A 230,686-nucleotide genomic window follows, 5' to 3' on the forward strand; every position below is an offset into this window, starting at 1 on the left:
TCACCGCGCACCGGCTGCTGGCCCGCGTCGGACTCGACGACAAGGCGACGGCGTATCCGAGGCAGCTCTCCGGCGGTCAGCAGCAGCGCGTCGCCATCGCCCGCGCCCTCGCCGTCGAACCGAAACTGCTGCTCTTCGACGAGCCGACCTCCGCGCTCGACCCCGAACTGGTCGGCGAGGTCCTCGACGTGATCAAGGACCTGGCGCAGCAGGGCACCACGATGATCGTCGTCACCCACGAGATCGGGTTCGCCCGTGAGGTCGCCGACACGGTCGTCTTCATGGACGAGGGGCGGATCGTCGAACAGGGCCCGCCCGCCGACGTACTCGACCGGCCGCGCCACGCACGCACGCGCGCCTTCCTCTCCAAGGTGCTGTGAGACTCCCGCACTCCCTGCCCGTCAAGGCATTGCGGCCCAGCACCCGGGGCCCGAAGCCGCTCCCGAACTCTTCCGAAAGAGCCCGCCATGTCACACCTCCGCCCTCTTCACCTGGCCGCCGAGATCGGCGGCCCGCCCCGCTACGACCCCGCTCACTACACCGGCCTCGCCCGTCTCGCCGAGCGCGGGGCCCTGGACTTCGTCACCCTCGGCGACTCGTTCGCCCGGCCGGGACCCGACGCGCTCGCCGTGCTCTCCCGGGTCGCGCCGGACACCCGCAGGATCGGGCTCGTGCCGACGGTCACCACCACGCACACCGAGCCCTTCCACGTGTCGTCCGCCGTGGCCACACTGGACTGGGTCAGCGGAGGCCGGGCCGGCTGGTGCGTGGACGTGTCGACGACGGCCGCCGAGGCCCGGCTGTTCGGCCGCCGCCCCGCCGCGCCCGCTGCCGAACTGTGGCGGGAGGCCGGCGAGGCCGCCGACGTGGGAGCGCGTCTCTGGGACAGCTGGGAGGACGACGCCGAGATCCGGGACGCCGCCACCGGACGTTTCCTCGACCGCGACAAGCTGCACCACACCGACTTCGAGGGAACCGCCTTCGGCGTCCGCGGACCCGCCGTCGTGCCCCGGCCCCCGCAGGGCCGCCCGGTCACGGTCATCGACGGTACGGCGGACGCGGCCAGGGAGACCGCCGCCCGCCACGCCGACGTGGTGCTCGTACGGGCCACCACACCCGAGCGGACCGCCGAGATCCGCGACGACGTGCACCGCCGCGCCGCCGCACACGGACGTGCCCCCGGGACACTGCGGGTGCTCGCCGCGCTCACCGTCGACCTCGGAGACGCCGAATCGGCCCCGGAACCGGGGCTGGAGAGCGGACCGCCGCTCGCCGGGCACGGCACGTACTACCGCGGCGGTCCGGTCGACCTCGCCGACCTGATCACCCAGTGGCACCGGACCGGAGCCGTCGACGGCTTCCACCTCACCCCGATCACCCCCGGGCGCGATCTCGAACGGATCGTCAACGGCACGGTGGCCCTGCTCCAGCACCGCAGCCTGTTCCGCACCTTCCACCCCGGCGGCACCCTCCGCGAGCACCTGGGCCTGGCCCGCCCGGCGAACCGGTACGCCCGCCAAGGAGCACGGGTATGACAGCCGCCCCGAAACAGCTGCATCTCGCCGCGCACTTCCCGGATGCGAACAACACCACCGTGTGGGACGACCCCCGCTCCGGCAGCCAGATCGAGTTCTCCTCCTTCGAACACCTCGCGCGGAAGGCCGAACGCGGGCTCTTCGACTTCTTCCTCCTCGCCGAAGGGCTGCGGCTGCGCGAGCACAACGGCCTGATCCACGAGCTGGACGTGGCCGGCCGTCCCGAGTCCCTCACCGTGCTGGCCGCGCTGGCCGCAGTCACCGACCGGCTCGGCCTCGCCGCCACCGTCAGCGCCACCTTCAACGAGCCCTGCGAACTGGCGCGCCGGCTCGCCACCCTCGACCACCTCAGCTCCGGCCGGGCCGCGTGGAACGTCACCACCTCCTCCGACGCCCTCACCGGTGAGAACTTCCGGCGCGGCGGCTACCTCGACCCGGCCGACCGGTACACCCGCGCCGCCGAGTTCGTCGCCACCGCCCGCGAGCTGTGGGACTCCTGGACACCCGACGGCACCCCGCGCCCCTTCGCCCACCACGGCCGGCACTTCTCCATCGAGGGCGAGTTCACCGTCCCGCGCTCCCCGCAGGGGCACCCCGTCGTCATCCAGACGGGGGACTCGCCCGAGGGCCGGGAGTTTGCCGCGTCCGCCGCCGACATCGTCTTCACCCGGCACGGCACCCCGGAGGCGGGCCGCGCGTTCTGCGCCGACGTCAAGGGACGGCTCGCGAAGTACGGCAGGGAGCCGGACGACCTGAAGATCATGCCCGGCGTCGCTGTGGTGCTCGGCGATAACGATGCCGAGGCGCGGGAACGGGCTGCCGGAATCCGCCTCCAGCAGGTCTCGCCGCAGAACGCGATCGTGGCCCTGGAGCGGGTCTGGGGCCGCGACCTCTCCTCGTACGATCCCGACGGGCCGCTGCCCGTGAGCGACCCGGAGCCCGCATCGGCGCCGAGCCGGGGCCGGGTCCGGCACGGCGACTCCCGTGCCGTCGCGGCGCGCTGGCGCGAACTGTCCCGCGAGAAGGGACTGTCCATCCGGCAGACCGTCATCGAGGCGACGGGTCGGCCGGCGTTCGTCGGCAGCCCGCGGGCCGTCGCGGCCGAGATGGCCGAATTCGTCGCCACGGGGGCCGCCGACGGCTTCGTCCTCGTTCCCCATCTCATCCCCGGCGGCCTCGACGACTTCGTCGACCAGGTTGTTCCGCTCCTCCAGGAACGGGGGGTGTTCCGCAGCGCGTACACCGGCTCCACGCTGCGGTCGCACCTCGGGATCGCCGAGCCGGTATGGAAAGGTTGACCGCATGAGCACGGACGCACAGCAGCAGGAAGCACGGGACTGGAACCACTGGCACCAGGAGCGCACCGCCACGGTCGCCGCACCGCACGGGCCACTCTCCCTCACCGGCACCCACTGGCTCTCCGACTACCCGGACGGTCGAATTCCGGCCGTCCCGGGCCACTGGCAGGAGGACGGCGACGAGGTGCTGCTCACCGCCGGCTCCGAAGACGGCCTGAGCGTCGACGGGAAGCCCTTCACCGGCCAGGTCCGGCTGGGCGCCGACCGTGGCCCGATCGGCGCCTCCCGGGTGGCGCACGGCGAGCGTCGCCTCGTCCTGCTGAGCCGCGAAGGCCTGTGGGCGGTACGGGACTTCGACCCGGACTCCGCGGCGCGGCGCGCCTTCCGCGCCATCGAGGCCACACCGTACGACCCGCGCTGGGCCGTGCCGGGCACCTTCCGTCCGTACGGCATCTCCCGCACCGTCCGGGTCGAGAACGCCGACGGAGTCGAGCGCGGACTGGGGCTCGGCGGCGAGATCGCCTTCGCGCTGGACGGTGTCGAGCACACGCTCCAGGTCGCCGTCGAGAGCGACGGCTCGCTCTGGGCCGTCTTCGCGGACGCCACCAGCGGTGACACCAGTTACCGCTTCCGGTTCCTGCGGCCCGCCGCCCCCGCCGACGACGGGTCGGTGACGGTCGACCTCAACCGTGCGCTGCTGCCGCCCTGCGCGTTCGCGGACCACTTCATCTGCCCCTTCCCGCCGCCCGGCAACACCCTCCCCGTCGCCGTCGAGGCGGGGGAGCGCCGGCGGACCGACGGCTGAATCACGGCCTCCGCCCACCCCCGTCCGGCCCCGGCAGACCGTCCTGCGCCGGGGCCGGACGCATACGCGCCGACACCCGGGATCCGGGAAGCTCAGGCCAAAAGGCGGTCTTGCGTAAGAAGTTGACGCCTTGAATACTCCCGAGCAGCGCTTGTCAGGGGCACGGCACATTCGAAATGCGTACAGACGTCCGTCCCCATGACTGCGCCTCACGGGTCCGACCACCCCACAGGCGGACCCCCGACTCCCCTCGGGAGGAAACAAGTGAGGATCAAGCGCACCACCCCCCTCAGCACTGCCGCGAGACGCAGCAGGGCCGTCGCCATTGCCGCAGGTCTCGTGGCGGTTGCCGCACTCGCCGTCCCCAGCGCACAGGCCAGCTCCAACGGAACGTACAGCGCGAACCAGCTCTCCGCCGCGAGCGACGCCGTCCTCGGCGCCGACGTGGCCGGCACGGCCTGGAACGTCGACCCGGTGACCAAGAAGCTCGTGGTCACGGTCGACAGCACGGTCTCCGCCTCGGAGATCCAGCAGATCAAGGACTCCGCGGGCGCCAACGCCGGTGCCCTGCGCATCGAGCGCACCTCCGGGAAGTTCAGCAAGCTGCTCTCCGGCGGTGACGCCATCTACGCGCCGGGCTGGCGCTGCTCCCTCGGATTCAACGTCCGCAGCGGCAGTACGTACTACTTCCTGACCGCCGGTCACTGCACCGACGGCAACCCTCCCTGGTACACCAACTCCTCGAACACCACCTACATAGGCCCGACGGTCGGCTCCAGCTTCCCGACCAACGACTACGGTCTGGTGCGCTACGACAACGCCGCCGTCTCCCACGAGGGCACCGTCGGCAGCGTCGACATCACCAGTGCGGCGAACGCCACGGTCGGGATGTCCGTCACCCGGCGCGGCTCCACCACCGGCATCCACAGCGGCACCGTCTCGGCGCTCAACGCCACGGTCAACTACGGCAGCGGCGACATCGTCTACGGCATGATCAAGACGAATGTGTGTGCGGAGCCCGGTGACTCCGGCGGTCCGCTCTACTCCGGCTCCAGGGCGATCGGACTCACCTCGGGCGGCAGCGGCAACTGCAGCTCCGGTGGTACGACGTTCTTCCAGCCGGTCACCGAGGCGCTCAGCGCGTACGGCGTCAGCGTCTACTGACGCACCGGGCGGCCGGATCTGTCCCCCGGAACCGGCCCGTCCCTCGAAAGCGCACCTCGAACACGCCGAGCCCCCGCCCGAATTACGGGCGGGGGCTCCCGCTGGGGCCGCGGCTTTTGAGAGGATGTGACACAGGACGGTCACGCAGGAGCAACGGGGGCGGACGCTGCGTCTCCCGGAGGGACGCCCTCCGGGAACCCCCGGCAGACATCCCAGGGGGTTCCAGGTCCGTGAAACGCATCGGAGTGACCGGTCACCGCAGCATTCCGCAGGAAGCCCATGACCATGTGCTGGCGTCGATGCGCGCGGCGTTCCACGGATTCGACGGCTCGGTGGAGGCGCTGTCCAGCCTGGCCGTCGGCGCGGACCAGCTCTTCGCGGACCTCGCCCTCGCCCACGGCGCCCAGCTGACGGTGGTCATCCCCAGCGGCGACTACGAGGCGTGCTTCGCCGACGGTGCCGAACTGGCCCGCTACCGGTCCCTCAAGGCCCGCGCCGCGCGGGAGGTCAGACTGGACTTCCCGCACTCCACCGACGAGGCGTACTACGCGGCCGGTGCCTACATCGCCGACCACTGCGACCGGTTGCTCGCCGTGTGGGACGGCCGCCCCGCCCGCGGCCTCGGCGGCACGGGGGACATCGTGACGTACGCCCGCGGGCTCGGTCGCCCGGTCACCGTGATCTGGCGCGACGGGGTGGAGCGCGCCTGATGGCCCGTCATGGGCGGTGGCGGGCCGCGCGTGCGGTCCACCGGGGTTCCTGGCGCCTGCGGTACCAATGTCGCTGTTCGTTCGGCCGGTCACGCCCGAGGCGTCCGGGTTCTGTGTGCCGGTATCGAAGGTGATTCGTGCACGGAGAAGCGCCAGCTCATCGATTTGATGAACTCCGCTGCGAAGTCATTGAGTTGCCCATGCATCTTCCCTTTCCGCCGGGAGGTGAGGTCGGTGGCGACCGGGATGCCGAAGCAGGCCGGCATGGCCGCGCTGTCCGCGCTGGAGTGGGTCCACGGCCTCCGTGCGCCGGGGTGGCGCGGCCGGTGACGTGCCTCCGACCAGCAGGATGAGCTGCCGGCGGGCGGAATTCACGGCCTCCCGCCGGCGGGCGATCGTCATGGCGCCCGTGTGGTGAGAGGGCAGATCGGCGTTCCTGAGGACCGTGCTCGGCAGGGGGCCGGGAATCGCTGTCGTGATGATTCCGGTCTGCGGTTATGTCGTCACCCCGGTGGCGGAATCTACCGTTCCGTTCGATCGAGTCGGGTCCTGTGACGCTCTCGTTCCAAGTGGACGTCCTCAGTTGCCAACCGAGGTCATGAGAGTAAAGAGGTCATGAGAGTAAAGTCGTGCCGCCGGACGTTGAAAGAGTGCAAGTTCCAAGGCGTTGTCCGTGCCAACCAGCCTCTTCAGCAAAGAAGTTGAAGGGCGATCACCCTCACCTGACCATCCGTCATCGGTGTGGCGTACTGGCGCGGTCGGGCTCCGATCTCCCGTCGGGCGCCGAGTAGAATCCCGGTAACGCAAAAGGAGCTCTGCCCCGACTCCGGTTCCTAGGCCAAGTGAGTCGAGGCGAGCTCCTCGCGCGGTGCCATGTCAAGCGGAAGCATGAAAGGACACCACATGAAGAATAGCTCGGAAGGTGACGAGCACAGCGCCGTTCGGGAGGGAGTGTCCCGGCGGACCCTCCGCGGCCTGCGGGTTTACCTGAAGCGTCGTGGACACCGCTCCTTCGATCTGGGGTACGAAGCCCTCCGCGGAGCGGCCTACCAGGCAGGAAGCGGCCTGGTGACAGTACTCGTCCTCTGGATGAGCACCCGCCGCTGACCCCTCGCGAAGAGATCAATGGGCGCGTCACCCTTCCGGTGGCGGGCCCGTCTCTGCTTCGAGAGGCAGCGTCACATCTGGTGCCGGGCGAGCCAGTCGGTGTGCTGGGGGGAGACGATGCGTTCGGTCTCGAACACCGCCCGGGGCCACTGCCGCTCGTTCAGTGTGGTCTCCATCGCTATCTGCATCGACTCCAGATCCTTCTCCACCAGGGAGTGGGCCGAGATCAGCGGGTGGTGACGGCGCATCTCGCACCAGGCGAGACAGGCGGCTGCCGCCGCTGAGAGCACCCCGGTCAGTGCGAAGGACTGTCCGGTCGAGAAGGCCCTGAACAGGGCGAGGACCAGGGCGAGGGCGGTCAGCCCGGCAATGGTGGTCGACCAGACCAGGGTGGCCCGCCGGGACACCTCCTGGCGCCTGCGATACCAGCTCCGCTGTTCGATCAGCCGGTCACGCACATAGGTCTCCTTGCGCACGGTGAAAGCCTTGTCCCGCAATGCGTGCATGGAATCGGTGATGAGCCCGCCGGAATCGGCCGTCTGGTCCCGGGGGTCGGACCAGCCCACCTTGCGAAGTTCCTGAAGCCCCTCTTCGAGCCGGTTGGCGAACACTGCTTCGGGATGCTGTGTGCCGGTATCGAAAGGTGAGCCATGCACGGAGTAGCGCCAGCACATCGATTTGATGAACTCTGCCGCCGAGCGATTGAGCTGCCAATGGGACTTGGCTTTGCGCCGGGAGGTGAGGTAGGTGGTGACCAGGACGCCGAGGTAGGCCAACGCTGCCGCACAGTCCGTGAGTTGGAGCGTGCCGGCGACCTCCGCGCGCCAGGGCAGGGCGGCCGGGACCGTGCCCGCGACGAGTAGGATGAGCTGCCAGCGGGTGGTATTCACCGCCTCCCGCTGGCGGGCGATCGCAATGGCATCCGTGTGGTGAAAGAGCTCCGGCAGATCAGCGTTCCTGAAGACCATGCTCTGCAGTGGTCCGGGAATCGCCGTCATGTTCACTCCCGTCTGCGGTTATTTCGTCACCCTGATGGCGGAATCTATCGTTCCGGTCGAGCGTGGCCGGTCCCGTGTGACGCTCTCGTTCCAAGTGGGCGTCCTCAGTTGCCAACCGAGGTCATGAGAGTAAAGTCGTGCCGCCGGACACTGCAATGGTGCAGGTACCAACGCTGGTTTCCTGTCCGGAACCATTCCATCGGAACGAATCCCCTCAAGGACGGCCGTGAAGACCACTGAATCCTCCCTCTCCTTCGCCGTTGCGAAGAAGAGCCGTGTGCCGCTCGCCGCGATCGACGCGCGTGGTGGCGAAGCAGCCAGGAAGCTCGGTCGGGTGCATGTTGCCTCCGCCGGTCGCCCCAGCCAGGCATCCACCTTCAACTCCTCTCTCTGACCCCGCATTACGGATCACTCCTCCGGGACGGCCGGTTTGCCGGATCACCCTTCCGTGCTGGCTAGACTGGTGGAATGACAGGACCCCTGGTCCCTTTCCGCGAAGTAGTCCTCAAGGTTCACAGCAGGTGTGATCTTGCCTGTGACCATTGCTATGTCTACGAACATGCCGATCAGAGCTGGCGAACCCGTCCGAAAACAATCTCTGATGAAGTCATCTTCCGGACTGCTCAGCGCCTGGCTGAGCATGCCAAGACACACGCACTGCCCTCCGTGTCAGTAATCCTGCACGGAGGGGAGCCACTGCTTGCTGGCCCCGCCCGGCTGCGGCGCATCTGCGAAGAGCTCACGTCGGCCTTCGATGGCGTCGCCGCGCTCGATCTCCGGATCCACACCAACGGCCTGCAGCTCAGCCCGCGCTATCTCGACCTCTTCAGCGAGTACGACGTCAAGGTGGGCATCTCCCTCGACGGCGACCGCGAGGCCAACGACCGGCACCGCCGCTTCGCCGACGGGCGCAGCAGTCACCCCTTGGTGCTCAAGGCCGTCGAGCTGCTCCGGCAGGAGCGCTATCGCCATCTCAACCTCGGCCTCCTGTGCACCATCGACATCGCGAACGACCCGGTCGCGGTCCTCGACGCACTCACGGAGCTCGAACCGCCGCTCATCGACTTCCTGCTTCCCCATGCCACCTGGGACGACCCGCCGCCGCGGCCCGACGGATCGCCCACCGCCTACGCCGACTGGCTCCTCGCGGTCTTCGACCGCTGGCAGGAGCGGGGGCGTCCGGTGCCCGTGCGGATCTTCTCCTCGGTCGCCTCCACGCTGAACGGCGGCCCCAGCCTCACCGAGTCACTGGGCCTCGCGCCGACCGACCTCGTCGTCGTCGAGACCGACGGCCGGCTGGAGCAGGTCGACTCGCTGAAGAGCGCCTACGAGGGCGCGGCGGACACCGGATTCGACGTCTTCGCGAACGCCTTCGACGAGGTCGCGGCACACCCCGGGGTGCGGGCCAGGCAGCTCGGTCTGGAGGGCGTCAGCGAGACGTGTCGCCGTTGCCCCGTCGTACGTTCGTGCGGGGGAGGCCTGTACACCCACCGCTACAGCTCCGCGGGCGATGGCGAGGGATTCGACAACCCGTCCGTGTACTGCCATGACCTCGCCGCCCTGGTGCGCGGCATCGAGGCCCGTACGCCCGCGGACACCGTGGCGCCCGCGGTCGCGGATCCGGTCGAACTGCTCGCGGCCCAGGAGGACCTCACCCGCACCCTGCTGGCCCGGCTGCACGCGGACCTGGACGGCAGGGGCGGTGAGCGGTGGGCGGCGGCGTGGGAGCTGGCGGCCGCGCTGGAGGGCTCGGAGGAAGGGGCCCGGGGGCTGGACGGCGTACTCGCCCATCCCTACACGCGCACCTGGCTGCTCGACGCCCTGGACGCCCTGCACGAGGACCGGCCGGAGGCGGCTTCACAGGCCGCGGACGGTCTGCAGACCCTTCTTGCCGCGGCCGCCGTGCGGGCCGGCCTCGATCTGCGGGCGCCGGCGCCCTACCGGGACGGCGGGCTCGTCCTGCCCACCCTGGGCCGGCTGACGGTCGCCGGACCGGGGGAGCGCGGCACCGTGCTGGTGCGCGCGGCCGGGGACGGGTTCCTGGTCGCGCCTGCCGCCGGAGCGGCGGAGCGGCGGATCCAGCGGTCCGCCGAGGCCGGGCCCGGCTGGCTGCCGGTGCGCGGGTTCGCCCTGCTGGGCGGCCCGTTCCCGGGGCACGGCTTCGTCATCGACGATCTCGACCCGTACCGGGACTGCTTCGGCGCACCCGTCGCCCCCACGCTCGACGCGGCTGCGGGCGACCGTCTGGGCGCCGAGCTCGCCGAGGCCTGGGCGCTGATCGGGCAGCGGGCTCCCGCCTACGGCGCGGCGGGAGCCGACGGCCCGCTCGCCTTCACCCCGCTCACCTTCACCCCGCTCACCGGCCTGGCGCCGGGCGAGCCCTCGGTGGGGCGGCACGGATACGGCGCGCTCGGCATCGGGGCGGACGAGAGCGCCGGCACGCTGGCGCTCGCGCTGCTGCGCGGAGTGCGTCGGGCGAGATTCCGGGCACTTGTGGACGTCACGGATCTTTACGCGGCGGACGGCTCCTGGGAACATCGAATGCCCTGGCGGGAAGAATTGGTTCCGTTTTCCCGGCTGCTGGCCGACGTCTATGAACGGCTGGCGCTCGCGGCATTCGATTCCCGGTACCGGGACGGTGTGCCGCAGGCGCTCGACACGCTCGAAGGCGCGGCCGAACTCACCGTCGGTGGAAAACGACTGCTGGCGCTGATGCGAAAAGAATTCTGAATACAGAATTCCGGTTCGGGGGAGGGTGGTCGCAGACTCGGGACAACCGGGAGGAACGGCCTCAGATCGCATGCGCGCAGAGGCGTGATCGACAAGGCCTGGGGACAGATGACCGAAAAATGGCGTTGATTGACCGAACGTCATGGGGGTGGAGCAAGGTCCGCTCCGGAATGATGAATTCGCTCGCATTCTCTTCACTCCTCGGGTGCGGGTGCTCACACAGGACGGGGGTCGTGTGCACGCGACGACGCAGCAGCGAGCGGCGGACCATCGGCCGTACTTCTTCTTGAGTTATGCCCACACACCGGGGTACGGCGGTGGCACGGACCCCGACATGTGGGTCGAGCGGCTCTTCCAGGATCTCTGTGGCCATGTGATGGCCATGACCGACCTGCCCGCGGGCGCCCCCGCCGGCTTCATCGACCGCGAGATACGTTCCGGCGAGGGCTGGTCGGAACGGCTCGGCGAGGTGCTCGCCACCTGCCGGGTGTTCGTACCGCTGTTCTCGCCGCGCTACTTCGCCAGTGAGATGTGCGGCAAGGAGTGGTACGCCTTCGCCCAGCGCGCCATCCACCACCGGGCCCGCTCCAACCAGCCCGCCGAGGCGATCGTCCCGGCGCTCTGGGTGCCGGTGCCACCCAGCCAGCTGCCCGGACCGGCCGAGCGATTACAGTTCAACCACCGTGATTTCGGAGACCGTTACGTCAGCGACGGACTGTACGGACTGATCAAGCTCAAGCTCTTCAACGAGGAGTACGAGCGTGCGGTGTACGAGCTCGCCAAACGCATCGTCAGCGTCGCCGACTCGGTACGGATCGGCACCGGCCGGCCCGTCGACTACCGGCTCGCCCCCAGCGCTTTCGGCTCGCCGAGCAGCGGGGCCGCCGGCGGCCCCCGCCCCATGCAGGTGACCATCGCCGCCGCCACCCGCCACGACCTGCCCGAGGGGCGCAACGCCGACTACTACGGCGACAACCCGCAGGACTGGAACCCCTACCACCCGGATGCCGCACGGCCCCTGGCGTATGTCGCCGAGGACCTGGTGCGCTCCCTCAACTACCAGGCCACCATCGCCTCCTTCGACGAGGAGGCCGGCCTCCCGGTCGGGAAGCAGCCCACCACCCCGGAGATCCTCCTCGTCGATCGCTGGGCGCTCCAGGACGAGGACCGGTGCAGGCGGCTCGCCGCCTTCGACGCGGAGCATCGCCCCTGGGTGACGATGGTGGTGCCGTGGAACCGCGACGACCACGAGAGCAGAGCCGCGGAGGCCGAACTGGCCGCCAAGCTCGAACAGATCATGCCGACCAAGATGCGCCAGGGCCGGGCCTACTGCCGCGCCGCGGCCAAGGGCGTACCGAGCATGGAGGCCTTCGGCCAGATCCTGCCGCAGGTGGTCGAGGTGGCCGCCCAGCAGTACCTGAGACACGCGGCTGTCTATCTGCCCGCCACCGGCGGCGGAGGACCCACCGAACGGACGCGCTTGATGGGACCGATGGCGCAGACCCAGTACATCCCCCATACACATGACGCTGCGACGGATGCGGAGGACACGGATGACGGCCAGTCGTGACGGGCGCATCGTCACCTTCTACTCGTACAAGGGCGGTACCGGGCGCACCATGGCCCTGGCGAACACCGCCTGGATTCTCGCCGCCAACGGCAAGCGGGTACTGGCTGTCGACTGGGACCTGGAGGCCCCCGGACTCCACCGGTTCTTCCACCCGTTCCTCGACCCCTCGACCCTCGGCGCCACCACCGGTGTGATCGATCTGATCACCGAGTACGCCTGGGCCGCGACCAGCCCGGTGCAGCGGGCCGACGACTGGCACCGGGAGTACGCGCGGATCCAGCCGCACGCGGTCTCGCTCACCCCCGAGGCGCTCGGCTGGGAGTTCCCGCACGGCGGAACGCTCGACTTCGTCTCCGCCGGACGGCAGAACCGCGAATACTCCGCGACCGTCTCCACCTTCGACTGGGACAACTTCTACGACCGGCTCGGCGGCGGCCACTTCTTCGACGCCCTGCGCGACGACATGAAGGCCAACTACGACTACGTCCTCATCGACAGCCGCACCGGCCTCAGCGACATCGCCGACATCTGCACCGTCCACCTGCCCGATGTGCTCGTCGACTGCTTCACCCTCAGCGACCAGTCCATCGACGGCGCCGCCTCGGTCGCCCGGCAGATCTCCGAGCGGTACACCGGCCGCCCCATCTCCATCTTCCCCGTCCCGATGCGCATCGACGAGGGCGAGAAGGAGAAGGCGGACGCCGGCCGGGCCCTGGCCCGGCTGAAGTTCGACCGGCTGCCGCGCGACCTGTCGGGGGACGAACTCACCGCCTACTGGGGCGCGGTGGAGATCCCGTACCGCCCCTACTACGCGTACGAGGAGACGCTGGCCACCTTCGGCGACGAGGCGGGGCTCACCAACTCCCTCCTCTCCGCCTTCGAACGGCTCACCTCCGTCATCACGGACCAGCAGATCACCTCGATGCCCCCGGTCGGGGAAGAGGTGCGGCTGCGCATCCGTGACGCGTTCACCCGGCGCAGGCCCGCGCTGCCCGCCGATCTCTTCCTCAGCTATGTGGCGGAGAACCGGATGTGGGCCGACTGGATCGAGTCCGTCCTCACCCGGGCGGGCTTCCGCGTCGTGCCCCGAGACGTGTCCGCCGAGCGGGGCCCCCAGGACGCGACCACCGTCACCACGGAGAACGCGGTCCGCACCGTGGTGCTGCTCTCCAGCGCGTACCTCAAGTCGCAGCGCGCGGTGAGCCTCTGGGACCGGGCCGTCGCCGAGGACCCGGGCGGCGGGCGGCGCCATCTGCTGCCGCTCAGGGTCGGTGACGTACGACTGTCCGCGCCCTACATCGACCGCAACCCCGTCGACCTGTTCCGGCTCGACGAGGTGCACGCCACCGCCGCCCTGTTACGCGCCCTGGACCGGCCCGTACAGCTCACCGACGCGGTCTCGCCCGGACCGCGCTTCCCCGGCACCGTCCCCCGGATCTGGAACGCACCGCCGCGCAACCCCGGCTTCACCGGCCGCTCCCTGGTCCTGGAGCGGATGCGCGACCAGCTCGGCGGCGGCATGGCCGTCGTGCTCCCGCAGCCGCAGACCCTGTACGGACTCGGCGGCGTCGGCAAGACGCAGGTCGCCCTGGAGTACGTGCACCGGTTCATGGCCGACTACGACCTGGTCTGGTGGATATCGTCCGAGCAGACCGACGACGTGGTCGCCGGTCTTGCCGAACTCGCCGTCCGGCTGGGTGCCCAGGGCGGCGACGACATGGCCGCCGCCTCCCAGGAGGCCGTCGACCTGCTGCGCCGCGGTGTGCCGTCGGACCGCTGGCTGCTGGTCTTCGACAACGCCGACGACCCCGAACGGCTTCGGCGCTACTTCCCGCAGGGCGGCTCCGGCCACATCCTGGTCACCTCCCGCAACCAGGCCTGGTCCCAGCACGGCGACGCGCTGCCCGTCGACGTCTTCCTGCGCGAGGAGTCCATCGAGCACCTCCAGCGCAGGGCACCGGGGCTGAGCGACGAGGACGCCGCCCAGGTGGCCACCGCGGTGGGTGATCTGCCGCTCGCCGTCGAACAGGCGGCGGCGTGGATCGCGGAGACCGCCACCCCGATCGACACCTACCTGGAACAGCTGGCCCAGCAGGCACCGGAGGTCCTGGCGCTCAATCAGCCGGCCGGATACCCCGAGCCGGTCGCCGCGACCTGGAACATCTCCATCCAGCGTCTCAAGGAGCGCTCGCCCGCCGCGGTGCGCCTCCTCCAGCTCTGCGCGTTCTTCGCCCCCGAGCCGATCTCGGGGAACCTGCTGTACAGCAAGGAGATGATCGAGGCGCTGAAGCCGTACGACGCCTCGCTCCAGGAGAAGCTGGTGCTGGGCCGCGTCATCCGGGAGATCGGCCGGTTCGCCCTCGCCAAGGTCGACCAGGTCTCCAACTCCATCCAGGTGCACCGGCTGGTCCAGGCCGTCATCCGGGCCCAGCTCACCGAGGAGGAGCAGCGGGACGCCCGGCACGCGGTCCACCGCATCCTGGCGGGTGCCCGGCCCGATGACGACGAGCCGATCGACAACCCGGCCAACTGGCCCCAGTTCGCCTCGATATGGCCGCACCTCGGCCCGTCCGACGCCCGCAACTGCAAGGAGCCCGAGGCCCGCAGGCTCCTGATCGACCGGGTGCGCTACCTGTGGAAGCGCGGTGACTTCAGGACGGCCACCACGCTCTGCGAGGAGCTGCGCGAGATCTGGCGCGAGACGCTGGGGGAGCGGGACATCCAGTACCTCTACCTCTGCTTCCATCTGTCCAACATCTACCGCTCGCGCGGCCGTTACGTGGAAGCCATGGAGCTCGACGAGATCACCCTGGCGACACAACGGGAGGTGCTCGGCCCGGAGCATCCGCACACGTACATGAGCACCAGCAGCCTGGCCACCGACCTCGGCACGCTCGGCGAGTACACCAGGGCGATCGAGCTGGCGACCGAGGCCACCGACGGGTTCAACCAGATCTTCCACGACTCGCACCCCAGGGCCCTGGCCGCGGCCAACAACCTGGCGTTCACCCTGCGGTCCATCGGCCAGTACGCCAAGGCCCGCGAGATCGACCAGGACGTCTTCGACCGGCGCCGCGAGGTGCTCGGCGAGGAGCACCCGTACAGCCTCTCCTCGGCCATGAACCTGGCCCGCGACCTGCGGGACGTCGGCCGGTACGAGGACTCGGTCGGCATCCTCAGCCGTACGTACGACAGCTACAAGGCCACCCTTGGCCGGTCCTTCCCCGGCACGCTCAGCGCGGCCAAGAGCCTCGCGGTCTCGCTGCGCCGGGCCGGCAGGCTGGAGGACGCCCGCCGGCTCACGGTGGCGACCAGGGCCCGGTACAAGGCCAAGTACACCTCAGCCAATCCGGAGTCGCTGGCCTGTGACCTCAATCTGGCGGCGGACCTGTTCGCGGGCGGTGAGACGGCCGACGCACGGGCCACCGCCCAGGAGGTCGTCGACCAGTATGTGAAGGTGCCGGGCGAGAAACACCCGTACACCCTGGCGGCCCTGAACAACCTGGGTGTCTACCTCTGGGGGACCGGTGCGGCCGAGGAGGCGGAACAGGTACTGACCCGGGTGGTCGCCTCGATGCGCGAGGTGTACGGGCGGGCGCACCCCAACACGCTGTTCAGCGTGATGAACCTGGCCAATGCCACGGCGGAGCGGGGCGATCTCGACCTGGTGCTGAAGACCGAGCGGGAGCTGTCCACGCAGTTCCGGGAGGTACTGGGCGCACACCACCCGGAGACGCTGGCCATGAAGTCGAACATGGCGGTCACGCTCGACGCGATGGGGCGCAAGGACGAGGCGCTCCAGGTCAGGATGGAGACAGTCGAGGAGCTGTCCCGGCAGCTCGGTGACGACCATCCGCTCACCCGGATCGCCCGGGACGAGCGCCGGTTCCAGCGCGAACTGGAACCGCAGGCGGTGTGAGTCACGGCACGGGGGGCGTCCGGCCGGTGGCCGGACGCCCCCCGTGCTCGTCGCTCAGCTCTCGGAGGTGTCCAGCAGCCAGTTGAGGATGCGGGGGAGTGCGTGCAGTGCGTCGAAGTGCGCCGCCGCCGGTTCCACCACAACGGTGGCGCCCGGGATGCGGCTCGCCAGCCAGCGGGTGTGCCCGACCGGTGAGAACACGTCCTTCTCGCCGTGCCACAGCAGCACCGGACCGGTGATGTCGGCCGGGTCGAAGCCCCATGGGTGACTGAACGCGAGCGCGTCGTCGATCCAGCCGTATGCCGAAGTTCGCAACCCCTCACGGTAGTTGCGCAACAGCATGGTGCGGACGCCGACGTCGTTGACCACCATCCGGTCGGAGTTGGTCAGCTCCTGGCGCAGATCGTCGATCAGCTGCACCGGATTCTTCCTGATCACCGCGGACCGTGAGATGAACGACTGTGCGAGCCCGTCCGGATCGCATCTCGCCGTGGTGTACGCCAATACGTTGGAGGGGGCCATCCCCTCGAACCAGTCGAGGCCCTCGGCGTCCCGGGGGGCCAGTCCGACCAGGGCGGCGGTACGGGTGACCCGCTCGGGCATCAGCGCGGCGCAGGCCAGGGCGTGTGACGCCCCACCGGACCGGCCCACCACGGCGAACCGGTCGAGTCCCATGTGATCCGCGATGGCCCGTACATCCTGCACCGCGTCGGCGACACTACGGCCGGGCAGCCGGTCGGAGTCGCCGTATCCCGGCCTGTCGTAGGTGATCAGCTGTGTCTTGCGCTGGTACAGCACCATGCCCCGCGGCGCCGGACCGAGCCTGCTGCCGGGCATCCCGTGCAGCAGGAAGACCGGTCTGCCGCGAGGATCCCCCAGGCGTTCCACCACCAGTTGCCGCCCGTCGGCCACGCGCACCCGACTGCGCACTCCGTGCCTCCTCGCGATTCCTGCGGGCACGACGTGCCCGGCTTTCCCCGCACCATCTGATGATGACCCATCAGAGCCGTTACGGGGATGGCGCGTGGGGAGAATCCGGGAGGCTTTGGGGTAGCGGGCCGGGGCAGGCTCCCCGGGGATGCGCCGGGAATCGGATCAGCAGGGGCGGATATCGGACAGGACCAGTCCTCACGCGCTGCCGACCGGACGGTTGCACCGGGTGTTCGCAGAAGGAATCGGCACGGCCTGAAGACCGGTTGGTGAACATGGCACGACCGAACCGGTGTTGTCGTGTGTGCGTCCTGAAGTCGGCCTTGTGTGCTATCTGGGCGGTCGGAATAGTGGGCGCCCCATCCTCCGCGTACGGGCGACCCCACATCATCCGTGCGCGGCCCCACGGGAGGTCGAAGTTGAAGCATCGACACATGTCCAGGAAGCGCGCAGTGCTGGCCGGTTCGGCCGCGGTCGCCCTGGTCGCAACAGGAGTGACGTTCCAGAGTGCGAACGCCAGTGACGATGTACCCCAGTTCACCGCCCGGACGCTCGACGCGGCAGCGGCCGGAAAGCTCGCCACCGGTCTGGGCGAGGACCTCGGCGCCGACGCGGCCGGCGCGTACTACGACGCCACCGCCAAGAACCTTGTGATGAACGTCGTCGACGAGGCCGCCGCCGAGCAGGTCCGGCAGGCGGGCGGCAAGGCGAGAGTCGTGCAGAACTCGCTCGCCGAGCTGAAGTCGGCCCGGCAGACCCTGACCGGCAAGGCCACGATCCCCGGCACCTCGTGGGCCGTCGACCCGGTCGGCAACAAGGTCGTCGTCACCGCCGACCGTACGGTCAAGGGCGATGCCTGGCGGCAGCTCAGCTCGGTGGTCGAGGGGCTGGGCGGCAAGGCCGAGCTCAAGAGGTCCGCCGGGGAGTTCAAGCCGTTCATCGCGGGCGGCGACGCGATCTGGGGCAACGGCGGGCGCTGCTCGCTCGGCTTCAACGTGGTCAAGGGCGGCGAACCGTACTTCCTGACCGCCGGGCACTGCACGGAGGCGATCTCCAGCTGGTCGGACTCCCAGGGCGGCGCGGAGATCGGTACGAACGCGGGCTCGTCGTTCCCCGACAACGACTACGGCCTGGTGAAGTACACCTCCGGCACCGCGCACCCCAGCGAGGTCGACCTCTACGACGGCTCCACCCAGCCGATCACCAAGGCGGGCGAGGCGACCGTCGGGATGACGGTGACGCGCAGCGGCTCCACCACCCAGGTGCACGACGGCGAGGTGACCGGGCTGGACGCGACGGTCAACTACGGCAACGGCGACATCGTCAACGGCCTCATCCAGACCACGGTCTGCGCCGAGCCCGGCGACAGTGGCGGCTCGCTCTTCGCCGGTGACACGGCGATCGGGCTGACCTCGGGCGGCAGCGGCGACTGCTCCTCGGGCGGCGAGACGTTCTTCCAGCCGGTGCCGGAGGCGCTGGCGGCGTTCGGGGCGGAGATCGGGTGACGCTTTCGGTGCGGTGACGCACGGCCCCCGGCGCAGCCGGGGGCCATGCGCCGTGTCGCGCTGAATCCGGTCCCGCGCTGTCTCCGTCAGGTCGTCAGTCCGCCTGCCGCCAGCCGGTCGCGCACATCGTCCACCAAGCCGCGGCCGATGCCGGTCGTCCGGTGCAACAGGGACTCGAACGCGGTGAGGCGACGGAAGGCGTCGGCGTAGACCGCCTGCTCCTCAAGGGGCAGCTGGAGCACGAGAAGGCGGCGGACGTCGACCCGGGACGAGCTGGAGGCGTGGGTGCCTGCCTGCCGGCCGTTCATGGGCGCGCGCAGGCATCCGGCGAGGAAATGGGGGTCCACCTTCTCCGGGGCGACGCGCAGGACGTACAACTGCGGTCCCAGTGCAACGGGTTCGCCTTGGTGTACCCAAGCCTTGAATGCGCGCACCACCCCGGCGACGATCACGTCGCCGTCGTTCACCACCGTGTGCGGGGCACCCGCGTCCACCCGTCCGGTAGGCACGCCGTCCGTGAGCAGATCCGCCACCGTGAGCAGGGGCAGGCGGGCCCCGGGCCCGGCATCCGTGGCGTCCGCCGGCTGCTGCCCCGTCCCCAGGGTGAGGGCGCCGGCCTTGACGAGGTCCCCTACTGTGGCGGTGGTCTGCGGATCGGAGCTTGTCAGGGCCAGCTTCGAAAGGCAGCTCACCAGCTCGCCCAGCTCGTCGAGGGACCCCGTCAGTTCGCCCCACGAAGCGGTCAGCTCGACCCTGGACGGTTCGGATCCGGACCCGGTGTACCGGCCCGGGGTGACGTCCACCTCGTCGTCGAGCAGGTCGAGCAGTGACACCCGCACGGCACCGTCCGGCAGCGCGTCCACCGTAGCGTCGAGCTGCGACACCGCCGAGCGGACGTACTCGGTGAGGGCCGCCCAGTCGGGCCCCTGCTCACGCATCACCGGTCTCGCCGAACGTGTCGCGTCGACGAGCAGGGCGTCCTGCGCGACGGGACCTGCGACAGGTCCGTCAGGAGCTGCCCGAAGGACCCACAGCTGGAGCGAAACGCTGTGCGGCTGTGCGCAGCCGGGCGGCAGGGCCACGACGGCCCGCAGCATTCCGGTACGCAACAGCGATCCCCGGATACGGCGCCCGGCCTTGCGGGAGGCGACAGCTGGAGGAAGCACGATCACAGCGGTGCCGCCGGGCCTGAGGTGGGCGAGCAGATGCTGGACCCAGGCCAGTTCCGGCTCGGTGCGAGGCGGCAGACCGTGGGTCCAGCGCTGATCCGTAGCCAGTTCCTCGTAGCCCCAGTCGCGCTCGTTGAACGGAGGGTTGCACAGGGCGATGTCCGCCCTCAGCCCGGGGAAAGGATCCGCACGCAGGGCGTCGACGGATTCGATCTCGGTACGGACCTCCCGGCCCTCGGTCGCGAAGTCCAGTCGCGCGGAGGCGAGCGCGGCCAGGGCGGGGTCACGCTCACACCCCAGCAGGGTCAGTCCGGGGCCGTCGTACTCCTCGGTGGCCGCCGCGACCAGATGCCCCGTGCCGCAGGCCGGATCGAAGACCGTGAGCCCGCCTTCCCCGTCGCCGAGCCGGCTGTCGAGCGCGATCCGGGCCATCAGCCGGGCCAGTTGGGGAGGCGTGGTGCTGAGCTGGCGCACATGGGTGTCCAGCCAGCGCTGCAACAGGAACTCGAACGTCTCGCGCTGCCCCTCGCTGCGTCCCAGACGGGCGGCGTCCACGACCAGGCTCCGGGCTTCGTCGGACAGCGCCGATGCGGTGGAACGGGCCCGGGGCGCACGCATCCGGCGCGCGGCCTCGGCGATCGTGAGGCCCGATTCATCACGACTGCCCAGCGCCTCGAACCGCGGCCACAGGAACTCGCGAGCCCCGGCGTCCGACAGCTTTCCCTTGCTGCGCAGCCACTGCTCGACCTCGGACAGGGAGAACTGCGGGCTGACGTCCGTGCCGCCGATGCGGGAGGGGAACGAATCGTGACGGCGGCGCCAGTTGCTCACCGCCGCACGGCCCACCCCGGCGATCCGGGCGATCTCGGCGAGGCTGACGGGTACGGGGGTGGTTGTGCTCATCGAAGGCTCTCCGGGTGAGGGGCGGGCTCTGGCCTGTCCGGCCTGTGGGTCGGCATTCCCAGCGGCAACCGCTGTTCTGGCAGGCTACTACGCACATTGACTTTGTTCACAGGCTCGGCTTGTGTCATCAGTGTGTGAATCATGTGGAGGGTGGGAGATATGCAGACGTTCGCGCCGGGAATGGTGCTGCACGATCGGTACCGACTGGAGTCCGTGCTCGGGCGGGGCGTGATGGGCCAGGTGTGGCAGGGGAGCGATCTGCGCCTGGACCGCCCCGTGGCGGTGAAGACCATCGCGTCCGAGCTGATGGCCGTGGAGCGCGGGCGTGACGAGGCCCTGGCGCGCTTCGGGCGGGAGGCCCGAGCGGCGGCCCGCCTCGACCACCCCAACGTCACCACCGTGTACGACGCCTCGGTCACCGAGGAGATCTGCTGCCTCGTGATGCAACTGGTCGACGGGACCACCCTGGACTACCTCTTCGACCAGCAGGAGGACGAACGCTTCGACGTGCCCACGGCGGCGGCTGTGGCCGCACAGCTGTGTTCCGGGCTGTCCGCCGTTCACGCTGCCGGACTGGTCCACCGGGACCTCAAGACCCAGAACGTCATGGTCCGGAGTGACGGGATCGTCAAGATCCTGGACTTCGGACTCGTCAAGCTGCTGGCGGACGTGGACCCGCGCCTGACCATGACCGGGGAGGGGATCGGCAACATCCTCTGCGCCTCTCCCGAGCTGCTGTCCGGCAGCGGTACCCTCGACGGCCGCAGCGACCTCTACGCGGTGGGCTGTCTCCTGCACCACATGCTCACCGGTGCACCCCCCTTCGCCACCGACCAGCCGGCGCGACTGGTCTCCTGCCACCTCGGCGAGCCCCCGCCGTCGGCTGCGACATCAGGCGTGGATGTTCCGGGCCCTCTGCAGGAGCTCATCACCGCGCTGCTTGCCAAGGATCCGGATGACCGCCCGGCTTCAGCCGCCGAGGTGTACGTGGCCCTCGCTTCCTACCTTCCGAGCCCCGACCCGGACCGGGCCTCCCGTCGCGGCCCTGCCGAGGATCCCCGCCGCCCCTTCCATGTTCCGCAGGGGCCGCGTCCCCTGTGATCGGTGAGAGGATGTTGCCGCCGATCGGGTGCGCCGCACTGCTCCGGTCGTAGGGGTGCGACAGGCGCTGTCGGCGCCGGAACTGGGGACGGGCGCGATGCGGCGAAGCCTTGGGCGGTACGAGCTCACTCACGAGCTGGGCCGGGGAGGCATGGGCGTCGTCTGGGCGGCGCTCGACCCCGTGGACGGCCGGGAGGTGGCCGTCAAGCTGCTCGTTCCCCGGGGGTACGGCTCCGAGCTCTCCACCCTGGAACGCCGGTTTCTGCGCGAGGCGAGGCTCACCGCCCGCCTGAGTCACCCCGGCATTCCGGAGGTGTACGACCACGGCAGCCAGGACGGTGAGCTGTACCTGGTGATGGAGCGCGTACCGGGCCGCGCCCTGGACGCGGTGATCGAGGAAGAGGGCGGCCTGGCTGTCGAGCGGGCCGCCGCCGTCGCCCGGACCGTCGCCGACGTGCTGGCCTATGCCCACGGCCAAGGCGTCGTCCATCGCGACCTCAAGCCCTCCAATCTGATGATCACGCCCGCCGGTGAGGTCAAGGTGCTGGACTTCGGCGTCGCGGCCGCCCTGGAACCCCGCCCGGGCGAGACGCGCTTCACCGCGGCCAATGCCACGCCCGGGACGGTGATCTACATGGCACCCGAGCAGGCGGTCGGCAAGACCGTCCCGGCGAGTGACCTCTACTCACTCGGCTGCGTCCTGTACGAACTGCTCGCCGGGAAACCGCCGTTCACGGAGGGCGGCCTCTTCATGCTGTACCACCAGCATGCGAATGATCCCGTGCCCCCGCTCGAAGGGCTTCGGCCCGGCGTTCCCCCGGGGCTGCGGAAGCTGGTGGAAGGGCTGCTGGAGAAGGAACCGGGGAACAGGCCCGGCTCGGCGGCAGAGGTGTGCGCGCTTCTCGCGGCCTGGGCTCCCGCACCGGCCGCGGCCGCACTCGTTCATCCGCGGCTGGCCGAGATCGAGGCCCTGCGCCGATCGGGTCACCCGGCTCCCGCGCTTGAGGAGTACCGGGACCTGCTCGCGGCCCCAGGCCTCGGTCCGGCCGATGTCCTCGCGGCCCGGGTCGGTACCGCCCTGTGTGACGGGGCGCTCGGCCGTACCCGGGAGGCGCTGGACGAGCTCATGTCCGTACTCGCGGAACAGCGCAGCCTGCTGGGGCCGGCCGATCCCGGAGTGCTGGACACGCGCTACGAGATCGCGGTGCTCCTGGTGCGCGCGGGGGAGCGGCGTCGTGCGGCGGAACTGCTGCGCCGACTGGCCGATGACGAGGAGCGCGCACCGGCTCAGGACGACCCGCGCCGAGGGCGTTCGCGCGCTCTCCTCAGGCGACTCGATCGCATGCCCCGCACTTGACTTTGTAATCTCTGTTCACAGTAATTGCGACATGTTAAGCTGCGACGTGCCGCTCGGATGGGAGACAGGGGTCCTTGTCCGCGGATGGCCACCGGAGATATCGAGGGGAAACAGCGCCGATGACGTCAACAGCCCAGCGCGGGAGCGAGCGGACCGGGGCGCAGGAGCTTCCCGAAGAGGGAAAGCTCGTCGAGGTACGCGGTCAGTCGTGGGTGGTCGCCCGCGTCGAGCCGTCCCCGCCCCAGGGCGACGACGACACCCGCAGGCCCGCCACCCTCGTTCACCTCCAGTCCGTGGCCGACGGCCGCTTCGGCGACACACTCTCCGTCATCTGGGAAGTGGAGCCCGGCCGCCGCGTCCTGCCCGCCGGCTCCCTCCCCGACGCCTCCACCGGTCAGTACGACCCGCCGTCCCGTCTCGCCGCGTTCCTCGACGCCGTTCGCTGGTCCGCCGTCGCCTCCGCCGACTCCAAGACGCTCCAGGCCCCTTTCCGCTCGGGGGTGGCCGTCGAGCCCTACCAGCTGGAACCCGTCTCCCGTGCGGTCGGCGCGCCTCGCGTCAACCTGCTGCTCGCCGACGACGTCGGTCTCGGAAAGACCGTCGAGGCCGGCCTCGTCGCCCAGGAGCTGCTGCTGCGCGGCCGCGCCCGCCGCATCATGGTCGTCTGTCCCGCCGGGCTCACCCTGAAGTGGCGCGACGAGATGGCGGAGAAGTTCGGCCTCGACTTCACCGTCGTCAACTCCGAGCACTGCGCCCGGCTCCGCCGCACCCACGGCACCGCGGCCAACCCCTTCCGCGTACACCCGCTGACCATCGTGTCCCTGCCCTGGCTGCGCGGCACCAAGGCCCAGCGCCTCCTCGACGAGGTCATCGGCGCCCCCGAGGAGAGCCGCGACGGCGACCACAAGCGGTTCTTCGACCTGCTGGTCCTCGACGAGGCCCACCACGTCGCCCCGTCCGCCCCCAAGCAGGTCTACGCGGTCGACTCCCAGCAGACGAAGCTGATCCGCCGCCTCGTCCCGCACTTCGAGCACCGCCTCTTCCTCTCCGCCACCCCGCACAACGGGTACCCCGAGTCCTACACCGCGCTCCTCGAACTCATCGACGACCAGCGCTTCGCCCGCGGCATGGACCCCGACAAGGACGCGCTGAAGGACACGGTCGTCCGTCGCCTCAAGGCAACGGTCACCAACGCCGACGGCACACCTCGCTTCCGTGCCCGCAGGACCGAACAACTCCCGGTCGACTACACGGACGCCGAGCGCGAGATCCACGGCCTGCTCAGCTCGTTCGCGGACCTGCGCCGCAAGAAGCTCGTCCCGACCGCCAAGGGCGGCCGCCGCGCAGCCGACCTGGTGACCCTGCTGCTGAAGAAGCGACTGTTCTCCTCCCCGGCCGCCTTCCTCCGCACGGTCCGCGTGTACCTCTCCCACCTGGAGGACACCGGCACCCGTACGCGCATCGCGGCGGCCGAAGTCCCGGACTGGCTCGACGACTTCGCGGACATGGTCGCCGACCTGGACGACCTCGGGCTCGTCGACGCGGAGGACGCCGCCCTCACCCGCTCCACCTCCCTGACCCCCGCCGAGGACAACCAGGAGCTCGACCTGCTCCAGCGGATGGAGCGCTGGGCGGTCACCCACGAGGCGGACGCCGACTCCAAGGCGGCCGTTCTCCTGCGTACCCTCAAGGCTGTCTGCCGCACCGCCGACGGCAAGCACTGGACGAACGAGCGCATCGTCGTCTTCACGGAGTACCGGGACACCCTGGACTGGCTCGTCACCCTGCTCCGTCAGGAGAAGCTCACCGACGACGGCCGCACCGCCGTCCTGCACGGCGGCCTCAGCACCGAGGACCGCGAGCACATCCGCCTCGGTTTCCAGGCCGACCCGGCCACCGACGAGGGCGCGGTCCGCATCCTGCTCGCCACCGACGCGGCCGGCGAGGGCATCGACCTCCAGAACCACTGTCACCGGCTGATCAACTACGACATCCCGTTCAACCCCAACAAGCTCGAACAGCGCATCGGCCGCATCGACCGCTGGGGCCAGCGCCACGACCCGGAGATCTCCCACTTCATCGGCTCCGGCTGGCAGCAGGCCCAGGCCGGATCGTACGAAGCGGACCTGGAGTTCCTGTCCCGCGTGGCAAAGAAGGTCGCCCGCATGGAACAGGACCTCGGCTCCGTCAACGCCGTCATCGCCGAGGCCGTCCAGCGCCGCATGACCGGCGACACCACGCCCGTCGACATCGACAACGCCAAGCCCCGCACCATCCAGGGCCGCCGCACCGGTGGTGAGGTCGCTCCCGAGCAGAACGTCACCGCCCAGTCCAAGCGTCTCGCCGACCAGTACGACGAGACCGTTTCCACACTCGGCCTCACCCCGGCCAACATCAAGCGCGTCGTCGACACCGCCCTCGCCCTCGACCACCAGCCGCCCCTGGCCCCCGACCGCACCCTCGCCGAGGACTTCGACCCGGGCGACCTGTACGAGGTCCCGCCTCTCTCCGGCACGTGGGAACGAGCGAGCCGCGGTCTCACCCACAAGCTCCGTGAGGACGAGCAGCGCCCCATCACCTTCGACGCGGCCGTCGCCGCCCGGGGTCGTGACGACGTCGTCCTCACCCACCTCAAGCACCCCCTCGTCGCCCTGTCGACCCGCCTGCTGACCGCGGCGGTCTGGAACGCGGACTCCGTCGGCCTGCATCGCGTGACCGCAGTCGTCAGCGACGACCCGGCGATCACGACCACCCTCGTCTCGGCCTACGCCCGGTACGTCCTCGTCGGCAACGACGGCACCCGGCTGCACGAGGAGGTCATCCACGCGGGCGGCTGGTTCGGCGACACGGGCCGCTTCCGCCGCTGGGAGTCCGTACGCACCCAGGCGGACGCCCTCGCGAAAGCCCTCACCGAAGGCACCGAGGCGGCCCCGCACCTCAGGCAGGAACTCACCACGGCCTGGGAGAAGCTCGCCACCCCGCTGAACACCTCCCTCGAAGCCCGCGCCCGCGAACGAGGCGACAGCCTGGTCAAGGCCCTCGCCGACCGCCGCAAGCAGGAAGAGGACCGCATCATGGCGACCCTCGGCCGCTTCGAAGCGACTCTGCAGGCCAAGCTCAAGGAGGAGGGCGACGGCACGGGCGAGCAGTACGCGCTCTTCAGCCGGCACGACATCACCGCCGCCGAACGCCGCCAGTACGACGACGACCGGGCCCGCTGGCAGCAACGCCTCGACGGCATCCCCGCCGAACGCGAACGCGAACTCGCCGCGATCACCGCCCGCTACCGCGACCCCCGCGCCCACCTCTTCCCCGTAGCCGTCGTCTTCGTGATCCCCGCAAAGGAAGCCCGCCGATGAGCCCCCGCCGCCCTGTCTCCCCTGGTCTCGCCGCAGCCAAGGCGCAGGCGCTCGACGGCCGCCGCCAGCACCAGGAATGGCTGGACCTCACCGAGGTCTCGGGCCCCTTCCTCACCATGCCGGTCCTGCGACAGGCCTGGCCCCAGCTCGACGCCCTGGAGAAGGACGAACGCGCCCGCCTGCGGGCCCGCCACGCGGACTGGCAGAACGACACCACGGCGGGCCGCGACGAGTGGGTCGCTTACGTCCTGCGTTCCCTCCTCGGCTGGGGCGACGCGCTCACACTCCGCCAGGGCGAGGACGAGGACATCGCCCTCGACCGCCTCACCCTCCACGTCCCCGAACACGGCGCGGTCCTCCGCCCCGACTTCGCCCTCGCCGAACCGGGCACCGACCTCGCCGCCGAACCCGACACGGCCTCGGCCGCGAAGCGCGTCCGCGTCCTCGGCACGACCGTCCCCTCGGGGACCGTCCCCACCTCGCGCGCCGCCGCCGGCGCCGACTGGGCGGCAGCCCCGGCGGACCGCCTGGCCCGCCTGCTGCGCCACCACGACATCCCGCTCGGCCTCGTCACCGACGGCCGTTGGTGGTGCCTGGTCTGGGCCCCCCTCGGCGGCGTCACGACGACGGCGGTCTTCGACACGATCGGCTGGAACGAAGCCGCCGAACGCAACGTCGTCCGCGCCTTCGTCTCCCTTCTGCGCCGCCGCCGCTTCTTCGAGTACGAGGACGCCGAGACGCTCGTCGGCCTGCTCAAGGCAAGCCTGGCCGCCGGCGAGGACGTCACCGAAGCGCTCGGTATCCAGGTCCGCCAGGCCGTGGAGCTCCTCGTCGACGCCATAGGGCGGGCGGACGTACGGGCGATGGACGCGGGAGCCCCCGGGCTGCACGCCTCCGGAGTGGCCGCCGGTGAGATCTACCGGGGCGCGGTCGCCGTCATGATGCGCATCGTCTTCCTCCTGTACGCGGAGGAACGTGGCCTGCTCCCCTCGGACAACGAGGTGTACGCGACGGCGTACTCGGCCCGCTTCCTGCGCTCCGAACTCAAGGCCCGCGCAGACGAGGAGGGCGAGAGCGCCCTCGAACACACCACCTCCGCCTGGCACCGCCTCATCGCCCTCTTCCACGCGGTGCACGGCGGAGTGGACCACCCCGAGCTGCACCTCCCCGCGTACGACGGCTCGATCTTCGCCCCCGACACGTATGCCTGGCTGGAGCTCACCACCCCGCTCCTCCCGATCGACGACCGCACGGTTCTGCACATGCTCCAGTCGGTGCAGGAGGTCCGCGTCGGCACCGGAAAGAACGCGGAGGTCCGCACGCTGAGCTTCCGCGCCCTGGACGTGGAGCAGATCGGTTACGTGTACGAGGGCCTGCTCTCGTACGGCGGCGAGCGCGCGGTCGAGGACATGGTGGGCCTCATCGGCCCGGAGGGCCTCGAACACGAGGTGCCGTTGCGGGAGTTGGAGTCGCTGGCGGCGAAGTCGGGCGGCTCGGTCGCGGACCTGGCCAAGGCCATCCACGAGAAGTGGAAGGACCCGAAGCCCCCGGCGAGCGCTTCGCGGCTGGAAAAGCTGCTGGCCCCGGCGAAGGACGAGGTGGAGGCCCGCCGGCAGCTGAACGCGGTGACGAAGGAGGTCTCGCTGAGCGAGCGCCTGCTGCCGTTCTTCGGCATCCTGAGGCGCGACCTCCGTGACCTGCCGATGGTCATCCCGAACGGTTCGCTGTACGTCACGGAGTCCTCGCTCCGGAAGAACACGGGCACGCACTACACGCCCAGGTTCCTGGCGGAGGACGTCGTCCGGCACGCACTGGAGCCGCTGGTGTACGAGCCGGGCCCGCTGCAGACGGCGGACGCGGGGGAGTGGCGGCTGAAGTCGCCCGAGCAGATCCTGAAGCTGAAGATCGCGGACATCGCGATGGGCTCGGCGGCGTTCCTGGTGGCGGCGTGCCGTTACCTGGGCGACCGACTGATCGAGGCCTGGGAGAACGAGGGCCGCACGGACGCGATGACGTACCGGGCCGGCCGAGCCGTCGACGCGGTGACGGCCGCGGACGCGGAGCAGGACCCGGTGGTGGTGGAGTCCCGCCGCGAGATCATCGAGCACTGCCTGTACGGGGTGGACATCAACCCGATGGCCGTGGAGATGGCGAAGCTGTCGCTGTGGCTGGTGTCGATGGACCCGACGCGGCCGTTCACGTTCCTGGACGACCGGCTCGTGGCGGGGGACTCGCTGCTGGGCGTGCACAGCATGGAGCAGCTGCAGTCGGTTCACATGAAGCCGAAGGCGCAGAGCGACGTGCTGGTCCACGAGGCCGCGTCGTTGATCGACGAGCTGACGAGGGAGCGCCTGGCGATCACGGCGATCAAGGGCGTGGACCTGCCCGCGCTCCAGCAGAAGCGGGAGCGGCTGGAGGACGTCAACCGCCACTCACGGCGCCTGCGGTTGGTGGGCGACCTGATCGCGGGGGCGGCGCTGGCGACTTGCGCGTCGGGGCGGGTGGAGTGGTACGCGCCGGACGGGGGCGAGCGGGTGAAGGACCTGTTCCCGCAGGCGGCGTGGCTCGTGGAGAAGCTCTTCGCGGAGGGCGTCGAGGACGACTCGGAGATCGTGCGGGAGACGCGGGCGACGGCTGAGGAGTGGCTGGGGGCGGAGCTGCCGGCGGGGGGTATGGAGCGGCGGCCGGTGCATTGGCCGTTGGTGTTTCCGGAGGTGTTTTCGGTGGGGGGTGGGTTCGATGCGGTGGTGGGGAACCCACCGTTCTTGGGAGGAAGCAAGATCACGGGTGCATCTGGTGACGCATTTCGTGAATACATTGTGGATTACGTTGCGGGCGGGAAGCGCGGCAATGGTGACCTGGTTGCCTACTTTGAGTTGCGAACGCACGCATTGCTCAATATTTCGGGGCAAAGTGGCCTGATTGCTACAAATACTTTGGCGCAAGGGGATACCCGAGAGGTTGGTCTTGATCAACTGGCTGCAGCGGGAATTGATATTCGCAGAGCTATCAAAAGTGCTCCGTGGCCTTCGAGTTCTGCCGTGTTGGAATATTGTGCCGTGTGGACCAGTGTATTGAAAGTTTCGGAACTTGGTAAGCGTGTATTGAACGGGGTTGATTTGAGTGGAGGTATCTCGACATCGCTGAGCCCTGCGACGCGTCAAACTTCGAGCTGCCAGCCGTTGGCAATTAATCGAGGGCAGGCGTTCAATGGGTCATATGTTCTCGGTTTGGGGTTTACCCTCCCTCCTCGGGAAGCGAAGGCTTGGATCACTGAAGGTCGCGAATATTCTGATGTGCTGTTTCCTTACCTTAATGGTGAGGATGTGAACAAAAGTCCAGCTCATGATGCGAGTCGATGGGTCATCGATTTCAAAGATTGGTCCGAGCTCCGGGCGCGTGGATACGCAAAGGCCTTCGAGCGAGTCGAGCGAGATGTGAAGCCGGAGAGGTTGCTTAATAATAACGAGAAGGTTAGAAAGGATTGGTGGCAGTACAAAAGGATCGCTCCGGATATGAGGCGTGCGATCGAGGGTGCCGATCGCACGATAGTGATCGCGCTTGTGAGTAAGGTTGTGATGCCGGTCCTGGTGCCAACCGGGCAGGTCTTCTCACACATGCTGGGAATTTTCGCCTCCAGTGAAACTGGATTGCTGGCATTTCTTAGTAGCGCCCCCCATTACTGGTGGGCCATCGATCGCGCCTCCACTATGAAGGGTGACCTCCGCTACACTCTCACCGACGTATTCGAGACCTTGGTTCGTCCTCCGCTTACCCCGAGCCTTCGCGGGGCTGGAACCCGCTTGGACGTCTACCGTCGCGACCTTATGCTCGCCCGCAACATTGGACTCACAGCCACCTACAACCTTGTCCACAACCCCGAGTGCCAGGACGAGGACATCGTCGAACTCCGCCGCATCCACGAGGAGATCGACCGCGCCACCGTCGAGGCGTACGGCTGGTTCGACCTCCTGGACGACTCCGGGCAGACCCCGCACGCCGACCCGACTCACGAGACGTTCCCGCTCGACCACGGCTTCCACGAGACGGACCAGGGCACCCGCTACACCATCGGCCTCCTCGCCCGGACCGAGATCATTGACCGGCTGCGCCAGCTGAACCACCAGGCGTACGCCGACGAGGTCCACCTCGGGCTGCACAAGAAGCCGGCCAAACACCCGGACATGCCAAAGCCCTCCGCCGACGCCATCCGGAAGCGCAAGGAGCAGCTCGCTGCGCGAGGCGGTTCGGACTTCGGTGAAGGTGGCGAGGGCGCCCTCTTCTGAGCGTGCCGCAAGACTACGGGCTCGTCCGCATCACCTACTTGATGCGGACGAGCCCGTTGTTCCGTTCAAGGTGCCTCGTCGACGCTATCCCCGCGCCAGCGTTACGAACGCCGCCCACTCGCCCCCGCCGACCCGCAGCACCGGCCCGCCGCCCGCGACCTTCGAGTCCCGGACGTACACCGCGCCGACGCCAGCGGCCACCTCTACGCAGTCGCCGCCGTCCGATCCGCTGTAGCTGCTCTTGAACCAGCGCAGCTCGTCAACGTTCTCGGTTACCTGCTCCACGCTCATGTCTCTCCCACCAGCCGTTCGATGAGCCGCGCAGACGCCTCGACGTTCAGGGCCTGCGATCGCAGCTTGCCATATCGCAACCCGAACGAGCTGACCTCCGTCGGATCGCCGACGACGCACCCGACGCCCTGCGACTCGAAGTAGCCGAGGTGCCGGAGCTCCTTCGTCTGGACCGTCACGAAGGGCCCGTTCTTCCCCGGGTGGAACCCCAGCCCAGCAGGCATGACCTGAACCTCGACGTTGCGCAACCTGCCTACCTCCAGCAGATGTTGCCACTGGCCCCGCATCACCTCGCCGCCGCCCACCGGATCGCGCAACGCCTCCTCCCCGACGATGAACGACAACTCCGCCAACGGATCCCGAGTCAGCAGCTTCTGCCTGCTCAGCCGCGCCTCCGTGTGCTGATCGATGATCTCCTCGCTGAACGGCGGGCAGTGGCCGCCGAACACCGCTCGCGCGTACGCCTCCGTCTGCAACAGGCCCGGCACCAGCAGCGGGTCGTACGAGAAGCGGCTCAGCACCTCCGCCTCGATGAGGGCGAAGTTGCGGAAGAACTTCGGCAGCTTCGCCCGGTCCACATCGGCCTGGAGCACCTCCAGCACCCCGCCCGCCCCCAGCACCCGGTCCGCCGCGACCGTGAACGCCTCCTTCGCCGGCCGTCGTCCCTGCTCGACCGACGCGACCTGCTCCAGGGAGTAGCCGATGGCCTCCGCCAAGGACTGCTGGCTCAACCCGGCCCGCTTCCTCAGGTGCTGGAGGAGCTTGCCGTAGGCCACCCACACGCCCGGCAGCTCGCTGTCCTCCCTCGCCTTCGTCACCCGGCCGTTCCGCGTGTCCCGCATGCGCCTTCACGTCCCTTCCCGCCACCCGTTCGTGCCCGCCCGCCGCCACCCGTAGCGTTCCTCAACTCCACTACAGCTGGGCAAGGTTCAACGGATGAGCCCTTTCCCCGGACACGGCCCCGGCCCGTACGGCACCCGTACAAGACCCGTACAACTCAGAGCGTCGCCCCCTCGCCCGGCCCGTACCGGCTCACTTCCGTACGGCCATCAGACCTGGTCAGCGACGCTCGCAGGGTTCCACGATGACGTCGTGAAGCAACAGAAGAGCATCCAGGAGACTCCGGCCTCGGCCCCCGAGTTGATCCTCCGCCTCAGCAGTACCCCACGCGGCGCCCGCCTGGCCCGCACCCTCGCCGTTCAGCAGCTCACCGAGTGGTGCGGATGCCCGTACGACTCCGATGCGGCCCGAACCGTCGCCCTGGTCACCGCCGAGCTGGCCGCCAATGCCGTCACCCATGGCCGGCTCCCCGGCCGTGACTTCCGGCTGACGCTCCTCCTCCTGCCCCACGCCCTCCGCATCGAGGTGACGGACACGCGCCCGGAGCGCCTGCCGCCCGCCTCGGTTGCGGCCCCCATGCCCGCCGACGCGGCTTCCGGGCGTGGCCTGTTGCTCGTCGAGTCCTACGCGGAACGTTGGGGCTACGTGGTCCGCGACCCGTACACCAAAACGGTCTGGGCGGAAGTAGGACGGGACCCCTTGTGAACTAAGTCAATGATTGTCATCCTGGAGAGGTAGCTGTGACCCAGGGGGCGCCTTGCTTGACCATCGGCTCGTTCAGACCGCCGTGATCGGCGACAAGGACTCGGATCATCCGGTCATCCTTCCCATGGACGCACACGAGCTGGACATATGGCGAAGGATGCACCCGTCCTACGACTACTGGTGTGGCCTTCAGCTCGGCGGTTGTGGCGGCCAGTTGACCGACCGCCGGTACACCAACAAGGTGTGCCACTTCGCTCACCATGCCACCGCCCCCATCTGCTATCGCACGGCGAACGGTGAATCCAGCGCCGACCACCTCTTCATCAAGCGAGGCGTGCGGCGCCTGATGGACAAACGACAGCTCCGCGGCAAGGTGCAGACGCGGGACCTGGGCAACGGTCCTGGTGACGCCGTAGACGTCTACCTCACGGAGAGCCGCCGACGGCTGCGGTTCCAGCTCGGCCCGGTCGACTACCGGGCCTGGCGTGGCGCTACGGACGAACTCGGGGCGGACGCCGATGACATCGACTGGATCTTCGCCGCCGAGGGGCAGATCACCCAGCAGATCATCGGGAGCCATGGGTACTGCCTCCGCGTGCGCTGCGAGACGGTGGGAGGCGAGCGGCGTGTGCACATCGGCGCCGAAGCCCGGGACCGTACCGTTGCCTGGACCCCGCTCGAAGACTGCGCGCTGACAGCGTCCGGCATCGTCACCCCGCACGTCGAGGAGATCCGGCTGTCCTTTCCGCGCCCGAAGCCTTCCGCATTTCCGGTGCAAGGAGGTCTGGTCTTCGCCCTCGCGCCGGAAGCAGTCGCACCCGCCGACTCGCCCTTCACTCTGGAAGGCCGACATCTGCTCGTGGCCGACGTGAAGCCGATGGACAGCCCCATCGTCCGTACCGTGATCTCGCTGCCGGGGGACACGGCGGCCCCACCCTCCGAACACGTCTACCGCGTGCCCGACGGTGCGCGCATCCTCGTGGCCGGGAACGGCCGGGAGTGGGCGGTCGAGGCCAACCGGTACATGCGGCTCAACGCCCACGATGCGCAGCGCACGGGGCTGTGGACGCCGGCCCCTGAGCGTTTCGAGTCGCCGGCAGTACGCCCCCCGGCTCCCGCGCGACCCGTTGGGCAGCCGAAGACACCCGCACCCGCGCCGGTACCGGCGCGTAGGGAAGTGTCGAAGACCGCCGCGACTGCCCCCGCGGCTCGCGAATCACTCACACGCCCCGAGATAGTGACGGCACTACGGGATGCCCTGGCGCAGTGCGCTCGGGAGCGTGCAACGGCAACGTGGGAGATGCTCGCCCAGGTGATCGGGCCCGCCCTTGTCACGTATTCCCTTGATGATCGATGTTCGCTGCTCATAGAAGTCGACCGACCACTGCGTGAACACGTACCGGTTCTGTCCGCGCTCATCCGTGAACGCGGCGCATCACTGTCCTATCTGCCAAGCGTTCTTGCGCGGCTCGGGGTGCCTCATGCCGAACAGACTGCCTCCCTTCAGATCAGAAGCTGGGCGGTCGTCGAGAGCGAGCGGGCCTTTGCCGCCTACGCGACTCCCTCACGAGCCATGTCGGCGCGCTACGTGCTGGTGCCGAAGGCACCGAAAGCACGGCAGCCTTCGGCCGGGCGTCGGATCGCGTCCAGGCCCAAGCCGAGCAGCGTGACGCGTGTGCGGACGCTCCTTTCTCAACTCGAACAACTGCGACCGAGGTTGCAGGGCGCCATGGCTCGCCGGTCGGCTTCCAAAGCGATCAGTGGTGGGCAAGCATGGCTCGCCCATCTGGACGGGGCAGATCAACCTGCGCAGCAGCAGAGGAAGCTTGCAGCTCAAACGCCCGAGAGCGTCATCGGCCGACTTGAGAGGGCCATCAGTGCAGCGCGCGACGACATCAAGGCCGCGGAGTGGCTGACGCAGCGCAAGGATTGATGCGGGGAGGGCCGGGCGTCGTAGAGGGGGCCCGCGGAGCTTGTCGACAGGCCTGCTTCGTGCACGCCGTCCGTCATCGACCCGCCTCCGAAACTCAGTCGCACCGGTCCGCGCGAATCTGTTAGACAGCCAGGATGTCTTCTCGGCGCCCCCTGCTTCCACGTTCGGCACCGGCCACCTCCGGGATTTCGGCCCGTTCGATCGCCCTGCTGCTGGACCGGCTCGAAGAGCGATCCGTCGAGTGTCACTCGATCATGGTCGTGCACCGCGGTCACGTCGTCGCCGAAGGCTGGTGGGCGCCGTACTCGGCCGAGCGCCCGCACCTCCTCTACTCGCTGACCAAGTCGTTCACGTCGATCGCCGTGGGGCTCGCGATCGCCGACGGCCTGCTCTCGCTGGACGACCGAGTGGTGGACGTGTTGCCCGACCACGTCCCGGCCGACGTCTCGGAACAAGGAAGCCGCGTCACCGTTCACCACCTGCTGACCATGACGGCAGGGCATCCCACGGACAGCCTCACCGAGGCGTGGGAGCTGGAGCCCGAGGACCTGGTGAAGGGATTCCTGCGCCTGCCGTTCTCCGCGGCGGAGGGAACGCGGCACACGTACGACAACTCGACCACGTTCATCCTGGCCAGGATGGTGGAACGGGTCACGGGCCGCGGCCTTCCCGAGTTCCTCGACGAGCGGCTCTTCAAGCCGATGGGTGTCGATCACGCCGAGTGGGACCGGGTGGCGAGCGGTGCCGCCTTCGGGTTCCACGGCCTGCACCTCACGACCGAGGCCGTCGCCGCATTCGGCGAACTGTTGTTGCGGGGAGGCCTCTGGGGCGGACGGCAGCTGGTGCCCCGCACATGGGTGGAGCTGGCGACCCGACGGCACATTGACTGCTTGCCGTTCGAGGACGGAACGGACGAGGCCGACTTCTCCTGCGGCTACGGCTACCAGTTCTGGATGTCCCGTCACGGGTACCACGGACATGGTGCCTTCGGGCAGCAGTGTGTGGTGGTCCCGTCGCACGACCTCGTCGTCGCCGTGACCGCCCAGGGGGAATCGCAGGAAGTGCTCGATGCCATGTGGGAGTGTCTGCTGCCCGGGGTGGGCGATGGGGGCAGAGTTCAGGGCGACGAGGTGCTTGCCGATCGACTGCGTCGTCTGTCGCTGCCGCCGGTGCCGGGCTCGGCCGACCCGGAGCGTTCGGTCGGCGCGCGGCTTGACGCATCGGCCGAGGAGTCGGCGCTGCCCGACGGAACGGCAGTGACCGTTGATCCTGACGGCGGTGGATGGCTCGTACGGTTCGAGGCGCTTTTCGATATCGAGGTGGGCCACGGCGAATGGCGGGAGAGCTCTCCGCTCGGCCGGCCTGTCGTCGCGGCCGGAGCCTGGCAGGGCCACATGTTCGTAGCCGACCTTTACGTCATCACCACCCCGCACCGCGTACGGCTGGTCATCGATGCCGATGCCGGGACTGCCACGGCCCTTTGGAGCAGTCTGCCGCTCACCGGCCCCAGCCTGGAGCTGCATGTGCGGGCGCCGCTGATGACACGACCTGATGTCGCGTAGAACGTGGACACGGGAATGCCGAGGAGATGCGGGAGGCCCGCGCCCGCGGTGTAGCGGCTCGGGCCTCCGTGCGAGGGGTGCGGGTCAGGCGGACCGGGGCAGTCTGGTGCCGCCCGCCTTCGCGGGTGCGACGCCGAAGATGTCCACCGCGTGGTAGTACGTCCAGGCCGTGGCATTGCAGGAGGTCAGCGTCGCACCGGAGTAGGCGGCGCAGACGCGCTTGAGGTCCGCGTAGAGGGCGGAGTCGAGGCGGGCCTTGTTGGCGGAGAACGTGCCGGCGGCCTTGTAGTTGCGGTAGCCGAAGTCGTGGCGGGCGCAGGCCGTTTGGAACGGGAAGCCGAACGGGTTGTCGGGGGAGGTGCTGCAGTAGTCCGTCGACCAGTCGAAGCCGTACGCGGACCATGCGCCCTTGTTGTTGCGGGCGGCGTTCCAGGAGTTGTAGCTGGAGGCGCTCGTCTGGGTCCAGGAGCTGAGGACCTGGGGCTTGTCCGCAGGGGCGGCGGTAGCGGATGCGGCGGGGAGCAGGGCGAGCGGTAGCGAGAGGGCGGCCGTGACGAGCAGAGTGGCGAAGCGACGATTCATGGAACAACCTCCGGAGAAGCCAGGGGAGTTGTAACAGCTGTATGCCTCGTGGGTCTGGGGAGGCAGCTTCAGGATGCCGTCATGTACATGCCGTGTTTGGGGGTTTCGTCAAATGGCCTTCACTGTTTTCGAACGTCTCGGCCTGAGCGGTAGGCGTGACAAATCGGCCCGGATGCGCAAACTGCCCTATGGGCACGTCGCCGCACCCCTGCTCGGCCTTGCCTACCTGCTGCATCTTCACCTGAAGTCCCATGACCGCCCTATAGAGTTGTACTTCAACGGACATCCGTCGAAAGATGCGCCGGCCGCTGAGTCGCTGTGCTGAGACGTCAGAGAGGTTGTCCGGACCGGGCGACCCGGCTATGCGCTGAACTGCCTGGGGGGACGCGCCATGACCGAAGCTCCGATAGACACCGACGTCATCGGCGACGAGGGCGCGCGGGAGGCTGTCGAGCACGAGCGCGACGAGCTACGGGAGTTCATCAAGGGGCTGAGCCCGCACGACATCAAGTCGGGCGGCTGGTTCACCAAGCTCAGTGCTCAGGCCCTGAACTCCTATACCTCCAAGGTCAACTGGCAGTACTTTCAGGAGCGGTACGCGGGTGTACCCGCGGATGCCATCGTCGATCAGCGGATCAAGATGGCGGCCCGGTACGCCGCGCTCGAAGGCGGGCTCTCCGCCGGGGCCTACACGGCGACCGTCGCCGCCACGCTCGGGACCCTCGGTGGTGCTTCGTCGGCGACGGTCCCGGCCGCCGTCGCGACCATGATGGTCGATGTCGCGTTCATCACCCGGCTCCAGCTCCGACTGGCCTACGACATCTCGGTCCTCTACCGGGTCCCGCTCGACCTGTCCGACCCCGAGGACATGTGGAAGCTCATTCGAGTCGCCTTCACGATCAGGGGCGGGGAAGTGGTCAGGGAGGGCGTGGTCAAGACGGTCCCGGTCATGATGCGGCCGTTGATCAAGCGCTTCTACTCCAAAGCGGTACTGAGCACTGCGAAGGGACTCCCCTTCGTCGGGAAGTTTCTGCTGCAGCGCAACGTCATCAAGATCGGCATCCCCGTGGTCGGCGTTCCCCTCGCGGTGGTGTTGAACCGCTACACGACACTGCTCGCGGGGCGGCACGCGCAGGCCGCCTTCAGGAACGAGGCGCGGGTGATCGAAATCGCCGAGGGACTGAGCAAGCGGAGCCGGCACCCGCAGTTGACGCTGTGGGTGGCATGGCTCGTCATCAAGACGGGCACCAAGATGGCCGATGACGAGACGCTGTTGATGCGGCACCTGGTGAGGCTGGTCCGGGATCAGCACCAGGTGATCGATGAACAACTCGCTCACCTTGTCGATGTCGATCCCGCCGACGTGTGGCGACGCCTGGACGCGGAGCCGGGGGATCTGAGCGACCTCGTCGACGTCGCCGAACGTGTGGCTGCTGTGGACGGTGCCGTCAACGCGCGTGAGAGAGCCGTCATCTCCGAGCTTGCGGAGCGCTGCCGCCGGGCCTGACATCGCCCACCCGTCTGGTCGAGGAGGGATTCCGGGAGACTCCGCAGCCCGACTATCCGCTGGAGGCCCTGCGAGAACTCTCCATGAATGCCCTGATGCACCGCAACTACGAGACCTCGTACGCCCCTGTACGGATCGCCTGGTTCGACGACCGAATCGAGCTGACCAATGCCGGCGGGCCCTACGGCCAGGTACGGGACGACAACTTCGCATGATGCCCGGAAGCCGATGTTCGACCTCAAGGCCGCAGACGGCGCTCTCGGCAGCACACGGAAGTACGTGCAGACCTGTTATCGGGAGTTCCGGGGGCTGGCCGAGGGCGTGCTGGCCCGTACGGAGGAGCTGGCGCAGCCGTGAGGTGGCGGCCCTGCGCGCGGGGAAGGCAACCGCCCCGCGCGCAAGGCCCGAGAGGCTCAGCCCCGCCGGGCCAGATCCAGCGCTGCCGTGAGGACGAACCAGTCCAGCACTTCGCAGATCTCCTCGCTGTGCTCGGTGAAGAGCCTCAACGGGAACGAGGGGCGCAGTTCCAGCTTGGCCTCGGGAAGGTCGATGCCGTCGATCCTGTTGAGCCGGTGCAGCAGCTCGCGACGCTGTTCCGTGTCGTCGAACGGGCTGCGGTCCTTGAGGTACTGGAAGACGACCTCGACGGTCCCGCTGACCGGGTAGAGGCCCAACGGCCACATCAACTGCGGTCGGGTGCTCGTACCGGTGTCGAGCATGGGGAAGCAGCTTGTCTCCTCATAGCGCCCGTAGTCGAGATGACCACCCTGGCGACGCCAGAAGTCGAGGGCCGCTGTCACCCCGGGCACGGCCTCCGGCCAGTGCTTCTGCAGCTGTTCGCGGAAGCGCTCGGCCGCCTCCGCGTTCTCGTGGTCCGGGAGCGGATCGTGGCTGGTCTGCGTGGCCACGTCCCTGCCCAGCAGGGTAGCCAGTTCCGCGGCCGTCAGGCGCTGGGATGTATGGGCGCGGCCGTAGCGGTCGAACCGCACGCCTTCGCTCGCCAGCACGTCCTGGGGAGGCAGCCGTTCGCTGCCCTCCGCCCAGCGGAATCCGGACGAGACCTTGCCCTCGGAGTTCAGCACGCGGTAGGCGCCGATCACTGCCGGGTTGGCCGCCAGGTAGGCGCCGACAGGGACCGGGCGGGTGCCGATGAGCTCGGCGACGTCCCCGTACGCCGTCCATGTGCCGCTGGGCATGGCGACCAGTGCCGCGCGCAGCTCCGTCCAGCTGGACAGTTCCCCGGTGACCGGACGAAGCCCTCCGACCGGGCCGGGCCAGAGCTTCACCGCGCGTTCCCAGAGGCCGTCGGCGCGAGTGATGATCTCCGCTTTGCCCCAGCGCTTCGACGAGGCGATCTCCTGGTTCATGCGCAGTGCGCTGGAGTCGAGAATCTGCTGCTTGCGCTCGAACGGATGATTGGAGAGCTTGGAGTTGTCGCCTGTCAGAGTCAGGTTGCCGAGAGTGTGGACCAGCAGGTCGTGCAGTTCCTGGGGCGACTGGCCGGTCTCCGTCTCGTCGGCGAGGAGATCGAACCACGCCTGGGCCGGCCGCTGTGGCAGGACGTGCTCGACGCTGAGAGAGGCCTTGGCGAAGTCGACGGGCTCGCTGGGGGAGTAGCTCTCCTCCAGGCGGCGCAGGATGTAGCTGCGCTGCGGAGGGCGTCCGCTCCAGTAGAACGGCTTGCTCCGGATCGCGTCCCGCAGTTCCTCGTCACTCGGCCACCGACGGCGCTTCCCTGACAGGAAGCGCCGAACGGCCTCGGCCGCCGGGCGGTCGGTCTCCAGGTCCTTCGGCGCCTCCATGAAGATGCGGTTGATGCCGGCGGTCGGCGTCTGGCAGATGAGCCGCCTGGCCAGGTAGGACTCGACGTACAGCAGAGCCTCGGCCGCGTCCTCGGGTTTCGTCGATCCCGCGTCCACCAGGTCCAGCAGATGGAGGGCCAAGGGGTAGTGCGTCTGACCACCCCAGGCGGCCAGACGTTCCAGCGCCGCACGGAGAGGCGCCGAAGGCTCGCGGACGGGTTCGACGATGCGGAGGAATCGCTGTGCCCGCTCGGACAGTTGGGCGATCTCGCGCTGAAGCGCATTCTCGTCGCCCGCCAGCGGTTGCAAACGCTTCTGTTGCTCGCGGTAGATCTCGCTCTGCTTGGTCTTGTTGTGACCGCGTACGACCAGGTCCAGCCAGACCAGCAGTTCCAGGTTCTTGGGGCCCAGCTTCTGCTGCATGGGAAGCCACAGTTCCTGGTACACCCGCTCGCCGCGCTGGGGCAGCAGCATGAAGACGTAGTTGCGCAACAGGTCGCTCTGGCTGAGGCCGACGCCGGTATTGTTGATCGATTCGAAGATCCGGTAGACGTTGTCACCAGGTTCGGCGGTGATCTCCACGATCGACAGCAGGCCCTTGAGGACGCTTTCCACGGCCTCCAGCCAGCTCTTCGCGTCCGTCGCTGCCTCCTGCCCCTCCGAGAGGGCGCCGAGGAAGAACCGGTACGCGCCGCCGATGTTGCCTCCGCCGCCTGATCGGGGTGCCGAGCCGACGCACTCGGTGAACTCCTGCCGGTCCGCCTGGGTAGGGAGCAGACGGTAGTGGTCCAGACCCTCCTGGTACTCGTTGACGAGGATCTGGCGGTGGACCCGCTCGGCCCCACGGGGGTCGCCGGAGTCCTTCAGCCGGTCGCGCAGTGCGGTGAAAGCGAGCATCAGAGTGGTGAGACGCTGCTGACCGTCCACGACCAGCCACTTCTGTACTCCGCCGGCCTGGATCTGCCCCGGCGCGAGAACGACGGACCCGAGGAAGTGCGGTGCGGCCGACTCGCCGGCCCGGTGCTGCTCGACGAGCTCTCCCACGTCCTCCCAGAGCCGCAGCAGTTGATCCCGGCCCCAGCTGTACGTCCTTTGGTAGAGCGGGACCTGGAACTGCTTCTCCCCCTGGATGAGATTGAGGAAGGTGATCTCCTGGGCGCGCATGCGCTTCCTTTCCCTGCTGCGGCCGGTGCGTTCGCCTGACCGGGGACGTGCCGGGGGCGTTCGAGTGTGCGCACTGGATGCTGACTGGTCGGCGGGGTTCGGCGTATGCCGACGCCGGCTCCGTCTGTCGCTTCCGGGAGCTTAGGTGACGTTTGAGTGCCCGGTCAGCCCATCTCCGGGATCGGCTCAATCGAGGTGTGAACTCAGTGCGTCCTGTGCATTCACGTGCTGGGAGATCCTGGGCATCGTCTCGTTGGGAGAGCGTCGCAGCAGCTTCATGCTGCGGCCCTCGACCCACGCGTTCCAGGACTTGAGGTAGTACAGCAGATGTTCACGGGAGTCGTCGCGGCGGCGATGGGCTTTTCCACTGGCCAGGCCGAGCATCGTGTTGCGCAGGGTGAGGCGGGGGTCGCCGGACTCCAGCAAGGCGCCCGTCACCACTCCGTCCTGCCAGGCGGACTGGTCGATGTCGGGACGCGTGCGGGTGGTGACGTACCAGCCGATCGTCGCCGCTGTAGTGGTGATGCGACAGGCACGGTTGAACGCGATGCCGTGCGGGAGCGCCTCGCGGACGCCGGGATGCTTCTCCAGCATGACCAGCAGCTGGTCATTGCTGGTGACCGACGAGCCGCCGCTCCATGCGGAGTCGGGTGCGTTCAGGTAGAGATGGAGGCCGCGCAGGGCTGCTGCCAGGTGGGTGGCGTTGGACTCCCCGGCGAGCGCGAGGGTGTCCCGCCCCGTGCGCTTGCGGCCTGTGTCCATCACCGTGAAGGCGGCGCGCGGCACCCCGTGTGTGACTGTCAGCGGGACCGGGCGCCCCGCCTTGACGATGGCCGCCAGGCGATGCTGACCGTCGATCAGGCCGCCGTCCTCGTCGAAGGCGATGCCTTGGTGGGTGAGCTGCCATTCACCCCTCTGGATCTGTGCCGCGAGCTGCTGAACCGTGCCCTTGCTCAGCGGTCGGTTACTGGTGTTGTGAGTGAGCCAGGCAGCGGCCGTTTCGGGGGATACGTCGACGATTTCCATACGCATGGGCGAGACCTCTCGTGGGTTGGTGAGTGGTTGCTGGCCTAGATTGCAGGAATGATGTGAACTGAGTCAACTGATGAACGCTCGCGTTCGGGAGTGTCGAATCCTCGCCGGGGCGGGATGTCCGACGAGTCCTGTTCCGTGGCTCACGTCTGCTGGTACGCTCGTCGCGTGTGCTGAGTTCACACTTAGTTTATGGGGCGCGCTGGGGGGCGCACGTAACCCCGTGCTCCGGTTGGCCGGGGCGTGATTTCGCAAGTCGGCCACCTGTAGGGGGCCCTCAGTAGCAGTGGAGTGGCGTGTGAGCCAGGGTGGGAACGTGCTGAGCGACGGCATTGAGCCGGTCGGTTCCGTGCATCACTATGCGGATGGGCTTCATGTCCGTATCGACGAGGTCGTCCCGTACGAGCCGGTGAGCGCCGCCGGCTGTGACGGGTACCGGCAGGGTGACGATCTGATCCGGTGCACGCTGTATCTGAGTAACGGGACAGGGGGGCCCGTCGACCTGAGCGGAATCGGACTGTCGGTGCGTGGCGGACCGTATGGAAAGACCGGCCGTCGGGTGACCGACTCCGCGAGTGGTTCGCTCGACGGCGCATTCGTCGGGACGCTGCGCACCGGGCGTCGCGTCTCCGCGACCTGGGCCTACAGCATCCCGGCCGGCACTGGCCAGGAGCTCGATCTGGAGGTCCGTTTCGGTGGCACGCACCCGCGCGCGAGTGTCACCTTCAGTACCGCGCCCCCCGCTGCACGGACCAGCGCACGTGTACCCGCCGCCCGGGCCGCAGCGACGCCCTTGCCCGATCAGGCCGTGCTCTTCGGTGACGAACAGCGGTCACTGTTCACGCAGACTCCGGAGGTGCCCGCGGCTTCGCGCGGGGCGGCGGACGAGAGTGACGCCGCACGTGTCCGGCAGATCTTCCGCTTCCTGGCGGAGGCCGAGGAGTCCAGGACGCGCGCCGTCCGCACCCTCGACGGGGCGGCAGGGGCCGTGTGGTTCGAGGAACTGCCGGACGATCCGGGGGTGTCCGTGATGCTCGACGGCACCCTGGCAACCGACGACCCTGCCTGGCTGACCGTCGCGAGGCCCGATCGCGAGGATGCACCGCAGCCGAACGCGTTGCTGGAACCATGGATCGACGGGACTCGGATCCGTGACTTCAAGCAGCCTCGTGCCCCGCATCTGAGACGGCGCATCGAGCCCGAATTCCCGGACTGGTCCATCGGTATCCCGCTGGAGAAGACGTACCACGAGCTCGATCAGCACCCGAAGCGGGAGAAGATCGAGAAGTTGCACGCGGCCTGGGAGCAGGAGTGGGCCGCGTGGGCGCAGCGGCGGAGGGAGATCGACCCCCTGGTCAGACTGTACGACCGGCTCCACAAGATGCATGAGGATGCCGCCAACCTCGGTGAGGCATACGAACTCGTCCTCGGATTCGGCCGGCTCACCTGGCAGACGCCTGAGGGCCAGCGGGTGGAACGGCATCTGGTCACTCACCGTGCGACCCTCCACCTCGACCCTTCCACCGGAACGCTCATCGCGGCCCCGGATCCGGGTGGAGTGGGGCTCGAGCTGGAAGAGGGAATGCTCGACGGGGCACAGCACGTGCCGGGTTCCGTCCGCGAGGAGATCGTGGAGGTGCTGGAGAGCGCCTCGGACGTCACCGATTCCGGGCAGCTCGACGCCCTGCACACCGTCCTGCGGAGCTGGGTCAACGCCGCGCACAGCGCAGGGAACTATCTCCCGGCGGTACAGCGCGTCACTCCGCGCAGTCTCGATGTGCCCCAGGTCGGGCTCACACCGGCGCTCGTCCTGCGTGAGCGCAACCGCCGGTCCACGCTGGACGCGCTCAAGACCATCGCCCGCCAGATCGACGCGGGTACCCCGCCCACCGCTCTGCTGAGCTACATCGCGGGCCGAGATGGTGCGCTCACCGCCGCCGACCTCGTGGCGGCGCAGGGGGAGAGGAGCCAGGACGACGGCAGCGAGATGTACTTTGCGCTTCCGGCCAACGAGGAGCAGCGGACCATTGCCGAAAGGCTGCGGACCAACCGACTCGTCGTTGTCCAAGGGCCGCCCGGCACGGGCAAGACGCACACCATCGCCAACTTGGTGACGGATCTGCTCGCGCAGGGCAAGCGTGTCCTGATCACCAGCCAGACGCCGCGCGCCCTTCGGGTGCTGCGGGACAAACTGCCGGAGTCCGTACGCGACCTGTGTGTCAGCCGGACGGAGGACGGCGCCGCCGCGCAGCGCGAGCTGGAGGCGTCCGTGGCCCGGATCCTCGGTGAGTACGCCGGTTACGACCCGACGGCTTCGCAGCGTGAGATCCGTGCGTTGCAGGCTCGGCTGGCGGCTGCCCGGACGGCACAGCAGACCATCCTGCGGGATCTGACGGCACTGCGTGAGCAGGAGACGCACCGCTTCGCGGCGGAGATCGGGGACTACAGCGGCAGCCTGCAGGAGATCGCCGAACGGCTGGCTGTCGAGGCGGAGACGTACGGCTGGATCGGCCCGGTGCCGCAGGAACAGCCGTCGCTGAGCGCTGAGCACGCCCTGCGGCTCCTGCGCGCCACCCGTGCCTACACCCCGCTCCACCAGTCGCTCGCCGCAGAGGTGCCGGGCCCCTCCGAACTGCCGGGACCGGCCGCCTTCGAGGACGCGGTCGGCGTCGTGCGTTCGGCGGAGGAGGCACACGAGGCTGTTCGTCAGGATGAGCTGAGCCGACGTTACGACTCCGCTGTGCGCCGCCTCGACATGCACGAACAGGAGAAGGTGTCGGCCGCCCTCGACGCCTTCGTGGGTGCACGCGCGCGGGCCGGAGCTCTGGCCGCTGCAGCGGGCGGCTGGGCCGGCGCCCTGTTGGGCGAAGCCGCCTCGGGCCAGGACTGGCAGGTCCGTAGCCGCCACACCGCGGTGACGGACCTTCTCGCCGCTGCCGAAGCCTCCCTCTCCGTCCTGGGCAGCGCCATGGTCAGCGGACTGGAGCAGTACGAACCTGCTGTGGCACTCCGCCATGCCACCACCCTGCACGACGGGTTGCGGGACGGGCAGAAGCTGCGCGGGACGCTCGGCATCCGTTCGAAGTTCGCCAAGGCGGTGGCCCCGTTCGTGGAGGCGGTGCGGGTGGACGGCCGGTCCCCGGAGGACACCGGCACAGCCGCTGTCGTACTTGCCCGGATCCAGCTGGAACTCCGGCTGTCCCAGGTCGAGTCCGAGTGGGGCACCTCCGGCGCACCGTGGCAGGGCCCCGGCCCCAGGCTGGCCCGGCTGCGGCAGGACGCCGAGGCGCTCGACGCCCTCCTCGCCGTCGCGACGGCCCGCACCGACCTCGTCACGGCAGCCGCCACCTCCTCGGAGCTGAACGCCGCCGCCTGGCAGGACCCGACGGTCGAGAACGCCGTACGGGCCCTGCTGCGCGCGGCGGCCACGCTGCGTGCGGCCGAGCAGTCACGACGGATCATTGCCGGAGCCGAGGAGCTGCTGGGCGAGTGGAGCGACCGGCCGGGCGCCTCCCCGTCGGTGAGGCGTGCACTGGACGCCGTGCGTGCCCGTGACCCGGAGGGATACCGGGAGTTCAGCCAGGAGATCGCGAAGGTCCGCGACGCGGCGCATCTTCGCGCCGATCAGCACGCTGCTCGCGCCGTGGTGCAGGAGGTCTTCCCCTCCCTTGCAGAGAGGGTGGCCGGGAGCGCCGAGGACGGAGGCTGGGACGAGCGGCTCAGCGCTCTTGCGGGCGCGTGGGCCTGGTCCGCCTGGCGGGACCGTATGGAGCGTCTCACCGATCCGGATGCCGAGCGCGTTCTGCGCCGACAGCTCACCGAGGCCGACGACGAGGCCCGCATCATGCTGGCGCGCCTTGCGGCGGCACGGGCTTGGCACCGCTGCCTCGGGCTGCTCACGGGCGACCAGTCCAGGGCGCTCAGTGCGTATCAGCAGGCCGCCCGTCGTATCAAGGGCAAGTACCAGCACCGCTACCGCCGCGACGCCCAGGCCGCGCTGCGCAAGGCGCAGACCGCGGTGCCTGCCTGGATCATGCCCCTGCACCAAGTGGCGGAGACCGTGCCCATGGACCGGCCCGGCATGTTCGACGTGGTGATCGTCGACGAGGCCAGTCAGTCGGGGCTCGAGGCCATGCTGCTGAGCTGGCTGGCTGACCGGATGGTCGTTGTCGGAGACAGCAAGCAGGTGAGCCCCTCCAACGTCGGGCTCAAGCAGGACCAGTACTTCCACCTCAGGGACCGGCTCCTCACCGGGCTCGATGAGGACGTACGGAGCCTCTTCGGCCCGGAGTCCAGCTTCTTCGACCTCACCGAGGCGCTTTCGGCGGGCCGGGGCACGCTCATGCTCAAGGAACACTTCCGGTGCATGCCGGAGATCATCTCCTTCTCGAACGAGCTCTGTTACAACGGCCGGCTTCAGCCTCTGCGCCAGTACGGTGCCGACCGGCTGCCTCCGGTGAGAACGGTGTACGTCGAGAGCGGCGAGGCCATCGGAACCAACACTCGTCTGGCCAACTCCGCGGAGGCCGAAGCGCTCGTCGCCGAGCTGGTGCGCTGCTGTGCCGATCCCGCGTATGAGGGCAGAAGCATGGGGATCATCAGCCTGCGGAGCAGCAAGGCGCATCTGGAAGAACTGGAAAACCTTCTGGCCGAGCGGCTGGACTACGAGGAGCGGGAGCAGCGCCGGATCAGGGTCGGCAACGCGGAGGACTTCCAGGGCGACGAACGCAGCGTCATGTTCGTCTCGTGCCTCAACTCTCCCACCACAGCAGCCGGTACCGTGCCCGGGGGCTTCACCGGCAAGTCCTTCGAGCAGCGCCTCAACGTGGCTGCCTCTCGCGCCCAGGACCAGGTTTGGGTGTTCCACAGCGCTCGCGTCGAGCAGTTCCATCCGAACGATCTGCGCCGCCAGTGGCTCGACCACCTCACGCGACCCGCGGAGGAGGAGACCGTGGCGGTGCGGGGCGAGGTTCAGCCCGACGTACGGCACGAGGCGTTCGACAGTCTCTTCCAGCAGCAGGTGTACCTGGAACTGACCATGCGCGACTACCGGGTCCGGCCCGGATACAGGGTCGGCCGGCATGCCATCGACCTGGTGGTCGAGGGCGGTACGCGAAGGCTGGCGGTGGCCTGTGACGGTGACACGTTCCCGGAGGGCGAGGACGCTTCGACCGCGGCAGCCCGGCAACGCGATCTGGAACGTGTCGACTGGACCTTCGTCCGCGTCCGGGGCAGTCGGTTCCATCTGGACCGCGAGCAGGCGCTGGCTCCACTGTGGACGGAGCTGGAGCGACTGGGCATCGAACCCGTCACGGAGACAGGGCGGGACGCGCAGGAGGAGGCCGAGGGCGTCGGAGCGATCTCGGACGAGTCCGGCGGGAGCGGGACGGAAGTCTTCGACCGGGAGGGGGAGCCTGACGCGAAGGGGGCGGCGCCGCTCGGCGGGAGCGGGGCGGGCGTGGTCGCGGCGCACCGGCCCGAAGGGGACGGCCGCGGTGCGTACAGCCGCATGGAGCGCCGGGACCGGGAGCGCGAGGAGGTCAGGGCCACAGTCGCCCGGCAGCATCCGGCCGAGTCCGTGTTCGCTGCAGGACCGGACGCGGCGCCGGACCGCCCCACCCCCGCAGCGGCGGCAGCAGAGCGGCGGGAAGCGCTTCGCGGCGCACCGGGAGCCTTTCCGGTGCGGTCGATCCCCGTGGGGGCGTTCCAGCGGTTGATGGGGGAGATGCAGCGGTTGCAGACCGCCGTCGACGCACCCGACGAGATCCCCGCCGGCATCGATCCGGCCAATCTGGTGTTCCTGCGCAAGACGCAGGCGGATCAGCGTGACCGCCGGGCCAAGCGGCTGGCTTTTCTGCGGGCCTTCATCGACGCGGTGGCCATCGGAGACAGCGACGAAGCACCGTCTGTCGTGGTGCCGGGTGTCGTGCTGGTCCTTGAGTTCGACGGCCGGGTCGACACGGACACGCTCTACACGGTTGCCGAGCTGCCGGGCGGAGACGCGGACGCGGTCTCGCCCTCCTCGCCCCTGGGCCATGCGCTGATGTGGCAGAGGACAGGGCGAGAGCTGTCGTACAACTCGAACCAGAACACGGCGCACTCGGTCGTGATCCGAGAGATCAGGGCCTGACCGGCTGCCTCCGGCGGCGGCCGCTGCTCACCCGGCAAGGGGGCAGCGGCCGGCCGCTCAGCCGGTCACCGGGTCGAGCATCGGGCTGCGCTGTCCGTTCCAGGAGACGGCCAGCGCGTCACGGGCCCGGGTGCACGCGACGAACAGCAGACAGTGCTCCGCCAGCAGGTCGGACTGGTGCTGGACCGGGTCCACCTCGACCGGAGTCACCTGCTGTGCGAACGGAAGCACCGCGGCTGTCACGCCGACAACGGCCACACAGCGGAACTCCAGCCCCTTCATGGCGTGCATCGTGGCCACCCGCACCCCCGAGGCTGTGGGGCCCGGATCGTCACGGACCGCCACCGCGGGGATGCCTTCCCTGCGCAGGCGTGAGATGACCGAGTCGACCACGGTGTTGAACCGGGCACATACCGCCACCTCCGAGGGCTTCACCCCGTCCTGGTTCGTCCAGGCCCTGATCTGTTCGACCAGCGCTCCGATCTCCGCTTCCTGACTGCCGTACCCGTGCGCGGACGGGGTGCGGCCGTGGAGCTGGGAGCGGTAGCCCCGCAGCGAGTCGCGGCGGCCCTCGGTGTCGTCGTCCTCGCCCAGCCGGCCCACCGGATGCCCGTCGAGCAGCGATGCGGACCAGCGCAGGATCTCTTCCGTGCTGCGGTAGTTGAGGCGCAGTCGGGACGTCCGTCCGCGCACATGGATGCCCAGCGAGCGCAGCGACACCCGGGAGTCGTAGATGCGCTGATGCGGATCGCCCACGAGGAACAGATCGTCCGATCGCGGTGCCACGCAGGCACGCAGCACCCGCCACTGGGCCGGGTGGAGGTCCTGGGCCTCGTCGACCACGACATGCCGGTAGCGCGGACCGCTGTCGGCGAGGCAGCTTGCCGCCTGATCGCACAACTGCGTGTAGGTCGCCGAGTGACGGGAGGACACATCTCCCGTGAACCGCTCCATCACACGCCACAGACGGGCACGCTGGACTCGTCCCACCTGGGTGCCGCGGCCTCTGCGTACACAGCGGAGATACTCCTCGGGCGTGCGAATGCCCTGGGCCAGCACGACGTTGCGGAGTTCCTGGGACAGGAACTGCTCGTTCCACGGGAGGTCCTCACGGGCCGTGGCACGGGTCCAGGCGCTCCGCTCCGCCGCCGCGGAGAGCGGCCGTGGTGCGGTGCCGCGTGCCTCCCGGACGACCCGCGCCGCCAGGGAGTCCACCGTCGTGACGTCGACCCTCTCGAGCAGGTGGGCGTCGGCCTTGCCGAGCAGGAGAGCCAGGCTGTCGCGCAGGGCGGCAGCCATGGCGTTGGTGAAGGTGGTGAGCAGAATCCGGTCGCCGTCGTGGCCGGTGCGCAGAAGGTGGCGTACGCGATGCAGCGCGACCACGGTCTTGCCGGTTCCGGGCCCACCGGTTACCTGAGCGGCCCCGTTGAACCCCGGGTGGTAGGCGAATCGCCGTTGGGCGGGGTGGAGGAAGATCCTCCACCGTGTCAGGTCCTCGGTGAGGATGCGCTCCAGTTCGCCCGGGCCGGTGACCTCGACGATGCGGTCGGGGCTGTTGAGGATGGCCTCGGTGAGGGTGACGGCCGGCCGGTCTCCGGCGGTACGGACCGTCTGGCCGCGGGAAGCGATCAGCTGTTCCCACACGTCCTCGGCCGAGTAGCCGGCCGCAAGGAACTCCAGTACCTCGTACTGGTCGGCCGGCATCATCGGCGGAGCCATCACGGAAAGGTCCTCCGCGGTGACGCAGACCCGGGCCAGTCGCAGCACCTGGTCGTCGATGCCGAGATCGCGCAGTGCGGTGTCGGATTGCTTCTCGAAGAGGCGGGCGGGGGCGGCAACGGCTTTTGTCTCGAAGTACGTCTCCATCTGCTCCAGGGCCTCGACGTTGCGTACTTCAAGGCCTCCGGTCGCACCGTTGACGGAGTAGGCACGCTTGCAGGCCCAGTTGATCGCCTCGTCGTGCGTGGCAACCCTCAGCAGAGTGAACAACTCGCTGCCGTCGTCGGGCGCGAGGAGGACGCCACGGTACGACTTGGTGATGCGGATCGTGCGGATCCGGCGGTCGTGCGCCCGTTCCAGCTTCTCCAGATGCATCCCTTTGCTCGCGTGGAGCTGGGGGACGGTCATGCCGCGGAACATCTGGATCGCGTCGTTCACCTCCTTCTGCACAGGACGTTGCAGCGAGATGAGGTCCGCAACGAAGTCGTCGGAGAGGGCGAGTCGGGGCATGGGCGTCCTCATGTCACTCGGTGGCCGGTGGTCGAGGAACAGACTAGAGAGTCTGTGCACGAGGATGTGCGGCACCACTGCATCGTCTTGTGTGAACTCAGTCAACGCTCTATATTGAACGGGTTGTTATACGCTCGAACCGATTTCGTGCCCACCGGCCCTGTCCGAAAGGACCCACCGCATGCCGGCCCAGATCGACCCGGCCGTCGTTCCGCATCCGCTCGAAGAAGTGCCGCAGACCTTTCTTGCCGGTGATTCGTATGGAGTGCGGGACGGGCTCGTCACCTACATCCGACGCGATCTGCTCGGACCGTGGGACGGTGAGACCGAGACGTTGCCCCAGTTCTCTTCCGGCCCCCGGGACCGTTACCTCGTCGGCATGCTCGGTCCGCGGCCCGACATTCCGACAGCGAAGGGCATCGCGCTGGCCGCCGCGCAGAGCGCCGACGACGAATCCGGAGACGAGAGCGAGGGGGACGACAGCGGGCTCGCGGACCGGATGACACCGCAGGCGGCGGGTCACATCTGGGCCTCGTCCATGGGCTTGTCCTTCACTGTCCCCGCTTCCGTCGGGACGCTCAGCGTCACCGCGCGCTGGGGGCGCTACACCCAGTCCGAGGAAGCGACGGACCGTGGCACCACCCGCAGGGTGTGGTCCCGTGAGCCGGTGGAGTATCCGGTCGATATCGACATCACCAGCGCCGGTGGCCGGGATGTCCCGCTGGAGGACACGGCCGTTGTTCTGGACGTGCAGGTACGGCACCACCGGGCCGGCCATGGCGGCGAGGATCTGCGCGTCGTCGAACTCGCATTGGTGAACGGGCAGGAGGACAGTCGAGAGGCGCGCGATGCCCGCTGGCTCTTCCAGGCTTCGCTCGAAGTCACCGCCTTCCCGGTCGACCAGGCAGCGGTGTTCTTTCCGGTCGACGACCCTCTCGACCCGGCGAATCTGGGCAGCGGACCCGAGGATCCCGAAGAGCGCCGTCTTCGCCTCCTCTACCGGAACAGCCTCAGCCATGCCAAAGGCCGCAACGTGGCTGTGCATGCCGAGGTCCGCGACGGCGAACGCAATGCGCACCGGCTCACCACCACCTGGCTGCCTGCCTACGACGTCCGGGCCACCACGGCTCCCACCGTCGGGGACCAGGAACTGCTCCGAGGGCTTGAGCTCGGCATGGACGAGCTTGCAGCGCTCGCGGTCCCCGGGCGGCGCAGCGCACTCAGCGCCGCCCTCGCTCCGCTTGCCGAGGGCTATGCCGCATGGCTCGAACAGCAGCGTGGAGCGGCCCGTTCGCTGCCGGACGACCTGCGGGAATCGGCACTCGTCGCCATCGAGCAGGCGCTGGAAATCTGCGACCGCATCACCCTGGGCATCGACACGCTCGCCGCCGACGACACCGCGCTCGCGGCGTTCCGGTTCGCCAACAGGGCCATGGCGCTTCAGCGTCGCAACACCGCAATCGCCGGAGCCAGGACGGGACGTGAGGACGACCCCGCTTCGTACCTGGAAGCACGTGACGAGGTGCACGGGAAGGGTAAGGACGGGGCCAGCTGGCGGCCCTTCCAGCTTGCCTTCGTACTGCTCAACCTCGCCTCACTGAGCAGGCCGGGTCATCCCCACCGAGGCACAGGGCGCGAGGCACTCGTGGACCTGCTCTTCTTCCCGACCGGTGGCGGCAAGACCGAGGCCTATCTCGGGCTGGCCGCGTACACCTTCGCCCTGCGACGGCTGCAGGGCACCCTCGGTACCGGAGCGGAGGCCCGCAGCGGGGAAGGTGGGGTCGGGGTTCTCATGCGCTACACCCTGCGGCTGCTGACCGCCCAGCAGTTCCAGCGCGCCGCCGCGCTTGTGACCGCATGCGAGGTGCTGCGCCGCGAGGAATTCGCGCGCGACTCTCGCTGGGGCGCCCAGCCGTTCCGTATCGGCTTGTGGGTGGGAACCTCCGTCTCGCCCAACTGGTTCGACGAGGCCAAGGAACAGATCGCCGGGGCCCGCGAGAGCGCCAGCGACAAGCACGCCAGAGTGCTGCAAGTGCTCACCTGCCCCTGGTGCGGCACCGGGTTGACTGCCCGCTCCCACATGGAGTACGACGAGGCCAGGCGACGCGTTCTGCTCTACTGCCCGCGAGGCGAAGGTACGGATCGGTGCCCGTTCTCTCGGCTGGAGTCCCGGGGTGAGGGCATTCCCGTGCTCACGGTCGACGAGGAGATCTACCGGCTCGCCCCGTCACTGCTGATCGCCACCGTCGACAAGTTCGCCCAGCTTCCCTGGAACGGGTATGCCGGGCTGCTGTTCGGCCGGGTCACGGAGGTGTGCCCTCGCCATGGTTACCGCCATGACGATCTGGACGCCAAGACCGGCTGCGGCAGCCGCCATCACGCCAAGGGCGACCTTCCTGCGGTCACCGCCCAGCCCGTCACGCGGCTCCGGCCGCCGGATCTGATCATCCAGGACGAGCTGCACCTGATCTCCGGCGCGCTCGGCACCACCGTCGGCCTGTTCGAGTCGGCCATCGATCAACTGTGCAGCTGGAGTTTCACCGATTCTCAGGGGCGGCACCAAGAGGCCGGCCCCAAGATTGTCGCGTCGACGGCGACCACCAAGCGGGCTGCGGACCAGGTGCTCGGGGTCTTCGGCCGCAAGGTCGCCGTCTTTCCGCCGCAGGTTCTCGATGTCGGTGACACCTTTTTCTCGCGGCAGGTAGAACTCAGCCGGGAGGATCCGGGCCGGCGATATCTCGGCGTGTGTGCACACGGAACCCGCCTCAAGGCTGCCGAGATCCGGGTCGCCGAGATTCTTCTGCTCGCCGGGCAGCAGCTCTTCGACGACTACGGCACGCCCGCCGATCCGTACATGACGCTGGTTGGCTACTTCAACGCCACCCGTGAACTCGCCGGTATGCGGCGTTACATGGACGACGACATCACGACCCGGGTGCGTTCCAACGGAATGCGCAAGGGGAACGACACACTCGCCAACCGCATCGGCAGCAAGACGGGGATGCTCAACATCCAGGAGCTCACCTCGCGTATCTCCTCAGCCGACATCGGCAACGCGCTCAAGCGGCTGGAGACCTCCTTCGACCCGGAACGCGACACCTCGCTCCGGCGTGATGCCTTCCGACGTGAATACGCCACTGCCCTCAAGGAGAAGCGCGAGCCTCGTGCGTCGATGACCCCCATGGTCCGGCAGGCGGTCGACGTCGCTCTCGCCACGTCGATGCTCCAGGTCGGCGTCGACGTCTCCCGGTTCGGCCTGATGCTGGTCGTGGGCCAGCCCAAGAACACCGCCGAGTACATCCAGGCCTCGTCCCGCGTCGGCCGTGACGCCAAGCGTCCCGGGCTTGTCGTCACCCTCTACAACTGGGCACGCCCGCGCGACCTGGCCCACTACGAGGACTTCGAGCACTACCACGCCACGTTCTACCGGCAGGTTGAAGCCCTGTCCGTCACACCGTTCACCCGTCGTGCTCTCGACCGGGGGGTGGCCGCCACCTATGTCGCCGCCCTGCGCCAGGCCGCGTACGACACCTCGCGGAACCTCGACGCCCACGACGTCGATCTCAGCGGCCCTCTCGCTGCCGAGGTGGAACGTCGCTTCCTGGACCGGGCGGAACGCGTGGGCGGGGAGCGGGCGCGTGCTTACCTGGGGGAACGGCTTGACCGGTTGAAGGACGAGTGGCGTCGTAAGCGCGATGAGAGCAGTGCGGCACTCGGCTATCGAAAAGAGAAGCAGAAGAACACGATCGTGAGCGGTCTGCTCCAGCGTGCCGACGGTTCTCGGTGGACCGAACTCACTGTCGGCATGTCCATGCGTGAGACGGAGAACGAGATCAACCTTCTGCTCCCGGGCGGCGGTGCCTTTCTTGAGGAGTCCACCGGCGCGGGCCCCGACTGGAACTTCGGGAAACCCGATCAGGACCCGGATCCCGAGGTGGCGGCAACTGTGGACAGCGATGAGTACGGACCCACCACCGCCACCTCGGGGAAGGGACAGCGATGAGTAGTAACGCGAACCGAAGGGTCGGCGCGGTCCGGCCAAGCCACCTCATGTTCACCGCCGGCATCGGTGCCCTCGTGGATCTGCCGAACTTTTCGGTTCTCATCAAGGGGCTCGATTCCTGGAGCTACAACGGCATCACGGAATACGACATCGACGAGCCGCGGCTGCGTGCAGCCGTGAACCGGTCGCTCCAACGCTACGGGCGCAAGCAGATCGAGCAGCTCCGTGCTGCCCCCTGGCTGGAGGGAAGCGACAGCGACCCGAAGGGCTGGGCCGCGCAAGGAGTGGGCGTACCGGTTGTTCCGTTCCCGCAGTGGCTGCGTTGCACCGCGTGCAACGTCCTGGCTGCTGTTGACTCCGGCGAGTTCGCGTTCATCAATACCAATCCGCGAACCCCGCACGAGGCGAAGTTCGTCCACGACTGCAAGCGCGGGAAGCCCCTCGCGGTTGCGGCCCGATTCACGCTGGTCTGCACGGGGGGCCACCTGGACGAGTTCCCGTACACGTCCTTCGTCCACCACGGGCAGGCGTGCGCCAGGACTCCCCGTCCCAAATTGCGGATGAAGGACCACGGCGGAAACCAGGCGGCCAACGTCACCATCGAATGCGTCGCCTGCGGCACGAAGCGCAACATCCGTGAGGCGATGGGCGAACGGGGCCGCCACAACCTTCCAACGTGCCGCGGCCGGCACCCGCATCTCGGCACGTATGAGCCCAACGGGTGCGGCCAGGACGCTGTACTGATGGTCGCCGGCGCATCCAACCAGTGGTTCCCGCTGACCCTCAGCGCGCTCGCCCTCCCCAAGGGGCAGGGTGGCGACATCGAGAAGCTGCTCGACGATCACTGGCCCGAGCTGCAGGGCATCGAGTCCCGGGAGAACCACGCGCTGCTTGCAGCCATTCCGGCGTTCCGCTATCTCCAGGAATTCGACGCAGATGCCCTGGTCGCGGCCATCGCCGCCCGCAAGGCGGGTGGTGGGTCAGCGACCGCGGCACCTGATGTCCAGGCTGACCTGCTCGGGCCCGAGTGGGACGCCCTCTCAGGCCTGATCCCGCAGGCGAGCGATGACTTCACCCTGCGCGAAGTCCGCGTTCCGCCGCCGCTGGATGAACTCTTCTCCGATGTCCGCCAGGTCGAGCGGCTGCGAGAAGCCCGTGCGCTCATCGGCTTCACCCGTCTCGACGCCCCCGACCCTGAGTCGCCGGAGATCGCGACTCAGGTCGAGCTCTCCCGTTCCGCACAGAACTGGGTGCCTGCCAGTGAGGTGCGAGGCGAAGGAATCTTCCTGCGCGTGCGAGAAGGCCTCATGGCCGAGTGGGCGACGCGCATGGAGAAGTCACCGCAGATGGTGGCGCATCAGGAGGCCTTCGGGAGGTTCCGGAGCAACCGTAAGTCGGACCGGAAGACGAGCGATTTCGATCCGCTGTACGGCTGGGCCGGGGCCCGCTATATCGCTCTGCACACGCTCTCGCATCTGCTGATCCGCACGATCGCCCTGGAGTGCGGCTACAACTCGGCCTCTCTCGCCGAGCGCATCTACGCCGGCGATGAGCAGAGTCCGCGAGCGGGCATCCTCATCTACACCGCTGTGCCGGACTCCGAAGGCACGCTCGGGGGGCTGGTTTCCTTGGCGGAGGGTCGTGACTTCGACCGGATCGTCCGTCGGGCCCTGGCCGACGCCTCGCACTGTTCGGCCGATCCGCTCTGCTCGGAACGGTTGCCGCATGCTCCGGCCGACTACCTTCATGGAGCCGCCTGTCATGTCTGCCTGTTCGTCTCCGAGACAACCTGCGAGCGCGGCAACCGATTCCTCGACCGCCGCTTTCTCGTCCCGCTCATCGGTGACAAGGACCAGGTGCTCACACCGGCCGGTCTGCTGCCATGAGCAGGCATGGCTTCGAGGCTGCGGCCGAGGCCGCGGCCGCAGCCCTGGGGCCTTCCCGTACGAAGGACCTAGCGGGGCTGCTGGCGCGGGGACACAGCAGAGAGCGGGCTCTCACCGAACTCACGACACCACGAATACGGGAAGTCGTCGCGCGGTTGTACCAGGCGTTGGAGAACGATGCGTTACCGCGCTCGGAAGCCGCGGCCTATCTTCGGGGCTACGCGGCTGCGCAACTGCGGGCACGGGACGCGGTCCAGGTCCGAACGGTGTGGAGCGGCCCCTCCACCCCCGGTGTACCGGTGAGGGCGACCGCGCAGGTACTGGTCGAAGTCATCGACGGCGCTCGGGAAGAGCTGTTGGCCATGACCTATGCGGCCCGTCCGTATCCGGCGCTGACCGAGGCGCTGAGCAAGGCCACGGGGCGGGGTGTGCAGACCCATGTGGTGGTGGAGACGCTGGCAGGCGCACGGGGGCTCCTCTCTGGCCATGAGCCGGCCGGCGCTTTCGCAGCCGTGCCCGGATTGTGCCTCTGGCACTGGGTACGCGACCCGGCCACCGGTTCCTTCGCCCGTCAGCACGCGAAACTTGCCGTCGCCGACCGGCAGGTTCTCTTCATGGGCAGTGCCAATCTCACGGAGTCCGCCGCCCGCCGCAATATTGAGGCGGGTGTCCTGGTGCGCGGCGGAGATGCTCCGCAGCGGGCAGCCGAACACATCGTGGAACTTCAGCGCAGGGGGGTTCTTCAGCGCCTGCACACCTGATCGTGGCGCAGCCCCCGTCAGGCCGGCGTCGAGCCCCCGCCCGCCGCTCCGGAGAGCGGGGCATCCGCCGCCTCCGGTTTCCTCCGCATCGCCATCAGCAGGGTGATGACCGTGCCCACCACCGCCCACGCGGACAGCACCAGCAGCGGTCCGGTCACCGCGTTCCCCTTGAAGTACGCGATCGAGCGTGCCACCCAGGTCCCGGCCCCCGGCGGCAGCGCGGGGCCGATCGCCCGCCAGAAGTCCGGGAGCATCGGGAGCGGGAAGGCGCCGCCCGCGCTCGGGTTGCCCGCGACCACCACGATCAGGACGGCCAGGCCGATGCCGACGATGCCGGTGAGCGCCTCCAGGGCGAGGGTGATCATGCCGACCGCGAAGACGGTCAGCGCGCCCAGGCCCGACAGCCCCCAGAAGGATCCGGGGAGGGCTCCGAGGATCGGGCCGATGATGATCGCGCCGCCGATTCCGCCCGCGATCGAGTAGAGCGCCATGACCCCGGTCCGGATCACCGCGCGCTGGCGGTTGGCGGGGCGGGAGCCCGCGCTGATCGCCAGGATCGAGGCGCAGAGGTAGCCGCCCACACACCAGCCCACGACCAGGTAGAAGGACGAGAGTCCGTCGAAGTCCTCGTCCGAGGCTGGGGCCACGTCCACGGAACGCACCGTGCGCTTCTGGGTGAGCTCGACCTTGGCGATGATCTTCGTCAGGGAGTCGGCCAGGACGGTGCCGCCGCCGGAGGCGACCAGCACGGTGTCGGTCGTGCCCCGGGGGTCGACGATCACGGCGCCGTCGATGTCGCGGTTCAGGATCTGCTTGCGGGCGGTGGCCGCGTCGGTGACCGTGCGGGGGTCCAGGGGGCCGCCGGGGAGGTTCTTCAGTTCGGTGACGAGCTGTGCGGACACCTGCTGGGGTGCGACGACGCCGAAGGGGACGTCCGTCGGCTTCGGCTTGTGGAGCGCTCCGACGTAGGACGCGATGAACAGCAGCTGCAATGCCAGCACACCGATGACGAGCAGTGCGGCCCGTGGAGTGACGGCGTTCTTCACCTCGTCGACGAAAGTCATGACCCCACGGTCCGGGGTGCCCGTTGTCCACGCAGTCGGGGCCGGGCCGAATGGCTGAGGGGCGGGGAGGGTGGCCCGGGCGCTGGGTATCGTACGAATGTTCGAAACTTGGTCTATGGTGGAGAGCGAGGGGGTGGTGAGTGCGGATTGGTTCAGGAGGTGCAGGTGCCCGGGTTCACGCATCTGCATACCGTTTCCGGGTTCTCCCTGCGGTACGGGGCATCGCACCCGGAGCGGCTGGCGGAGCGTGCCGCCGAGCGCGGGATGGACGCCCTCGCGCTGACCGACCGCGACACCCTGGCGGGAACGGTCCGGTTCGCCAAGGCCTGTGAGCGGGCGGGGGTGCGGCCGCTCTTCGGGGTGGAGCTCGCCGTGGCTCCCGCCGGGCGCGCGGAGGGTGACGGGCATACGCACCGGATGCGGACCCCGGCCCGCGGGGGTTCCTTTGTCGACGAATCCGCACCCCGGGTCACCTTCCTCGCCCGCGACGGCGCCCGGGGATGGGCCGAGCTGTGCCGCCTCGTCACCGCCGCGCACGGAGCCGTGCCCGACGGCGGCCGGCCCCTGCTCGACCGCTCCGCACTGCCCGCCGAAGGGCTCACCGTGCTGCTCGGTCCCGCCTCCGAGGTGGGCAGGGCGCTGGCCGCCGGCCGCCCCGACCGGGCCGCCGCACTGCTCGCCCCTTGGCGTGAGGTGTACGGCGACGGTCTGCGGCTGGAAGCCGTCCACCACGGCCGCGACGGCACCGGACCCGGTTCGCTGAGGCTCGCCGCCCGTACCGTCGGCTTCGCCGCCGAGCAGGGGATACGGGCCGTGCTGACCAACGCCGTCCGGTACGCCGACGCGGGGCAGGGCCCGGTCGCCGATGTGCTCGACTCCGCCCGCAGGCTCGTCCCCGTCGACCCGCGCCGCGCCCCGCTCGACAGCGGTGAGCGCTGGCTCAAGGACGCCCGCGCGATGGCGGGGACCGCCGAGCGCATCGCCTCCGCCGCCGGGCTCGGCCCCGGCGCCGGGGCGCGACTGCTCGCGGAGACGCGGCGCACCGCCGACGCCTGCGTGGTCGACCCCCGGGGCGACATCGGCCTCGGCTCCGTCCACTTCCCCGAACCGCACCTCGTCGGCGCGGACCGTCGCACCGCCCAGCGGGTGCTGGCCTCCCGTGCAGCCGCGGGCATGGTGCTGCGCGGCTACGACCGCAGGCGTGAGTACTGGGACCGGATGCACCATGAACTGGACATCATCGCCCACCACGGCTTCGCCTCGTACTTCCTGACGGTCGCCCAAGTCGTGGACGACGTAAGGGAGATGAAGGTCCGGGTGGCCGCCCGCGGTTCCGGGGCCGGCTCCCTGGTCAACCACCTCCTCGGCATCGCCCACGCCGACCCGGTCGAGCACGGGCTGCTGATGGAGCGCTTCCTGTCCAAGCGCCGCTTCGTGCTGCCCGACATCGACATCGACGTCGAGTCGGCCCGCCGCCTCGACGTCTACCGCGCGATCATCGGCCGCTTCGGCGCCGAACGGGTCGCCACCGTCGCCATGCCCGAGACCTACCGGGTGCGCCATGCCATCCGCGACGTCGGCGCCGCGCTCTCCATGAACCCGGCCGAGACCGACCGGCTCGCCAAGGCCTTCCCGCACATCCGGGCCCGCGACGCCCTCGCGGCCATGGAGGAGCTGCCCGAGCTGCGCGAAGTGGCGAGGACGAAGGAGAAGTACGGGCGGCTGTGGGAGCTGGTGGAGGCGCTGGACGCCCTGCCGCGCGGCATCGCCATGCACCCGTGCGGGGTCCTCCTCTCGGACGCCTCGCTGCTGCGCCGCACCCCCGTCATGCCCACCAGCGGCGAGGGCTTCCCCATGGCGCAGTTCGACAAGGAGGACGTGGAGGACCTCGGGCTGCTCAAGCTCGACGTGCTCGGTGTACGGATGCAGTCGGCGATGGCGCACGCGGTCGCGGAGGTGAAGCGGGCCTCGGGCGAGGAAGTGGACCTGGACGCCGTGGAGCCGGGTGACCCGGAGACGTACCGGCTGATCAGGACCGCCGAGACGCTGGGCTGTTTCCAGATCGAGTCGCCCGGTCAGCGCGATCTGGTCGGCAGACTTCAGCCGGCGGACTTCCATGACCTGGTGGTCGACATCTCGCTGTTCCGGCCCGGCCCGGTCGCCGCCGACATGGTGCGCCCGTTCATCGAGGCCCGGCACGGCCGGGCGCCGGTCCGCTATCCGCACCCCGATCTGGAGGGCCCGCTGCGCGACACGTACGGCGTGGTGGTCTTCCACGAGCAGATCATCGAGATGGTCGACATCATGACCGGCTGCGGCCGGGACGAGGCCGACCGGGTCAGGCGCGGACTCTCCGACCCCGAATCGCAGGGCCGGATCAGGGTCTGGTTCGCGCAGCACGCGGCAGTGCGCAAGTACAGCGCCGAAGTGATCGCCCGCGCCTGGGAGATCATCGAGGCGTTCGGCAGCTATGGATTCTGCAAGGCGCACGCGGTGGCCTTCGCCGTACCGACGTACCAGTCGGCCTGGCTGAAGGTGCATCACCCGGCGGCCTTCTACGCCGGACTGCTCACCCATGACCCGGGGATGTACCCGAAGCGGCTGCTGCTCGCGGACGCGCGGAGGCGCGGAGTGCCGGTGCTGCCGCTGGACGTGAACCGGTCGGCGGCCGCCCATCGGATCGAACTGGTGTCTGATGAAGAGAGGGGAAGGGCGGCCTGGGGGCTGCGGCTGGCGCTCTCCGACGTCCACGGGATCAGTGCGGCCGAGGTCGCCCGTATCGAGACCGGGCAGCCCTACACCTCACTGCTGGACTTCTGGCAGCGGGCCCGCCCGGGAAAGCCGGCCGCCGAACGGCTGGCCCAGGTCGGCGCGCTGGACGCGTTCGGCGCCAACCGCCGTGACCTGCTGCTGCACCTGTCCGAACTCCACCGCGCCCAGCGCGGCGCGGGCTCCGGCGGCCCGGGCGCGCAGCTCCCGCTCGGCGGCGGGCACCGCACCGGCTCCATCGGCCTGCCCGACCTCAACGAGGCGGAACGGCTCAGCGCCGAACTGGGCGTGCTGAGCATGGACGTGTCGCGCCACCTGATGAGCGATCACCACGCCTTCCTGAAGGAGCTCGGCGCGGTCTCGGCCAAGCGGCTGCGCGAGGCACGGCACGGGGACACCGTGCTGGTCGCGGGCGCCAAGGCGGCCACCCAGACCCCGCCGGTCCGCTCCGGCCGCCGGGTCGTCTTCACCACCCTGGACGACGGTACGGGCCTGGTCGACCTGGCCTTCTTCGACGACAGCCACGCCGCCTGTGCGTACACCGTCTTCCACTCCTGGTTGCTGCTGGTGCGCGGGGTGGTGCAGCGGCGCGGGCCGCGGAGCCTGAGCGTGGTCGGCGCCGCCGCCTGGAATCTGGCCGAGCTGGCCGAACTGCGGCGCACCGGCGGGCTCGACGCGGTCGCGGCCCGGCTGGCGGAGGTGCCTGTTCCGGAGGAGGGCGCCGCGTCTCACGAGTCCCCGGTGGACGACGGCCGCCGGATCCGGATGCCCACCGGCTACGAGATGAACCCCTGGTCCGACCTCCAGCCGCCCGGCGAGGGCGCACCCACCGGAAGGAAGCTGTGGCACCAGAGCCCGGGGAGCGCGGGATGAACGGGGCGAGTGGGATGAGCGAGCAGCCCGGAATCCTCTGCCTGCGGTTCCGCCGGGTCGGCGGCGGGCTCCCGGACGGCGCCGGTTACGCGGGGCTGCTCGCCCTGCTCGGTTCGTTCACCCCGGTCGTCGAGGCGGCGCCGCCCGACGGGGCGCTGGCCGATGTGCGGGGCGCGCTGCGCTACTTCGGGCGGGACGTGACGGGGCTGTCCTCGGTGATCCGGGTCCGCGCGCTGGCCCTGCACGGGGCGGACTGCGCGATCGGGGCCGCCGAGAACCCGATGCTGGCCCGGATGGCGGCCCGGCAGGCCGCGCCCGGGACGACCTTCGTGGTGCCCGCGGGAGGGGCCGCCGCCTTCCTCGCGGACCGGCCGGCCGCCACGCTGGACGGCGTCGGGGCGGCGACGGCCCGCACCCTGTGCGGATACGGGCTCGACTCCGTCGGCCGGATCGCGGCCGCCCCGCTCGGTACTCTCCAGCGGATCACCGGGGTGCGGACCGGGCGCGAGCTGTGGGAGCGGGCGCACGGCATCGACCGTACGGCGGTCGTACCGAACGCAGCGTCCCGCTCGCTCGCCGCCGAACGGACCTTCCCGCGTGACGAACTGGACCGGGAGCGGCAGCGCCGCGCGCTCATGTCGCTCACCGAGGAGCTGGGGGCGAGGATGCGCGGCGAGGGGCGGGTGTGCCGCTCGCTCGCGGTCTCCGTGCGCTATGCCGACCGGACCGGCTACGCGACGCTGACCCGCAGCCGTACGCTCCGCGAGCCCACCGCGCACTCCGCGGAACTCACCGCGCTCGCCTACCGGATCCATGACTCGTTCGCCCTGCAACGGGCCCGGGTACGGGGGATCGCGCTGCGCGCCGAGGGGCTCGGCGACGCCGGGCGGGCCGCGCACCAGCTGACCTTCGACCCGGTCGACGAACGGGCGCGGCGGATCGAGGCGGTCGCGGACCGGCTGCGCGAGAAATTCGGGCCGCAGGCAGTGATGCCGGGGCGACTCGCGGCCTGACCCGCCCGCCCGGGACTGTCCTGAAGCTACGGTTACTACCGCGTCAGTTTTTACCGACGCGTAACTTCCCACGCAACCTTACTCGTGCGTAAGTTGGCATGAGCACCTAGAACGTTGTCAGAACTTGTGGTCCGGGCCGCAGGGTGCACAGACATCGCAACTCCCTTGAGCCGCAAGGAGACCACACGATGCTGCCCTGGACCCGTGCGTCGCGTACCCCACGTGCGCGGACAACCCTCGCCGCACTGTTCCTCGCCGTCGCCGCAGTCGCCACCCCCACGGCCACTGCCGCTGCAGCCACCCCCACCGTCGCCACGTCCACCACCTCCCGTGGCTGGAACGACTACTCCTGCAAGCCCTCCGCAGCCCACCCCCGGCCCGTCGTGCTGGTCCACGGGACCTTCGGGAACTCCGTCGACAACTGGCTCGTTCTGGCCCCCTACCTGGTCAACCGGGGCTACTGCGTCTACTCGCTCGACTACGGCCAGCTCCCCGGAGTGCCGCTCTTCAACGGCCTCGGCCCCATCGACAAGTCGGCCGGACAGCTCTCCGTCTTCGTCGACAAGGTGCTCGCCTCCACCGGGGCCCCCAAGGCCGACCTCGTCGGCCACTCCCAGGGCGGCATGATGCCGAACTACTACCTGAAGTTCCTCGGCGGAGCGGCGAAGGTCAACGCCCTGGTCGGGATCGCGCCCGACAACCACGGGACCACCCTCCTCGGCCTGACCAAGCTGCTGCCGTACTTCCCCGGCGCCGAGGACCTGCTCAACGCCGGCACACCCGGACTCGCCGACCAGGTGGCCGGATCGCCCTTCGTCACCAAGCTCAACTCGGTGCCCGACACCGTGCCCGGCGTGCACTACACCGTCATCGCGACCAAGTACGACGAGGTCGTGACCCCGTACCGGACACAGTTCCTGGACGGGCCGGACGTACACAACGTCCTGCTCCAGGACCTGTGCCCGGTCGACCTGTCCGAGCACGTGGCGATCGGGACCATCGACCGGATCGCCTACCACGAGGTGGCGAACGCCCTCGACCCGGCGCACGCCACCCCGACCACCTGCGCCTCGGTCATCGGGTAGGGAACGGCGGGCAGTCCGGGGGCCGGCCTTCCCGGGGAGGCCGGCCCCGCTGTCAGTGGCAGCTGGCACGATCGGTTCATGACGACGATCGACTGGGATTCAGCCGCCGGTTCCTTCGACGAGGAGCCGGACCACGGCCTGCTCGATCCCGTGGTCCGGCACGCCTGGGCGCAGCGCCTGGAGAGCTGGCTGCCCCGGGAGCGTTCCGAGGTGCTCGACCTCGGGTGCGGCACCGGAAGCCTGTCGCTGCTCGTCGCCGGCCAGGGCCACCGGGTCACCGCCGTGGACCGCTCGCCCCGCATGGTGGAGCAGGCACGCGCCAAGCTTGCCGGTACGGGGACCGAGGTGCTGACCGGGGACGCCGCCGCGCCGCCCGTCGGCAAGCAGCGGTTCGACGTGATCCTGGCCCGGCACGTGGTGTGGCTGCTCCCGGATCCGGCGGAGGCCCTGCGCCACTGGTTCGGCCTGCTGCGTCCCGGCGGCAGACTGGTGCTGGTCGAAGGCGTGTGGAACGGGGTGGGTCTGTCCGCCGGGCAACTCACCGCGCTGCTCGCCCCCTTCACCGAGCGCGTCCACCACGAGCCGCTCTCCGGCGACCGCGACCTCTGGGGCAAGGAGGTCGACGACGAGCGCTACGCGCTGGTGGCGCGGGCCGAACCTCCGCGCCGGCACACCGAGGTCGTCGATGTGCATCTGATCCTCCGCCGCGGCTCGGACGTCCTGCTCGCCCGTCGGGCCGGTACGGGGTATGCGGACGGGCTGCTGCACGCCCCGTCCGGACATGTGGAGGACGGGGAGGACGTCCGGGAGGCGGTGATCCGCGAGGCGGCCGAGGAGATCGGGGTGACGCTCCGGCCGGAGGAGCTGCGGATGGCTCTGGTCATGCAGCACCGGGGGCCGGGCGGCAGCCCCAGGACGGGCTGGTTCTTCGAGGCGGCGTACGACCCGGACCGGCCGCCGTACAACCGCGAACCGGACAAGTGCTCCGAGCTGGGGTGGTTCCCGCTGGACGCCCTGCCGGACGACATGGTCGCGTACTGCCGCGCAGGCCTCGACGGCTACCGGGCGGGGGAGCACTTCCTGATCCACTGGCACGAGGACGGCGACACCGTCGCGTTCGAACCTCGGGGCGTGCGACGGGCCGTCCCGCTGCCGGCCGGCGGGGTCCGCACCGGGCGGCTGCACCACATCGAACTGTGGGTGCCCGATCTGGTGGCCGCCGCGTCCGGCTGGGGCTGGCTCCTCGGTGAGCTGGGCCATGTCCCGTACCAGCAATGGGCGCACGGGCGGAGCTGGCGCCGGGGTGACAGCTACGTGGTGATCGAGCAGTCGCCCGACCTGGCCCCCGGAGCGCACGAGCGACGGCGTCCCGGGCTCAACCACCTGGCGTTCCACGTCGAGGACCGGGCCACCCTCGACGCGCTGGTGGCCCGGGCCCCGGAGCACGGCTGGCGGCTGCTCTTCACGGACCGGCATCCGCACGCGGGCGGCGACGGGCACGTGGCCGCGTATCTGGAGGACGCGGCGGGGTACGAGGTGGAGCTGGTGGCGGGCTGAGGGGACCTCGGCCGGCCGGGGCGGGGTGGCTCAGCCCAGCAGGCCGGCCAGCCCCTCCTCCGTACGCGCGAGCCGTTCCAGCTCGTCCAGAGCAGCCGAGGCGGCCCGCGCCGCCTCCGGGTCGCGTCCGGCCAGACCGCTCTCCTCGAACTCGTCCTCGTCCAGCCGCAGTACGGCGGAGCGGTCCGCCGACACCCACAGATCGAGATCCAGGTCCTCGACGAGCAGCTCGCCGTTCCGCAGCACGGCCGGGCGGGTCACATCGCAGTACCAGCCCTTGAGTTCGCCCGCCCCCGTGCGGACCTCCTTCACCGCGTACCAGGCGTCGCGCCAGTAGTGCTCGGTGAAGACGTCACCCGGCTCGAACCGTACGAAGCCGAAGTCGCGGACGCCGGGGGCGGCCCAGGGCGCCCGCACCGTCACCCGGGTGCCGTCGTCGGCGACCAGGGCGGCGGGGTACCGGATCTTGGTCTTTCCCGCCTTGACCAGGACTACCGTCAGTCCGGCGTCAGCCGAGCCTGCGGACATGGCGTACCTCCGTGGCACAGAGTTCGTAGCCGAACCAGCGGTTGATCGCCAGCATCGGACCGTTGTCGGCGTCATTGCCGGTGTAGGCGTCGGTGTACCCGGCGTCGCGCGCCCGGTGCAGCGAGTCGTTCTTCGCGAGCTTCGCAAGACCGCGGCCGCGGTACGCCCGCCGGGTGCCGGTCATCCCCGACCAGTAGCGGCTCGCGCCGTCGGTCTGTGCCGCGCTGAACGCGGCCACCAGCCCGTCGGCCACGACGACCGAGGTGAGGCGGTGGTCGAGGCAGGGGTTGCGCCAGGTCTCGCCCAGCCACTCCTCGTAGTCCGAGAGCTGGGCCGGCGTGTCGCTGGGCTCGTCCGCGGTGGTCTCGGCGTCCGCCTCGAAGAGCGGGCGCGGGTCGTCGGCGAAGTCGGCGCCGGTACGCAGCTCGACACCGGCCGGGAGCTCCTGGCGGGGCGGCAGTGCGCCGCCCGCCAGGTCGAGATGGAAGAAGTGCGCCGGCCGGCTCGGCGCATAGCCGTGCTTCGCCGCGAACGCCCGGTCACCGGGGGTGTCCAGGACCCAGGTGTAGACCGAGGTCGCGCCGGCCAGGGCCAGATACTCCTCGGCCGTGCGCAGCAGCAGTGTGCCCGCTCCCCGGCCGGTCCGCTCCGGGTGGGTGTACGGATTGCAGAACGCCTGCCCCGGCTCGGGGCTCTCGTGCGCCAGACCCACCTGGGCCGTTCCGATGATCTCGCCGTCCTCCTCCGCGACCAGCATCCGGTAGCGCTTGTCGGGATGGGCGGAGGCCAGGTCGAAGGCCACCCCCTCCGGCGTCATGACCATGAACGGGAGTGCGGCGCGCCTCACCCGCACCCAGTCCTCGGCGTCGGCGGGCCGGAAATCGCGCACGATGACAGTCATGTGCCGGACCGTACCCGCAGGTCCGGCCCGTCCGCCCCCGAATTTCCGGCGGTGGGGCAGAATCGGCCCGTGACTCTGAAGATCGCCGTTGACCCGGATGCCGGCACCGCCCCGTACGAGCAGCTGCGCACGCAGATCTCCGAACTGGCCCGCTCCGGCGCGCTGCCGGTCGGCTACAGACTTCCGACCGTACGCGGCTTCGCCGAGGAACTGGGCCTCGCCGCCAACACCGTCGCCAAGGCGTACCGGGCGCTGGAGGCGGACGGGGTGATCGAGACCCGGGGGCGCAACGGGACGTTCGTCGCCGCTGCGGGCGACGCGGCCGAACGCAACGCGGCGTCCGCGGCGCGCGAGTACGCGGAACAGGCCCGGCGGCTGGGGATGTCCCGGGCGCGGGCACTGGAGCTGGCCCAGGACGCGGTACGGGCGGTGTACACGGACTGAGGCGGGGCGGGATCCAGCCGCCGGGCCCGCTCGTGCGCCGGTCTCAGAGGTACAGACCCGCGTCCGCCCCCGAGTCCTGCTTGGGGACCGATGCGGGGCCCGTGCCGCGGCGCAGTGCGTACAGCTCCGCCAGGGTCGTCCCCTCGCGGGCCGCGTCCCGGCCCAGGCCCTCCTCCGTGCCGAGCCAGGCCACCGACTCCTTGCGGGTCAGCGGGCCCACCTCGATCCGGGCCAGGCAGCGGCCGGGTCTGACGACCGCCGGGTGCAGCCGTTCCAGGTCCTCGTTGGTCGTCACGCCCACCAGCACGTTGCGGCCCTGGCCCAGCAGCCCGTCCGTGAGGTTCAGCAGCCGCGACAGCGCCTGGCCCGCCGTGTGCTTGGCCTCGCCGCGGATCAGCTCGTCGCAGTCCTCCAGGAGCAGCAGCCGCCAGCGGCCCTTCGCGCTGCCGTCGTCCTCGCCGATCGCGATGTCCATCAGATAGCCGACGTCGTTGAAGAGCCGCTCCGGGTCGAGCACGCAGTCGACCTGGCACCAGTCCCGCCACGACCGGGCCAGCGTGCGCAGGGCGGACGTCTTGCCGGTGCCGGGGGGTCCGTGCAGCAGGAGCAGCCGGCCCGCGATGTCGTCCGGGGTGACCTTCATCAGCCGGTCCATGGCATCGGCCACGGGTGCGGTGTAGTTGGGCCGGACCTCGTCCCAGGTGCCGGCCGCGATCTGACGGGTCGTACGGTACGGTCCGCGGCGCGGCGAGACGTACCAGAAACCCATGGCCACGTTTTCGGGCTGGGGTTCCGGTTCGTCCTGGGCGCCTTCCGTGGCCTCGTCGAGCACCTTGTGGGCCAGTTCGGCGCTGGTCGCGGTGACCGTGACGTCCGCGCCCCGGTTCCATCGCGAGATGAGCAGCGTCCAGCCCTCGCCCTCGGCGAGTGTGGCGCTGCGGTCGTCGTCACGGGCGGCGCGCAGTACCTTCGCGGCCGCGGGAAGGAGGGTGGCACCCGTTCTGACGCGGTCGAGGGATGAGCTGTGCGAGTACGGCTGCTCGCCCGTCGCGAAACGGCCGAGGAGCAGCGCGTCGACGACGTCGGACGGGGAGTCGCTGTCGTCGACGGTGAGCCGGATCGGCAGAGCGGACTCGGGGTTGGCAGACATGGCGCCCATGATCCGGCACCGGCGCACCCGGCGCACCCATGTTTCGTCAGCTGCCTCCGCCCGCCCGGGGCGGAGAGCCAGGAGTCCGTCACCGGGTGCGCCCGCGCCGTTCTGACACGTACTCAGAGCGCCGTCGGGAAAAGCTCACCCGATGGACTTGGCATGGACACTTCCGAAAGGGCCGTCGTTGCTGCTACCACGGACGTGGCAGAGATCCTGCCGGTCGGTCCAAGGGAGGTTCTATGAAAATGTCCAGACTTGTGGCGTTCTCGTCCTCGCTCCTGCTCGGCGCCGTCATCGCCCTGACCGGGGCGGCCACCGCGAATGCCGCACCGTCGGTTCAAGCCGTCGACTACGTCGCGCTGGGTGACTCCTACTCCTCGGGGGTCGGTTCCGGCAGCTACATCGGCTCCAGTGGTGACTGCAAGCGCAGCACCCTCGCCTACCCCTCGCTCTGGGCGGCCGCCCACGCGCCCGCCTCGTTCGCCTTCACCGCCTGCTCGGGTGCGCGCACCGGTGACGTGACGGCGAGCCAGCTCGGACCGCTCACCTCCTCGACCGACCTCGTCTCGATCTCCATCGGCGGCAACGACGCGGGATTCGCCGATGTCATGACGACCTGTGTCCTCCAGTCGGAGGCCACCTGTCTCAGCCGGATCGCCACCGCCCGCAGCTATGTGGACTCCACGCTGCCCGGCAAGCTCGACTCGGTGTACGACGCGATCGGCGCCAAGGCTCCGTCCGCCCATGTCGTCGTCCTCGGCTACCCGCGCTTCTACAAGATCGGCGGCAGCTGCGTCGTCGGCCTGAGCGACAAGGTGCGCACCGCCATCAACGGCGCCGCCGACTACCTCAACGCGGCCACCGCCAAGCGTGCCGCCGACCACGGCTTCACCTTCGGTGATGTCGCCGGGCAGTTCGCCGGGCACGAGATCTGCTCCGGAAGCGCCTGGCTGCACAGCCTCAACTGGCTCAACATCGGCGAGTCGTACCACCCCTTCGCCGCCGGGCAGTCCGGTGGTTATCTGCCCGTGCTCAACTCGCTCGACTGACCGGCGCGTACATCTGTTCGCCGCTTCCGGGCGGCGTCCCGTCGGGCCGCCCGCCGGTGTGGGCCCCGCAGGCCGGGGCTGCTTCCGGTGGGCGGGTCCCGACCGGCTTGATGTGTCCGGAGCCTGACGATCTGTCCAACTCACCCTGGAATCGAGCAGATTCGCAGACAGGTCGTCAACCTCCGTATGTGTGTGCTCAATCCTGCGCCCGGGATACACGCGTGTCGCCGATGAGCGATAGGGTTAACCTGCCCGGGCCGGGTGCCCTCGTACGGGTGGGGAGTGACATGGAACAGATAACGATGCGCAGCAGGGCGCGTGTGCCTGCTATCACCTGCGGAAGCAGCGCGACAAGTTCGCGCCTCGACCGCCATCTCGCAGTGCTGGGCGGCCCCGCCGTCCCGCAGCGCGAGTCCGCGGAGGCTACGTTGCTGATGCGCGAGCTCACCTCGCGCGATGCCGCGCACACCCGCCGGAGCAAGAGCGCGCGGGTCTCGCTCTTCGCCCCGCTGCGGCGACTGCGGCGCTCACTCTTCGGTAGCCGCCGCTGATCCGACGCCCCGGTCCCGGTACCGCGCTGCTGCCCGCTCTTCCGTCATCCCCGGAGCCGGCAGTGGCGCGTCGCCATGTCCGCGTGGGCCCCTTGGACCTCTCGTTCGGGTCATGTCGGGCTCGTGGCCGCATGTGTGTCTTTTTGGTGAAGTGGGTACCGAGGTAATTCGGCGCCGAAGTACTTCTACACTGTCGACATGCCCGAGAAGCGAGCCGCGCGCCTGAGCCCCGACGAGCGAAGGGCGCAATTGGTCGCGATTGGCGTGGACATGCTTTCCGATCGCTCGCTGGACGAGCTCTCCACCGACGATGTGGCGCGCCGCGCCGGTATCTCCCGGGGACTGCTCTTCCACTACTTCGACTCCAAGCGCGACTTCTACCGCTCCGTGGTGCAGCAGGAGTGCGACGACTTCGCCGACGCCACGGAGCCGGACCCCTCGCTGGAGCCCGTCCCCTGGCTGCGGGCGTTCATCGCCGGGTTCGCGGCGTACGTCACGGAGCACCGCAGGGTCTATCTCGCCCTGGTCCGCGGCGCCGCCGGCAGCCATCCCGCAGTGGAGGACATCGTCGAGTCCACCCGCAACATCCTGGCCCGGCGGGTGCGGGAGGGGCAGCGGCGCCTCGGGATGCCGGATTCGCCGCGGCTGCTCGTCGCCGCCCGGGCCTGGATGGCCTTCGCCGAGGAGGCCGTCACCAGCTGGCCGCTCGACGGGCCGGACGCCCTCGACGAACTCGGCGCCTTCCTGGAGTCGAGCTTCGTCTCCCTGCTGGGCGCACTGGACCGGCCGGTCGCGCTGCCCGGCTGAGCGGGCGCGCCCAGGTCGTCATTCGTCGCCGTGCGAGTAGCGGCGTACGGCGAGCGGGACGGCGACCGCGAGCAGCAGCGCCGACCAGAGCAGCGTCCCGGCCACCGGGTGGGCGACCGGCCAGGCCGCGTCGGCCGCAGGTGCGGCATTGCCGAAGAGGTCGCGGACGGCTGCGGCGACGGAGCTGATCGGGTTCCACTCCGCGAGCGTGCGCAGCCATCCCGGCAGGTTGTCGGTCGGGATGTACGCGCTGGAGAGCAGCGGCAGGATGAATGTGGACGCGCCCAGCTGTCCGGCGGCCTCCTCGTTGCGGATCAGGAGCCCCAGCCAGCAGCCCACCCACGAAGCGGCGAACCGGAACAGCAGGAGCAGTCCGAACGCGCCCAGTGCGGCGACCGGGCCGCCCTCGATCCGCCAGCCCACGGCGAGCCCGACCAGGATCAGCGGGACCAGGCCGACGGCCGTGGTCAGCAGATCGGCCGCGGTCTGCCCGAGCGGCACGGCGGTCCGGCTCATCGGCAGGGTGCGCAGCCGGTCCATCACGCCCCGGTGGCAGTCCTGCGCGGACTGGAACATCCCGGTCATGATGCCGTTCGCCGCGGTCGCCGCCAGGAGCCCCGGCACCAGGAACGCGCGGTACTCCTGGCCGGGGACGGCCAGGGCGCTGCCGAAGACGTAGCCGAAGAACAGCAGCATCGTGATCGGCATGGTCTGGGTCAGGATCAGGACGCCCGGGGCCGCCTTGATCCGTTGCAGATGGCGGCCGAGCACGGCCAGGGCGTCCGTGACCGGTGTGTTCGCGGGGCGGGGGGCGTCCGCCGTCCGCCGGTGGGTGAGGAGGGTGCCGGTGCTCATGCTGCCGTCTCCTTGATGGGGGTGCTGCGGCCGGTCAGGCGCAGGAAGACCTCGTCGAGGGTGGGCGGCCGCAGACTCGCGTCGATCACCGCCGCGCCCGCCGCGTCGAGCTCACGGACGATCCGGGGCAGGGTGAGCGTGGGGTCCGTGGCGACGGCACCCACCGTGCGGCGCTCGTGGTCGAGCACCGGCGCGGCGCCCGTCAGCCGGTCCAGGACCGCCGCGGCCGGCCCGAGCGCGGAGGCGTGGGCGACGACGACTTCGGCGTAGCTGCCGATCCGGGACTTCAGCTCTGCGGGGCTGCCGCTGTGGGCGACCCGGCCGCTGTCGACGAGCACGATGTCGTCGGCCAGGTGATCGGCCTCCTCCAGGTATTGCGTGGTGAGCAGGACGGTGGTGCCGAGGCCCGCCAGCTCCCGTACCGCCGCCCAGATCTGATTGCGGCTGTGCGGGTCGAGACCGGTGGTCGGCTCGTCCAGGAACAGCACCCGGGGCCGGGCCAGCAGGCCGGCGGCGAGATCCAGGCGGCGGCGCATCCCGCCCGAGTAGGTGCGGGCCGGGCGGTCGGCCGCGTCGGTCAGCTCGAAGCGTTCGAGGAGCTCGTCGGCCCGGGTGCGCGCGGCCGGACCCCGGTACTTGAGCAGCCGGGCGAAGAGCCGCAGGTTCTGCCGGCCGGAGAGTTCGTCGTCGACGGAGGCGCTCTGCCCCGTGACGCCGATCGCCGCCCGTACGGCCCCGGCCTCCCGCACCACGTCGTGGCCCGCGATCCGGGCGCTGCCGCCGTCGGGTGCCGTCAGCGTGGTGAGGACGCGGACGGCGGTGGTCTTGCCGGCGCCGTTGGGCCCCAGCATCCCGCAGACGGCGCCCTCGGCGACGGCCAGATCGAGGCCGCTCAGCGCATGGACGTCGCCATAGCGCTTTTCCAGACCTTCACTAAGTACAGCGTACGTAGTTGTCATGCCGTCACGGTACCGCACTACGTACGGCGTACGTAACTACGATGGTGAGCGAGGTGATGATCAATGGTGGGGCGACCCGCTGTACCCGAAGTGATCTGGGCGCGCCCCGAGCGTGCGGGCAGGGGCCCCAAGCCCGCGTTCAGCCGTGCGGACATCGCGGACGCCGCCGTGCGTATCGCGGACGCGGAGGGGCTCGACGCGGTGTCGATGCGGAAGGTGGCGGCCGAGCTCGGCTGCGGCACCATGTCGCTCTACAACTACGTGCCCCGCAAGGAGGACCTGTACGAGCTGATGCTCGACGCGGTCAGCGCCGGGTACGACTACCCCGAGCCCTCCGGCGACTGGCGCGCCGACCTGCTCGCCCTCGCCCACCAGGCGCGGGGGATGATGCGCCGGCACACGTGGGTGCCCCGGCTGATGTCACCCGTCTACGGATTCAGCCCGAACGCCCTGCGGTACCTGGAGTACGCGCTGAGCTGCCTGGACGGGGTCGACGCACGGTTCGGCGAGAAGATGGAACTCATCGCCATGGTCAACGGCGTGGTCACCACGTACACCGCCAATGAGATCGCCACGGCGGAGCGCAGCCGGTCGCTGCCCTGGTCCGAGGAGCAGGAGCAGGCCGCCCGTACCGGGTATCTGATCAGCCAGATCATGACCGGGAAGTACCCGCGGATGGCGGCGGGGTTCGCCGAGGACCTCGGGCCGATCGACCTGGACGCCGTGTTCGACCGGGCACTGGCCCGCGTGCTGGACTCCTTCGGCCGCTCCTAGGGCGGTCCGCCGGCGTCAGAGCAGCGCGAACTGTCCGTCCGGGCCCTCCTCCTGGTGGTCGAGTACGGAGGCGGGGCGCCGGGCGGTGGCCGGCACCGGCAGTACGCCCGCCGCCCGTAGCTCGGGTACGCCGATCTCGGGTCCCTCGGCCAGCTCGTCCTGCCGGGGCCGCAGTTCGGCGAGCAGGGCGAGCAGCGTGATCAGTTCCAGCAGCTCCGAGGTCCACTCCTGCGGCCAGGTGCGGGGGAGTACGGCCTCCAGACCGTCCGCCCCGGACACCGCCGTCCGGCGCCCGAACCACAGCTCCAGCATCCGTACGCCGCCCACCTGGAACTCCCACGCACCGGCGGGCACCGGCGAGATGCGGCCGGAGCCGAGGGCCAGCACCTGCTCCTCGGCGTCGTACGACAGTTCCGACGGGCCGGGCGGCACGGCGGCCCGCACATAGGGGCGGCGCCCGCCCGGCAGCCGGGGACGCTCGCCGCCCCGCGCCCCGCGCAGCTGGAGCCGCAGTAGCTCCTGCCCCAGCTCCACCCCCGCCGACCAGCGTGCGGTGTCCGCGGGCAGCGGCACCACGCAGCCGGCCGGGGTGCGGCGGGCCGCCGCAAGGATCCAGGCCAGGACCGACTCGGCGGTGACCGTGTCCCCGTGGCGGGCACGCAGCAGGGCGAGAAGCCCGGGAGTCAGATTGGGTTCACCGCCGCCGGGGCGCCGGTACAGCGGACGGATCCGGCCGGGCCGGCCCGCGGGGGAGTGGCCGTCGGGGAGCAGTGCGGTCACCGAGAGGGCGGGGCCCGTGTCCTGGGGGACCCGGCCGTGCTCGACCAGGAAGACCTGGTGGTCGTCGGCGACCCGCCACAGCTCGGGCCGGGCCGCGTCGATCAGGCGGTGGTCGGGGAGCAGCCACTGTTCGTCGAACGGTCCGTGCAGGATCCGTACCGGCTCGGGGCACGGCCCCGGCTCGCGGGCGAACCGGCCGGTCCCGGTGGACTGTCCGGGCAGGGCCGCCACCGGAGTCTGCGGGGTACGTGCACGGGTGGGCCCGAACAACCGCTCGCGCTCGGGTTCCGGGGCCCGTACCAGCCGCTCCCAGCGGGCCCTGAGAGATGCCGCGTCCGGGGCGGTCACCCAGGGGCGACCGGTCCTGAGCGGCCGTACGGACCAGGGCATGAGGTCGTCGAGGAGCGGGCTGTGCGGGCCCTCGCCGGAGCCGGCCGCCGCCGGAGCTGCCACCGTGTCGTCCTCCCCGTCGCCACGTCTGCCGCCTTCCCCGGCATCGTAACGGCGCGGCCAGGGGTCCGGGCAGGGGGCGCCTGCCGGGACCCGCGGCCGGCGGCCGTCAGTGGGCCTCCACCGTGACCGAGAAGGAGAACCGGTCGCCCCGGTAACGGATCTGCGCCACATCGACGACCTGGCCGCCGTCGTCGTACGTCACACCCGTGTAGTAGAGGATCGGGCTGAGCAGCGGGACCTGGAGGAGGTCGGCGGTGGCCGGGTCGGCGAGCCGCGCCTCGACCGTGTCGGTGATCCGGGAGATGTGGACACCGACACGGTCGCGCAGCACCTTGGTCATCGGCCAGCGGTCGAGATCGGCGGGATCGAGCCCGGCCGCGGTCTCCGGACGGAGCCAGTTCTGCGCCCAGTTGGTCGGCTCACCCGTCTCCTCGTCGCACCGCAGCCGCCGATAGCCGACGACCTCCGCGCAGCCGGGGAAGTACTCCGCGACATCGCCCGGCACGGCGGACGGGCCGTGGTCGAGCACCATGGTCCGCTCGCCCGACTGCTGGGCGACGATCGCGTCGATCGACCCGAGCAGCCGGACCGGCGAGACCCGGCGGGCGCGCGGTTCGATGAAGGTGCCGCGCCGCCGGTGCCGGCTGATCAGCCCCTCCGTCTCCAGCTCCTTGAGCGCCTGGCGCATGGTGAGGACGCTGACGCCGTAGTGCGCGGCGAGCTGTTCCTCGGTCGGCAGCCGCAGGGTGGCGTCCGCCGTGCGGCCCAGTATCGAGGCCCGCAGTGACTGCGAGACCTGATACCACAGCGGGAGTTTGCGGTTCAGGACCAGCGAGTCGGGCGCGAAGGCGGCCCCCGGGGGCGCGGGGGGCTTCGAAGGGGGCTGCGCCACCTGGGTCACCTGCATTCGTCGTCGCCGTTGCACGGGGCCCGGTTACGGATGGAAGTTGCGGCTCAGACCCTGCCACACGTCGTCGTAGCCGTGCTGAAGATGGCCGGCCGTCGCCGCCTGTCCGGTCGCGGTGACCGGCCAGCGGGTCTCGAACATGAAGGCCAGGCCGTCGTCGATCTTCTGCGGCTTCAGCTCCGCCGCGCTCGCCCGCTCGAAGGTCTCCCGGTCGGGGCCGTGCGCCGACATCATGTTGTGCAGAGAGCCGCCGCCGGGCACGAAACCCCCCTTGCCGGCCGTCTTCGCGTCGTACGCGCCCTCGATCAGGCCCATGTACTCGCTCATGACGTTGCGGTGGAAGTACGGCGGCCGGAAGGTGTCCTCGCCCACCAGCCAGCGCGGCGCGAACACCACGAAGTCGACGCCGGCGAGGCCTGGGGTGTCCGTCGGCGAGGTCAGCACCGTGAAGATCGACGGGTCCGGGTGGTCGTAGCTGATCGAGCCGATGACATTGAAGCGGTGCAGGTCATAGACGTACGGAGTGTGGTTGCCGTGCCAGGCGACCACATCGAGCGGCGAGTGGTCGTACGTCGCCGACCAGAGGTTCCCGCAGTACTTGTTGACCACCTCGACCGGGCGCTCCACGTCCTCGTACGCGGCGACCGGGGCGAGGAAGTCACGGGCGTTCGCCAGGCCGTTGGCGCCGATGGGGCCGAGGTCGGGGAGGACGAACGGCTGGCCGTAGTTCTCGCAGACATAGCCGCGGGCCGTGGCGTCGAGCAGCTCGACCCGGAAGCGGACACCGCGCGGGATCAGGGCGACATGGCCCGGTTCGGCACGCAGCAGGCCCAGTTCGGTGCGCAGCAGCAGACCGCCGTGCTCGGGGACGATCAGGAGCTCGCCGTCACTGTCGCTGAACACCCGGTCGGTCATGGCGGTATCGGCGGCGTAGAGGTGGACGGCCATACCGGTGCGCTGCGCGGCGTCGCCGTTGCCGCCCAGCGTCCACAGGCCGGACAGGAAGTCCGTGCCGGGCGCGGGCTGCGGGAGCGGGTCCCAGCGCAGCCGGTTGGGGTCGGGAACGGATTCGGTGAACGGGGCGGTGCGCAGGGTGCCGTTGTCGATGCGGACGAACGGCGGATGGGCCGCGGAGGGGCGGATCCGATAGAGCCAGGAGCGGCGGTTGTGGGCGCGCGGCTCGGTGAAGGCCGAGCCGCTCAGCTGCTCGGCGTAGAGCCCCAGCGGTGCGCGCTGCGGCGAGTTACGGCCGTGCGGCAGCGCCCCCGGCACCGCTTCCGAGCTGTGCTGATTACCGAATCCGGCGGAATGCGCGAGCCCTTCCGCCGTCTTCCGTGCTTGCTCGATGCCGCTCATCTGTGCTCCCGGTGCATGAGGAAGGGTTCGGAATCCTGGAATCCTATGGTCAACCGTAGGAATCGAATCGCGGCGAGTCAACGGCATTCGTGCGGCACAGGGGGGTTCCAAAAGTTGAACAATGCTCTACTCTCCGGCACATGTCGTGGACACGAAGACTTCTGGTGGTTCTGGCAGCGCTCGCTGCCGCCCTTCTCGCGGCCCCGGCCGCCCAGGCGCACGAGGAACGGCCGGTCACCCTGCCCGACGGAACCGGCAGCGTCCCCGTGTACCGCACGGGCGAGCCCGATCTCCTGGTCTGCAAGAGCGACCGGGCCGATTTCGAGCGCCGGATATCCGGCTTCCCGGACGCCCTGCGGACCAGGAACCTGACGCTCTTCGACCGCTGCCGGAAGTCCGGCTACCGCCATCTCCAGCAGGCCGTGGACGCCGTCACCGGGCCGGGGAAGAACATCGCGATCCTGCCCGGCCTCTACGAGGAGGAGCCCTCGCTGCCGGCGCCGAAGGGGGAGTGCAAGCGGCTGAAGGCGCCCAACTCCCAGCTCGGCTACCAGATCCTGAGCTACGAGCAGCAGGCGAAGTGCCCGCACAACCAGAACCTGGTGGCGATCCTCGGCAAGAAGGACCTCCAGATCGAGGGCACCGGCGCCGCGCGCACGGACGTCGTCATCGACGCCAAGTACCAGAAGCTCAACGCGGTGCGTGCGGACGGCTCCGACGGCGTCTACTTCAAGAACTTCACCGCCCAGCGCACCACGTTCAACTCGCTGTACATCCTGGCCCAGGACGGTTTCGTCATCGACGACGTCCTGACCCGGTGGAACGACGAGTACGGCTTCCTGACCTTCGCGAGCGATCACGGCCTGTACAAGAACTGCGAGTCGTACGGCAACGGCGACTCCGGCATCTACCCGGGCAGCGCGTCGAACATCAACGACGCGTACGGCTACAAGGTGCCGCGCTACTCGATCGAGATCACCGGCTGCCACAGCCACCACAACATGGTCGGCTACTCCGGCACCGCGGGTGACTCGGTCTACGTCCATGACAACGAGTTCGACCACAACATGGGTGGCGCCTCGATGGACAGCGCCTTCCCCGGCCACCCCGGCCTGCCGCAGAACCACGCCCGCTTCGAGCGCAACCTGATCCACGACAACAACGCCGACTACTACCCGTACGTCGCCGACGGCACGTGTGCCAAGCCGCCCGTCGAGCGCGGTTACGAGGACGGGGTGGTCTGCCCGCAGATCTCCATGCCGCCGGGCACCGGCATCATCACCGCGGGCGGCAACTGGAACCTCTACGAGAACAACTGGGTCTACGGGCAGAAGCGTGCCGCCTTCTTCCTGAGCGCCGTACCCGCCTTCATCCGCGGTGAGGACGCGCTCGGCAAGCAGACCGACACCTCGCACCACAACCGGTACGCGAACAACCACCTCGGCACGGACAAGCAGGGCAGGTCGCGCCCCAACGGCGCCGACGTGTGGTGGGACGGCCAGGGGGCGGGCAACTGCTGGCAGTCGGACGCGGGCGCTTCCACTCCGCGTTCCCTGCCCGCGTGCGGGTCCGAGCGGGGTGACGTCAACGGCGGTACCGACCGGCTGGTGGGCGAGCCCGTCAAGCTCGCCCAGCTGCTCGTCTGCGCCGACTACAACGTGCAGGCGCGCCGGCTTCCGGCCGGCTGCGACTGGTACGGGGCGCGCGGCATCGAGCGCATCGAGGTGCAGGCGGCCCTCGGCATCGCGGTGGTCCTGGTGCTGGTCGGCGGGGTGCTGTGGTGGCGCCGGCTGCGGTCCAGCCGGCTCGCCACGGCTGCCACGGTCCTCGGCCTCATCGGCCTCGGCCTGGACGTGGCCGGCTCGACCATGGGCCTCGCCTCCACCTATGTGCCCGCCCTCGCGCTGCTGCTGACCGGGCTCTGGTGGACGGGCATCGGGCTGGTGCTGCGGCGGGAGCGGCCGGGGCTGGGCTGGGTCACGTTGGTGCTGGGCGGTCTGACGCTGCTCGACGCGCTGGACAAGGGCGTGTTCATGATCCCGTGGATCCCGCTGAGCCCGGCCTGGGTGCGGGGACTGCTCGGCCTGGTCTGGGTGGTGTGGGCCGTCGTGGCCGCCGCCCGCCACGGCGAGCGCGCGAAGCCGGCACCGGAGCCGGCAGAGGGAGAGGAGCCGGCGGCCGGAGCGGAGCCGGCCTCGGACTCGGATGCGGAACGTGCGTCGGCGTCGGAGAGCGCAACCGCGCCGGCCTCGCCCACGTCACCGGCCACCGGCCCGGCCTCGCCCACGTCACCGGCCACCGGCCCGGAGGGAGAACCGTCGTGAACCAGCATCCGAACCGGGCGTGGGCGCCTGCCCGGGAACGCAGGCCCGCGCCGGTCCGGCGGCACAGGTCCGCCGCCCTGCTCGTGGCCGTCGCCCTCCTGCTCGGCACGGGTGCCTGCGGAGGGCGGGCCACCACCCACCACAAGCCGGGTACCAGCCATGAACAGGCCACCGGCAACAACGGCCGGCTCCTGACCGCGGACGACGGCTCCGGCCACCGGCTGCGCCAGGTCGACGCCAAGGGCGCGCCCGAAGTGGCGCTGTCCGTGCGGCCGGACTCGGAGGATGGCTGGAACGTCCACCTCTCGGTACGGAACTTCCGGTTCACCCCGGACAGCGTCGGCGGCGCCGCACTCCTCGGACGTGGCCACGCCCGGCTCTTCCTCGACGGCCACCCCCTGGCCCGGGTCTACGGCGCCTGGTTCCACCTCCCGGAGTCGCTCCTGCGCGGCGCCGGGGACGGCACCCGGCTCACGGCCCGTCTCTACGCCGACGACCACACCGCCTGGGCCGTCGGTTCCGCTCCGGTCCAGGCCACCGCGACGCTCGGCGGGGCCACCTCCGCGACCCGCCCCGCGCCCACTCCCGGTACCACCGTGGAGATCTCCGTCCGCGACGGCAAGGTCAGCCCCGCACCCGGGCGCACCGAGGTCAAGAAGGGCCGGACCGTGCGCCTTCAGGTCCGCAGCGACCGCGCCGACACCCTTCACGTCCACGGCTACGACAAGGAGGCACGGCTGCCCGCCGGCCGGACCGTCACCCTCACCTTCACCGCCGACCGCACCGGGCTCTTCGAGGTGGAGACCCATGAGTCCGACCTGCTCCTGACCCAACTCGTCGTACGGTGACGGGCGTCGACGATCCCCGTGCCGTGAGCGTCCTCGCCCACGGCATCGGCGCCCAGCACGACCTGCCCCTCTCGCCCTTCTACGCCTTCGCGGGAGCCTTCGCCGCGCTCTTCGTCTCCTTTCTCGCGCTCGGCCTGCTCTGGTCCGCCTCCCGGTTCCGCGGCGACCGGGCGGGCCGCCCGCTGCCGGCCACGGTCCAGCGCGTCGCCGACGCCCGCCCTACCCGCGTCGTCGCCCGCGCGCTCGGCCTGGCCGCCGCGCTCCTGGTCGTGCTGTACCTCCTCCTCGGCCCGGCCGACCCGGACCGCAACCCGGCCCCCGGCGCCGTCTACGTACTTCTCTGGGTCGGGCTCGTCCCGGCCTCGCTGTTGCTCGGGCCCGTCTGGCGGCTGCTCAATCCGCTGCGCACCCTTCATCTCCTCGGCTGCCGCGCGCTCGGACGCGACCCGGCCGCCGGCCGCCCCCTGCCGCCACGCCTGGGGATGTGGCCCGCCGCCGCCGGGCTGCTCGCCTTCACCTGGCTCGAACTCGTGGCCCCCGACCCTGCCTCATCCACCGCCCTGCTGCTCTTCCTCGCCCTCTACTCGGCCGTCCAACTCGCGGGCGCCGCTCTGCACGGGGCCCGATGGTTCGACCACGCCGATGCCTTCGAGGTCTACTCGGGCCTCCTCGCCCGGCTCTCCCCGCTCGGCCGCCGCCCCGCGGACCGCCGCCTCGTCCTGCGCTCCCCGTTCAACGGACTGGACGCCACGCCCCAGCTCCCCGGGCTCGTCGCCACCGTCTGCGTGATGCTCGGCTCCACCGCCTATGACGGCTTCTCCGACGCACCCTCCTGGATCACCACCGTCCAGACCTCCACCCTGGGCCGTACCACCACTGCCACGCTCGGCCTCCTGGGCGCCGTCGCCCTCGTCGCCACCCTCTACGCCCTCTGCGCCGGTGCCACCCGGCTCCTCTCCGGCCAACTGCCGCACCCCCTCACCGCCTTCGCGCACTCCCTGGTCCCGATCGCCCTCGGCTATCTCGTCGCCCACTACTTCACACTCTTCGTCACCGAAGGTCCACGTACCGTCATGGTGGCACTCGGCACCGACAATCCCGCACCGCCCGAACCGCCCCTGGGGCCGGGCGGCATCGCCACGCTCCAGGTCGTCGCGATCGTTCTCGGCCATGTCCTCGGCGTCGTCGCCGCCCACGACCGCTCCGTCCGGCTCTTCCCGCCCGGACGCGCCGTCGTCGGCCACCTTCCGCTCCTGGTCCTGATGGTCGCGTACACGATCGGCGGGCTGGCGCTGCTCATCGCCTGAGGCCCCCGTGTGCACCTTTACGCCCGGCGGAGGAGGCCCACGGCATCATGGAACCCGTGCCCCATGCGAACACGAACCTCCGCCGCGCCCCTGTGCAGCAGCGCAGCGCCGAGCGCCTCGCCCGGATACTCGACGCCTGTGCCGAACTCCTCGACGAGACCGGCTACGAGCAGCTCTCCACCCGGGCCGTGGCCGTGCGTGCCGGAGTGCCCATCGGATCCGTCTACCGGTTCTTCTCCAACAAGCGGGCGCTGGCCGACGCTCTCGCCCGCCGCAACCTGGACAGCTACGTGGAGGGGATCGCGGCCCGGCTGGTCGCCGTGCCGGTCGCCGACTGGCGCCGTGTCATCGACGCCGTGCTCGACGAGTACCTGGCGATGAAGAGCTCCGTACCGGGCTTCTCCCTCATCGACTTCGGGGCTCCCGCGCCCGACGACGACCCGGCGGACGACGCCAACCAGCGCGTCGCGGGGCGGCTCACCGAACTGCTCGCCGGTCATCTGGACCGCGAGCCGGACGAAGACCTCCTGCGCTCCATCCTGGTCTGCGTGGAGGCCGCCGACGCACTGCTCCAACTCGCCTTCCGCACCGACCCGTCCGGCGACCCGGCGATCGTCGCCGAGACCCGCGTGCTGGTCCAGGCCTACCTTGCGCGGGTGCTGGGCTGAGGGGAACCGGACTCCGGGACAAGCTCATCGCCTCCGCACCTCCCCAGCATGCGTACCGGTCGGTATGCTCGGCCGTGCTTGCTCATGTCCGCGCGCCACCGCTGCCGCCGCCCGGGAGGGCCCATGCCGCACGACCCCAGCAGCTCCCGTACCGCCCTGCGTATCTGCCCCCTCTGCGAAGCCACCTGCGGGCTCACGCTCACCATCGAGGGGGCCAGGGTCACCGGCGCCCGCGGTGACCGGGAGGACGTGTTCAGCAAGGGGTTCATCTGCCCCAAGGGCGCATCCATCGGCGGACTCGACGAGGACCCCGACCGGCTGCGCACCCCGCTCGTCCGCAAGGACGGCGTGCTGACCGAGGCGAGCTGGAGCGAGGCCTTCGACGCGATCGCCCGCGCCCTGCCGGCTCTCGCACAGGAGCACGGGCCGCAGGCCGTCGGTGTCGTCCTCGGCAACCCCAACGTGCACACCATGGCCGGCGCGCTCTACCCGCCCGCCCTGCTCGCCGCCGTGCGGACCCGGGCGCTGTTCACCGCGAGCACCCTGGACCAGATGCCCAAGCACGTCTCCAGCGGACTCCTCTTCGGCGACCCGAACACCATCCCGGTGCCGGATCTCGACCACACCGACCACCTGCTGATGCTGGGTGCCAACCCGCTCGAATCCAACGGCAGCCTGTGCACCGCCCCCGACTTCCCCGGCAAGCTCAAGGCGCTGCGACGCCGCGGCGGCAGCCTCACCGTCGTGGACCCCCGCCGCACCCGCACCGCCCGCCTCGCCGACCGGCACGTGGCCATCCGCCCCGGCACCGACGCCCTGCTTCTCGCCGCGATGGCGCACGTCCTGTTCGAGGAGAAGCTCACCGACCCCGGCGCGCTCGCGGACCATGTCGAGGGGATCGGTGAAGTCGCCGACGCCGTGCGGGACTTCACGCCCGAGGCCGTCGCCCCTGCCTGCGACGTGGACGCCGCCACCATCCGGACCCTCGCCCGGGAGCTCGCCGCCGCACCCACCGCCGCCGTGTACGGCCGCATCGGCAGCTGCACGGTCGAACACGGCACCCTCGCCAGCTGGCTCGTCGACGTCCTCAACATCCTCACCGGCAACCTCGACCGCCCCGGCGGCGCCCTCTTCCCGCTCTCCGCGACCGCCCGCGCCCCGCGCCCCGCCGCCCCCGGCAAGGGGTTCGCCCTCGGACGCTGGGCGAGCCGGGTCTCCGGCCACCCCGAGGCCAAGGGCGAACTGCCCATCTCCGCACTGGCCGAGGAGATCTGCACACCGGGTGAGGGGCGGATCCGCGCCCTGATCGTCCTGGCCGCCAACCCCGTGCTCTCCGCGCCCGACGGCGACCGGCTCGACGCCGCACTGGCCGACGGGCTCGACTTCATGGTGAGCGTCGACCCCTATCTCAACGAGACCTCCCGCCACGCGGATGTGGTGCTGCCCCCGCCGCCGCCCTCGCAGAGCGCCCACTTCGACTTCGCGTTCAACACCCTGGCCGTGCGCAACCAGGTCCGCTACACCCGTCCCGCCCTGCCTCTGGACGACGGCCGGATGGACGAGGCCGAGATCCTCGCCCGGCTCGTCCTCGCCGTCTCCGGGATGCACGGCGCGGAGCCGGACGCGGTGGACACCATGGTCATCGACCGGGCCCTGGGCAAAGCGGTCGCCGACCCCCTCTCGCCCGTGCACGGCCGCGATCCCGCCGACATCTCCGCCGCGCTCACCGGCCGCACCGCGGCGGAGCGACGCCTCGACCTGATGCTCCGCCTCGGCCCGTACGGCGAGGGCTTCGGTACCGACCCCGACGGCCTGAGCCTGGAGCGGCTGCTCGCCCATCCGCACGGCATCGACCTCGGAGCCCTCGCTCCTCGCGTTCCGGAAGTCCTCACCACCCGCAGTGGACGCATCGAACTGTTCCCCGCCCCGATCGCCGCCGATCTGCCCAGGCTGCGCCGTGCCCTCGACGGACGGGCCGACCCCGACGCGCTCGTCCTCATCGGCCGTCGTCACCTGCGCTCCAACAACAGCTGGCTGCACAACGTCGCCGCGCTCCGCGGCGGGTCCAACGTCTGCACCCTCCAGATACACCCCGAGGACGCGGTACGCATCGGACTGACCGACGGCGCATCCGCCACGGTCACCGCGGACGGCGGCGCGCTGACGGTCCCGGTTGAGGTCACCGACAGCGTGCGTACCGGCGTGGTGAGCCTCCCGCACGGCTGGGGGCACAACCGCCCCGGCACCAGGCTGTCCGTCGCGGCCGAGGGGCCCGGCGTCAACGTCAACCAGCTCCTCGACGGCAGCCGCCTCGACCCGCTCTCCGGCACCGCCGTGCTCAACGGAATCCCCGTCACCGTGACACCCTCGCGTTGACCTGGGGTTTTGCTCGTATTGCTCGCATGTCAACGTCTTGTTAACGCCATATGGCGCGCCCTAACGTCATCCGCACCGCCGGCTCCGGCGGGAGTTCAAGGGTGAACGATAGGTATCCATATGCTGACCATCCTCGGCTTTGCCATGATCGGGACCTTTCTGGTCCTGATCATGATGAAGAAGATGTCGCCGATCGCGGCGCTCGTCCTGATCCCCGCCCTCTTCTGCGTGGCCGTGGGGAAGGGAGCCCATCTCGGCGACTACGTCATCGAGGGCGTCGGCAATCTGGCGCCGACCGCCGCCATGCTGATGTTCGCGATCGTCTACTTCGGCGTGATGATCGACGTCGGACTCTTCGACCCGATCGTCCGGGGCATCCTGCGCTTCTGCAAGGCCGACCCGATGCGCATCGTCATCGGTACGGCGGTGCTCGCCGCGATCGTCTCGCTGGACGGCGACGGCTCCACCACCTTCATGATCACCGTCTCGGCGATGTATCCGCTCTACAAGCGCCTGAAGATGAGCCTGGTCGTGATGACCGGGGTCGCCGCCACGGCGAACGGCGTCATGAACACCCTGCCCTGGGGCGGTCCCACGGCCCGCGCCGCCACCGCGCTGAAGCTGGACGCGGGCGACATCTTCGTCCCCATGATCCCGGCGCTCGGCGTCGGGCTGCTTGCGGTGATCCTGCTGGCCGTGGTCCTCGGCAGGCGTGAGCGCAAGCGGCTCGGCACCCTCACCCTCGACGGGGAGCCGGCGGCCGAGTCGGTCACGGAGCCGGAGCAGGTCCTGGTGGCCGCGGGCGGCGGCAGTGACCGGCTGCGCAAGAGCACCGGCGGCGCGGGTGCAGGCGGTACGGGATCCGAGGATGCGGAGGAGACCGACGAGGGCTTCAAGGGCCTCGACCCCCACCGTGCCACCCTGCGACCCAAGCTCTACTGGTTCAACGCGGCCCTCACCATCGCCCTGCTCACCGCGATGATCATGGAACTGATGCCGATCCCGGTGCTCTTCCTCCTCGGCGCGGCCCTCGCCCTCACCGTCAACTTCCCCCACATGCCCGACCAGCGGGCCCGGATCGCGGCCCACGCCGACAACGTGCTCAACGTCTCCGGCATGGTCTTCGCCGCAGCGGTCTTCACCGGCGTGCTCACCGGAACCGGCATGGTCGACCACATGGCCGACTGGCTGGTCGGTGCGATCCCGGAGGGCATGGGGCCGCACATGGCCCTCGTCACGGGCGTGCTGAGCATCCCGCTCACGTACTTCATGTCCAACGACGGCTTCTACTTCGGCGTCGTGCCCGTGCTCGCCGAGGCCGGCGCCGCGCACGGTGTCTCCCCGCTGGAGATCGCCCGCGCCTCCCTGGTCGGCCAGCCCCTGCACATGTCGTCCCCGCTGGTGCCCGCCGTCTACGTCCTCGTCGGCATGGCCAAGGTCGAGTTCGGCGACCACACCCGCTTCACCGTCAAGTGGGCCGCGCTCACCTCCCTCGTGGTGCTCGGCGCCGGACTCCTGTTCGGGATCATCTGATCCATGACCGACATCGCCCGGCCCGGCCGGAGCTGGCTGCTGCGCCTCGTCATCGCCTTCGCCTTCGCGCAGGGAGCGGTGTCGATGGCGCGGCCCGCCGTCTCCTACCGGGCCCTGGCGCTGGGTGCGGACGAACGTGCCATCGGTGTGATCACCGGGGTGTACGCGCTCCTCCCGCTCTTCGCCGCAGTCCCCCTGGGGCGCCGCACGGACCACGGCCGATGCGCACCGCTGCTGCCGCTCGGCGTCGTCCTGATCGCCGGCGGCTGCGCCCTCAGCGGCCGGGCGGCCTCGCTGACCGCGATGGCGGCCTGGAGCGGGCTCATGGGGCTCGGCCACCTCTGCTTCGTGATCGGGGCCCAGTCGATCGTCGCCCGCCAGTCCGCCCCGGCCGATCAGGACCGCAACTTCGGCCACTTCACCATCGGCGCCTCCCTCGGCCAGCTCATCGGCCCGATCGCCGCCGGGTATCTGATCTCGGAGCGCGACGGCGCGATGGGCCGTACCAGCGCACTCGCCCTGATCGTCGCGGCGGGCACAGCCGCCGTCTCCTTCGGCTCGCTCTGGCGCATCGAGCACCGGACCGCCCCCGCACGCCGCGGCAAGGCCCCGGCCGCCAAGGTGCCTGTCGGCAGCATCCTGCGCGCCAGGGGCGTCCCCGGCGGGATCTTCATCAGCCTCGCCGTGCTCTCCGCGACCGACATCCTCACCGCGTATCTGCCGGTCGTCGGCGAACACCGCGGCATCGCCCCCGCCACCGTCGGCCTGCTGCTGAGCCTGCGCGCGGCCGCCACTATCGCCTGCCGCCTGGTGATGACCCCGATGCTCCGGGTGCTGGGCCGGGCAGCCCTGCTCGGCTCCACGTGTCTGCTGGCCGGAGTGCTCTGCGCCGGCATCGCGCTCCCTGCCCCCGTCTGGGCGTTGGCCCTGATGCTCACCGTCCTCGGCTTCTGCCTCGGCGTCGGCCAGCCCCTGTCGATGACCACCGTCGTCCGGGCCGCCCCGGCGGCCGCGCGTTCCACCGCGCTCGCCCTGCGGCTGACCGGCAACCGGCTCGGCCAGGTGGCGGCCCCCGCCGCCGCCGGGCTCGTCGCCGGAGTGGCGGGCACCGCGGCGCCGTTCGTCATGCTCGGCGCACTGCTGGTCGTGGCGGCGGGCCTCGGAGCACGCGGCAAGGGCGACCGTGCACCACGCCGGGACGGGGCTCCGCAACCGGATCCGGCCGTTTCCGAGGAAGGCCCGGCGCGGGCCGGCCTCAACCGGAATCCCGCCTGACACTTCCGTCTCCGCACGCTCCGTACGGTGCAACCTTTGCGCGAGTCTTTCCTCACCCTGCGCAGTGGGTTAATTTCAGGCCACTGCTGCCGCTCCCCACCGCTCCACCATCACCCTCCCGGGCGGAACCACATGACTCGCGCCATCACCCTGAACAACGTAAGCAAGGCCTACGGACGCTCCTCGCGTGCTGTCGACCGCCTCTCGCTCACCATCGACCCGGGCGAGTTCGTCGTCCTGCTGGGCCCTTCGGGGTGCGGCAAGTCGACCGTGCTCCGCATGATCGCCGGCCTGGAGGACATCACCGAGGGCGAGATCCTGCTCGACGGTGAACCGGCCAACGACCTGACTCCCCGCGAACGCGGCATGGCCATGGTCTTCCAGAACTTCGCGCTCTACCCGACCATGACCAACCGGGCCAACATCGGCTTCCCGCTGAAGCTGGAGAACCCCCGCCAGGACCACAACGAGCGCATCGAGAACACGGCCAGGATGCTCGGCATCGAGAGCGTCCTGGACCGTCTTCCCGGCCAGCTCTCCGGCGGTGAGCGCCAGCGGGTCGCGATGGGCCGGGCGATTTCGCGCCAGCCCTCGGCCTTCCTGATGGACGAGCCGCTCTCCAACCTCGACGCGAAGCTCCGCAACCACCTGCGCGCCGAGATATCCCAGCTCACCAAGGAACTCGGCGTCACCACGGTCTACGTGACGCACGACCAGGCCGAGGCGATGTCGCTGGGCCACCGGGTCGCCGTGATGCGCGGGGGAGTGCTCCAGCAGGTGAGCCCGCCGCGCGAGGTGTACTCGCTGCCGGAGAACGTGTTCGTCGCCGCGTTCATCGGCACCCCGCGGATCAACCTGCTGCAGGCCGTCGTACACGCGCCCCTGGAGGGGCGGATGTCGATCGACCTCGGCCGCCAGCGCCTCCCGCTGCCCGAACCCCTCAGCCCCGACCACCAGTTGCTGCGGATCCAGCAGGGCCGGCGCATCATCGTCGGACTGCGCTCCGAGGCGGTCCGGATCGCCCCGCCCAGCCAGGCCCGCCCCGGCGAGGTCGCGCTCAGCGGCATCGTCGAGCACGTCGAGTACCAGGGCCACGAGGCGCTGGTCCACCTCAACACCGGGTCGCAGCCCGCCGTGGTCCCGGACCTGGAATCGGCCCGCCCGGACCGCGGCACCCTGCGCAGGCGCCGCGGCGCCGGGGGCGGGGCCGGAGTCCTGGAACGGCTCAAGGAGCGCGCCACCGGCCACACCGGTGCATCCGTCGCGGTCCTCGACGAACCGGGATTCGAGCCGCTCCCGCCGGGCGTGCACAGCCCCGACCGCCCCGCGGTCACGGCCAGCGACCTCGTCGTACGCACCGGCCCCGACATGCGGCTGCGCACCGGGGGTCAGGTTCCGCTCCTGGTCGACCTGGCGCACCTGTATGTCTTCGACCACCAGGGCCGCCGGATCTGCCCACTGCCGAAGGACGTGCCGGGCCTGGAGGTATAGGGGGATGACACCGGGGCCCGTCCGCCGCTCGCCTCCCCCGATCGGTGGACGGGCCCCGGCACGTGACCGACGTCTCTGGCGCCAGAAAACTAACGGCGCTAGTTTAGGTCGCGGACGACCTCGTCCGTCACCGCGTCCGGGAGGAACAGCCATGAAGGCCCATGACGGCATGTACATCGGCGGCGCATGGCGGCCCGCCGCCGGAACGGACACCGTCGCGGTGGTGAACCCGGCGGATGAGCAGGTCATCGCGCACGTTCCGGCGGGCACGGCCGAGGACATCGACGCCGCGGTACGCGCCGCCCGCGCCGCTTTCCCCGGCTGGGCCGCGACCCCGCCCGCCGAGCGCGCCGCCCGGATCGGCGCTCTGCGCGATGTGCTGGCCGCCCGCAAGGACGAGATCGCCGAGACGGTCACGGCCGAACTGGGCTCGCCGCTGCCGATGTCGCAGATGGTGCACGCGGGCGTGCCGGTCCTGGTCGCCGGTTCGTACGCCGAACTGGCGGCGACGTACGCCTTCGAGGAGCGCCACGGCAACTCCACCGTGTTCCTGGAGCCCGTCGGCGTGGTAGGCGCGATCACCCCGTGGAACTACCCGCTGCACCAGATCGTCGCCAAGGTCGCCCCCGCCCTTGCCGCAGGCTGCACCGTCGTCCTCAAGCCGGCCGAGGACACCCCGCTCACCGCGCAGCTCTTCGCCGAGGCCACCGAGGAGGCCGGACTGCCCGCCGGCGTCTTCAACCTGGTCACCGGCCTCGGCCCGGTCGCCGGTCAGGCGCTCGCCGAGCACGAGGACGTCGACCTGGTCTCCTTCACCGGCTCCACCGCGGTCGGCAGGCAGATCGGCGCCACGGCGGGCGGCGCGATCAAGCGCGTCGCGCTGGAGCTCGGCGGCAAGTCCGCCAACGTCATCCTGCCCTCGGCCGATCTGGCCAAGGCGGTCAACGTCGGCATCGCCAACGTGATGTCCAACTCCGGCCAGACGTGCAGCGCCTGGACCCGGATGCTGGTGGACGCCGAACGGTACGAGGAGGCCGTCGCCCTCGCCGCCGCGGCCGTCGCCAAGTACGTACCCGGCGAGCGGGTCGGTCCGCTCGTCAACGCCAAGCAGCAGGCCCGGGTGCGCGGTTACATCGAGAAGGGCATCGAGGAGGGCGCCCGCGTCGTGGCCGGCGGCCCCGAGGCACCCCTCGCCACCGGGTACTACGTCAGCCCCACCGTGTTCGCCGACGTCACCCCGGAGATGACCATCGCCCAGGAGGAGATCTTCGGCCCGGTCGTCTCGATCCTGAAGTACGAGGACGAGGCGGACGCGCTGCGCATCGCCAACGGCACCGTGTACGGGCTCGCGGGCGCCGTCTGGGCCGCCGACGACGCGGAGGCCGTCGCCTTCGCCCGGCGGATGGACACCGGTCAGGTGGACATCAACGGCGGCCGTTTCAACCCGCTCGCCCCCTTCGGCGGTTACAAGCAGTCCGGCGTCGGCCGCGAACTCGGCGAGCACGGCCTCTCCGAGTACCTCCAGACCAAGTCCCTCCAGTTCTGAACGACCCCTTGAGTCCGCAGAGTCCGCAGAGTCCGCGCCCCCGATCAGCAAGGAGCCAGTCCGTGGTCCGCGCCGCCGTACTGTCCGCCGTCGGAGCTCCGCTGGAGATCACCGACATCACCCTGCCCGAGCCCGGCCCCGGCCAGGTGCGCATCCGCCTTGCCGCCGCCGGGGTCTGCCACTCCGACCTCTCGTTGTCCAACGGCACCATGCGGCTGCCCGTCCCCGCCGTCCTCGGCCACGAGGGCGCGGGCACCGTCGTCTCGGTCGGCGAGGGCGTCGGCCATCTCGCCCCGGGCGACGGCGTCGTCCTCAACTGGGCGCCGTCCTGCGGCAGCTGCCACCACTGCGGAATCGGCGAGGTCTGGCTCTGCGCCAACGCCCTGGCCGGCGCGGCGAACATCCACGCCCGTACCGCCGACGGCACCGAACTGCACCCCGGGCTCAACGTCGCCGCCTTCGCGCAGGAGACCGTGGTCGCCGCGAACTGCGTCCTGCCCGCCCCGGACGGCATCCCGCTCACCGACGCGGCCCTGCTCGGCTGCGCGGTGCTGACCGGGTACGGCGCGATCCACCACAGCGCCCAGGTCCGCGCGGGCGAGTCCGTCGTCGTGTTCGGCATCGGCGGAGTCGGTCTCGCGGTGCTCCAGGCCGCCCGGATCGCGGGCGCCTCGAAGATCATCGCGGTGGACGTCTCCCCGGAGAAGGAGGACCTCGCGCGCCGTGCGGGTGCCACGGACTACGTGATCGCCTCCGCCACCACGCCCCGCGAGATCCGGGGGCTCACCGGCGGCCAGGGCGCGGACGTGGCCGTCGAGTGCGTCGGCCGGGCCGCCACCATCCGTACCGCCTGGGAGTCCACCCGCCGGGGCGGGCGCACCACGGTCGTCGGGATCGGGGGCAAGGACCAGCAGGTGACGTTCAACGCCCTGGAGATCTTCCACTGGGGCAGGTCCCTGACCGGCTGCGTGTACGGCAACAGCGACCCGGCCCGCGATCTGCCGGTGCTGGCCGACCACATCCGCGCGGGCCGCTTCGACGTCTCGATGATGGTCACCGAACGGATCGCGCTCGACGGCATCCCGGCGGCCTTCGACAACATGATCGCCGGCAAGGGCGGCCGGGCCCTGGTGGTCTTCTAACTCCCCGCGGAAGCCTCCGAGCGTCCCGTGGTGAGCAGCCGGGCCTCCATCTCGCCCTGCTCGAAGAGCCGGGAGGCCGGTCCCACGATCAGCGGGTCCGGCTCCCCGGCCACCGTCGCGTCCTTGTCCGGGTAGTCGAACCGGTGCAGGACGTGCCGGATCGCCTCCAGCCGCGCCCGCTTCTTGTCGTTGCTCTTCACCACGGTCCACGGGGCATCCGCCGTGTCCGTGTGGAAGAGCATCAGCTCCTTGGCCTCGGTGTACGCGTCCCACTTGTCGAGCGAGGCGAGGTCGACCGGGCTCAGCTTCCACTGCCGCACCGGATCGGTCTGCCGGCTCATGAACCGGTTGCGCTGCTCGTCGCGCGAGACGGAGAACCAGAACTTCACCAGGTGGATGCCGTCGCGCGCCAGCATCCGTTCGAACCCCGGGGCCTGGTGCATGAATTCCAGGTACTCGGGGGTCGAGCAGAACCCCATCACCCGCTCCACACCGGCCCGGTTGTACCAGGACCGGTCGAACATCACGATCTCCCCGGCGGCAGGCAGATGCGCCACGTACCGCTGGAAGTACCACTGGGAGCGCTCGCGTTCGGTGGGCTTCTCCAGCGCCACCACCCTCGCACCACGCGGATTGAGGTGCTCGGTGAACCGCTTGATGGTGCCGCCCTTGCCCGCGGCGTCGCGCCCCTCGAAGAGTATGACGAGCCGCTCGTCGTGCTCCTTGACCCAGTGCTGGAGCTTCAGCAGCTCTATCTGCAGGGCGCGCTTGGACTTGTCGTACGCCTTGCGGCCGAGCTTGGACGTGTACGGATAGTCCTCGCGCCAGGCGTCACGCGCCCTGCCCTCGGGCGTCACCAGTACCGGGGCGTCGGCCCCCTTCGCCTTCTTACGGCCGGTCCGCTGCTTGGCGCTCCGCGTCATGAGGGGGTCCTTCCACCTGCGGGGCGGATTCTTCCGCGTCGCACCAGTCTGCGGACGCTTCCGGGAGACCGCCACCCCGGCCGGACGGAGCAGTCCGCCACCGACGGTGAGCGGCGCGGGCGCCGCTACCGCATGTTCTGTGCGGGAGGTGGTGCGTACTGGAGGGCGAGTCCGTCGATCAGTGCGCGCAGGCCCGTCTCGAAGGCCCCTTCGTCGACTTTCTGACGGCGCTCCGCCAGCAGGTGCGCCTGGCCCAGGTGCGGATAGTCGGCCGGGTCGTACGCCGTCTCGTCGTCCACGAAGCCCCGGGCGAACGAGCCGAGGGCCGATCCGGTGATGAAGTAGCGCATCAGGGCGCCGATGTAGGTGGCCTGGGCAGGCGGCCAGCCCGCGCGGACCATCGCGCCGAACACCGCGTCGGCGACCCGTAGGCCGGCCGGGCGGCGGCCGGGGCCCTGGGCGAGCACCGGGACGATGTGCGGATGCGCGCTGAGCGCCGCACGGTAGGAGACGGCCCAGTCGTGCAGCGCGGCACGCCAGTCCCGGGTGTCGGACTCGTCGAACATCGACAGATCGACCTGTGCGGAGACGGAGTCGGCGACCGCGTCCAGGATCTCGTCCTTGTTGCGGAAGTGGTTGTAGAGCGACGGCCCGCTCACCCCGAGCTCGGCCGCCAGTCGACGGGTCGAGACGGCGTCGAGCCCCTCGGCGTCCACGAGGGCGCTTGCCGTCTCGACGATGCGGTCTCTGCTGAGGAGGGGCTTGCGCGGGCGGGCCATGCAGCACATAGTAGGCCCTGCGCACTTAAAACTAGCAGTGCTAATTAAAGTCGATCGCCCCTCGTGTGCCGGTCGGCCCGAAGTGGAGAGCCGAAGGATGAACCTGGAACTCAGTGCGGAGCAGGAAGCCGTCCGGCAGCTCGCCAAGGACTTCGTCGCCCGTGACATCGCCCCGCACGTCGTCGAGTGGGACCGGGCCGAGAACGTCGACAAGTCGATCGTGAAGAAGCTGGGCTCCCTCGGCTTCCTCGGGCTGACCGTTCCCGAGGAGTACGGCGGCTCGGGCGGTGACCACCTCGCGTACTGCCTGGTCACCGAGGAGCTCGGCCGCGGTGACTCCTCGGTCCGCGGCATCGTCTCGGTCTCCCTCGGCCTGGTCGCCAAGACCGTCGCGGCCTGGGGTGACGAGGACCAGAAGCGGCAGTGGCTGCCCCGGCTCACCTCCGGCGACGCGGTCGGCTGCTTCGGCCTCACCGAACCGGGCACGGGGTCCGATGCCGGGAACCTGACGACGAGGGCCGTGCGGGACGGTGGTGACTACGTCATCAACGGCAGCAAGATGTTCATCACCAACGGCACCTGGGCCGATGTGGTGCTGCTCTTCGCCCGCACCAACGACACCCCCGGCCACAAGGGCATATCCGCCTTCCTGGTCCCCACCGACACCCCCGGCCTCACCCGGCGCACCATCCACGGCAAGCTCGGCCTGCGAGGCCAGGCGACCGCCGAACTGGTCCTGGAGGACGTCCGCGTCCCCGCCGCCGCGCTCATGGGCCCCGAGGGCAAGGGCTTCTCCATCGCCATGTCCGCGCTGGCCAAGGGGCGGATGTCGGTCGCCGCCGGCTGTGTCGGCATCGCACAGGCCGCCCTGGACGCGGCCGTGGGATACGCGGGCGAGCGCGAGCAGTTCGGCAAGTCGATCGCGAGCTACCAGCTCGTCCAGGAACTCATCAGCGACATCGCCGTGGACGTCGACGCCGCCCGCCTGCTGACCTGGCGGGTGGCCGACCTGATCGACCGCGGCGAGCCCTTCGCCACCGCCGCGTCCCAGGCGAAGCTCTTCGCCTCCGAGGCCGCCGTCCGCGCCGCGAACAACGCCGTCCAGGTCTTCGGCGGCTACGGCTACATCGATGAGTACCCGGTCGGCAAGCTGCTGCGCGACGCCCGCGTGATGACGCTCTACGAGGGCACCAGTCAGATCCAGAAGCTGATCATCGGCCGTGCCCTGACGGGGGTCTCCGCCTTCTGAGTCTCCGCGTGACCCGAACGGGCGTCTGAGTACCGGGCTGAGTACGCGTACGGATGTGGCGTGCGCCACTCCGCCCGATGCTGGGCCGTATGAGTGAGACGACATCGGTCAAGCAGCAGAGCACCGCCGCCTTCTACGGCCAGGCCGTCGCGTCCTTCGGGATCGCGATGGGAGCGGTGGCCATCGGCATCTACTTCCTGGACGCCGATGCCTGGGTGCGCGGCTTCCTCGCCATCTGCGTTCTCTACCTCGTCACCTCCGCCTTCACGCTGGCCAAGGTGATCCGGGACCGGCAGGAGGCCGGGCAGATCGTCAGCCGGGTCGACCAGGCCCGGCTGGAGAAGATCCTCGCCGAGCACGACCCCTTCCAGAAGCTCTGACGATCTCACGCACCGGACCCCTAAGCGCTTGCTCAGGATCGCGGTATGGTGTTCGTCCTGCTGACTGAGAGGGGCGACCGACGATGAGCACGGCGGAGGAGACCGACGGCGAGAACACGCCGTGGGCCGAAGTGACGCCCGAGGCCGCCCGGCGGCTTCTCGTCGCGGCCGTCGACGCCTTCGCCGAGCGCGGGTACCACGCGACCACCACCCGGGACATCGCGGGCCGCGCCGGGATGAGTCCTGCCGCGCTCTACATCCACTACAAGACGAAGGAAGAGCTGCTCCACCGGATCAGCAGGATCGGGCACGACCGGGCCCTGGCCCTCCTGGAGTCGGCGGCCGACGCCGAGGGCACGGCCACCGAGCGGCTCGCCGGCGCTGTGCGGGCCTTCGTCCGCTGGCACGCCGAGCGGCACACCACTGCGCGCGTGGTCCAGTACGAGCTCGACGCGCTCGGCGAGGAGCACCGCACCGAGATCGTCGAACTGCGCCGCAGGAGCGACGCGGCGGTGCGCAGGATCATCGGCGAGGGTGTGGCGGCGGGGGAGTTCGATGTCCCCGATGTGCCGGGCACCGCGCTCGCCGTGCTCTCGCTCTGCATCGACGTGGCGCGGTGGTTCAACGCGCAGGGCAGCCGCACGCCGGACGAGGTGGGCGAGCTGTACGCCGGGCTCGTGCTGCGGATGGTCGCGGCCAAGCGCTGACGCCGCCCGCGGGCCTGACCGTCGCACGGGCGTCGGCCCCGGACCCCGCGGGGTCCGGGGCCGACGCCCGTGTCCGGCTCGGAAGCAGAAGCTCCGGCTCGGAGAAGCGTCAGACGCGTCAGAAGGGTCAGAAGTAGAAGCGGGACACCGACTCGGCGACGCACGCCGGCTTCTCGCCGCCCTCGCGCTCGACCGTGACGACCGCCGTGACCTGCACGCCGCCGCCCGCCTCCTCGACGCTCTTCAGGACGGCCGTGGCCCGCAGCCGGGAGCCGACGGGCACGGTGGAGGGGAAGCGGACCTTGTTGGTCCCGTAGTTGATGCCCATCTTCGTGTTCTCGACCTGCATGACCTGCGGTACGAGCGCCGGCAGCAGCGAGAGCGTGAGATAGCCGTGCGCGATCGTCGTGCCGAACGGCCCGGCCGCGGCGCGCTCCGGGTCCACGTGGATCCACTGGTGGTCGCCGGTGGCCTCGGCGAAGAGGTCGATCCGCTTCTGGTCGACCTCGAGCCAGTCGCTGTGTCCCAGCTGCTCGCCCACTCCGTCACGCAGCTCCTGCGCGGACGTGAAGATCCTCGGCTCTGCCATGTCCCTGGTCCCTGCCTTCCCGCTCTCGACCGTCTGTCTAAGCGCTTGCTCAGCATGGTTGGCGGGTGCGTTCCTGTCAACGACGGACCGGCCGGGAGCGGGGCCACGTAGGGTTCGATGAGTGCCCCAGATCCCACAGACACTCCATGAACTCACGGTCGGCCAGCTCTCCGCGCGCAGTGGCGCCGCGGTCTCGGCCCTGCACTTCTACGAGGCCAAGGGCCTGATCAGCAGCACCCGCACCAGTGGCAACCAGCGTCGCTACACCAGGGACGCGCTGCGCCGGGTCGCCTTCGTCCGCGCGGCGCAGCGGGTCGGCATCCCGCTGGCCACCATCCGTGACGCACTGGCCGAGCTTCCGGAGGAGCGCACCCCGAACCGCGACGACTGGGCCCGGCTCTCCGTGGCCTGGCGCTCCGAGCTGGACGAGCGGATCCGGCAGCTGGCCAGGCTGCGCGACCACCTCACCGACTGCATCGGCTGCGGCTGCCTGTCGCTGGACACCTGTGTGCTCTCCAACCCGGACGATGTCTCCGGTGAGCGGTTCAGCGGTTCGCGTCTGATGCCGGAGAGCAGGGCCGCGCACCGGTCCGCGGGAGGGTGAGGCGCGTTCCGGTCGGTGCGGGTGCCCGTCCGGCGGCCGTGGGTGCCCGGGCGTGCCGCTCGGTTGCTCAGGCGACCGATGCCAGGTCGCCGAGCCGGGTGCGCCGGGCCTTCGCCAGTGCGTCCGGGGTGAGCACGGGCTGCGGGACCACGATCCCGCACCCGGTGCAGACCGGCCCGGACCAGGGTTCGCTGTCCAGGTCCTGCCGCCAGACGATGCGGGCCTGTGCGCACACCGGGCAGTCGGTGCCCGGCTCCGACTCCAGGGCCGAGATCAGCCGGGTCAGTACCTCCGCGAGGGGCGCCATCGGGTGGATCGCCGGGTTCTCGCAGCGTGCGACCCCGTTCCCGCCCCAGGTGCGCAGGTGCCAGTCGTCGAAGGCGGCCGGGCGCCGCAGTCCCTCGTGCTTCTCCCGTTTGCGGCGCTCGGCGAACCCCGCTTCGTAACCGAGCCAGACAGCCCGCGCCGTCTCCAGCTCCTCCAGCGCGCGCATCAGCCGCGCCGGGTCGGGTGCCCGGTCCTCGGGGCCCATCCCGTGCCGGGCGCACAGGTGGTCCCAGGTCGCCCGGTGGCCGTACGGCGCGAAGCGTTCCAGGCATTTGCGCAGCGAGTACCGCCGCAGTGCCAGATCACTCCGCGGGTCGCGGACCTGTCTCGCAAGACTCCGGAAACCGGCCATGGCGCTGCCACCTCCGTCGCTCGTACTCCGTCGCCCGTAGTTCGGCGTCAGTGAGTGGACGTACGACTGCCCGGATCGGCTCCATCCAAGGGTCGATCCGTCCACTTGGTGAGATGAGGATTCGTCATGTGACGGGATGTGGTGATTCGGAAAAGGTGACCGATGTTCACCTTACTCGCGGGTTGTACCGCCGGTAACGTCCGGCGCATCGGCCTCTCCGAGGAGCACGCATGCCCCCACGCACCCGCATGTCCGCACGTACCGGCAGGACAAGGGCCGCCACCATCGCGGCCGTTCTCGCCCTCGGCACGTCCCTGCTGGCCTCCGCGCCCCACGCCGGCGCCGCCGAGCCGGACCCAGCCCCCGTCGTCGACTACTGCCAGGGGCAGTGCGACGACATCCTGCCGCCCGGCGAGAACGGCAACGCCACCCTCGTCGAGATCCTCGGCAACAAGGCGTTCGGCACCCATCCCGCGCACAGCGACGACCAACTCGACCGTTACGACGGGCTGGTGGCCGGGCACACCGGACTCACCGACCAGAAACTGAACGACTTCTTCAACGATGCCTCCTTCGGCGTCGCGAAGGACCAGGTCGAGTCCGTCACCTCGCCGCGCGACGACGTCACCATCACCCGGGACAAGGTGTCCGGCGTCCCGCACATCAAGGGCACCACCCGCTACGGAACCGAGTTCGGCGCCGGCTTCGCGGCCGGTCAGGACCGGCTCTGGCTGATGGACCTCTTCCGCCACATCGGACGCGGGGAGCTGACCTCGTTCGCGGGCGGCGCACTCGCCAACCAGGGGCTGGAGCAGCAGTTCTGGCCGCAGGCCCCGTACACCGAGGCCGACCTTGCGGCCCAGGTCGAGTACATCAGGACCCATGAGGGCCCCCGCGGCGAACAGGCGATGGCCGACGCGCAGGCCTACGTCGACGGCATCAACTCCTACCGCGAGAAGTCGAAGAAGGGCCGCTACTTCCCCGGCGAGTACGTCCTCACCGGCAAGGTCGACGCGATCACCAACATCGGTGAGATCCAGCCCTTCCAGCTGACCGACCTGATCTCGATCGCTTCCGTGGTCGGCGGCCAGTTCGGCGGCGGTGGTGGCGGCGAGGTGCAGGCGGCGCTCTCGCTGCTGTCCGCCCAGCAGAAGTACGGCGTCGCCGAGGGGACCAAGGTCTGGGAGTCCTTCCGCCAGCGCAACGACCCCGAGGCCGTGCTGACCGTCCACGACGGCACGTCGTTCCCGTACGCCGACAAGCCCGCCAAGGCCGTCGGCACCGCGCTCCCGGACCCCGGCTCCGTCACCGCCGAACCGCTGATCCACGACCGCACCGGCTCCGCGGGCACGAACGAGAAGGCGCCCGTCAAGGCCCCGGCCACGCTCAGGAAGGCCCAGGGCATCTACGACGACGGGGTCATCCCGGAGGGCTCGCTCCCCGGCTCGGGCTCCGGCGCGCAGAAGCGCGGCATGTCCAACGCCCTGCTCGTCTCCGGCAGCAGCACGGCGAGCGGCAACCCGATCGCGGTCTTCGGCCCGCAGACCGGCTACTTCGCCCCGCAGCTGATGATGCTCCAGGAGCTCCAGGGCCCCGGCATCAGCGCCCGCGGTGTCTCCTTCGCCGGTGTCGGCATGTACATCCAGATGGGCCGCGGTCAGGACTACGCCTGGAGCGCCACATCGGCGGGCCAGGACATCACCGACACGTACACCGTCGACCTGTGCGAACCCGACGGCTCGGCCCCCACCAAGAACTCCACGCACTACCTCTACCGCGGCGACTGCACCGCCATGGAGAAGCTGGAGCGCTCCAACTCCTGGAAGCCGACCGTCGCCGACTCCACGGCGAAGGGCTCCTACCGGATGCAGGTGTGGCGCACCGGATACGGCATCGTCACCCACCGCGCCACGGTGGACGGCAGGCCCGTCGCCTACACGAGCCTGCGCACCACCTACCGGCACGAGGCCGACTCGATCATCGGCTTCCAGATGCTCAACGACCCGTCGTACGTCACCGACGCCGCCTCCTTCCAGCAGGCGGCGAGCAACATCGACTACGCCTTCAACTGGTTCTACGCCGACTCCCGCACCGCCGCCTTCTACAACAGCGGCATGAACCCGGTCCGCGCGGCCGGCGTCGACCCGGCGCTGCCCATCAGGGCGGAGAAGGCGTACGAGTGGCGGGGCTACGACCCGGCGGCCAACACCGCCTCCTACACCCCCTTCGCCGAGCACCCGCACTCCACGGGCCAGGACTACTACGTCTCCTGGAACAACAAGCAGGCCGAGGGGTACGCCTCCGCGGGCTTCGGGCTCAGCGCGGTGCACCGGGCCGACCTGCTCGACGACCGGGTGTCGAAGCTGGTGGAGGAGGGCGGCGTGACCCGCGCCTCCCTCACCCGGGCGATGGCGGACGCGGCACTCACCGACCTGCGCGGTGAGCAGCTGCTTCCCGAGCTGTTGAAGGTCATCCGCTCCCAGCCGGTCACCGACCCGGAGCTGAACACGGTCGTCCAGCAGCTCGACTCCTGGCGGGCGTCGGGCGCCCAGCGCAAGGAGAGCAGCCCGGGCTCGCACACGTACGGCAACGCCGACGCGGTACGGATCATGGACGCGTGGTGGCCGAAGCTGATCGAGGCGGAGTTCAAGCCGGGGCTCGGTGACGATCTGTACGGGGCGCTGACCGCGAACCTCGCCACCGACGAGTCCCCGGCGGCCAGCCACGGGCCGAGCGGCGCGCACAGCGGTTCGGCCTTCCAGTACGGCTGGTGGGGCTTCGCCGACAAGGATCTGCGCCAGGTGCTGGGGCAGCCGGTCAAGGGGCCGCTGGCCAGGTCGTACTGCGGCAACGGCGATCTGAGCAGCTGCCGCGCGGCGCTGCTGTCCACCCTGAAGCAGGCGGCGGCGGTGCCGGCGGCCGAGGTGTACCCGGCCGACGACAGCTGCAAGGCCGGTGAGCAGTGGTGCACCGACTCGATCATCCACCGGGCGCTGGGCGGGATCGCGCAGAAGGCGATCCACTGGCAGAACCGCCCGACGTACCAGCAGGTGGTGGAGTTCCCGGCGCACCGCTGAGGCCGAAACCGCCGGGCGGGCAAGTCCAGCCCGCCCGACGGCATTCCAACCCCGTCCGGCGGGCAAATCAAGCCCGTCCGGCGATTGAGGACGGAACCGCTCCGCCGGGCGGGCCCGCACACATGGTTCACCCATGCACACGGGCCCGCCCGCCAGGCTCACCGGTACTGCAGATACCGCTTCCGCACCGCCCGGAACGCGGCGAGATCGTCCGCCCACGCCCCCACGACCTCATCCGTGTCCGCGCCCGCGTCGATCATCGTGCGCACCCGGGTGTTGCCGGTGAGCTTGTCGATCCAGTTGTCCGGCCGCCAGGCGAACCCGCTCCAGGTCTGCTTCGCCGTCACCAGCAGCGCGATCCCGGTGCGCACCGGGTCGAAGACCTCGCGGTCCTGTACGTGCACCTGGACGCCGCCCACCGTCTTGCCCTGGAACTTGGAGAACGTCGGCGCGAAGTACGCCTCGCGGAACGCCACTCCGGGCAGCTCCAGCGCATTGGCCGCGGCCGCCCACGTATGGTCGATCCCCTCCGCGCCGAGCAGTTCGAACGGCCGTGTGGTGCCGCGCCCCTCGGAGAGGTTCGTGCCCTCGAAGAGGCAGGTGCCCGAGTAGACGAGCGCCGTGTCGGGCGTCGGCATGTTGGGGCTCGGCGGCACCCACGGCAGCCCGGACGCGTCGTAGAAGTCCGAGCGCGACCACCCCGACATCTTCACGATCTCCAGCTCCGCCGGGCGGTCCGCCAGGAACTCGCCGTTGAACAGCAGCGCCAGTTCGGTGACCGTCATGCCGTGCGCCTGGGCGATCTCCCGTCGGCCCACGAACGTGCCGAACGCGGGGTCGAGCACCGGACCGAGCGCCGCCCGTCCCGTCACCGGGTTCGGCCGGTCCAGCACCACGAACTTCTTCCCCGCGAGGGCCGCCGCCTCCATGCAGTCGTACAGCGTCCAGATGTACGTGTAGAAGCGGGCGCCCGCGTCCTGGATGTCGAAGACGATCGTGTCCACGCCGGACGCGGTGAAGACATCGGCGAGCGCCTGCCCGCTCTTGAGATACGTGTCGTAGACCGGCAGCCCGGTCGCCGGGTCGTCGTACCTGCCTTCCGATCCGCCCGCCTGCGCCGTGCCCCGGAAACCGTGCTCGGGGCCGAAGACGGCGGTCAGGTCCACCCGGTCGTCCGGGTGCATCACATCGACGATGTGGCGCACATCGGACGTGATCCCGGTGGGATTGCTGACCACACCGACCCGCTGCCCCTTCAGCAGTGCGTAGCCGTCCGCCGCGAGCCGGTCGAAGCCGGTGCGGAACCGGCCGTGTCCGGCGCCGTGCCCCTTGCCGGACGAGGGGAGGGATGCCGCGGGTCCGGCCGATGCGGCGGTCGCCGCGAGAGCTCCCACCGCACCGCCGGCGGCCAGCAATCCACGTCTGGACAGGCTCATTCAGCTACCTCCATGATCGCGACGTCTGTCATGGTCACGCACGCTAGCGCGCGTGAGGGCCGCAGGGAACGAGCCGGACGGGGCGGCTGTGCGTGAAGTGGCGGATGAGACGCCCCGACCCCTTCCCCGACGACATACCGACCGGTTAGTCTGCCGGTGCAGTCGGCTGAGAGAGGCGGGACCGATGAGTACGGTGCAGGGCGCGGGCGTAGTGGTCACGGGGGCCGGAGGCGGCATCGGAGCCGCACTGGCCCGCAGATTCGCCGCCGAGGGTGCGCGGGTCGTGGTCAACGACCTCGACGAGAGCCGGATCAAGACGCTCGCCGAGGAGATCGGGGGCATCGCGGTCGCCGGTGACGCCTCGCAGATCGTCGATGCCGCCCGGGACGCGCTGGACGGCACCGTGGACGTCTACTGCGCCAACGCCGGCCTCGCCTCGCCCGGCGACGTCTTCGCCGACGAGGAGGTCTGGGCCGCCGCCTGGGACGTCAACGTCATGGCCCACGTCCGCGCGGCCAAGGCGCTGGTGCCGGACTGGCTGGAGCGCGGCAGCGGCAGGTTCGTCTCCACGGCCTCCGCCGCCGGACTGCTGACGATGATCGGCGCGGCGCCGTACAGCGTCACCAAGCACGGCGTGGTCGCCTTCGCCGAGTGGCTCTCCCTCACCTACCGCCACCGCGGCATCAAGGTCCACGCGATCTGCCCGCAGGGCGTGCGTACGGACATGCTCACCGCCGCCGGATCGGCCGGCAAGCTCGTCCTCGCCCCCAGCGCGATCGAGCCCGAGGCCGTCGCCGAGGCCCTCTTCGACGCCATGGCCGAGGACCGCTTCCTCGTCCTGCCGCACCCCGAGGTCGCCGGGTACTACCGGGCCCGCACCAAGGACACCGACCACTGGCTCGGCAGTATGAACCACCTCCAGCAGAAGTGGGAGGAGACCGGCGCATGAGTGACTCCATCTACGCGGCGAAGCCCTGGCTCCCGCTGCTCAGCGAGGCCCAGCGGGCACCCGTCAGCCCCGCCGAGACCCTGGTGCACGCCTTCCGCGACTCCGTGGGCCGGGCGCCTGGCCATCCGGCGCTCGCCTACTTCGACGGACGTCTCACCTACCGCGAGACGGATGAGCTCTCCGACTCCGTGGCCGGGCACCTTGCCGCCCGGGGGCTGGAGCGCGGCGACCGGGTCGCGATCATGCTGCAGAACTCCCCGCAGTTCGTCCTCGCGCTCCTCGGTGCCTGGAAGGCCGGGGCGACGGTCGTCCCGCTCAACCCGATGTACAAGTCCGCCGAGGTCGGCCACGTACTGAAGGACGCCGAGGTCACCGCGCTGATCTGCTCCGACCGGGCCTGGGAGGCGTATCTGCGGGACACCGCGGCCGGTGCCCCGTCCGTCCGGATCGCCGTCACCGCCTGCGAGCTGGACTTCCAGACGAAGAACGACGACCGGGTGCTCAACTTCGGCCGGCTCCCCGCAGCGGACGACGCCGACGACCTGGTGGCCGTAGCCCGCAAGGGCCTCGCGGCCCCCGCCGGCCGGGACCTCACCGCCGCCGACGTGGCGCTGATCAGCTACACCTCCGGGACCAGCGGCACCCCCAAGGGCGCCCTGAACTCCCACGGCAACATCATGGTCAACGCCGAGCGCCAGCGCACCGGCCACCCCATCGCCGAGGGCGCCGCCTACTTCGCCCTGGCCCCGCTCTTCCACATCACCGGCATGGTCTGCCAGCTGGCCGCCTGCCTCACCAACGCGGGCACCCTGGTCCTGGCGTACCGCTTCCACCCCGGCGTCGTCCTCGACGCCTTCGCCGAGCACCGGCCCGCCTACACCGTCGGCCCGTCGACCGCCTTCATGGCGCTCGCCGCGACCCCCGGTGTCACGCCCGAACACTTCGCCTCCTTCCAGGTGATCTCCTCCGGCGGAGCACCGCTGCCGCCCGCGCTCGTCGAGAAGTTCCGGGCGGACTTCGGCCCGTACATCCGCAACGGCTACGGCCTCACCGAGTGCACCGCCCCCTGCGCCGCGGTGCCGCCCGAACGCGAGGCGCCCGTCGACCCGGTCTCCGGCACCCTCTCGGTCGGCGTGCCCGGCCCGGACACGGTCGTGCGGATCATCGATGAGAACGGGGCGGACGTGCCCTTCGGCGAGCAGGGCGAGATCGCGGTGCGCGGCCCGCAGGTCGTCTCCGGCTACTGGCGGCTGCCCGAGGCCACCGCCACCGCCTTTCCGGACGGCGAGCTGCGCACCGGGGACATCGGCTTCATGGACCGCGAGGGCTGGCTCTACGTCGTCGACCGCAAGAAGGACATGATCAACGCCTCCGGCTTCAAGGTCTGGCCGCGTGAGGTGGAAGACGTCCTGTACACCCACCCCGCCGTGCGCGAGGCCGCCGTCGTCGGCGTCCCCGACGCCTACCGGGGCGAAACGGTCCGCGCCTACGTCAGTCTGCGGCCCGGTACCTCGGTCGAACCCGGTGAATTGGGTGCGTACTGCAAGGAACGGCTTGCCGCGTACAAGTATCCGCGCGAAGTCGAGATCCTGACGGAACTTCCCAAGACCGCAAGTGGGAAGATCCTCAGGCGGGAGCTGCGTTCACCCCGTGAGAACGGCTGACCCACAGCACGAAAGGAAGGTGGCGGCTATGGCCAAGGCGACGGACGGGAGCGGTACCCCTGTTCCGCAGCGGCTGCTGGCCGCCGCCACGCGGCTCTTCGCCGAGCAGGGGTACGACCGCACCTCGGTCCAGGAGATCGTCGAGGCGGCCGGCGTCACCAAGGGCGCGCTCTACCACTACTTCGGCTCCAAGGAGGACCTCCTCCAGGAGGTCTACGCCCGGGTGCTGCGGCTCCAGCAGGAGCGTCTCGACGCCTTCGCGGACGCCGACGCGCCGGTCGAGCAGCGACTGCGCGAGGCCGCGGCGGACGTGGTCGTCACCACCATCGAGAACCTCGACGACGCCTCGATCTTCTTCCGCTCCATGCACCATCTGAGCCCCGAGAAGAACAAGCAGGTCCGGGTGGAGCGGCGCCGCTACCACGAGCGCTTCCGCGCACTCGTGGAGGAGGGCCAGCGCAGTGGGGTGTTCTCCACCGCCACCCCGGCGGACCTGATCGTCGACTACCACTTCGGCTCGGTCCACCACCTGTCGACCTGGTACCGGCCCGACGGTCCGCTCACCCAGCAGGAGGTCGCCGACCACCTCGCCGACCTGCTGCTGCGTGCCCTGCGGCCGTAGGCCCTCTCAGGGCCCGCTGCCGGCCAGCCGGCCCAGCAGCGCCTCCGCCGCCGGATTGCGCGGCCGGGGCGCCCGGCCCACCAGCACCACGGTCCGGCCCGGCTCCGGCTGCCGGATGCTCACACACGGCAGCCCGGCGTCCTCGCCGATGCGGCGCGGCACGATCGCCACGCCGATGCCCGCCCGTACGAGATCGACGAGCAGCCGGATCTGGGTGACATCGCAGGTGATCCGGCGCTCCAGGCCGCAGTGCGCGGCCAGCCGCCGTACCGCCGTCTCCAGGCCGGTGCCCGCCCGGAAGTCCACGAACGGCTCGTCGGCCAGGTCCTTGATCAGGGTGCGCCCGGCCGTCGCGAGCCGGTGGCCCGGCGCCGTGATCAGCACCAGGTCCTCCTGCCAGGACGCGAACGCCACGATGCCCTCCGGCAGTTCGGCGGCGTCCGGCGCGAGATAGGCGAGGTCCAGCTCGCCGGCGCGTACCCCCGCGACCAGCTCCGGAGTCGTCGCCTCGCGGAGCGAGATCTGCACCCCCGGCCACAGCCCGTGGAACGAGGCCAGTTCGGCGGCCAGGTCCACGCAGGTCAGCGTCTGGATCGTGCCGATCCGCACCCGCCCGGTGGCCAGCCCCGACACGGCGGCCACCGCGTCGCGTGCCGCGTCCGTCCCGGCCAGCACCGTACGGGCCGAGGGCAGCAGCGCCCGGCCCGCCTCGGTCAGGACCACCCGGCGGCCGGTCCGGTCGAACAGGTCGGCCCCCAGCTCCCGTTCGAGGTTGCGGACGGAGGTGCTCAGTGCGGACTGCACGATCAGTTCGGCGCGGGCGGCGGCGGTGAAACTGCCGTGCGTGATCACCGCCATGAAGTGGCGGAGCCGGCGAATCTCCATCCATCTACGGTAGCGATCACAGCCGGCGATTCCATCTGTTGGACCGAACGGGCTCGCGGGGTGAAGCTGGATACATGGCGCATATCCAGACTTCGACGCGTGTCCCCGCACTGTGGGCCGTGGCCTACGGGCCGCACCGGCCCGCGCCCGTCCGGATCCTCGCCCGCTGCCTGCTGCGGGTACGGGCCTTCGCCCGCGAACTGGCCCTCGCCGACCACGTGCCGTACGGCGGCTACTGACCGCGCGGCGGGCCCGTACCGGGTACGGGCCCGCGACACCGGTGCTCTACAGATACTTCTTGATCTCCCGCCGGGCCAGCGACCGCTGGTGCACCTCGTCCGGACCGTCGGCCAGCCGCAGCGTCCGCGCCGCCGCCCACAGTTCGGCCAGCGGGAAGTCCTGGCTGACCCCGCCCGCACCGTGCAGCTGCACCGCCTGGTCGAGGATGGAGACCACCGCGCGCGGGGTGGCGATCTTGATGGACTGGATCTCCGTGTGCGCACCGCGGTTGCCCACGGTGTCCATCAGCCAGGCCGTCTTCAGCACCAGCAGCCGCAGCTGCTCCACCGTGACCCGGGCGTCCGCGATCCAGTTCTGCACCACGCCCTGCTGGGCGAGCGGCTTGCCGAAGGCGTCCCGGGACACGGCCCGCCGGCACATCAGCTCGATGGCGCGCTCGGCCATCCCGATCAGCCGCATGCAGTGGTGGATGCGGCCCGGACCCAGCCGCGCCTGGGCGATGGCGAAGCCGCCGCCCTCCTCGCCGACCAGGTTCGTCGCGGGCACCCGCACGTTGTCGAAGACGACCTCGGCGTGACCGCCGTGGTAGTGGTCCTCGTAGCCGTACACCTTCATGGCACGCTTCACGGTCAGACCCGGGGTGTCGCGCGGGACGAGGATCTGCGACTGCTGGCGGCGGATGTCCTCGCCGTCCGGGTCGGTCTTGCCCATCACGATGAAGATCGCGCAGTCCGGGTTCATCGCCCCGGAGATATACCACTTGCGCCCGTTGATGACGTATTCATCGCCGTCCCGGGTGATGCGGGTCTCGATGTTCGTCGCGTCCGAAGAGGCGACCTCCGGCTCCGTCATCGCGAACGCGGACCGGATCTCCCCGGCCAGCAACGGCTCCAGCCACTGCTTCTTCTGCTCCTCGGTGCCGAACTGGGCCAGCACCTCCATGTTCCCGGTGTCCGGCGCCGCGCAGTTCAGCGCGGTCGGCGCCAACTGCGGGGAGCGGCCCAGGATCTCGGCCATCGGGGCGTACTGCAGGTTGGTCAGCCCGGCGCCGTACTCGGCGTCCGGCAGGAAGAGGTTCCACAGCCCCTGCCTGCGGGCCTCGGCCTTCAGGTCCTCCACGACCTGCGGGGTGTCCCACGGCGACGCGAGCTGCTCGCGCTGCTCGTCCGCGGTCTTCTCGGCCGGGTAGACGTGCTCGTCCATGAAGGTGAGCAGTTTGGCGCGCAGCTCTTCGGTGCGGGCGTCGAATGCGAAGTCCATGGGGTTGATCAGCCTTCCTGGAGGGTGGTGAGGCCGTGCTCGATGAAGACGGGGACGAGGTCGCCGATGCGGTCGAAGCCGCCGCCGACCGTCTGGCCCAGGGTGTAGCGGTAGTGGATGCCCTCCAGGATCACGGCGAGCTTGAACCAGGCGAACGCCGTGTACCAGGAGATGCCGGAGGTGTCCCGGCCGGAGCGGGCGGCGTAGCGCTCGATCAGTTCGGCGGGGGAGGGATGACCGGCCGCGCCGCTGGTGGTGGAGACCGGCGACTCGGGCAGGCCCAGGTCGGAGCTGTACATCACCAGCAGGCCGAGGTCGGTGAGCGGGTCGCCGAGCGTCGACATCTCCCAGTCGAGGACGGCCTTGATCTCGTCGTCGGACCCGATCAGCACGTTGTCCAGGCGGTAGTCGCCGTGGATGACGGTCGGGGCGGGGGAGTCGGGCAGCTGCCGGCCGAGCGCGGCGTGCAGCTCGTCGATGCCGGGAAGTTCGCGGTTGCGGGAGGCGTCCAGCTGCTTGCCCCAGCGGCGCAGCTGCCGGTCGAGGAAGCCCTCGGGGCGCCCGAAGTCGCCGAGGCCCACGGCCTGCGGGTCCACGGCGTGCAGCTCCACCAGGGTGTCGACCAGGCCCAGTACCGCCCTGCGGGTGCGCTCGGGGCCCAGCGGGGCGAGTTCCTCCACCGTGCGGTACGGGGTGCCCTCGACGTACTCCATGACGTAGAACGGCGAGCCGATGACCGTGTCGTCCTCGCAGAGCAGCAGGGTCTCGGGGACCGGGACGGCGGTCGGGTGCAGTGCGCTGATCACCCGGTGCTCGCGCTTCATGTCGTGCGCGGTGGCCAGGACATGGCCCAGCGGCGGCCGGCGGACGACCCAGCGGCCGGAGCCTTCCGTGTCCGTGACGACATAGGTCAGATTCGAGCGGCCGCCCTCGATGAGCCGGGCGTCGAGCGGTCCGTTCACCAGACCCGGCCGCTCGCGGTCGAGATGTCCGCGCAAGCGGTCGAGGTCGAGACCTGGCGGGTGGACTGGGCTCATCGTGCGCACCTCCGGGGTGAATGAACGTCGGTGTTCATGATGCCGACCAGTCGGTATGTCGTCCAGTGAACTTCCGGAACCGGATGTGCGGACTCCGGCCCGATCGAAGGGTGGACCTCTGGTGTTCAGTCGTATCTCTGAATAGAGTTCACGTATGGATACAGCCTTGTTGATCGACGAAGTCCGGCTCACCCCGATCCTCATTGCCGACCCCCCGCTCCTCAACACGCAGGGAGTCCACCAGCCGTACACCCCACGCCTGATCGTGGAGGTCGTCACCCGGGGCGGTGTGACCGGCATCGGGGAGACCTACGGCGACGGCAAGTACCTCGAACTGGCCGAACCCCTCGCAGCGGCCCTGGCCGGACGCCCGGTCAGCGATGTGAACGGCCTCTTCGCCCTCGCCGACGAGGTGTGCGGAGATTCACGCGCGGCCGACGAACGGGTCGACGCGGGCGGGCTGCGCGGCGTCCAGACCGCGGACAAGCTGCGGCTCTCGGTGGTCTCCGGCTTCGAGGTGGCCTGCCTGGACGCTCTGGGCAAGACGCTCGGCCTGCCGGTGCACGCGCTGCTCGGCGGCAAGGTCCGCGACAGCGTCGAGTACAGCGCGTACCTCTTCTACCGCTGGGCCGAGCACCCGGACGGCGGCGAACGCGACGACTGGGGCGCGGCCGTCGACCCGGCCGGAGTGGTCGCCCAGGCCCGGCGCTTCGCCCGTGAGTACGGGTTCTCCTCCTTCAAGCTGAAGGGCGGCGTCTTCCCGCCGGAGGAGGAGATCGCCGCGGTCCGCGCACTGGCCGAGGCGTTCCCCGGGCAGCCGCTGCGTCTGGACCCCAACGGCGCCTGGTCCGTCGAGACCTCGCTGTACGTCGCCGAGCAGCTGAAGGACGTACTCGAATACCTGGAGGACCCGGCGAGCGGCACGGAGCTGATGGCCGCCGTCGCGGCCGGCACCGACGTGCCGCTGGCCACGAACATGTGCGTCACCACGCTGGCCGAGGTCCCCGAGGCCTTCGCCCGCAACGCCGTCCAGGTCGTCCTCTCCGACCACCACTACTGGGGCGGGCTGCACCGCACCCGTGAACTGGCCGGCATCTGCCGCACCTTCGGTGCCGGACTCTCCATGCACTCCAACACCCACCTCGGGATCAGCCTCGCCGCGATGACACATGTCGCGGCCACCGTCCCCAACCTCGACTACGCCTGCGACAGCCACTACCCCTGGCAGACCGAGGACGTCATCACCACCCGTCATGCCTTCGAGGACGGCCGGCTGGCCGTCTCCGACGCCCCCGGCCTCGGCGTCGAGCTCGACCGGGAACGCCTGGCCGTGCTGCACCGCCGCTGGCTCGACGACGACGGCGCGATGCGCGAGCGCGACGACGCCGCAGCGATGCGCAAGGCCGAGCCGGGGTGGGCCACGCCCTCGATCCCGCGCTGGTGAGGCGGGGCCGGGGCCGGCCTGAGTTGCGGGGACCACGGCCCGCCCCGAGTGTCGGTACATGAAGGCGATCAGCTACAGCAGCTACGGCGGGGCCGACGTCCTGGAGTACGGGGAGCGCCCCGATCCCAAGGTCGGCCCCGACACCGTCCTGGTGAAGGTGCGGGCCGCGGCGGTCAATCCGGTCGACCGGGTGGCCCGGGAGGGGCACCTCGACGCCGTTCTGGATGCCGTCTTTCCCGTGATTCCCGGCTGGGACGTGTCGGGGGTGGTCGTCCAGCCCGGTGTCGCCGTGGACGAGTTCGCCGTCGGTGACGAGGTCATCGGATACGTGCGGGAGGACTTCCTCAGCCGCGGCACCTTCGCCGAGTACGTGGCCGCACCGGTGCGCACCCTCGCACGCAAGCCGCTCAGCCTGAGCTTCGAGGAGGCCGCGGGCCTGCCGCTGGCCGGCCTCACCGCCTACCAGGTGCTGTACCGCTCGCTGCACATCGGCAGCGGCGACACCGTCCTCGTCCACGCGGCGGCGGGCGGCGTCGGCTCGTTCGCCGTACAGATCGCCCGTCACACCGGCTGCCGGGTCATCGGGACCGCGAGCGAGCGCAACCACGACCATCTGCGACAGCTCGGCGCGGAGCCCGTGGCCTACGGGGAGGGGCTTGCCGACCGGCTGCGGGCGCTGGCCCCCGACGGGATCGACGCGGCGTTCGACACCGTGGGCGGGGAGGCCCTGCGGGTGTCCGCCGAGACGCTCGCGCCGGACGGGCGCCTCGCGTCCATCGTGGACGACGAGGTGTTCTCGTACGGCGGCAAGTACGCCTTCGTCCGGCCCGACGCCAAGGACCTGGCCCATCTGGCGGAGCTCGCCGAGCGGGGCATCATCTCGGTGCATGTGGACCGGGTCTTCCCCCTGGCCGAGGCCGCCGAGGCCCACCGGCTCAACGCGGAGGGCCGCACCCGGGGGAAGATCGTCGTCACGGTGGACTGGGACGCTCAGGAGGGCTGACACGGCCCGTGGGCCGGGACGTTCAGGAGGACTGACCCGGCCCGGTGCCGCGGCTCAGAACAGCATGGCCGCGGCGAACACGGCCAGTGCGACCGTGCACGCCGCGGCGGCCAGCGCCGCGCGCGGCGCGAGCGGCTGCGGGCGGGCGGTGCCCATGCCCTGCACCCGCCGGTTCGCCACCCGCAGGAACCCCAGCCAGGCGAGCGCGCTCAGCGACAGGGCGACCACCCCGGCCGCGCTGACACCGCCGTGCAGCGCCTGCTTGCCCGCCAGCAGCGCGACCACCGTGCAGGACAGCGTCGTACGCCGCCACGCGAGGCGCGTCCGCTCGGGCTGGAGCCCCGGGTCGCGCTCCTCGGCGGTCACCGGCCCTCCCAGCCGAACAGGACCACCACCACCATCGCCACGGCCACCACGGCGACCGCCAGACTCAGCAGGGTCGGGAAACGCGAGACCGGCAGGTCCTTCCCGCGCCGCATCGCCCGCTCGCACCGTACCCAGTGGTTGACGGCCCGCAGCGCGCACAGCACACCCGCCGCCAGCAGCGCGAGCGCCAGACCGGCACGGACGCCCCACGCCAGCTCCGGCAGGAACTGGTCGACCGCGAAACCGCCCCCGATCAGTGCGAGAGCCGTCCGGATCCAGGCGAGGAAGGTCCGCTCGTTGGCGAGCGAGAAGCGGTAGTCCGGGGTGTCGCCCTCGTCACGGATCCGCTGCGGCGCGAACCACAGCCGCAGACTCTGTACAAATTCGTTCACGTACGGACCCTATCTGCCGCTTTGGCGAGCATTCCCGGCCGGTTCAGGATGACTCCCGGAACGCCTGGAGACGCCGGTAGCTCTCCAGGCCGTCCGGCACCCACTCCCACTCCCGGTCGCCGAGCCGCTGCTCCAACTCCGCGTCCGTCAGGAAGGTGTGCCAGGCGACCTCCTCCACCTGCGGCTTCACCGGCAGCTCGCACCGTACCCGGTAGACGTACGACCACCAGGTGTGGCCGCCGCCCTCGTAGAGGAACTTGAACAGCGGCTCGGGGCGGGGGAGCCCGGACACCCCCAGCTCCTCCTCGGCCTCCCGCAGCGCCGCCTCGTCGTAGGACTCACCGGCGCCGACGACCCCGCCGACGAACATGTCGTAATGGGAGGGGAAGACCAGCTTGGTGGCGGTCCTGCGGTGCACGAAGATCCTGCCCTCGGCGTCCCGGGCCTCGATGAAGACGCAGCGGTGACGCAGGCCCTGCGCGGTCGCCTCGCCGCGTGGGGCCTGCCCCACGACCACGTCGTTCTCGTCGACGATGTCCAGGATCTCGTCCGAAGGTGTCATGCCCCTCATCCAACATCAGCCCGCTGACACACACACGGACGGAGTGCGCCCCGTGGGGCCGGGGCGCACTCAGTGCGGCTGGAGGCTCTGCGAGCGGCGTCCGCCCACCGGCCCCTCCGGCATCGCAGGATGCAGCCCCAGCAGCACGATCCCGCCCACGATCGCCGCGAGCCCGGCCGCCTGCCAGGCCAGTGCGCCCGTGTCGGTACGCACCTGGTCGCCCAGGAACCCGATCCCGCAGGCGATCCCGGCCAGCGGCTGGGCCGCGGTCAGCGCCGGCAGCGACATCCGCAGGGGGCCCGTCTCGAACGCGCTCTGTACGAGGATCAGCCCCGTCACCCCCAGCACCAGCACCGCGTACGGCTGCCAGCTCATCACCAGCGCCGCCCAGCCGTCGTCCGAGAGCCGTTGCCCGCTGACCCGGGTCAGCGCGTCCTGCAGTCCGTACAGCAGCCCGGCAGCCACCGCGAGCAGCGCCGGGGACACTCCCGACCGGGACCGCTTGGCGAACGCGGTCAGCAGCAGCGCCAGGCCCACCACCACACCGATCACCAGCCAGTGCCGCAGCGGACTCGACACCGCCTGCCCGCCCTTCGGCTCGCCCGCCACCAGGAACGCGGCGACCCCGCCGGCCAGCAGCCAGAGCCCCGCCCAGCCCTGCCGGCCCAGCCGCTGGCCGGTGCGGTGACGGGACAGGGCCATCGCGAAGAGCAGATTGGTGGCGAGGAGCGGCTCGACGACCGAGACCTCGCCCTTGCCCAGGGCCAGGGCGCCCAGCACCATGCCGCAGACCATCAGGCCGATGCCGGCCAGCCAGCTGCGCACCCGCATCAGGTCCAGCAGCAGCCGGGGCGACAGGTAGTCGCGCCTCGGGGCGTGACTGGCGGCGGCCTGTTGCAGCACGAAGCCGAACCCCAGGCAGCAGGCGGCGCTCACGGCGAGCACGAGGACCAGCACCGACACGCTTCTCCACCCCAAGTCAGGCCGGAAGAGGGTGATTTGTTTCGACGATAGCGCCTGGGGACCGCCGGTGCGGCCGGAGTGCGGCCGACCGGGCGGTTGACGCCGGGGCGGCCGGTGCCGAAGATCTGACGCACGAGTAACTTCGCGAGCGGCCGCACGGGTGACCTGCGGTCCCTCCGCCGGACAATCGCCCGGTCGCCCCGACAAGGATGGAACCCATGGCGTACGACGCTGATGTGATCGTGATCGGGGCGGGACTCGCGGGGCTGGTCGCCACCGCGGAGCTCGTGGACGCGGGCCGTTCGGTGATCCTGCTCGACCAGGAACCCGAGCAGTCGCTCGGCGGGCAGGCGCACTGGTCCTTCGGCGGTCTCTTCCTGGTCGACTCGCCCGAGCAGCGTCGTATGCGGATCAAGGACAGCCACGAGCTGGCCCTCCAGGACTGGTTCGGCACGGCCGGCTTCGACCGCGAGGAGGACCACTGGCCGCGGAAGTGGGCCGAGGCGTACGTCGACTTCGCCTCCGGTGAGAAGCGCTCCTGGCTGCACCAGCAGGGCATGCGGTTCTTCCCCGTCGTCGGCTGGGCCGAGCGCGGCGGCTACGACGCCAACGGCCACGGCAACTCCGTCCCCCGCTTCCACATCACCTGGGGCACCGGCCCCGGCGTCGTCGCCCCCTTCGAGCGCCGGGTGCGCGAGGGCGTCGCCAAGGGGCTCGTCAGCTTCCGCTTCCGCCACCGGGTGACCGGTCTCGGCCGCACCGACGGCACGACCGACACGGTCACGGGCGAGATCCTGGAGCCGAGCGCGGCGGCGCGCGGGACCGCGAGCAGCCGGGAGACGGCCGGCACCTTCGAGCTCAGGGCCCAGGCGGTGATCGTCACCTCCGGCGGCATCGGCGGCAACCACGACCTCGTCCGCAAGCAGTGGCCCGAGCGGCTCGGCACCCCGCCGGAGAAGATGCTCTCCGGTGTCCCCGCCCATGTCGACGGGCTGATGCTCGGCATCACCGAGGACGCGGGCGCCCACCACATCAACCGCGACCGGATGTGGCACTACACCGAGGGCATCGAGAACTGGAACCCGATCTGGGCCAAACACGGCATCCGGATCCTGCCCGGCCCGTCCTCGCTCTGGCTGGACGCCCGCGGAAAGCGGCTGCCCGTGCCGCTCTTCCCCGGCTTCGACACGCTCGGCACCCTCGAACACATCATGCGCAGCGGTCACGACTACACCTGGTTCGTCCTGGACCAGAAGATCATCGGCAAGGAGTTCGCGCTCTCCGGTTCCGAGCAGAACCCCGACCTGACCGGCAAGTCCATCCGCGACGTGATCGGCCGGGCCCGCGCGGACGTGCCGGGACCGGTGAAGGCGTTCATGGACAACGGCGTGGACTTCGTCGTCGAGAAGGACCTCGGCGCCCTGGTCCGCGGCATGAACGCGCTCACCGGCGAAGCGCTCATCGACGAGGACGACCTGCGCCGCGAGATCACCGCCCGCGACCGGGAGATCGCCAACCCCTTCACCAAGGACCTCCAGATCACCGCGATCAGGGGCGCCCGCACCTACCTCGGCGACAAGCTCATCCGTACGGCCACGCCGCACCGCATCCTCGACCCCAAGGCCGGGCCGCTGATCGCCGTCCGGCTCAACATCCTCACCCGCAAGTCGCTCGGCGGACTGGAGACGGACCTGTCCTCCCGGGTCCTCACCTCCGACGGCACCCCGCTGGCCGGGGTGTACGCGGCCGGTGAGGCGGCCGGGTTCGGCGGCGGCGGGGTGCACGGTTACCGCTCCCTGGAGGGCACCTTCCTCGGCGGCTGCATCTTCTCCGGCCGGGCGGCGGGCCGGGCGGCCGCGGAGGCGGTCGGCTAGGCCGTCGTCCGGTGCCTCCGCGCGTCCGTCCGGTGGGGTTCGGGACGGGGAACCGTGCACGGGCACCGAATACGGGCACGGTAAGCAGATGCCAGGAGTTGCCGAGCCCGTCATCAAACTCGTCCGGCGCACCACCGAACCCGTGGGGGCCCAGACCCTGCGCTCCACGGGAGCGGCGGTGATCGCCTACGCCGTGGCGACCGCGACGCTGTCCCAGCCCGCGCCCCTGACCGCCCCGCTCACCGCGCTGCTCGTCGTCCAGGTCACCCTCTACGCCACCCTCACCACGGGGATCCGGCGAGTGAACTCCGTGATCGTCGGAGTGCTCATCGCCAGCGGGTTCAGTTCCCTGGTGGGGCTGTCCTGGTGGAGCCTCGGGCTGACGATCTTCACCTCGCTGATCATCGGCCGGCTGGTCCGGGTGAACGAGTTCGTCCCCGAGGTCGCGATCAGCGCCATGCTGGTGCTCGGCGTCGCCCAGGTCGCCGACACTGCCTGGGAACGCATCTTCGAGACACTCATCGGTGCGGGCGTCGGGCTGCTGTTCAACCTGCTGTTCGCCCCACCCGTGTGGGTGCAGACGGCGGGAGCGTCGATCGACGGGCTGGCCCGCGAGATGGGGGAGCTGTTCCGCGACCTCGGCGGCGACCTGGGCGGCCGCGTCACCGTAGGGCAGGCGGCCGAACGGCTGCACCGCGCGCGCCGCATCGACCACGACATCGTGGCGGTGGACGCCTCGCTGCGGCAGGCCGAGGAGAGCCTGATGCTCAACCCGCGCGTACGGCAGGGGCTGCTCTACCGCGTGGTGCTGCGCACCGGCCTGGACACGCTGGAGATCTGCGCGGTCGTCCTGCGGGTGCTGGCCAGGACCCTGACCGACCTGGCGAAGGAGCGCGTCGACGAAGACCTCTTCCCCGCGGACGTGGCCTCCGGGCTCACCGAACTGTTCGGGCAGCTGGCGGGCGCCATCGAGAGCTTCTCGCTGCTGATCACCACTCCGGTCGCCGCCAGTGCCGAACACGCCGAGGACCGGCTGGCCGACGCGCTGACGACCAGCCGGGCGACCCGCGACCGGGTGGCGGACATGCTGCTGGCGGCGGTCCAGGAACACCCCAGGAAGTGGCAGTTGCACGGGGCGCTGCTCGCGGAGGTCGACCGCATCCTGGACGAGCTCGACATCGAGAAGCGCACCGAGCGCCTCGGCAAGGAGCTGGACCGCCGCTCGGGCGAGATGCACGAACGCCATCCCTGGCTGCTCACCGTCAGGCGCCGCCTCGGGCTCGTCCGGGGCGCGGACGAGGAGAGTTGAGGGCGCGGCGGGTCAGGCCGGTTCGATGAGTTCGACGACCCGGAACCGTTCCGCCACGACCAGTGTGTCGTCGTCGACCGTGAACTCCGGGTCGCCGAGCCCTTCGCGCATCTCGTCGCTGTGCCAGAACCTCTCGTGGCCCGCCCGCCACCCGGCCACCGAGGTGTCGCCCTCGCCCTCGTCGAGGACGTGCTGCAGATCGACGTCCCCGAGCCGCAGGATCCGTACCTCCGTGATCTCCAGCACCGCGATCTCCTGCCCGTCCGAGTCGATCAGGGCGGACCGCTCGCCCACGGGCGGCGGGTCCTCCTTCTCCACCTGGTACTCCACGAGCAGTCCGGTCGTCGACACCTTCCGGCCGTCGAGCACCGCTTCGACCAGCTGGTCGCGCAGCGGACCGGGGAAGACGAGGAGGAAGGGCTTGAGCGCCTCACGGTTCGGCATGGCGCAAGTCTGCCACCGGCCGCCCGCCGGAGGCGGGGAGAATCTGACGGGACGGTGACGGACCGCCGCCGCCCCTGGCGTCCGGCGGCCCGGAGTGCTCGAATCGAGAGGTGAACAGTTCCCCGCCCGACGCCGGACCGGACACGGAGGCCGACGGCCCCGATCCGGACGGTTCCGGCACCCCCGTGGGCCGCCGGCTGGTCCTGACGATGCTGGGCCTCGGCGCCGCCGGGCTCGTCGCCGCCCCCGTACTGCAACGGACGCTGGAATCCGGCCTGGGGGCGCTCTCCGACAAGGACCCCACCGGACTGACCGGGCTGCTGCCCAACGGCGGTGGCTTCCGCTACTACTCCGTCGCCACGTCCGTACCGAAGAAGAGCGCCGCCGACTACCGGCTGACCGTCGACGGCCTGGTCGACCGCCCGGCCACGTACACCCTGGACGCCCTGAAGCGGATGGAGCAGACCCGGATGGTCCGGGACGTCCAGTGCGTCACCGGCTGGCGGGTGCCCGAGACCCCCTTCGAAGGCGTACGGCTCTCCGTCCTGCTGGACGCGGCGGGGGTCCGGGCCGGGGCGAAGGCGATCCGCTTCACCTGCTTCGACGGCACCTACAGCGAGAGCCTCACCCTCGACCAGGCCCGGCGGGCCGATGTGCTGGTCGCGCTGCGGATGCAGGACCGGCCGGTGTCCCACTCCCACGGCGGCCCGGTCCGGCTCTACGTGGCCCCGATGTATTTCTACAAGTCGGCGAAATGGCTCTCCGGGATCACCGTCACGGACTCGGTTCGCCCCGGTTACTGGGAGAAGCTCGGATATGACGTCGACGCCTGGGTCGGCCGGTCCAACGGCCGCGACGATGCCCCCACGACCTGAGACGGACGGGCGGGTACGACGGTTCAGCCGGCCGGTGCGCTGGGTGCATCGCACCACCGCGGCGCTGATGCTCACCTGCGTGGCCACGGCGGCCTGTCTGTACGTGCCACAGCTCGCCGAACTCGTCGGGCGCCGCCTGCTCGTGGTCACCGTGCACGAGTGGTCCGGGCTGCTCATCCCCGTACCCCTGCTGGCGGGGCTGACCGCGCGGTCCCTGCGCGCCGATCTGGGCCGGCTCAACCGCTTCGGGCCGCACGACCGGCAGTGGCTGCGGGCGGTGCGCCGCCGCGACCACCGGCCCGCGTCCCGCCCGGCCGGGAAGTTCAACGCGGGACAGAAGCTGTACGCGGCGTGGATCGCGGGAGCGGTGCTCGTCATGGCGGGCACCGGGCTGCTGATGTGGTTCACCGGTCTCGCCCCGCTGATGTGGCGGACCGGTGCGACGTTCGTCCACGACTGGCTGGCGCTCGCGATCGGCATCGTGCTGGGCGGACATGTGGCGATGGCGCTCGCCGACCCGGAGGCACGCCGTGGCATGCGTACCGGGTCGGTCGAGCGCCGTTGGGCCCGTCGCGAGCACCCGCTGTGGCGGGAGCCGGGGGAGCGGTCCCTAGAGGATCAGTGACAGCAGCAGGATGAAGGCCAGCGAGACCACGGAGATGATGGTCTCCATCACCGACCAGGTCTTCACCGTCTGGCCGACGTCCATCCCGAAGTACTCCTTCACCAGCCAGAACCCGGCGTCGTTGACATGGCTGAAGAAGAGCGAGCCCGCGCCGACGGCGAGGACCAGCAGAGCGGCGTGCGAGGTCGACATGTCGGCGGCCAGCGGAGCCACCAGACCGGCGGCCGAGATGGTGGCCACGGTCGCCGAGCCGGTCGCGAGCCGGATGCCCACGGCGATCAGCCAGCCGAGCAGCAGCGCCGGGATCGACCAGTTCTCGGAGAACTCCAGGATCATCTGGCCCACACCGGCGTCGATCAGCGTCTGCTTGAAGCCGCCGCCCGCGCCCACGATGAGCAGCACACCGGCGATCGGGGCGAGGGACTTCTCCACGGTGGAGGAGAGCCGGCCCTTGGTGAATCCGGCCGCCCGGCCCAGCGTGAACATGCCCACGATGACCGCGGCGAGCAGAGCGATCAGCGGTGAGCCGACCACATCGGTGACCTGCTGGAGACCCTGCTCCGGGTCATCCACCACGATGTCGACGAGGGCCTTGAGCAGCATCAGGACGACGGGCAGCAGAATCGTCGCCAGGGTGGCGCCGAAGCTGGGCCGGCGGTCCAGATCCTCGGACGGGCGCTGCGGGATCATCGTCTCCGGCGCCTTGATGTCCACCCAGCGGGCGGCGTAGCGGGAGAAGACAGGACCGGCGATGATCACCGTCGGGATCGCGATCAGCACACCGAGGGCCAGCGTGACGCCGAGATTGGCGTCGAGGGCGTCGATCGCCACCAGCGGTCCGGGGTGCGGGGGGATGAGCCCGTGCATCACCGAGAGCCCGGCCAGGGCCGGGATGCCGATCCGCATCAGGGAGTAGTTGCCGCGCTTGGCGACGAGCAGCACCACCGGGATCATCAGCACGATCCCGACCTCGAAGAACAGCGGCAGACCGATGATCGAGGCGATCAGGACCATCGCCCACGGCATGGCCCGCTTGCTCGTCCTCGCGAGGATCGTGTCGACGATCTGGTCCGCGCCGCCGGAGTCGGCGAGCAGCTTGCCCAGGATGGCGCCGAGCGCGATGAGGACGCCGACACCCGCGACGGTCGAGCCGAGACCCGCCGTGAAGCTGGCTATCGTCTTCGCCGGCGCCGCGCCGGCGAACGAACCGAGCGCCAGGGAGCCGATGGTCAGCGCGAGGAACGCGTGCATCTTGAACTTGGTGATGAGAAGAACGATGACGGCGATGCCCGCCAGTACGGCGATGCCCAACTGCGCGTTGCCGGCCGAAGTGATCGGTTCGACGGCGTCCGCTGCCAGCATCTCGACGCTGAGACCGGTCACGGTGAAGATCCTTAACTGTCGAGCCGGCGCAACGCGGCGACGGCTCGCTGGGTGATTTCCTCGGGGGTGCCGGACACATCCACGGCGACGCCGGCCTCGTCGGCCTCAAGGGGCTGGAGGGTGGCGAACTGCGAGTCGAGGAGCGCGGTCGGCATGAAGTGGCCCTTGCGGCCCGCCATCCGCTCCTCGATGAGCGAACGGTCGCCGCTCAGATGAAGGAAGACGGCACCGGGGGCCTCGCTGCGCAGCCGGTCGCGGTAGGCACGCTTCAGCGCCGAACTGCTGACCACGCCACCGAGCCCCGCCCGGCCGTGCGCCCACTGCCCGATCGCGTCGAGCCAGGGCCACCGGTCGGCATCGTCCAGCGGGGTGCCGGCCGACATCTTGGCGATGTTCGCCGCGGGATGGAAGTCGTCGCCCTCGGCGTACGGAACGCCCAGTGCGGCGGCGAGCAGGGGACCGATCGTGGTCTTGCCGGTCCCTGCGACGCCCATCACCACGACGACGTGGGGGGTGCTCATTACGGTGCCTCGCTGTCTTCTTCGATGTCTTCCTCGACATCGGTCCGTCGCGCTACTGAAACCTATACGTACGACTTATTCAAGATGCTGTGACATAAACGTCGTACTTTTTGTTCCCGAAGGAGCCTGTCGGAGAGGCCCCCGTACTCTTGGTCCATGACCACACAGGGCCAGGGGCTGCATACACATGTGCTGGACACCCTGGGTCTGGAGATCGCCGCGGGTGAGCACCTGCCCGGCCAGGTCCTGCGTACGGACGAGCTGGCCCAGCGCTTCGACGTCTCCCGCACGGTCGTACGGGAAGTGATCCGGGTCCTGGAGTCCATGCACCTGGTCGAGTCCCGGCGCCGGGTCGGGGTGACCGTACGGCCGACCGAGGCGTGGAACGTCTACGATCCGCAGGTCATCCGGTGGCGGCTGGCCGGCGCGGACCGCCCGCGCCAGCTCCGCTCACTGACCGTCCTGCGCTCGGCGATCGAACCCGTCGCCGCCTCGCTCGCCGCTCGCCACGCCACCCCGCAGCAGTGCGCCGAGCTCACCGAACGGGCCCTCGGCATGGTCGCCACCTCGCGCGGCCAGCAGCTGGAGGGCTATCTGGAACACGACATCGCGTTCCACCGGATCGTCCTCAACGCCTCCGGCAACGAGATGTTCGCGCGCCTCGGTGACGTGGTCGCCGAGGTCCTGGCGGGACGCACCCACCACCAGGTGATGTTCGAGGACCCCGACCCGGCGGCCGTGACCCTGCACGTCCGGCTCGCCGAGGCGGTCCGCGAGGGCGACGCGGCCGAGGCGGAGCGGCTGACCAAGGAGATCGCGGTGGGCGCCCTGCACGAACTGGACGTCCTCGCGCCCTGATCTGCCCGCCGGTGGTGTGACGTGGCTGGCGTGACGTGCCTGCCCGCCTACGGCTCGATGTGCCTGCCGCCTACGGCGTGACGTGCCTGCCCGCCTACGGCTCGATGTGCCTGCCGCCTACGGCGTGACGTACCTGCCCGCCTACGGCTTGACGTGCTGCAACCGGCCGGCGGCCGCGGCCAGCATCATCTCCAGCGCCGCCGGATAGCCGCTGCGGCTCATCTCCGCGACCAGTACGGGTGCGGTCGCCGCGATGTGGGGGTGGGTGCTCGCCGGCTGCCGGGCGTAGATCTCCGGCCAGGCCTGCGCCTCCAGGGCCCTGGCCTGCTCCGACAGCACCAGCGTGGACGCGTCCAGCGCCGCGAACGACAGCGTCTGATCGACGAAGACGTGGTAGATCCGCACCGCCTCCGCATCCGGGAACCCCGCGCCCCGCAGCACCCCGAGGATCGCCTCCACCGACCGGATCTCGTGGGTCCGGCCGGTCACCCGCGCGCAGGTCAGCATCGCCGCCTGCGGGTGGGCCAGATAGTCCGCGTGCATCCGCAGCCCCAACGACCGCAGATCGGCCCGCCAGTCACCCGTCGGCCGCCAGCTGCGCAGCGTCCGCCCGATCAACTCGTCGGCCACCGCGAGCAACAGCTCGTCCGTGTCGCGGAAGTACCGGTACAGCGCGCTCGGATCGCACCCCAGGGCGGCGCCCAGCCGCCGCACGGTGAGTGCCGCCGCCCCGTGCTCGCCGATCAGCCGCAGCGCCGTCTCCACGATCAACTGCTCGGACAGTACGGTGCCCTGCTTGGTGGGGCGCCTGCGGCGTCGCGCATCCTCCGGCACCACCCGCTCGCTCGCGTTCATGCCCGGCACCTTATGACAACAGTGTTGACGTGTGGAACCCCACAGGAGTTCGATATGCCGCCATCGGGGCCGAAAAGCGTCCCTCGGCGAAGGAGCGACCGTGACGTCTTCCCCCACCCCGTACGGCGACAGGCCACCCGGAACGCCAATGTCACCGGCGGCCCTGCGCAAGAGCCTCGGTGTGGTCGACGGCATCGCCATCGCGGCCTCGTCGACCGCGGCCACCACCAGCATCGGCATCGGACTGGGCGTCACCGCCACAGCCGTCGGGCTGCACCTCCCGATCATCATGCTGCTCGCCTTCCTGCCGATCCTCGGCATCGCGAGCGCCTACTCCCGGCTCAACAGGGTCGAGCCGAACATGGGCAGCGGCTACGTCTGGGTAGGCCGCTCGCTCAGCCCCTGGCTCGGCTTCCTCGTCGGCTGGATCGGCATCGTCTCCACGATCGTTTTCCTCGCCTACACCACCACCGTCACCGGCTCCGCCCTGCTCCAGCTCGCCGGCGAGAGCGGACTGCACGAACTGGCCGGGCTCCGGCTCGACCCGGACTCCACCGCCCAGTCGACCGTGCTCGGCATCGTCGTCCTGGTCGCCGTCACCTTCACCGCGGTCACCGGCCTGCGGTCGGCCGCCACGTTCCAGAAGTACCTGCTGGTCTTCGAGTACGCCGTCCTGCTCGGCTTCTGCGGATACGGCCTGTTCGCCGGCTCGCAGCCCTTCAGTCTCGACTGGCTCAACCCGTTCACCATCCCCTCCTTCGAGCAGCTCGCCCAGGGGCTGCTGCTCTCCGTCTTCTGCTTCTGGGGATTCGAGTCCACCTTCAGCGTCACCGAGGAGATCAAGGACCCGCAGGACGCCTCCAAGGCCGGGCTCATCACGCTCTTCACGATGCTGGGACTCTTCCTGCTCGGCTCCTTCGCCTTCCAGCGCGTCCTGCCGCTCGACGAGCTGACCGCCCACGGCGCCCAGGGGCTCACCTACTTCGGCAACCAGCTGGCCGACCAGCCGCTCGCCGCCCTCCCGTTGATCGCCCTCACCCTGTCCGCCGTCGCCTCCCTCCAGTCCGGAGTGATCCCGACGGTGCGCGGCATGTTCGCCATGGGCCGCGACCGCACGCTCGGACCCCTGTGGACCAAGGTCAGCCCGCGGTACGGAACACCCGCCGCCGGGACCGTCGCGGTCGGCTGCATCGCCGCCGCCATCGCCGTGCTCTCCCTCGTCATCCCGAAGGTCGGCGACCTCATCCTGGCCTCCGTGAACGCGATCGGGGTCGTCGTCTCGATCTACTACGCCCTCACCGCGCTGGCCGCCGCGGCCCGCTTCCGCGGCTCGTTCCGGGAGAGCTGGTCCCTGGCGGTACGGGCGGTGGTGCTCCCCGTGACCAGTGCGCTCGTCCTGCTCGCGCTCGGCGGATACCTCTGCTGGACCTTCGCCACCTCGGTGGACCACTTCGAGGTCAGCCCGGACAACGGCTGGTTCATGCTCCTGTGCCCGGCCGTCATCCTGCTGACCGGCTTCGTCGCGGCGGCCTGGGCCAAGTGGGTAAGGAAGTCCCCGTACTTCGTCACCGGCCGGTCCGTCGCCCCGGACACCCTCGCGGAACCCGCCCCCGGCCCGGCCTGACCCCCGCCCCTCGCCCAGCCGCCCCACCGCCGCCCGACGAAACGGAACCCCATGCCCCGCACCCCCGCCGACCTCGTCCTCACCGGCGGCCCCGTCCACACGACGGACGCCGCCCGCACCCGCGCCACCACGGTCGCCGTCACCGGCGACCGCATCACCGCCGTCGGCCACGACGAGGTACGCGAACTCATCGGCCCGCGCACCGAGGTGGTGGACCTCGCCGGACGGCTCCTGCTCCCCGGCTTCCAGGACGCCCACATCCACCCGGTCACCGCCGGGCAGGAACTCGCGCAGTGCGACCTCACGGACGTCAAGGGCGCCACCGCCACCATCGCCGCCGTACGCGGCTACGCCGACGCCAACCCGGACCGGGAGTGGATCACCGGCGGCGGCTGGTCCATGGACGCCTTCGACGGCGGCGCCCCCACCCGGCAGCAGCTCGACACCGCCGTCCCGGACCGCCCCGCCTTCCTGGTCAACCGCGACCACCACGGCGCCTGGGTCAACAGCAGGGCCCTCGCCCTCGCCGGGATCGACCGCCACACCCCCGACCCGGCCGACGGCCGCATCGAGCGCGACGACCGGGGCGAACCCACCGGACTCCTCCAGGAGGGCGCCATGGACCTGGTCGCCCGCCACACCCCTCGCTCCACCGCCGCCGACCGCCTCGCCGGACTGCTCCGCGCCCAGCGTCTGCTCCACGCGTACGGCATCACCGCCTGGCAGGACGCCATCGTCGGCACCTACGGCTCAATGGACGACGTGGCCGACGCCTACCTCACGGCGGACCGCGACGGCTCGCTCACCGCCCGCGTCACCGGAGCCCTGTGGTGGGACCGCGAACACGGCAGCGAGCAGATCCCCGGACTCGTCGCCAGGCGCGAGGAGTTGAACGGCCGGAACTTCCGCGCCGGAACGGTGAAGATCATGCAGGACGGAGTCGCCGAGACCGGCACCGCCGCCCTCCTCGCCCCGTACCTCGACGCCTGCGGCTGCGCCACCGCCAACAGCGGCACCAGCTTCGTCGACCCCGTGGAGCTGCGCCGGTACGTCACCGAACTGGACGCCCTCGGCTTCCAGACCCACTTCCACGCCCTCGGCGACCGGGCGGTGCGCGAGGCCCTGGACGCCGTCGAGGCCGCCCGCACCGCCAACGGACACACCGACACCCGGCCCCACCTCGCCCACCTCCAGATCGTCCACCCCGACGACATCCCCCGCTTCCGCGCTCTCGGGGCCACCGCCAACATCCAGCCGCTCTGGGCCGCCCACGAACCGCAGATGGACGAGCTGACCATCCCCTTCCTCGGCGGCGAACGAGCCGCGCTCCAGTACCCGTTCGCCGCATTGCTGCGCTCCGGCGCCACGGTGGCCGCCGGTTCCGACTGGCCGGTCAGCAGCGCCGATCCGCTGCACGGCATCCACACCGCCGTCAACCGCGTCGCACCGGGCGGCGACAGCCCGGTCTTCCTCCCCGAGCAGCGCATCACCCTGACCGAGGCCCTGGCCGCTTACACGGCCGGCTCGGCGTACGTGAACCACCTGGACGACACGGGCAGCATCCGGGCCGGTGCCCTGGCCGACCTGGTGGTCCTGGACCGCGACCTCTACGCCGCACCGCCCGAGGAGATCGCTGAGGCACGGGTCCTGGCGACATATGTGGGCGGCCGCCGGGTGTACGGGGACTGACTCACGGCCACTGGGCGGTGCCGACGATGCGCGCCCGCAGGGGGAGGCCGACGGGGCGGCTGCCGCTGCTCCTCGCCCCGAGCTCCTGCCGACGGGCGTGCGATAGGTTGCCCGCCATGACCGAACCAGGCCCCGTCACGCGGCCACCTGCGCCGATCAGGACCGAGCGGCTCGTGCTCCGCGCGCCCGAGGCCCGGGACCGGGCGGCGTTCATCGAGCTGCACGCCTCGCCGGAGGTGGGCGCCTACGTCGGTGGCCCCCGACCGCGTGACGAGCTGGAGCGTGAGATGCCCGAGGTGCCCGGCCGGCGTCCCGGCCTCTTCGTCGTCGAACTCGACGGAGCGATGATCGGCCAGATCACGCTCATCAAGGCAACAGGGCACCTGGGTCGGGCTGCCGGGAGAACGGAGCTCGGCTACCTGTTCCTGCCGCAGGCGTGGGGCCGCGGATATGCCGCCGAGGCGTGCGCAGCGGCACTCGCCTGGTTCGCCGGAGCTTCTCCCGGCGAACCAGTGGTGCTCGCCACCCAGACCGCCAACCTCCGGTCGATGCGACTCGCGGCGAAGCTGGGCTTCACCGAGGCGGAACGGTTCGAGGAGTACGGCGCCGAGCAGTGGTTCGGGGTACGGCCGCCGGTCGCACCATCCGGTTGAGCTCGTGCGCGACCGCGCGAGGTGTTCCCCGAGTCCGTCCGGACCATCGCCGTGAAGATCAAACAGCTCTCCCGGGAACGACCCGGTGTCCTGGACGAGGCCGACGGCTTCGGCCGGCCCCCACCGGCCCACGCGGCGCGCTCCCGCCGCCCCCTCGCACCGCGTACGGTTGTTCGTGATCGATCGAGCGGAAAAGTCGGAAAAGGGAGTCCACGGGAATGGCGCAGCACGTACAAGGGGTCATCGCACCGGGCAAGAACGAGCCGGTACGGGTCGAGACGATCGTGATTCCGGACCCCGGCCCCGGTGAGGCCGTGGTCAAGATCCAGGCGTGCGGCGTCTGCCACACCGACCTGCACTACAAGCAGGGCGGCATCAACGACGACTTCCCCTTCCTCCTCGGCCACGAGGCCGCGGGCATCGTGGAGTCCGTGGGCGACGGCGTCACCGACGTGGCGCCCGGCGACTTCGTCGTCCTCAACTGGCGTGCCGTGTGCGGACAGTGCCGCGCCTGTCTGCGCGGCCGCCCCTGGTACTGCTTCGACACGCACAACGCGAAGCAGAAGATGACCCTGCTGGACGGCACCGAGCTCTCCCCGGCCCTCGGCATCGGCGCGTTCGCCGAGAAGACCCTCGTCGCCTCCGGCCAGTGCACCAAGGTCGACCCCGAGGTCGCTCCGGAGGTTGCCGGGCTCCTCGGCTGCGGCGTGATGGCGGGCATCGGCGCCGCCATCAACACCGGCCAGGTCGGCCGCGGCGACTCCGTCGCGGTCATCGGCTGCGGCGGTGTCGGCGACGCGGCGATCGCGGGCGCACGGCTGGCCGGCGCGGCGAAGATCATCGCCGTGGACATCGACGACCGCAAGCTGGAGACGGCGAAGAAGATGGGTGCCACGCACACCGTCAACTCCCGCAGCAGCGACCCGGTCGAAGCCATCCGCGCGCTCACCGACGGCAACGGCGCCGATGTCGTCATCGAGGCGGTCGGCCGCCCGGAGACGTACAAGCAGGCCTTCTACGCCCGGGACCTCGCGGGCACCGTCGTCCTCGTCGGCGTCCCCACCCCGGAGATGCAGCTCGAACTCCCGCTCCTGGACGTCTTCGGCCGCGGCGGCTCGCTCAAGTCCTCCTGGTACGGCGACTGCCTGCCCTCGCGCGACTTCCCGATGCTCATCGACCTGCACCAGCAGGGCCGGATCGACCTCGGCGCGTTCGTCACCGAGACCATCGGCCTCGGCGACATCGAGCAGGCCTTCGCCCGGATGCACGACGGAGACGTCCTGCGCTCGGTGGTGGTCTTCTGATGACCGCCCGCATCGACCACCTCGTCACCTCCGGCACCTTCGCCCTCGACGGCGGCGAGTGGGACGTCGACAACAACGTCTGGATCGTCGGCGACGACACCGAGGCAGTCGTCATCGACGCCGCCCACGACGCCGCCGCCATCGAGGCCGCACTCGGCGGCCGTACGCTGCGCGCCATCATCTGCACCCACGCGCACAACGACCACATCGACGCGGCCCCGGCACTCGCCGCCGCCACCGGCGCACCGGTCCTGCTCCACCCCGACGACCTGCCGCTGTGGAAGCAGACCCACCCGGACCGGGCCCCGGACGGCGAACTGACCGACGGCCAGGAGATCCGGATCGCGGGCACGACGCTCACCGTCCTGCACACCCCGGGGCACGCCCCGGGGGCCGTCTGCCTGTACGCCCCCGAGCTGTCCACCGTCTTCACCGGTGACACGCTCTTCCAGGGCGGGCCCGGCGCCACCGGGCGGTCGTTCTCGCACTTCCCGACGATCGTCGCCTCGATCCGGGACCGGCTGCTCGCCCTGGACCCGGCGACCACCGTCCGCACCGGACACGGCGACTCCACGACCATCGGCGCGGAGGCTCCGCAGCTGGACGAGTGGATCGCCCGCGGCCACTGAGGCAGGGACTCATCCCTCCGGCCACGCGGAGAGCCGCAGCCCGCTCTCGAAGCGGCGCGGCTCTCCCGTGACCGGATCAGTGAACTCCAGCACCCTGGCCAGGAGTTGCAGCGGGTGTGTGAAGTCGTCGGGCGCGCCCTCCGCCTCGACCACGGGGTAGACGGGGTCATGGACGAGCGGCAGTCCGAGGCTGTTCATATGGACCCGGAGCTGATGCGTCCGCCCGGTGGCGGGCAGTAGCCGGTAGCGGCCGAGCCCGTCGCGGTGCTCCACCAGCTCGACGCGGCTCTCGCTGTTCGGCTCGCCGGTCTCCTCGCGGGCGGCGATCACCCCGCGCTCCTTCACGATGCGGCTGCGCACGGTGCGGGGGAGTGCCAGCGAGGGATCGTACGGTGCCACCGCCTCGTACTCCTTGCGCACCAGGCGGTCCCGGAACAGCGTCTGGTACGCGCCCCGTTCCTCCGGCCGCACGACGAAGAGGACGAGCCCCGCGGTCAGCCGGTCCAGCCGGTGGGCGGGCTGGAGCAGCGGCAGCCCCAGCTCGCGGCGGAGCCGGGCCACCGCGGTCTCGGTGATGTGCCGGCCGCGCGGCGTCGTCGCCAGGAAGTGCGGCTTGTCCGCGATGACCAGATGTTCGTCCCGGTACACCACGCCGACCGGGAAGGGGACCGGCTCCTCCGGTGCGAAGTCCCGGTGGAACCAGAGATGCAGGCCCGCCGTGTACGGCTCGTGGCCCGTCACCGCACCCCGGACGGAGACGAACCGGCTCCCGGTCAGCATGGCGTCGACCTGCTCCGCGCCGATCGCGTCCGCGAACCGCGCCAGCAGATGATCGCGAACCGTCGGCCACTGCCCTTCCGGATCCTCCGGGAGCCGCACCCGCACCGGATCGACCCCGTCGCGCTGGGGCAGCGGCGACGGCGGAGGCTTCGCGCGCCCTCTCATCGGGGCACGCCGGACGCCTTGGTGCTGGTTCTCATGGTGCCGGGCATCCTTTCACAGCGTCGGGCCCGCGGGCGGCAGCGGGAGTCCACGGGCATCTCCTCGAACTGAAAGGATTCAACGCCTGTCATCCGGGGGTAGAAAGCGCTTGCGATGCGGGCAGGGCCCGCACTCGCACCCGCACCCGCATCCTCGAAGGAGCCCCGCCATGTCCCCCGCGCGCAGAACCGGCCCCGCCCTGCTGACCGCCGTGGCAGCCGTGACCGCCCTCGCCACGCCCGCCGTTGCCGACGCGGCAGCGGCGCCCGCCCCCGCGCCCACCGGCTGTACCGGAACCGCCCCCGTGGTCTGCCACTTCGACGTGGCCCCCGGCACCTATCGGGTCACCGCACGCATCGGCGGCGCCGCCGAAGGCCGTACGACGGTCACTGCCGAGACGCGGCGCGCCATGCTCGGCGAGACGCCGACCGCCGCCGGACGGCAGGTGGTTCGTACGTTCACCGTCAATGTGCGCGAGCCCGAGGGGGAGCCCACCGGGGCGAGCGGCAGTCCCGGTCTCGACCTCACCTTCGGGGGGCCGGCCCCTCTCCTCGCGGACCTGCACGTGACCCCGGCGCCGCGCACCCCGCAGTTGTTCCTGATCGGCGACTCGACCGTCTGTGACCAGCTCGGCAGCCCCTACACGGGGTGGGGGCAGGAGCTTCCTCAGTACCTTCGGGCGGGCATATCCGTCGCCAACTACGCCGACTCCGGTGAGAGTTCACAGACGTATCTCGACCAGCCCCAGCTCTTCCCCACGGTCCGCCCGCTGATCCGCCGGGGCGACACCGTGCTCATCCAGCTGGCCCACAACGACAAGCAGACGACCGAGGCGGACTACCGGGCCAACCTCACCACCATGATCGACGCGATCCGTGCCGAGGGCGGGCGCCCCGTGCTGGTCACCCCGATCGTCCGCCGCTGGTTCAACACCGACGGCACTCTGGACAACGGCACCGCGCTCCTGGTCAACGGCCTCGGGGTCGACCTGCCCGCGCAGGTCCGTCTCCTGGCCGCCGAAAAGGACGTGCCGCTCGTCGACCTGACGGTCCTCACCCGTCAACGGGTGGAGGAGCTCGGCCCCGAAGGTTCCAAGGCGCTCTACCTCACCGACGAGAAGCGCGACAACACGCACACCTCCGAACGCGGAGCCACGGAGTACGCCGCCATGGTCCGCGACGCGCTGCGTGACCAGCACCTGCTGCCGGGGCGTCTGTTCCGCTGACCCGAAGGCCCCCGCCCCTGCCCAGGCCGAAGCCGGGGCAGGGGCAGGGGCGGGCTCAGCCCAGCGGGGCGAACACCAACGAGAACTCCGCCGGCGCCGCATCGAGCCGGTGCTCCGGCAGCACGCCCGGCCCGCAGGACTGCGAGCCGATGCCCTGCACCGCGTGGTCGAGGTTGACCCAGACGCGGTCCCCGGCCACCAGATCCGGCAGGTGCTCCGCCGCGTCCAGCTGCTCGCTCGTCCAGCGCCGCGCGGTGAACCAGAACGGCGTACCGCCCTCCACCCGCAGCCCCGAACCGCCGGTGTCCGCCAGCTCCGCCCATCGGACGTCGGCCCGGGCCCCGTTCTCCTGAGGCCTGACGTACGGGGTCTGGAGCGCGTCCACCCCCATCTGCCACTGCCCGAGCATCGCGGCGGCCCGGGTGTCCGGATACGCCTCACCCGGCCCGCCGCCGAACCAACGCGCACCGCCGTACGCCGCGGGCAGCCCGAACCGGATGCCGAGCCGGGGCAGCGGCACCCGCCAGTCGCCCTCCGGCACCACGGACACCGTCAGCCCGAGCCGGTCCCCGGCGGCCGTCCACCGGTACGTGGTGCGCAGCCCCAGGTCCCAGCCCGCCGGCGCCACCCGGGTCCGTACCGTCAGCGCGTCCCCGTCCGCCTCGACCGCGTCGATCCGGTGCCGCATCCGGTGCAGCCCCAGCTCCCGCCAGCGCAGCCCGTACCGCTCGTCCGGCTGCCAGGCCGCCCCGTTGTCGTTGTCAGTGGGCGCCCGCCACACGTCCAGCCGCAGCCCCTCCACCGGAATGCCCCCGATGCGCACCGGAGTCCCGGTCGCCGCGTCGAAGACGCCCGGTCCGAGGGTGATCACGCCGCCGGACCGTGCGGGCCGCTCACCGGCCGCAGGCGCCGGGGTGGCCGGTGAGCCCGTCTCCAGCTGGCCCCACGCCACCACGTGCCCGCGTTCGGCCCAGGCGGTGTCCTCGGCGAGCACGGCCCGTACCGTCCACAGGCCGTCGCCCGCGGCGCCGGGTGTCACCTCCGCCGAGGCGCCCGGTGCCAGCTCCGGCACCGTCAGGGTGCCCGAGTCGACGACCGTTCCGTCCACCTCGCGGGTCCAGACGAAGTCCAGGTGCCCCAGCCCGGCGAAGTCGTGGCCGTTGGTGACCGCGAACGAACCGGGCGCCGAACCCGGGCCGATCCGCACCGGCTCGATGACCTTCTTGTACTCGACGAGCCCGGGGGAGGGCGTACGGTCCGGGAAGAGCAGCCCGTCGCAGACGAAGTTGCCGTCGTGCAGCTCCTCGCCGAAGTCCCCGCCGTAGGCGAAGCCGTGCTCCGGATGGGCGAAGCCGTGATCGATCCACTCCCAGACGAAGCCGCCCTGGCAGCGCTCGTACCGCTCGAAGAGCCGCTGGTACTCGCTCAGGCCGCCCGGCCCGTTGCCCATGGCGTGCCCGTACTCGCACATGATGAAGGGCATCGCCCGCCGCCGGGCGTCGAGTTCCGCGTCACCCCAGGGCTCCTCCGCACGCTTGCCGATGAGTTCGACCTCGGCGTGCGTCGGATACATCCGCGAGTACAGATCGACGTCCTTGCAGGAGAGGTCGCCCTCGTAGTGCACCAGCCGCTCCGGGTCACGCCCCCTGATCCACTCGGCCATCGCGGTCAGGCCGCTGCCCGAACCGCACTCGTTGCCCAGTGACCAGATGATCACCGAGGCGTGGTTCTTGTCGCGCTCGACCATCCGGGCCGCCCGGTCGAGCAGCGCGGGGGTCCACCGCTCGTCGTCGACCGGGTTGCGCCGCCACTCCAGGTCGACAAAGCCATGTGTCTCCAGATCGCACTCGTCGATCACCCAGAGACCCAGCTCGTCGCACAGGTCGAGGAAGGCCGGGTGCGGCGGATAGTGGCTGGTCCGTACGGCGTTGATGTTGTGCCGCTTCATGAGCACCAGATCGCGCCGCATCGTCTGCGCGTCGACGGCCCGGCCCGTCTCCGGGTCGAACTCGTGCCGGTTCACCCCGCGGAACAGCAGCCGCCGGCCGTTGACCTTGATGACGCCGTCCTCGACCACGACCGTACGGAACCCGATCCGCAGCGGGATCCGCTCGCCGGCCGTGACCAGCTCCGCGTCGTACAGCCGGGGCGTCTCGGCGGTCCACGGCTCGACCGGCAGGGTCACGGACTCGCCCGCGGCGATGTCGACACCCAGCTCGGGCACCAGGACCCGGCCGTCCGCCCCCTCGCACTCCACCCGCAGCGTGCCGGAGCCCTCCCGGTGGTCGTAGCCCGCGTGCACGAAGAAGTCCCGGGGGGCACCGTCCGGGCGGTGGAGCAGAGTCACCTCACGGAAGATGCCCGGCAGCCACCACTGGTCCTGGTCCTCCAGATAGCTCCCCGACGACCAGGCGTGCACCCGTACGGCGAGGACGTTCTCGCCGGGGTTCAGCAGATCGCCCACGGCGAACTCGTGCGGCAGCCGGGATCCCTTGAAGTCGCCCAGCTCCTGCCCGTTGAGCCAGACCCGGGCGCTCGATTCCACACCGTCGAACCGGAGCACGAACGCGCCGTCCTGCGGCCGGTCACCCGGCAGGGTGAACGTCCGCAGATGGTCGCCCGTCGGGTTCTCGGTCGGCACCCGCGGTGGGTCGACGGGGAAGGGATAGACGACGTTCGTGTACGCGGGAGCGCCGCCGGCCCCCTGGAGCACCCAGTGACCGGGCACCGCGACCGTCCCCCACGCCGAGGCGTCGAACCCCGGCCGGGCGAACGACTCGTCCTCGGTTCCGGCCCCGGCGGAGAGCCGGAATCCCCACTCGCCGTTCAGGGACATCCGCCAGGCATCGGACGTCGCGCACCAGGAGCGCGGCGCGAGCCCACCGGAAGCCGGGCTCGGGTCCTCGTACCAGGGCAGCGTGTCGGTGTCGGTGCGGCTCATGCTTCTCCTCGCTAGGAAAACGCCCTTCTCGGTAAGGACGTTAACTACGAATGAACCGTTTCAACAAGGGGGGTGGTGGCTCGGATGCCGAAGCGCTCGGCGACGTCGTTGATGCGGTCCGGAGTGCCGGTCCGGTGAGGGGGGTGGCGCCGGCCTCCCCGCCGCGACGGCCCCGACAACGCAAAGTGCCGACCAGGATCTCTCCTGATCGGCACATGCTCTGTGTCCGAGGGGGGACTTGAACCCCCACGCCCGATAAAGGGCACTAGCACCTCAAGCTAGCGCGTCTGCCATTCCGCCACCCGGACTAGGTGTCTGTCTCGCGGGCCCGGCCCGTTCCGACGTGGAAAACCATAGCAAACATTGAGGGGTGCTCGATCACGCCCCGGTCGGTGTGACGGGCGTATGGCGAGGGGTGGGCGGCCTTGGGTACGCGGGCCGGGCGCGGGAGGATGAGGGAGAGCACCACAGCGACAGTGGAAGGAACCAGCGTGAGCGAGACCAAAGCGGCCAGGACCGGCTCCGGTGAGAGCGCCGAGAACGAGGTCGTGGACCTCTGTCGTGACCTGATCCGGATCGACACCAGCAACTACGGGGACCACTCGGGACCGGGTGAGCGGCTGGCCGCGGAGTATGTGGCCGAGAAGCTTGCCGAGGTCGGTCTTGAGCCCCAGATCTTCGAGTCCCACAAGGGCCGCGCCTCCACCGTGGCGCGGATCGAGGGCGAGGACCCGTCCAAGCCGGCCCTGCTGATCCACGGCCACACCGACGTCGTCCCGGCCAACGCCCACGACTGGACGCATCACCCCTTCTCCGGGGAGATCGTGGACGGCTGTGTGTGGGGCCGGGGCGCGGTCGACATGAAGGACATGGACGCGATGACCCTGGCGGTCGTACGCGACCGGATGCGCAGCGGCCGCAAGCCCCCGCGCGACATCGTGCTCGCCTTCCTCGCCGACGAGGAGGCGGGCGGCACGTACGGGGCGCGGTACCTCGTCGACAAGCACCCGGACCTGTTCGAGGGCGTCACCGAGGCCATCGGTGAGGTCGGCGGCTTCTCCTTCACGGTCAACGAGAACCTGCGGCTGTATCTCGTCGAGACCGCGCAGAAGGGCATGCACTGGATGCGGCTGACCGTGGACGGCACGGCCGGCCACGGTTCGATGACCAACGACGACAACGCGATCACCGAGCTGTGCGAGGCGGTCGGGAGGCTGGGGCGGCACAACTGGCCGGTCCGGGTGACCAAGACCGTGCGCTCCTTCCTGGACGAGCTGTCCGACGCGCTCGGCACCCCGCTCGACCCGGAGGACATGGACGCCACGCTGGCCAAGCTCGGCGGCATCGCCAAGATGGTCGGCGCGACCCTGCGCAACTCCGCGGCCCCCACCATGCTCGGCGCCGGCTACAAGGTGAACGTGATCCCCGGGCAGGCGACCGCCCATGTCGACGGCCGCTTCCTGCCGGGGTACGAGCAGGAGTTCCTGGCCGACCTCGACCGGATCCTCGGCCCGCGCGTCAAGCGCGAGGACGTGCACGGCGACAAGGCGCTGGAGACGGACTTCGACGGTTCGCTCGTGGACGCGATGCAGATCGCGCTCAAGGCCGAGGACCCCATCGCGCGCGCGGTCCCGTACATGCTCTCCGGTGGTACGGACGCCAAGTCCTTCGACGACCTCGGCATCCGCTGCTTCGGATTCGCTCCGCTGAAGCTCCCGCCGGAGCTCGACTTCGCGGGCATGTTCCACGGCGTGGACGAGCGCGTACCGGTCGAGGGCCTGAAGTTCGGTGCGCGGGTGCTCGACCGTTTCATCGACCACAGCTGAACAGTCGGTATCCCGTCACCTTCTCGCCATATTCGCCAGCGTGTACGTACCTAACCGGAACGAGTGAAAGGGATGGATCGCTCGTAGCCCGATTACTTCTTCCTCGTTACAGGTGATGCGGTCCGCGGCTGGGACCGCACTTGCCAACTAGGAGGAATAATGATCAAGAAGATCGTCGCCGCTGCGGCTGTCACCGGTGGTCTGGTGCTCGCGGGTGCCGGCATGGCCGTCGCCGACTCGGGCGCCCAGGGTGCCGCCATCGGCAGCCCCGGCGTGCTCTCGGGCAACGTCGTTCAGGTTCCCGTCCACGTTCCCGTGAACGTGTGCGGCAACACGATCTCCGTGATCGGGCTGCTGAACCCGGCCTTCGGCAACACCTGCGTCAACGCCTGACGTTGTGCGTCAACCCGTAAGGGTTTGAGCCCGCTCGGCCCCGGAGCGCACGCCATGCGCTTCGGGGCCGTCGGGTCCTTTGCCCCCGTACGGTCAAGTCCGGGGGTATTCCGGAAGGTAGAAGGCAGGAAACAACCTATGCGACAGGTCACGCGTAAAGGCCTGATCACCATGGCGGCTGCGGGCGGCGTGCTAGCGCTCAGTGGCGGTTACGCGCACGCCGACGCGGGAGCGGCCGGCGGCGCATCGAATTCCCCGGGGGTGCTTTCAGGGAATTCGGTACAGATCCCGGTCGAGGTGCCGGTCAACGTCTGCGGCAACTCCGTGAACGTCGTGGGACTGCTCAACCCGGCAGCGGGCAACGCCTGCGCGAACGGTTCGGACGGTGCGGCCGCCGGCCGACACGGTGCGACCGCCGGGACCTCGGGCAGCCACGCCTCGGACAACGGCCGGGTCTCGGACGGCCGCGGCCAGGGGGTGCGGGCGGGCACCGGGAAGCACCGGGCCGCCGGCAGCGACAACGGGGGCGGGGCCACCGCGGAGGGGATCGCGAAGGGGTCGCCCGGTCTGCTCTCGGGCAACCAGATCCAGGTGCCCATCGACATCCCCGTGAACGCCTGCGGGAACAGCGTCACCATTGCCGGTCTGCTGAACCCCGCCACCGGCAACACGTGCGAGAACGACAGCACGCCGCCGGTCGTTCCGGTCACCCCGGTCACCCACGAGGCGCCGCCGGCGCCCGGGCCGCGCACCATCCCGAACGCGCCCGAACCGCAGACCCTGCCGGCGAGCGTGCCGCAGCTCGCGCACACCGGAGGGGGCGGGCTCGACCTGCTCATCCCGGCGAGCGCGGGTCTGCTGCTCGCCGGCGCGGGCACGGTGCTGTACCGCCGCGCCAAGGCCGCTGCCTGACGGCAGCAGGCAGCACGGCGAAGGGAACGGGCCCCGCGGCAGCGGGGCCCGTTCCGTCTCACCAGGTGGCTCGCAGCTGGCGGATGATCCGCCGCCGCAGCCGCACCCGGCGACTGCCGTCCAGGCGCAGAGTCAGTCGGTCCAACTCCCAGTGCCCGTACTCGGCATGGTCGGTCAACAGGCGGGCCGTCTCCTTCCGTGACACCCCGCGCGGCACGTACACGTCGACAAATTCGTATTCCGGCATCGCATCTATTGTGCGGGCAGAGCCCGTGTACGGATAGCGTCTGCCCTATGTCTGATGCTGCGCAGCCCACCGCTGCCGAGGTACGCGCCGCCGCCGATGCGGTCAAAGCCGCGATCGACCACCACCTCGCGGCGGTCGAACGCCGGTCCGGGGACGACGACCCCGCTGTCTACGACGCGTTCAACGCACTGGCCGCTGCGGCCGAGGTCTACGACGAACTCCTCTACGACCGTCATGACGAGGTCACCCCGTTCGAGATTCCGGGGGTGGAGGACTCCCTGCCGCCGTACGGCGGCCCGGAGGAGCCGAACGCGCTCAGCGTGCTGATCCGTCGCGATTACGCGGTGGTGGAGCCGCAGCGGCTGCTCGCGCAGGCGCAGCGCCTCGCCGACGTGGATCCGGACGAGCGCGGCAGCGAGGGCGCGGCCGTGGTCGGCAGCAGCGTCCACGCGGCGCTGGGGGTGCTCTTCGGTGAGTACGAGGCGGACGAGATCGCGTCCCGGCACACGGAGTTCGGTCTGGAGGAGGGCGACTCGACGCTCTGGGTCGCGGCCGTGGACGAGCTGGCCGAGCCGGGGGAGTGGCTCGGTGCCCCGTTCGACGACGCGGATCCGCAGCTGGTGGTCTGCCGCTTCGACGTCAGTGCCGTCTTCGACGAGGACGATCTGGACGAGGAACTGGACGGTCTGACGAAGGGCAGGAGCTGATCCCTCGCTCCTGCTCCTGAAGGAGCCGTGTCTGAGGGCCGGGCGGACGCACGATGCGTCCGCCCGGCCCTCAGCGGCTGTCGGGCGGCCTCGGCCCGGCACGGGGCCCGCCACCCGGCAGCCGCTCGGCCGTCAGCTGTCGGACGCCTCCAGCAGCGTGCGCAGCCGGGTGGTGCGGTCCTGGGCGGGGGACTCGGCCACAGCACGGGGCAGGGCCTGGTCCACACCGTGCACCACGGACAGGTGCCGCACTCCCCGGCCGAACGCGGTGTAGACCCAGGGGCGGCTCAGCCCCTGAGCCGCATCGCCCGGAAGCACGACGACGACCGCGGGCCACCGGATCCCCGCCGCCTGGTGGGCGCTGAGCGCCCAGGCGTGCCGGACGGACGCCGCGACCTGCTCCTGCGGTACGACGACGGGGCTCCCCGCACAGTCCAGGTGCAGGCCCTCGGCGTCGGCCGAGACGACCACACCGGGCACGGTCCTGCCCGGCGCGGGGACATGGGCCACCCTGTCCCCCGGATCGAAACCGCCGAAGCGGCCGGGGCCGGGGTTGAGCCGCTGCTTGAGCGCCTCGTTCAACGCCCGGGTGCCGGCCGAGCCGCCGTGGCCGACGGTGATGACCTGGGTGTCCGATGACGGCACCCCGATGGCACGCGGCACCGAGTCGGCGACCAACTGCACCGTGCGGTGCACGGCCTCGCCCGCGTCGCGCACGGGGACGATCACGACCTCCTTGCCCGGAGCCTCCACCTGGTTCAGCTCCCCGATGCCGATGCCGGAGACCAGCTCGCCGATCGGGCCCGGGTCCGGCGTGCGGGAGACGACCTGAGGGCAGGCGCGGGCGGCCAGGACATCGGCGAACACCCGCCCCGCACCGGCCGATCCCAGCACGCCCGGATCGCCGCTGAACACCAGACGGGTGCCGTCGGCGAGGGACTCCACCAGCATCGCGCCGGTCTCGACGTCCAGCTGCGGGGCGTCCAGCACGACGAGCAGGTCGAGGGCGAGCGCCCCCTCCTCGTCCCGCCCGGGGCCCTCCGCGCCGGAGAGGAGCCCTGCGAGTGTGACGGCGGCAGCGGGGTCGCCGACCGCCCCGGCGAGCCGCTGCCGGCCGTCCACGCTGTGCGTGGCGCCCAGGGCCCGCAGACCGAGACCGCCGGCGGCGGCGATCAGCGCCGCGGGTTCGGCCCTCGCCGCCTCGCCGCCCGTGTGCGCGACGAGGCCGTGGGCCGCGGCGGTGCGGATCAGTTCGGCGGCCGAGGGGGACGGGGCCGCGGCGGCGGCATCCGACCAGTCGGCGTCCTTCTCGCAGGCGTTGACCAGCCGGGCGAGTCCGTCGGCGAGGCTCTCCTCCGCCAGTGCGTACCGGTCGAGGCCGAGGAACACCTGCACCGGCTCCCGCTCGGCCGCCGGATCCGCGCCCTCCTCGGTCCCGCCGTTCTCCTCGTCCTCGCCGGACTCCTCGTCCTCCGGGCCGTCCTGGAAGACCAGGACGACGCCCTCGGCGATGGCGTGCTGGACCGCCGCGTCGGGGTCGGTCACCGCCCGCCCGGCGAGCGCGGCGCGTACCTGCGCCGCGTCCAGTGCGGTGTGGCCCTGCAGCGCGGCACGCTCCAGCAGCCAGCCCACCAGGGCCGCGGTGCGCCGCTCGTCGTCGGGTCCGCAGCCGGCGCCGAGGAGGGCCCGGGCGAAGCCGTCGGCCTGTTCCGGGCCGACGCCGGGCAGGGACAGCAGCTGCCACGGGTCCTCGCGCAGGACCTCGTCGGCCTGGGCGCCCAGGGTGCCGGCTGCCGGACCGGCCAGTGCCTCGGGAGCCCCTCCCCCGGCCAGCACGGCCGCCACGGCGGCGACAGCCTCCGGCGACGCGCTCCGGGACGCGTGGACGGGCTCGGGGGCCCGCTCGCGCACCGGCGCGGGCGCTGGAGCGGTCCGGCGGGCGGGGGAAGGGGCGGGGGAGTCGAAGAACGCGGCGCCCGGCTTCTCTCCGCTCTCCACGGCCCGCACAGCGGCCAGCAGATCGGCCGCCGGGCCGCTCAGCTTCGCGCCGGCGGCGATGGGGCCCTCCTTCTCGGCCTTGCGCTTCTCGATCCGCTCCCGCAGTTCGCGCTGGGCTGCCAGCTCCGCCTCGGCCTCGGAGGGAGCCGCGGCGGCGGCGTCGCCCCCGGCGCTCCCGTCCGCGACGGTGCCCATGTCCGCCGAGGCCGCGTCGGCCCCGTCGGGGTCCTCGGCCGTCTCCTCGTCGCCGGCCCCCGCAGCGGCCTCCTCGGCGGGTGCGGGCGCGGTGGCGGGCTCGTCCGCGACGACGTTGTCGTCGTCGGTGGCCGAGGGGCCGGGGGATTCCCCCCGGGGAAGCGCAGTCACAGCGTGCTCCAGTCCTGGTCCGGATAGCGGTGCACGGGCGCCGACACATCGTCGAGCGCCTGGCAGATCTCGTCAGGAAGACTAAGCGCCTCCACTGACAATGCCTCCGTGAGCTGCTGCGCGTTGCGCGCGCCGACGATCGGGGCCACCACTCCCGGCCGGTCCCGCACCCAGGCCAGTGCCACCTGGAGCGCCGTGGTGGCCAGCCCGTCGGCCGCGGTCGCCACGGCGTGCACGATGCGGCTCGCCGGGTCGTCGAGATAAGGCTCCACGAAGGGTGCCAGCAGCTCCGAGGCGCCACGCGAGTCTGCCGGGGTGCCCGTGCGGTACTTGCCGGTCAGTACGCCCCGGCCGAGGGGTGAGGACGGCAGCAGCCCCACACCGAGGTCGAGCGCGGCAGGCAGCACCTCGCGTTCCACGCCCCGTTGCAGCAGCGAGTACTCCATCTGCGTACTGGCCAGCCGGGTCCGCACCCCGGGCGAGGCGAGCTGCCAGGTCGCGGCCTTCGCCAGCTGCCAGCCGCAGAAGTTGGACACGCCCGCATAGCGGGCGCGTCCGCTGGAGACGGCTATGTCCAGTGCCTGGAGCGTCTCGTCCAGCGGGGTCATGGGGTCGAAGGCGTGGACCTGCCACAGATCCACGTAGTCCGTGCCGAGACGTGCCAGCGAGGCGTCCAGGGCGGCCAGCAGATGTCCGCGCGAGCCGTTGAACCTGCGGTACGGATCGGCCACGCTGCCCGCCTTGGTCGCGAGGACCATGTCGTGCCGCGGCACCAGGCTCCCGACGAGCTGCCCGAGCAGATACTCGGCCTCCCCGCCGCCGTACACATCCGCCGTGTCGACCAGGGTGCCGCCCACCTCCCAGAAGGCCTTCAGCTGCTCGGCAGCGTCGTGCTCGTCGGTGTCCCGGCCCCAGGTGAGGGTGCCGAGCCCGATCCGGGACACTCGAAGGCCGGTGCGGCCGAGATGCCTCTGCTCCATGGGCGCTGAGATTACTGGCCCGGGCCCCACGCGTCGCAGGCCTGTGGACAACCGGGGCCCGGGTTGCCCCTGCCGTATCGCCCTCCCGCGCGCTAGAGTCCGGAGCACAGGGACGTTACTGATCAGTAAGGGGAGCGGCAATGCGGCTCGGCATCAATCTCGGTTACTGGGGTGCGGGAATGGACGGCGACAACCTCGCCGTCGCGCAGGAGGCCGACCGGCTCGGCTACGACGTCTGCTGGGCGGCCGAGGCGTACGGCTCCGACGCGCCGACCGTGCTGTCCTGGGTCGCCGCGCAGACCGAGTCCATCGACGTCGGCTCCGCGATCATGCAGATCCCGGCCCGTCAGCCGGCCATGACGGCCATGACGGCGGCCACCCTCGACTCCCTCTCCGGCGGCCGCTTCCGCCTCGGCCTCGGGGTGTCCGGGCCGCAGGTGTCCGAGGGCTGGTACGGCGTCAAGTTCGACAAGCCGCTCGCCCGCACCCGGGAGTACGTGGAGATCGTCCGCAAGGCGATGGCCCGGGAGCGCCTCTCGTACGAGGGACAGCACTGGACGCTCCCGCTGCCCGGTGGTCCGGGCAAGCCGATCAAGCTGACCGTGCACCCCGAGCGGGAGCACATCCCGCTGTACATCGCCGCGATCGGGCCCAAGAACCTGGAGCAGACCGGCGAGATCGCCGACGGCGCCCTGCTGATCTTCCCGTCCGTGGATCATCTTGAGGACACCGCGATGAAGTACCTGCGGGCCGGGCGCGAGAAGGCCGGCAAGACCATGGACGGCTTCGACGTCTGCCCGACGCTGCCGCTCGCCGTGGGCGACGACATCAAGGGCCTCGCCGACATGTTCCGGCCCTACACCGCGCTGTACGTCGGCGGCATGGGCAGCCCCAAGCAGAACTTCTACAACCAGCTCGCCCAGCGCATGGGGTACGAGAAGGAGGCCGCCGAGATCCAGGAGAAGTACCTGTCCGGCGACAAGGCCGGTGCGGCCGCCGCCGTACCGCATGAGCTGATCGACAAGACCACGCTGCTGGGCTCGGTGGAGCGGATCGCAGACCGGATGCAGGGGTACGCGGCCGCGGGCGTCACGACCCTGACCCTGGCCCCCGCGGGCTTCACGCTCGACGAGCGGATCACCGCGCTGCGGGCCGGCACGGACGCGCTGGAGCGGTCCGGGCTCGCCTAGGGCCTGTGTGGAGTTGTCCCGCGGCGTCGCGGGGCTGGGCACGCGCGCTCGCGGCGTTGCCGAAACGTCCTTGTAGCGGAGCTACCAGGACGCTCCGGCGCCTTGCGATCACACGCACCCAGCCCCGCTCCTTTTTCCACGGGACAACTCCACACAGGCCCTAGTCCGTCTCCGCGACGGGCAGCACTACGGCCGTGGTGGGGGCTCGGGGATCCTCCCCGCCACGGCCGTCACAGGGGACAACGCGGGCAGGGCGATGGGGTTACGGGGCCTGTGCGGAAACGGTTCGCCGGGGTGAGGCGGCCGCGAGGGCCGGTACCCCGTTCGGCCCAGTGGGGGAGCGCTCCTGTTGCCCGTCGGGACCGGGCGCACTTGACTGTCGCTCGGCAGACGCCGGCACGGAGGTGGCAGTGATGCTCTCGGCAAAGAACCTGTTCCAGGAGATCCTCGACGACGACGAGTCGTTCCGGCTGTTCTGCTCCATCGCCGCCGGAGGGGAGTCCCAGGGCGGCTGGGAGAACGGCCGCATCGCGGCCCTCGTACCCGAGAGCCAGCGCGCGCTCGCCCCGAAGATCGCCCGGCACGGCGCCGACGAGGACAAGCACGGGCGGATCTTCAACGCCCTGCTGAGGAAGCGCGGTCTGACAGCGGTTCCGGTCCCGCACGAGACCGACTACACGATGCTGCTGGAGAAGCACGGCATCGGCCTCGCCCATGAACAGCTGGTGCGCGAGGAGCGGCTCACCGAGCGCGACATCATCACGTACCTGGCCCACAGCCGGGTGACCGAACAGCGTGCGTCCGAGCAGATGCAGCTGCTGTGCAGGTACTTCGCCGACCATCCCGAGCTGGGCCGCGCGGTGAAGATGATCTCGAACGACGAGGACAACCACCTGGCGTACTGCCACGAGGAGCTGCTGCGCTTCGCCGCGGCCGGGCACGGACGGACGATCCAGCACATCCTGCGCGAGTGCGCCCTCGCCGAGATCCGGGTGTACCGCGACGTCAGCCTCGCCGTGATGGATCACATGGGCCGATTGCTGGGATGGTCCCGGGCGAAGGCCGCGGTACTTGCGGCGGGGATCCGCGCCGTCCACGTGTACGAGCGGCTCATCGGCTGGCGGCGCATGGTCAGCCTGACGCCTCCCGAGCGGCGCGACGCGCTGGGCGGGCCGGCTGTTCCGGCACCCGAGTTCGCCTGAGCGGGCGCGTACCGCCCGTCCGGCAGTGGCCGTCAGAGCCAGCCGCGGCGCTTGAACTGGCGGTACAGGCCGACGACGGCGCCCGCCATCAGCAGCACGACCGCCGGATAGGCCCAGACCCAGCGCAGTTCCGGCATGTGGTCGAAGTTCATGCCGTAGATACCCGCGACCATGGTTGGCACGGCTGCCATCGCCGCCCAGGCCGAGATCTTGCGCATGTCGTCGTTCTGCCGCACCCCCATCTGCGCGAGATGCGCCGACAGGATGTCGGAGAGCAGCCGGTCCAACCCCTCCACCTGCTCGTTGGCGCGGATCAGATGGTCCTGCACGTCCCGGAAGAACGGCTGCGAGTGCTCGTGGACGAACGGCACCCCTGCGCTCGCCAGCCGGGCCATCGGCGCGGCCAGCGGGACCGTCGCCCGGCGGAACTCCAGCACCTGGCGCTTGAAGGTGTAGATGCGGGCCGCGGTGTTCTTGGAGTCGCCGCTGCCGTTCGGGGCGAAGACCTGCGTCTCCAGTTCCTCCAGGTCGACCTGGAGCTCGCCCGCGACATCGATGTAGTGGTCCACGATCGCGTCACTGATCGCGTACAGGACCGCCGTGGGCCCGTGCTTGAGCACATCGGCCTCGGCCTCCAGCCGGCGGCGTACCGCGGCCAGCGGCGCCCCCTCGCCGTGGCGGACCGTCACCACGAACGAGTCGCCTATGAACACCATCAGCTCGTCCGTGCTGACCGTGTCGCTCTCGTGGTCGTACACGATCGGCTTGATCACCGCGAACAGCGAGTCGTCGTACACCTCCAGCTTCGGCCGCTGGTGTGCCGCCAGCGCGTCCTCCACCGCCAGCGGGTGCAGCCCGAACTCGCTGCTGACCAGGTCGAACTCCTTCTCCGTGGGCTCGTGCAGGCCGATCCACAAGAACGCGTCGCCGCTGGCCCGCGCCTCGTCGAGGGCATCGGAGAAGTCGGCGGGGCCGTCGGTGCGGCGTCCGTCCCGGTAAATGGCGCAGTCCACGATCACGCGCGCATTCTCCCCTGCTCCGGTCCCCGGCGCACCTTTGCCCGGACGTCGCCCTACGCTGGCCGGTATGCCGACCCTGATCCTCGTCCGTCATGGACGCTCCACCGCCAACACGTCCGGGGTGCTCGCCGGCCGCACCCCCGGTGTCGCACTCGACGAGCGCGGCACCGAGCAGGCCGCCGCCCTCCCCGGACGGCTGGCCGCCCTGCCCCTCGCCGCCGCCGTCAGCAGCCCCCTGCAGCGCTGCCGGGAAACCCTCGGGCCACTGCTCGACGCCCGGCCGGAGCTGGCGCTGCACACCGAGGAGCGGATCAGCGAGTGCGACTACGGGGACTGGTCGGGGCGCAAGCTCGCCGAGCTCACCGACGAGCCGCTGATGACGGTCGTGCAGCAGCACCCGTCCGCCGCGGCGTTCCCCGGCGGCGAGTCGATGCGGGCGATGCAGGCCCGCGCGGTCGACGCCGTACGGGACTGGAACGCGCGGATCGAGGCGGAGCACGGCGAGAACGCCGTCTACGTGATGTGCTCCCACGGCGACATCATCAAGTCCCTCGTCGCCGACGCCCTCGGCATGCATCTGGACCTCTTCCAGCGGGTGCAGGCGGATCCGTGTTCCGTCACCGCGATCCGTTACACCAGGCTGCGCCCGTTTCTGCTGCGGCTCGGCGACACGGGCGACCTGGCCTCGCTGGCGCCCCGCGAACCGGGACCGGACGCGAGCGCCGGGACGGGTGCGGCGGTCGGCGGCTCGGGGGACGCGGCGGTCGGCGGCGGCGCTGGGGCGCCGTGATCGCTTCGCACAGTAGGGTGGACGCGCCGTAGGCGCCTTTCCGGGGAACTCTCCCGGGCCGGCCCGGCCAACCCCTCATATGCCGTCAATTTTCAAGGGAGACAGGACGTGTCCCGTCAGGTGTTCCTCTACGACCCCCCGGACCGTTTCGTGGCCGGTACGGTCGGGCTGCCTGGACGTCGTACGTTCTTCCTGCAGGCATCCTCAGGCGGACGTGTCACCAGCGTGGCCCTGGAGAAGACCCAAGTCGCCGCGCTCGCCGAGCGGGTGGACGAACTGCTCGACGAAGTGGTGCGGCGCACCGGCGGGAATTCGCCCGTGCCGGCCGTGGCCCCGATGGACGTCACCGACACCGCTCCCCTCGACAACCCCGTCGAGGAGGAGTTCCGGGTCGGCACCATGGCGCTGGCCTGGGACGGCGACGAACAGCGCATGATCGTCGAGGCGCAGGCCCTGGTCGAACTGGACGCGGACTCCGTCGAGGACCTCGCCGAAGCCGAGGAGCGGCTGCTCCAGGACGAGGAGAACGGCCCGCCGATGCTCCGGGTCCGGCTCAGCGGCGCGCAGGCCAGGGCCTTCGCCAAACGCGCCCTGGACGTCGTGAACGCCGGCCGTCCCCCGTGCCCCCTGTGCAGCCTGCCGCTCGACCCGGAAGGACACGTATGCCCGCGCCAGAACGGATACCGTCGCGGCGCCTGAGCGATGCCGAGCTGATCACTCTGCTCGGCAAGGGGAAGCTCACCGTCCTCGGACAGGTCCGCGGGGCTTCCAACGCGGTGCTCCACTGCTCGGTCGCGTACGAGGGAGAGCAGGCGCTCTGCGTCTACAAGCCGGTGGCCGGCGAGCAGCCGCTGTGGGACTTCCCCGACGGCACCCTCGCGCAGCGCGAGGTGGCCGCCTACGAGGTCTCCGAGGCGACGGGATGGGGTCTGGTGCCCCCGACCGTGCTGCGCGACGGGCCGTACGGCCAGGGCATGTGCCAGCTGTGGATCGAGTCGGCGCCGCAGGACGAGGGCGCTCCCGGGCTGCTCGCGCTCGTCGAGGACGAGGAGCCGGGGGAGGGCTGGAAGCCCGTGGCCCTCGCCGAGGTGGGGGAGGGGAAGACGGCGCTGCTGGTGCACGCGGACGATCCCAGGCTGCGCCGGCTGGCGGTCCTCGACGCCGTGATCAACAACGGCGACCGCAAGGGCGGCCATCTGCTGGCCGCACCCGATGGCCGGCTGTACGGCATCGATCACGGTGTGACCTTCAACGCGGACGACAAGCTGCGCACGCTGCTGTGGGGCTGGGCGGGGGAGCCGCTGCCGGCGGAGGCGGTCGCGGTGCTGGACCGGCTGGCGGCGGAACTGGAGCCGGAGGCCGCGCTGGTCACCCGGTTGGGGGAACTGATCACCGCCGCCGAGATCGAGGCCCTGCGGGCCCGGGTGGCGGCGCTGCGGAGCACGGGGCTGCACCGGGAGCCCAGCGGCGAGTGGCCGGCCATCCCGTGGCCACCGGTGTGACGCAGTCGCTGTGACCGCCCGCCTGCCCCGCCTGCCCCGGGAGCCACCGGGGCAAGCACCTTCCGGCCCCGGACGCAAGAGTGCGACTTCGGACAGGATCCCCCCTCCGGTTCGTATCCGGAAGCTGCGTCCGGTTACGCTCGTGACATGCATGCCTGGCCCGCTTCTGAGGTCCCCGCCCTGCCTGGCAAGGGCCGCGACCTTCGGATCCACGACACCGCGACCGGCGGACGGATCACCCTTGACCCCGGTCCCGTCGCCCGCATCTATGTCTGCGGCATCACGCCGTACGACGCGACCCATATGGGTCATGCGGCGACCTACAACGCGTTCGACCTCGTTCAGCGCGTGTGGCTCGACACCAAGCGGCAGGTTCACTATGTCCAGAACGTGACCGACGTGGACGACCCGTTGCTGGAGCGGGCCGTGCGCGACGGACAGGACTGGACCGAGCTCGCCGAGCGCGAGACGGCCCTGTTCCGTGAGGACATGACTGCCCTGCGCATGCTCCCGCCGCAGCACTACATCGGAGCCGTCGAGGCGATACCCGGCATCGTGCCGCTCGTCGAACGGCTCCGGGACGCGGGCGCCGCCTACGAACTCGACGGCGATGTGTACTTCTCCGTCGACACCGACCCGCACTTCGGCGAGGTCTCCAACCTCGACACCGAGGCGATGCGGCTCCTCTCCGCCGAACGCGGCGGCGACCCGGACCGCCCGGGCAAGAAGAACCCGCTCGACCCGATGCTCTGGATGGCCGCCCGCGAGGGTGAGCCGAGCTGGGACGGGGCCTCGCTCGGCGCCGGCCGGCCCGGCTGGCACATCGAGTGCGTGGCCATCGCCCTGGACCACCTCGGCATGGGCTTCGACGTCCAGGGAGGCGGCTCCGACCTCGCCTTCCCGCACCACGAGATGGGCGCCTCGCACGCCCAGGTGCTGACGGGCGAGCACCCGTTCGCCCAGGCGTACGTGCACGCCGGCATGGTCGCCCTGGACGGCGAGAAGATGTCCAAGTCCCGCGGCAACCTGGTCTTCGTCTCGGCGCTGCGCCGCGACGGTGTGGACCCGGCGGCGATCCGCCTCGCCCTGCTCTCGCATCACTACCGCTCCGACTGGGAGTGGACCGACCAGGTGCTCGCCGACGCGGTGGAGCGGCTCGCGCGCTGGCGCGCCGCCGTCTCCCGGCCCGACGGGCTGTCCGCCGACGCGCTGGTCGAGGAGGTCCGCGAGGCCCTCGCCGACGACCTGGACGCCCCGACGGCCCTGGCCGCGGTGGACCGCTGGGCCGAGCGGCAGACCGCCGATGGCGGAACGGACGAGGGAGCGCCGGGACTTGTCTCGCGCACCGTCGACGCCCTGCTCGGTGTCGCGCTGTAACTGCCCGCCGTATTACGTCCGTTCACCGGCCCCGAACTTCTTGATGAAGTTCGGGGCCGGTTCCGTTTTGTCCATGGTCAAATGCTCGATGCTGCGCTAAAAGCGCTCTATGCAATCATCAACGCGCATCAGAGGGGCAGTAGTTGCAGCGCTGCTGGGACTGCTCGCCGCGGTCTCGGGGCCGGGCAGCGCCCGGGCCGCCGACCCGGCCGAACCCGCCGGCACGACGGTCGGCGATCTCACCGGCTTCACGGCCGACGGGCCCGTCTACCGGCTGAGTGCGGGGGCCGCGAAGGCCCGCGTCAGCTTCGTGTCCGAGGAGACCTTCCGTATCGAACTGGCCCCGGACGGCACCTTCGAGGACCCCGCGGGCGACGCCATCGTCCTGCCGCAGGGCGCACCGCCCCGCACCCGGTGGAAGGAACGCGGCGACCGCTACGACCTCTCCACGGGCGACGTCACCCTGCGTGTCTACAAGTCGCCCCTGCGGTTCGCCCTGTACCGGGCCGACGGCAGCCAGGTCTGGTCCGAGGCGAAGGGGCTGAGCTGGGACGCCGAGAAGACCACCCAGACCCTGGCCCGCGGCGCCGACGAGCAGTTCTACGGCGCCGGGATGCAGAACGGCCGCGGCAACACCTCGCACCGGGACAAGACCGTCGAGGTCGGAGTCGACTACAACTGGGACGACGGCGGTCACCCCAACTCGGTGCCCTTCTACCTCTCGTCGGCCGGCTACGGCGTCTTCCGCAACACCTTCGCGCCGGGCACCTACGCCTTCACCGACCCGGTGACCACCACCGAGCAGGAAGAGCGCTTCGACGCCTACTACTTCGCCGGTGACAGCGCCAAGGACGTCATCGGCCAGTACACGAAACTGACCGGCAAGCCGTTCCTGCCCCCGGTGTACGGCATGGAGATCGGCGACGCCGACTGCTACCTGCACAACACCAACCGTGGTGAGCGCCGCACCCTGGACGCGCTCAAGGTCGCCGACGGCTACGTCGAGAACGACATGCCGAACGGCTGGATGCTCGTCAACGACGGCTACGGCTGCGGCTACGAGGACCTCGCCGAGACCGCGCAGGGCCTCCAGGACCGCGACATGCAGCTCGGCCTGTGGACCCAGGACGGCATCGAGAAGATCGCCGACCAGGTCAAGGCCGGCCAGCGCGTCGCCAAGCTCGACGTCGCCTGGATCGGCGAGGGCTACAAGTTCGCCCTGGACGGCTGCAAGGACGCGTACAAGGGCATCGAGGACAACAGCGACGCCCGCGGCTTCACGTACGCCCCCGAGAGCTGGTCGGGCGCGCAGCGCTGCGGCGTCCAGTGGTCCGGCGACCAGTACGGCACCTGGGACTACATCCGCTGGCAGATCCCGACCTACGCGGGCGCCACGATGTCCGGCCTCGCCTACACCACGGGCGATGTCGACGGCATCTTCGGCGGCAGCGCCAAGACGTACACCCGCGACCTCCAGTGGAAGATGTTCCTGGGCACGACGATGACCATGGACGGCTGGGCGGCCAGCGACAAACAGCCCTTCCGCTACGGGGAGCCGTACACCTCCATCAACCGCGACTACCTCAAGCTCAAGGAGTCGCTGCTGCCCTACCAGTACTCCTACGCGCACGAGGCCACGAAGACCGGTGTCGGCATGGTCCGCCCGTTGGTGCTGGAGTACCCGGACGACCCGAAGGCGGCGACGGACGCGGCCACGTACGAGTTCATGTCCGGTGAGGACTTCCTCGTCGCCCCCGTCTACCAGGACAGCACCGAGCGCGACGGCATCTACCTGCCGAAGGGCACCTGGACCGACTACTGGAGCGGCCGGACGTACGAGGGACCGGTCACGGTCGACGACTACAGCGCCCCGCTCGACACCCTGCCGCTCTTCGTCAAGGGCGGTGCCAGTGTGCCGATGTGGCCGGGCATCCGCTCGTACAAGGACCGCACCGCCACCTCCCCGCTCGCCTGGGACATCTACCCGCAGGGCCGTTCGTCCTTCACGCTGTACGAGGACGACGGCGTGACCCGGCAGCACCGCGACGGCGCGTACGCGACCCAGACGGCCGACGTCCGCGCACCGGCCAGGGGTGCGGGCGACGTCACCGTGGACATCGGTGAGAGCAAGGGGAAGTTCGAGGGCAAGCAGAGCAGCCGCCCGTACGAGTTCAGCGTGCACACCGGCTCCGCGCCGAGTGCCGTGAAGCTCGCGGGCAAGCTGCCCCGGCTGGACTCGGCCGCCGCCTACGCCTCCGCGAAGCAGGGCTGGTGGTACGACCGCGACGACCGCGGCGGCGTGGTGAAGATCAAGACCGCCCCCCTGTCCACGGGCAAGAAGTTCTCCGTGAAGCTGGAGAACACCAGCGCGGTCGGCGGGCGCGACGCCGCCGCGACGGCCGCCGTCTCCGCGCCGCAGGGCCAGGAGACAGGCGCCGGGGCCACGGGCACCGTCGCCGTCGACGTCACGGCGGGCACCGCCGATGTGACGGACGCGGTGGTCTCGCTCGACGTCCCCGAGGGCTGGCAGACCACGCCGGCCGCGGCCGTGGACCGGATCCCGGCGGGCACCACCCGGCGGGTCGAGGTGAAGGTCACCCCGGCGAAGGACGCCAAGGCGGGGGAGGCCCGGATCACCGCGCTCACGCGCTACCGGTCGGCGGGCGAGTCCCGCACGGCCCTCCAGCGCTTCGCCACGGCCGTGATGCCGGCGCCGCCCACCGGTGAGGCGTGGGCGAGCGATCTGGAGTGGCTCACCGCGTCCAACGGGTACGGACCGGCGGAGCGCGATCGCAGCAACGGCGAATCGGGCGCTGCCGACGGACACCCGCTGACCCTGGCCGGGAAGGTGTACGAGAAGGGGATCGGCACCCACGCCGACTCCGACATCGAGGTCTATCTCGGCGGCCACTGCTCGAAGTTCACCGCCGACGCCGGGATCGACGACGAGATCAACGGCTACGGCGAAGTGGCGTTCTCCGTCGAGGCGGACGGCAAGGTGCTGTGGACCTCGCCGAAGGTGACCGGGGCTTCGGCGGCCGTACCGGTCGATGTGCCGCTCGACGGCGCGCGGCATGTGCGTCTGAAGGTCACGGACACCAACGGGTCCAAGACCGGTGACCACGGGGACTGGGGCGCGGCGCGCTTCGTCTGTTCCTGAATGTCCGCAGCGATGCAGGGGAGCCGGGCGGGTACGCACCCGCCCGGCTCCACGCTGCCCGGATCAGTCCTCCGGAGAGTCGTCCGCCGAGTCCTCCGACGAATCCTCCGGTGGTCCGCTGCCTGCGGAACCGCCGGCCGGCGGGGAGCCCTTCCCGGGACCGGTCTCCGGCCTGGGCGGCTTGGGCGGCCTGGTCCGGCCGCTCGACGGATCCCGCAGATACGGGCCCTCACCGCTCTCCGTGGCGTGCCCGCCCGGCGCACCACCCGGACCCGGGTCCCGGCGCCGCAGATAGCGCTCGAACTCGCGGGCGATGGCCTCGCCGCTCGCCTCGGGCAGCTCCGCGGTGTCCCGGGCCTCCTCCAGCGTCTGCACGTACTCCGCCACTTCGCTGTCCTCGGCGGCGAGTTGGTCGACCCCGAGCTGCCAGGCGCGTGCGTCCTCGGGCAGTTCACCCAGCGGGATGCGCAGCCCGATGAGGTCCTCCAGGCGGTTCAGCAGGGCCAGGGTGGCCTTCGGGTTGGGCGGCTGCGACACGTAGTGCGGCACCGCCGCCCACAGGCTCACCGCGGGCACACCGGCGTGCGTGCACGCCTCCTGGAGGATGCCGACGATGCCGGTCGGCCCCTCGTACCTCGTCTCCTCCAGGTCCATGGTCCGCGCCAGATCCGGGTCGGACGTCACGCCGCTGACCGGCACCGGCCGGGTGTGCGGGGTGTCGCCGAGCAGCGCACCGAGCACCACCACCATCTCGACCCCCAGTTCATGGGCGAAGCCCAGGATCTCGTTGCAGAACGAGCGCCAGCGCATCGACGGCTCGATGCCCCGGACCAGGACGAGATCGCGCGGCTTGTCGCCGCCGATACGGACCACGGAGAGCCGGGTGGTCGGCCAGGTGATCTTGCGCACCCCGCCATCCAGCCAGACCGTCGGGCGGTTGACCTGGAAGTCGTAGTAGTCCTCGGCGTCCAGCGCCGCGAACACCTCGCCCTTCCATTCCCGGTCCAGGTGCGCGACTGCCGTGGAAGCGGCGTCACCTGCGTCGTTCCACCCCTCGAACGCGGCCACCATGACCGGGTCGATCAGCTCGGGAACTCCCTCGAGCTCGATCACCCAGGCCTCCTTCCGAAGTTCCCTTGCGTACGGAACAACCTTACGGCTTTTGGCCACGCCCTCCGCAGCCCTTGCACAGGGCGGGGTGAACCCGGGCCGCCGGAGTGCATCACCGGCAGGGACGGAGCGTCGGCCTCGCGATACATCCGAGCTGTGCGGGGTCAGTTTCCGCTCAACTCTGGACGTTGGGGCCTTCAGGGCGCTATACATCGGATGACCAGAGCAGAGGTCCGATGTTATTTCCCCTGGGGGCGCACATGAGTCAGACCGTTACGGACTTCGAGGTCCACGACATCCGTTTTCCGACCTCGGAACAACTGGACGGCTCGGACGCCATGAACCCCGACCCCGACTACTCGGCCGCCTATGTCGTACTGCGTACCGACGCCCCGGACGGTGACGGAGGCGGCGATCCCGAGGGTCATGGCTTCTGTTTCACCATCGGGCGCGGCAACGAGGTGATGGCGGCCGCCATCGAGGCACTGCGGCCCTACCTGATCGGGCGTCCGGTACCCCGGACCGCGGCCGACCTCGGCGAGCTGTACCGGGACCTCACCCATGATTCGCAACTGCGCTGGCTGGGCCCCGAGAAGGGCGTGATGCACATGGCGGCCGGTGCGGTGGTCAACGCCGCCTGGGACCTGGCGGCCAAGCACGCGGGCAGACCCGTCTGGCAGTTCCTGGCCGAGATGACACCCGAGGAGCTCGTCTCCCTCGTCGACTTCCGGTATCTCACTGACGCCCTCACCCCAGAGGAGGCGCTCACCATCCTGCGCGCCGCCGAACCGGGCCGGGCCGAGCGCGCGGAGCGGCTGCGCGCCGAGGGATACCCGGCCTACACCACCTCGCCCGGCTGGCTCGGCTACTCCGACGACAAACTGGTGCGGCTGGCGAAGGAAGCCGTCGCCGACGGCTTCACCCAGATCAAGCTGAAGGTCGGCGGTGACGTCGGCGACGACGTCCGCCGGCTCGCGCTCGCCCGGGACGCCGTGGGCACGGACGTACGGATCGCCGTCGACGCCAACCAGCGCTGGGACGTCGCCGACGCGGTGGAGTGGATGACCGCGCTCGCTCCGTACGACCCGCACTGGATCGAGGAGCCGACCAGCCCCGACGACGTCCTCGGCCACGCCGCCGTGCGCGCCGGCCAGCCGGTCAAGGTCGCCACCGGCGAACACGTCGCCAACCGTGTGGTGTTCAAGCAGCTGCTTCAGGCCGGAGCCGTCGACTTCGTCCAGATCGACGCGGCACGTGTCGCCGGCGTCAACGAGAACCTGGCGATCCTGCTGCTCGCCGCCAAGTTCGGCGTGCCGGTCTGCCCGCACGCGGGCGGTGTCGGACTGTGCGAACTGGTCCAGCACCTCTCGATGTTCGACTACGTGGCCGTCTCCGGCAGCTGGGACGACCGGGTGATCGAGTACGTCGACCACCTCCACGAACACTTCGCCGACCCCGTGGTGATCGAGAACGGCCGCTATGCCACTCCGGCGGCGCCGGGCTTCTCCGCCCGGATGCACCCCGAGTCGATCGCCGCACACCGCTATCCGGAGGGCCCCGTATGGCAGGCCCGCCGCACCAATGAGGAGGACAGCCGATGACCGGCACACGCGACTTCGAGGGGATGAACGCTCTGGTGACGGGCGGCGCCTCCGGCATCGGGGCCGCCGTCGCGACCATGCTCCTGGAGCGCGGGGCCCGCGTCGCGGTCCTGGACCGGGAGACCGCGGGCGCCCCCGAGGGGACCCTCGCCGTCAAGGCGGACGTCACCGACGACGCCGCCGTCCGTGCGGCCGTCGACCACGCGGCCACCGAACTGGGCTCCCTGCACACGCTCGTGTCCAATGCGGGCATCGGCTCCATCGGCAGCGTCGAGGACAACGACGACGAGGAGTGGACCCGGGTCCTGGACATCAACGTCCTCGGCATGGTCCGCACCGCCCGGCACGCGCTGCCGCACCTGCGCAGGGCCGCGGCCGAGCGCCCCGGCGCCGTATCGATCACCCAGACCTGCTCGATCGCCGCGACCGCGGGGCTGCCCCAGCGCGCCCTGTACAGCGCGAGCAAGGGCGCCGTCCTCTCCCTGACGCTGGCCATGGCCGCCGACCACGTCCGCGAGGGCGTCCGCGTCAACTGCGTCAACCCGGGCACCGCGGACACCCCGTGGATCGGCCGGCTGCTCGGTCAGGCCGATGACCCGGCCGCCGAACGCGCGGCCCTCAACGCCCGGCAGCCGCTGGGCCGGCTGGTCTCCGCCGACGAGGTGGCCGCCGCGATCCTGTACCTCGCCAGCCCCGCGGCGGCCTCCGTGACGGGCACGGCACTGGCCGTCGACGGGGGAATGCAGGGCCTGCGCCTGCGCCCCGCCGACAGCTGAGCGGAGAGGTGCGGTTCGGACCGGGACAGCCCGGACCGCACCTCTCACATCATCCGCACCACCTGCACCACGCACCTCCGCATTGCCATCAGATCCTTCAGATCCTTCGAGCCGGTACTCCACAAAGGAACGGGACACCAATGAGAGTGCGTACGACGAGTGCGGCGGCCTGCGCCGTACTGCTGGCCGTCACTGCCCTCGCGGGCTGCAACCGCGAATCATCGGACAGAGGCGAAGGCAGCGGAAAGGTCGGCATCGACCTGCCGCGCAGCGACAGCGACTTCTGGAACTCCTACCAGAACTACATCGAGAAGGGGGTGAAGGACGGCGGGGTCAAGGCACTGCCGCTGACCAACTCGCAGAACGACATCGGCAAGCTGGTCGCCAACGTCCAGACCTTCACCGACCAGGGCGCCAAGGCCGTGGTGATGGCTCCGCAGGACACCGGTGCGATAGCCGAGTCGCTCAACACGCTGAACGAGAAGAAGATCCCCGTCATCAGCGTCGACACCCGCCCGGACAAGGGCAACATCTACATGGTGGTGCGCGCCGACAACAAGGCGTACGGGACGAACGCCTGCAAGTACCTCGGCGAGCAGCTGAAGGGCAAGGGCAAGGTCGTCGAGTTCCAGGGCGACCTGTCCTCCATCAACGGCCGCGACCGGTCCGAGGCCTTCAAGGCGTGCATGGACAAGGACTTCCCCGGCATCAAGGTGTTCGAGCTGGCCACCGACTGGAAGGGCGACGTGGCCTCCGCGAAGCTCCAGTCGACCCTGGCCGCGCACCCCGACATCAACGGCATCTACATGCAGGCAGGCGGCGTCTTCCTGCAGCCCACCCTGGCGCTCCTGGAGCAGAAGAAGCTGCTGAAGCCGGCCGGTACGCCGGGCCACATCACGATCATCTCCAACGACGGCATCCCGGAGGAGTTCGACGCCATCAAGGCGGGGAAGATCGACGCGACGATCTCCCAGCCCGCCGACCTGTACGCGAAGTACGCGCTGTACTACGCCAAGGCGGCCCTGGACGGGAAGACGTTCAAGGAGGGTCCGACGGACCACGACTCCACGATCATCAAGATCCCCAACGGCTTCGAGGACCAGCTCCCCGCGCCGCTGGTGACGAAGGACAACGTCGACGACCCGAAGCTGTGGGCCAACCAGCTGGAGAAGAAGAGCTAGTCATGGACCAGGCACCCCCACCTGCCGTACAGGCGGAAGGCGTCGTCAAACGCTTCGGCCCGACCGTGGCGCTCGACGGCGTGAAGCTCACGGTGCGGCCCGGTGAGTCGCACGCACTCGTCGGACGTAACGGCGCGGGCAAGTCGACGCTGGTCAGCGTGCTGACCGGACTCCACAAGGCGGACGCGGGCACGGTCACCTTCGGCGGGGAGCCCGCGCCCGCCTTCGGGGACACCACGGCCTGGCAGTCGAAGGTCGCCTGCGTCTACCAGAAGTCGATGGTCGTTCCCGATCTGACCGTCGCCGAGAACCTTTTTCTCAACCGGTTCGACGACAAGGCCCGCTGGATCAGCTGGGGGCGGCTGCGCAAGCGCGCGGAGCAGCTCCTCGCCGAGTACGGCGTCCAGGTCGACCCGAACACCCGGGCGCGCGATCTCGCGGTCGAGCAGCGGCAGTTCGTCGAGATCGCCCGGGCGCTGTCCTTCGGGGCCCGACTGATCATCCTCGACGAGCCGACCGCACAGCTCGACGCCCGCGGCATCGGCCGGCTCTTCGACAAGCTCCGGGAACTGCAGGACCAGGGAGTGGCGTTCCTCTTCATCTCCCACCACCTGCAGGAGGTGTACGAGCTGTGCACGGCGGTCACCGTCTACCGCGACGCCCGCCACGTGGTGACCGCCCCGGTCGCCGACGTCACGAAGACGGAGCTGGTGGCGGCCATGACCGGCGAGAAGTCGGCCGGTGCCACCGCATGGCACGCGGCCGGCACCGCCGCACCCGTCGACACTTCGGCGGAGCCCGTCCTGCGTACCGAGGGACTCACCCTGGACGGCCGGTTCGAACCGCTGGACCTCCAGGTGCGCCCCGGTGAGGTGCTCGGTCTCGCCGGCTCCGCGGCCAGCGGCAACACCGCGCTCGGTGAGGTGCTGGCGGGCATGCGCAAGGCGGGCGGCGGAACGGTCCGGGTGCGCGGACAGGCCGTCCGCTCGGGCAGCGTGCCCCACGCCCTGGCCGCCGGGATCGGCTACATCCCCGAGGACCGGCACGACCAGGGTCTCGTCCTGGAGCGCAGCGTCGCGGAGAACGCCACGCTCACGGTCACCGACCAGCTCGGCCCGTGGGGGACCGTACTGCCCTCCCGTACAAGGGAGTTCGCCCGGGGCATGATCGAATCGCTGGACATCAAGACCCAGGGACCCGAACAGCCCGTCTCCGGTCTCTCCGGCGGCAACCAGCAGAAGGTGGTGGTCGCCCGCGCACTGGCCCGCAAGCCCAGCGTGCTGGTGGCCGTCCGGCCCACCGCGGGCGTGGACATCAAGTCCAAGGACTCGCTGCTCGGGGTCGTCCGGCGGGTGGCCGACGAGGGCAACGCCGCAGTCGTCGTCTCGGACGAGCTGGACGATCTGCGGGTCTGCGACCGGGTCCTGGCCCTGTTCCACGGCCGGGTCGTCGCAACATTCGCAAGCGGGTGGTCCGACGGGGAACTCGTCGCCGCCATGGAAGGTGTGGGGGAAAGGGAATGACCGGCACGATACGGCCGTCGACGGCCGACGACATCAACGGGGTACTGAAGGGCGGTGCGGGCGCGGACAGCCCGCTGAGCCGGCTCAAGCTGATCCGGTGGAGCGACTTCTCCCTGGTGCCGGTGATCCTGGTGCTGATGCTGATCGGCTTCATCGTCTCGCCGGTCTTCCTCACCTCCGACAACCTGATCAGCGTCGTCCAGCAGTCCTCCGAGCTGAGCCTGCTGGTCCTGGGCCAGGCGCTGATCCTCATCTGCGGCCGGATGGACCTCTCGCTGGAGTCGACGATCGGCATCGCGCCCGTCGTCGCCATGTGGCTCGTGCTGGACTCCGAGGGCGGCCGCTTCGCCGGCCTGGGGCTGTTTCCCAGCTGGTCGGCGATCCCGCTCTGTCTGCTGGTCGGGCTCGTCATCGGAGGCATCAACGGCTTCCTGATGCTGAAGCTCCGGGTCAACGGCTTCATCGCCACGCTCGGCATGCTGACGATGCTGCGCGGCCTCCACATCGGCATCACCGAGGGCAAGTCCATCACCGACGTCCCGGAGTCCTTCCGCTACCTCGGCAAGACCTCGTGGTTCGGTGCTCCGGCCGCCGTCTGGATCTGCCTGGTCCTCTTCGCGATCGGTGGCGCGGCGCTGGCCTGGCTGCGCCACGGACGCTCGCTGTACGCGATCGGCGGCAACCCGGAAGCGGCACGCGCCGCGGGCATCCGGGTCGACCGGGTGACCTGGATCGTGCTGGCCATCGGCGGTCTGCTGGCCGCGTTCGCGGGCATCCTCTACACCGGCCACTACGGGGCGGTCGCCGCGACCCAGGGCAACGGCTGGATCTTCCAGGTGTTCGCCGCGGCCGTGATCGGCGGCATCAGCCTCAAGGGCGGCCGCGGCACGCTGTTCGGTGCGCTGACCGGCGTACTGACGCTGCAGTTGGTGGTCAACGTGATGACGCTCGGCGGCGTCCCGGCGCTGTGGAACCAGTTCCTCAACGGCGCCATCATCATCGTCGCCCTGGTCATCTCCCGCTTCGCGAGCGGCGAGAAGCAGGACTGAACCTCTCGGTCGGCTCACGCCGGACGGGCCATTTCAGCCCGTCCGGCGTTTGAGGACCGGGGTCCGGGGCGGAGCCCCGGGGTTACAGCGTCGACCGCAGCCACTGCTCCACGCTCGCCACGTGCACCGTCGCCCAGGCCCGTGCGGCCTCCGCGTCGCGGTCCCGCAGCGCCGAGACGATCGCCCGGTGCTCGTGGAGCGTACGGCTGACCGCGTCCTCCTGGGTCAGCCCGCGCCAGACCCGCGCCCGCGTCGTCGGCCCCGAAAGACCGTCGAGCAGCGAGCACAGCACCGAGTTGCCGGACGACTGCACGATGCCGCGGTGGAACTCCAGGTCGCCGGCCACCAGCTCCTCGACCGAGGGGCGCTCGCCCAGCGCGTCGAGCTGGGCGCTCAGCGCGTCCAGCTGCTCCTCGCTGATGTGGCTCGCCGCCATCGCGGTCGCCGCCGGCTCCAGGATCCGGCGGACCGCCAGGAACTCCAGCACCGTGTCGTCGCGGTGGAAGTCCACCACGAAGCTCAGCGCCTCCAGCAGCAGCTGGGGGTCGAGACTGGTGACATACGTGCCGTCGCCCTGGCGCACATCGAGAATGCGGATCAGCGACAGAGCGCGCACCGCCTCCCGCAGCGAGTTGCGGGACAGGCCGAGTTCCGCGGCGAGCTCGCTCTCCTTGGGGAGACGATCGCCGGGCCGTAGCGCACCCGAGACGATCATTCCCTTGATCTTCTCGATGGCCTCGTCAGTGACAGCCATGGGGCGACCTCCAGACATCCGATGTATCGCCCCCATTATGCGTCCCCGGAGACGGCCGGTGCGCCCTTCCGGGCGACCGGTACCCCGCCCGAACTGCAACGCGCGCCGTTTCGTCCGATTGCTTACCGAAGAGTCCGAAACGGCCCTGCGTGAATCGGCGCACACGGAAGAGGGCGGCATCCCCCCGGATGCCGCCCTCTACCGCATGGGTCAGCTCCTGCGGTCGTCCAGCATCGACTCGACACCGGCCCGGATCTCGTCCGTCGCCAGGCCCCGGATCGTCAGCGTCGTCCGGCGCCGCAGCACGTCGTCCGCCGTCTCGGCCCACTCGTGGTCGCGCGCGTAGGCGACCTGGGCCCAGATCTCCGGCGCGTCCGGGTGGATCCGCTCCGCGAGCGCGGGGTTCTCGTTGGCCAGCCGGGCGATGTCGAAGGACAGCGAACCGTAGTGCGTGGCCAGGTGCCGTGCCGTGTCGGCCGACATCCGCGGACCCGGCGTACCGCCGTCGATCAGCAGACGGTGCGCCACCGCGTTCGGGTTGGCGATACCGGGCAGCGGCAGCTTCCTCGGCAGCCGGGCCATCGGCTCCATGTCCTCGGCCAGGGGGTGCCCGGGGAGCGCGGCCAGCTTGTTCATCACGGTGCGGCCGATATGGCGGAACGTCGTCCACTTGCCGCCCGCGACCGACAGCATCCCGCCGCGGCCCTCGGTCACCACCGTCTCGCGCTTGGCCTTGGAGGTGTCACCGGGCCCGCCCGGCAGCACCCGCAGCCCCGCGAAGGAGTACGTGATCAGATCGCGCGACAGCTGCTGGTCCCGGACCGAGAACGCCGCCTCGTCCAGGATCTGCGCGGTGTCCTTCTCGGTCACCGCGACATCCGCCGGGTCGCCCTCGTACTCCTCGTCCGTCGTGCCGAGCAGCAGCATGTCCTCCCACGGCAGGGCGAAGGTGATGCGGTACTTGTCGATCGGCGTGGCCAGTGCGGCCTTCCAGGGGCGGGTGCGCTTGAGCACCAGGTGTGCGCCCTTGGACAGACGTATCGACGGTGCCGCGTTCGGGTCCTCCAACTTGCGCAGGCGGTCGACCCACGGGCCGGTGGCGTTCAGCACCAGCCGGGCGGTGACGCCGAACTCGGTGCCGTCCGTCCGGTCCTCCAGATCGGCGCCCGTCACCCGGCCCTTGGTGAACCGAAGCCCGGTCACCGCCGCGTGGTTGAGGACGGTCGCCCCCGCCTCGACGGCCGCGCGGACCGTCATCAGCGCCATCCGCGCGTCGTTCATCTGGTCGTCGCCGTAGACCGCGACGGCCTTCAGATTGTCCGTACGCAGCTCCGGCACATCGCGCTGTGCCTTCGCCGGGCTGATCACATGGCCGACCCCGTCACCGAAGGCGGACAGCGCCGAGTACGCGAACACACCCGCGCCGAGCTTGGCCGCGCCGTGCGGCCCGCCCTTGTAGACGGGCAGGTAGAAGGTGAGCGGGTTGGCCAGGTGCGGGGCCACCTGACGCGAGACCGCCCGTCGCTCGAAGTGGTTCTCCGCGACCAGCTTCACCGCGCCGGTCTGCAGGTAGCGCAGACCGCCGTGGAGCAGCTTGGAGGACGCGGAGGAGGTGGCGCCGGCGAAGTCGCCGGCGTCCACCAGGGCCACCCGCAGCCCGGACTGCGCGGCGTGCCAGGCGGTGGAGATGCCCAGAATGCCGCCACCGATCACCAGGAGGTCGTACGTCGCCTTGGAGAGCTGCTCCCGTGTCTCGGCACGGCTCGGAAGGGAGCCGGAGGCCGGGTGCGTCCCGAGTGCGGGGACGCTCTGCAGGGTGGTCATGTGTGTCTACTCCTCGTCGTCCAGCCAGCCCATGGTCCGTTCCACGGCCTTGAGCCAGCTCTTGTACTCGCGGTCGCGGGTGTCCGCGTCCATGCGGGGGGTCCACTCGGCGGCCCGGCGCCAGTTGGCGCGCAGCGCGTCGGTGTCGGGCCAGAAGCCGACGGCCAGGCCGGCGGCGTAGGCGGCGCCGAGGCAGGTGGTCTCGGCGACCATGGGCCGCACCACGGGTGCGTCCAGGAAGTCGGCGAGCGTCTGCATCAGCAGGTTGTTGGAGGTCATTCCGCCGTCGACCTTGAGCGCGGTCAGCTCGACGCCGGAGTCCTTGGTCATGGCGTCGCTGATCTCGCGGGTCTGCCAGGCGGTGGCCTCCAGTACGGCACGGGCGATGTGCGCCTTGGTGACGTAGCGGGTGAGACCGGCGATGACGCCGCGGGCGTCGGGGCGCCAGTACGGGGCGAACAGTCCGGAGAACGCCGGCACGAAGTACGCGCCGCCGTTGTCCTCGACCGACGAGGCCAGGGTCTCGATCTCGGCCGCGGACTGGATCAGGCCCATCTGGTCGCGCATCCACTGCACCAGCGAACCGGTGACGGCGATCGAGCCCTCCAGGGCGTAGACCGGCTTCTTGTCGCCGATCTGGTAGCCGACCGTGGTCAGCAGCCCGTTGTACGAGTTGACGGGCGTCTCGCCGGTGTTCATCAGCATGAAGGTGCCGGTGCCGTACGTGGACTTGGCCTCGCCCTCGGCGAAACACGTCTGGCCGAACAGCGCGGCCTGCTGGTCGCCGAGCGCGGAGGCGACCGGCACGCCGTCGAGCACACCGCCCTTGGCGTTGCCGTACACCTCGGCCGAGGACCGGATCTCGGGCAGCACGGCCGCCGGGATGTCCATGGAGGCGAGGATCTTGTCGTCCCACTCCATGCGGTGCAGGTTCATCAGCAGCGTGCGCGAGGCGTTGGTGACGTCGGTGACGTGGACGCCGCCCTCGGTGCCGCCGGTCAGGTTCCAGATGACCCAGGAGTCCATGGTGCCGAAGAGGATGTCGCCGCGCTCGGCGCGCTCGCGCAGCCCCTCGACGTTGTCGAGCAGCCAGCGGACCTTGGGGCCGGCGAAGTACGAGGCGAGCGGCAGACCGGTCTCGCGGCGGAAGCGGTCCTGGCCCACGTTGCGGCCGAGCTCCTTGCAGAGCGCGTCGGTGCGGGTGTCCTGCCAGACGAGGGCGTTGTGGACGGGCTCACCGGTGTGCTTGTCCCAGAGCAGGGTGGTCTCGCGCTGGTTGGTGATGCCGATCGCCTTCACGTCGGCGGCGGTGATGCCGGCCTTGACGATGGCGCTCGCCACGACCTCCTGGACGTTCTCCCAGATCTCGGCCGCGTCGTGTTCGACCCAGCCCGGCTTCGGGAAGATCTGCTCGTGCTCCTTCTGGTCGACGGAGACGATCCGGCCGTCCTTGTCGAAGACGATGCAGCGGCTGGAGGTGGTGCCCTGGTCGATGGCCGCGATGAACGGCCCGGTGCCGTGGGTGCCGGTGGTGTGTGCGTCGGTCACGGTGTGCTCCCGGAAGTCTGTGTGGTCTTGGGGGGACGGTTCTGGGCCCGGTGGCTCACGCGAAGGCGAGGTTGTAGAGCCCGCCCGCGATCGCGCCGCCGACGAGCGGTCCGACGACCGGGATCCAGGCGTATCCCCAGTCGGATCCGCCCTTGTTCGGCAGCGGAAGCAGCGCGTGCACGATACGCGGACCGAGGTCGCGAACCGGGTTGATCGCGTAACCCGTCGGGCCGCCGAGCGAGAGACCGATCGAGACGACCACCAGCGCGGTGATCAGCGCGCCGAGCGTGCCGAGGCCGTTGCCGTCGGCGTTGAGGCCCTGAGTGAGGATCGCCAGGACCAGCACGACCGTGGCGATGACCTCGGTGACGACGTTCTGTACGGCGTTACGGATCTCGGGACCCGTGGAGAAGACGCCGAGCACCGGTCCGGCCTTGGGGGCCGCGGCCTTGTCGACCATGCCCTCCTCACCCGTATGGGCGCTCAGGATCTCCGGATCGGTGAGATGGGCCCGGAACTGTCCGTAGTAGGCCAGCCAGACCAGCGCCGCGCCGATCATCGCGCCGAACAGCTGGGAGACGAGATAGAGCGGTACGTCGCTCCACTTGGTGCCGCCCTCGATCGCCAGACCGAGGGTGACAGCCGGGTTGAGGTGCGCTCCGGATACACCGCCGACCATGTACGCGCCGGTCAGCACCGCGAAACCCCACCCGAAGGTGACGGCGAGCCAGCCGGCGTTCTGCGCCTTCGAGTGCTTGAGCGTGACGGCGGCACAGACACCGGCGCCGAGCAGGATGAGTACGGCGGTACCGATGGTCTCGCCGATGAAGATGTCGGAGCTGGACACCCGCGACTCCTTTGTCCTTCGTCCAGGGAAGCCGAACCCCGGGTCCCTCCGGTGGTCCGCGCCCTCATGTGAGGGCGTTGCGGCCTTGGCACTGTCACACCCTAACGCGTATTTCCGTTAGTCGTTCGACAATGCCGACCGATGAACGGCAGTGTTTCCCCCAGGTGAATGAGGCGTCAAGGGGTGTGTGTTCTATAACTCGATCGTTACCGATGATCCCGCAGGGCGCTCAGAAGCGCCTGGCGCCCAGATCCCGGGAGACCGCGCGGGCGCAGTCCCGTACCGCCGCCACCAGCTCCGGCCGCAGTTCGCCGTCCGTGCACACCCGCTCCACCGCACCGGTCACGGCCACGGCTCCCACCGGCATCCGGCGCCGGTCATGGATCGGGGCGGCCACCGCGGCCACCCCTTCCCAGGTCTCCTCGACGTCGGCCGCCCAGCCGCGCGCGCGGATCAGGTCGAGCATCGACTCGAACTCCTCCGAATCGGTGACCGTGCGGTGCGTGAAGGACTGCCGCTCGGCCTCAAGTGCCTCCGTGTGGGCCACCGGGTCGTAGGCCGACAGGACCTTGCCCAGGGCCGTGGAGTGCAGCGGCTGCATGGCGCCGACCTCCAGGACCTGACGGCTGTCGTCGGGCCGGAAGACGTGGTGGACGATCAGGACGCCCTGCTGGTGCAGGACGCCGAGATGGGTGCTCTCGCCGCTGGAACGGGCCAGATCGTCCGTCCAGACCAGGGCGCGGGCGCGCAGCTCGTGGACGTCCAGATAGCTGTTGCCCAGGCGTAGCAGCTCGGCCCCCAGCTGATAGCGGCCGGACGCCGCGTCCTGCTCGACGAAGCCCTCGTGCTGGAGTGTGCGCAGGATGCCGTGCGCGGTGCCCTTGGCCAGGCCCAGGGAGGAGGCGATGTCCGACAGCCCCAGCCGCCGCTCGCCGCCCGCCAGCAGACGCAGCATCGCGGCCGCCCGTTCGAGCGACTGGATGTTCTTGGCCATCGCGCCGTACTCCTCCACCTCGGTTCGACAATGCTGAACACTATCGGTCGATGCCGACCCATGCTCGATCGCAAGGGAATTCTGCGGCACCCCGGCGGCCGGGACGACCGCGTGAACAGCATGCAGTCCGATTCGTGGGACAGAGTGACGGCCCGGGGCGCCGCCCGGCTACCCTGGCCGGGTGCGCCTTCCGCCGAAGACGCAAAGCCGACAGCCGTCGCATCCCAGGGAGTACATCCATGGCCTCGTCGCCGACCCCTTCCGCTGACAGCCGGAACCGAGCCGCAGCCCTTCGCGAGGCGCTCGCCACCCGTGTGGTGGTGGCCGACGGTGCCATGGGCACCATGCTCCAGGCGCAGGACCCCACGCTGGAGGACTTCGAGAATCTCGAAGGCTGCAACGAGATCCTGAACGTCACGCGCCCCGACATCGTGCGCTCGGTGCACGAGGAGTACTTCGCGGTCGGTGTGGACTGCGTGGAGACGAACACCTTCGGCGCGAACCACTCGGCGGCGAACGAGTACGAGATCGCTGACCGGATCGTCGAGCTGTCCGAGGCGGGTGCCCGGATCGCCCGCGAGGTCGCCGACGAGTTCACCGCGAAGGACGGCCGCCCGCGCTGGGTCCTGGGCTCGGTGGGGCCCGGCACCAAACTCCCCTCGCTCGGCCACATCGCGTACGACGTGCTGCGCGACGGCTACCAGCAGAACGCCGAGGGCCTCCTCGCCGGCGGCGCGGACGCCCTGATCGTGGAGACCACGCAGGACCTGCTCCAGACCAAGTCCAGCCTCATCGGCGCGCGCCGGGCGATGGACGCCCTGGGCATCGATGTGCCGCTGATCTGCTCGCTCGCCTTCGAGACGACCGGCGTCATGCTGCTCGGCTCGGAGATCGGCGCCGCGCTGACCGCTCTGGAGCCGCTGGGCATCGACCTGATCGGGCTGAACTGCTCGACGGGTCCGGCCGAGATGAGTGAGCATCTGCGGTATTTGGCCCGGCACTCGCGTACGCCGCTGATGTGCATGCCGAATGCGGGGCTGCCGGTGCTGACCAAGGACGGTGCGCACTTCCCGCTCGGCCCGGAGGGGCTGGCGGACGCGCAGGAAGCCTTCGTGAGCGACTACGGCCTGTCCCTGATCGGCGGCTGCTGCGGGACGACGCCCGAGCATCTGCGCCAGGTCGTCGAGCGGGCCCGCAGCCTCACTCCCGCCGTCCGCGACCCGCGCCCCGAGCCCGGCGCCGCTTCGCTCTATCAGACGGTGCCGTTCCGTCAGGACACCTCGTATCTCGCGATCGGTGAGCGGACGAACGCCAACGGGTCCAAGAAGTTCCGTGAGGCGATGCTGGAGGCGCGCTGGGACGACTGTGTGGAGATGGCGCGCGACCAGATCCGTGAGGGCGCGCACATGCTCGACCTCTGCGTCGACTACGTGGGCCGTGACGGGGTCGCCGACATGAAGGAGCTGGCCGGCCGGTTCGCCACCGCCTCGACGCTTCCGATCGTGCTGGACTCCACCGAGCTGCCCGTGCTGCGGGCCGGTCTGGAGAAGCTCGGCGGGCGCGCGGTCCTGAACTCGGTGAACTACGAGGACGGCGACGGCCCCGAGTCCCGCTTCGTCCAGGTCACCCGCCTCGCCGCCGAGCACGGCGCCGCGCTGATCGCGCTGACCATCGACGAGGAGGGCCAGGCCCGCACCGTCGAGCACAAGGTCGCCATCGCGGAACGCCTCATCCAGGACCTCACCGCCAACTGGGGCATCAATGAGTCGGACATCCTCATCGACTGCCTCACCTTCACCATCTGCACCGGGCAGGAAGAATCCCGCAAGGACGGCATCGCCACCATCGAGGCGATCCGCGAGCTGAAGAAGCGCCACCCCGACGTCCAGACCACACTGGGCCTGTCCAACATCTCCTTCGGCCTCAACCCGGCCGCCCGCGTCGTCCTGAACTCCGTCTTCCTCGACGAGTGCGTCAAGGCCGGCCTCGACTCCGCGATCGTGCACGCCTCGAAGATCCTGCCGATCGCCCGGCTGGAGGAGGAACAGGTCAAGGTCGCCCACGACCTGATTTATGACCGGCGCGCCGAGGGCTATGACCCGTTGCAGCGGCTCATGGAGCTGTTCGAGGGCGTCAACATGAAGTCGATGAAGGAGGGCAAGGCCGAGGAACTCCTCGCCCTGCCCCTCGACGAGCGCCTCCAGCGCCGGATCATCGACGGCGAGAAGAAGGGCCTGGAAGCAGACCTCGACGAGGCCCTGCAGACCCGCCCCGCACTCGACATCGTCAACGACACCCTCCTGGAAGGCATGAAGGTCGTCGGCGAGCTCTTCGGCTCCGGCCAGATGCAGCTGCCGTTCGTCCTCCAGTCCGCCGAGGTCATGAAGACCGCGGTGGCCCACCTGGAACCCCACATGGAGAAGTCCGACGCCGAGGGCAAGGGCACCATCGTCCTGGCCACCGTCCGCGGCGACGTCCACGACATCGGCAAGAACCTCGTCGACATCATCCTGTCGAACAACGGCTACAACGTCGTCAACATCGGCATCAAGCAGCCCGTCTCCGCGATCCTGGAAGCCGCCGACGAACACAACGCCGACGTCATCGGCATGTCCGGCCTCCTGGTCAAATCCACCGTGATCATGAAGGAGAACCTCCAGGAGCTCAACCAGCGCAAACTCGCCGCCGACTACCCCGTCATCCTGGGCGGCGCCGCCCTCACCCGCGCCTACGTCGAGCAGGACCTCCACGAGATCTACGAGGGCGAGGTCCGCTACGCCCGCGACGCCTTCGAAGGCCTGCGCCTGATGGACGCGCTCATCGCGGTCAAACGCGGCGTTCCCGGCGCGACCCTTCCCGAGCTGAAGCAGCGCCGGGTGCCCAAGCGCGACACGGCCGTGCTGGAGGTCGAGGAACCCGAGGAGGGCGTCCGCTCCGACGTGTCCGTCACCAACCCGGTCCCCACCCCGCCGTTCTGGGGCAGCCGCGTCGTCAAGGGCATCCAGCTCAAGGAATACGCCTCCTGGCTCGACGAAGGCGCCCTCTTCAAGGGCCAATGGGGCCTCAAGCAGGCCCGGGCCGGCGACGGACCGACGTACGAGGAACTGGTCGAGACCGAGGGGCGCCCGCACCTGCGCGGCTGGCTCGACAAGCTCCACACCGAGAACCTCCTCGAAGCCGCCGTCGTCTACGGCTACTACCCCTGTGTCTCCAAGGGCGACGACCTGATCCTGCTCCACGAGGACGGCTCCGAGCGCACCCGGTTCACCTTCCCGCGCCAGCGCCGCGGCCGCCGGCTGTGTCTCGCGGACTTCTTCCGCCCCGAGGAGTCCGGCGAGACGGACGTCATCGGCCTCCAGGTCGTCACCGTCGGCTCGAAGATCGGCGGCGAGACCGCCAAGCTCTTCGAAGCCAACTCCTACCGCGACTACCTCGAACTGCACGGCCTCTCCGTCCAGCTCGCCGAAGCCCTCGCCGAGTACTGGCACGCCCGGGTCCGCTCCGAGCTCGGCTTCGCGGGCGACGACCCGGCCGACGTCGAGGACATGTTCGCGCTCAAGTACCGCGGTGCGCGCTTCTCCCTCGGTTACGGTGCGTGCCCGGACCTGGAGGACCGGGCGAAGATCGCCGACCTGCTCCAGCCCGAGCGCATCGGGGTCCACCTGTCGGAGGAGTTCCAGCTCCACCCCGAGCAGTCCACCGACGCCATCGTCATCCACCACCCCGAAGCCAAGTACTTCAACGCGCGGTAAGACTCCGTTCGACGCGCGGTAGCAGCACGAGTCGTACACTGGTCGGTCCAGTGCAGGCCGGTCGCCCTCCCCTCGGGGAAAGGTGACCGGCCTTCTCGTCCCTCATGGAAGGTGTGCCGGATGACCAGTACGATCCCCGCGTCCCTGACCCGTACGGCCGAGGGTGCTGCCCTGCAGGCCGTCTTTCTCGACATGGACGGCACCCTGGTCGACACCGAGGGCTTCTGGTGGGATGCCGAGGTGGAGGTCTTCGCCGATCTGGGGCACAGGCTGGACGAGGCGTGGAAGGACGTGGTCGTCGGCGGCCCGATGACCCGCAGCGCCGGGTACCTCATGGATGTCACCGGCGCGGACATCACCCTCGACGAACTGACCGTGCTGCTCAACGACCGCTTCGAGAAGCGCATCGCCTGCGGAGTGCCGCTGATGCCGGGCGCGGCGCGGCTGCTCGCCGAACTGGCGAGACACGAGATCCCCACCGCCCTCGTCTCCGCCTCGCACCGGCGCATCATCGACCGGGTCCTGGACTCGGTGGGCCGCCACCACTTCGCGCTCACCGTGGCGGGCGACGAGGTCACCCGTACCAAGCCGCACCCGGAGCCCTACCTCACGGCCGCGAGCGGCTTCGGGGCCGACCCCCGGCTCTGTGCTGTCATCGAGGACACCGCGACCGGCGTGGCGGCCGCGGAGGCCGCGGGTTGCCGGGTGGTCGCCGTACCGTCCGTGTCGCCGATCGCACCGGCGGCGGGCCGGGTGGTCGTCCGTTCGCTCGAAGAAGTCGATCTCGCATTTCTCAGGGGCCTGGTGACGGGTATGCGGTGACCCGCATACCGAGAGTATTTCTGTGAATGAATGGAAAAGCTCTCGCGTGCGGCCGTGCGCTTTATGTTGCGTCCGGGTGTGGATAAGGCGAGGACATGTCAAATTCGCAAAAATGTCTACCGCGTGACCTTTGTCACCCGATTGCTCCTCGCTGGGGCCCTGGAATCGGCCGCGCTGCCCGTTTCGTGTACCCAAGTGTCCCGATTGGTGAATCCCTGTACGAATCATTCCGGGACCGGAAATAGGCCCGCCGCTGATTCCCTTGACCATCTGATTACGCAGGATGCGGTGCCGGTCCGGCATTGCCGACGACGCCTACTAATGTCGTTTTCTCCATGACCGCATGAGGGAGAACGTCCACGATGAACCGCAAGACTCTGGTGCTGCCGGCCGTCGTAGGCCTGCTCGCGCCCGTACTCGCCGCCTGCGGCGCGTCGGACAGCGGGAGCGACGGCAACGGCGCCGTCGCTGTCGGCACCACGGACCAGTTCGTCGCCTCCACGGATGCCCCCGCGCCCCTCGACCCCGCCATCGGCTACGAGGCGGGCGTCTGGAACGTGCTGCGGCAGACGGTGCAGACCCTGACGCACGTCCCCCGCGGCGGCGGCCAGCCGGTGCCCGAGGCGGCCGAGAGCTGCACCTTCACGGACACGGCGAACGAGAGTTACCGCTGCAAGCTGCGCGCAGGCCTCGAATTCGCCGACGGCAGCGCCGTCACCGCCGAGGACGTCAAGTACTCCATCGACCGCGTCATCCGGATCAAGTCCACCAACGGACCCGTGGCCCTGCTCAACAACATCGACACCGTCGAGACCAAGGGCGACCGCGAAGTCGTATTCCACCTCCGGACCTCGGACGCGACGTTCCCGTACAAGCTCGCCACGCCGCCCGCCGGAATAATCCAGAAGGACAAATACCCGGCGGCCTCCCCGCGCAGCGGTTTCCAGGTCGACGGTTCCGGCCCGTACACCATGAAGCCGGAAGTGAAGAACGACCAGGTCGTGAAAGTCGTCTTCACCAAGAACCCCCGATACAAGGGGGACCTCAAGGTGATGAACGACAAGGTCGAACTCGATCTCTTTCCCGACGCCACTGCCATGGGCAAGGCGCTCGACGACAAGAAGATCGACATGATGACCCGCACCATGTCGCCCGAACAGGCCCAGCAGATGCTGGAAAAGCCCAAGGACGACATCAAGCTGACCGAGATGCCCGGCCTCGCGATCAGCTACCTCGGCTTCGACACCGAGGACCCCGCCGTGAAGAACAAGGCGGTTCGTCAGGCCATGGCCCAGATCATCGACCGCGGTCAGATCGCGAGTGACGTGTACGGCACGACGGCCGAGCCGCTGTACTCACTGATTCCGTCCGGCATCACCGGGCACACCAACTCGTTCTTCAACAAGTACGGCGAGCCCAGCACCGCCAAGGCCGCCGAGATTCTGAAGGACGCCAAGATCCACACCCCGGTGAAGTTCACCCTTCACTACACGACCGACCACTACGGCGAAGCCACCGCCACCGAGTTCGAGACGCTGAAGAAGCAGTTCAACGACACCGGGCTGTTCGACATCTCCGTCGAGGGCGCCCCCTGGGCGAAGTACCGTCCGGCCGAGGTGCGCGGCGATTACGCCGCCTACGGCATGGGATGGTTCCCCGACTTCCCGGACCCGGACAACTACACGGCGCCGTTCCTCGACAAGGACAACTTCCTCAACTCGCCCTACCGGTCGGCCCTGGCCCAGAAGACGCTCATCCCACAGTCCCGCCGCGAGGACGACCGCAGCGCCGCCGCCAAGACCTTCCAGCAGCTCCAGGACGTCGTCGCCGAGGACGTCCCCGTCCTCCCGGTCTGGCAGGGCAAGCAGTACGTCGCCTCCCGCGAGGGCCTCACCGGCGTCGAGTGGGCGGTCAACTCCTCCGCCGACCTCCAGCTCTGGGAGCTCGGCCCCGGCACCAGCTGACCGGCCCGGACACCGCCCCGGTGCCCCGGCCCCGCCGGGTCACTGGGCGCCGGGGCGCACCAGTCCGCTCTCGTACGCGTACACCGCGGCCTGCACCCGGTCGCGCAGCCCCAGCTTCGTCAGCACATGGCCCACATGCGTCTTGACCGTGGTCTCGCTGACGAACAGGTCGGCGGCAATCTCCGCGTTCGACAGGCCGCGTGCCACCAGCTTCAAGACCTCCACCTCGCGGTCCGTGAGCGTGTGCAGCGTGTCCGGCACCGGATCCTCGCCGGACGGCAGATGGTCCGCGTACTTGTCGAGCAGCCGGCGCGTGATGCTCGGGGCGAGCATCGCCTCGCCGCCCGCGACCACGCGGATCGCCTGCACCAGCTCATTGGCCGGGGCGTCCTTCAGCAGGAAGCCGCTGGCACCGGCGCGGAGCGCCTCCACCACGTACTCGTCGAGATCGAACGTGGTCAGCACCAGCACCTTCGCCGGACCGTCCCGGCCCGGACCGGTGATCTGACGCGTCGCCTCGACACCGTCCATCCGCGGCATCCGGATATCCATCAGGACCACATCGGGCTGCAGGGCCCGCACCTGGTCGAGCGCCTGGAGACCGTCACCGGCCTCGCCCACCACCGCGAGATCACCCTCCGCCTCCAGAATCATCCGGAAGCCGGTGCGCAGCAGCGGTTGGTCGTCGACCAGCAGGACGCGGATTGCCACGGGATCTCCTCAATGTCCTTCAAGGGCCACAGACCGGCCGGCCTCAACCCGGACCGGGTCCATTCTGCCCTGGCCATCCTGCGCCGATTCCGCCGGCCGGACCGACAGCGGATACACCGGGGGAGTCCCGCCGAATTCGGGACAGAGCGCCTGATGGTCGCACCAGCCGCACAGCTTCGTCGGCCGCGGCCGCCACTCACCGGTCTCCGTGGCCAGCGAGATCGCGTCCCACAGCGCCAGCAGCTTGCGCTCCACCCGCTCCAGGTCCGCCACCACCGGGTCGTACGTCATCACGTCGCCGCTGCCGAGGTAGACCAGCTGGAGCCGGCGCGGCACCACACCCTTGAGCCGCCAGATCACCAGCGCGTAGAACTTCATCTGGAACAGCGCGCCCTCCGCGTACTCCGGACGCGGCGCCTTCCCCGTCTTGTAGTCCACGATGCGGACCTCGCCCGTCGGCGCCACGTCGATCCGGTCGATCACCCCGCGCAGCCGCAGCCCCGAATCCAGCTCGGTCTCGACGAACATCTCCCGCTCGGCCGGCTCCAGGCGCGTCGGATCCTCCAGCGAGAACCAGCGCTCCACCAGCCGCTCCGCCTCCGACAGCCACTGCGCGAGCCGCTCGCCCTGAGGATCCTCGGCGAACAGCTCGGCCAGCTCCGGCTTCGACTCCAGCAGCCGGTCCCACTGGCCGGGGATCAGCGACGTGGCCCGGTCCGGCGTGCGCTCCGGCGCCGGGTTGTCGAAGAGCCGCTCCAGCACCGCATGCACCAGCGTGCCCCGGGTAGCCGCCTCGCTGGGCTTCTGCGGCAGCTTGTCGATGACGCGGAAGCGGTACAGCAGGGGGCACTGCATGAAATCGCTCGCCCGCGACGGCGAAAGGGACGAGGGCGGCTGAGGCGGCCGCGGCACTGAGGTCATGACGAAGACCCTACGACCCGCCACTGACACCAATCGGCATACCATCGACCACAGACCCTCGAACACTGCATGATCGTGCCGAAACGGCACCGACCGAAGGGACCTCGTGGACGAGAGCGGCAACAGCGGGCGGCCGCAGCCCGGCGCAGGGGACAAGGCCCCCGGCGACGGCCCCGACAAGGGCAAACCGGGACGCGGGGAAGAGCCGGGCGGCGGCATCCTCATGGGCCGCCCCTTCGGAGTGCCGGTCTACGTAGCGCCCAGCTGGTTCATCGTGGCGGCCCTGATCACCTGGGTCTTCGGCGGCCAGCTCGACCGCGTGCTGCCCGACCTCGGCGCGGCGCGCTACCTGGTCGCCCTCTTCTTCGCGATCGCGTTCTACGCCTCAGTGCTCGTCCACGAACTCGCGCACACGGTCGTCGCCCTGCGCTACAAGCTGCCGGTCCGCCGGATCCAGCTCCAGTTCTTCGGCGGGGTCTCCGAGATCGAGAAGGAATCCGAGACCCCCGGCCGCGAATTCGTCCTCGCCTTCGTCGGCCCGCTGCTCTCCCTCGTCCTCGCGGGCGTCTTCTACGTACCGATGAAGTTCGTCGAAGCCGGCACCGTGCCCGGCGTGCTGCTCGGCGGACTGATGATCTCCAACCTCATCGTCGCCGCGTTCAACCTGCTGCCCGGCCTCCCGCTCGACGGCGGCCGGATGCTCCGCGCCGTCGTGTGGAAGATCACCGGCCGCCCGATGAGCGGCACCGTCGCCGCCGCCTGGGTCGGCCGCGCCCTGGCCGTCATCACCCTCATCGGCCTGCCCCTCCTCACCCACACCGGTGCCCTCGGGAGCAGCAACCGCGACATCAGCGGCATGGACACCGTCACCGACGCCCTGCTCGCCGCGATCCTCGCCGCCATCATCTGGACCGGTGCGGGCAACAGCCTGCGCATGGCCCGGCTCCGCGAACACCTCCCCGACCTGCAGGCCCGTACCCTCACCAGGCGCGCCGTCCCGGTCGAGGCCGACACCCCGCTCTCCGAGGCCCTGCGCCGGGCCAACGAGGCAGGTGCCCGCGCCCTCGTCGTCGTCGACGGGACCGGCGAACCCACGGCCGTCGTCCGGGAAACCGCCATCGTCGCGGTCCCCGAACACCGCCGCCCCTGGGTCGCCGTCAGCGGCCTCGCCCAGGACCTCACCGACGGCATGAAGGTCTCCGCCGAACTCGCGGGCGAGGCCCTCCTGGACCGTCTCAAGGCCAGCCCCGCCACCGAGTACCTCGTCGTCGAGGACACCGGCGAGATCTACGGAGTGCTCTCCACCGCCGACGTCGAGCGTGCGTTCGTCGCAGCCATGGCACGCCCCGCCGCCTGACCGGCCGGCCGCGCCCGTCGGCCATGCCCGGGCGGGCGGCAGGAGCCCCCGGAAACACCGGTACGCTGGTCACATGTCTGAACCGACCGGTGCCGCCCGCCGACGTGGGCCCTTCAAGGTCGGGGACCAGGTCCAGCTCACCGATCCCAAGGGACGCCACTACACCTTCACGCTCGAAGCCGGAAAGAACTTCCACACCCACAAGGGTTCTTTCTCGCACGACGAGCTGATCGGTGCTCCCGAGGGCAGTGTTGTCCGTACCACGGGAAACGTCGTCTACCTGGCGCTGCGCCCCCTGCTCCCCGACTACGTCCTGTCCATGCCCCGCGGCGCCGCCGTGGTCTACCCCAAGGACGCGGGTCAGATCCTGGCCTTCGGCGACATCTTCCCCGGCGCCCGCGTCGTGGAAGCCGGCGTCGGATCCGGCGCACTGTCCACCTTCCTGCTCCGAGCCATCGGCGAGCAGGGCATGCTGCACTCCTACGAGCGCCGCGAGGACTTCGCCGAGATCGCCCAGCAGAACGTCGAGCGCTACTTCGGCAGCCCGCACCCCGCATGGCAGCTCACGGTCGGCGACCTCCAGGACAACCTCACGGAAACCGACGTGGACCGCGTCGTCCTGGACATGCTCGCGCCCTGGGAGTGCCTGGACGTCGTCTCCAAGGCACTCGTCCCCGGCGGCATCCTCTGTGCGTACGTCGCGACCACCACCCAGCTCTCGCGGACGGTCGAGTCCATCCGTGAGATCGGCTGCTTCGCCGAGCCGCAGCCCTGGGAGTCGATGATCCGCAACTGGCACGTCGAGGGTCTCGCGGTCCGTCCGGACCACCGCATGATCGGCCACACCGGATTCCTCGTCACCGCCCGCCGGCTGGCCGACGGAGTCCAGGCCCCGCCGCGCCGCCGCCGCCCCTCCAAGGGCGCCTACGGCGAGGACTACACCGGCCCGGGCAGCCAGAGCGGCTCCGACCGCGACTGAACCAGGGGCGCAGTCCTCGACATGCGCCCCGGCATGCCGGCGCCGCCGCCGAGTTCCCGGACCGACCCGGGAACTCGGCGGCGGCGCCTTTGCGTTGCCCCTGTGCGGGGGACGAACGGAGAACGGGATCCGTAGCCACCCCACCGTTCCACTGCCGTGTGAGGTGTGGCACGATGCTGGCCACCCCCACCCCGCCGCCGACGTCCCGCCGACGGCACCGCCTTTTCCGGCATTCCGCACCACAGGACCACAGGAGACATCCCGCGTGCAGACCTCCGCGCTCCCGGACCTCGCGCACACCGACACCACGACGATGCACTGGCTCGCCACGGCGGCGGCCATGGCAGCGGTCGTCGCGGCAGCCGGTCTGCTCCAGCCCGACGCGAGCGCCTCGGCCTCCACCGCCCCGCACCGCACCACGGCGCAGCACGGCGCGGCGCCCGTCGCCGCCCCCGACCCGGCCCGTGCGGCCTTCCCCCTGGAATGCGGCGGGGCGGGCCATACCGTGGCCAAGGAGGCCCCCGGCGACCTGGACGGCGACGGCCGTCCGGAAACCGTCGCGGTGGTCCACTGCGCGGCCGGATCGGGCACCCCGCCCAGCGGCGTCTACGTCCTGACACAGGGAGGCGGGGCCGCACCACGGATCGTCGCGACCCTGGTGGACCCCGTCCAGAAGATGAGCGTCGGCGACTTCGCGGTGCGTGACGGCGTCGTCTCCGCCACGCTGCTCGGCTACTCCTCGGCCTCGGTGCCCTCCTGCTGCCCCGACGAGCAGGAGAAGGTCACCTGGGAGTGGCAGAACGGCGCCTTCGTGCGCAGCAGTCAGTCGCAGGACCCGGCCGGTGCCGGCGTCTGACCGCTGCTGACCTTCACCGGGCGCGCCCGCCGGCCCGTCCGGGACCGCGGTCAGGCGGCCTCGGGTCCGAAGACCTCGACCCTGTCCGAAACACGTCGCACATGAATGCAGTCGCCCGGGCACTCCTTGGCCGAGTCGACCACGTCCTGAAGGATCGGCAGCGGGACACGCGTGGTCGCGCCCTTGTCCTGCAGCAGCTCGTCCTGATCGCTCTTCACATACGCGAGACCGTCGATGTCCAGCTCGAAGACCTCCGGGGCGTACTGCACGCAGATCCCGTCCCCCGTGCAGAGGTCCTGGTCGATCCAGACCTCCAGATCCTGCGTCTCGCTACCGGTGGGAGCCTCCTGCTGCACGGTCATTTCTCCTGCCGTTTCCTGCGTATCCGAACCAAAAAAAGCCAGCCCTGACGGGTGTTGACACTTCGACGATACAACCGGCCGCTTTCGGAGGTTGAAGGGTGGGTATTCACCTGACACGAGGGAGAGAACGCAAGGGTGAAGATCGGACACGCCCCACAGTCTTTGTGATCTAGGGGTTTCAATCATCACCCACCCAGGTAGGGTCAGGAAGCGTCCAGCTCCCCTTGGAGGAGGTGAGGACCGTGGCAGCCCACGACGACGACATCAACCGCGGCATCCGGCCCGGGCGAGGGTCCGATGACCCAGCCGGCCAGGTCGCCTATCTTGAGCAGGAAATCGCCGTCCTGCGACGTAAGCTCGCCGACTCTCCGCGTCATACGAGGATTCTCGAAGAGCGGATCGTCGAGTTCCAGACCAACCTTGCAGGCGTGTCCGCACAGAACGAGCGGCTCGCTGCCACACTCCGCGAGGCCCGAGACCAGATCGTGGCCCTCAAGGAAGAGGTCGACCGGCTCGCACAGCCGCCGGCCGGCTTCGGTGTGTTCCTGCAGGCGAACGAGGACGGCACCTGCGACATCTTCACCGGGGGTCGCAAGCTCCGGGTGAACGTCAGTCCCAGCGTTGAGCTGGAGGGCCTCCGGCGCGGCCAGGAGGTCATGCTCAACGAAGCGCTCAACGTGGTCGAGGCCATGGAATTCGAGCGGGCCGGGGACATCGTCACCCTCAAGGAGATCCTTGAGGACGGCGAACGTGCCCTGGTGGTCGGGCACACCGACGAGGAACGGGTGGTGCGGCTCGCCGAGCCGTTGCTGGACATCACCATCCGCCCCGGCGACGCCCTGCTGCTCGAACCCAGGTCCGGCTACGTCTACGAAGTCGTGCCCAAGAGCGAGGTCGAAGAGCTCGTCCTCGAAGAAGTCCCGGACATCGACTACAACAAGATCGGTGGACTGGGCGACCAGATCGAGCTCATCCGGGACGCGGTCGAGCTTCCCTACCTCCACCCGGACCTCTTCAAGGAGCACGAGCTGCGGCCGCCGAAGGGCATCCTGCTCTACGGTCCGCCCGGCTGCGGCAAGACACTCATCGCCAAGGCCGTCGCCAACTCCCTTGCCAAGAAGGTCGCCGAAGTCACCGGCCAGCCGGCCGGGAAGAGCTACTTCCTCAACATCAAGGGTCCGGAGCTCCTCAACAAGTACGTCGGTGAGACCGAGCGCCACATCCGCCTGGTCTTCCAGCGTGCCCGTGAGAAGGCGAGTGAGGGTACCCCCGTCATCGTCTTCTTCGACGAGATGGAGTCCCTCTTCCGTACCCGGGGATCCGGCGTCAGCTCGGACGTGGAGAACACCATCGTCCCCCAGCTGCTCGCCGAGATCGACGGCGTCGAGGGCCTGGAGAACGTCATCGTCATCGGCGCCTCCAACCGCGAGGACATGATCGACCCCGCGATCCTGCGACCCGGCCGCCTCGATGTGAAGATCAAGATCGAGCGCCCCGACGCAGAGGCCGCGAAGGACATCTTCGCGAAGTACCTCACGCCTTCGCTGCCCCTGCACGCGGACGATCTCGCCGAGCACACGGGCTCCAAGGAGGCCGCGGCTCACGCCATGATCCAGTCGGTCGTCGAGCGGATGTACACCGAGTCCGAGGAGAACCGCTTCCTCGAGGTCACGTACGCCAACGGCGACAAGGAAGTCCTTTACTTCAAGGACTTCAACTCCGGCGCGATGATCCAGAACATCGTCGACCGGGCCAAGAAGATGGCCATCAAGGCATTCCTCGAGCAGGGCCAGAAGGGCCTGCGTGTCTCCCACCTCCTCCAGGCCTGCGTGGATGAGTTCAAGGAGAACGAGGACCTGCCGAACACCACCAACCCGGACGACTGGGCCAGGATCTCCGGCAAGAAGGGTGAGCGGATCGTCTTCATCCGCACACTCGTCACCGGAAAGCAGGGCGCGGACACCGGTCGCTCCATCGACACGGTGGCGAATACCGGGCAGTACCTCTAGAACGCAGACCGGCTGCGGATGCCCGGCCGGGCATCCGCAGCCGGTTGCTTTCCGGACAGCTCCCACGACACCGCAGGTAATGACGTAATTGATCTCCCCACCGGCACAGAGGCGCTCTAGGCTCTGGCATACCGCCCGGTCGCGCAGTGCGGGAACGGGCGAACCGCGCACGCACCGGAAAAGCAGCGGTACTTGAGCGCCGCCCCGGAAGGGAGCGCCGCCGGGCAAGGAGGGCCGCATGACCGTACGGCGAGTAATGGGCATCGAGACCGAGTACGGGATTTCCGTGCCGGGCCACCCCAACGCCAATGCCATGCTCACCTCGTCCCAGATCGTCAACGCCTACGCGGCGGCGATGCACCGGGCGCGCCGCGCCCGCTGGGACTTCGAGGAGGAGAATCCGCTGCGCGACGCGCGAGGCTTCGACCTCGCCCGTGAGACCGCCGACTCCAGCCAGCTCACGGACGAGGACATCGGCCTGGCCAATGTCATCCTCACCAACGGGGCACGGCTCTACGTCGACCACGCGCACCCCGAGTACAGCTCGCCGGAGATCACCAACCCCAGGGACGCGGTCCTCTGGGACAAGGCCGGCGAACGCATCATGGCCGAGGCGGCCGAGCGCGCGGCCCAGCTTCCGGGCGCCCAGCCGATCCACCTCTACAAGAACAACACCGACAACAAGGGCGCGTCGTACGGCACGCACGAGAACTACCTGATGAAGCGCGAGACGCCGTTCTCCGACATCGTGCGCCACCTGACGCCGTTCTTCGTCTCGCGTCAGGTCGTCACCGGCGCCGGCCGGGTCGGTATCGGCCAGGACGGCCACGAGCACGGCTTCCAGATCAGCCAGCGCGCCGACTATTTCGAGGTCGAGGTCGGTCTGGAGACCACCCTCAAGCGCCCGATCATCAACACGCGCGACGAGCCCCACTCCGACGCCGAGAAGTACCGCCGGCTCCACGTGATCATCGGCGACGCGAATCTCTCGGAGATCTCCACCTACCTCAAGCTGGGTACCACCTCGCTGGTCCTCTCCATGATCGAGGACGGCTTCATCAACGTCGACCTGGCCGTCGACCAGCCGGTGCGCACCCTGCACCAGGTCTCCCACGACCCGGACCTGCGGCAGCTGATCACTCTGCGCAGCGGCCGGACACTCACCGCTGTCCAGCTCCAGATGGAGTACTTCGAGCTGGGCCGCAAGTACGTCGAGGAGCGGTACGGGGCGGACGCCGACGAGCAGACCAAGGACATCCTGATCCGCTGGGAGGACACGCTCAACCGGCTGGAGAACGATCCGATGAGCCTGTCCCGCGAGCTGGACTGGATCGCCAAGCGGGAGCTCATGGAGGGCTACCGCCGTCGCGACAACCTGGACTGGGACGCCGCCCGCCTGCACCTGGTGGACCTGCAGTACGCCGACGTACGGGCCGAGAAGGGCCTCTACAACCGTCTGGTGGCCCGCGGCAGGATGAAGCGCCTGCTGGACGAGAACGACGTCGAGAGGGCCCGTACGGCGCCTCCGGAGGACACCAGGGCGTACTTCCGCGGTCGCTGTCTGGAGCAGTACGCGGACGACGTCGCCGCGGCCTCCTGGGACTCGGTCATCTTCGACCTGCCGGGCCACGACTCCCTCCAGCGGGTTCCCACCATGGAGCCGCTGCGGGGCACCCGCGACCACGTCAAGGCACTCCTGGACCGCTGCCGTACGGCGGAGGAGCTGGTCCGGGTGCTGCAGGGCGGCTGAAAGGGCCGCCGACTGGGAATCATTCCGATGACCTCCGGACGTTGAGACAAGTACCGGGCCAATGTCGGACCCCGTAGGTAGGGTCTGATCAAGTGCTTCGAACCGAGCGGGGTGAGCTATATGGCGACCAAGGACACCGGCGGCGGACAGCAGAAGGCGACGCGCTCCACGGAAGAGGTCGAGGAGCAGGCGCAGGATGCGCAGGGCTCCGAGGACCTCAAGGAGCGACAGGAGAAGCTGAGCGACGACGTCGACGACGTCCTCGACGAGATCGACGATGTCCTGGAGGCCAACGCCGAGGACTTCGTTCGCTCATTCGTTCAAAAGGGCGGGGAGTAACCGGCCCGGCACCCTGGCCGGCGATCCATGGCCGGTGACCGGTCGTGCGGCACGAGCACAAGCCCGTGCCGCACGACCGCGGGCACGGATCGCGATCGGTCGGAATACCTCCGCCACACATGTGGATCACCCCGGTCGGACGGGTAGGGTCCGTGGCATACGGTGCTTCAACTGCAATTCGGCCGTAGGCAAGTTGGGAGATGATCCTGACGCCTAGCGCAGGGCCATCGCTTACCTGGAGGGAAACGCGTGGAAGCCAACACTCGTAGCACCGGGCGTCTACCAGCTGCCTTCCTGACGCCCGGGTCCTCTTCGTTCATGGACTTCCTGTCCGACCAGTCGCCCGGGATGCTCCCGGGCAACCGGCAGCTGCCGCCCATGAAGGGGGCCATCGAGGCGCCGCACGGCACCACGATCGTCGCGGCGTCCTTCCCCGGCGGCGTGGTCCTGGCCGGTGACCGGCGGGCGACCATGGGCAACATGATCGCGCAGCGCGATATCGAAAAGGTCTTCCCGGCCGACGAGTACTCGGCGGTGGGTATCGCCGGTACGGCCGGGCTGGCCGTGGAGATGGTCAAGCTCTTCCAGCTGGAGCTGGAGCACTTCGAGAAGGTCGAAGGGGCCCAGCTCTCCCTGGAGGGCAAGGCCAACCGGCTCTCCACGATGATCCGCGGCAATCTGGCGATGGCCATGCAGGGTCTCGCCGTGGTGCCGCTCTTCGCCGGCTACGACGTCGACCGCGAGCGGGGCCGGATCTTCAGCTACGACGTCACCGGCGGCCGCTCCGAGGAGCACGGGTACGCATCGACCGGCTCCGGTTCGATCTTCGCCCGCAACTCGATGAAGAAGCTGTACCGCGAGGATCTGACGGAGGAGCAGACGCTCACGCTGGTCGTGCAGGCGCTGTACGACGCGGCGGACGACGATTCCGCGACCGGTGGACCGGACGTGGGCCGTCGTATCTATCCGATCCTCACCGTCATCACCGACGAGGGCTTCCGGAAGCTGACCGCGGACGAATCCTCCGAGATTGCGCGCTCGATTCTGGAACGCCGGCTGGAACAGCCCGACGGCCCGCGCGCCGCGCTGCTCTGACCGTCCGTTCCGAGGCTTCTTCGATGCTCCTGCCACTGACAGAAAGGGACGGATAGCCGGTGTCGACGCCGTTCTATGTCTCACCTCAGCAGGCCATGGCCGACCGGGCGGAATACGCCCGGAAGGGCATCGCCCGTGGTCGCAGCCTGGTTGTGCTGCAGTACGCCGACGGCATTGTGTTCGTCGGCGAGAACCCGTCCCGTGCGCTGCACAAGTTCAGCGAGATCTATGACCGGATCGGTTTCGCCGCCGCCGGGAAGTACAACGAGTACGAGAATCTCCGCATCGGCGGGGTGCGTTACGCCGATCTGCGCGGATACACCTATGACCGCGACGATGTGACGGCGCGTGGACTGGCGAACGTCTACGCGCAGACGCTCGGCACCATCTTCTCCAGTGCGGCCGAGAAGCCGTACGAGGTGGAGCTGGTGGTCGCCGAGGTCGGTGCCGGGCCCGAGGGCGACCAGATCTACCGGCTGCCGCACGACGGCTCGATCGTGGACGAGCACGGCTCGGTCGCGGTCGGCGGCAACGCGGAACAGATCAGCACCTTCCTGGACCAGCGCCACCGTGACGGGATGTCCCTCGCCGAGGCGCTGAAGCTGGCGGTGCAGGCGCTGTCCCGCGATCCCAACGGCAGCGAGCGGGAGATCCCCGCGGAGCGGCTGGAGGTCGCGGTCCTGGACCGTACGAGGCCGCAGCAGCGCAAGTTCAAGCGGATCGTCGGCCGGCAGCTGGCGCGGCTGCTGGAGGCGGACGGCGCCGGTTCGACGCCGACGGACGCCCCTTCTGACACGGAGGAAGGCGAGGTCGCGGACACCTCGGCGGCCACTACGGACACCGGCGGGGCGAGCGCCAAGAAGGCCGCCCCGGATTCCTCCGATGCCGGTGATTCCCGGGACTCCACCGACTCGGGCGGCGACGTGGAGTAGCCGGCCCTGCCGGTCTCCGTGCCCCGGTCCGCCTTCTCGGCGGGCCGGGGCACTGTCATGCCGCGTGGTGGCCGGGCGGGGGCGCCGAGGAGCCGCGGACGACCAGGTGCACCGCCAGGCTGCCGACCTCGGCCGGCCTGCCGTCCAGCACGGCCAGCAACGCGTTCATACCGCGCTCGCCGACCTGTTCGGCGGGCAGTTGCACCGTGGTGAGCTCGGGTTCGACCGCCGTGGCCAGCGCCAGGTCGTCGAAGCCGGTGACGGAGAGGTCGTCCGGAACCCGCAGCCCGAGTCGCCGGGCGGCCTTGCAGGCGCCCGCGGCCAGGATGTCGTCGTCGCAGACGATGGCGGTGGGGCGGGGCCCGGGGAGGGCCAGTGCGCGTTCCGCGGCCTCGCGGCCGGCCCGTACGTCCAGCGCGGCCGGAACGGAGCGGACATCGGCTCCGGGGACGCCGCTCAGGGTGTCTTGGAGTGCCCGGGCGCGGACCGCGAACGTCCAGGAGTCGACGGCCGACGCGAGATGGATGAAGCGTCGGTGGCCGAGGGCCAGCAGATGACGTGTCACCTGGCGCATCCCGTCGGCGATGTCGAGATTGACCCGGGCGGCGGGGCCCGGCGCCGCGGGATCGCTGTCGAGCATGACCAGGGGGACGTCGGCCCCGTGCAGGGCGCCGAGGGCGTCGGCGGCCATGGAGGAGGCGATCACCCCGTCCAGGGCGGCGCGCGCCGAGGCGAAGGGGTCCCGGGCCGGTCCCGTGCCGTCGGGTGAGGGGTAGAGGACGACGCCGAAGCCGTGCTCGGCGGCGACTGCGGCGGCGCCGGTGTACACCCGGGCGAAGAACTCGTTGGTCAGCGCGGGGACGACGAGCAGGGCGGTCCGGGTGTTGCCGAGGCGCAGATTGCGGGCGGCGAGGTTGGGCCGGTAGCCGAGGCTGCGGGCGGCGTCGCGGACCCGTCCGACGGTGGTCTCGGCGACCCGGCCGCGCCATTTGTCGCCGAGGACCAGGGAGACGGTGGCCTGGGAGACACCGGCGGCCCGGGCCACGTCGCGGCTGGTGGGCCGGGAGGGGCCGGGTGGTGCTGGGCTGGTCACGCGAGCCTCCGGGGCCGGTCGGGCAGGCGCAATGAGGTGGACCTGCGGACTGGGCTCATGGTACGTATGAACCTGGAAGTTATACGTAAAACCTAGGGTGGCCGGAAGGGCGCTCCAAGGAGAGGGCGGGACATGGCCGCGGGATATCTGGACATCCTCCGGGCGCGGCATGCCGCCCGGCTGCTGACGGGCACCCTCGTGGGGCGGCTGCCGAACGGCACCGCCCCCATCGCGATCGTGCTGTTCACCCGTGCGGAGGGCGGCAGCTACGCCCTCGCGGGCGCGCTCGCCGCGGTGTACGGGCTGGGAACGGCCGTCGGACAGCCGCTGCTGGGCCGTGCCGTGGACCTGTACGGCCAGCCGCGCGTCCAGCTGCCCGCCGCCGCCCTGTCGGCCCTCGGTATGGCCCTGCTCGCCGTGGCGGGCTTCGGGTCGCTGCCGCTCGCCTACGCGGCCGTGGCCGTGGCCGGACTGTTCACACCGCCTCTGGAGGGCGGTCTGCGGGCTCTGTGGCCGAGCATCCTCGGCAGCGAGGACCGGGTGCACCGCGCGTACGCCATGGACGCGGTCGCGCAGGAGGTCATGTTCACGGTGGGGCCGCTGCTGGTGACCGTGCTGGTCTCCCTCTGGTCGCCGGCGGCCGCACTGCTCGTCATCAACGCGATCGGTGTCCTGGGGGCGCTCTCCGTCGTCCTGTCCGAGCCGTCCAGGGCCTGGCGTTCCGCACCGCGCGAGGCGCACTGGCTGGGGGCGCTCCGCTCGCCCGGGCTGCTGGCGCTGCTCGGCTCCTTCTTCTTCGTCGGACTGGCGCTGGGTTCCATCACGGTGGCGGGCGTGGCGTACGCCGACGACCAGGGCCAGGAGTCCGTCTACGGCTGGCTGATGGCGGCCCTGGGACTCGGCGCGCTGATCGGTGGGACGGTGTACGGGGCGCGCCAGTGGTCGGGGCCGCCCGAGCGCAGGCTCCGGGTGATCGTGGCGCTGCTGGCGCTCGGCTACCTCCCGCTGGTGCTGACGCCGGGCGTCGTGGCGATGACCGTGCTGGCCGCCGTGGCCGGGGTGTTCCTGGCCCCGGCCATCGCCTGCTCGTTCATCGTCGTCGACCGGCACGCCCCGCGGGGCACGGTGACGGAGGCGTTCTCCTGGCTCGTGACGACGTTCGGGGTGGGCGCGGCGGCCGGAACGGCCGTGGCGGGCCCGGCCGTGGAGCTGGGCGGGACGGCATGGAGCTTCGCCGTCGCGGGGGCCGGTGGAGTGGCCGCTCTGCTCGTTCTGCTGGCCACCGGAAAGGTCCTCGCAGCTCCCGGGCGTAGTGCTGTCGCGGTGCGAGGATCGGAAAATGATCGAAACGGTGCCGTCGAACCCGGTTTCAGCTCGGGCCATCAGGCGTAATGTTCAGTCATGGACCGCCGCATTTTCGGGCTGGAGAACGAGTACGGCGTCACGTGCACGTTCAGGGGACAGCGCCGACTGTCTCCTGATGAAGTGGCGCGCTACCTCTTCCGCCGTGTTGTGTCATGGGGCCGCAGCAGCAATGTCTTTCTGCGGAACGGCGCCCGCCTCTACCTCGACGTGGGATCGCATCCGGAATATGCAACCCCCGAATGCGACAACCTGACCGAGCTGGTCACTCACGACAAGGCCGGCGAGCGCATTCTCGAAGGCCTGCTTGTCGACGCCGAACGCCGCCTGCACGAGGAGGGAATCGCGGGCGACGTCTATCTCTTCAAGAACAACACCGACTCGGCAGGAAACTCCTACGGATGCCATGAGAACTACCTCGTGGCCCGGCACGGAGAATTCTCCCGGCTCGCGGACATCCTCATTCCCTTCCTCGTCACGAGGCAGCTGATCTGCGGCGCCGGCAAGGTGCTGCAGACCCCGCGGGGCGCCGTCTACTGCGTCAGCCAGCGAGCCGAGCACATCTGGGAGGGCGTCAGCTCCGCGACGACGCGCTCCCGTCCGATCATCAACACCCGCGACGAACCGCACGCGGACGCGGAGCGCTACCGCCGCCTCCACGTCATCGTCGGCGACTCCAACATGTCCGAGACGACGATGCTCCTCAAGGTCGGCGCGACCGACCTGGTGCTCCGCATGATCGAGGCGGGCACGGTGATGCGGGATCTGACCCTGGAGAACCCGATCCGGGCGATCCGCGAGGTCAGCCACGACATCACGGGGCAGCGCAAGGTCCGCCTCGCCAGCGGCCGCGAGGCCTCCGCCATAGAGGTGCAGCGCGAGTACTACGAGAAGGCCGTGGACTTCGTGGACCGCCGCGGCATCCGCACGGGCAACGTCGAGAAGGTCCTCGAACTGTGGGGCCGCACGCTCGACGCGATCGAGGCCGAGGACCTCGACCGGATCGGTACCGAGATCGACTGGGTCATGAAGTACAAGCTCATCGAGCGGTACCGGGCCAAGCACAACATGACCATGTCGAATCCGCGGGTCGCCCAGATAGACCTCGCCTACCACGACATCCACCGCCGCCGGGGCCTGTACTACCTGCTGGAACGCAGGGGCCAGGCCGCCCGTATCTGCAACGACCTGAAGATCTTCGAGGGCAAGTCGGTGCCCCCGCAGACGACCCGGGCGCGGTTGCGGGGCGACTTCATCCGGCGGGCCCAGGAGCAGCGGCGGGACTTCACCGTCGACTGGGTCCATCTCAAGCTCAACGACCAGGCGCAGCGCACGGTGTTGTGCAAGGACCCGTTCCGATCCGTCGACGACCGAGTGGAGAAGCTGATCGCGGGTATGTGAGCCGGCGCAGGACGCGCCTCGGCTCTCGTGCGACTCGGGCCCCGTACGTTCCTCGTACGGGGCCCTGCGCACGCCCTAGAGTGTCGGGGACCCCCTGGGCTGTGTCCCAACAAATGTGTCGTCTGAGATCTGAGGAACCAGTGCGCCGAATTGCCGGCCTTCTCGTCGTCCCCCTGCTGCTGCTGACAGCGGCCTGCGGCAGCGACGACAAGGGCTCCGACTCCGCTTCCGCCTCCGCGTCCGCCCCCACGAAGGGCGGATTCCCCGCCATCACCGCGGGCGCGAAGTTCGGCGAGAAGCCCACTCTGGCCAAGGGCACGGGAACGCCGCCCAAAGAGCTGAAGACCAAGGTCGTCAGTGAGGGTGACGGCGCCACGCTCAAGAACGGCGACGCGATCCAGGTCAACTACCTGGGCCAGGCCTGGGACTCCGACAAGCCGTTCGACAACAGCTTCGACCGCAAGCAGCCGTTCGATCTCACGCTCGGTGCCGGCATGGTCATCCAGGGCTGGGACAAGGGCCTGGTCGGCCAGAAGGTCGGCAGCAGGGTCGAACTCATCATTCCGCCGGACCTCGGTTACGGCGCGCAGGGCCAGGGCGACATCAAGCCGAACGCCACCCTCGTCTTCGTCGTCGACATCCTGAAGGCGAAGCAGATCCCGGCATCCGCCAAGGGCACCCCGGTCGCCCAGGACAACGTCGACCTGCCGAAGGTCGGCACGAACACCGACGGCAAGGCGCCGACCCTCACGATCCCCAGCAAGGTCACCCCGCCGAAGAAGCTGGTCTCCAACTACGTCCTGGAGTCCAAGGGCGAGGTCGTCAAGGAGACCGACACGGTCGTCGTGAACTACGTGGCCAAGCTGTGGAAGGACGGCAAGGAGTTCGACAACACCTACGCCACGGGCAAGACCGCTTCCTTCCCGCTCGCCCAGGTCACCCTCAAGGGACTCAAGAACGGCCTGATCGGCAAGAAGATCGGCAGCCGTGTGCTGCTCGTCGTCCCGCCGGACCAGGGCCTCGGTGACAAGGCGCAGCAGTCCGTCCCGGCGAACTCCACGCTCGTCTTCGCCGTGGACATCCTCGCAAAGATGTAAGACTGTCCCGGTTGCCCAGTTCATCATTTAGAGGAGCAAGTCAGTGAGCATCGAGAAGCCCGAGATCGACTTCCCGGGTGGCGAGCCGCCGGCCGACCTGGAGATCAAGGAGATCTGGGAAGGCGACGGCGCGGAGGCCAAGGCCGGCCAGACCGTCTCCGTCCACTACGTGGGCGTGGCCTTCTCCACCGGTGAGGAATTCGACGCCTCCTGGAACCGCGGTACGCCGCTCAAGTTCCAGCTCGGTGCCGGCCAGGTCATCAAGGGCTGGGACCAGGGCGTGCAGGGCATGAAGGTCGGCGGCCGTCGCCAGCTGACCATCCCCGCGCACCTCGGCTACGGGGACCGCGGCGCCGGCAGCGCGATCGCCCCGGGCGAGACGCTGATCTTCGTCTGCGACCTGGTCGCCGTCTGATCTCGCGCCCCTGCGCTTCGAGGGCCCGTGCCGCAAGGCACGGGCCCTAGTGCCGTGGCAGGCAACGTTTGCCCCGTCGCGGGCAAACGTTGCCCGCCGCGGCACTAGCTTTTGTCCGGACACCCCGGAGCGGTACGGTCGAGGGTCGTAGAGCAAACAGAGAGGGCGTCGATGGCGATTGCCAAGGCCGAGCGGCTGATGAACCTGGCACTGTGTCTGCTGGGGACCCGGCGCCCGCTCAGCAAGCGCGAACTGCGCGGTTCCATCGAGGCCTATCTCGAAGCTGGTTCCGACGACGCCTTCAACCGGATGTTCGAGCGCGACAAGGACGACCTGCGCGAGCTCGGTCTGGTCATCGAAACCGTGGAGAACCTGGACGGCGACACCGGCTACCTGGCCCGCCGCGACAGCAACCGGCTGCCCCCGATCACGCTGGACGCGGAGGAGGCCGCAGCCCTGGGGCTGGCCGCCAAGGTCTGGCAGCAGGCCCGGCTGGCCGGTGCAGCCAGCGGAGCCCTGCAGAAGCTGCGGGCCGCGGGCATGCCGGAGGCGGAGGACGCGTACGAGGTGCACAGCGCCCTCGAACCCCGTATCCCCGTCCACGAGGCCGCGTTCGAGCCGCTGATGCTGGCCTGCCGCGACCGCCGGCCGGTGACCTTCGACTACCGCAAGGCCAACGCCGCACGCCCCGAGCAGCGCCAGGTCGAGCCGTGGACGCTGGAATGCTGGCGCGGCCACTGGTACTTGGCCGGCTGGGACCGGGGGCGGGGTGCGGAGCGGGTGTTCCGGCTCTCCCGGATCGCGGGGAAGGTCCGTTCCCGGGCCGGGGCCTTCACCGCCGAGGTGCCCGACGTGGTCACCGTCCGCGAGACCGTGGAGAGCTGGGCGGGCGAGACGGCGACGCGCACCGCGCTGATCAGGCTGCGGGCCGATTCCGGCTACCCGCTGCGGGCCCGGGCCATATCGGTCCGGGAACTCGGGGACGGGTGGGAGGAGTTGGAGATTCCGTACGGACACGGTCTGGACGCCTGGCTCGTCGAGTTCGGTCCGGACGTCGTCGTGAGTGAACCTGCGGATCTGCGGGCCGACGTGGTGGACCGGCTGCGCGCCGTGGCCAAGGACTGAGGGGACCGAATTCATGGCCACGAACGCCATCGACCAGACCCGCCGGATGCTCTCCCTGGTGACGTATCTGCGCGAGCGCCCCGGCGCCCACGTCCAGGACGTCGCCCGGGCCTTCGGGATCACCGAGGACGAGCTGATCTCGGACCTCGACGTCCTGCCCATGTGCGGGACGAGCTTCCGAGGCGGCGATCTGCTGGACATCGACACCGACGGCGACCGCATCTGGTGGCACAACCCGGACGATGTCGCCGAGCCTCTGCGGCTCGCGGCCGACGAGGCGACGGCCCTGCTGGTCGCCGCCCGCGCCGTTGCGACGCTGCCCGGACTGCGCGAGAGCGACCGCCAGGCGCTGCTGCGGGCCACCGCCAAGCTGGAGGCCGCCGCCGGTGAGGTCGGGGCCGCCAGCTCCCGGCTCTCGGTCACCTTCGAGTCCGAGGGCGGCGTCTTCGCCGACGTGGACCGGGCGATCTCCGAACGCCGCCGGCTCTGGCTGCGCTACTACTCGCCCGCGCGCGACGAGCTGACCGAGCGCGAGGTGGACCCGATCCGGCTGTTCGCCGTCGGTCACACCTACATGGAGGCCTGGTGCCGGTCCTCCGAGGACCGGCGTACGTTCCGCCTCGACCGGGTCGCCGAGATCCGGCTGCTCGACGAGCCGGCCGCGCCGCCCGAGCTGGAGCTGCGGGACCTGTCCGAGGGGCTGGTGCAGCCCGCCGCCGAGGATCCGGAGGTCGTGGTCGAGGTCGGCCCCGGCGGGCGATGGGTGGCCGAGTACTACCCGCACGACAGCGCCGAGGAACTGCCCGACGGCGGCCTGCGGATCACCCTGCGCACCCCCGACCCGGCCTCGCTGCGCAGACTCGCGCTCCGGCTCGGCAGGGAGGGGCGCATCGTCTCGCCGCCGGAGCTGGCGCGGAGCGCACAGACCGCGGCCCGGGCGGCGCTCGCCGCGTACGACGGCACGGCCTGAGGGGATACCCGAGGAGATATGACCCATATGTCTGTCGTGTCGGGTGTTTCCGTCGTGCCGACCGTGGTCGTCCCCGAATCCGTACGGTTCAAGGCTGCCTGCCCGGAGTGCCGCGCGCGGTTCGAACTCGCGGCGGCGGAGTTCCGTCTCGCGATCGGCGCGAGCAGCCGGACCACGTTCTACTCCTTCACCTGCCCCGCGTGCGACGTGTCCGTCCGCCGGCCCGCGGGGGAGCGGATAGTGGAACTGCTCACCGGCGGCGGCGTGCGGACGCTGCGCCTGTACACCGGTGCCTGAGACATCACTCCGGACCTTCGGACACTAGACACATCGAGGCTCTGCGCATGTTCTGGCCCATGCTCGCCATCGCCCTGGGATTCCTCGGCATCGCCGTCCTGGGCGTGCTGGCCATCAAGGTCTTCATCGAGGCCCAGCGCCTCGGTCACCAGGTGACAAGCACCACTGAGCGCATCAACCGGGCCGCGGAGGAACTGGAGCGCGCTGCCACGAATCTCGCGGCCACCGGCGAAACCCTGCGCTAGGCGGGCCCGTTCGATCCGGTCGGATGCGGCCTCCTTTTTCGCAGTGGCGGGAGGTACGCTGCTGGTGACGGCCCTGGCAGGGGGTGCGGGCCGCTGTCGAAAGTATGCACAGGCATTGCCTCGCGTTTACTCCCGCGGGTTACGATCGCTCCCAGCGAAATGGTCGGACGTGTGTCTGACCCAAAAGGGCAGCGAGCCCACCTCCAGCCGCCTCAGCGAGAAGGAAGCACATCATGGGCAATCTGAAGCCTCTCGAGATCGTTCTGATCATCGCTGTCATCCTGCTGTTGTTCGGTGCCAAGAAGCTTCCCGACATGGCGCGTTCCCTCGGCAAGTCGGCCCGCATCCTCAAGAGCGAGGCCAAGGCGATGAAGAAGGACGACGAGCCGGCGGCGCCGACGGACACGGTCGCCGACCAGGGTGCTCAGCAGCCCGCAGCCGCGCGCACGATCCAGGCCGCTCCCGGCGACGTGACGAGCTCCCGCCCGGTGAACGAAGCGAAGCCCACCACCCAGAGCTGATTGCTGACGGGTCTCCCCGACAGCTGCCGCACGAGACGAGGGAAGTGGGTTGCTCAAGTCTGCCCGCAAGCAGGAGAAGGACGGCGAGGGGCGGATGCCTCTCGCTGATCACCTGCGTGAGTTGCGTAACCGACTGCTGATCGCGGTCGTGGCGGTCATCGTGATCACGTCGATCACGGCCTTCTTCTACCAGGATCTGATCGACTTCCTGATCCGCCCGATCCTGGAGTCGGTCGGGTGCACCGACGGCCAGAAGAAGCAGGCGAACGGTCGTCCCTGCGCCGAGATGACGGTGAACGGTCTGGTCGCTCCGTTCTCCATCGCCCTCAAGGTCTCCCTCATGGCGGGTGTGCTGTTCTCCACTCCCGTCTGGCTCTACCAGCTCTGGGCGTTCCTGGCCCCGGGTCTTCACAAGAACGAGAAGAAGTACGCGCTGAGCTTCGTCGGCGCCGGCGTGCCGCTGTTCTGCGTCGGAGCTGCGCTCGCGTACATCCTGATGCCCCAGACCGCGGCGGTGCTGCTCGACTTCACCCCGGACAACACGACGAACCTGCTGCCCGTCGACGACTACCTCGACATCGTCACGCGCATGGTGATCGTGTTCGGTCTCGCCTTCGAGCTGCCTCTCCTGCTCGTCCTGCTGAACTTCACCGGCGTCCTCACAGCCAAGCGGCTCGGGTCCTGGTGGCGCGCGATGATCATGGGCATCACGGTCTTCGCCGCAGTCGCCACCCCCACCGGTGACCCGCTGACGATGGTGGTACTGGCCGCGCCGATCGTGCTGCTCTACTTCCTCGCGCTCGGTATCTGCATCGTCAACGACCGGCGGAGGCGTCGCGAGAACCCCGACGCCGACCTCGACGACGACGAGGCCTCGGACCTGGATCTCACGCCTGAGGACATCGGCGACATGGAGAACGTGTCGGCTTCGCTGCCCGCACAGGCCGACGGGGAACAGGACGGCGGACGATCGATCCGGCGAGACGGTTACGACGACATCACCTGACCTTGTAAGGTCCCCCGGGTGACCAGCGAGATCACCCTTTTCGTCAATCCCACCGCAGGACGCGGCCGGGGCGCGCACGCCGCGCAGCCGGCCGCTTCCGCGTTGCGGGACGCCGGATTCTCCGTCCGTACGGTGCTCGGTGAGGACGCCGACGACGCGTTGCGGCGGGCCCGCGAGGCGGTGGCCGCGGGGACGGGCGCGCTCATAGCCGTCGGCGGCGACGGGATGATGTCCCTCGCCCTCCAGGCGGTCGCCGGGACCCCGACCCCGCTCGGTGTCGTCGCCGTCGGTACGGGCAACGACTTCGCCCGCGCTCTCGGCATGCCGATACGGGACCCCGCGGCGGCGGGCCGGCTGGCCGCCGAAGCGCTCAAGGGCGGTGCCGTCCGCGAGATCGACCTCGGCAGGGTCGGCGAGCGCTGGTTCGGTTCCGTGCTCGCCTCCGGCTTCGACTCCCGCGTCAACGACCGCGGCAACCGGATGCGCTGGGTCGGCGGCCGGTTCAAGTACGACCTGGCGATCCTCGCCGAACTCGCCGCCTTCAAGCCCATCACGTACCGCATGAGTCTGGACGGCGGACCGGTCCGGGAGATCGAGGCGACGCTCATCGCCGTCGGCAACGGCTCGACCTATGGTGGCGGCATGCGGATCTGTGCGGACGCCGTCATGGACGACGGCCTCTTCGACGTGACCGTCGTCGGCGACTGCAGCCGCACCACCCTCCTCAAGGTGTTCCCCAAGGTCTACAGGGGAACGCACCTCGGCCACCCCGTCGTCACCGTGCACCGGGTCTCCTCCATCGCACTGGAGGCGGTCGGCGTCACCGCGTACGCGGACGGTGAGCCGCTCGGCTCGCTGCCACTGACCGCCACCTGTGTACCGCGTGCGGCACGGGTGCTGGGGGCGGGTTCTCCCACGGGGACTTAAAGATCGAGTGACTGTCACAGGTGCCGGGTAGGCTCGTGGACAAGATGACAGAGGACCTCTCACCAGCTGAGCGATACCAGGCTTCCCGGATCCGAGCCGCCGAGCAGGCGACTGCGCTCGGACCCTTCCGCGAGATGTACGAGTTCGATCTGGACCCCTATCAGATCGAGGCCTGCAAGGCGCTGGAGGCCGGCAAGGGCGTGCTGGTCGCGGCCCCGACCGGTTCGGGCAAGACGATCGTCGGCGAGTTCGCCGTGCATCTGGCGCTGGCCCAGGGCCGCAAGTGCTTCTACACCACGCCGATCAAGGCCCTGTCCAACCAGAAGTTCGCCGACCTGGTCAAGCGGTACGGCGCGGACAAGGTCGGCCTGCTGACCGGGGACAACAGCGTCAACGCCGACGCACCGGTGGTCGTCATGACCACCGAGGTGCTGAGGAACATGCTGTATGCGGGCTCCCAGGCGCTGAACGGCCTCGGTTACGTGGTGATGGACGAGGTGCACTACCTCTCCGACCGCTTCCGGGGCGCTGTGTGGGAGGAAGTGATCATTCACCTCCCCGAATCCGTCACCCTGGTGTCGCTGTCGGCGACCGTGTCCAACGCCGAGGAGTTCGGCGACTGGCTGGACACCGTACGGGGCGACACCCAGGTGATCGTCTCCGAGCACCGGCCGGTGCCGCTCTGGCAGCATGTGCTGGCCGGCCGCCGGATGTACGACCTCTTCGAGGAGGAGAGCGACCACGGCGGCCGCGGGTCCGGGCGCCGTGAGGTCAACCCCGACCTGGTCCGGCTCGCCCGCATGGAGAACCAGCGCGGATACAACCCGCGTGAACGCCGGCGCGGGAAGATGGTGCGCGAGGCGGACCGCGAGCGCGAGCGGCGCCAGCGCAGCCGCATCTGGACACCGTCGCGGGCCGAGGTCATCGACCGGCTGGACGCCGAGGGACTGCTGCCCGCCATCACGTTCATCTTCAGCAGGGCCGGCTGCGAGGCCGCCGTGCAGCAGTGCCTGCACGCCGGACTGCGGCTCAACGACGAGGACAAGCGCCGGCTGGTCCGGGAGATCGTCGAGCAGCGCACGGCGTCCATCCCCGCCGAGGACCTGCACGTCCTCGGCTACTACGAATGGCTCGAAGGCCTGGAGCGGGGCATCGCCGCGCACCACGCCGGAATGCTGCCGACCTTCAAGGAGGTCGTCGAAGAGCTCTTCGTCCGTGGCCTCGTGAAGGCGGTCTTCGCGACGGAGACCCTCGCGCTCGGCATCAACATGCCCGCACGCTCGGTGGTCCTGGAGAAGCTCGTCAAGTGGAACGGCGAGCAGCATGCCGACATCACGCCCGGCGAGTACACCCAGCTGACCGGCCGCGCCGGCCGCCGCGGCATCGACGTCGAGGGCCACGCGGTGGTGCTCTGGCAGCGCGGCATGGACCCGGGCGCGCTGGCCGGACTCGCGGGCACGCGTACGTATCCGCTGCGCTCCAGCTTCCGCCCCTCGTACAACATGGCCGTCAACCTGGTGCAGCAGTTCGGGAAGCACCGGTCGCGTGAGCTGCTGGAGACCTCCTTCGCCCAGTTCCAGGCGGACCGCTCGGTGGTCGGGATCTCCCGCCAGGTCCAGAAGAACGAGGAGGGCCTGGAGGGCTACAAGGAGGGAATGACCTGCCACCTCGGCGACTTCGAGGAGTACGCGCGGCTGCGCCGCGACCTCAAGGACCGGGAGACGGAGCTCGCCAAGCAGGGCGCCTCGCAGCGGCGGGCCGCGGCGGCGGCGTCCCTGGAGAAGCTCAAGCCGGGCGACGTCATTCATGTGCCGACCGGCAAGTTCGCAGGGCTGGCGCTCGTTCTGGATCCCGGGCTGCCTGCCGGGCGGACCAACGGACACGGGCATCGGGGGATGGAGTACCACGACGGGCCGCGGCCGTTGGTGCTGACGGCTGAGCGCCAGGTGAAGCGGCTGGCCTCGATCGACTTCCCGGTGCCGGTGGAGGCACTGGAGCGGATGCGGGTCCCGAAGTCGTTCAACGCGCGCTCTCCGCAGTCGCGCCGCGATCTGGCGTCCGCGCTGCGGACCAAGGCCGGGCACCTCGTGCCGGACCGGCACCGCCGCGAGCGTGCCGCCGCCGCCGACGACCGCGAGATCGCGCGCTACCGGGCCGAGTTGCGCGCCCACCCCTGCCACGGGTGCGACGAGCGCGAGGACCATGCGCGGTGGGCCGAGCGGTATCACCGGCTGCAGCGGGACACCCAGCAGCTGGAGCGCCGCATCGAGGGGCGGACGAACACGATCGCCCGCACCTTCGACCGGATCGTGGCCCTGCTCACCGAGCTCGACTATCTGCGGGGCAGCGAGGTCACCGAGCACGGGCGGCGGCTGGCCCGGCTGTACGGCGAGCTGGACCTGCTGGCGAGCGAGTGCCTGCGGGCGGGTGTGTGGGAGGGCCTCAACCCTGCCGAACTCGCCGCGTGTGTCTCGGCGTTGGTGTACGAGGCGCGGCAGTCGGACGACGCGGTGGCGCCGAAGCTGCCGTCCGGGCCGGCGAAGACCGCGATGGGCGAGATGGTCCGGATCTGGGGGCGGCTCGACGCCCTGGAGGAGGACTTCAAGATCAATCAGGCGGAGGGGGTCGGGCAGCGCGAGCCCGATCTCGGATTCGCCTGGGCGGTGTACATGTGGGCGTCCGGGCGGACGCTGGACGAGGTGCTGCGCGAGGCGGAGATGCCGGCGGGGGACTTCGTGCGGTGGTGCAAGCAGGTGATCGACGTGCTGGGGCAGGTGGCTGCGGCGGCTCCGCGTGAGGGGAGTTCGGTGGGGCGGAATGCGCGGAAGGCGGTTGATGAGGTGTTGCGGGGGGTGGTGGCCTACAGCTCTGTGGGCTGAGGCGCAGTGCGGAGCGGTGGGCGGGGTGGTGTGTGGGTGCGTCGCCTGCGGCGGGCCTTGTCCCCTCCCCGCCCCTTCCCGTAACCGGGGGCTCCGCCCCCGGACCCCCGCTCCTCAAACGCCGGAGGGGCTGGGTTGTGCCCCGGAGGGGCTGGAAGGTACGCCGGAGGGGCTGGGTTGTGCCCCGGAAGGGCTGGCAGGTACGCCGGACGGGCCGAGTGGGTTGCTGGACCTGTATGCGCGCCAGCCGCCGTGCCCCGTGATGTCCTCCGCGCCCTTCACCGCGTACGGCTCGCAGAGGAAGCCCGTAGCCGTCGTGCCGTCCGACAGGTCCACCCGGCCCAGCACCATGGGGTGCGGGAGGGCTGCCGTGAGGGTGCCCAGGCCCTCGGCCGGGAGTTCCCAGATTTCCGTTTCGATGGCCGCGCCTCCCTCGTCCGTGCGGACCAGGCCCGGCTTGGGCGGCGTTGTCGCCAGGGCGTGCAGGCGGTAGACGGGGGCCGTTGTCGTCGTACGGATCAGGCGGGCGCCCAGGAGAAGGAGTTGCGGGTTGAGCGGCTCGCCGGTCAGGTGGGCGCCCGCCACCGCGAGGTGGACGGGCGGGGTCAGCAGGGCGGCGATCCGGGTCAGGCGCTCGTCCGTGTGGGCGGGGCCGATCAGCATCACGCCGAACGGCAGGCCGGCCACCTCGCCCGCCGGAGCGGCCACCGCGCACAGGCCGAACAGATTGGTGGAGTTGGTGAACCGGCCGAGCCGGGCGTTCGCGCCCAGCGGGTCGGCCGCCACCTCCGCGAGCGTGGGGTGGCCGGGTGTCGTGGGGAGCAGCAGGGCGTCCGCGTCGCCCAGTGCGGCCTCGGCCGCGGCGCGGAGCCGCTCCAGCCGGTCCCGGTCCGCGAACAGGCGGTGTGCGGGGATGTCCCGGGCCGCGGTGATGATGCCCGCCACCGTGGGGTCCAGGTCCGGGGGCCCGCTGTCGACGAACGCTCCCACCGCGGTGTAGCGCTCCGCGACGAACGCCCCCGCGTAGAGCATGGCCGCCGCCTCCGTGAACGGGGTCAGGTCGACGGGAAGCAGGACGGCGCCCGCCGCGCGGAGGCGGGCCGTCGTCGATGCGTAGGCATCAGCCCAGCCCGGGTCCAGTTCACCCAGTTGTTCCGTGGACGGCACCGCGATCCGCCACGGGCCCGGGACGCGGGCGGGGACGGGGCGGGCGGTGGCCGAGGTCATCAGGGCGAGCGCCGACTCCGCCTCGGGGAGCGTACGGGCGAAGACGGTGACGCAGTCCAGGCTCGCGCAGGCGGGGACCACTCCGTCCCCCGGGACGAGACCGCGCGTCGGCTTCAGGCCCACGATCCCGTTGAACGCCGCCGGGACCCGGCCCGAGCCCGCCGTGTCCGTGCCGAGCGCCAGGTCCGCGATGCCGAGCGCGACGGCGACCGCCGAACCCGAGCTGGAACCGCCGCTGATGCGGTCGGGGGCATGGGCGCTGCGGACCGCACCGTACGGGGAGCGGGTGCCGACCAGGCCCGTGGCGAACTGGTCGAGATTCGTCGTACCGATCACCAGCGCCCCGGCGGCCCGGAGCCGCGCCACGACGGGGGCGTCCGCGGCGGGTTCGTACGCGTAGGAGGGGCAGCCCGCCGTGGTGGGCAGGCCGGCCACGTCGATGTTGCCCTTGACGGCGAGCAGCCGGCCCGCCAGAGGGAGGAACTCGCCCGCTGCCAGGCGGGTTTCGAGGGCGTGGGCCTCCTCCTCCAGGTCGGCCTGCGGGCGCAGACCGATCCAGATCTCCGGGCGGTCCACCGCCTCGATGCGGGCGTACGCGGCGCGGACCCGGGCGAGAGTGGAAGTGGGAGTGGGAATGGACATCGGGGTGCTCCTCAGTTCGTGGGGGTGGGCGGGGCCAGGGTCACCAGAGCCGTGCCCGCCTCGACCTGTGCGCCCGGCCGGGTGAGGATCCGTTCCACCACGCCGTCCGCCGGGGCGTGCACCCGGGACTCCATCTTCATCGCCTCCAGCGCCAGCAGCGGCTGACCTGCCGTCACCGTGTCGCCCTCGGCCACATTGAGCTGCCAGACCGATGCCGCGAACTCGGCCTCCACCAGGTGGCCGCCCGCCGGCACCGTCACCTCGGTGGCAGGCGGCGCCGGTGCCTCGGCGGCGTCGGCCCGTGCGAACTCACCCGCGGCCTCCCACGCGTCGCGCTCGGCGGCGAAGGCCGTGCCCTGGCGGGTACGGAAGGCGGCGATCGACTCCGCGTTCCGGCCCAGGAACTCCTCGTACCGCGCCAGTGAGAACTCGCCCTCCTCGATCCGCGGGACGAAGCGGCCGGAGATGATGTCCGCGCGCAGCTCCAGGAGTTCGTCCGCGTCCACCGGATACCACTTGATGCGGTCGAAGAAGCGGAGCAGCCACGGCGAGCCCGGCTCGAACGCGCCGCGCTGCTGCCAGCCGGACCAGACCTGGGTGGTACGGCCGACGAACTGATAGCCGCCCGGCCCCTCCATGCCGTAGATGCAGAGGTAGGCACCGCCGATGCCGACGGAGTTTTCCGCGGTCCAGGTGCGAGCCGGGTTGTACTTGGTGGTGACGAGGCGGTGGCGCGGGTCCAGCGGGGTGGCCACCGGGGCGCCGAGGTAGACGTCTCCCAGTCCCATCACCAGGTACTCGGCGTCGAACACCGTGCGGTACACGTCGTCGACCGAGTCCAGACCGTTGACCCGGCGGATGAACTCGATGTTCCACGGACACCACGGCGCGTCGTCCCGGACCCCGGCCATGTAGCGGGCGATGGCCTCGCGGGTCGCCGGATCGTCCCAGGAGAGCGGGAGATGCACGGTGCGGGAGGGGACGGTCAGGGCGTCGGTGGGCGGGAGTGCGGCCTCGGTGCGGTGGAGCACGTCGAGGAGGTCGGTCTGGGCGAGGACGGTGGGGTCCGTCTGGATCTGGAGCGAGCGGATGCCCGGGGTCAGACCGGTGATGCCGGGGACGGCCGCGGTCGTCAGGGCTTCCATCAGGGCGTGGACGCGCATGCGGAGGGCCAGGTCGAGCTGCATCGGGCCGTACTCGACCAGGACGTTGTCGTCGCCGCTGCGGCGGTAGGTGAGGACGTCGTCGCGGTACAGGATGCCGCCGTCGGTGATTGCGGGGCGCGGCTCGCCCGTCACCGTCACGGGCCGGAAGCGGACCGTGTCACCGGGGCGCAGCTGGCCCAGCTTCCAGCGTTCGGCCGTCACCACCGTCGCCGGACAGACGAAGCCGCCCAGCGACGGACCGTCGGGCCCGAGCAGCACGGGCATGTCGCCGGTGTAGTCGACCGCGCCCACGGAGTACGGCGTGTCGTGGATGTTGGAGGGGTGCAGCCCCGCCTCGCCGCCGTCCGCCCGCGCCCAGCGAGGCTTCGGGCCGATGAGGCGGACGCCGGTGCGGGCCGAGTTGAAGTGGACCTTCCAGTCGGCCGCGTAGAAGTCGTGGATGTCCTCCTCGGTGAAGAACTCCGGCGCCGCGTGCGGGCCTTCGGCGGCGGCGATCTGCCAGGTGTCCGTGAGGCGGGGCCGCTCGGACACGGGGACGGGGAGAGCCACCGGTGCGGCGCCCCCGCCGTGCAGGACGTCGCCGGTGCGCAGGGCCCGGCCGCCGTGTCCGCCGAAACCGCCGAGCGTGAACGTGGCCGCGCTGCCCAGGAACTCCGGCACGTCCAGGCCGCCGCCGGCGAAGAGGACGTACGTGCGCAGCCCGTGTTCCGCGGGTGCGCCGATCGCGAGCTCGGCGCCCGCCGGGACGGTCAGCGGTTCCCACTGCGGGACCGGTGAGCCGTCGAGGGTCACCGGAGCCGGGGCGCCGGTGACGCACACGGTCGTGGGACGGGTGAAGCGGAGGGTGGGGCCCTGGAGGGTGCACTCCAGGCCGGGGGCGCCCGGGGTGTTGCCGAGGGCCGTGTTGCCCAGCCGGAAGGACAGGTCGTCCATGGGGCCCGAGGGCGGTACGCCGACCTGCCAGTAGCCGGTGCGGCCCGGCCAGTCCTGCACGGTGGTGAGCGTGCCGCCGGAGACCACCTCGATGCGGGGCGTCGGGTCCTCGATCATGGCGAGCGTGGCGGTGGAGTGCGTCGCGGTACGGACCCGGTCGTCGGCCAGGGCGGCCCGGACCAGCCCGAGATTGGTCTCGATGCCGTCGATGCGGGTGGCCGCGAGCGCCGCGTCCAGCCGGGCCAGGGCCTCGGCGCGGTCGGCGCCGTACGCGATGACCTTGGCGAGCATGGGGTCGTAGGCCGTCGTCACCTGCGTCCCCGTCTCGATCCAGCTGTCCACCCGCAGGCCCTCACCCCGGGGGAAGTCGACCCGTGTCAGCAGACCCGCACCGGGGCGGTGGTCGCGGCTCGGGTCCTCGGCGTAGACGCGGGCCTCCACGGCGTGGCCGTGCGGGGCGTCCGGTTGCCGTACGACCGCGGTGTCGCCCTGGGCCAGGCGCAGCATCCACTCGACGAGGTCGACGCCGTGGATCTCCTCCGTGACCGGGTGCTCGACCTGGAGGCGGGTGTTGACTTCCAGGAAGTACGCCTCGGCACGGGCGGCGTCGTACACGAACTCGACCGTTCCGGCCGAGCGGTAGCCGACCGAGGCGCACAGTTCCCGGGCGGAGTGGGTCAGTCGGGTACGGATACGGTCGGGGAGATCCGGGGCCGGAGCCTCCTCCAGGACCTTCTGGTTGCGGCGCTGGAGCGAGCAGTCGCGGTCGCCGAACGTCACCACCCGGCCGTGCCCGTCGCCGAACACCTGCACCTCGACATGGCGGGCGTCCTCCACCAGGCGTTCCAGGAAGACCCCCGCCGAGGAGAACGACGCGGCGGCGACGCGCTGTACCCGCTCCCAGGCGTCGGCGAGTTCCGGGGCCGACCGGCAGGCCGACATGCCGATGCCGCCGCCGCCGCCCGTGGCCTTGAGCATCACGGGATAGCCGATGCGTTCCGCGGCGGTCAGCGCCGACGGGAGATCCGGGAGGAGCCCGGTCCCCGGGGCCAGCGGCACGCCCGCCGCCTCGGCCGCGGCGCGTGCGGTGTGCTTGGCGCCGAAGAGTTCCAGCTGGGCGGCGGTCGGGCCGACGAAGACGATCCCGGCGTCCTCGCAGCGCCGGGCGAACTCCGCGTCCTCGGAGAGGAACCCGTACCCGGGGTGGATGGCCCCGGCCCCGGTGTCCTTCGCGGCCCGCAGCACCAGATCGGCGTCCAGATAGGACTCCTTGGCGGGTGCGGGCCCCAGCCGTACCGCCTCGTCGGCGAGCCGGACGTGCGGGGCCGAGCGGTCCGGGTCGGAGAAGACGGCGACCGTACGCAGACCCAGGCGGCGGGCCGTGCGGATGATGCGCACCGCGATCTCGCCGCGGTTGGCGATCAGCAGGGTGTCGAAGGTCATCGGTGTGCCGGAGGGCATCAAGGCGTCGGAGGTCATCGGCTCGTCCCGGTGAGGGTGGCTTCTACCGCCGTCGGGTCGAAACCGTTGCAGGGGTTGTTGATCTGGGGGCAGTTGGAGATCAGCACGAGCACGTCCGTCTCGGCCCGCAGGGTGAGGGCCAGACCCGGCGCCGAGAGTCCGTCGACGATGCCGAGCGTGCCGTCCTGTTCCACGGGCACGTTCATGTACCAGTTGATGTTGGACACCAGATCGCGTTTGCCGAGCCCGTGCCGGGCGCCCTCCGCCAGGAAGTTGTCCACGCAGGCATGCTGCGACCAGGTGTGATGGCCGTAGCGCAGGGTGTTGGACTCCTTGGAGCAGGCGCCGCCGACCGTGTCGTGGCGGCCGCAGGAGTCCGCGGTGACCGTCATCAGGGGGGTGTGCTCGTTCGACATCAGCACGCTGCCGGTGGTGAGGAAGATGCCTCCGCCGGCCTGGATCGTGTCGGGGGCGCTGTAGCGGACCGCCGTGTCGTGGGCGTCGTACACCAGGAAGTCCACCGCCTGGTTGCCGTGCAGATCGGTGAGCGTGAGGTGCTCACCCGCCCGGACGGTCGCGGACCAGGCCGCGCGGGCGGGGATGGTGGTGGTGGTCATGCGAGCCCCCGGGCGGTGAGGAAGTCGAGTGTGTTGAGGAAGGCGCGGCGGCCCTCCGGCGTGGCGTCCCGGAGGGCGTCACCCGGGGCGGTCGGCCGGGCGCGCCAGGCCAGCACCTCCAGTGGCGTGCTGGTGTAGGCGGGGCGGGGGTCCAGCGGGTGCGGGACGTTGGCGATCAGTACGGTCAGGTCCTGCTCGGCGCGCAGGACCACCGCGGCGCCCGCCCCCGCCGAGCCGGTGAACTCCGTGGTGCCGTCCTCACCGATCCGTACGCCCTGGAAGAAGGAGAGCGACGGCGGCAGGTCGCGCGGCTCCAGTCCGTTCTTCAGGGCGGCCAGCTTCAGCAGTTCGCGGCCTGCGGGGGAGGCCGACTGCGGGGTGCCGTCGCCGTACCGCGCGGTGTTCCGCCGCAGGGTGGAGGTGCCGCACAGCGCGTCGTGACGGCCCGAGGAGTCGGCGGTCACCGAGGCGAGCACCCGGCCCTGGTCGGAGAGGAGAAGCCGTCCGGCGCCCAGATAGGCGTTCCACTGGACCTTGACGGTGTCCGCGGTGTTGAGCCGTTCCCACGGCCGGCCGTCGGCGTACAGCAGCAGATGGGCGCAGGCGTCGCCGGCGAGGTCCGTGAGCCGCAGTTCGGTACCGCGCGCCAGGACCCGGTGCGTGTAGTTGCCACCCGCGACCGTCTCGGCCCAGACCGGGGTGCCGGGGGTGGCGTCCGGCCAGTCGGCGGCGGGCACCACCGGCATGGACCCGGTACGGGTGCCGCTCTGGGCCCGTGCATGGTCCCGGGCTCCGTGTGTTGTCGCTGTCGCCATGGCTCAACCTCCGGCTCGACGTGTTGCCGACGCTTGTTTCTGTCGCGCGACAGAAATTAGGACGCCGGGGAGTCGTGGTCATTGCCCGTTCGTTGCGCGGGAGTTACCGAGTACTCACCAAGATCGTGGCGGCCGGGGATGTGCGACGATCGGCCCATGCCCAGCACCTCAGGTACCGGCGGCGGGCGCCGGGTCGGCCGGCCTCGCGCCACCCAGCGACCGGACAGCGGACTGTCCGCGCGGGAGGAACTTCTCGCCGCGGCCGCCGAGTTGTTCACCACCCGCGGATACGCGGCGACCACCACCCGGGCCGTCGCCGAACGGGCGGGCATGCGCCAGGCGACGATGTACCACTACGTGGCGGGCAAGGAGGATCTCCTCGCGGCGCTCCTGGAGTCCACCGTCACCCCGTCGCTCGCGCTCGCCGAGAAGCTGCTCGCGGACGGGTCGAGGCCGGCCGAGGACCGGCTGTGGGAACTGTGCCGGGCGGACGTGGCGCTGCTGTGCGGCGGGCCGTACAACCTGGGCGCGCTGTACGTACTGCCGGAGGTGCGGGCCGAGCGGTTCGCGGACTTCCACCGGGTGCGGGCTGCGCTGCGGTCCGCGTACGGCGAACTGCTGGCGGCCACCGACGCGGGCGCGGTGCTCGGCGCGGACGAGGCGCGGCTCCGTGCCGATCTTGTCTTCGGACTCATCGAGGGCGTGATCCTGGTGCATCTGTCGGGGCCGGAGCGGGCTGTGGAGACGTTCGCTGCGGCCACGGCGGATGCGGCGCTACGGATCGTGGGCGACCGGGCCGGTGGCGCGCGGGCCGCCGTGTCCGAGGGGTGAACGCGGCGTCGGCCGGTCCGCGTCCTGCGGACCGGCCGACGGTGGTCCTCTCTGTCGGGTGGGCGAAAGGCTCTAGGTGCGGCCGCCGGTGCCGCTCCTCATCGAGGCGCCCGCGCAGACCAGCCCCAGCAGGACGGTCAGGCCGCCGATGATGACGTTGTTGAGCACGACGCCCATGTCCGGGCTGCTGCCCACCACCCAGGGCGAGATGATCATCCAGGCGCCCATGGCGCAGATGGCCCAGCTCAGGCCGTACATCCGTTGCGGCATCACGGTGAATCCCAGTCCCAGCACGGCGATCGCGATACCCATGATCAGGTTGTGTGTCACGAGAGGGGCCTGGGAGGTGGTGAAGTGGAGCACCCAGGGCGAGACGGCGCAGTACAGGCCGACCAGGAACACCGGTCCGTCCACGAGTGCCACATCGCGGCCGCCCAGCATCCGGTCGTAGCGGTCGCGCATTTCGGAGACGTCGGGGTGCCCGGCCATGTCATGGCCGGTGTGCGAGACGTTTGACATGAGGGTCGTCTCCTTCCGTTCCGGCCGCCTGGTTGTGCGACAAGCGGCCTGCTCTGCCATTGTGCTCTTATCTGTCCCTTATGTGTAGATTCAAGGCAGCCGAATATCCGCAGGAACCGCATCCGCTGACCGGCCGTCCAGCAGCCCGGCCAGCGTGGCCAGATCCGGCGTACGCAGTACTCGGTCGCCGTACCCCGGCAGCGGGACGTGCAGCGGCCCGGTCCAGCGCGTCGGGATCGCCCCGAATCCGTACACCGCACCGGCCAGGGCGCCGGTCACCGCCGCCACCGTGTCGGTGTCGCCGCCCACGTCGATCGCCGAGGCCAGCGCGTCCTCGTACGACCGCGTCGTGCGCAGCGCCCACAGGGCGGTGCCCAGGCAGGGCCACACGGCACCGTTGAACTCCGTCGCCCGGTCCGGATGCCAGCCGGGTGCGAGCACGGTGGCCCAGCGCTCACGGTGATCCGGGTGGACGGCGGAGAGCGCGTCCGGGACGGCGGCGAGCGGGTCGGCCCCGTCCAGCGCCACCCGGATCAGTTCGTGGAGTACGGCGGTGCCCTCCCAGGCCGCGCGGTCGCCGTGGGTCAGGGCGGCGATCCTGCGGGCCGCGTCCATGGTCGCGGCCCGTGCCTCCTCCCGGGGCTGTCCGGTCCCGGCGAAGTACACCGCGGAGGTGGCGGCGCGCATCAGTGAACCGTTGCCCGCCGCCCGGCCGTTGATCTGGAAGTGCAGCGCCGCCGCGGTGTCCCACGGGTCACCGCCGGTCAGGACGGACTCCGTCTGGAGCCCGATGTCCTTCGGCTCGCCTGCCGCCCACCGCCGGAACCGGCCGAACATGTCGGGCAGGTCCAGGCCGTCGCGCTCCAGCAGGGACTCCGCGACGAGTACGGCCATCTGCGTGTCGTCCGTCGCCTCGCCCGGATCCCAGCCACCACCGCCGCACATCGTGCCGACGCCGTCCGGGAAGCGGGCCGTGTAGACGCCCGCAGGGCCGAACTCGAAGGGGGCGCCGAGCGCGTCACCGACGGCGGATCCGACCACCGCACCGGCCACCCGGTCCTGCCTGCTCAGGAGGTCCATCCGGTCAGCGTACGGACGGCGACCGCTTCGCGTACACGCGATAGGCCGCTCCGAGCAGCACCGTGATTCCCAGGAAGAGCACCGTGAACCACTGGAAGTACCAGTGCCCGCCCGCCGGGTCGTACACCGCGGCCCGCGGCCAGGCCAGGTTGACGGTCATCACCGCTCCGTACACGAAGGCCAGCGCGTTGACCGGAAGCCCCCAACAACCCAGCGAGAAGAGGGGTTTGCCGTCCTCGTCGTGGAGCGGGCCGGTGGCGGGGGAGAGGGGGAGACGGCGCAGGCGGCGCAGCAGCATGGGGCCCGTGACCATGGCGTACGCCAGGTACAGCATGGCGATACAGGTGGTGCCGATGGCCAGGAACGCCTCCGGGGATGCCAGGTTGAGCAGCCCGAGCGCCGCGGCCGCCGCGCCGACGAGCAGGGCGGGCGCGGCGGGCATTCCGGTACGCGGGGAGACCCTGGCGAGCCGGGACGAGCAGGGCAGTACCCCGTCGCGCGCCATCGAGAACAACATCCGGGAACCGGCCGTCTGGATCGCGAGCGTGGCCACCGCGACGGCGATCGCCACGTCGGCGAGCAGCATGCGGCCGACACCGTCCCCGAGGCTGCTGGTCAGTACGTAGGAGAGGCCTTCCGTGGCCAGCCGCCCGTCGGTCAGTTCGGGCGCGGCCAGGATGCCGGCGAGTACCAGCAGCCCGCCGAGCACACCGGCCGAGGCCAGTGCGAGCAGGATCGTGCGCGGTGCGGTGCGGCGCGGGGAGCGGGTCTCCTCGCTCATCTCACCCGCGCTGTCGAAGCCGATCAGGACATAGGCCGCGGTGAACGAACCGACCAGCATGGCCCCGAGCGCGCCGCCCTGTCCGCCGGTGTGCAGCGTGACGCCCGGGGTGCGCTCCGTGTGGGTGAACAGGAGGACCAGGATGAGAACGGCGCCGATGATCTCGGCCGTCACCCCGATCCGGTTGACCGCCGACATGACCTTGTTGTCGAGGAGGTTGACCGTCGTGGTGAGGGCCAGGAGCACCACGGCGAGCAGTGCGGCATTGGCGGCGCCCGTCGCCGTGGTCGGGGCCGGGTCCCCGCCCACCAGCTGGAATCCGGACCAGACCGCCGGCAGCACCACCTGGAGCGCGAGCGCGGCGGCGGCGACCACGACGATCTGCCCGATCACCATGATCCAGCCGGCGAACCAGCCGAAGGCGGGGGTGCTCAGCCGGGTCGACCACTGGTAGATGGCCCCGGACAGGGGGTAGCGGGCGGCGAGTTCGGCGAAGCACGCGGCGACCAGCAGCTGGCCCACGAGCACGGCCGGCCAGGTCCAGAAGAAGGCGGCCCCGCCGAAGGAGAAGCCGAACGCGAAGAACTGGAAGACGGTCGTGAGGACGGAGATGAAGGAGAAGCCGGCCGCGAAGGAGGCGTAGCGCCCCATGGACCGGTGCAGCTCCTGGCGATAGCCGAAACCGGCCAGGGAGGCGTGGTCGCCCTGGCCGGTTCCGGCGGGATCCGGTCGTACGTCCGTGGGTGCGGTGGCGGTCATGTCAGGCCCCTGTCGCCGATTTCCTGTCGGGCGACAGAAATTAGGGACGCGCTGTTTCGGGGGCGTGACGCGGCCGTGTCCGCGCGGGGCCGAAGTGCTCACGCCGTCCGGCACGTTGCCGGGCGGGTGACTGCGCAGCCCCGGGCGGGGACCGCTACTTGGCGGGCATCAGCACCGTGTCGACGATGTAGACCGTCGCGTTGGCGGTCTGGACATTGCCGCAGACGACCTTCGAGGAGTCGTTCACGGTGTACTCCATGCCGGAACCGGACGTCGTCAGCTCGCTCTTCTCCAGGGTGTCGAAGGAACCCTTCTCCAGCTGCTTCGGCGTCAGCTTCTGGCCGACCACGTGGTAGGTGAGAACCTTGGTGAGCGCGGCCTTGTCGGCGAGCAGCTTGTCCAGGTCGGCCTTCGGGACCTTGGCGAAGGCGTCGTTGGTGGGGGCGAACACCGTAATGTTCTGCGCGCTGTTCAGGGTGTCGACCAGGCCGGCCTTCTTGACCGCGGTGACGAGGGTGGACAGCGCCGGGTTGTGCGAGGCGGCAGTGGCGACCGGGTCCTTCGCCATGCCGTCGAAGGAGCCCGCGCCGTCCTTCGGCACCGTCGAACAGGCCGGACCGAAAGGCTCGTTCATGGGCATCGTGGCGTCGGCGGATGCCGATGCCGGGGCCGATGCCTTCGCCGAACTCGCGGAGGAGCCGGACGCGCTGTCCTTTGAGTCGCTGGAGCAGGCCGTCAGGGCCACGGGCAGGAGGACCGCCGCGGAGAGTGCGACGGCGGCGCGACGGGCGTGGATGACCTTCATGATGTTCTCCTGGTTGCAATGAGTGGCGAATGTGTCACGTTGGGTGATTGATGCAGGGTGTGAGTGAGTGGGGCGTTCCGTACGGAGCGCGTGTCGTGCGTGGGGGCGTCTGCTCAGGACACGTCGACCACCACCGAGTGCCAGCCCGTCGCACCGTTGGGCACGGTGCCGACGCGCCGGTCGGTCTGCGTGGCGCCGGTACGGTCCGTCGCGCGGACCTCAAGGGTGTGATTGCCCGAAGTGGCCGGCCATTCCCACACCCACTGGCGCCAGGTGTCCCGGCTGTCCTCGGCCGCCAGCCGCGCGGTGTTCCACGGGCCGCCGTCCACCCGTACCTCGACCCGCCGGATTCCGCGGTGCTGGGCCCAGGCGACCCCGGCGACCGGGATCGTGCCGGCCTTCGGGGAGGCGAAGGGGCGGGGGGTGTCGATACGCGACTCGGTCTTGATCGGTGCCTGCTTGGACCAGGAACGCTTGACCCAGTAGGCGTCGTAGTCGTCGAACGTGGTGAGCTCGATGTCCTTGATCCACTTGCAGGCCGACACATATCCGTACAGGCCGGGGACGACCATCCGGACCGGGAAGCCGTGCTCGAAGGGCAGTGGCTCACCGTTCATGCCCAGGGCGAGCAGCGCGTCGCGCCCGTCCATGACGTCCTCGACCGGAGTGCCGATCGTCATGCCGTCCACCGAACGCGCCACGATCTGGTCGGCGGGCCCATCGCTGGACGGCGGCCTCACCCCCGCCTCGCGCAGCAGATCGGCCAGCCGCACGCCGATCCACCGGGCGTTGCCGACATACGGTCCGCCCACCTCGTTGGAGACGCAGGTCAGGGTGATGTCGCGCTCGATGATCTCGCGGCGCAGCAGGTCCTGGAAGCTCAGCGTCAGAGGCTTCTTCACGCCTTTGCCGTGGATCCTCAGCCGCCAGTCGTTCGCGTCGGTACGCGGCACGACCAACGCCGTGTCCACCCGGTAGAAGCTCTTGTTCGGGGTGACGAACGAGCTCAGGCCCCGGATCTTCAGATCGGTGCCCGCGGGTACGGCCGGCGCCGCCGAGTCGGGTACCGGCAGGACGAGATCACGCCGTGAGGCGGCTGCCCCGGCCTGTACGGCGGAGGTGAGCTGCCGCCCCAGCAGCCCGGCACCGGCCGAGGCCGCTGCCGCGGCGCTCGCCGCGATGACGAAGCCCCGCCGGTCGAAGGTGCCGTGGTCCGGCTCCCCGCCCCCCTCTCCAGCCGCGGGAGAGGGACCGGGAGCCGGCGCAAGCCGTCCGGCCAGGAGATACAGCACTCCTGCGGCCACCACGGCACCCACCACCGAGGGCAGGGCGTCGGACGGGTGGCCCTCCGGCCGCCCGGCCGCCGCGACTGCCCCGACCACACCGAAGACCAGGACGGCAGCCGAGCCCAGCAGCCGGTGCCGCAGCGCCAGCACCCCGACCGCCATGGCGAAGACCGCCAAGAGCGCCAGAATGCCGAGCTCCAGCACCAGCTTGTCGTTCGTGCCGAAGTTCCGTACGGCGAAGTCCTTCAGCGCCGGGGGAGTGCGGTCGATCACCGCACCGCCCACCGCCGCGACCGGACCCGCCTCGGGACGGACGACCGCTGCCACGAGCTCGGCGACGGCCAGGGCACAGAACCCGGCGATCAGACCGCTGAGCGCGGCGCAGGCCGCACGTGCCCAGCGGGACCGCCGGGACCCGTGGGCCCCGCTCTGCGCTTCGTTCTGATCTTCGCTCACAACCGGCATTCGTCCCCGGACGCCCGACGGATTGGTCTGTCACCCGAACGAATGAGAGTCGGTCCCGGCCAATCCGCGGCGCGACCGGTAACGAACCACAGCCGAGAGGCATCGCCGCTCCCGCGCGAACGGGCGAGGGGCGAGGGGCGCCGATACGCGGAGGGAACGGCATGACAGGCAGGCGGCAACGCACAGCGGTGGTGGGGAGCGGGGTGGCGGGACTGACCGCCGCCCACATCCTGCGCACGGCCCACGACGTGACGCTGTTCGAGGCGGACGACCGGGTGGGCGGTCATGCGCACACCCACGACCTCCCCGCGTCGGACGGCCGCGTCCACCGCGTGGACTCCGGATTCATCGTGCACAACCGGCGCACCTATCCCCATCTGCTGCGGCTCTTCGCGGAACTCGCCGTCCCGACCCAGGAGTCGGAGATGAGCATGTCCGTCCGGTGCGAGGGATGCGGCCTGGAGTACGCGGGCGCCCGCGGCCCGGCCGGCCTCCTCGCCCGGCCCGCCCAGCTCCGGGACCCCGCCTATCTGCGGATGCTGGCCGCCGTGCCGCGCTTCCACCGGGCCGCCCGCCGCCTCCTGGCCGACGGCGGACCGGACGCGGACACGATGACGCTCGGCGAGTTCGTCTCCCGCGGCCGCTTCTCCCCGTACTTCACCGCCCATTTCCTCACCCCCGTGGTCTCCGCGGTCTGGTCCTGCGACCCGGTGACCGCGATGCTGTACCCCGCCCGCTACCTCTTCCGGTTCCTCGACCACCACGGGATGCTCGCGGTCGGCGGCTCCCCGGTGTGGCGGACGGTCACCGGCGGTTCGGGCGCCTACGTCGAGCGGGTCACCAAGCAGCTCGCCGCCATCCGCACCGCGACCCCGGTCCGTGCCGTGCGCCGGCACGCGGGCGGCGTCGACCTCGTCACCGCCGAGGACACCACCGAGGCATTCGACTCCGTCGTCATCGCCACCCACCCCGACCAGGCCCTGCGCATCCTCGCCGACCCGACGGACGAGGAGGTCCGGACCCTCGGCGCCTTCCGCTACTCCCGCAACCCCACCCTGCTGCACACCGACACCCGGCTGCTTCCGAGGGCCCGCGGCGCCCGTGCCTCGTGGAACTACCTGATGCCGTCCTGCGCCGCCGACGCCGGCCACGTCACCGTCAGCTACGACATGAGCCGGCTCCAGCGGCTCGACGCCCCCGAGACCTTCCTCGTCACGCTGAACGGCGCCGACCGCGTCGCCCCTGGCCTCGTCCGCGCCCGCATGGTCTACGAACACCCCGTCTTCACCCCCGAGTCGGTGGCCGCACAGGCCCGGCTGCCCGCGCTGTCGGGCCCGGTCACCGCCTACGCGGGGGCGTACCACGGCTGGGGCTTCCACGAGGACGGCTGCCGCTCGGGGGCGGAGGCGGCCGCCGCGCTGGGGGTGGAGTGGTGAACGCCCTCTACCCGTGCACGATCGCCCATGTACGGACCGCGCCCAGCAAGTACGCGTTCCGGCACCGCACCTATCTGTGGCTGATCGACCCGGACGGACCGCCACCGCTGCCCGCAGCCCTGCGCCTCCTGGCCGGCTTCGACCCGCGCGACCACTTCGGCGGCACGGCCCCGACCATCCGGGCCGGCCTGAGCCGCTTCCTGGCCGCGAACGGCGTCGACCTCGCCGACGGAACCGTGCGCATGCTCACCCAGGCCCGGGTGTTCGGCCATGTCTTCAACCCGCTGACCGTCTACTGGTGCCGCCGCGCCGACGGCAGCCCGCTCTGCACGGTCGCCGAGGTGCACAACACGTACGGCGAACGCCACTGCTACCTGCTGCGCCCGGACGCCGACGGCCGGGCGTCCACCGGCAAGGAGTTCTACGTGTCGCCGTTCTTCGACGTCGACGGCTCCTACCGGATGCGGCTGCCCGAGCCGGGGCCCCGGCTCGACCTGACGGTGCATCTGGAACGGGCCGGCCTGCGGCCCTTCACCGCCACCGTCCGCGGAGTGCGCCGCCCGGTCACCCCGCGCGTGCTGCTCAGGCTGGCGCTGCTCCATCCCTGGTCCACCGCCGTCGTCTCGGCCGCCATCCGGCTGCACGGCATCCGCCTGCTGATGCGCGGACTGCCCGTACAGCCCCGTCCCCGCCACCGCCCCCAGGAAGGAATGCAGTGAGCGTCTCCACGTCCCACTCCCCGTCCGCCTGCCCCTCCCCGTCCTCCTCCTCGCCTCCGGTGCACGCCACCGCGGGCATCGACGCGGGGCGCTGGCCCGATGTCGTGCGGCCCCCGCGCGCATCCGCGCTGCGGACCGCCGTCGCCGAACGGCTCGTCCGTCGCGCGCTGGCCCGCCTGCCGCTCCGGGTGCGCCTGGCCGGACGCGAGGACCTCGGCCTCGGCGGCCCGCTGATGGACGTCCGCGACCCCGCCATGTTCTTCCGCAGGATCGGGGCCGACGGGCTGATCGGATTCGGTGAGTCGTACATGGCGGGGGAGTGGGACTCACCCGACCCGGTGGGTGTGCTGACCGTCCTCGCCGACCAGGTCGCCTCCCTGATCCCGCAGCCCCTCCAGCGGCTGCGGGGCATCTGGGCCCGCAGCCGCCCGGCCGGACAGCTCGGCACCCGGCAGGGCGCCCGCGACAACATCAGCCATCACTACGACCTGTCCAACGACCTCTTCGCGCTCTTCCTCGACGAGACCCTCAGCTACTCCTCCGCAGTCTTCCGGGGCTTCCCCGCCGAGCCCGCCCTGCTGCCCGCCGCCCAGCACCGCAAGATCGACCGGCTGCTCGACCTCGCGGACGTCGGACCCGGCACCGAGCTTCTCGAAATCGGCACCGGCTGGGGCGAACTGGCGATCCGGGCCGCCGCCCGCGGCGCCCGCGTCGTCTCCGTCACCCTGTCCCGGGAGCAGCAGGAGCTGGCCCGCCGCCGGATCAGGGACGCCGGATACGAGGACCGCGTCGACGTTCGGCTCTGCGACTACCGCGACGTCGCAGGGGAGTACGACGCGATCGTCAGCGTCGAGATGATCGAGGCGGTCGGCGCGGAGTTCTGGCCCGTCTACTTCCGCACCCTGGAACAGCGGCTCGCCCCCGGCGGCCGGATCGCCCTCCAGGCCATCACCATGCCCGACGACCGGCTGCGCGCCGGCGGGAACACCTACACCTGGATCCAGAAGTACATCTTCCCCGGCGGACTCCTCCCGTCCGTCGAGGCCGTCGAACAGGTCACCACCGAGCACACCGGCCTGCGCATCGAGCGCTGCGACGACTTCGGCACGCACTACGCCGAGACGCTGCGGCTGTGGCGGGAACGGTTCACCGAACGGGCCGCCGACGTCGACGCGCTCGGCTTCGACGCCACCTTCCGCCGGATGTGGACCTTCTATCTGTCCTACTCCGAAGCGGGATTCCGCTCCGGCTACCTCCATGTGCAGCAGATGCTGCTGACCCGTCAGGAAACAGCGCGATGACACTCACCGCCAATCGGGCCGCCGCCCCCGGCGCGGCGCAACGCCTCGAACCCCTCGTCGAGCAGCTGCTCGGCGGCGAACTCCCCGTCAGGGCAAGGATGTGGGACGGCAGCGAGACCGGCGCCCCCGACGGGCCCCTGGTCCACGTCCGCTCCCGCCGTGCGCTGCGCCGGCTTCTGTGGGCCCCCGGCGAACTGGGCCTCGCCGAGGCCTACATCACCGGGGACATCGACATCGAGGGAGACCTCGCCACCGGGCTGCGGGCCATGCGCCACGCGGTGCGCGAGCGCGGACTGCGCCCGCCGCGCCCCGGCCGCGGCGGGCGGCTGCGGGCTCTCGGCACCGCCCTGCGCATGGGCGCCGTCGGCCCCCGGCCCCCGGTGCCCGCGGCCCGCGCCGGGCTCCACGGCGTGCTGCACAGCAAGGCCCGCGACCGGGCCGCCGTCAGCCACCACTACGACCTCTCCAACGCCTTCTACGCGCTGCTCCTCGACGAGACGATGGCCTACTCCTGCGGCTACTGGACCAGTGACGCCGCCGGCTACGGCCCCGCGGACGCGCAGCGCGACAAGCTCGAACTCATCTGCCGCAAGCTGGGACTGCGCCCGGGCGCGCGGCTGCTGGACATCGGCTGCGGCTGGGGATCGCTGACGCTGTACGCCGCGCAGCGGCACGGCGTCCGCGTCACCGCGGTCACCCTCGCCCGGGAACAGGCGGCGTACGTACGCCATCAGGTGGCCGAACGGAACCTGGAGGACCTCGTCGAGGTCCGCTGCTGCGACTACCGCGACATCGCGCGGGCTCCGGGCCACGAGGGCGGGTACGACGCGGTGTCCACCGTGGAGATGGGCGAGCACGTCGGGGACGCGCAGTACCCGGCCTTCGCCGGGACGCTGCACGCCATGGTCCGGCCGCGCGGCCGGGTGCTCGTCCAGCAGATGTCGCGGGGACGCGACGCCCCGGGCGGCGGCGCGTTCATCGAGTCGTACATCGCCCCCGACATGCACATGCGCCCGCTCGGCGAGACGGTCGAGCTGCTGGAGGGCGCCGGACTCGAAGTGCGTGACGTCGAGGGGCTGCGCGAGCACTACGTACGGACCGTCGACGCGTGGCGGCGCACCCTGGAGGAGCACCACCAGGAGTTCACGGACCTCGTCGGCGAGGAGACCGTGCGGGTGTGGCGGCTCTATCTGGCGGGCGGCGCCCTCGCCTTCGAGGAACGGCGGATGGGCGTGGACCAGATCCTCTCCGTACGGCCGGAGGCCACCGGTGCGGCCGGGATGCCGGGCACTCGCAGCGGCTGGTACGCGGCTCCGGCCGAGGTGCCTGCCGCGCGCGACGGGGCGTCGGCGGGACTCGCGGAGTGAACGGCTTCGCATGGGAGGCGTTCGCACAGGGCCTGTTGCCCTGTGCGGGCGCCGCCCTCGCCGTCATGCTCGCCACGTTCGCCGTCGGCCTGCGCATGGGTGTGCACCGGGTCGTGGACGTCGCCTGGGGGCTGGGGTTCACCGCCCTCGCCCTCGTCTCGTACGGCATGTCGGCGGCGGACGGGGACGGCGCCCGCCGCCTCCTGGTCACCGTGCTCACGGCCGTGTGGGGGCTGCGCCTGGCCTGGCACATCGCCCGCCGGGGCAGGGGACACGGCGAGGACCCGCGGTACGCGGCGATGCTTGCCAAGGCCCCGGGCAATCCGGATCTGTACGCCCTGCGGAAGGTGTATCTGCTCCAGGGCGCCCTCGTCTGGCTGATCTCGCTCCCGGTGCAGGCGGCCGGGTATCTGACGGGCCCGGCCGGGGGATGGGCCTGGGCCGGTGCGGGAGTGTGGGCGGTGGGGCTGGCCTTCGAAGCGGTGGGCGACCACCAGCTGGCCCGGTTCAAGGCCGACCCGGACAACCAGGGGAAGATCATGGACCGCGGACTGTGGGCCTGGACCCGGCATCCCAACTACTTCGGCGACTTCTGCGTGTGGTGGGGCCTGTTCCTGATCGTCTGCCAGGCACCCGGGGCCGCCGCCGCCACCCTGGTGGCACCCGTCCTGATGAGCTTCCTGCTCATCGGCGGCAGCGGGAAGGCGCTCCTTGAGCGGCATCTGGACGAGCGCCCCGGCTTCGCCGCGTACAAGGCCCGGACCAGCGGCTTCCTCCCGCGCCCACCGCGCCGCTGAGTGGCCAAAGTCGCGTCCCGCACTCCGCCGGGGCGCAGTGTGTCCCGTACTCCGCCGCCTCCCAACGGCGGAGTACGGGATGAACACCGCGAAATGGCCACGGCCCGCCGGGACGACCCGATCCGGGGCGAGCACCTGTGACCACTGCGTCAGGGGCCCGGACGCGCGGCCGGGCCGGTCACCGAAGACGGGTGCCCGGCCCGGCGCCGCTCATGCGGCCAGGGGCGCTCGTTCACGCCGACGGCAGGTCTATCAGCGCCAGCGGGGCCGACGTCGGCTGCGCCGATCCGCCTGCCGGTTCGACGGTGACGCCCATGCCCGTCGCGTCGTCCACCGGCCCGTCGAGCAGGGTCGCGTACGTCGTCGACGTGGGGCCCGCAGCCCGCATCAGGCCCGCTGAGCGCATCGTGCCGTCGTCGTCGAACCACAGCTGGTAGACCTTGCCGACGGGGGCCCCGGGGAGTCCCGCGGCCAGGAACGCGGCGCGGTTCTCGCTCTTGGAGACCACGACCGTGCCCTTCCCGCCGTCCTCCAGGGTCCCGGATCGCGACTGTGCGTCGGGCGCCGCGAGGACCTGCGCGAGCTGCTCGCTCTGCTGATGGGTGGCGCGGGCGTCCTGCCTGGCGTCCTGGGCCGCCTGGTTCTGCCACACCGCGATACCGCCGAAGCCTGCGGCGGCGGCCAGGCTCGCGGCGAGCGCGAACTTCGGCCACCGGGCGGCGCGGCCGGCGGTGTTGCGGCCGGTGGTTCCGGTGCGGGCGCGGCGGCCACCGGACGGCGGCTCCTGGCGGACGGTCGCGATCTCCCGCAGTACCCGCTCGCGAAGCTCCCGCGGCGGCGTGGCGGAGACGGCGAGCCCGAGCCGGGTCGCGGTCTCCGAGAACTCGCGCACCTCGACGGAACAGGCGTCGCAGTCGCCCAGATGACGTTCGAACTCCCGGCGTTCGGATTCCGGCAGCGCGTGCAGGGCGTAGGCCCCCGTCAGTGTGTGCAGTCCGGCGTCGCTCATGCGTTCACCCCGAGGCAGTCGCGCAGCCGGATCAGTCCGTCGCGCAGTCGAGTCTTGATCGTTCCCAGCGGTGTCGCGAGCAGCTCCGCCACCTCGCGATAGGTCAGCCCTCGGTAGTACGCCAGGGTGACGGATTCCCGTTGCAGCTCGGACAGGGTCCGCATGCAGCGGCGTACCTGCTCCTGCTCAAGACGACTCTCCACCTGTTCGGTGACGTCGTCGAAGGCGGGAGTGCGGTCGAGCAGCGCGGCCTTGTGCTCACGGGCCGTCGTCGCCTCCACCGAGCGCACCCGGTCCACCGCGCGGTGATGGGCCAGCGTCAGCACCCAGTTCATGGCACTCCCGCGGGCCGCCTGGAAGCGCGGCGCCGTACGCCACACCTCGACCAGTACCTCCTGCGCGACCTCCTCCGACTGGGCGGGGTCACGCAGGACGCTGCGCACCAGTCCGAGCACCGGCCCGCAGACTGCCTCGTACACCTGCGAGAAGGCATCCTGATCGCCCCGGGCGACCATGCCCAGAAGCTCCTGGAGATCGGGCCCCGCCGAGGTCGATCCGCTGATGTGCACGGCTTCTTTCACGCGGGCTTCCTTCCAGGATGCTCATCGGTCTCCAGGGGTGATTCGGAGCCGGTGGCAGCGCGGATTGGTCAGGGGGCGGAATCCTTCCACGTTCTTCGCGATACGCGATACATCGCGGTTGACGTGTTGTGGGGACTCGCGATATGTTCGGCCGCGAGTATTCGGTGACGAAGTGAAGGGATGGCGAGGGCGGTGGCCAAGCGGCGCAAGCTCAGCAATCCACTGGCGCTCACGGTGATGGTGCTGCTCGCGGAGCGCCCCATGCATCCGTACGAGATCGCCCAGACCCTCCGCCGACGCGGCAAGCAGCACAGCGTGAAGATCAATTTCGGCTCGCTCTACACCGTGGTCCAGAACCTGGAGAAGCACGGCTATGTGGAGGTCACGGGCGTGCAGCGGCAGGGCAACCGCCCGGAGCGCACGCTGTACGGCATCACCGAGTCCGGGCGCGCCGAGATGCTGGACTGGCTGTCCGATCTGATCGCGGTGCCGGCCGCCGAGTTCCCCGCCTTCGACACGGCCCTGTCGCTGCTTCCGGTGCTGCCGCCGGACGAGGTGGCGGAGCTCCTGCTCGACCGGGAACAGGCGCAGACCGTCCAGGCGGCGGCGCTCCGGGGGGTGCTCACTCAACTGGGTGACGCGCTGCCCCGGGTCTTCGTCATCGAGACCGAGTACCAGCTCCACATGATCGAGGCACAGCTGGAGTGGATCAGGGGTTTCCGCAAGGAGCTCACCGACTCGACCATCAGCGGCATCGAGGAATGGAAGTCGTTCCACGAGACCGGTGAGGTGCCCCAGGACTGGCAGGACCTGGACGAGCAGGACATCGTCCTCGACCCCGAACGTACGGAGTAACGCGAGAACGGACGAACAAAGACCCCGGCGGGAGCTGTTGGAGCAGCGCCCGCCAGGGTCTCGAACCCCGGACCGGACAAGCCGTGAAGGCACGCCAGGCCATCGAGGTGCGGCACACCCAGGATAGCCCGGCACTCCTCACGCGGACCGGCTCGGCCCACCGGGCACTCGGAGACCCGAGTGCCCCGCCGACCACAGGAGAGCTCCGCCATGAGCACCCGTGCGCCCGCCGTCGAGGCGCGACAGCTGATCAAGACCTATCCAGGTGACGTCACCGCGCTCAGCGGGATGGACCTCACCGTCGCCCCCGGCACCGTCTTCGGGCTCCTCGGGCCCAACGGTGCGGGGAAGTCCACCACCGTCAAGATCCTCACCACCCTCGCCCGCCCGGACTCCGGCACCGCGTCCGTCGCCGGCCACGACGTGCTGCGCCACCCCGACCGGGTCCGCCGCGCCATCGGCGTGGTCGCCCAGAGGTCCGGCGCCGACCCGGTGGCCACCGGCCGGGAGAACCTGGTGCTCCAGGGCCGGCTGTACGGAATGCGCGGCACCGCCGTCCAGCGCCGGGCCGATGAGCTCCTGGACCGCTTCGACCTCGGCGACGCCGGAAGGCGCCAGGTCAAGGGGTACTCCGGCGGAATGCAGCGCCGACTCGACGTGGCGCTCGGCCTGGTCCACCGCCCCGAGGTGCTCTTCCTCGACGAACCGACGACGGGCCTCGACCCGGAGGCCCGTACGGCGATGTGGGAGGAGATCTCCCGGCTCGCGGGCGAGGAGGGCCTGACCATCGTGCTCACCACGCACTACCTGGAGGAGGCCGACCGGCTCGCCGAACGCATCGCGATCGTCGACCGCGGCCGCATCGTGGTCGAGGGAACCCCCGACGAGCTCAAGGGTGAACTGAGGGGCGACGCCGTCCACATGGAGCTGCGTGCGGACGGCGACCGCGACACCGTCACCGCCGCACTCGCCGGCTCGGCCGGTGTGTACGAGGTGCTGGTCGACGGCCGCCGGGTCAGCGTCCGCGCCGAGGACGGCGCCGCGGCCGTCCCGGTGCTGCTCGCCGCCCTGGAGCGGGCCGGTGCGGCGGTGGCCGCCGCCACCGTCGCCCGCCCCTCCCTCGACGACGTCTATCTGCGGTACGCCGGCCGTCGCTTCTCCGAGGCGGAGGCCGCAGGCCCGGACAGCCCTTCCGTACCGGTCGCCGCAGGAGGCACCCGATGAGCAGTCAGGCCATCGCCCAGACCTGGTACATGACCCAGCGCCAGCTGACGGCGATCCTCAGACAGCCGGTCTTCCTGGTGATCTCGCTGATCCAGCCGGTGATCTGGCTGTTCCTGTTCGGCAACCTCTTCAAGAAGGTCGTCGAGCTCGGCGGCTTCGGCACCACGTCCTACCTGGACTACCTGATCCCCGGCATCGTCGTGATGAGCGCCCTGGGATCGAGCATGTGGGCCGGTATGGGCACCCTGGAGGAGATCGAAAGGGGCACGCTCAACCGCTTCCTGACGACGCCCGTCAGCCGCAGCGCGCTGATGAACGCCAACGTCGTGCAGAACGGCATCAGTACCGCCGTGCAGTCCCTCGTCATCGTCCTGCTCGGCTGGGCCGCGGGCGCCGCCTACCCGGGCGGAGCGGGCGGGCTGCTGATCCTGGTTCTCGCCTCGATCCTGCTGGGTACGGTGTTCGGCGCGTTCTCCAACGCCCTGGGCATGCTGGTCCGCCAGCGGGAGTCGATCATCGGCATCAACACGTTCCTGCTCCTGCCGCTGACCTTCCTCTCCACCTCCTTCATGGCCCCGAGCCAGATGCCGTCCTGGATGCGTCACATCGCCGACTTCAACCCGGTCAACTGGGCGATGGTGGCCGGCCGGTCGGCCCTGACGTCGGATCCCGACCGGGGTCTGGTGCTCAGTCGCGGGGGCGCGCTGCTGGCGCTCGCCGTGATCGCGGTGTGGCTGTCGACCCGCACCTTCCGCTCGTACCAGAAGTCCGTCTGACAGTCGGCTCTCACCGGCCCGCCGCCACACCGTCCGCCCGGTCCGGGAGTTCGCTTCCGGGCCGGGTTCCGCGTTGCCGGACCGCGCGCAGCGCCAGGAAGAGCAGCAGCCCGAACGGCGAGAGCAGAATCGTCAGCACCAGCAGCGGGCCCATCAGATACGGCGAGATTCCCAGCCGGCGGCTCTCCAGGAACATCCACTGACCCAGCAGCAGGTCCCAGGCGATGACCTGCGCCCACACCGCTCCCGCCCCGTTCGACAGCGCGGTCAGATCGCGGAACGTGTCGATGTCCGGGCTGCTCACCGCCGTCCAGAGCTCGGGAAGGACCGGCACAGCCATGGCCAGGTAGACGGCCAGGACCGGCAGGACCGTCAGCGGTGAGGCGGCGACCCGTGCGGTGACCGCCCGGCCCGGCAGGAAGATCATGAGCAGCCAGAACGGCGCGGCCAGTACGAACGAGATCTCGAAGAGTGCACCGGTCATGACACGAGCTCCTTCTCGACGGTGGGGGAGGGGTGCGCTGCGGAGCGCGGACGCAGTGCGCCGTACGCACCGGCGGCGGTGGCGGCCACCATGAGCGCTGCCGCGGTGAGTGTTGCGCCGTCCGGGTGGTTCAGCGGCTGGCCGCGCAGCGCCTGCCAGGCGACCAGGGCGGTGACTGCCGCGTAGGCGCCGGAGGCGACCCGCACCAGGCGCAGCCGGACCCGGGGATCGCGCAGCCGGGCGAAGCGTGGCGCCAGCGTGACCAGCGCCAGCCGGAACAGGGGGAGCAGCTGGAGCGCGTGCATTCCCACGAAATGCGGGATGCGCAGATCACCGCCGGTCGTCGACCAGCCGGTGAGCGGCATCGAGGGCCCGCCGTCCGGCACGCCCACGGCATGCGCACCGATCACGTCGGCCGTGTCGAGGTTCCCGGCGGCGCGCTGCTCCTTCGAGGGCTGCGTCATGAGGAAGCCGAAACCGGCGCCCACCAGGGCCGGCAGCACGCCCGAGCGGATCGCCCAGGCGGAGGCGCGGTCCGCGATACGGGCGCGCAGCAGCAGGATCGCGATGACCAGGGTGCCGGCCCACAGGCGGCGAAGAGGACTAACGGACGGTGCCGGGCGTGCCATTGCGGCATGAGATCCCCCAGAGCTGATTATGGATAGCAGTGCTGTCCACTATCCGATAGTGGAACTATCTATGATGGGGTGCGGGTTGGCAAGCGGGATAAGGGAGAACACGCGGTGCGCATCGGCGAGTTGAGCCGCAGGTCCGGGGTTCCGGTACCGACGATCAAGTTCTACGTACGGGAGGGGCTGCTGCCTGCCGGGCAGCTGACCAGCCCGAACCAGGCGAGCTACGACGACGGGCACGAGCGCAGACTGCGGCTGATCCGTGCCCTGCTGGACGTCGGCGGGCTCCCGCTGTCGGCCATCGGGGAGGTGCTCCGGGTGATGGAGGACCCGCAGCAGCCCCTGCATGACGTGCTGGGCACGGCGGCGAAGAGCATCGCACCGTCGCGGGGTGACCATGCCGGGCCCGAACTGGAGGATGCCCGCGAGGACGTGACGGAACTGCTGGAGCGCAGGGGCTGGCTGTCCGGGGCGCGCAGCCCGGGCGGGGAGTCCCTGGCCGAGGTGCTGGTGGCGCTGCGCCGGGCCGGTCACGGCGGCTTCGTCGAGCTGCTGGATGACTACGCGGCTGCCGCCGAGCAGGTCGCGCGGGCCGATGTCGACTACGTCGGGCGCCGAGTGGCGCGGGAGGACGTGGTGGAGAGCGTGGTCGTAGGCACGGTGCTCGGTGAGGCGATGTTCGCCGCCCTGCGGCGGCTCGCGCATGCGGACGCGTCGGCGCGGGCGTTCGGCGAGGAGTCGGGCGGCTGAGCCGGCGGTGCCGCGTGCCGGCTGCGGACCGGTGTCCGCGGGCAGACGTGCCTGTGCCCCGGTCCATGGACCGGGGCACAGTGCGGTTGTCGCGGGGAGGCTACGCGGCGCTCTCCTGCTCGCGCTCCACCTGCTCGTTCCACTCGCGCTTGACCGAGCGCCAGGCGTCGTCGTTCTGGCCGAGCCGCCAGTACCCGGAGATCGACAGCTGCGGCAGCGGGATCCCGCGGTCGAGCCGCAGGTGGCGGCGGATCTCCTTGACGAAGCCCGCCTCGCCGTGGACGAACGCCTGGACGTCGCCCGCGGGGAACTCCAGCTCCTTCACCGCGGCGGTGAGGGCCTCGCCCACCGGGCGCTCGCCGCGGTGCAGCCAGGTGACCTCGACGCCGTCCGGCGACGCGATCTTCTGCTCCTCCGAGGCGTCCGTAACCTCGATGAACGCGTGGACGACCGCGCCCGCGGGCATCTGCTCCAGCGCCGCGGCCACGGCCGGCAGGGCGCTCTCGTCGGCCACCAGGAGGTGCCAGTCGGCCGAGGCGTCGGGGCCGTAACCGCCGCCGGGGCCCAGGAAGGTCACCTGGTCGCCCGCCGCTGCGCGCGCGGCCCAAGGGCCCGCGAGGCCCTCGTCGCCGTGCACCACGAAGTCGATCGCCAGCTCCCGGGTGTCCGGGTCCCACGAGCGCACCGTGTAGGTACGCGTCGTGGGCCAGAGCTCGCGCGGGAACTCCTCGCGGATGCGGGCCATGTCGAAGGGGTGCGTGTACTCGGCGCCCTCGGGGGCGAAGCACAGCTTGACGTAATGGTCGGTGAAGCCGGACAGCGTGAAGTCGGCGAGACCGTCACCGCCGAGCACCACCCGGATCATGTGCGGGGTGATCTGCTCGGTGCGCAGGACCTGCGCACCCTGCGCCTTGGGTGCCTGCCGCGCCGGTCGTTCTGCCACGAGGTTGTCTCCCTGTTCCGGGTGCCGGACCGGTGGCCCACACGGGAGCCCACAGCCTTAGGGTTACCTAACCTAACACCTCATCCTGTGAGTGTGGAGAGCAGTCGCTGGAGCGCTCCGCCCAGTCCCCACCGGTCCGCAAGCGCTTCGAGTGTCGCGGGATCGCGCGGCTCGGCGGGCAGTGCGGGGTCGCATTCCGGCAGCGGTACGTCGCCGGCGACCCGGACCACCGTCGGCGCGACGGCCACGTAGTCACGGGCCTCGTCGAGCCGCTTTCGCTGCGAGGGCGTCAGCTTGGCGGCCGGATCGTCGACCGCGGCCATGATCCCGGCCAGGTCGCCGAACGCGTCCAGCAGTTTCGCCGCCGTCTTCTCGCCGATGCCGGGGACGCCCGGCAGCCCGTCGCTCGGGTCGCCGCGCAGCAGCGCCAGGTCGACGTAACCGGAGCCGTCCACCCCGTACTTCTCGCGGAGCCAGGCCTCGTCCGTCACCTGGAGGGAGCCGACGCCCTTCAGCGGGTAGAGCACCCGAACCCCGCGGACGTCGTCCACCAGCTGATAGAGGTCCCGGTCGCCGGTGACGATGTCGACCGGGCCGGTCGCCAGGCCGGTCAGCGTGCCGATCACGTCGTCGGCCTCGTAACCCGCGACGCCGACGCGGGCGATGCCCAGGGCGTCCAGGACGTCCGCGATCACCGGGACCTGCGGAGCCAGCGTGTCGGGCGTTTCCTCCTCGTCTGGCAGCCCCTCGCCGGTCTCCACCGCGACGCGGTGCGCCTTGTACGAGGGGATCAGGTCCACCCGCCACTGCGGACGCCAGTCGTTGTCCCAGCAGGCGACCAGATCGTCGGGCCGGTGGTCCTGCACGAGGCGGCCGATGAAGTCCAGCAACCCGCGGACGGCGTTGACCGGTGTCCCGTCCGGCGCGCGCACCGAGTCGGGCACCCCGAAGTAGGCGCGGTAGTAGAGGGAGGCGGTGTCGAGGAGCATCAGGCGTCGCGTCACACCCCGATGATGCCGCACCCCACCGACACCGGCTGCCGCAGACGCGGTTCCCGAACTCCGGCCGCGCTTTTGTGGGCTGGGTCACTCTTGTGTTTGCCCTGCGTAAGCGGGGGCAGGCGCGGCATCGGAGCGGACCACGTCGCATTTTCAACTAGTGCACGTGCCATGCGGACCGAATCCGCACCGCTCCACGGTCTGCCGGAGGGGGTGGCAGACCGTTTTCGGTTCAACGCGTGAGGTGTATGTGTCAAGGCTGCAAGCCGAACACTTGTACAAGGTTTTCGGCAGACGACCCGATCAAGCCGTGCAGAAACTCGAGAGCGGCACGGACCGCGACGAGCTGCGCGCCGACGGAACGACCGCAGCGGTGATCGACGCATCGTTCACCGTGGAACCGGGCCAGATCTTCGTCGTGATGGGTCTGTCCGGGTCCGGCAAGTCCACGTTGCTGCGCATGCTCAACGGGCTGCTGGAGCCCACCGCCGGCAAGGTGCTCTTCGACGGCCAGGACCTGACCGCCCTGAGCCCCGCCGAGCTGCGGCATGTCCGTTCCACCAAGATCAGCATGGTGTTCCAGCACTTTGCGCTCTTCCCCCACCGAAGCGTCCTGGAGAACGCCGGATACGGCCTTGAGGTGCAGGGTGTGCCGCGCGCCGAGCGCAACCGCCGCGCCGCCGAGGCACTGGAGATGACCGGCCTCGCCGGCTGGGAGAAGTCCTGGCCCGACGAGCTCTCGGGCGGTATGCAGCAGCGCGTCGGCCTGGCCCGCGCGCTCGCCACCGACGCCGACCTGCTCCTGATGGACGAGTCCTTCAGCGCGCTCGACCCGCTGATCCGCCGCGACATGCAGGACCAGCTCCTGGAACTGCAGAAGCGGCTGAAGAAGACCATCGTCTTCATCACCCACGACCTCAACGAGGCCATGCGCCTCGGCGACCGCATCGCGGTGATGCGCGACGGCGAGATAGTCCAGCTCGGCACCGCCGAGGACATCCTCGTCACCCCGGCCAACGAGTACGTCGCGTCCTTCACCCAGGACGTGGACCGTTCCCGGGTGCTGACCGCGGGCGCCATCATGGCCGAACCGCACACCGTGATGGGCACCAGGACCGACGACGGCAAGGAACTGCGTACGCCCGCCGACGTCCTGCGGGAGGCCCCGGCCACCGTTTCCGAGTCCACCCCGATCATCGAGCTGTTCACGCCCTGTTCGCAGAGCGGTGTCGCGGTCGCGGTGACCGACGACAAGGGCAAGCTCATCGGCGTCGTGCCGAGGGCCCGGCTGCTCGCCGTGCTCGGTGAGCCGATGACCCCCACCGAGGCTCCCCAGGACGCCAAGGCCTCGCTGAAGAAGGTGGCCAATGTTTAGGCTCCACCTCGGCGACTGGGTCGACTCCGCCGTCGACTGGCTCCAGACCCACCTGGCCTGGCTCTTCGACGCCATCAGCTCCGTCGTGAGCGGCATGTTCGACGGCATCGCCGCCGTACTCTCCGCCCCCGCCCCCCTGCTCTTCGCGGGCATCGTCGCCGTCATCGCCTGGTGGCTGCGCGGCCTGCTCGCCGGTGTGCTCGCGTTCGTCGGCTTCGCCCTCATCGACTCCGTCGAGTTGTGGGACGAAGCGATGGACACCCTCACCCTGGTGCTCGTCGCGACCATCGTGACGCTGGTCCTGGCCATCCCGCTCGGTATCTGGGCGTCCCGCTCGAAGACCGTCAGCGCGGTGACCCGGCCGGTCCTGGACTTCATGCAGACCATGCCCGCCATGGTCTACCTGATCCCCGGCGTCATCTTCTTCGGCGTCGGCGTCGTCCCCGGGATCATCGCCACCATCATCTTCGCGCTGCCCCCGGGCGTCCGGATGACCGAGCTCGGCATCCGCCAGGTCGACGGCGAACTCGTCGAGGCGGCCGAGGCGTTCGGCACCACATCACGCAACACCCTGCTGCGGGTGCAGCTGCCGCTCGCGCTGCCCACGATCATGGCGGGCATCAACCAGGTCATCATGCTGGGCCTGTCCATGGTGGTCATCGCCGGCATGGTCGGCGGCGGCGGCCTCGGTGGCTCCGTCTACCGAGCCATCGGCAACGTCGACGTGGGCCTCGGCTTCGAGGCCGGCGTCTCCATCGTCGTCCTGGCGATGTACCTGGACCGCATGACCAGCGCGCTGGGCCGCGAGGTCTCCCCGCTCGCCCGCCGCGCGCTCGCCAAGGCGCAGTCGGTGACCGGCGGACTCAAGGTGTGGAACTACCGCCCGCAGCCCGTCGTCGCCATGGTCGGCATCGTCGTCCTCGCGCTCGTCGCCGGTGGCATGGGCATGTTCGGTTCCTCGAACTCGGACGACACCGCGGGCTCCGACCCGAAGAACGTCGGCGCCGGCAAGAAGATCAGCATGGGCTACATCCCGTGGGACGAAGGCATCGCCTCCACCTTCCTCTGGAAGGAGCTGCTGGAGCAGCGCGGCTTCGAGGTCGACGTCAAGCAGTACGAGGCCGGCGCGCTGTACACCGGCATGGCGGGCGGTCAGATCGACTTCGAGACCGACTCCTGGCTGCCGGTCACCCACGCCGCGTACTGGAAGAAGTACAAGGACCGCCTGGAGGACATGGGGTCCTGGTACGGCCCCACCTCGCTGGAGCTCGCCGTCCCCTCGTACGTGAAGGGCGTCGACTCCCTCGACGACCTCAAGGGCAAGGCGTCCGACTTCAAGGGCCGGATCGTCGGCATCGAGCCGAGCGCCGGTGAGACGGGCCTGCTCAAGGACAAGATCCTGCCGGGCTACGGCCTGGACAAGGAGTACAAGGTCGTCGACGGCTCCACCCCGGCGATGCTGGCCGAGCTGAAGCGCGCGTACGCCAAGAAGGAACCGATCGTCGTTCCTCTCTGGTCGCCGCACTGGGCGTACAACCAGTACGACCTCACCAAGCTCAAGGACCCCAAGAACCTCTGGGGCAAGGGTGACGGCATCCACACGCTGACCCGCAAGGGCTTCGCGGCCGACAACCCCGAGGTCGGCAACTGGCTCAAGAACTTCAAGATGACCGAGGACCAGCTCACCAGTCTTGAGGCGCAGATCCAGAAGAGTGGCTCCGGCAAGGAGCAGGAGGCCGTCCGGACCTGGCTGAAGGCCAACCCGGGCGTCGCCGACAAGTGGACCCCGGTCAAGAAGGCCGCCACCTCCAAGGGAGCCAACGGCAAGGACGAGCGCGACCGCGCCGTCGAGATGGCCTGGTTCCCCTGGGAGGAGGACATCGCCGCCACGTACCTGTGGAAGGCCGTCCTGGAGGACCGCGGTTACAAGATCAACCTCAAGCAGTTCGAGGTCGGCCCGATGTACGCCGCGATGTCCCGCGGCCAGATCGACGTGCAGTTCGACGGCTGGCTGCCGTACACCCAGAAGAACTACTGGGACAAGTACGGCCCCAAGCTGACCGACATCGGCTCGTGGTACGGCCCGACCTCCATCGAGATCGCGGTGCCCGACTACGTCAAGGACGTGAAGTCCCTGGCGGACCTGAAGGGCAAGGGCTCGCAGTTCAACGGCCGGATCATCGGCATCGAACCGGGCACCGCCACGATGGAGAACCTCAAGAAGAACGTGCTCCCGGGCTACGGCCTGGACAAGGAGTACAAGGTCGTCGACGGCTCCACTCCGGCGATGCTGGCCGAGCTGAAGCGCGCGTACGCCAAGAAGGAGCCCGTGGCCGTCGTGCTGTGGACCCCGCACTGGGCGTACAGCGAGTACAGGATGACCAAGCTCCAGGACCCGAAGAAGGCCTTCGGTGACGGCGACCGGCTGCACACCATCGCCTCCAAGGAGTTCCCGCAGAACTACCCGCAGCTCACCAAGTGGTTCAAGGACTTCAAGCTCAGCGAGGACCAGCTCGCCGGCCTGGAGAACCAGATCCAGAAGCGCGGCGCGGGGCACGAGGAGGAAGCCGTGAAGGCCTGGATGGACATGAATCCGGGCATCGCGGACAAGATGGCTCCTCAGCAGTAACAGCGGCAGCGGCCCCACCAGGGGCAACGGCACGGAAAGGGGTGGGCACCGCCGGTGGCGGCGCCCACCCCTTTCGGGCTGTCCGGACGACTCTTTCCCCGCCGTCCTCGCGTAACGGTGTGCGTAAGGTGCTGGCAAGCGGAAGGATGGCGAGTCGGGAGGGAGCCGGACATGGACGACAAGGAAACACTCCGGGTGGGTGCCGCGGTCCGCCGACAGCGCAGATCCCTGGGACTCACCCTGGCAGCGGTCGCCGCGCGCAGCGGTCTGTCCGTGCCGTTTCTCAGCCAGATCGAGAACGAACGGGCCAGGCCCAGCGCCCGTTCCCTGGACCGGGTCGCCGAAGCGCTGGAGACCACCACCGCACGCCTGCGCGCCGCCGCGGACTCGGCGCGCGCGGTCGAGGTCGTGCGCGGGGCACAGGAGGACGGCGTACGCAGGGTGGTGCGCGGCCGCCATCAGCTCAGTGCCCTCGAATTCACCGGGGAGCTCGACCTGGGGCGCGAGTTCCAGCACCGCAACGACGAGGTGATGTACGTCGCGGAGGGCGCCGCCGAGGTCGAGGCCGAGGGCCAGGCCTACCGGCTGGAGCGCGGCGACACGCTGTTCCTCTCGGGCGGGGTGCGGCATCGCTGGCGGGCCACGGTCCCCGGCACCCGGCTGCTGGTCGTCGCGGTCGCCGAGCACGTCGACGCCACGTTCGACCCGCGGCGCTGAGGTCCGCGGCGCCGAGGTCCCCGGCGCCGAGGTCCCCGGCGGGGCGGGGCGGGGCTCAGGCGGCGGGGGCCGTCACCGCCACAGGCGCCGGCTTCTGCGGAGCCGCGAGCAGTACCCCGCTCAGCAGCCCGCGCACCGTGCGCACCCCGGCCACCGCCCAGGCGGCCACCAGCAGCACGTACAGCGCGACGGCCAGCCAGGTGAACGCCGTCAGACCGGTGTGCCGGGCCAGACCGGCTGCGCCCGTCACGCACGTACCGACGGGGAAGGTGAAGCCCCACCACGTCATGGCGAACGTCATCCCGCCCCGAACCGCCCGCACCACCAGGGCGACGGACAGCGCCAGCCACAGCAGCGCGAACCCCATCACCGGCACCCCGTACAGCACGGCGAAGGCGCTGAAGGCGGAGGCGTACGGCGCCTGGATCGCCCCCGGCGCCACATCGGCCAGCGCGTTGACCGCGGTCGTCGACTGGCCCAGCGGGCCGAGCACCAGGAACAGGGTGGGCGTCAGCACGAGCGGCAGCGGACCGCGGTGGACCAGCCGGGCGAAGACCAGCGGCAGCATCACCAGCGTCGCCAGCAGACTCAGTCCGAACATCGCGTAGCAGGCGAGCAGCATCGCCTCCCGCCACTGCCCCTCCGGAAGTTCCGCCACCAGCAGCGGGCCGAGAGCGGCGGACACCATGGGGGCCACCACGGGCAGCAGCCACACGGGGGACGCGGTGCCGGGCTCCGGCCGATGGCGCACGATCATCAGATACGGAATCGCCACGGCCGCGGCCAGTCCGGTCAGTGTGCCCGCCGTGTACAGCACCACATCCAGGGCGAGCGCCGCCTGATGTCCGATCACGTCCTTGCCGACGACCATCCCGGAGCCCCCGACGGCCAGCAGCGCCATCGACAGACAGCCGTAGAACGGTGCGACCGCCGGGTCCAGGAGATGGGCGCGGGCCTGGTCGCGATGCGCGGCCCAGTGCCCGGCGCGGGCTGCGAGCACTGCGGCCAGCAGAACCGCGGAGAGCACCCACACCAGCGTGCAGGCCGTCCGCAGCCCGGGAACGTGCACGGGCAGGGCGACGCCCGCACTTGCGACGATCGCGGTGCCCATGACGGTCGCGTACCAGTTGGGGCCGAAGTGCCGCAGGGCCGGCTGCCGGGCGGCGGCGGAGTACGGAGGAGCGGTTCGGGTCTGCGGAAAGATGGCCATGCCACGAGTTTCGGCGCCCGGACCGTGCCCCACCAGGGAGTCCCGGCCTATGAGGTCATAAAGTGGACTTATGACCAGCGACCTGCCTGCCCTTCTGTCCCACCGGGTACCCGATCTCGGCGCGCTGGAGCTGCTCCTCGCCGTCGCCCGGCACGGCAGCCTCGGACGCGCCGCCCGGGACGTAGGCATCACCCAGCCCGCCGCCAGCAGCCGGATCCGCTCGATGGAACGCCAGCTCGGCCTCGCCCTCCTCGACCGCTCACCCCGCGGTTCCCGTCTCACCGACGCGGGCGCGCTCGTCACCGACTGGGCGCGCCGGGTCGTCGAGGCGGCCGAGGCGTTCGACGCGGGCGCCCAGGCGCTGCGGGACCGCCGCGACTCGCGGCTGCGGGTCGCCGCCTCCATGACCATCGCCGAATACCTGCTCCCCGGCTGGCTGATAGCGCTGCGCGGCGAACGGCCGGACACCGCGGTGTCGCTGCTCGCCGGCAACTCCGCGGTGGTCGCACAGCGGCTGCTGACCGGCGAGGCGGACCTCGGCTTCGTCGAGGGGCTGTCCGTGCCGGAGGGGCTCGACGGCACGGTCATCGCGCACGACCGCCTGGTCGTCGTGGTCGCCCCGTCGCACCCCTGGGCCCGCCGGCGCACACCGCTGACCCCGCAGGAGCTGGCCGTGACCCCGCTGATCCTGCGCGAACACGGCTCCGGCACCCGCCAGGTCCTGGACGCCGCCCTCGCCGTGCACGGGGGACTGGCCCAGCCGCTCCTCGAACTCTCCTCCACGACAGCGGTGAAGGGGGCGGCGGAGAGCGGAGCCGGACCCTGCGTCCTGAGCGAACTGGCCCTCGGTGAGGAACTCTCCGCCCGGCGCCTGGTCAAGGTGCCGATCGCCGGAGTCCGCCTGCGCCGCCAGCTCCGCGCCGTCTGGCCCGCGGGCCACCGGCCCACGGGCCCGGCCCGCGATCTGCTCTCCCTCACACGGTCGGGCCCGTCCGGCGGCTGACGACGTTCGTCATCGATACCTCTAGCGCCGCGCCACGTAGTACACGTTCAGGATGTCGCCCTCGACCCGCTGGGTGTCGATCCGGCCGAATCCGGCTTCCCCGAGCATCCTGCGGGCGGTCTGCTCACCCCAGACGGTGCCCAGACCCTCACCGCCCTCGCCCAGCGAGACGCTCATGCAGTAGAAGACCGAGAACGTGTACAGCGCCGGGCCCAGCGGATGGTCGATGTTCTCCTCCAGCCGGCTGGACGCCGCGATGTCCCCCATCAGGAACACACCGTCCTGCGCCAGGGCATTGGCGACGGCGGCCAGTGTGCGTACCGGCCGGGCCAGGTCATGGATGACATCGAACGCCGTGATCAGGTCGTAGGAGCCGTCCAGTTCGGCGCAGTCGCCGACATCGAAGGCGGTGTTGGTCAGTCCCAGCGAGGCGGCCTCGGCACGAGCGGCGGCGATGCCCTCGTCGGACATGTCGAGACCCTGGAAGCGGCTCGCCGGAAAGGTTCTGGCCAGGACGTTGACCGCGTGACCGTGGCCGGTACCGATGTCCAGCACCTCGATGCCCGCGCGCAACCGCTCCGGGAGACCGGGCACCAACGGAACGATCCCGTTCACCAGAGCCAGGTCGAAGACCTCGCCGGACTCCTCCGCCTGAAGGGACTGGAACCGCGGATACGCGGAGTACGGCAGCCCGCGCCCCGTGCGGAACGCCTCCAGCACCTGCTGCTCGACCTCGCCCATCATGCCGAAGTCCTGCGCGATCCGGGCCAGGTTGTCCGGCCCGGCCGACCGTGTCAGCGAGGCGGCATGCTCGGGGGGCAGTGCGTACGTCCCGTGGTCGGGCTCGTAGTCGACGATGCCGCCGACGACCATCGCGCCCAGCCACTCCCGTACGTACCGCTCGTTCAGTCCGGCGGCCTTCGCGATCTCCCCACTCGTGGCCGGCGCCATGCCCGCCATCGTGTCGAACAGACCGCTCTGGTGGCCCAGGCCCGCCATGAGACCCAGGCAGGTGTCGTTCACCACCTGGACCATGCGGCCCGCGAACGCCTCCTGCTTCACCGCATCCGGTGTGATGACGGACATCGCTCCTCCTCTCGCCATCGGGCCACGAGGGGGAGACGGGGCAGACAGGATTCGCGCTCACGACGGGCGGCCCGACGGGACTGCGGCGGATACTCTCCTGCCCGCCACGCTACGCCGCCCGGGTGCCGACGGCCGCCCGGGACAGCGGCCGTTCCCGCGGGGACCACCGAGCACCCGCCGGCCGCCCCTCAGCCGGCCGGCGCCGCCGCCGCGACCAACGCCCGCATCACCCGCACGTCGTCACCCATCTCCGGATGCCACTGCACCCCGAGCACCCACCCCGGCCCCGGGAGCTCGACCGCCTCCACCGTGCCGTCCGCCGCATGCGCCGACGCCACCAGGCCCGCGCCGAGCCGGTCCACGGCCTGGTGGTGGTAGGCCGGTACATCGCACGGGCCGGGCGCCACGGACGCGTACAGCGTCCCCGCGACCGGTGTCACCGGGTGCGAACCGAACACGCCTGTCGCCCCGTCAGGGCCCGTG

The 230,686-nt window shown here is 70.5% G+C and carries 187 protein-coding genes, 1 tRNA gene and 2 pseudogenes (2 of these 190 cut by a window edge); 121 read left to right on the forward strand and 69 right to left on the reverse strand.

The genetic code is table 11. The features are described 5' to 3' along the window. From OG912_RS28595 to OG912_RS28620, 6 genes are all read left to right on the forward strand, one after another. A protein-coding gene (locus OG912_RS28595; RefSeq protein ID WP_327713575.1) for an amino acid ABC transporter ATP-binding protein crosses the window boundary here: on the forward strand, positions 1 to 380 show its 3' portion. 373 nt of this gene lie to the left of the window's left edge; the window shows 380 of its 753 coding nt (coding positions 374-753); its start codon lies off the left edge, out of view; the stop codon is at positions 378 to 380. A gap of 87 nt (positions 381 to 467) precedes the next feature. After that, positions 468 to 1,535, forward strand: a complete 1,068-nt coding sequence (locus OG912_RS28600) for an LLM class flavin-dependent oxidoreductase (RefSeq protein WP_327711843.1) — start codon at positions 468 to 470, stop codon at positions 1,533 to 1,535. Next, positions 1,532 to 2,833, forward strand: coding sequence for an NtaA/DmoA family FMN-dependent monooxygenase (locus OG912_RS28605; RefSeq protein WP_327711844.1), 1,302 nt, complete (start codon positions 1,532 to 1,534; stop codon positions 2,831 to 2,833). Before OG912_RS28600 ends, OG912_RS28605 begins: the two co-directional genes overlap by 4 nt. Positions 2,834 to 2,837: 4 nt before the next feature. Then, complete coding sequence (locus tag OG912_RS28610) at positions 2,838 to 3,638, forward strand: DUF1684 domain-containing protein (protein WP_327711845.1); 801 nt, start codon at positions 2,838 to 2,840, stop codon at positions 3,636 to 3,638. Between the two features lie 264 nt (positions 3,639 to 3,902). Continuing rightward, complete coding sequence (locus tag OG912_RS28615; protein WP_326735366.1) at positions 3,903 to 4,802, forward strand: S1 family peptidase; 900 nt, start codon at positions 3,903 to 3,905, stop codon at positions 4,800 to 4,802. A 230-nt stretch (positions 4,803 to 5,032) separates the two neighbouring features. Beyond that, positions 5,033 to 5,512, forward strand: coding sequence for a hypothetical protein (locus OG912_RS28620; RefSeq protein WP_326735365.1), 480 nt, complete (start codon positions 5,033 to 5,035; stop codon positions 5,510 to 5,512). A gap of 1,178 nt (positions 5,513 to 6,690) precedes the next feature. Here the strand turns inward: OG912_RS28620 and OG912_RS28625 are convergent. Continuing rightward, entirely contained in the window at positions 6,691 to 7,617 is a 927-nt protein-coding gene (locus OG912_RS28625) for a DUF4231 domain-containing protein (protein ID WP_327711847.1), read from the reverse strand. A gap of 226 nt (positions 7,618 to 7,843) precedes the next feature. On the opposite strand from OG912_RS28625, the gene fxsA reads away from it, so the two are divergent. From fxsA to fxsT, 4 genes are all read left to right on the forward strand, one after another. After that, on the forward strand, positions 7,844 to 8,011 hold the full coding sequence (gene fxsA, locus OG912_RS28630) for an FxSxx-COOH cyclophane-containing RiPP peptide (RefSeq protein WP_219571751.1): 168 nt from the start codon (positions 7,844 to 7,846) through the stop codon (positions 8,009 to 8,011). A gap of 74 nt (positions 8,012 to 8,085) precedes the next feature. Next, positions 8,086 to 10,347, forward strand: a complete 2,262-nt coding sequence (gene fxsBH / locus OG912_RS28635; RefSeq protein ID WP_327711848.1) for a radical SAM/SPASM protein FxsBH, inactivated beta-hydroxylase extension form — start codon at positions 8,086 to 8,088, stop codon at positions 10,345 to 10,347. Between the two features lie 211 nt (positions 10,348 to 10,558). Continuing rightward, positions 10,559 to 11,917, forward strand: a complete 1,359-nt coding sequence (locus tag OG912_RS28640; RefSeq protein ID WP_326740537.1) for a TIR-like protein FxsC — start codon at positions 10,559 to 10,561, stop codon at positions 11,915 to 11,917. After that, positions 11,901 to 15,836, forward strand: coding sequence for an FxSxx-COOH system tetratricopeptide repeat protein (gene fxsT / locus OG912_RS28645; protein ID WP_327711849.1), 3,936 nt, complete (start codon positions 11,901 to 11,903; stop codon positions 15,834 to 15,836). The genes OG912_RS28640 and fxsT overlap by 17 nt, the downstream gene beginning before the upstream one ends. A 54-nt stretch (positions 15,837 to 15,890) precedes the next feature. Here fxsT and OG912_RS28650 read toward each other — a convergent pair whose 3' ends face one another. Continuing rightward, positions 15,891 to 16,766, reverse strand: coding sequence for an alpha/beta fold hydrolase (locus tag OG912_RS28650; RefSeq protein ID WP_327711850.1), 876 nt, complete (start codon positions 16,764 to 16,766; stop codon positions 15,891 to 15,893). 419 nt (positions 16,767 to 17,185) lie between these two features. Between OG912_RS28650 and OG912_RS28655 the strand changes: the two genes are divergently transcribed. Continuing rightward, on the forward strand, positions 17,186 to 18,271 hold the full coding sequence (locus tag OG912_RS28655; RefSeq protein WP_327711851.1) for a S1 family peptidase: 1,086 nt from the start codon (positions 17,186 to 17,188) through the stop codon (positions 18,269 to 18,271). Between the two features lie 86 nt (positions 18,272 to 18,357). Here OG912_RS28655 and OG912_RS28660 read toward each other — a convergent pair whose 3' ends face one another. Next, entirely contained in the window at positions 18,358 to 20,343 is a 1,986-nt protein-coding gene (locus OG912_RS28660) for an N-6 DNA methylase (protein WP_327711852.1), read from the reverse strand. Between the two features lie 159 nt (positions 20,344 to 20,502). On the opposite strand from OG912_RS28660, the gene OG912_RS28665 reads away from it, so the two are divergent. The 4 genes from OG912_RS28665 to OG912_RS28680 all read left to right on the forward strand — a co-directional run bounded on the left by OG912_RS28665 (position 20,503) and on the right by OG912_RS28680 (position 30,446). Next, complete coding sequence (locus OG912_RS28665) at positions 20,503 to 21,444, forward strand: serine/threonine-protein kinase (RefSeq protein WP_327711853.1); 942 nt, start codon at positions 20,503 to 20,505, stop codon at positions 21,442 to 21,444. 97 nt (positions 21,445 to 21,541) lie between these two features. Next, a complete protein-coding gene (locus OG912_RS28670) occupies positions 21,542 to 22,801 on the forward strand; it encodes a serine/threonine-protein kinase (RefSeq protein WP_327711854.1) in 1,260 nt (419 codons plus the stop codon). 119 nt (positions 22,802 to 22,920) lie between these two features. Further along, positions 22,921 to 26,160 (forward strand): DISARM system SNF2-like helicase DrmD, encoded by a 3,240-nt coding sequence (drmD, locus tag OG912_RS28675; protein WP_327711855.1) that lies wholly within the window; start codon positions 22,921 to 22,923, stop codon positions 26,158 to 26,160. Next, positions 26,157 to 30,446, forward strand: a complete 4,290-nt coding sequence (locus OG912_RS28680; protein WP_327711856.1) for an Eco57I restriction-modification methylase domain-containing protein — start codon at positions 26,157 to 26,159, stop codon at positions 30,444 to 30,446. The genes drmD and OG912_RS28680 overlap by 4 nt, the downstream gene beginning before the upstream one ends. Before the next feature lie 84 nt (positions 30,447 to 30,530). Here OG912_RS28680 and OG912_RS28685 read toward each other — a convergent pair whose 3' ends face one another. Together OG912_RS28685 and OG912_RS28690 are read right to left on the reverse strand one after the other, a co-directional pair. Continuing rightward, positions 30,531 to 30,737: a DUF397 domain-containing protein gene (locus tag OG912_RS28685; RefSeq protein ID WP_327711857.1), complete on the reverse strand. Its 207-nt coding sequence runs from the start codon at positions 30,735 to 30,737 to the stop codon at positions 30,531 to 30,533. Next, complete coding sequence (locus tag OG912_RS28690) at positions 30,734 to 31,579, reverse strand: helix-turn-helix domain-containing protein (RefSeq protein ID WP_327711858.1); 846 nt, start codon at positions 31,577 to 31,579, stop codon at positions 30,734 to 30,736. Before OG912_RS28690 ends, OG912_RS28685 begins: the two co-directional genes overlap by 4 nt. 250 nt (positions 31,580 to 31,829) lie before the next feature. Between OG912_RS28690 and OG912_RS28695 the strand changes: the two genes are divergently transcribed. The 3 genes from OG912_RS28695 to OG912_RS28705 all read left to right on the forward strand — a co-directional run bounded on the left by OG912_RS28695 (position 31,830) and on the right by OG912_RS28705 (position 35,777). Next, positions 31,830 to 32,282, forward strand: coding sequence for an ATP-binding protein (locus tag OG912_RS28695; protein ID WP_327711859.1), 453 nt, complete (start codon positions 31,830 to 31,832; stop codon positions 32,280 to 32,282). A gap of 52 nt (positions 32,283 to 32,334) precedes the next feature. Continuing rightward, positions 32,335 to 34,215 carry a hypothetical protein gene (locus OG912_RS28700; RefSeq protein ID WP_327711860.1) on the forward strand — a complete coding sequence of 627 codons (1,881 nt, stop codon included), beginning with the start codon at positions 32,335 to 32,337 and terminating at the stop codon, positions 34,213 to 34,215. Positions 34,216 to 34,349: 134 nt separating this feature from the next. After that, positions 34,350 to 35,777 carry a serine hydrolase domain-containing protein gene (locus OG912_RS28705; protein ID WP_327711861.1) on the forward strand — a complete coding sequence of 476 codons (1,428 nt, stop codon included), beginning with the start codon at positions 34,350 to 34,352 and terminating at the stop codon, positions 35,775 to 35,777. 84 nt (positions 35,778 to 35,861) lie between these two features. Here the strand turns inward: OG912_RS28705 and OG912_RS28710 are convergent, their stop codons facing one another. Next, positions 35,862 to 36,359 carry a phospholipase gene (locus OG912_RS28710; protein ID WP_327711862.1) on the reverse strand — a complete coding sequence of 166 codons (498 nt, stop codon included), beginning with the start codon at positions 36,357 to 36,359 and terminating at the stop codon, positions 35,862 to 35,864. 112 nt (positions 36,360 to 36,471) lie between these two features. Between OG912_RS28710 and OG912_RS28715 the strand changes: the two genes are divergently transcribed. From OG912_RS28715 to OG912_RS28730, 4 genes are all read left to right on the forward strand, one after another. After that, a complete protein-coding gene (locus OG912_RS28715) occupies positions 36,472 to 36,684 on the forward strand; it encodes a hypothetical protein (RefSeq protein WP_327711863.1) in 213 nt (70 codons plus the stop codon). Between the two features lie 66 nt (positions 36,685 to 36,750). Further along, entirely contained in the window at positions 36,751 to 37,866 is a 1,116-nt protein-coding gene (locus tag OG912_RS28720; protein WP_327711864.1) for a hypothetical protein, read from the forward strand. Positions 37,867 to 37,949: 83 nt separating this feature from the next. Next, positions 37,950 to 38,081 carry a hypothetical protein gene (locus tag OG912_RS28725; RefSeq protein WP_327711865.1) on the forward strand — a complete coding sequence of 44 codons (132 nt, stop codon included), beginning with the start codon at positions 37,950 to 37,952 and terminating at the stop codon, positions 38,079 to 38,081. 13 nt (positions 38,082 to 38,094) lie between these two features. Continuing rightward, entirely contained in the window at positions 38,095 to 38,223 is a 129-nt protein-coding gene (locus OG912_RS28730) for a hypothetical protein (RefSeq protein ID WP_327711866.1), read from the forward strand. Positions 38,224 to 38,279: 56 nt separating this feature from the next. Here the strand turns inward: OG912_RS28730 and OG912_RS28735 are convergent, their stop codons facing one another. After that, the gene (locus OG912_RS28735; RefSeq protein WP_327711867.1) at positions 38,280 to 40,832 is read right to left on the reverse strand and encodes a GmrSD restriction endonuclease domain-containing protein; all 2,553 of its coding nucleotides are present in this window, start codon (positions 40,830 to 40,832) and stop codon (positions 38,280 to 38,282) included. A 186-nt stretch (positions 40,833 to 41,018) separates the two neighbouring features. After that, a complete protein-coding gene (locus OG912_RS28740) occupies positions 41,019 to 41,864 on the reverse strand; it encodes a hypothetical protein (protein WP_327711868.1) in 846 nt (281 codons plus the stop codon). A 298-nt stretch (positions 41,865 to 42,162) separates the two neighbouring features. Here OG912_RS28740 and OG912_RS28745 point away from each other — a divergent pair, with 298 nt between their 5' ends. After that, the gene (locus OG912_RS28745) at positions 42,163 to 47,994 is read left to right on the forward strand and encodes an AAA domain-containing protein (RefSeq protein ID WP_327711869.1); all 5,832 of its coding nucleotides are present in this window, start codon (positions 42,163 to 42,165) and stop codon (positions 47,992 to 47,994) included. A gap of 57 nt (positions 47,995 to 48,051) precedes the next feature. Here OG912_RS28745 and OG912_RS28750 read toward each other — a convergent pair whose 3' ends face one another. Continuing rightward, positions 48,052 to 50,223, reverse strand: coding sequence for a UvrD-helicase domain-containing protein (locus OG912_RS28750; RefSeq protein WP_327711870.1), 2,172 nt, complete (start codon positions 50,221 to 50,223; stop codon positions 48,052 to 48,054). Positions 50,224 to 50,404: 181 nt separating this feature from the next. Here OG912_RS28750 and drmA point away from each other — a divergent pair, with 181 nt between their 5' ends. From drmA to drmC, 3 genes are read left to right on the forward strand one after another with little or no spacing between them, the layout of a single operon-like run. Further along, entirely contained in the window at positions 50,405 to 54,226 is a 3,822-nt protein-coding gene (gene drmA / locus OG912_RS28755) for a DISARM system helicase DrmA (protein WP_327711871.1), read from the forward strand. After that, positions 54,223 to 56,112 (forward strand): DUF1998 domain-containing protein, encoded by a 1,890-nt coding sequence (locus OG912_RS28760; protein WP_327711872.1) that lies wholly within the window; start codon positions 54,223 to 54,225, stop codon positions 56,110 to 56,112. Before drmA ends, OG912_RS28760 begins: the two co-directional genes overlap by 4 nt. Beyond that, positions 56,109 to 56,873, forward strand: coding sequence for a DISARM system phospholipase D-like protein DrmC (gene drmC, locus OG912_RS28765; protein ID WP_327711873.1), 765 nt, complete (start codon positions 56,109 to 56,111; stop codon positions 56,871 to 56,873). The genes OG912_RS28760 and drmC overlap by 4 nt, the downstream gene beginning before the upstream one ends. Positions 56,874 to 56,890: 17 nt before the next feature. Here the strand turns inward: drmC and OG912_RS28770 are convergent, their stop codons facing one another. Next, positions 56,891 to 57,937 (reverse strand): DUF3533 domain-containing protein, encoded by a 1,047-nt coding sequence (locus OG912_RS28770; protein ID WP_327711874.1) that lies wholly within the window; start codon positions 57,935 to 57,937, stop codon positions 56,891 to 56,893. A gap of 165 nt (positions 57,938 to 58,102) precedes the next feature. Here OG912_RS28770 and OG912_RS28775 point away from each other — a divergent pair, with 165 nt between their 5' ends. The 4 genes from OG912_RS28775 (at position 58,103) to OG912_RS28790 (ending at position 65,234) form a co-directional block, all read left to right on the forward strand. Beyond that, positions 58,103 to 61,579 carry a DNA polymerase III subunit alpha gene (locus OG912_RS28775; protein WP_327711875.1) on the forward strand — a complete coding sequence of 1,159 codons (3,477 nt, stop codon included), beginning with the start codon at positions 58,103 to 58,105 and terminating at the stop codon, positions 61,577 to 61,579. A 14-nt stretch (positions 61,580 to 61,593) separates the two neighbouring features. After that, entirely contained in the window at positions 61,594 to 62,592 is a 999-nt protein-coding gene (locus OG912_RS28780) for a DNA polymerase Y family protein (protein WP_327711876.1), read from the forward strand. 188 nt (positions 62,593 to 62,780) lie between these two features. After that, the gene (locus tag OG912_RS28785) at positions 62,781 to 63,677 is read left to right on the forward strand and encodes an esterase/lipase family protein (protein ID WP_327711878.1); all 897 of its coding nucleotides are present in this window, start codon (positions 62,781 to 62,783) and stop codon (positions 63,675 to 63,677) included. Positions 63,678 to 63,755: 78 nt separating this feature from the next. After that, positions 63,756 to 65,234, forward strand: coding sequence for a trifunctional class I SAM-dependent methyltransferase/NUDIX hydrolase/VOC family protein (locus OG912_RS28790; RefSeq protein WP_327711879.1), 1,479 nt, complete (start codon positions 63,756 to 63,758; stop codon positions 65,232 to 65,234). A 30-nt stretch (positions 65,235 to 65,264) separates the two neighbouring features. Here the strand turns inward: OG912_RS28790 and OG912_RS28795 are convergent, their stop codons facing one another. Then, positions 65,265 to 65,762 (reverse strand): DUF402 domain-containing protein, encoded by a 498-nt coding sequence (locus OG912_RS28795; RefSeq protein ID WP_327711880.1) that lies wholly within the window; start codon positions 65,760 to 65,762, stop codon positions 65,265 to 65,267. Next, positions 65,743 to 66,663 (reverse strand): GNAT family N-acetyltransferase, encoded by a 921-nt coding sequence (locus OG912_RS28800; protein ID WP_327711881.1) that lies wholly within the window; start codon positions 66,661 to 66,663, stop codon positions 65,743 to 65,745. The genes OG912_RS28795 and OG912_RS28800 overlap by 20 nt, the downstream gene beginning before the upstream one ends. Positions 66,664 to 66,732: 69 nt before the next feature. On the opposite strand from OG912_RS28800, the gene OG912_RS28805 reads away from it, so the two are divergent. Beyond that, a complete protein-coding gene (locus tag OG912_RS28805) occupies positions 66,733 to 67,107 on the forward strand; it encodes a GntR family transcriptional regulator (protein WP_327711882.1) in 375 nt (124 codons plus the stop codon). Between the two features lie 43 nt (positions 67,108 to 67,150). Here OG912_RS28805 and OG912_RS28810 read toward each other — a convergent pair whose 3' ends face one another. Beyond that, complete coding sequence (locus OG912_RS28810) at positions 67,151 to 68,266, reverse strand: DUF5925 domain-containing protein (protein ID WP_327711883.1); 1,116 nt, start codon at positions 68,264 to 68,266, stop codon at positions 67,151 to 67,153. Positions 68,267 to 68,499: 233 nt separating this feature from the next. Here OG912_RS28810 and OG912_RS28815 point away from each other — a divergent pair, with 233 nt between their 5' ends. The 3 genes from OG912_RS28815 to OG912_RS28825 all read left to right on the forward strand — a co-directional run bounded on the left by OG912_RS28815 (position 68,500) and on the right by OG912_RS28825 (position 70,667). Further along, positions 68,500 to 69,309 carry an SGNH/GDSL hydrolase family protein gene (locus OG912_RS28815; protein ID WP_327711884.1) on the forward strand — a complete coding sequence of 270 codons (810 nt, stop codon included), beginning with the start codon at positions 68,500 to 68,502 and terminating at the stop codon, positions 69,307 to 69,309. Between the two features lie 287 nt (positions 69,310 to 69,596). After that, positions 69,597 to 69,860 carry a hypothetical protein gene (locus OG912_RS28820; protein WP_327711885.1) on the forward strand — a complete coding sequence of 88 codons (264 nt, stop codon included), beginning with the start codon at positions 69,597 to 69,599 and terminating at the stop codon, positions 69,858 to 69,860. 198 nt (positions 69,861 to 70,058) lie between these two features. Then, complete coding sequence (locus OG912_RS28825; RefSeq protein WP_326735343.1) at positions 70,059 to 70,667, forward strand: TetR/AcrR family transcriptional regulator; 609 nt, start codon at positions 70,059 to 70,061, stop codon at positions 70,665 to 70,667. An 18-nt stretch (positions 70,668 to 70,685) separates the two neighbouring features. On the opposite strand, the gene OG912_RS28830 is transcribed toward OG912_RS28825, so the two are convergent. Beyond that, positions 70,686 to 71,522: an ABC transporter permease gene (locus OG912_RS28830; protein ID WP_327711886.1), complete on the reverse strand. Its 837-nt coding sequence runs from the start codon at positions 71,520 to 71,522 to the stop codon at positions 70,686 to 70,688. Next, on the reverse strand, positions 71,519 to 72,481 hold the full coding sequence (locus OG912_RS28835) for an ATP-binding cassette domain-containing protein (RefSeq protein ID WP_327711887.1): 963 nt from the start codon (positions 72,479 to 72,481) through the stop codon (positions 71,519 to 71,521). The genes OG912_RS28830 and OG912_RS28835 overlap by 4 nt, the downstream gene beginning before the upstream one ends. Before the next feature lie 63 nt (positions 72,482 to 72,544). Between OG912_RS28835 and OG912_RS28840 the strand changes: the two genes are divergently transcribed. After that, the gene (locus OG912_RS28840; protein ID WP_327711888.1) at positions 72,545 to 73,255 is read left to right on the forward strand and encodes a TetR/AcrR family transcriptional regulator; all 711 of its coding nucleotides are present in this window, start codon (positions 72,545 to 72,547) and stop codon (positions 73,253 to 73,255) included. A 15-nt stretch (positions 73,256 to 73,270) separates the two neighbouring features. On the opposite strand, the gene OG912_RS28845 is transcribed toward OG912_RS28840, so the two are convergent. The 3 genes from OG912_RS28845 to hmgA all read right to left on the reverse strand — a co-directional run bounded on the left by OG912_RS28845 (position 73,271) and on the right by hmgA (position 76,751). Then, the gene (locus OG912_RS28845; protein ID WP_327711889.1) at positions 73,271 to 74,488 is read right to left on the reverse strand and encodes a type ISP restriction/modification enzyme; all 1,218 of its coding nucleotides are present in this window, start codon (positions 74,486 to 74,488) and stop codon (positions 73,271 to 73,273) included. 106 nt (positions 74,489 to 74,594) lie between these two features. Beyond that, positions 74,595 to 75,395 (reverse strand): GntR family transcriptional regulator, encoded by an 801-nt coding sequence (locus OG912_RS28850; RefSeq protein ID WP_327711890.1) that lies wholly within the window; start codon positions 75,393 to 75,395, stop codon positions 74,595 to 74,597. Positions 75,396 to 75,422: 27 nt separating this feature from the next. Then, positions 75,423 to 76,751, reverse strand: a complete 1,329-nt coding sequence (hmgA, locus tag OG912_RS28855; RefSeq protein WP_326735337.1) for a homogentisate 1,2-dioxygenase — start codon at positions 76,749 to 76,751, stop codon at positions 75,423 to 75,425. A gap of 140 nt (positions 76,752 to 76,891) precedes the next feature. On the opposite strand from hmgA, the gene OG912_RS28860 reads away from it, so the two are divergent. The 10 genes from OG912_RS28860 to OG912_RS28905 all read left to right on the forward strand — a co-directional run bounded on the left by OG912_RS28860 (position 76,892) and on the right by OG912_RS28905 (position 91,261). Further along, entirely contained in the window at positions 76,892 to 79,075 is a 2,184-nt protein-coding gene (locus OG912_RS28860) for a right-handed parallel beta-helix repeat-containing protein (protein ID WP_327711891.1), read from the forward strand. 77 nt (positions 79,076 to 79,152) lie between these two features. Continuing rightward, on the forward strand, positions 79,153 to 79,923 hold the full coding sequence (locus tag OG912_RS28865; RefSeq protein WP_327713576.1) for a hypothetical protein: 771 nt from the start codon (positions 79,153 to 79,155) through the stop codon (positions 79,921 to 79,923). After that, entirely contained in the window at positions 79,920 to 81,230 is a 1,311-nt protein-coding gene (locus tag OG912_RS28870) for a hypothetical protein (protein WP_327711892.1), read from the forward strand. Before OG912_RS28865 ends, OG912_RS28870 begins: the two co-directional genes overlap by 4 nt. Before the next feature lie 47 nt (positions 81,231 to 81,277). Beyond that, positions 81,278 to 81,898 (forward strand): TetR/AcrR family transcriptional regulator, encoded by a 621-nt coding sequence (locus OG912_RS28875; RefSeq protein ID WP_327711893.1) that lies wholly within the window; start codon positions 81,278 to 81,280, stop codon positions 81,896 to 81,898. A gap of 123 nt (positions 81,899 to 82,021) precedes the next feature. After that, entirely contained in the window at positions 82,022 to 84,274 is a 2,253-nt protein-coding gene (locus OG912_RS28880) for a molybdopterin-dependent oxidoreductase (protein ID WP_327711894.1), read from the forward strand. Positions 84,275 to 84,394: 120 nt separating this feature from the next. Then, the gene (locus tag OG912_RS28885) at positions 84,395 to 85,807 is read left to right on the forward strand and encodes a CitMHS family transporter (protein ID WP_326735332.1); all 1,413 of its coding nucleotides are present in this window, start codon (positions 84,395 to 84,397) and stop codon (positions 85,805 to 85,807) included. A gap of 3 nt (positions 85,808 to 85,810) precedes the next feature. After that, entirely contained in the window at positions 85,811 to 87,082 is a 1,272-nt protein-coding gene (locus OG912_RS28890) for an MFS transporter (RefSeq protein ID WP_327711895.1), read from the forward strand. Positions 87,083 to 87,214: 132 nt separating this feature from the next. Next, positions 87,215 to 88,573: an ABC transporter ATP-binding protein gene (locus OG912_RS28895; protein ID WP_327711896.1), complete on the forward strand. Its 1,359-nt coding sequence runs from the start codon at positions 87,215 to 87,217 to the stop codon at positions 88,571 to 88,573. Between the two features lie 151 nt (positions 88,574 to 88,724). Beyond that, a complete protein-coding gene (locus OG912_RS28900; protein ID WP_326735329.1) occupies positions 88,725 to 90,119 on the forward strand; it encodes an aldehyde dehydrogenase family protein in 1,395 nt (464 codons plus the stop codon). Positions 90,120 to 90,181: 62 nt separating this feature from the next. After that, the gene (locus OG912_RS28905; RefSeq protein ID WP_327711897.1) at positions 90,182 to 91,261 is read left to right on the forward strand and encodes a Zn-dependent alcohol dehydrogenase; all 1,080 of its coding nucleotides are present in this window, start codon (positions 90,182 to 90,184) and stop codon (positions 91,259 to 91,261) included. Here OG912_RS28905 and ppk2 read toward each other — a convergent pair. Both ppk2 and OG912_RS28915 read right to left on the reverse strand, forming a co-directional pair. Next, positions 91,258 to 92,184, reverse strand: a complete 927-nt coding sequence (gene ppk2 / locus OG912_RS28910; protein ID WP_326735327.1) for a polyphosphate kinase 2 — start codon at positions 92,182 to 92,184, stop codon at positions 91,258 to 91,260. The genes OG912_RS28905 and ppk2 overlap by 4 nt on opposite strands. 125 nt (positions 92,185 to 92,309) lie before the next feature. Then, positions 92,310 to 92,963, reverse strand: coding sequence for a TetR/AcrR family transcriptional regulator (locus OG912_RS28915; protein WP_326735326.1), 654 nt, complete (start codon positions 92,961 to 92,963; stop codon positions 92,310 to 92,312). Between the two features lie 97 nt (positions 92,964 to 93,060). Between OG912_RS28915 and OG912_RS28920 the strand changes: the two genes are divergently transcribed. The 3 genes from OG912_RS28920 (at position 93,061) to OG912_RS28930 (ending at position 95,299) form a co-directional block, all read left to right on the forward strand. Next, positions 93,061 to 94,212, forward strand: coding sequence for an acyl-CoA dehydrogenase family protein (locus OG912_RS28920; protein WP_326735325.1), 1,152 nt, complete (start codon positions 93,061 to 93,063; stop codon positions 94,210 to 94,212). Positions 94,213 to 94,301: 89 nt separating this feature from the next. Then, entirely contained in the window at positions 94,302 to 94,592 is a 291-nt protein-coding gene (locus OG912_RS28925; RefSeq protein ID WP_326735324.1) for a YiaA/YiaB family inner membrane protein, read from the forward strand. 83 nt (positions 94,593 to 94,675) lie between these two features. After that, on the forward strand, positions 94,676 to 95,299 hold the full coding sequence (locus OG912_RS28930; RefSeq protein WP_326735323.1) for a TetR/AcrR family transcriptional regulator: 624 nt from the start codon (positions 94,676 to 94,678) through the stop codon (positions 95,297 to 95,299). 127 nt (positions 95,300 to 95,426) lie between these two features. Here OG912_RS28930 and OG912_RS28935 read toward each other — a convergent pair whose 3' ends face one another. Further along, positions 95,427 to 95,888 carry a MaoC family dehydratase gene (locus tag OG912_RS28935; RefSeq protein ID WP_326735322.1) on the reverse strand — a complete coding sequence of 154 codons (462 nt, stop codon included), beginning with the start codon at positions 95,886 to 95,888 and terminating at the stop codon, positions 95,427 to 95,429. A 121-nt stretch (positions 95,889 to 96,009) separates the two neighbouring features. Between OG912_RS28935 and soxR the strand changes: the two genes are divergently transcribed. Continuing rightward, the gene (gene soxR / locus OG912_RS28940) at positions 96,010 to 96,492 is read left to right on the forward strand and encodes a redox-sensitive transcriptional activator SoxR (protein WP_327711899.1); all 483 of its coding nucleotides are present in this window, start codon (positions 96,010 to 96,012) and stop codon (positions 96,490 to 96,492) included. A gap of 67 nt (positions 96,493 to 96,559) precedes the next feature. On the opposite strand, the gene OG912_RS28945 is transcribed toward soxR, so the two are convergent. Next, the gene (locus OG912_RS28945; RefSeq protein ID WP_326735320.1) at positions 96,560 to 97,171 is read right to left on the reverse strand and encodes a hypothetical protein; all 612 of its coding nucleotides are present in this window, start codon (positions 97,169 to 97,171) and stop codon (positions 96,560 to 96,562) included. Between the two features lie 230 nt (positions 97,172 to 97,401). Here OG912_RS28945 and OG912_RS28950 point away from each other — a divergent pair, with 230 nt between their 5' ends. Continuing rightward, the gene (locus OG912_RS28950; protein ID WP_327711900.1) at positions 97,402 to 100,248 is read left to right on the forward strand and encodes a penicillin acylase family protein; all 2,847 of its coding nucleotides are present in this window, start codon (positions 97,402 to 97,404) and stop codon (positions 100,246 to 100,248) included. A 158-nt stretch (positions 100,249 to 100,406) separates the two neighbouring features. On the opposite strand, the gene OG912_RS28955 is transcribed toward OG912_RS28950, so the two are convergent. Further along, positions 100,407 to 101,684 carry an exo-beta-N-acetylmuramidase NamZ family protein gene (locus tag OG912_RS28955; protein ID WP_327711901.1) on the reverse strand — a complete coding sequence of 426 codons (1,278 nt, stop codon included), beginning with the start codon at positions 101,682 to 101,684 and terminating at the stop codon, positions 100,407 to 100,409. A gap of 184 nt (positions 101,685 to 101,868) precedes the next feature. On the opposite strand from OG912_RS28955, the gene OG912_RS28960 reads away from it, so the two are divergent. From OG912_RS28960 to OG912_RS28970, 3 genes are read left to right on the forward strand one after another with little or no spacing between them, the layout of a single operon-like run. Then, positions 101,869 to 102,633, forward strand: a complete 765-nt coding sequence (locus tag OG912_RS28960) for an SDR family oxidoreductase (protein WP_326735317.1) — start codon at positions 101,869 to 101,871, stop codon at positions 102,631 to 102,633. Continuing rightward, the gene (locus OG912_RS28965; protein ID WP_327711902.1) at positions 102,630 to 104,297 is read left to right on the forward strand and encodes a class I adenylate-forming enzyme family protein; all 1,668 of its coding nucleotides are present in this window, start codon (positions 102,630 to 102,632) and stop codon (positions 104,295 to 104,297) included. The genes OG912_RS28960 and OG912_RS28965 overlap by 4 nt, the downstream gene beginning before the upstream one ends. A gap of 28 nt (positions 104,298 to 104,325) precedes the next feature. Then, positions 104,326 to 104,919, forward strand: coding sequence for a TetR/AcrR family transcriptional regulator (locus OG912_RS28970; RefSeq protein WP_326735315.1), 594 nt, complete (start codon positions 104,326 to 104,328; stop codon positions 104,917 to 104,919). Between the two features lie 6 nt (positions 104,920 to 104,925). On the opposite strand, the gene OG912_RS28975 is transcribed toward OG912_RS28970, so the two are convergent. Further along, positions 104,926 to 105,804 (reverse strand): LysR family transcriptional regulator, encoded by an 879-nt coding sequence (locus tag OG912_RS28975; protein ID WP_327711903.1) that lies wholly within the window; start codon positions 105,802 to 105,804, stop codon positions 104,926 to 104,928. A gap of 74 nt (positions 105,805 to 105,878) precedes the next feature. Here OG912_RS28975 and OG912_RS28980 point away from each other — a divergent pair, with 74 nt between their 5' ends. Further along, positions 105,879 to 106,043 (forward strand): hypothetical protein, encoded by a 165-nt coding sequence (locus OG912_RS28980; RefSeq protein ID WP_326735313.1) that lies wholly within the window; start codon positions 105,879 to 105,881, stop codon positions 106,041 to 106,043. Between the two features lie 46 nt (positions 106,044 to 106,089). Here OG912_RS28980 and OG912_RS28985 read toward each other — a convergent pair whose 3' ends face one another. Continuing rightward, a complete protein-coding gene (locus tag OG912_RS28985; protein WP_327711904.1) occupies positions 106,090 to 107,304 on the reverse strand; it encodes an acyl-CoA dehydrogenase family protein in 1,215 nt (404 codons plus the stop codon). 8 nt (positions 107,305 to 107,312) lie between these two features. Beyond that, a complete protein-coding gene (locus OG912_RS28990; protein ID WP_327711905.1) occupies positions 107,313 to 108,341 on the reverse strand; it encodes a phosphotransferase family protein in 1,029 nt (342 codons plus the stop codon). A gap of 154 nt (positions 108,342 to 108,495) precedes the next feature. Between OG912_RS28990 and OG912_RS28995 the strand changes: the two genes are divergently transcribed. Together OG912_RS28995 and OG912_RS29000 are read left to right on the forward strand one after the other, a co-directional pair. Continuing rightward, positions 108,496 to 109,785: a glucarate dehydratase family protein gene (locus OG912_RS28995; RefSeq protein ID WP_327711906.1), complete on the forward strand. Its 1,290-nt coding sequence runs from the start codon at positions 108,496 to 108,498 to the stop codon at positions 109,783 to 109,785. A 58-nt stretch (positions 109,786 to 109,843) separates the two neighbouring features. Then, positions 109,844 to 110,788 (forward strand): NADP-dependent oxidoreductase, encoded by a 945-nt coding sequence (locus OG912_RS29000; RefSeq protein WP_327711907.1) that lies wholly within the window; start codon positions 109,844 to 109,846, stop codon positions 110,786 to 110,788. Positions 110,789 to 110,842: 54 nt separating this feature from the next. On the opposite strand, the gene OG912_RS29005 is transcribed toward OG912_RS29000, so the two are convergent. From OG912_RS29005 to OG912_RS29020, 4 genes are all read right to left on the reverse strand, one after another. Next, the gene (locus OG912_RS29005) at positions 110,843 to 111,154 is read right to left on the reverse strand and encodes a DUF202 domain-containing protein (RefSeq protein WP_326735308.1); all 312 of its coding nucleotides are present in this window, start codon (positions 111,152 to 111,154) and stop codon (positions 110,843 to 110,845) included. Beyond that, entirely contained in the window at positions 111,151 to 111,546 is a 396-nt protein-coding gene (locus OG912_RS29010) for a YidH family protein (RefSeq protein WP_326735307.1), read from the reverse strand. Before OG912_RS29010 ends, OG912_RS29005 begins: the two co-directional genes overlap by 4 nt. Before the next feature lie 43 nt (positions 111,547 to 111,589). Beyond that, on the reverse strand, positions 111,590 to 112,108 hold the full coding sequence (locus OG912_RS29015; RefSeq protein ID WP_327711908.1) for an NUDIX domain-containing protein: 519 nt from the start codon (positions 112,106 to 112,108) through the stop codon (positions 111,590 to 111,592). 69 nt (positions 112,109 to 112,177) lie between these two features. Next, complete coding sequence (locus OG912_RS29020; RefSeq protein WP_327711909.1) at positions 112,178 to 113,071, reverse strand: DMT family transporter; 894 nt, start codon at positions 113,069 to 113,071, stop codon at positions 112,178 to 112,180. A 218-nt stretch (positions 113,072 to 113,289) separates the two neighbouring features. Here OG912_RS29020 and OG912_RS29025 point away from each other — a divergent pair, with 218 nt between their 5' ends. Together OG912_RS29025 and OG912_RS29030 are read left to right on the forward strand one after the other, a co-directional pair. Next, entirely contained in the window at positions 113,290 to 114,945 is a 1,656-nt protein-coding gene (locus OG912_RS29025; RefSeq protein ID WP_327711910.1) for an FAD-binding dehydrogenase, read from the forward strand. A gap of 88 nt (positions 114,946 to 115,033) precedes the next feature. After that, complete coding sequence (locus OG912_RS29030; RefSeq protein ID WP_327711911.1) at positions 115,034 to 116,254, forward strand: FUSC family protein; 1,221 nt, start codon at positions 115,034 to 115,036, stop codon at positions 116,252 to 116,254. 12 nt (positions 116,255 to 116,266) lie between these two features. Here the strand turns inward: OG912_RS29030 and OG912_RS29035 are convergent, their stop codons facing one another. After that, entirely contained in the window at positions 116,267 to 116,698 is a 432-nt protein-coding gene (locus tag OG912_RS29035) for an ASCH domain-containing protein (protein ID WP_326735302.1), read from the reverse strand. Between the two features lie 110 nt (positions 116,699 to 116,808). On the opposite strand from OG912_RS29035, the gene OG912_RS29040 reads away from it, so the two are divergent. Together OG912_RS29040 and OG912_RS29045 are read left to right on the forward strand one after the other, a co-directional pair. After that, positions 116,809 to 117,573, forward strand: a complete 765-nt coding sequence (locus OG912_RS29040; protein WP_327711912.1) for a molybdopterin-dependent oxidoreductase — start codon at positions 116,809 to 116,811, stop codon at positions 117,571 to 117,573. Continuing rightward, positions 117,557 to 118,198: a cytochrome b/b6 domain-containing protein gene (locus OG912_RS29045; RefSeq protein WP_327711913.1), complete on the forward strand. Its 642-nt coding sequence runs from the start codon at positions 117,557 to 117,559 to the stop codon at positions 118,196 to 118,198. The genes OG912_RS29040 and OG912_RS29045 overlap by 17 nt, the downstream gene beginning before the upstream one ends. Here the strand turns inward: OG912_RS29045 and OG912_RS29050 are convergent. Continuing rightward, complete coding sequence (locus tag OG912_RS29050; protein WP_327711914.1) at positions 118,184 to 119,581, reverse strand: GntP family permease; 1,398 nt, start codon at positions 119,579 to 119,581, stop codon at positions 118,184 to 118,186. The two genes, OG912_RS29045 and OG912_RS29050, sit on opposite strands and share 15 nt — an antisense overlap. 11 nt (positions 119,582 to 119,592) lie before the next feature. Then, the gene (locus OG912_RS29055; protein ID WP_327711915.1) at positions 119,593 to 120,102 is read right to left on the reverse strand and encodes a gluconokinase; all 510 of its coding nucleotides are present in this window, start codon (positions 120,100 to 120,102) and stop codon (positions 119,593 to 119,595) included. Positions 120,103 to 120,258: 156 nt separating this feature from the next. Between OG912_RS29055 and OG912_RS29060 the strand changes: the two genes are divergently transcribed. Further along, positions 120,259 to 120,960, forward strand: coding sequence for a FadR/GntR family transcriptional regulator (locus OG912_RS29060; RefSeq protein ID WP_326735296.1), 702 nt, complete (start codon positions 120,259 to 120,261; stop codon positions 120,958 to 120,960). Between the two features lie 141 nt (positions 120,961 to 121,101). Here OG912_RS29060 and OG912_RS29065 read toward each other — a convergent pair whose 3' ends face one another. After that, the gene (locus OG912_RS29065; protein ID WP_327711916.1) at positions 121,102 to 121,815 is read right to left on the reverse strand and encodes a TetR/AcrR family transcriptional regulator; all 714 of its coding nucleotides are present in this window, start codon (positions 121,813 to 121,815) and stop codon (positions 121,102 to 121,104) included. A gap of 148 nt (positions 121,816 to 121,963) precedes the next feature. Here OG912_RS29065 and OG912_RS29070 point away from each other — a divergent pair, with 148 nt between their 5' ends. From OG912_RS29070 to OG912_RS29090, 5 genes are all read left to right on the forward strand, one after another. Beyond that, positions 121,964 to 123,439 (forward strand): APC family permease, encoded by a 1,476-nt coding sequence (locus tag OG912_RS29070; RefSeq protein WP_327713577.1) that lies wholly within the window; start codon positions 121,964 to 121,966, stop codon positions 123,437 to 123,439. Between the two features lie 51 nt (positions 123,440 to 123,490). Beyond that, entirely contained in the window at positions 123,491 to 125,128 is a 1,638-nt protein-coding gene (locus tag OG912_RS29075) for an amidohydrolase (RefSeq protein WP_327711917.1), read from the forward strand. Positions 125,129 to 125,244: 116 nt separating this feature from the next. After that, positions 125,245 to 125,781, forward strand: a complete 537-nt coding sequence (locus OG912_RS29080; RefSeq protein ID WP_327711918.1) for a GNAT family N-acetyltransferase — start codon at positions 125,245 to 125,247, stop codon at positions 125,779 to 125,781. 218 nt (positions 125,782 to 125,999) lie between these two features. After that, the gene (locus tag OG912_RS29085) at positions 126,000 to 127,085 is read left to right on the forward strand and encodes an S-(hydroxymethyl)mycothiol dehydrogenase (protein ID WP_327711919.1); all 1,086 of its coding nucleotides are present in this window, start codon (positions 126,000 to 126,002) and stop codon (positions 127,083 to 127,085) included. Next, positions 127,085 to 127,714, forward strand: a complete 630-nt coding sequence (locus OG912_RS29090; RefSeq protein WP_327711920.1) for an MBL fold metallo-hydrolase — start codon at positions 127,085 to 127,087, stop codon at positions 127,712 to 127,714. Before OG912_RS29085 ends, OG912_RS29090 begins: the two co-directional genes overlap by 1 nt. A 9-nt stretch (positions 127,715 to 127,723) precedes the next feature. Here OG912_RS29090 and OG912_RS29095 read toward each other — a convergent pair whose 3' ends face one another. Beyond that, positions 127,724 to 128,659, reverse strand: coding sequence for a pseudouridine synthase (locus OG912_RS29095; protein ID WP_327711921.1), 936 nt, complete (start codon positions 128,657 to 128,659; stop codon positions 127,724 to 127,726). A 205-nt stretch (positions 128,660 to 128,864) separates the two neighbouring features. Here OG912_RS29095 and OG912_RS29100 point away from each other — a divergent pair, with 205 nt between their 5' ends. Next, on the forward strand, positions 128,865 to 129,920 hold the full coding sequence (locus tag OG912_RS29100) for a rhamnogalacturonan acetylesterase (RefSeq protein ID WP_327711922.1): 1,056 nt from the start codon (positions 128,865 to 128,867) through the stop codon (positions 129,918 to 129,920). A 55-nt stretch (positions 129,921 to 129,975) separates the two neighbouring features. Here OG912_RS29100 and OG912_RS29105 read toward each other — a convergent pair whose 3' ends face one another. Both OG912_RS29105 and OG912_RS29110 read right to left on the reverse strand, forming a co-directional pair. Continuing rightward, complete coding sequence (locus tag OG912_RS29105) at positions 129,976 to 132,861, reverse strand: glycoside hydrolase family 2 TIM barrel-domain containing protein (protein WP_327711923.1); 2,886 nt, start codon at positions 132,859 to 132,861, stop codon at positions 129,976 to 129,978. A 223-nt stretch (positions 132,862 to 133,084) separates the two neighbouring features. Continuing rightward, positions 133,085 to 133,169, reverse strand: a tRNA-Leu gene (locus tag OG912_RS29110). 183 nt (positions 133,170 to 133,352) lie between these two features. On the opposite strand from OG912_RS29110, the gene OG912_RS29115 reads away from it, so the two are divergent. The 3 genes from OG912_RS29115 (at position 133,353) to OG912_RS29125 (ending at position 135,992) form a co-directional block, all read left to right on the forward strand. Further along, positions 133,353 to 134,687, forward strand: a complete 1,335-nt coding sequence (locus OG912_RS29115) for a M20/M25/M40 family metallo-hydrolase (RefSeq protein WP_327711924.1) — start codon at positions 133,353 to 133,355, stop codon at positions 134,685 to 134,687. Between the two features lie 159 nt (positions 134,688 to 134,846). After that, positions 134,847 to 135,080: a chaplin ChpH gene (gene chpH, locus OG912_RS29120; RefSeq protein WP_123528131.1), complete on the forward strand. Its 234-nt coding sequence runs from the start codon at positions 134,847 to 134,849 to the stop codon at positions 135,078 to 135,080. A 138-nt stretch (positions 135,081 to 135,218) separates the two neighbouring features. Beyond that, the gene (locus OG912_RS29125; RefSeq protein WP_327711925.1) at positions 135,219 to 135,992 is read left to right on the forward strand and encodes a chaplin; all 774 of its coding nucleotides are present in this window, start codon (positions 135,219 to 135,221) and stop codon (positions 135,990 to 135,992) included. A 58-nt stretch (positions 135,993 to 136,050) separates the two neighbouring features. Here OG912_RS29125 and OG912_RS29130 read toward each other — a convergent pair whose 3' ends face one another. Further along, the gene (locus OG912_RS29130) at positions 136,051 to 136,239 is read right to left on the reverse strand and encodes a DUF5703 family protein (RefSeq protein ID WP_136328229.1); all 189 of its coding nucleotides are present in this window, start codon (positions 136,237 to 136,239) and stop codon (positions 136,051 to 136,053) included. A gap of 47 nt (positions 136,240 to 136,286) precedes the next feature. Here OG912_RS29130 and OG912_RS29135 point away from each other — a divergent pair, with 47 nt between their 5' ends. Continuing rightward, complete coding sequence (locus OG912_RS29135; protein WP_326735285.1) at positions 136,287 to 136,946, forward strand: hypothetical protein; 660 nt, start codon at positions 136,287 to 136,289, stop codon at positions 136,944 to 136,946. 132 nt (positions 136,947 to 137,078) lie between these two features. Here the strand turns inward: OG912_RS29135 and OG912_RS29140 are convergent, their stop codons facing one another. Further along, the gene (locus OG912_RS29140) at positions 137,079 to 139,310 is read right to left on the reverse strand and encodes a helix-hairpin-helix domain-containing protein (protein ID WP_327711926.1); all 2,232 of its coding nucleotides are present in this window, start codon (positions 139,308 to 139,310) and stop codon (positions 137,079 to 137,081) included. Continuing rightward, the gene (locus tag OG912_RS29145; RefSeq protein ID WP_327711927.1) at positions 139,307 to 140,290 is read right to left on the reverse strand and encodes an aldo/keto reductase; all 984 of its coding nucleotides are present in this window, start codon (positions 140,288 to 140,290) and stop codon (positions 139,307 to 139,309) included. Before OG912_RS29145 ends, OG912_RS29140 begins: the two co-directional genes overlap by 4 nt. Positions 140,291 to 140,430: 140 nt before the next feature. Here OG912_RS29145 and OG912_RS29150 point away from each other — a divergent pair, with 140 nt between their 5' ends. Then, the gene (locus OG912_RS29150) at positions 140,431 to 141,480 is read left to right on the forward strand and encodes an LLM class F420-dependent oxidoreductase (RefSeq protein WP_326735282.1); all 1,050 of its coding nucleotides are present in this window, start codon (positions 140,431 to 140,433) and stop codon (positions 141,478 to 141,480) included. Between the two features lie 413 nt (positions 141,481 to 141,893). Continuing rightward, the gene (locus OG912_RS29155) at positions 141,894 to 142,682 is read left to right on the forward strand and encodes a ferritin-like domain-containing protein (RefSeq protein WP_327711928.1); all 789 of its coding nucleotides are present in this window, start codon (positions 141,894 to 141,896) and stop codon (positions 142,680 to 142,682) included. Positions 142,683 to 142,714: 32 nt separating this feature from the next. On the opposite strand, the gene corA is transcribed toward OG912_RS29155, so the two are convergent. Continuing rightward, positions 142,715 to 143,701 carry a magnesium/cobalt transporter CorA gene (corA, locus tag OG912_RS29160; protein WP_327711929.1) on the reverse strand — a complete coding sequence of 329 codons (987 nt, stop codon included), beginning with the start codon at positions 143,699 to 143,701 and terminating at the stop codon, positions 142,715 to 142,717. A 67-nt stretch (positions 143,702 to 143,768) separates the two neighbouring features. Between corA and OG912_RS29165 the strand changes: the two genes are divergently transcribed. From OG912_RS29165 to OG912_RS29185, 5 genes are all read left to right on the forward strand, one after another. Then, positions 143,769 to 144,491, forward strand: coding sequence for a histidine phosphatase family protein (locus OG912_RS29165; protein WP_327711930.1), 723 nt, complete (start codon positions 143,769 to 143,771; stop codon positions 144,489 to 144,491). Between the two features lie 108 nt (positions 144,492 to 144,599). Then, entirely contained in the window at positions 144,600 to 145,190 is a 591-nt protein-coding gene (locus OG912_RS29170; protein WP_326735278.1) for a DUF3090 domain-containing protein, read from the forward strand. Next, positions 145,154 to 145,993, forward strand: a complete 840-nt coding sequence (locus OG912_RS29175) for an SCO1664 family protein (RefSeq protein ID WP_327711931.1) — start codon at positions 145,154 to 145,156, stop codon at positions 145,991 to 145,993. Before OG912_RS29170 ends, OG912_RS29175 begins: the two co-directional genes overlap by 37 nt. A 147-nt stretch (positions 145,994 to 146,140) precedes the next feature. Continuing rightward, positions 146,141 to 147,370: a cysteine--1-D-myo-inosityl 2-amino-2-deoxy-alpha-D-glucopyranoside ligase gene (gene mshC, locus OG912_RS29180; protein ID WP_326735276.1), complete on the forward strand. Its 1,230-nt coding sequence runs from the start codon at positions 146,141 to 146,143 to the stop codon at positions 147,368 to 147,370. 109 nt (positions 147,371 to 147,479) lie between these two features. After that, positions 147,480 to 150,530, forward strand: coding sequence for an NPCBM/NEW2 domain-containing protein (locus OG912_RS29185; protein ID WP_327711932.1), 3,051 nt, complete (start codon positions 147,480 to 147,482; stop codon positions 150,528 to 150,530). Between the two features lie 63 nt (positions 150,531 to 150,593). On the opposite strand, the gene OG912_RS29190 is transcribed toward OG912_RS29185, so the two are convergent. Beyond that, positions 150,594 to 151,643 carry a PAC2 family protein gene (locus tag OG912_RS29190; protein WP_327711933.1) on the reverse strand — a complete coding sequence of 350 codons (1,050 nt, stop codon included), beginning with the start codon at positions 151,641 to 151,643 and terminating at the stop codon, positions 150,594 to 150,596. Between the two features lie 257 nt (positions 151,644 to 151,900). Here OG912_RS29190 and OG912_RS29195 point away from each other — a divergent pair, with 257 nt between their 5' ends. From OG912_RS29195 to OG912_RS29215, 5 genes are all read left to right on the forward strand, one after another. Beyond that, entirely contained in the window at positions 151,901 to 153,241 is a 1,341-nt protein-coding gene (locus tag OG912_RS29195; RefSeq protein WP_327711934.1) for an enolase C-terminal domain-like protein, read from the forward strand. Beyond that, positions 153,238 to 154,017 carry an SDR family NAD(P)-dependent oxidoreductase gene (locus OG912_RS29200; RefSeq protein ID WP_327711935.1) on the forward strand — a complete coding sequence of 260 codons (780 nt, stop codon included), beginning with the start codon at positions 153,238 to 153,240 and terminating at the stop codon, positions 154,015 to 154,017. Before OG912_RS29195 ends, OG912_RS29200 begins: the two co-directional genes overlap by 4 nt. A 140-nt stretch (positions 154,018 to 154,157) precedes the next feature. Then, positions 154,158 to 155,198 carry a sugar ABC transporter substrate-binding protein gene (locus tag OG912_RS29205; protein WP_327711936.1) on the forward strand — a complete coding sequence of 347 codons (1,041 nt, stop codon included), beginning with the start codon at positions 154,158 to 154,160 and terminating at the stop codon, positions 155,196 to 155,198. A 2-nt stretch (positions 155,199 to 155,200) separates the two neighbouring features. Beyond that, on the forward strand, positions 155,201 to 156,721 hold the full coding sequence (locus OG912_RS29210) for a sugar ABC transporter ATP-binding protein (RefSeq protein WP_327711937.1): 1,521 nt from the start codon (positions 155,201 to 155,203) through the stop codon (positions 156,719 to 156,721). Next, a complete protein-coding gene (locus tag OG912_RS29215; RefSeq protein WP_326735269.1) occupies positions 156,718 to 157,770 on the forward strand; it encodes an ABC transporter permease in 1,053 nt (350 codons plus the stop codon). The genes OG912_RS29210 and OG912_RS29215 overlap by 4 nt, the downstream gene beginning before the upstream one ends. 82 nt (positions 157,771 to 157,852) lie before the next feature. On the opposite strand, the gene OG912_RS29220 is transcribed toward OG912_RS29215, so the two are convergent. The 5 genes from OG912_RS29220 to OG912_RS29240 form a co-directional block, all read right to left on the reverse strand. After that, positions 157,853 to 158,524, reverse strand: coding sequence for a FadR/GntR family transcriptional regulator (locus OG912_RS29220; RefSeq protein ID WP_327711938.1), 672 nt, complete (start codon positions 158,522 to 158,524; stop codon positions 157,853 to 157,855). Between the two features lie 210 nt (positions 158,525 to 158,734). Continuing rightward, positions 158,735 to 160,348: a glycerol-3-phosphate dehydrogenase/oxidase gene (locus OG912_RS29225; protein ID WP_327711939.1), complete on the reverse strand. Its 1,614-nt coding sequence runs from the start codon at positions 160,346 to 160,348 to the stop codon at positions 158,735 to 158,737. A 6-nt stretch (positions 160,349 to 160,354) separates the two neighbouring features. Beyond that, complete coding sequence (gene glpK, locus OG912_RS29230) at positions 160,355 to 161,896, reverse strand: glycerol kinase GlpK (protein WP_327711940.1); 1,542 nt, start codon at positions 161,894 to 161,896, stop codon at positions 160,355 to 160,357. Between the two features lie 55 nt (positions 161,897 to 161,951). Continuing rightward, positions 161,952 to 162,743: an MIP/aquaporin family protein gene (locus OG912_RS29235; protein ID WP_327711941.1), complete on the reverse strand. Its 792-nt coding sequence runs from the start codon at positions 162,741 to 162,743 to the stop codon at positions 161,952 to 161,954. Between the two features lie 229 nt (positions 162,744 to 162,972). Next, positions 162,973 to 163,737 (reverse strand): IclR family transcriptional regulator, encoded by a 765-nt coding sequence (locus tag OG912_RS29240; RefSeq protein ID WP_327711942.1) that lies wholly within the window; start codon positions 163,735 to 163,737, stop codon positions 162,973 to 162,975. Positions 163,738 to 163,976: 239 nt separating this feature from the next. On the opposite strand from OG912_RS29240, the gene metH reads away from it, so the two are divergent. The 3 genes from metH to OG912_RS29255 all read left to right on the forward strand — a co-directional run bounded on the left by metH (position 163,977) and on the right by OG912_RS29255 (position 170,275). Continuing rightward, complete coding sequence (gene metH / locus OG912_RS29245; protein WP_327711943.1) at positions 163,977 to 167,489, forward strand: methionine synthase; 3,513 nt, start codon at positions 163,977 to 163,979, stop codon at positions 167,487 to 167,489. A 120-nt stretch (positions 167,490 to 167,609) separates the two neighbouring features. Then, positions 167,610 to 168,311, forward strand: coding sequence for an HAD family hydrolase (locus OG912_RS29250; protein ID WP_327711944.1), 702 nt, complete (start codon positions 167,610 to 167,612; stop codon positions 168,309 to 168,311). A gap of 362 nt (positions 168,312 to 168,673) precedes the next feature. Beyond that, positions 168,674 to 170,275, forward strand: coding sequence for an ABC transporter substrate-binding protein (locus tag OG912_RS29255; protein WP_327711945.1), 1,602 nt, complete (start codon positions 168,674 to 168,676; stop codon positions 170,273 to 170,275). Positions 170,276 to 170,314: 39 nt separating this feature from the next. Here the strand turns inward: OG912_RS29255 and OG912_RS29260 are convergent, their stop codons facing one another. Both OG912_RS29260 and OG912_RS29265 read right to left on the reverse strand, forming a co-directional pair. Then, entirely contained in the window at positions 170,315 to 170,986 is a 672-nt protein-coding gene (locus OG912_RS29260; protein ID WP_266776897.1) for a response regulator, read from the reverse strand. Positions 170,987 to 170,995: 9 nt separating this feature from the next. Continuing rightward, entirely contained in the window at positions 170,996 to 171,841 is an 846-nt protein-coding gene (locus OG912_RS29265) for a RecB family exonuclease (RefSeq protein ID WP_327713578.1), read from the reverse strand. Positions 171,842 to 172,013: 172 nt separating this feature from the next. Here OG912_RS29265 and OG912_RS29270 point away from each other — a divergent pair, with 172 nt between their 5' ends. The 3 genes from OG912_RS29270 to OG912_RS29280 all read left to right on the forward strand — a co-directional run bounded on the left by OG912_RS29270 (position 172,014) and on the right by OG912_RS29280 (position 175,099). Continuing rightward, entirely contained in the window at positions 172,014 to 173,264 is a 1,251-nt protein-coding gene (locus tag OG912_RS29270; protein ID WP_327711946.1) for a site-2 protease family protein, read from the forward strand. 73 nt (positions 173,265 to 173,337) lie between these two features. After that, entirely contained in the window at positions 173,338 to 174,243 is a 906-nt protein-coding gene (locus OG912_RS29275; protein WP_326735259.1) for a tRNA (adenine-N1)-methyltransferase, read from the forward strand. Positions 174,244 to 174,508: 265 nt separating this feature from the next. Beyond that, a complete protein-coding gene (locus OG912_RS29280) occupies positions 174,509 to 175,099 on the forward strand; it encodes a hypothetical protein (RefSeq protein WP_327711947.1) in 591 nt (196 codons plus the stop codon). A gap of 50 nt (positions 175,100 to 175,149) precedes the next feature. Here the strand turns inward: OG912_RS29280 and OG912_RS29285 are convergent, their stop codons facing one another. Beyond that, positions 175,150 to 175,461 carry a ferredoxin gene (locus OG912_RS29285; protein WP_326735257.1) on the reverse strand — a complete coding sequence of 104 codons (312 nt, stop codon included), beginning with the start codon at positions 175,459 to 175,461 and terminating at the stop codon, positions 175,150 to 175,152. 242 nt (positions 175,462 to 175,703) lie between these two features. Between OG912_RS29285 and arc the strand changes: the two genes are divergently transcribed. The 6 genes and pseudogenes from arc to prcA all read left to right on the forward strand — a co-directional run bounded on the left by arc (position 175,704) and on the right by prcA (position 181,586). After that, positions 175,704 to 177,470 carry a proteasome ATPase gene (gene arc / locus OG912_RS29290; protein ID WP_326735256.1) on the forward strand — a complete coding sequence of 589 codons (1,767 nt, stop codon included), beginning with the start codon at positions 175,704 to 175,706 and terminating at the stop codon, positions 177,468 to 177,470. A 238-nt stretch (positions 177,471 to 177,708) separates the two neighbouring features. Beyond that, the gene (dop, locus tag OG912_RS29295) at positions 177,709 to 179,220 is read left to right on the forward strand and encodes a depupylase/deamidase Dop (RefSeq protein ID WP_327711948.1); all 1,512 of its coding nucleotides are present in this window, start codon (positions 177,709 to 177,711) and stop codon (positions 179,218 to 179,220) included. A 120-nt stretch (positions 179,221 to 179,340) separates the two neighbouring features. Next, positions 179,341 to 179,559 (forward strand): ubiquitin-like protein Pup, encoded by a 219-nt coding sequence (locus OG912_RS29300; protein ID WP_326735254.1) that lies wholly within the window; start codon positions 179,341 to 179,343, stop codon positions 179,557 to 179,559. 112 nt (positions 179,560 to 179,671) lie between these two features. Further along, positions 179,672 to 179,857 (forward strand): annotated as a pseudogene (locus OG912_RS29305) (endonuclease domain-containing protein); the annotation flags it as partial. Then, positions 179,809 to 180,654 carry a proteasome subunit beta gene (gene prcB / locus OG912_RS29310; protein WP_326735253.1) on the forward strand — a complete coding sequence of 282 codons (846 nt, stop codon included), beginning with the start codon at positions 179,809 to 179,811 and terminating at the stop codon, positions 180,652 to 180,654. The pseudogene OG912_RS29305 and the gene prcB, both read left to right, overlap by 49 nt. Positions 180,655 to 180,713: 59 nt before the next feature. Continuing rightward, entirely contained in the window at positions 180,714 to 181,586 is an 873-nt protein-coding gene (prcA, locus tag OG912_RS29315; RefSeq protein ID WP_327711949.1) for a proteasome subunit alpha, read from the forward strand. A gap of 55 nt (positions 181,587 to 181,641) precedes the next feature. Here prcA and OG912_RS29320 read toward each other — a convergent pair whose 3' ends face one another. Continuing rightward, positions 181,642 to 182,679 carry a LacI family DNA-binding transcriptional regulator gene (locus OG912_RS29320; RefSeq protein ID WP_327711950.1) on the reverse strand — a complete coding sequence of 346 codons (1,038 nt, stop codon included), beginning with the start codon at positions 182,677 to 182,679 and terminating at the stop codon, positions 181,642 to 181,644. 132 nt (positions 182,680 to 182,811) lie between these two features. Here OG912_RS29320 and OG912_RS29325 point away from each other — a divergent pair, with 132 nt between their 5' ends. From OG912_RS29325 to OG912_RS29380, 12 genes are all read left to right on the forward strand, one after another. After that, positions 182,812 to 184,071 carry an MFS transporter gene (locus OG912_RS29325; protein ID WP_327711951.1) on the forward strand — a complete coding sequence of 420 codons (1,260 nt, stop codon included), beginning with the start codon at positions 182,812 to 182,814 and terminating at the stop codon, positions 184,069 to 184,071. Between the two features lie 9 nt (positions 184,072 to 184,080). Beyond that, complete coding sequence (pafA, locus tag OG912_RS29330; protein WP_326735249.1) at positions 184,081 to 185,442, forward strand: Pup--protein ligase; 1,362 nt, start codon at positions 184,081 to 184,083, stop codon at positions 185,440 to 185,442. A gap of 140 nt (positions 185,443 to 185,582) precedes the next feature. Beyond that, entirely contained in the window at positions 185,583 to 186,539 is a 957-nt protein-coding gene (locus OG912_RS29335) for an FKBP-type peptidyl-prolyl cis-trans isomerase (RefSeq protein WP_327711953.1), read from the forward strand. 43 nt (positions 186,540 to 186,582) lie between these two features. Next, a complete protein-coding gene (locus tag OG912_RS29340; protein ID WP_326735247.1) occupies positions 186,583 to 186,954 on the forward strand; it encodes an FKBP-type peptidyl-prolyl cis-trans isomerase in 372 nt (123 codons plus the stop codon). A gap of 171 nt (positions 186,955 to 187,125) precedes the next feature. After that, entirely contained in the window at positions 187,126 to 188,079 is a 954-nt protein-coding gene (locus OG912_RS29345) for a helix-turn-helix transcriptional regulator (RefSeq protein WP_327711954.1), read from the forward strand. Between the two features lie 13 nt (positions 188,080 to 188,092). Then, positions 188,093 to 189,049: a helix-turn-helix transcriptional regulator gene (locus OG912_RS29350; protein ID WP_326735245.1), complete on the forward strand. Its 957-nt coding sequence runs from the start codon at positions 188,093 to 188,095 to the stop codon at positions 189,047 to 189,049. Between the two features lie 18 nt (positions 189,050 to 189,067). Further along, entirely contained in the window at positions 189,068 to 189,346 is a 279-nt protein-coding gene (locus OG912_RS29355) for a hypothetical protein (RefSeq protein ID WP_330826119.1), read from the forward strand. A gap of 47 nt (positions 189,347 to 189,393) precedes the next feature. After that, positions 189,394 to 189,591, forward strand: a complete 198-nt coding sequence (locus OG912_RS29360) for a hypothetical protein (RefSeq protein WP_327711956.1) — start codon at positions 189,394 to 189,396, stop codon at positions 189,589 to 189,591. Positions 189,592 to 189,821: 230 nt separating this feature from the next. Continuing rightward, a complete protein-coding gene (gene tatA / locus OG912_RS29365; protein ID WP_326740533.1) occupies positions 189,822 to 190,112 on the forward strand; it encodes a Sec-independent protein translocase subunit TatA in 291 nt (96 codons plus the stop codon). A 49-nt stretch (positions 190,113 to 190,161) separates the two neighbouring features. Then, entirely contained in the window at positions 190,162 to 191,118 is a 957-nt protein-coding gene (gene tatC / locus OG912_RS29370) for a twin-arginine translocase subunit TatC (protein WP_327711957.1), read from the forward strand. A gap of 18 nt (positions 191,119 to 191,136) precedes the next feature. Then, a complete protein-coding gene (locus OG912_RS29375) occupies positions 191,137 to 192,045 on the forward strand; it encodes a diacylglycerol kinase (protein ID WP_327711958.1) in 909 nt (302 codons plus the stop codon). 44 nt (positions 192,046 to 192,089) lie between these two features. Continuing rightward, positions 192,090 to 194,924, forward strand: a complete 2,835-nt coding sequence (locus tag OG912_RS29380) for a DEAD/DEAH box helicase (RefSeq protein ID WP_327713579.1) — start codon at positions 192,090 to 192,092, stop codon at positions 194,922 to 194,924. A 114-nt stretch (positions 194,925 to 195,038) separates the two neighbouring features. Here OG912_RS29380 and atzF read toward each other — a convergent pair whose 3' ends face one another. The 4 genes from atzF to OG912_RS29400 are packed head-to-tail and all read right to left on the reverse strand — an operon-like array spanning position 195,039 to position 201,785. Beyond that, positions 195,039 to 196,793, reverse strand: coding sequence for an allophanate hydrolase (atzF, locus tag OG912_RS29385; RefSeq protein WP_327711959.1), 1,755 nt, complete (start codon positions 196,791 to 196,793; stop codon positions 195,039 to 195,041). An 11-nt stretch (positions 196,794 to 196,804) separates the two neighbouring features. Then, a complete protein-coding gene (locus OG912_RS29390; RefSeq protein ID WP_327713580.1) occupies positions 196,805 to 200,335 on the reverse strand; it encodes a 5-oxoprolinase/urea amidolyase family protein in 3,531 nt (1,176 codons plus the stop codon). 32 nt (positions 200,336 to 200,367) lie between these two features. Further along, positions 200,368 to 200,970, reverse strand: coding sequence for an urea amidolyase associated protein UAAP2 (locus tag OG912_RS29395; protein ID WP_326735238.1), 603 nt, complete (start codon positions 200,968 to 200,970; stop codon positions 200,368 to 200,370). Then, complete coding sequence (locus OG912_RS29400) at positions 200,967 to 201,785, reverse strand: urea amidolyase associated protein UAAP1 (RefSeq protein ID WP_327711960.1); 819 nt, start codon at positions 201,783 to 201,785, stop codon at positions 200,967 to 200,969. Before OG912_RS29400 ends, OG912_RS29395 begins: the two co-directional genes overlap by 4 nt. A 156-nt stretch (positions 201,786 to 201,941) precedes the next feature. Here OG912_RS29400 and OG912_RS29405 point away from each other — a divergent pair, with 156 nt between their 5' ends. Beyond that, a complete protein-coding gene (locus tag OG912_RS29405; RefSeq protein ID WP_327711961.1) occupies positions 201,942 to 202,616 on the forward strand; it encodes a TetR/AcrR family transcriptional regulator in 675 nt (224 codons plus the stop codon). Between the two features lie 72 nt (positions 202,617 to 202,688). On the opposite strand, the gene OG912_RS29410 is transcribed toward OG912_RS29405, so the two are convergent. The 5 genes from OG912_RS29410 to OG912_RS29430 all read right to left on the reverse strand — a co-directional run bounded on the left by OG912_RS29410 (position 202,689) and on the right by OG912_RS29430 (position 208,311). Then, positions 202,689 to 203,135, reverse strand: coding sequence for an SPW repeat protein (locus OG912_RS29410; protein WP_326735234.1), 447 nt, complete (start codon positions 203,133 to 203,135; stop codon positions 202,689 to 202,691). Positions 203,136 to 203,225: 90 nt separating this feature from the next. Continuing rightward, complete coding sequence (locus tag OG912_RS29415; RefSeq protein WP_327711962.1) at positions 203,226 to 204,215, reverse strand: ADP-ribosylglycohydrolase family protein; 990 nt, start codon at positions 204,213 to 204,215, stop codon at positions 203,226 to 203,228. Positions 204,216 to 204,219: 4 nt separating this feature from the next. Then, entirely contained in the window at positions 204,220 to 205,755 is a 1,536-nt protein-coding gene (locus OG912_RS29420; protein WP_327711963.1) for an amino acid permease, read from the reverse strand. 154 nt (positions 205,756 to 205,909) lie between these two features. Further along, a complete protein-coding gene (locus tag OG912_RS29425; RefSeq protein ID WP_326735231.1) occupies positions 205,910 to 206,560 on the reverse strand; it encodes a fasciclin domain-containing protein in 651 nt (216 codons plus the stop codon). Positions 206,561 to 206,673: 113 nt separating this feature from the next. Next, on the reverse strand, positions 206,674 to 208,311 hold the full coding sequence (locus OG912_RS29430) for a sulfite oxidase (protein WP_327711964.1): 1,638 nt from the start codon (positions 208,309 to 208,311) through the stop codon (positions 206,674 to 206,676). Between the two features lie 161 nt (positions 208,312 to 208,472). Between OG912_RS29430 and OG912_RS29435 the strand changes: the two genes are divergently transcribed. Genes OG912_RS29435 through OG912_RS29455 form a run of 5 tightly spaced genes read left to right on the forward strand, consistent with a single transcriptional unit; the run spans position 208,473 to position 213,931 of the window. Further along, on the forward strand, positions 208,473 to 209,747 hold the full coding sequence (locus OG912_RS29435; RefSeq protein WP_327711965.1) for an NAD(P)/FAD-dependent oxidoreductase: 1,275 nt from the start codon (positions 208,473 to 208,475) through the stop codon (positions 209,745 to 209,747). After that, entirely contained in the window at positions 209,741 to 210,466 is a 726-nt protein-coding gene (locus OG912_RS29440) for a DUF1365 domain-containing protein (protein WP_327711966.1), read from the forward strand. Before OG912_RS29435 ends, OG912_RS29440 begins: the two co-directional genes overlap by 7 nt. A gap of 59 nt (positions 210,467 to 210,525) precedes the next feature. Continuing rightward, the gene (locus OG912_RS29445; protein WP_443061111.1) at positions 210,526 to 211,767 is read left to right on the forward strand and encodes a class I SAM-dependent methyltransferase; all 1,242 of its coding nucleotides are present in this window, start codon (positions 210,526 to 210,528) and stop codon (positions 211,765 to 211,767) included. After that, entirely contained in the window at positions 211,764 to 213,134 is a 1,371-nt protein-coding gene (locus tag OG912_RS29450; protein WP_327711968.1) for a cyclopropane-fatty-acyl-phospholipid synthase family protein, read from the forward strand. The genes OG912_RS29445 and OG912_RS29450 overlap by 4 nt, the downstream gene beginning before the upstream one ends. Continuing rightward, positions 213,131 to 213,931 carry a DUF1295 domain-containing protein gene (locus tag OG912_RS29455; RefSeq protein WP_327711969.1) on the forward strand — a complete coding sequence of 267 codons (801 nt, stop codon included), beginning with the start codon at positions 213,131 to 213,133 and terminating at the stop codon, positions 213,929 to 213,931. The genes OG912_RS29450 and OG912_RS29455 overlap by 4 nt, the downstream gene beginning before the upstream one ends. Positions 213,932 to 214,163: 232 nt before the next feature. Here the strand turns inward: OG912_RS29455 and OG912_RS29460 are convergent, their stop codons facing one another. Together OG912_RS29460 and OG912_RS29465 are read right to left on the reverse strand one after the other, a co-directional pair. Continuing rightward, complete coding sequence (locus OG912_RS29460; RefSeq protein WP_327711970.1) at positions 214,164 to 214,940, reverse strand: anti-sigma factor; 777 nt, start codon at positions 214,938 to 214,940, stop codon at positions 214,164 to 214,166. After that, positions 214,937 to 215,521, reverse strand: coding sequence for a sigma-70 family RNA polymerase sigma factor (locus OG912_RS29465; protein ID WP_327711971.1), 585 nt, complete (start codon positions 215,519 to 215,521; stop codon positions 214,937 to 214,939). The genes OG912_RS29460 and OG912_RS29465 overlap by 4 nt, the downstream gene beginning before the upstream one ends. A 180-nt stretch (positions 215,522 to 215,701) precedes the next feature. Between OG912_RS29465 and OG912_RS29470 the strand changes: the two genes are divergently transcribed. The 3 genes from OG912_RS29470 (at position 215,702) to OG912_RS29480 (ending at position 218,376) form a co-directional block, all read left to right on the forward strand. Further along, on the forward strand, positions 215,702 to 216,376 hold the full coding sequence (locus OG912_RS29470) for a PadR family transcriptional regulator (protein ID WP_327711972.1): 675 nt from the start codon (positions 215,702 to 215,704) through the stop codon (positions 216,374 to 216,376). 210 nt (positions 216,377 to 216,586) lie between these two features. Beyond that, positions 216,587 to 217,600 (forward strand): ABC transporter ATP-binding protein, encoded by a 1,014-nt coding sequence (locus OG912_RS29475; protein WP_327711973.1) that lies wholly within the window; start codon positions 216,587 to 216,589, stop codon positions 217,598 to 217,600. Next, positions 217,597 to 218,376, forward strand: a complete 780-nt coding sequence (locus OG912_RS29480; RefSeq protein WP_327711974.1) for an ABC transporter permease — start codon at positions 217,597 to 217,599, stop codon at positions 218,374 to 218,376. Before OG912_RS29475 ends, OG912_RS29480 begins: the two co-directional genes overlap by 4 nt. A 10-nt stretch (positions 218,377 to 218,386) precedes the next feature. Here the strand turns inward: OG912_RS29480 and OG912_RS29485 are convergent, their stop codons facing one another. Both OG912_RS29485 and OG912_RS29490 read right to left on the reverse strand, forming a co-directional pair. After that, positions 218,387 to 218,860 carry an ABA4-like family protein gene (locus OG912_RS29485; protein WP_326735219.1) on the reverse strand — a complete coding sequence of 158 codons (474 nt, stop codon included), beginning with the start codon at positions 218,858 to 218,860 and terminating at the stop codon, positions 218,387 to 218,389. Continuing rightward, positions 218,857 to 219,450: pseudogene (locus OG912_RS29490) on the reverse strand (hypothetical protein); the annotation flags it as partial. The pseudogene OG912_RS29490 and the gene OG912_RS29485, both read right to left, overlap by 4 nt. A 153-nt stretch (positions 219,451 to 219,603) precedes the next feature. Between OG912_RS29490 and OG912_RS29495 the strand changes: the two are divergent. Continuing rightward, on the forward strand, positions 219,604 to 220,242 hold the full coding sequence (locus OG912_RS29495; RefSeq protein ID WP_327711975.1) for a MerR family transcriptional regulator: 639 nt from the start codon (positions 219,604 to 219,606) through the stop codon (positions 220,240 to 220,242). Positions 220,243 to 220,342: 100 nt separating this feature from the next. On the opposite strand, the gene OG912_RS29500 is transcribed toward OG912_RS29495, so the two are convergent. After that, positions 220,343 to 221,185 carry a siderophore-interacting protein gene (locus OG912_RS29500; protein WP_327711976.1) on the reverse strand — a complete coding sequence of 281 codons (843 nt, stop codon included), beginning with the start codon at positions 221,183 to 221,185 and terminating at the stop codon, positions 220,343 to 220,345. An 80-nt stretch (positions 221,186 to 221,265) separates the two neighbouring features. Next, entirely contained in the window at positions 221,266 to 222,174 is a 909-nt protein-coding gene (locus tag OG912_RS29505) for a 5'-3' exonuclease (RefSeq protein WP_327713581.1), read from the reverse strand. A gap of 319 nt (positions 222,175 to 222,493) precedes the next feature. Between OG912_RS29505 and OG912_RS29510 the strand changes: the two genes are divergently transcribed. The 3 genes from OG912_RS29510 to OG912_RS29520 all read left to right on the forward strand — a co-directional run bounded on the left by OG912_RS29510 (position 222,494) and on the right by OG912_RS29520 (position 226,904). Then, positions 222,494 to 223,558, forward strand: a complete 1,065-nt coding sequence (locus OG912_RS29510) for a quaternary amine ABC transporter ATP-binding protein (protein WP_327711977.1) — start codon at positions 222,494 to 222,496, stop codon at positions 223,556 to 223,558. Beyond that, positions 223,551 to 226,187: an ABC transporter permease/substrate binding protein gene (locus OG912_RS29515; protein WP_327711978.1), complete on the forward strand. Its 2,637-nt coding sequence runs from the start codon at positions 223,551 to 223,553 to the stop codon at positions 226,185 to 226,187. Before OG912_RS29510 ends, OG912_RS29515 begins: the two co-directional genes overlap by 8 nt. Positions 226,188 to 226,358: 171 nt before the next feature. Beyond that, positions 226,359 to 226,904, forward strand: coding sequence for a helix-turn-helix domain-containing protein (locus tag OG912_RS29520; protein ID WP_326735213.1), 546 nt, complete (start codon positions 226,359 to 226,361; stop codon positions 226,902 to 226,904). Between the two features lie 55 nt (positions 226,905 to 226,959). On the opposite strand, the gene OG912_RS29525 is transcribed toward OG912_RS29520, so the two are convergent. After that, positions 226,960 to 228,114, reverse strand: coding sequence for a TDT family transporter (locus OG912_RS29525; RefSeq protein WP_327711979.1), 1,155 nt, complete (start codon positions 228,112 to 228,114; stop codon positions 226,960 to 226,962). Between the two features lie 70 nt (positions 228,115 to 228,184). On the opposite strand from OG912_RS29525, the gene OG912_RS29530 reads away from it, so the two are divergent. Beyond that, entirely contained in the window at positions 228,185 to 229,117 is a 933-nt protein-coding gene (locus tag OG912_RS29530; protein ID WP_327711980.1) for a LysR family transcriptional regulator, read from the forward strand. A gap of 21 nt (positions 229,118 to 229,138) precedes the next feature. Here OG912_RS29530 and OG912_RS29535 read toward each other — a convergent pair whose 3' ends face one another. Together OG912_RS29535 and OG912_RS29540 are read right to left on the reverse strand one after the other, a co-directional pair. Beyond that, positions 229,139 to 230,203 (reverse strand): class I SAM-dependent methyltransferase, encoded by a 1,065-nt coding sequence (locus OG912_RS29535; protein ID WP_327711981.1) that lies wholly within the window; start codon positions 230,201 to 230,203, stop codon positions 229,139 to 229,141. A 188-nt stretch (positions 230,204 to 230,391) separates the two neighbouring features. Then, positions 230,392 to 230,686: the 3' portion of a gamma-glutamyl-gamma-aminobutyrate hydrolase family protein gene (locus OG912_RS29540; protein WP_327711982.1), read on the reverse strand. It continues 404 nt past the right edge of the window; only the last 295 of its 699 coding nucleotides appear in the window; the start codon falls outside the window, past its right edge — the gene reads right to left on this strand; its stop codon occupies positions 230,392 to 230,394.

This window comes from Streptomyces sp. NBC_00464 (assembly GCF_036013915.1).
Taxonomy (GTDB): domain Bacteria; phylum Actinomycetota; class Actinomycetes; order Streptomycetales; family Streptomycetaceae; genus Streptomyces.

Bases quoted from the DNA above. Each gene is read 5' to 3' on its own strand.
- OG912_RS28600 (WP_327711843.1), top strand. From the start codon at position 468: ATGTCACACCTCCGCCCTCTTCACCTGGCCGCCGAGATCGGCGGCCCG.
- OG912_RS28605 (WP_327711844.1), top strand. From the start codon at position 1,532: ATGACAGCCGCCCCGAAACAGCTGCATCTCGCCGCGCACTTCCCGGAT.
- OG912_RS28610 (WP_327711845.1), top strand. From the start codon at position 2,838: ATGAGCACGGACGCACAGCAGCAGGAAGCACGGGACTGGAACCACTGG.
- OG912_RS28625 (WP_327711847.1), bottom strand. From the start codon at position 7,617: ATGACGGCGATTCCCGGACCACTGCAGAGCATGGTCTTCAGGAACGCT.
- fxsBH (WP_327711848.1), top strand. From the start codon at position 8,086: ATGACAGGACCCCTGGTCCCTTTCCGCGAAGTAGTCCTCAAGGTTCAC.
- fxsT (WP_327711849.1), top strand. From the start codon at position 11,901: ATGACGGCCAGTCGTGACGGGCGCATCGTCACCTTCTACTCGTACAAG.
- OG912_RS28660 (WP_327711852.1), bottom strand. From the start codon at position 20,343: ATGAGCACAACCACCCCCGTACCCGTCAGCCTCGCCGAGATCGCCCGG.
- OG912_RS28665 (WP_327711853.1), top strand. From the start codon at position 20,503: ATGCAGACGTTCGCGCCGGGAATGGTGCTGCACGATCGGTACCGACTG.
- OG912_RS28670 (WP_327711854.1), top strand. From the start codon at position 21,542: ATGCGGCGAAGCCTTGGGCGGTACGAGCTCACTCACGAGCTGGGCCGG.
- drmD (WP_327711855.1), top strand. From the start codon at position 22,921: ATGACGTCAACAGCCCAGCGCGGGAGCGAGCGGACCGGGGCGCAGGAG.
- OG912_RS28680 (WP_327711856.1), top strand. From the start codon at position 26,157: ATGAGCCCCCGCCGCCCTGTCTCCCCTGGTCTCGCCGCAGCCAAGGCG.
- OG912_RS28685 (WP_327711857.1), bottom strand. From the start codon at position 30,737: ATGAGCGTGGAGCAGGTAACCGAGAACGTTGACGAGCTGCGCTGGTTC.
- OG912_RS28690 (WP_327711858.1), bottom strand. From the start codon at position 31,579: ATGCGGGACACGCGGAACGGCCGGGTGACGAAGGCGAGGGAGGACAGC.
- OG912_RS28705 (WP_327711861.1), top strand. From the start codon at position 34,350: ATGTCTTCTCGGCGCCCCCTGCTTCCACGTTCGGCACCGGCCACCTCC.
- OG912_RS28710 (WP_327711862.1), bottom strand. From the start codon at position 36,359: ATGAATCGTCGCTTCGCCACTCTGCTCGTCACGGCCGCCCTCTCGCTA.
- OG912_RS28715 (WP_327711863.1), top strand. From the start codon at position 36,472: ATGGCCTTCACTGTTTTCGAACGTCTCGGCCTGAGCGGTAGGCGTGAC.
- OG912_RS28720 (WP_327711864.1), top strand. From the start codon at position 36,751: ATGACCGAAGCTCCGATAGACACCGACGTCATCGGCGACGAGGGCGCG.
- OG912_RS28725 (WP_327711865.1), top strand. From the start codon at position 37,950: ATGAATGCCCTGATGCACCGCAACTACGAGACCTCGTACGCCCCTGTA.
- OG912_RS28730 (WP_327711866.1), top strand. From the start codon at position 38,095: ATGTTCGACCTCAAGGCCGCAGACGGCGCTCTCGGCAGCACACGGAAG.
- OG912_RS28735 (WP_327711867.1), bottom strand. From the start codon at position 40,832: ATGCGCGCCCAGGAGATCACCTTCCTCAATCTCATCCAGGGGGAGAAG.
- OG912_RS28740 (WP_327711868.1), bottom strand. From the start codon at position 41,864: ATGCGTATGGAAATCGTCGACGTATCCCCCGAAACGGCCGCTGCCTGG.
- OG912_RS28750 (WP_327711870.1), bottom strand. From the start codon at position 50,223: ATGCCCCGACTCGCCCTCTCCGACGACTTCGTTGCGGACCTCATCTCG.
- drmA (WP_327711871.1), top strand. From the start codon at position 50,405: ATGCCGGCCCAGATCGACCCGGCCGTCGTTCCGCATCCGCTCGAAGAA.
- OG912_RS28760 (WP_327711872.1), top strand. From the start codon at position 54,223: ATGAGTAGTAACGCGAACCGAAGGGTCGGCGCGGTCCGGCCAAGCCAC.
- drmC (WP_327711873.1), top strand. From the start codon at position 56,109: ATGAGCAGGCATGGCTTCGAGGCTGCGGCCGAGGCCGCGGCCGCAGCC.
- OG912_RS28770 (WP_327711874.1), bottom strand. From the start codon at position 57,937: ATGACTTTCGTCGACGAGGTGAAGAACGCCGTCACTCCACGGGCCGCA.
- OG912_RS28780 (WP_327711876.1), top strand. From the start codon at position 61,594: ATGAGCGAGCAGCCCGGAATCCTCTGCCTGCGGTTCCGCCGGGTCGGC.
- OG912_RS28785 (WP_327711878.1), top strand. From the start codon at position 62,781: ATGCTGCCCTGGACCCGTGCGTCGCGTACCCCACGTGCGCGGACAACC.
- OG912_RS28790 (WP_327711879.1), top strand. From the start codon at position 63,756: ATGACGACGATCGACTGGGATTCAGCCGCCGGTTCCTTCGACGAGGAG.
- OG912_RS28795 (WP_327711880.1), bottom strand. From the start codon at position 65,762: ATGTCCGCAGGCTCGGCTGACGCCGGACTGACGGTAGTCCTGGTCAAG.
- OG912_RS28800 (WP_327711881.1), bottom strand. From the start codon at position 66,663: ATGACTGTCATCGTGCGCGATTTCCGGCCCGCCGACGCCGAGGACTGG.
- OG912_RS28810 (WP_327711883.1), bottom strand. From the start codon at position 68,266: ATGGGCGCCATGTCTGCCAACCCCGAGTCCGCTCTGCCGATCCGGCTC.
- OG912_RS28815 (WP_327711884.1), top strand. From the start codon at position 68,500: ATGAAAATGTCCAGACTTGTGGCGTTCTCGTCCTCGCTCCTGCTCGGC.
- OG912_RS28820 (WP_327711885.1), top strand. From the start codon at position 69,597: ATGGAACAGATAACGATGCGCAGCAGGGCGCGTGTGCCTGCTATCACC.
- OG912_RS28825 (WP_326735343.1), top strand. From the start codon at position 70,059: ATGCCCGAGAAGCGAGCCGCGCGCCTGAGCCCCGACGAGCGAAGGGCG.
- OG912_RS28830 (WP_327711886.1), bottom strand. From the start codon at position 71,522: ATGAGCACCGGCACCCTCCTCACCCACCGGCGGACGGCGGACGCCCCC.
- OG912_RS28835 (WP_327711887.1), bottom strand. From the start codon at position 72,481: ATGACAACTACGTACGCTGTACTTAGTGAAGGTCTGGAAAAGCGCTAT.
- OG912_RS28840 (WP_327711888.1), top strand. From the start codon at position 72,545: ATGGTGGGGCGACCCGCTGTACCCGAAGTGATCTGGGCGCGCCCCGAG.
- OG912_RS28850 (WP_327711890.1), bottom strand. From the start codon at position 75,395: ATGCAGGTGACCCAGGTGGCGCAGCCCCCTTCGAAGCCCCCCGCGCCC.
- hmgA (WP_326735337.1), bottom strand. From the start codon at position 76,751: ATGAGCGGCATCGAGCAAGCACGGAAGACGGCGGAAGGGCTCGCGCAT.
- OG912_RS28860 (WP_327711891.1), top strand. From the start codon at position 76,892: ATGTCGTGGACACGAAGACTTCTGGTGGTTCTGGCAGCGCTCGCTGCC.
- OG912_RS28875 (WP_327711893.1), top strand. From the start codon at position 81,278: ATGGAACCCGTGCCCCATGCGAACACGAACCTCCGCCGCGCCCCTGTG.
- OG912_RS28880 (WP_327711894.1), top strand. From the start codon at position 82,022: ATGCCGCACGACCCCAGCAGCTCCCGTACCGCCCTGCGTATCTGCCCC.
- OG912_RS28885 (WP_326735332.1), top strand. From the start codon at position 84,395: ATGCTGACCATCCTCGGCTTTGCCATGATCGGGACCTTTCTGGTCCTG.
- OG912_RS28890 (WP_327711895.1), top strand. From the start codon at position 85,811: ATGACCGACATCGCCCGGCCCGGCCGGAGCTGGCTGCTGCGCCTCGTC.
- OG912_RS28895 (WP_327711896.1), top strand. From the start codon at position 87,215: ATGACTCGCGCCATCACCCTGAACAACGTAAGCAAGGCCTACGGACGC.
- OG912_RS28900 (WP_326735329.1), top strand. From the start codon at position 88,725: ATGAAGGCCCATGACGGCATGTACATCGGCGGCGCATGGCGGCCCGCC.
- ppk2 (WP_326735327.1), bottom strand. From the start codon at position 92,184: ATGACGCGGAGCGCCAAGCAGCGGACCGGCCGTAAGAAGGCGAAGGGG.
- OG912_RS28915 (WP_326735326.1), bottom strand. From the start codon at position 92,963: ATGGCCCGCCCGCGCAAGCCCCTCCTCAGCAGAGACCGCATCGTCGAG.
- OG912_RS28920 (WP_326735325.1), top strand. From the start codon at position 93,061: ATGAACCTGGAACTCAGTGCGGAGCAGGAAGCCGTCCGGCAGCTCGCC.
- OG912_RS28925 (WP_326735324.1), top strand. From the start codon at position 94,302: ATGAGTGAGACGACATCGGTCAAGCAGCAGAGCACCGCCGCCTTCTAC.
- OG912_RS28930 (WP_326735323.1), top strand. From the start codon at position 94,676: ATGAGCACGGCGGAGGAGACCGACGGCGAGAACACGCCGTGGGCCGAA.
- OG912_RS28935 (WP_326735322.1), bottom strand. From the start codon at position 95,888: ATGGCAGAGCCGAGGATCTTCACGTCCGCGCAGGAGCTGCGTGACGGA.
- OG912_RS28945 (WP_326735320.1), bottom strand. From the start codon at position 97,171: ATGGCCGGTTTCCGGAGTCTTGCGAGACAGGTCCGCGACCCGCGGAGT.
- OG912_RS28950 (WP_327711900.1), top strand. From the start codon at position 97,402: ATGCCCCCACGCACCCGCATGTCCGCACGTACCGGCAGGACAAGGGCC.
- OG912_RS28955 (WP_327711901.1), bottom strand. From the start codon at position 101,684: ATGAGCCTGTCCAGACGTGGATTGCTGGCCGCCGGCGGTGCGGTGGGA.
- OG912_RS28960 (WP_326735317.1), top strand. From the start codon at position 101,869: ATGAGTACGGTGCAGGGCGCGGGCGTAGTGGTCACGGGGGCCGGAGGC.
- OG912_RS28965 (WP_327711902.1), top strand. From the start codon at position 102,630: ATGAGTGACTCCATCTACGCGGCGAAGCCCTGGCTCCCGCTGCTCAGC.
- OG912_RS28970 (WP_326735315.1), top strand. From the start codon at position 104,326: ATGGCCAAGGCGACGGACGGGAGCGGTACCCCTGTTCCGCAGCGGCTG.
- OG912_RS28975 (WP_327711903.1), bottom strand. From the start codon at position 105,804: ATGGAGATTCGCCGGCTCCGCCACTTCATGGCGGTGATCACGCACGGC.
- OG912_RS28980 (WP_326735313.1), top strand. From the start codon at position 105,879: ATGGCGCATATCCAGACTTCGACGCGTGTCCCCGCACTGTGGGCCGTG.
- OG912_RS28985 (WP_327711904.1), bottom strand. From the start codon at position 107,304: ATGGACTTCGCATTCGACGCCCGCACCGAAGAGCTGCGCGCCAAACTG.
- OG912_RS28990 (WP_327711905.1), bottom strand. From the start codon at position 108,341: ATGAGCCCAGTCCACCCGCCAGGTCTCGACCTCGACCGCTTGCGCGGA.
- OG912_RS28995 (WP_327711906.1), top strand. From the start codon at position 108,496: ATGGATACAGCCTTGTTGATCGACGAAGTCCGGCTCACCCCGATCCTC.
- OG912_RS29000 (WP_327711907.1), top strand. From the start codon at position 109,844: ATGAAGGCGATCAGCTACAGCAGCTACGGCGGGGCCGACGTCCTGGAG.
- OG912_RS29015 (WP_327711908.1), bottom strand. From the start codon at position 112,108: ATGACACCTTCGGACGAGATCCTGGACATCGTCGACGAGAACGACGTG.
- OG912_RS29025 (WP_327711910.1), top strand. From the start codon at position 113,290: ATGGCGTACGACGCTGATGTGATCGTGATCGGGGCGGGACTCGCGGGG.
- OG912_RS29030 (WP_327711911.1), top strand. From the start codon at position 115,034: ATGCCAGGAGTTGCCGAGCCCGTCATCAAACTCGTCCGGCGCACCACC.
- OG912_RS29035 (WP_326735302.1), bottom strand. From the start codon at position 116,698: ATGCCGAACCGTGAGGCGCTCAAGCCCTTCCTCCTCGTCTTCCCCGGT.
- OG912_RS29045 (WP_327711913.1), top strand. From the start codon at position 117,557: ATGCCCCCACGACCTGAGACGGACGGGCGGGTACGACGGTTCAGCCGG.
- OG912_RS29055 (WP_327711915.1), bottom strand. From the start codon at position 120,102: ATGAGCACCCCCCACGTCGTCGTGGTGATGGGCGTCGCAGGGACCGGC.
- OG912_RS29060 (WP_326735296.1), top strand. From the start codon at position 120,259: ATGACCACACAGGGCCAGGGGCTGCATACACATGTGCTGGACACCCTG.
- OG912_RS29065 (WP_327711916.1), bottom strand. From the start codon at position 121,815: ATGAACGCGAGCGAGCGGGTGGTGCCGGAGGATGCGCGACGCCGCAGG.
- OG912_RS29070 (WP_327713577.1), top strand. From the start codon at position 121,964: ATGTCACCGGCGGCCCTGCGCAAGAGCCTCGGTGTGGTCGACGGCATC.
- OG912_RS29075 (WP_327711917.1), top strand. From the start codon at position 123,491: ATGCCCCGCACCCCCGCCGACCTCGTCCTCACCGGCGGCCCCGTCCAC.
- OG912_RS29080 (WP_327711918.1), top strand. From the start codon at position 125,245: ATGACCGAACCAGGCCCCGTCACGCGGCCACCTGCGCCGATCAGGACC.
- OG912_RS29085 (WP_327711919.1), top strand. From the start codon at position 126,000: ATGGCGCAGCACGTACAAGGGGTCATCGCACCGGGCAAGAACGAGCCG.
- OG912_RS29090 (WP_327711920.1), top strand. From the start codon at position 127,085: ATGACCGCCCGCATCGACCACCTCGTCACCTCCGGCACCTTCGCCCTC.
- OG912_RS29095 (WP_327711921.1), bottom strand. From the start codon at position 128,659: ATGAGAGGGCGCGCGAAGCCTCCGCCGTCGCCGCTGCCCCAGCGCGAC.
- OG912_RS29100 (WP_327711922.1), top strand. From the start codon at position 128,865: ATGTCCCCCGCGCGCAGAACCGGCCCCGCCCTGCTGACCGCCGTGGCA.
- OG912_RS29105 (WP_327711923.1), bottom strand. From the start codon at position 132,861: ATGAGCCGCACCGACACCGACACGCTGCCCTGGTACGAGGACCCGAGC.
- chpH (WP_123528131.1), top strand. From the start codon at position 134,847: ATGATCAAGAAGATCGTCGCCGCTGCGGCTGTCACCGGTGGTCTGGTG.
- OG912_RS29125 (WP_327711925.1), top strand. From the start codon at position 135,219: ATGCGACAGGTCACGCGTAAAGGCCTGATCACCATGGCGGCTGCGGGC.
- OG912_RS29130 (WP_136328229.1), bottom strand. From the start codon at position 136,239: ATGCCGGAATACGAATTTGTCGACGTGTACGTGCCGCGCGGGGTGTCA.
- OG912_RS29135 (WP_326735285.1), top strand. From the start codon at position 136,287: ATGTCTGATGCTGCGCAGCCCACCGCTGCCGAGGTACGCGCCGCCGCC.
- OG912_RS29145 (WP_327711927.1), bottom strand. From the start codon at position 140,290: ATGGAGCAGAGGCATCTCGGCCGCACCGGCCTTCGAGTGTCCCGGATC.
- OG912_RS29150 (WP_326735282.1), top strand. From the start codon at position 140,431: ATGCGGCTCGGCATCAATCTCGGTTACTGGGGTGCGGGAATGGACGGC.
- OG912_RS29155 (WP_327711928.1), top strand. From the start codon at position 141,894: ATGCTCTCGGCAAAGAACCTGTTCCAGGAGATCCTCGACGACGACGAG.
- OG912_RS29165 (WP_327711930.1), top strand. From the start codon at position 143,769: ATGCCGACCCTGATCCTCGTCCGTCATGGACGCTCCACCGCCAACACG.
- OG912_RS29175 (WP_327711931.1), top strand. From the start codon at position 145,154: ATGCCCGCGCCAGAACGGATACCGTCGCGGCGCCTGAGCGATGCCGAG.
- mshC (WP_326735276.1), top strand. From the start codon at position 146,141: ATGCATGCCTGGCCCGCTTCTGAGGTCCCCGCCCTGCCTGGCAAGGGC.
- OG912_RS29185 (WP_327711932.1), top strand. From the start codon at position 147,480: ATGCAATCATCAACGCGCATCAGAGGGGCAGTAGTTGCAGCGCTGCTG.
- OG912_RS29195 (WP_327711934.1), top strand. From the start codon at position 151,901: ATGAGTCAGACCGTTACGGACTTCGAGGTCCACGACATCCGTTTTCCG.
- OG912_RS29200 (WP_327711935.1), top strand. From the start codon at position 153,238: ATGACCGGCACACGCGACTTCGAGGGGATGAACGCTCTGGTGACGGGC.
- OG912_RS29205 (WP_327711936.1), top strand. From the start codon at position 154,158: ATGAGAGTGCGTACGACGAGTGCGGCGGCCTGCGCCGTACTGCTGGCC.
- OG912_RS29210 (WP_327711937.1), top strand. From the start codon at position 155,201: ATGGACCAGGCACCCCCACCTGCCGTACAGGCGGAAGGCGTCGTCAAA.
- OG912_RS29215 (WP_326735269.1), top strand. From the start codon at position 156,718: ATGACCGGCACGATACGGCCGTCGACGGCCGACGACATCAACGGGGTA.
- OG912_RS29220 (WP_327711938.1), bottom strand. From the start codon at position 158,524: ATGGCTGTCACTGACGAGGCCATCGAGAAGATCAAGGGAATGATCGTC.
- OG912_RS29225 (WP_327711939.1), bottom strand. From the start codon at position 160,348: ATGACCACCCTGCAGAGCGTCCCCGCACTCGGGACGCACCCGGCCTCC.
- OG912_RS29240 (WP_327711942.1), bottom strand. From the start codon at position 163,737: ATGGCCAAGAACATCCAGTCGCTCGAACGGGCGGCCGCGATGCTGCGT.
- metH (WP_327711943.1), top strand. From the start codon at position 163,977: ATGGCCTCGTCGCCGACCCCTTCCGCTGACAGCCGGAACCGAGCCGCA.
- OG912_RS29250 (WP_327711944.1), top strand. From the start codon at position 167,610: ATGACCAGTACGATCCCCGCGTCCCTGACCCGTACGGCCGAGGGTGCT.
- OG912_RS29255 (WP_327711945.1), top strand. From the start codon at position 168,674: ATGAACCGCAAGACTCTGGTGCTGCCGGCCGTCGTAGGCCTGCTCGCG.
- OG912_RS29265 (WP_327713578.1), bottom strand. From the start codon at position 171,841: ATGCAGTGCCCCCTGCTGTACCGCTTCCGCGTCATCGACAAGCTGCCG.
- OG912_RS29275 (WP_326735259.1), top strand. From the start codon at position 173,338: ATGTCTGAACCGACCGGTGCCGCCCGCCGACGTGGGCCCTTCAAGGTC.
- OG912_RS29285 (WP_326735257.1), bottom strand. From the start codon at position 175,461: ATGACCGTGCAGCAGGAGGCTCCCACCGGTAGCGAGACGCAGGATCTG.
- dop (WP_327711948.1), top strand. From the start codon at position 177,709: ATGACCGTACGGCGAGTAATGGGCATCGAGACCGAGTACGGGATTTCC.
- OG912_RS29300 (WP_326735254.1), top strand. From the start codon at position 179,341: ATGGCGACCAAGGACACCGGCGGCGGACAGCAGAAGGCGACGCGCTCC.
- OG912_RS29325 (WP_327711951.1), top strand. From the start codon at position 182,812: ATGGCCGCGGGATATCTGGACATCCTCCGGGCGCGGCATGCCGCCCGG.
- pafA (WP_326735249.1), top strand. From the start codon at position 184,081: ATGGACCGCCGCATTTTCGGGCTGGAGAACGAGTACGGCGTCACGTGC.
- OG912_RS29345 (WP_327711954.1), top strand. From the start codon at position 187,126: ATGGCGATTGCCAAGGCCGAGCGGCTGATGAACCTGGCACTGTGTCTG.
- OG912_RS29350 (WP_326735245.1), top strand. From the start codon at position 188,093: ATGGCCACGAACGCCATCGACCAGACCCGCCGGATGCTCTCCCTGGTG.
- OG912_RS29355 (WP_330826119.1), top strand. From the start codon at position 189,068: ATGACCCATATGTCTGTCGTGTCGGGTGTTTCCGTCGTGCCGACCGTG.
- OG912_RS29360 (WP_327711956.1), top strand. From the start codon at position 189,394: ATGTTCTGGCCCATGCTCGCCATCGCCCTGGGATTCCTCGGCATCGCC.
- OG912_RS29380 (WP_327713579.1), top strand. From the start codon at position 192,090: ATGACAGAGGACCTCTCACCAGCTGAGCGATACCAGGCTTCCCGGATC.
- atzF (WP_327711959.1), bottom strand. From the start codon at position 196,793: ATGTCCATTCCCACTCCCACTTCCACTCTCGCCCGGGTCCGCGCCGCG.
- OG912_RS29390 (WP_327713580.1), bottom strand. From the start codon at position 200,335: ATGACCTTCGACACCCTGCTGATCGCCAACCGCGGCGAGATCGCGGTG.
- OG912_RS29395 (WP_326735238.1), bottom strand. From the start codon at position 200,970: ATGACCACCACCACCATCCCCGCCCGCGCGGCCTGGTCCGCGACCGTC.
- OG912_RS29400 (WP_327711960.1), bottom strand. From the start codon at position 201,785: ATGGCGACAGCGACAACACACGGAGCCCGGGACCATGCACGGGCCCAG.
- OG912_RS29405 (WP_327711961.1), top strand. From the start codon at position 201,942: ATGCCCAGCACCTCAGGTACCGGCGGCGGGCGCCGGGTCGGCCGGCCT.
- OG912_RS29410 (WP_326735234.1), bottom strand. From the start codon at position 203,135: ATGTCAAACGTCTCGCACACCGGCCATGACATGGCCGGGCACCCCGAC.
- OG912_RS29415 (WP_327711962.1), bottom strand. From the start codon at position 204,215: ATGGACCTCCTGAGCAGGCAGGACCGGGTGGCCGGTGCGGTGGTCGGA.
- OG912_RS29420 (WP_327711963.1), bottom strand. From the start codon at position 205,755: ATGACCGCCACCGCACCCACGGACGTACGACCGGATCCCGCCGGAACC.
- OG912_RS29425 (WP_326735231.1), bottom strand. From the start codon at position 206,560: ATGAAGGTCATCCACGCCCGTCGCGCCGCCGTCGCACTCTCCGCGGCG.
- OG912_RS29430 (WP_327711964.1), bottom strand. From the start codon at position 208,311: ATGCCGGTTGTGAGCGAAGATCAGAACGAAGCGCAGAGCGGGGCCCAC.
- OG912_RS29435 (WP_327711965.1), top strand. From the start codon at position 208,473: ATGACAGGCAGGCGGCAACGCACAGCGGTGGTGGGGAGCGGGGTGGCG.
- OG912_RS29450 (WP_327711968.1), top strand. From the start codon at position 211,764: ATGACACTCACCGCCAATCGGGCCGCCGCCCCCGGCGCGGCGCAACGC.
- OG912_RS29460 (WP_327711970.1), bottom strand. From the start codon at position 214,940: ATGAGCGACGCCGGACTGCACACACTGACGGGGGCCTACGCCCTGCAC.
- OG912_RS29470 (WP_327711972.1), top strand. From the start codon at position 215,702: ATGGCGAGGGCGGTGGCCAAGCGGCGCAAGCTCAGCAATCCACTGGCG.
- OG912_RS29475 (WP_327711973.1), top strand. From the start codon at position 216,587: ATGAGCACCCGTGCGCCCGCCGTCGAGGCGCGACAGCTGATCAAGACC.
- OG912_RS29480 (WP_327711974.1), top strand. From the start codon at position 217,597: ATGAGCAGTCAGGCCATCGCCCAGACCTGGTACATGACCCAGCGCCAG.
- OG912_RS29485 (WP_326735219.1), bottom strand. From the start codon at position 218,860: ATGACCGGTGCACTCTTCGAGATCTCGTTCGTACTGGCCGCGCCGTTC.
- OG912_RS29505 (WP_327713581.1), bottom strand. From the start codon at position 222,174: ATGCTCCTCGACACCGCCTCCCTCTACTACCGCGCCTACTTCGGGGTG.
- OG912_RS29515 (WP_327711978.1), top strand. From the start codon at position 223,551: ATGTTTAGGCTCCACCTCGGCGACTGGGTCGACTCCGCCGTCGACTGG.
- OG912_RS29520 (WP_326735213.1), top strand. From the start codon at position 226,359: ATGGACGACAAGGAAACACTCCGGGTGGGTGCCGCGGTCCGCCGACAG.
- OG912_RS29525 (WP_327711979.1), bottom strand. From the start codon at position 228,114: ATGGCCATCTTTCCGCAGACCCGAACCGCTCCTCCGTACTCCGCCGCC.
- OG912_RS29530 (WP_327711980.1), top strand. From the start codon at position 228,185: ATGACCAGCGACCTGCCTGCCCTTCTGTCCCACCGGGTACCCGATCTC.
- OG912_RS29535 (WP_327711981.1), bottom strand. From the start codon at position 230,203: ATGTCCGTCATCACACCGGATGCGGTGAAGCAGGAGGCGTTCGCGGGC.